Below are 230686 nucleotides of genomic sequence, written 5' to 3' on the forward strand. Positions count from 1 at the left end.
GAAGTAGAAGCCGCCGTACACACCCTGCTGATGGGAGAACGACTAGTGCTTAACTGCATGCAGCGCATGAGCGGTATCGCTACCCTAACGCACCAGTATGTGGAAAAGCTGAAAGGGTATCATACCCGTATTCTCGATACCCGCAAAACCACTCCTAACTTCAGGATGCTGGAGAAAGAAGCCGTTCGTATAGGCGGTGGCGTTAATCACCGGATGGGTCTGTATGACATGGTCATGCTGAAAGACAATCACATCGATTTTTCCGGCGGCATCACTGCTGCCATTACCAATACAGTGGCCTACCTGCAAGAACGCAAGCTGCCCTTACAGATTGAAGTGGAAACACGTAACCTGGAAGATGTGAAAGAAGTATTGGCGGTAGGCCAGGTACACCGGATCATGCTCGACAACTTTGCCCCTGCCGATATTGTTAAAGCACTGGAATTGATCAACGGCCGCTTTGAAACGGAAGCTTCCGGCGGTATTACCATAGATACGATTGAAGACTACGCCAAAACAGGGGTAGATTACATTTCAGTAGGCGCTATCATACATCACGCAGTAAGCCTGGATCTGAGCCTGAAGGCGATTATATTATAAAACAGTTTTTTTGAAGAAGATTCTATTTATCATTAACCGCAAAGCGGGCACTGATCGGGAGAAACGATTGGAAAGCGCTATCAGCCGGCATTTACCGGCAGATCAGTACGATGTGAGCACCGCATACCTCGCTTACCTCGGCCATGGTGCAGATCTCGCCAGGGAGGCCGTACAGAATGGCGTACATACCGTTGTTGCCGTAGGCGGCGATGGCTCTATCAATGAAATTGCACAAGGCCTCGTAGGAAGCTCCACCGCTATGGCCATTCTGCCGCTGGGCAGTGGCAACGGCCTCGCCCGCGCCCTGAAAATTCCGCTCGATGTCAATAAAGCACTAAGCCTTATTGTCACCAATAAACAACGGGCCATTGATGTAGGCTACGCCAATGAACACCTGTTCCTCAGTAATGCCGGTGTTGGCTTCGATGCCCTCATCGCAGAACAGTTCAGACACAATACAAAACGTGGTTTATCTGGTTACGCCAAACTGGTACTTAAAAGTTTTAATACCTACCAACCCGCTGAATACAGGATCGATATTGATGGCGAAATATTGCAGACAAAAGCATTCCTGCTCACAGTAGCCAACGGCAACCAGTTTGGATATGAATTCAAACTCGCGCCCAAAGCCAGCGTTTTCGATGGTCGGCTGGATCTGTGTGTAATGCCGCCGGTAGGCATTCTCAGCCTGCTGCCCGTGAGCGTTTTTTCCCTGATGGGCAACATCGATCAAACCAGGTACCTGAAACATTATACCGGAAAGGATATCACCATCAGCAGCCAGGAACTGCAATACCTCCAGGTAGATGGTGACGCAGTACCATTGACCGAAAATGGTGTGGTACGGATCCGTATTCAGCCGGAGGCCATTCAATTAGTAGTAAACGAATAACCTTTAAATATTTTAGAGAGATGTCGAAAAAGAAAAATACACCCGGCAATGGAATTGTTTATTCCACCGATCCTAACTTCTCATTGGAACCAGAGCAGGAAGAAGTTACCGAAACACTGGCGCCCGCAGAACAGATCCTGAGAGTAACGTTGGATAAAAAACAACGCGCAGGTAAAGTAGTTACCTTGATTACCGGCTTTGTTGGTAAGGAAGAAGATATTGAGAAACTTGGTAAAGAATTGAAAACCAAATGCGGTACCGGTGGTAGCGTAAAAGATGGCGAAATCCTTATCCAGGGAGATTATAAGGAGAAAGTGGTGAAATGGTTACTGGATTGGGGGTATAAAAGAACGAAGTAACTTGCTTACCTGGATGATATTGGGGAGATAAAAACAGCAACTGCTGTTTCTATCTCCCCAAATTTTTAAACTCCTGTTATAGGAGACGCACTGTTTTAGCTACCTGTTAACCAGCTTCATGCCGCCTTCTGTATATCTCAGTCCGGCTATCGCATGCTTACTTAAAATATGGTCAATGGCAGCTAAATCCTCTGCTGACAATTGAACATCTGCTGCACCTGCATTTTCCTGCAGATACTTCCTGCGTTTGGTGCCCGGAATAGGCACAATATCTTCTCCCTGTGCCAGTAACCAGGCCAGTGACAGCTGTGCAGCTGCAATACCTTTTTCCTTTGCAAAAGCTTCTAAGGCATTTACCATCTGTAAGTTCTGATCAAAATTAGCACCCTGGAAGCGTGGTAAGTTTTTACGGAAGTCGCCGTCGCTTAAATCGCCGGTTTTGTTAATGGCGCCAGTCGAAAGCCCTCTTCCCAAAGGACTGTAGGCAACAAGACTGATACCCAGTTCACGCGTGGTGGCTAAAATGCCATCTTCCACATCGCGGGTAAACAAAGAATACTCTGTTTGCAACGCCGCTATCGGATGCACGGCAGAAGCACGCTTAATTGATTCCACACTGGCTTCAGACAGGCCGAGATAGCGCACCTTACCTTCTTTCACCAATGCTGCCATGGCGCCAACAGTTTCTTCTACGGGGATGTTTTCATCTATGCGGTGTGTATAGTAAAGGTCGATCACATCTACCTTCAGTCTTTTCAAACTGGCTTCCACCGATTGTTTGATGTATGCAGGAGATCCATCAAAATAAGTGGAGTTATCATCTCTATACCGGAAGCCGAATTTAGTAGCAAGGAAAACTTTATCTCTTTTAGTAGCGAGTATTTTTGACAGCAGGATTTCGTTGGCGCCTTTTCCATACATATCTGCGGTATCCCAGAAATTGATGCCGAGATCGAGGGCAAGTTCCAATGTAGCCAGGGATTCCGGCTCATTAAAATCCTGTTCGTTGCCGTATGCAAAAGACATACCCATGCAACCCAGTCCTATTGCGGAAATTGATTCACCTGTTTTACCTAGTTTTCTGTACTGCATATTGTTAAAATTTTTAGAGATACAAATGTACATGCAGGTACAGGGCTGGCAATTGTATAAGGCAAAGTATTACTTGTTAATATCAAAGTACTACTGCGCCCGGTAGAGATGCGGAGATATGCCGCTATGGTTTTTAAAGAAGTGGGTAAAGTTGCCGGGATCTTCAAAGCCAAGACACCAGGCAATTTCCGCGATCTGCCAGTCGGTATGCATCAGTAACAACCTTGCCTCCAGCAGCATCCGCTGACGGATATGTTCACTCACGGTACGGCCGGTCGCCTGCTTTACACAAGCATTCAGGTGATTGGGATGCGTATTTAATACCTGCGCAAATTCTTTGGCGGTTTTAAGTGTCAGCTGGTGATGGCTGAATTCAATCGGGAACTGTTTTTCCAGTTTATCCGTAAAGCGATGCGCCAGCAAGTGTGCAGCCGTTAACTGACGCTGCGGCTCATTCACCTGCGACGACAGCCTTTTACCTTCCAGCATCAACAGCTTCAGGTAAATCAGAATGGCTTCGTGTTTAAACGCAGCATTCTCTCTATACTCTTTTACCAGCTGCCGGAAAATGGATTGCAGATAATCCGATTGTTCGTCTGTTAAAGTAAATACAGCCCTCGCTCCCATCTGTAACAACGGATGTTGCAACAGATTTTCCGGGTGATTGGGTTGCGCTTCGAACAGCAGATCTGTAAACAGGCAATAGTAGCCTTCCTGCTCATCGGAAGTAGCCCGCCATGTTTTTAATTCAAACGGATTAATAAAAATTAAAGTGGGACTGTTAATCTCGTAGCGGTCATCTCCCAAAGTGAAAATACCGCTGCCCTTGGTGAAGAAACTGATTTTGTAATAATCCCGTCTGCTGGCGGTTACTTCATCCATGCAGGGATAGTCTGATCTCTCATGCACTGCGAAACTGCCACGTAACGGTGCTTTGGGGGTTACCTCTTTACGTGTGTATAATAACAGTTCGTCGTTGAATTCATTGAAAGTTTTGAGCGTAATGGAGTTGTTTTTATTTGAAGGCATATCCAAATTTAAACAATTCTATGTTAAAATTTTTCACTCGTGCTACCTGCTATGTTAAGTTTTACCTCTGTGAATTATCGGGAAATCCTTACTGGTGCTGATTGAATTTAAAAAATGAAACTCTGTTGCAATTTCATTTTTGATTAATCAGAAAAAATTTCACAATTTGTTAACGCCTTTATCAACCAAAATCTTGTTATCATCAAGCCCTGATGATTGCTATGTAGAGCGGCCTGCCACATATGCCACCGAACAAGAAACTTTAAAATCTATAACGGAAATACATTGCTAAAAGCAGGTATTTCCGTTTTTTTTAATGTGCTAATTCAGGATCAACCCGTGAAGTCACTGGCTACTACGACACCAGCCTCCCGCCGTATTTCCGGGTTATTACTCCTGTTTATTATAGTGAAGATGATTTTCCAGTACGCGGTGCTAAGTCCGTATTATGAACTGCATCGCGATGAATACCTGCACCTGGATATGGTTAACCCCTGGCAGCAGGCTATTTGTCGGTATCTTCCCTGATCGCTTTTAATCCCTGGGTCATATAATTCCCGGGAAATGGTTTCTTCTGGGTCAGGTTTTTTCCAGCCTTGTATGGAGAGATAATTGTCATATCTGTCGTCATCGTATACGGTGTATCAAGTCCACCTCCTCCCTATATCAAGTCCACCTTTAGTGCTTGTCAGGGCAGGTGCAAAGCATACCAAGCGCACCTGCCAGGCGACTGCTTCCTATCTGGTAATAATGAATTCAATCTCTCCAAAGCCCAGTTTTAGTATTTCTCCATCTTTTTCGAGGCAGAGGTGTCCGTCTGGTAATACGTCCCGGATAATGCCTTCGAAAATCTCACCGTCTTTCCGGTACAGGCCGGGCTGTTGCCAGCGGAAGAGCCGGGAGGTGTAATCGGTGAGCAATGTATCGTAGTTGCCGGGTTGCAGTTGCCGGATCCTTTTATCCAGGAAGGTACAGAGTTCGCGGGCGGCTTCTTCGGCCGACCGGGTTTTGCCGGTGATCTGGCGGAGCGAAACGGCATTGGGCAGATCTGCCGGGAAAGCGGCCTGATTAATATTCAATCCGATGCCGATGATGGCATATTGCCATAAACTTCCACGTAAAACGTTCTCAATCAGGATGCCTCCTGCCTTTCTGTCACGCCAGTAAATATCGTTTGGCCACTTAATCAGGGTTTCATCTCCGGCAATGGAAGCAAAGAAATCGGATGCCGCAAGTGCAACCGCTATGCTGAGCATAAACTGCCGTGAAAGCGGTAACATAGCCGGTTGAAGGGCAATTGTAAGTGCGCTGATATCACCTGGTTGGTTGTGCCATTGTTTCCCACGGGTACCTTTTCCCGCTGTCTGGTTGCTGGTAAACCAGGCTGTGCCGGATGTCACCTGGCCCGAATTTACCTGCTCCATGGCATAGTTATTGGTGCTGTCTATTTCGTCTAGTATATGAAACGGGTGTCCTATCACATGAATCTTTTTTAGTCAGTATATCCGGCCCGAAAAGTAATTCATTTTATTATTTTCTTAACATTTCCGGCCCCCCGCAGGCGATATTAAACATCTTATATTACTGCTTGTTTAGTAACTTTGACAATTAAAGATTATTTTTAACAAAAACGAGATTTATTGGCACCCTTAACCGTTCTGAGCACGAGAAAGAAGGCGCAGCAACGCCTGACCAGAGAAAGTGAAATTTTTACCACCATCATAAAGGCCATACAGGATAAGAAGGGGGAAAATATCGTGTCCCTGGATCTACGCCAGATTCCTGAAGCCGTGGCCGATTTCTTTATCATATGTGAAGCCAATTCGGGCACCCAGGTGAAAGCCATTGCTGATTATGTGTCACATGAAGTGGAGAAGCACACGTCCGAGGAACCGTATAAGCATGAAGGTTTTAGTTCGCAAAACTGGGTTCTGGTGGATTATGTGAATGTAGTTGTACACGTTTTCCAACCCGAAAACAGAAAGTTCTATAATCTGGAAGAAATGTGGAGCGACGCTGATAGGATGGACCACACAGAAGACTAAACCAAACAGTTGTTTTAGAATTTAATTATTCATATTATTCTGATAGCTATAAACATCCGTAAAGGAGCGTAAGATTATGGAAAAAGGAGGCAATAACTTCAACAAGGGTTCAGAGAAATCACCTAAGAAAGGACCGAAGTTCAATATATACTGGGTATATGCCTTTATTGGCGTGGCCCTGCTGGCTATGAACATTTTTGGTGATTTCAGATCCTCAACAAAGGAAATCAGTTTCCAGGAGTTTCAGATCAAGTATCTGAAACCTGGTGATGTAGATAAGCTGGTCGTTGTAAACAAAAAATATGTAGAGGTCTACATAAAACAGGACTCTTTAAAAGAGGCTAAATTTGACAATGTCAACAAGAGCAGATTCGGCGGTGAAAACCCCGGTCCTCACTACCGTTTCACAATAGGTAGCGAAGAAAGCTTCAAAAAAGATATTGATAAAGCACAGGAAGGTATTCCGGTAGAAAACCAGGTAAAGATCTCTTATGATGAGCGTCAGAGCTGGTTCGAACCGATCTTCCAGTTACTGTTACCGATCATCCTCATCATTGGTCTGTGGATATTGCTGATGCGTAAAATGGGCGGTCCTGCCGGTGGCAGCGGTGGTCCGGGCGGTATCTTCAATATCGGCAAATCCAAAGCTACCCTGTTCGACAAAGGTACCCGCGTAAACATCACATTCAACGATGTAGCCGGTTTGGACGAAGCAAAAGTAGAAGTAATGGAAATTGTGGATTTCCTGAAAAATCCGAAAAAATATACTGCCCTCGGCGGTAAGATCCCGAAAGGAGCCCTGCTCGTAGGCCCTCCGGGTACCGGTAAAACCCTCCTGGCAAAAGCTATGGCAGGTGAAGCACAGGTACCATTCTTCTCTATGTCCGGTTCCGACTTTGTGGAATTGTTCGTAGGGGTAGGTGCCAGCCGTGTACGTGACCTGTTTAAACAGGCCCGCGAAAAAGCACCATGTATCATCTTTATCGATGAAATTGATGCCATCGGCCGTGCAAGAGGTAAGAATGTAATGATGAGTAACGACGAACGCGAAAACACCCTGAACCAGTTGCTGGTAGAAATGGATGGTTTCGGAACAGACAGCGGTATCATTATCCTGGCTGCTACCAACCGCCCTGATGTACTGGACAGCGCCTTATTACGTCCAGGTCGTTTCGATCGTCAGATCTCTATCGATAAACCAGATCTGGCTGGAAGAGAAACTATTTTTGAAGTGCACTTAAAGCCTATCAAAACTTCTCCCAACCTGGATGTGAAAAAACTCGCTTCCATGACGCCTGGCTTTGCCGGTGCCGATATTGCCAACGTATGTAACGAGGCTGCCCTCATTGCCGCACGTAAAGGCAAAACGCAAGTGGAAATGGACGACTTCAATGACGCCATTGACCGTGTAATCGGTGGTCTGGAAAAGAAAAATAAAATCATCTCTCCGGAAGAAAAAGAAGTGATCGCATACCACGAAGCAGGCCATGCTATCTGCGGATGGCACCTGGAACATGCGAACCCACTGGTGAAAGTAACGATCGTTCCCCGTGGCGTAGCCGCACTCGGTTATGCACAATATCTTCCGAAAGAACAATACCTGTACAACACCGAACAGTTACTCGATGATATCTGCATGACCCTCGGTGGCCGCGCAGTTGAGGAACTGGTATTCGGTAAAATTTCCACCGGCGCACAAAACGACCTGCAGGTAATTACCCGTATGGCCTATGCCATGGTAACCGTGTACGGTATGAATGATAAAGTTGGTAACGTTTCCTTCTACGATCCGAACAGCGAGCAGTCATTCACAAAACCTTACTCCGAAGAAACATCCAAGATGATCGACGACGAAGTAAGAAAACTGATTGCTACTGCCTACGAAAGAACCAAAAACCTGCTCACTTCCAAAATGGATCAGGTAAAGGCGCTGGCAGAAGAATTGCTGAAGAAAGAAGTTTTATACCAGGCCGACCTGGAAAGACTGATAGGTAAACGTCCTTATGATACCCATAAGGAACATCAACTGGGTAAAGAAGGTGCCCCTACTGAAGGAGTACATCCGTCAGATATCATTAATCCTTCTCCATCACCAGCTAATGCGTAAATAGTGATATGAAGATTTCTCCTGCCAAGGAAAATATTCTGAAGAGAGTACGGAATGCATTAAGTCAGTCAGTACAGTTGCCCTTCCCCAATTCGGAGGGCAACTCTTCTGTTTTCAGAACCGAGAACGAGAGCCTGGAATTAAAGTTTGCAGAAGAGTTTACCCGCTTACAGGGCAAATTTGTTTTCTGCACGGGCAAAGGTGAACTGCTGGAAAGTCTTCGCGCGCTTTGTGAACACAAAGAATGGCACAATGTCTTTTGTCAGACGCCTTCCCTGCTGAAAACCATTCACCAGGAAGACTTACCCGTTCTGAACCAGGGCAACATGCACGACGCAGACGCCGCCATCACAGATTGTGAATACCTGGTAGCCCGCACCGGAACAGTGGTGCTAAGCTCCGCACAACCCAGTGGCAGAGCATTACCCGTATATGCCCCCGTGCATATCATGATTGCCTACACGCATCAATTGGTATTCGACCTGAAAGATGCATTCAGTAAACTGAAAGATAAATATGGTAACGAACTGCCCTCTGCGATATCCTTTGCAACAGGCCCCAGTCGTACCGCAGATATCGAGAAAACACTGGTGGTAGGGATTCATGGTCCCAAAGAAGTATACGTATTTTTAGTAGACGAATAATATAAACGGCTTTTAGTCTTTAACTGTTAGCTTTTAGTGGAAACGAATGTCGTTGTCAACTGAAAGCTAACCGTTAAAAGCTAAAAGCTTCATAATTTTAAGAATGGATATTCACTTACCGGCCAATAAGAAAGTATATTTTGCCTCCGATTTTCACCTGGGAGCGCCCAACCCTGCTGTTAGCCGGGAGCGCGAGAAATTGCTCCTTCAATGGCTGGAGCAGGTGGAAGCAGACGCACAGCATATTTTCCTGGTAGGCGATATATTCGATTTCTGGTTTGAATACAAACATGTCATCCCCAAAGGCTACACCCGCATCTTAGGGAAGCTGGCCACATTAAGCGACAAAGGCATCGGTATCTCTGTATTTATCGGTAACCATGATATGTGGATGAACGGCTATTTTGAAGAAGAGCTGAATATCCCGGTATACTATGAGCCACAAACCTATACCATTGCCGGTAAAAGCTTTTATATCGGTCATGGCGACGGTCTCGGTCCTGGTGACCATGGCTATAAGATGCTGAAGAAGGTATTCAGAAATCCTTTTTGCCGCTGGCTTTTTTCTATTATTCATCCGGCCTGGGGTATTGCCCTCGCCAATTATTTCAGCCGTAAAAGCCGTTCTGCCACCGGGCAGGAACTCGAACATTTCCTCGGAACAGAGAATGAATGGCTGGCTATTTACAGCAAAGAAATATTGGAGAAAGAGCATTTCGATTATTTTATTTACGGACACCGGCATCTGCCGCTTGATATCCCATTACCGGGCAACAGCCGGTATATTAATCTGGGCGACTGGCTGAATTATTTCTCCTACGCTGTTTTTGACGGAAATACAGTTGACCTGAAATTCTTTACAGAGGAAGGCGCGAAAGCAGCTGTGCGCGGGCAACAGATCAGGCGTCCAGAATCTCATGCAAAATAGGCGGAGAATGCATCTCTGTAAAGTCGGGTAAATGCAGCCGGAAGAACTCCAGGTACGCATACAATAATTTTCTTCTTCTTTCCTTATTCATCGTAATCGCCGCCAGGTGCGCTACTTCCGTGCATTGAAACAATTGATCTGTTAGTTCACTGCTATGCGTATCGAGGTGATGTGGGTGATGCGGTGGCAGATCCGCAAACGTTCCTTCCTGCAGATCCAGGTAAGGTGTGTATTCGGAGAAGCGTCCGTTTAACCGGAAGCCGAGGTGCTCTCCCATCTTCAAAGTAAAATACAAAGGCAGGTTGGCTACTACCGGTAAAGCCGAGATATCCAGCAGCTGCAGGATATTTTCTGTAAAGAAATAAAGATCCAGTTGTTGTTCCGGTTGCTTCAAACATTTTTGCAGTAGCTCTATCATGTATAGCGCCACCGTATTTTTTACCACGTTCAAATGCACTGAGTTATACAGGTAGCCGAGTTTATACTCTGAGATCCTTTGCAGGTTCTTGATCTCGTTGTGATAGACCACCATTTCAAGGATATTGCCGGGCTGCAACAGGTTACCTTTGGCCGCTTTGGGCTTTGAGGAGCGGGCCCCGTTTACCATATAGGATTGTACCCCGAAGAGTTCAGTAAAAATATTTACGATCAGACTGGTATCGCCATACCTGACTGTGCGTAATACGATGCCACGTGTTTTATGAAGCAATTTAATCCTGTTTAGCGGTGAGTCAGTCGCTTTTTAAGCAGTAACCGGAATGCAAGTTACTACAAACCCGATTGCGAAAGCACTAAATGCGGCAGGCCGACAGTTGAAGGGCAAATGCAGACAGCTGGTAGCTAAAAGAAGTCGGCTCATCGCTGTCTGCTAACAGCTAATAGCTATTTTAATTACCTTTACGCCCATTACTAAAAAGGAAATCCTTATGTGGCAACGTTTAGCAGGCTTTGTGCTAAAATACAGATTATTGCTTCTTCTTCTTTTGCTCGCCGGTACCGGTGTGATGGGTTATTTTGCCAGTAAGGTACAAATGTCGTACGACTATGTAGCCACCATACCGCATGATAATCCAAAGTTTCTTGAGTACCAGGATTTTAAGCAGAAATTTGGAGGAGATGGTAATGTACTGATGCTGGCCGTGCAAACGGATAAATTCTTCCAGGCCGACTTTTTCAAGGACTATGTGCAGCTGAATAAGGACATGAAAAATGTTTTCGCGGTAGAGAACATTATGAGTGTGCCGATGGCGATTAACCTGGTGAAGAACGATAGTACACAGAAGCTGGAGGCGAATCTGCTGTTTAAGGGGGATTTGTCGAGCCAGGCTGCGATCGACAGCTTGTCCGGTGTTTTTCAGACCCTCCTGTTTTATAAAGGCCTGTTATACAATCCAGACACCCATGCTTATCTCATGGCGATCTATGTGAATAAGGATGTATTTAATTCTCCCAAAAGAACAGCGGTGGTGGCGGAAATCACCAAACTGGCTACTGCATTCCAGGAAAAACAGCATACGGAAGTACACCTGAGTGGGTTGCCACTTATTCGTACTGCCATGGCCGTTAAGGTGGCAGATGAGCTGAAACTCTTCCTGAAAATATCTTTCCTCTTAACCGGTCTGATCTTGTTCCTCTTCTTCCGTTCCTTTGGCGCGGTGCTGATGTCCATGATTGTGGTGGCTATCGGGGTGATCTGGTCAGTTGGTACTATCGTATTGATGGGGTATAAAATTACTTTGCTGACAGGGCTGATTCCATCGTTGATAGTGGTGATTGGTATTCCGAACTGTGTATACTTCCTGAGTAAATATCATACGGAATATGCCAAGGATGCCAATAAAACACGGGCGTTGGTGCATATGATCCAGCGCATGGGCATTGTAACACTGTTTACCAACCTCACGGCGGCTATTGGTTTCGGTGTTTTCTGTTTTACCAATAGTGCTATCCTGAAAGAGTTTGGAGTAGTAGCAGGATTAAATATCATGTTCATCTTCCTGATCTCTTTCATTTTCCTGCCTTCTGTGCTGAGCTATCTGCCGGCGCCTAAGAGCAAGCATACTACTTACCTGGATAACCGGTTTTTTGGTGCGATACTCGATTTCCTGACCACGCTGGTGTTTAAGTACCGGCCATGGGTATATGGAGTGAGTCTTGTGCTGGTGATCGGTGCTATTGTGGGTATGGGACGTTTACAATCTGTCGGGTATATGCTGGATGATATTCCGCATACCGATAAACTATATACGGATCTGAAATTCCTGGAAACAAACTTCAAGGGTGTAATGCCGCTGGAAATAGCGGTAGATACGAAAAAGAAGAACGGGGTGGTGAACCTGCAAACGCTGAATAAGCTGGATGAGCTGACACAGCTGATTGCATCTCAACCGGATTTCGGCAGACCATTGTCGGTAGTAGAAGGAATCAAATTTGCCAAACAGGCTTATTATAACGGCGACAGTTCCAACTTTGCAGTGCCTAACCAGTTTGATCTGGGTTTCCTGGCGCCTTACCTGCGTATGAAAGGGGGCAATACAGCCGGACCGGCTTCTACCTTCTCCAAGCTGGTATCTTCCTTTATGGACAGCACCAAGCAGGTAGCAAGGTTAAGTGTGAATATGAAAGATGTGGGATCTCAGAAGCTGCCTTTACTCCTGGATTCATTGCAACCTAAAGTGACAGCTATATTTGATACGGCGCATTACAAGGTTACTTTTACGGGTACCAGTGTGATTTTCCAGGAGGGAACGCGTTTCATCATCAATGGGTTGATGGAAAGTATTGTTCTGGCCTTTGTGCTGATTATGCTCTGTATGTTGTACCTGTTCCGTTCCTGGAGGATGCTGATCATATCATTGATTCCGAACGTGATTCCGCTGGTGGTAACTGCCGGAGTGATGGGCTGGGTAGGCGTTCCCTTGAAGCCGTCTACGGTGTTGGTATTCAGTGTAGCGCTCGGTATAGCCATCGACGTTACGATCCGTTTCCTGGTAAACTTCAAGCAGGAGTTACCGCGTCATGATTTTGATATCAGTGCTACGGTGAAGCAAACAATTCATGAAACGGGGCTTAGCATTATTTATACGTCTGCTATTCTTTTTGCCGGGTTTATGATTTTCAGCTTTTCAGGTTTTGGTGGTACCAAGGCGCTGGGCTGGCTTACTTCTCTGACCCTGGTAGTGGCTATGATTACGAATCTCACCATATTACCGGCTTTGCTGTTGTGGATGGAAAAAGCGTTGTTGAAGAAAGCGAAGAAGAAAGAGTTATGGAAGACGTTGGACGAGGAGGAAGATATTGACATTGAAAAATTAGGGATCAGCGACAAAGAATAATTTACGGTTTTTTATAAAAGCCATCGGGGCAAACAGAAAGAAGTTACTTTTTGTTTGCCCCGATGGCTTTTTTATTGGCTGAAAACCGCAGTGAATGCTAAATATTTAGCTAGAATGGACAAGAAATGAGGCTGAAATAATCTAGTGGGGAGCATTCACATACCATTATCGCCGTTTGTAAAAAAAGGGGGGATATTATAATTAAAAAGTATGAGGTTTAATACGCCATTCTAACCACATAGTTCATGAAAAATAAGTACTTAAAGGGCGCTCATTTATCCGAGCGCAAATTTAAGGAGATCCTGCGGCTGTTTGCCGATGATCTTACTGCGACCCAGATAGCGAATATCAGCGGTGTCAGCAGGGTAACTATTAATAGCTACCTGAAGAAGCTAAGACACCAGATAGCGCGGTTTTGTGAAACGCAGCATCCTGCGCCAGTTCCCGTATTGACTTACGAAACCAGGCAAAGCGACCTGACCCCGGACCACGACAGCGACACGCTGGTGGCCGTAAAACCGGAAGTAGACCGGATTGTAAAGCCCGTTATCTTCGGTATCTGCAGATCCTCAGACAGGTTACACACCGAAATTCTCCCAGACGTAAGCCGCTCCATGATTCATGCTGCTACAAGAGGTCGTTCCGTATTGGAAACCCAGGTAGCTGCGGAACGTTTGCGCCGCTTCAATGGTCTGGTAGATTTAGGTCAGTACCGTTTATACAGGCTGGGGCAAACATCTGACTCACATCAGATGGATGATGTAGATGCGTTCTGGGGCTTAACCAAACACCGTTTGGCGAAGTTCAAGGGGCTGAACCGGAATACGGCTTATTTGCACCTGAAAGAGTGTGAATACCGGTTTAATCATCGTAATGATGATCTCTTTTTGGTATTGCTGGAATTGTTAAAAAATTACCCGCTTACCCTTTCCTGATAAGACATTCGCCCCGCTTTTATGCGGGGCAACTTTAATCTCGATTTAGATTTTGGTTGATGAGCACAGGCGGTATTCTTGCCGCTTGTTTCATTTTCATAACCTTACATTTAATAATTATTAATTATACGTTAATGATAAGTTAAAAAGTCGTTATCTAAATGTTATCGGCAACTTTTCAAGCTTAATTTTTTGTTAAGAATTATTATATTTGAAGCTGGTTGAAAATTTGCTAAGGAAACTGCTTATGAGAAAGAAGTTGGTTACTTCTATTGTGATTTTTTAAATAAATCGCAATGAAATAGTCAATTGTTTAAATGAGGTTACAATATACAACAGATATCACTGTACCGTTGCCGACTCTCCAGCTATAGTATTTCCAATTTCATTTTTATCGACTTGTTATTAACGGGAACCAAATGAATTAGGGCTTTAAAGCCTTGATGATGATTATTATTTTTTAAGGTTAAGGAAACAAAATCATGCTTATGAGGAAAGTATTATTTCTCCTCCTGTCCGTGCTATTTCTGGGCGGTCAGGTCTTTGCGCAAAGTCGCACTGTAACAGGGAGAGTCACTGATGCCAAAGATGGCTCGGGCATTCCTGGTGCCAACATCCAGATTAAAGGCACTTCCAAAGGAACCGTAACGAATCCGGATGGCGCTTACACCATTTCGGTAGATGAAAACGCCACACTGATTTTCTCCTTTATCGGCTTTGAAGCCAAAGAAGTTCGTGTGGGTCCTGCTACTACATTAAATGTGAAACTGAACACCGATTCCAAGAGTCTGGAAGAAGTAGTAGTAACAGGTTACACCGTGGAGAAAAAAGTAAACTCCACCATCGCTGCATCTACTATCAGCGGTGCTAAAATCAACAACGTAGCATTGCCAGACATCAACCAGATGTTACAGGGTAACGCTCCAGGTGTAGCAGTATCCACCAACTCCGGTCAGCCTGGTGCGAGAACCGAAGTTCGTATCCGTGGTATCGGTTCCATTTCAGCGAGCACCAGCCCGTTGTATGTAGTAGATGGTGTGGTAATTTCTTCCGGAGATTTCACCCAGAATACGCCTTCTCAGGATATCCTGGCTAACATGAACCCTGCGGATATCGAGAACGTAACCATCCTGAAAGATGCGTCTGCTACTGCATTGTATGGTGCACGTGGTTCTAACGGTGTGGTAGTAATCACTACCAAAACCGGTAAGAAAGGACAGAGCCGTATTAACTTCAATGCCAAGTATGGTTTCCAGAACCTGTCTCATGGCATCGATATGATGAGCTCTACAGAGTTACTGGCTTATCAGCGTGAAGCGATGAAGAACGCCACCAACAAAGATGGTTCCCGTACTTTCACGGATGCACAGATCCTGGCTAACCGTCCTGATAACCTGGCCAACATCAGCACTAACTGGATGGACGAAGCCTTCCGCACTGGTAACACCCAGGCTTACGGTATCAACGCTGGCGGTGGTAGCGACAAAACACAGTTCTATGCTTCCGGTGATTACTTCAAACAACAGGGTATCCTGATTGGTTCCGGTTTCAGCCGCTACAGTGGCCGTGTAAACGTAGATCACAAATTCAACGACAAGTTCGACCTGAGCGTGAAAGTAAACGGTTCCTACACCGATCAGAAAAATGCCGGTGAAGGTAACAGCTACTCTTCCCCACTGATGGGTGCATTGGCTAACACTCCGTTTATTCCTTCCCGTGATGAGAACGGTGTGCCTTACAATGGTTATACTGCCGGTCAGCCAGGTTCTACTTCCTGGGATCATTTCAGCGGTATCTCCAGCACTTACCGTCCTATACTGCGTGGTGGTAACTTCCTGAATACCGTAGCACAGAACTACAAGAGCAACAACAACACACAAACGGTGTTCAATGCAGCGCTCGGATACAACATCATCGACGGTTTACGTTTCGTAGTGAAAGGTAATGCTGAGCTGACCAACATCCGCGAAAAGCAATGGACTTCCCCTACTTCTTACGATGGTCGTAACTACGGCGGTTACCTGTATAATGTAAACACCAACCTGGCGTTGTACACTACACAGCAATTACTGACGTACAACTTCAATCTCGGAAAAGATCACAGCTTCCGCTTACTGGCAGGTAATGAATATTCCTTCCAGAACCGTATCTGGAACTATAGTGCAAAGAATGGTTTCCCAACCAATAGCGCACAGGTACCAAGTGCAGGTTCCCAGTACTTCGATATGGCCGGTAATGAAACATCTTACGCATTCCAGGGGCTGATCGGTAAAGTGGACTACGATTATAAATCTAAATATTTCCTGAGTGGTAGCTTCAGAAGAGACGGTTCTTCCCGTTTCCCTAAAGACAACCGCTATGGTAACTTCTACTCTGTAGGTGCTGCATGGCGTATTACAGAAGAAGAATTTACTAAAAACATTTCCTGGCTGAACGACCTGAAACTGCGTTCCAGCTACGGTATCATGGGTAACGCTGAACTGTTGAACGATTATCCTTACCAATCGCTGTATAGCCTGGAAGGTGCTTACAACGGTGAATCAGTAGCTTTCCTGAAACAACCGGGTAACCCTGCACTGAGCTGGGAAAAACAAAACCTGTTTGACGTAGGGCTGGATTTCAGCGTGCTGAAAAGACGTGTATACGGTAGCGTAGGTTACTATGACAAACGTTCTTCTGCGTTGCTGATGCAGTTACCGGTGTCTATGACCACTGGTTACGATGTAATGAATATGAACGTCGGCCAGATGCTGAACCAGGGCTTTGAAGTAACGTTGGGCGGTATTCCGGTATCTACCAAAAACTTCCAGTGGACTTCCGATGTGAACTTTGCTACTCTGCGTAACAGGGTGCTGAACCTCGGCGGACAACAATCTATTCCTGCGGGCAGCCGTCAGAGAATTGAAGTAGGTATGCCATTCGGTTCCTGGTATATGCCGGTTTGGGCTGGTGTAGATCCTGCTACCGGTGCCGCTACCTGGGAAGGTGCGGATGGTAAACCGACAACCGATTATACCAAAGCGGTTAGAAAATATGTTGGTCAGGCACTGCCTAAGATCACCGGCGGTTTCACCAACAAATTCAGCTACAAGAATATTGATCTGACTGCATTCTTCACTTTCAGTGCAGGTAACAAAGCATACAACTATAACCGTTCCTTCCTGGAAAGCGATGGTAACAACACCACCGGAAACCAGGCCAAAGATGCAGGTTCACACTGGGAAAAACCAGGTGACATCGCAGACAGACCTAAGGTTATCTGGGGTAATGGTACCAGCTCTAACTCCACTTCTACCCGCTACCTGGAAGATGTTTCCTACTTCAGGCTCAGAAACCTGACTTTAGGTTACAACCTTCCAAAAGCAACCCTGAACAGATTGAAAATGCAGGGTGTAAGAGTGTACGCACAGGCGGAAAACCTGTTTACACTGACCAGCTACAAAGGATGGGATCCGGATATCAGTACTAACCCTATTTCTCCAACCAGCACTGCTTCTCCTGCTACAACTAACGCGGGTGTTGACTTCTACCGTTATCCAACTTCAAGGGTAATTACGTTTGGTATCAGTGTAGGCTTGTAAAATGAGGTATAACAAAAATTCTAGTTTAATTATGAAATACACAAAACTCTCCATATTAGCACTGGCTTCGGCTGGTCTGTTTTCAGCCTGCAGCAAGCTGGATCAGGATCCGCAGTTATCATTGAGTGATCAGGTGGCAGTAACGGAAGACAATGCGCGCATACTCGCCAACGGTATGTATGAGCGTATGCAGACGCTGGAATATTACGGTCGTGACTTCCTGATAGTATCTGATCTGGGTGGAATTGATATGAAAATCACTTCCCAGAACTCCAACAGGTTTACCACCGAGTTCCAGATGAACTATACACCGCTGGTAGCACCACAAACCAATACGTTTTTGAATGCGTACCGGGTAGTGAACCAGGCGAACGTACTGATCGTGAAAATGCCGGAAACGGCTAAAACATCTACCATCCGTGGTGAAGCTTACTTCCTGCGTGCATTGGCAGAACTGGACCTGGCAAAAAGATACACCAGACCATATACCAACGTAGACGCCAAAGTAACTTCCCCTAATACGGGCATTACCTTGGTAACTACTACTCCCGATGCACCAGCTACTGCTAAACCAGGCCGTAGCACATTGGAAGAAACATATACCGCTATCATCAACGACCTGAAAGTAGCACAGCAAACAGCTCCGGATGCAAAACCTAACACTGCAGCTGTTTTTAAAGCATCTAAAGATGCAGCTACTGCGCTTTTAACCCGTGTTTACGTGTACAAAGGTCAATGGCAACTGGCTATTGATGAAGCAACTAAACTGATCGGCAAATATCCGCTGTACGAACCAGCTCTAGTAGCAGGTGCGTTCAACAAAGATGAAGCTGGTTCTGAAGAAATCTTCTCCCTGCGTTTCCTCACGCCTGATGGCGCTGGCTCCAATAACTTCGGTTATCTGTATGTACCGGCTTCTAAAGGTGGTTATGGCGACGTAAGACTGACAGACGAATTCATGGGCTTACTGGATCCGAAAGATGTGCGTCTGGGTTATACCCTTAACCTGGATGGCAGTAATTACCTGATGAAGTTCTCCGGTAACCCGGCTACTGGCCAGGTTGGTCTGGTAAACGTGAAAATTGCACGTATCAGTGAAGTATTGCTGAACCGCGCAGAAGCTTATGCTGAACTGGGTAACCTGCAGAAAGCGACAGACGATATCAACCTGCTGAGAGCAAAACGTGGACTGGATCCGTTTACCGATGTAGCTAAAGTAAAAGCAGAGATTGTAAAACAGAGAAGACTGGAACTGGTAGGTGAAGGTTTTGGTATGACCGATCTGTATCGCAAAAATGGCACCCGTAACATTACTGATGCCAATGCTTTGAGCACAAGAAAAACAGAACCTAATGATATCCGCGTAGCGTACCCGATTCCGCAGGCAGAAATGGATGCCAATCCAAATATGGTGCAGAATCCTGGATATTCTAACTAAGAGACAGGTATATATGTTTGTACAGGGCGACTCTCCGGAGTCGCCTTTTTTTGTTCAGAATGCCAGTACTGGATAAGTAAATGAAGAAGCAGGTTAGTTATCTAGTGTTAAATTTTCGGGGATTTCACGGGGAGAAGATCCTACTTGGCTAATAAGCGCTGGCTTTCGACATCCGGATAATCAGGTGGCTTACTCGTAGTTCCAGTAAAACAAAGGGAAGCAACCAGCTGTTTTTTCATAAAAAAAGAATAACTGGGTATGTAATTTATATGATTACGTATTATTATTCTTATTATATTTTAATAATTATCACAAATAATTAGAAAGATTTAAATATTAGGGCTTATTTCTCATAGATTTAAAAAAATGCTCTTTTTGCGATTGTATTTTTTAAATTTCCTATATTGCAGTAGAATTTAAACAATATTTAACACTTGTATCAAGATCTAAAACAACATCCTAAACACAAAATCTAAGTCAATTGGCTTTTGACCACAATAACCCTGCGTAGTGTGGCTTCAATGAGGCCAATGGAAGAACACAAAATAGAATATGAGATTTTTTGCTTTTTGAGAAGTACTAAGACGGAGAATGACGACCATGAAGATGAGAGAAAATAACCTGAAGACAAATAAGTCTGGTACTCCTTGTTTATTATTAGTTAACTGACAATATCTTTCAAATCTAAATTGCTTATGAAAAGAGGACTACTCTTTATGGTTGCTTATGGCCATCAGTGTCGTGCATGCCTATGCACAAACTAAGTTAATCAGCGGCAAGGTTACGGATGCCAAGGACGGCGCCGGACTCCCTGGTGTTTCAGTAGGAATTAAAGGCACCGGTAAAGGTGCGTTAACTTCAAACGATGGCTCTTACAAACTCGAAGTTCCCAATGGCTCCGTGCTTGTTTTTTCTTTTATTGGATATTCTTCCAAGGAAGTGCCGGTTGGATCCGAGAGCACCATTAATGTTTCACTTGGCACCGATAATAAAGATCTCAGTGAGGTAGTAGTAACCGCACTGGGTATCAAGCGTGAAAAACGCACATTGGGTTATGCTACCCAGGAAGTAAAAGGTGATGATATCGTACAAACGAAGGAAGTAAACTTCCTGAACGGTTTGCAGGGTAAAGTTGCCGGTGTACAAATCAACAACACTTCTGGTATGCCAGGTGGTGGTACCCGTATCCTGATCCGTGGTTCCTCTTCCCTGACTGGTAATAACCAGCCACTGTTCGTTGTGGATGGTAACCCTATCAGCAATGATCAGATTGGTGCAGGTGATGATGATCCGGTGCGTGCTGGTGGTACTACTGCCAACAGAGGTATCGATATTGACCCGAACATCATTGAATCTGTAAACATTCTCCGTGGTGCATCTGCTACCGCATTGTATGGTTCCAGAGCAGCAGGTGGTGCGGTAATCATTACTACCAAGAAAGGCTCCAAAAAAGGTAGCTTCAACCTGGTAGTAGGTTCCAGCACAACTATTGATAAAGTAATCCTGCCTGAATTCCAGGATCAGTGGGGACAAGGTACCAATGGGGTATTTAACAGCACTACTTCCCAGTCATGGGGGGGTCCCAGAATGGATACTTTCAAGATCAATGGTCAGCTGGCTCCCAAGTATGATCCACGTAAAATGTTCTTCAAAACAGGAACTACCCTGGATAACAGCCTTAGCCTGAACGGTACTACCGATAAATCAAGCTATCTGTTTTCTTATTCCTCTTTAAGACAAGAAGGTGTGGCACCTACTACAGATTACTACAGGAATGCTTTCTATGGTAATTTCGCTACTAACCTTACAGAGAAATTGAAAATGACGATCGGCGTCAATTATATTGATTCCCGTAACCATCGTTTAACAGAAGGTAACTACTTCTCCGGATATTTGTCCAGTCTTTACTTTGAACCAATCAGCTTCAATCCATACCCGATCAAGAAGCCGGATAATACGCAGAATCTTTATGCGCCAACCACTGCCAACAACCCATTCTGGGCTTCGCAGAACATTGGTCTGGACCTGAATGTTCGTCGTGTTATTCCGAATGTTTTGTTGGAATATTCTCCGTTGAACTGGTTAACATTCACAGAAAGACTGGGTGCTGACGTATATACAGAAAGACGTACATTCCAGGAAGGTATCGGTTCTGTAGGTAGCTTCCCTAATGGTCGTATGTACAATGAAACTGTAAACAGCCAGCAGGTGAACCACGATTTTTATGTTACAGGACGTAAGAATTTTGATAAACTTGACTTAACTGTGATGGTAGGTAATAATATCATCTCCGAATATTATACCGACGAGTTTACAAAAGGTATTGGTTTATCAGTAGAAGATTTTTATGATATCTCCAATGCTGAATCAGTAAGTTCTAAATTAACTTATTATAACAGAAGAAGAGTAAGCTTATATGCACAGGCTATCCTGGAGTATAACAGAATGCTGTCATTAACCTTAACGGGAAGAAATGACTGGTCATCTTCCCTGCCAGCTGGTGGAAACTCTTATTTCTATCCATCTGCCACTGCCGCCTTTATCTTCTCTGAACTGGGTGGATTGAAAGACAGTAAAGCATTGTCATTTGGTAAGTTGAGAGTGGGTTACACTGGTATCGGTAACGATGCACCTCCTTACAAAGTGAGCAACCGCTACTTTAAAACCTCCGTTACAGATGCGCTTGACGGTACTATCACTATTCCATTCAATGGTGCAAACGCCTTCTCTCTGAACAATATCCTTGGCAATCCAAATCTGAAACCAGAAAGGATCCGTGAATTTGAGGTTGGTCTGGAAACCAAATGGTTGAATAACCGTATTGGTTTGGACGTGAGCTACTACAATAAAGTGAGTAAAGATCTGATCTACGAAACAGATATATCTGCCGCAGCAGGTTTCCAGAGCGCTGTTATCAATGCCGGTAAAATCACCAACAAAGGTATTGAGGTTACTTTAACAGCTACTCCGGTACAAACCAAGAATTTCAACTGGAACATCGCTGTTAACTACTCTAAAAACAAGAGTATGATTAATGAACTGTCTGAAGCAGTTAGCCAGATCCAGATCGGTGGTTTCACTTCTCCTGGTATTTACCTGATTGCCGGTCAGCCTTATGGTACCATTATGGGAACCCGTCAGGCAAGAGATGCAAGCGGAAAAAAACTGATTGATGATGATGGTTATCCTATTCAGGATCCTAATGGTGATGGTATGATTGGTAATATCCAGCCAAGATGGATTGGCGGCGTAACCAATACCGTTTCTTACAAAGGCTTTGATCTGTCATTTACATTTGATGGCCGTTTTGGTGGAGACATCCTGAACCTGGATGAATACTACCTGACTGGTGGTGGTCAAAGTATCCGCTCTGCTAACAGAGAAGGAACTACTATCCTCGATGGAGTTCGTGAAAGTGATGGTAAACCTAACACCACTGTTATTAAAACCGATCAGACTTACTACAGAAGCTACTGGCGTAATATGTTTGAGAACGTAGTACAGGATGGTACATTTGTGAAACTGAGAAACGTAACATTAGCGTACAACTTCTCGTCTAAATTATTAGAAAAAACCTTTATTAAGGGAGCAACTATTTCCGTTGCAGGACGTAACCTCTGGTTATACAAACCTAATTATACCGGTTCCGATCCTGAGTTGAGCTTGTATGGTTCCGGCAGTAACTCCGGTGGTTTTGTGAACTTTGTTTCACCTTCAACCAGATCCTATAATGCAACTGTGAAATTAACTTTCTAAACTGTGTAAAGATGACAAAAAAGATAATTATATCCATAATAGCAGGGAGTCTCTTATTTGCGGGTGCGGGATGTAAAAAGTTCCTCAACGTAAACGATGATCCTTCAGGAGCGGAAAAAGTGAATGATGGTCTGTTACTGACCGGCGTTGAAATGACTACCGCATTTTCCATTTCCGGTGGTTACCCCGCCAGAACCAGTACTTTCTGGACACAACAGCTGGCTTATAACCAACCGGCTCCGGATTGGGATACCTATTCATCCACCTCTTCGGATGTAAATAACACCTGGGCATTTGATATGTACCCAGCTATTCTGAAAAATCTGAAAGTGCTGGAAGCCCAAGCCAACGAGGCTGGTCACAAGCATTTTGAAGGTGTTGCTAAAATTATGATTGCCTATAACCTGGCAGTTACCACAGACGTATGGAATGACGTTCCATATTCTGAAGGATTTCAGGGTTTTGGTAAACTGACACCTAAATATGATAGCCAGAAAGATATTTATGCTTCTATAAATACGCTGCTGGATGATGCTATAACCTTGCTGTCTGCGGCCGATAATACCGTGGTGCCAGATGCAAAAGATCTCATTTATGGCGGAAAAGCCAGCAAATGGGTATCATTTGCTTACTTCCTGAAAGCACGTTATGCACTTCGCTTATGTTATGCTCCTGGTAATGTAACCACAACACAAGCTCAGGCTGCACTGACTGCCATTGATAAAGCATTCCCGGATGAAAGTGGTAATGCCTTTGTTCAATTCGCTACTGGTGCTGGTGCTGAATCACCCTGGTACCAGTTTATTCAAAACTGGGGTAGCGTGGTAACTTCTAAGACCTTTATCGATTTTCTGCAGGGCAAAAATGATCCGCGTTTACCTTTAGTGGCTGAACCGCTGGATGATGGCTCTTTTGTTGGTCGTAAAATAGGTATTACTGCTACCAGTCCTAGTGGAACCGTTTCAGAAGTAGGAGCTGCGTTTTCTGCCGCTGATATGAAAATTAACCTGGGTACTTATGATGAGCAATTGTTCATCAAAGCCGAAGCTACTTTCTTGACAGCTGGTGCTGCTGCTGCCCAACCAATCTTAAAGCAGGCAGTGGAAGCTACTATGAAAAGATTTGGATTAGATGCGGCCAGTGCAGAAGTGCAGGCGTATATCACTGCGAATTGCACCATCACGCCGGCAAATGCTTACGCTACTATCATGTATGAAAAATACATAGCGAACTTCCAGACACTGGAGGCATTCAACGACTGGAGAAGAACCAATCTGCCGGCTCTGACTCCAGTAGCCAATGCTTATCTGAATCTGACAACAATTCCACGCAGATGGGTATATCCTGCTTCTGAGAATGCTACCAACAAACAGCCTCAGCAACCAGGTTTACTCACCGGCCGTGTATGGTGGGATACCAAACAATAAGCTATATTGTATTAACTAATAATTGCAACGGCTGCTTCTTATGAAGCAGCCGTTTTTTATTGTTGGATTGCCATATTGCAGAGGATTAAACCATGTATGCTTTATGCATCGAGCATAAAAAAACTCACCGGTATACTGCCAGTGAGTTTTCTTTATGGAGATAAAATCTTACTTTAATACTTCCTGTAACTTCGCTTCCAGCGCAGGTCCTCTCAGATTGGAGGCAATTACTTTACCCTGTGGATCCAGTAAGAAGTTAGTAGGAATCGCGTTGAGACCATATAACGGTACTACTTTGGAATCCCAGAATTTCAGATCGCTTACATGACTCCAGGCAAGACCATCCTGCTTAATAGCTTCCTGCCATTTGTCTTTGGTTTTATCCAGCGATACACCCAGGATCGTGAAGTTCTTTCCTTTATACTGCTGATAAGCTTTCACCACGTTTGGATTTTCCTGGCGGCAAGGTCCGCACCAGCTGGCCCAGAAATCTACCAGTACATATTTACCACGGAATGAATTCAGGCTGATCATTTTGCCGGAAGGATCCGGTAAGGTGAAGTCAGGTGCTACCTGACCTACTTTGATAGCAGATGGTTCTTCGCCGCCTGCAGCATCGCCCTGGTTAGCCGCCTGCTGGTTGCCTTTTTCCAGTTCTGCTATTTTATCTGTCATGCTTTTTACCAGGGTATTTTTTGGAAAACGTTTGGTGAGGTTAGTGATCACTTGTTTGTGTGCCACTATCTCTTCTCCGTTTCTTACCTGGCTGATGGCAAATACTGCTGTAGCAGGATTTTTTGTTTTATCGGCCATCAGGAAAAAGCCGTTTTCAAATTCTTTCTCTTTTTTCTGGAATGATTCTACCTGTGGTTTGAATACGCTGTCTGGTACTACCGCATGCAGGCTATCCAATTTGCGCATTTCTTCCGTTAAAGCGATAGATTGCTTGCTGATATCGCTCATAAACTGCTGCAGTTCGGCAGTAGGCTCAGAACCACTGATCTTTACATCTTCCAGTTTATCAACATCGCCATCTATTTTCATATCACCGGCATCGAGTGCCAGCAATATAAATTTGCCATTTTCAAAGCGCACCCGGTACAGCCCCTGTTCAGGAACCATTCCTTTCAGCGTGAATTTTCCGCTGGCATCTTTTACGTTGGTAGAATCCACCACTTTCACATTGTCCAGTGTTAATTCTTCCAGCAATACCGGACCCAATGGTAAATTACTCAGGTGTCCTTCTATTTTAAATTCTCCCTTTTCCGTTTGTCCGGCGCATCCTGCAAGGAAAGCGGCAGCGGAAATCCATAATAAGTATTTTTTCATGCTACTATTTTTTGAACATTCATCTGACGTATGCCACTCAATATAGGCTAAATTTAACCTTTCAGCTTTTCCGCCAGCAATTCGTTGGTAAGCCGGGGATCTGCCTTGCCTTTGGATAACTTCATTACTTCCCCTACAAACAGTGACATCAGTCCTTTTTTGCCTCCTTTAAATGCGGCCACTTTATCCGGATATTTCGCCAGCACTTCATCAATGATCGGAGAAATATTATCAGCGTTGTTATCCTGTAATAAGTTCAGGCGGATGGCTATTTCCAGCGGATCGGCCGGCGCCTCGATCATTTCCGGTAAAATACGGGAAGAGGCGATGGAGAAGCTCACTTTGCCGGCATCTGTGAGTGCAATCAGCGCTGCCAATGCCTGTGGTGTTACCGGGAACTGGCTGATTTCTGCTGAATGCTCATTCAGCCAGGATTTCACAGGTCCAAGCATCCAGTTGGCGGCAGCTTTATATTGGGAAGTAACGGCGATCAGGCTTTCGTAATAATCTGCGGTGGATTTATCATCACAGATCACCCTCGCATCATATTCAGGTAAGCCAAAATCGGCGGTATATTTACGGATCAGTTCTTCCGGCAGGGCAGGAAGAGTAGCCCGGATGCTATCTATAAATTCGTCGGTGAGCTTAAATGGCGCCAGGTCTGGTTCCGGGAAGTAGCGGTAATCATTGGCTTCTTCCTTGGAACGGAGGGAAAAGGAACTCCCGTTGGATGCGTCAAAACTGCGGGTTTCCTGCACCAGGGTACCACCGGCTTCAATTAGATCGATCTGTCGTTTTACCTCGTTATCGATGGCCCGCTTTACATTGCGGATAGAGTTCATATTTTTTACTTCCACCTTGGTGCCCAGAGTGGTAGCGCCTTTCAGCCGAACGGAGATATTGGCGTCGCAGCGCATACTGCCTTCTTCCATATTACCATCACAAACGCCCAGGTAGCGCACCAGCCGCCGCATTTCAGTCAGATAGGCATAAGCCTCATCACTGGTATGCATATCCGGCTCGGTAACTATTTCCACCAGGGGAACGCCGGCCCGGTTTAAATCTACATAGCTGTTGTCAGGATCCTGGTCGTGCAGCAGTTTGCCGGCATCTTCTTCCAGGTGAATACGGTTTAACTGTACATTTCGGGTACCTGCATCGGTAACGATGGTAATATAGCCACCTTTACAGATCGGCGCCGTATGCTGCGATACCTGGTAGCCTTTCGGCAAATCAGGGTAGAAGTAGTTCTTACGGGCAAAATAGTTGTCCTTTTCTATTTCACAATGACAAGCCAGTCCCAGTTTGATGGCATATTCAGCCGCTTTACGGTTCATACGGGGTAAAGTACCCGGATGCGCCATCGTAATAGGACTGATATGCGTATTAGGAGCGCCGCCAAAGGCTGCGCTGTCGCTGCAGAATAATTTACTTTCGGTAAGCAGTTGGGCGTGCACTTCCAGCCCGATCACTGTTTCATATTTGCTATATATATCGCTCATATTCCGTACTGATTCCCACAAATATATTCAAATAATACCGTGATTTCAGGCTATTTGGTGCCAATAAATCCCTAAATTGAGATACTCATCATCTAAAAATTTCTTCCCTATGATCAGCAAGGCCCAGGCAAGTCAACTTTATCAGGCGCAACAGGTTTACTTCGACTCCGGCGCCACGCTCTCCTATGCTTTCCGGAAAACGCAGTTAAAACGACTGAAAAACGGGATCAAAAAATTTGAAGATAAGATCACCGCCGCTTTACATGCCGATCTGCATAAACACCCGCTGGAGGCCTATGGCAGCGAAATAGGCTTTTTATATGAAGAAATAAGCTATATACTCGATGGCCTGAAACAATGGATGGAACCCGAGCTGGTTACCTCTCCCTTTGTGACCTATCCCAGCAGCAGCCGGATCTATAAACAACCCCTTGGACTAACCCTGATCATTGGTCCCTGGAATTACCCGTTTATGTTGCTGCTCAGCCCTTTACTGGGAGCCATTGCGGGAGGCAACTGTGCTATTATCAAACCTTCGGAACTGGCGCCGCATACCGCAGCCGTTACCGCCGCCCTTATAAAAGATACTTTTGACCCCGCTTATATCACCGTGGTGGAAGGCGATGGCATGGAAGTAATTCCTACCCTGATGAGTTTCCGTTTCGACCATGTTTTCTTTACCGGCAGTATTCCCGTGGGTAAAAAAATCATGGAAATGGCCGTGCCGCATCTTACGCCGGTAACGCTGGAACTGGGTGGTAAATCCCCCTGTGTGGTTGATGAAAAAGTAAATGTAACAGTGGCGGCTAAACGAATTGTGTGGGGTAAATTCTGGAATGCCGGTCAAACCTGTGTGGCGCCCGACTACCTGCTGGTACATCGTAACGTGAAGGAAGAACTGGTGGCTGCATTGAAAGCAGCTATCACGGAATTCTTTGGAGAAGATCCTTCGCAGAGCGACGATTACGCCCGTATCATTAACGATAAACGCTTTGATACGGTGGCCGCATATTTAAATGAAGGAGAGGTACTACACGGCGGACAAACCAACCGGGAACAACGTTACATCGCTCCTACCCTGCTGGGAGAAGTGGAATGGACAGACCCGGTGATGCAGGACGAAATATTCGGGCCGGTGCTACCGATACTAACATATACTGATTTGCCACAGGCCATCCAGGCGATCAAACAATTGCCTTATCCACTGGCATTGTACGTGTTTACAAAAAATAAGAAAACGGAAAAAGCGCTGATAGAACAGGTGCGCTTTGGAGGAGGCTGTGTAAACAATTCGCTGGTGCATCTTACCAACCCTGAATTGCCCTTTGGCGGTGCGGGTTACAGCGGTATGGGCCGGTATCATGGCAAATACAGCTTTGATACATTTACCCATCAGAAAGGCATGCTGAAAACCGCTACCTGGCTGGATGTTCCGATGAAATACCCACCATTTAAAAATAAACTGAAGATGATGAAAATGGTGATGAAGTAAGTAGCCAACAGATACCGGTATTTTTTCGGGAGATGTATAACGCATCATTGTGTCTGATACCGGTATCTGTTAACGGCTTTATATATTTGCTTTATTCAGTTTTTTAGGCAGTTTGATATTTACGGTTTGGGTGTTACCATTTCTGCTCACTTTCGCCTGTACATCGCCTTTGTCGCGGTTTTCGCGGAATGCCTTAGACAGGTCTGCCACATTTTTTACGGGTGTACCGGCAAATTCCAGCACAATATCATCTTTCTGAATGCCCGCTCCTGCTGCAGGAGACGAAGGATCCACCTCTATTACCTGTGCGCCGTTTTCTTTCTCCGTATCCTGTACCTGTAAACCAAGTTTTACGCCGTTATCCATGCGGTTATACCAGCTGTCGCCAAATCCCTGGCCGCCGCGTGGCATGGGGAAAGAGAAGGATCTCGGTCCGTTTTTAGGCGGCGCAGATAAAGGTGGAAAACTGTTCCAGCTATTATCTATCTCTTTTCGCTCATCGAGTGTAATGGCTACTTTGTTTGTTTTTGAATTACGTATATAGGTAACCGTTACCTTATCAGCAGGTTGGTATTTGCCGATGACTTCAAATAATTCAGCGGGTTCATTGATCTTTTTATCATCAACAGAGGTGATGATGTCACCGGTTTTAATGCCTGCTTTTTCTGCCGGCGTACCTTTGGCTACTGATTTTACTGTAACGCCCGTTGCTGCTGCTTTTTCGGTAATGACACCCAATACCGCCCTGTTTTTTAAAGCAGGTATATCTATATCGTCTTCGTCACCATCCTCTTCATTAAAAAGATCGATACTACCTCCGGGGAAGCGATTATCAAAGCTGAGTGCATTACCATCGCGCGGGGTGATTTTTCTGCGGAAAACGGAGAGGTCAGGATCGTTGTAATCGTCCATTTTTTTTCCGTTGATCAGGATGTCACCGTTTTTGATTTCCACTGTCACTTTACCATCTTTGTTGCTTTTGTGTTTGATCACAATTTCATCGAACTCACCGAGTTGATTTTTGGTTTGCGCAGATACCGCGCTCATGGTGAAGCAGGAGAATCCTGCTATGGTGAGGATTTGCAGTAACCTGGTCATAATTGCTATATTTTGTTGATTAAATTTAAACTAATGCAGCAAAATTAAAGGCTGTGCCAGGAAAGAAAAAGTTAAAATGAAGGAATGGTGCAGGATGTGTTTTTACAGGAAGGCTACTTTTGTTTTGGTAATCAGTTGTTTATATTTTTTTCGGGAGATACCGGCTTTTGGGGTCATCTTCATAAAAGCGTATAGAGTATCGTCTATCCACAAAAAAAAGGGGCCTTTATGTAAGGCCCCCGGGTTTTATAGTATTATGGCGTTAGTAGAAATTACCATACATCTGAATGAGTCGGTCGTCCATCCAGGAACCACGCATATTTTCGGTTACCAGTTTACCTTGCGGATCAAATAACAGGCAATGCGGTATACCGTTGATATGATACAACTTTGCCAATGGGCTTTCAAAACCCTGCAGATCCGAAAGCTGCATCCACGGCATTTTTTCCTGTGACAGCGCGCCCAGCCATTTCTCGCGGATATTATCAAGTGATACGCTGATGATTTCGAAACCATGTGGATGATATAACTCATAGGATGCTTTCAGATGCGGGATATCTGCACGGCAGGGGCCACACCAGGAAGCCCAGAATTCCAGCAACACATATTTGCCTTTCCCGATATAATCTTTTAACGGATGAGTAACGCCAGCGCTATCTTTCAATGACATATCTACCACTGCCGATCCTATGGCCGTGTTCCGGTAAGATGGTGCTACCGTTAGAAACTGGCTGACCGATGCGGATGATTTGTCTTTCGATGTTTCAAAATATTGAATCAGGGAATCGATCTGTGCAGCGTTAATATGTGAGCCTCGTATAACCTGCAAAGCAATTAACGCATTTACTGCATCAGGCTCACGGTGACGAATAAACGCTATATCTTCTGCCAGCGATTTCTCTGCTATTTGATCCATTTTTCTGGTAATAGGAATAGCTTTCAGGTAACGTTCCTCCATACTGTCTTTCGCATTAATAGCATGAATGTAATCCATGAACGTATCGGAAAATTGTTCCTTCAGCGCACGTGATTTATTTTGATATTGCAGGAACGCATCGTTGCTGCGGCTGCCCTTAACGGTTACTGCACCTGGTTTTGTACTGCCCCATCCATCCAGTATGATAGACAAACTATCGTATTCTGCTTTCAGTGAAATCGCTGCATTTTCTACAAAAAGATAAACGGCTTTATCTTCATAGAAATAACCTGCTTTTGCTTCTTTCTCATGAAAACTGATTTCATAGAACCTTGGTGATAGCTGCTGTCCGGCAAAGCGGAAGCGGTTGTTGTGTAATACCGTACTATCTATTGCTTTTCTTTGGCCGAGCGCAACATCACCATATCTCAGGTATATCTTTGTGCCTTCTTTGCCTCCTTTTACGGTGGCGTCGATAGTATAACCCGGTCCTGCTTTCAGGAAAAAAGGAGTGGCAATCAGTAGCGCCAGTAATTTCAGATATTTCATACAAGTTGGTCTTTTGATTAGTTATTGGGAATAGTGAAAACCACTCTAGGATCGTCCGGCTGAATAGTAAGAGGACTGCCATTATTATCGGCGGCAATACGGATCAGGGGCAAACCATTGCGGAAATAGTCGAAGCTGTTATGTGCTTCAAATGCCAGTTCCAGTCTGCGTTCCTGCAGGATGGCAGGTAGCAGCTGGTCGTTACGCAAATTGCTGACATCACTGGCTGGCAGCCCTGCACGTGTATGAATAGCCAGCAGGTCGTTCCTCGCGGCATCATTATTCGCCAGTTTGGCATTGGCTTCAGCGCGATTGAGATATACTTCGGCTAACCGAAGTAGCAACGAAGGTGCGCGAGTAGCGGTGTAATAGTTAAGCGTGAGCCATTTGGTTGTTTCCATGGAACCGGTGGAGGTGTTCAACTGGAAAAAGCCGCCACGGATATCTGCTGCCGCGAATTGTGCCTTTAAATCTGCAGAAGGTACGAATACACCGCCAGTGCCGTAGGTAGCATCGAAATGATACATTTGTCCAATGGAGGAGCCGTATAGCTGGCTGCTGTTGTCGATGGCAAAGATCACTTCCTTGTTCCCCGATGGATCTACGCGGCCAAGGCTTCCTGACAGATCATTTGCGAACATTTTCTTATAGTCATTCCCTTGTAACAGATTGTATTTGCCATTGGTAAAATTCAGTACGCTATCTGCATAAGTAACGGCCAGTTGGTTGAAATCCTTATCAGGACTGGCTACCGAGCCCCCCATATAAAGGTATACGCGCGATAACAGCGCCCACGCAGCCGCAGTGGAGACATATGTATTTTTCTTACTTACGGGCGCTTTCATCAGCTGGGCGGCTGTTTGCAGGTCGGCTATAATAAAGGCGTAGATGTCTTTTGCGGCTACCGGTGCAGGATTTTCATTCACATTTCCTGTTTTTTTCAGCGGCAAGCCAATAGTCGCTCCTTTATCCTGGTAGTACGGCTTTGCATACACTCTCACCAGGCTGAAATAAGCGAGCGCTCTCAAAAATAGGTTCTCCCCTTTTGCATAGAAGAAGCGGTTTTTCTGGTCGTCAGTCAGTGATAAAGTATCGAAAGTGGAAGTGTAGTCCAGCAGCATGTTTACATTCGTTATCTGCTGGTAACAACTCTGATAAAATCCATAACTGTTGCCCAATACGTTGCTGGTGCTGTTCTGGAAAAAGAAGGCATCTGTTCCTTTTGAAGGTGGCCCCCAATTCCGGAGTGTGATATTATTGCCCCTGCTTTCTCCCATATCCTGCTGATAAGTTTCAAAACTGCTGCTCATAGTGGCATACGTGCCTACTGTTACAGCTTCTATTCCCTCGACGGTGGATAACTCTCCTGCGGCTGTTATCTTTGTCAGTGGCTTGATTTCATCAATCTGTTTATTACATGCCACTACGGATGTCAGCGCGAAGGCAAAAAGTAATTGATAACCTCTTTTCATTTGCTGCTTTTCAAAAGTTTAAAAATTAACCTGTACACCAAATACATACCGGCGGGGAACGCCGATAGAAGAACCTATGGAATTACCAAAGTCCTGCGAATTACCTACAGAAGGCCCTTCGGGATCTGAGGTCACAATTTTCTTTGAATACCAGGTATACAGATTATCGCCGCTTACATACACGGTGCAGGAAGTCAGGTGTGCGCGTTTCATCAGGTCCTGGGCCAGTGTATAGCTCAGGCGCACAGAGCGCAGCCGCACATTGGAGGCATCATGGATATATTTATCCGAGCCATCGTAATTGGTTTTTACCTGGTAATAAAGCCATGGCTCCGTCGCATCCGTTTGACCGGGATGTGTCCACAAACGCTGGCCTTTCAGGAAGTTTACCTGGTTGAAGCTCGACATAAACGTACCTGCCTGCATCTGTTCTGCCAGTACATCTTTCATGACGAATTTGAGGGTGTAGGTAATCAGCACGTTCAACGAAAACTGCTTATAGGTGAAGGTGTTCGTAACACCACCATAATACTTCGGCTGGAAACTGCCAACAGTCTGCATCTGGCGGCTATCCACCGCCTGTCCTACTTCGTTCAGGGTATTGACCAGTTGCACACCTGTCTGGTGTCCATCGGCATCGAAAATCTTTTTCTCGAACTGTGGTTTTCCTGTTTCAGGATCTACCCCGGCATACTTCACTGCTTTCAGTGCATTGATATCATCTCCCGGCCGCAGGTAAAAACTTTCGCCCTGGTAGAAACCCTGTTTCAGGGAGTCGTTGGCAACGGAAATTATTTTATTCTGGTTATAACTAAAATTGACGGCTGCATTCCATGTGAAATTTTTACGCCTGATAATATCTGCGTTTACCAGTACTTCTACACCGGAATTGCGCACTACGCCTATGTTTTGCCATTGATTCGGGAAGCCGGCTACTGCTGGCAGGGCTACCTGTTGCAGCAGATTTTCCGAACGCCTGCTATAAGCATCAATAGTGGCGTTGATGCGTCCAAAGAGGCCGATATCAAGTCCTGTGCTCAGTGTTTTGGTTACTTCCCAGCGGAGATCCGGATTGGCTATATTGGATAATCCTACACCCGGGGTGCCACCGTAAATGAAGGCCGAACCGGGGCGGTATAAGGTGCTGGTAAGAAAGTTGTCGCCCAGCTGAGAGCCGCTGGTACCGTAGTTCCCACGCCATTTAAGATTGGTAACAGCTTTCACATTTTTCATAAAACTTTCATTGCTCAATATCCACGCAGCACCGGCAGAATAAAATGTACCATATCGTCTGTCTGCACCAAAAGCGCTGGAGGCATCGCGACGGATAGAGCCACTCACACTGTATCGGTTGCGGTAAGTATAATCGGCTTCTCCGAATAGAGAATAGATCGCCTGGTCTATTTGACCGCCTTCAATGTTACCGGTTTTGGAAGGAGGTACTCCATAAGCGCTGTAGTCGTAAGATCCGCCGATCTGTGTTCCCAGGGAGATCTGTGGAAATCCGGCCTGTACATGGTTTACATTTACCACCGTATTGTTGTTGGTAGTTTTTCCATATTCCATACCAACGAGTGCAGAAATGGAATGATCATCGAAATGTTTATGAAAGTTGAGCTGGTTGGAGGTCAGGTAAGATGTAAGATTATTGGTTTGCGTTCCCAGGAAACCCTGTGGCGCTACCACATCTGCACTGCCGGCGTAAGAACGCACATCTGCGTACAGTTCTTCTTTATAATAGTTGAGATTACCGGAGTTGGTGGATGTCAGATCCAGCCAGTCGGTGATTTTGTATGCCAGTCGTGCAGAGCCGAAAAGTAGTTGAGAAGTTGGCTTATCGTAGTTCCACTGGTTATCATAGAGTGGATTGGCGGCCGTTTGCTGGCTGCCAAACAATTTATAATTCAGTGCTGATTTGAGTGATCCGTTATCATTGTAAGGATTGGCCCAGGGAATCAGCTGGTAGAGGAAAGTACCGCTGTTCATGTATTCTCTGTGACCATTATTTAATACAGCATTGATACCGATGTTAGCGGTAAGGCGGGAGGAAAGTTTGCTCTGAAGATTTAAGCGTATCGATTTTCTTACGAGGCCATTGTCTACACCTGTCGATTGTTCATTGTAGTAGCCGGCTCCAATGAAGTAACGGGTGTTGTCGTTGCCACCGCTGGCGCTTACGTTTACTTCCTTGGTATTGGTATTGAGGAAGGCATATTTCTGCCAGTCGTAGGAATGCGCAACATCATTGGTGGATGGCAGTTGATAGTCGAGATAATTTTGCAGCGTAGGATAGCGTGCAGTAAGACTGGCTTTATTTACCTGGTAATCCTGCGTGAAATATTCCTTTTGCAGGTCGTACAACTGCTGGCCATTCATAAAGCTGACAGATCCCCTGTTGGGAGCGTTGATACCATACTTTACTTCCGCGCTTACTCTTGGCTGTCCTGGTTTGCCTTTTTTAGTGGTGATCACGATTACGCCGGCAGCGGCCCGGGAGCCATAGATGGCTGTGGCAGCCGCATCTTTGAGAATCGTTACCTCGTCTATTTCCTGTGGCGTTACTACTTCTTTGAGATTCTGGTTAGGCATGATCACGCCATCTACCACGAGTAGCGGGCCGTAGTTAAGATTGGGCATTACCGCCTGGTTGGCCTGGTCTACGCCTACGCCGGCAATACTGCTCTGGCCCCGCACAAATATCTGTCCGCCGCTGCTGGTAGGATCGCCTGCATTCTGTTCAGAAATATACAGACCGGTAACACGTCCTTTGAGCAGTGATGCGGGATCGGAGGTAGTAATACCGGTGCGGAGTTCATCGCCACTGATGCGTTGCATAGAACCGGTGATTTCCCCCGCTTTTTTGGTGCTGTATCCTGTAGAAACCAGTACTTCCTGGATGGCGTTGGCTGCCTTTTCCATTAAGGGATTCAGGAAAACAGGTTTATCAGAAACCGTGATGTCGGTGGCTACCGGTTTGAAACCTATGCAGGAAATAACAACAGTATATTTTCCGGGTGCTATATCTGAGAATTCAAATTGGCCATTGGCATCTGTCAGCGTGCCTTTATTTAGGGGTTTGAGCATAACCGTGCCACGCTCTACCGCTTTTCCTTCAGATAGTACAATGCCTCTCACTTTAACGCCTGCCGTCTGTGTTTCGGAGTAGTTGTTTAAAAGTAGATCGGATACCTGATCATCTGTTTTTTTAAACAGCATAATAGTTTTGTCAGTGATGCGGTAGCTGAGTCCCTGGCCTTTCACGACGTAGTCGAGGAAGGTAGTAAGACTTTGGTTGGTAGCTGTAATGGATACGGGTTTGCTATCTTTCAACAATTCGTTTTTATAAAACAGATAGTACCCGGTTTGTTTCCTGATGACAGAAATTACTTCTTTCATCGGTGCATTCTTCAACGACACGGTGATCGTCTGTGACATCGTTTTGGCTGATAGCTGCAGGAAGAAGGCAAGCAGCATAATGGTAGTCAATCTCATAATTTGCCATAATTTGTCTGGTAGCCGCACAGCATTCCGCACCCGGTGGGATGCGTTGGAAAGGCTGCCAAAAGCAGTTTTTTTCATAAATTTGACAGTGTTTGATTAATAAAAAGTTCTGGAGAGCTTTTGTCAATCAACCGAATAAATGCCCGCTCCGGCTCCTAACCCGGAGCGGTTTTTAATTCTGGCGATTTAGTTTTGGTCAGTTTTAGTTTTTAATCAGCTGTTGATCAGGCAGCAATAAATGGTTGGTTTTTAATTAAGGTGAAACAATTAATTTTCGGCCGGCTTCTATTCTGAAATGTATGCCCATATCCTTGAGTCCTGCAAGCAAATCCTGTAACGGAACGTGCCGGCTTATTTCGCCGCCGAATGCAATGTCCGGTACATTTTTCTCGTAAATAATTTCTAAATCGTACCATCTGGCCAGCTGCCGCATCACTTCGCGCAGACTCATATTTTCAAAATTGAATCCGCCGTTTACCCAGGCGGTCACCTGCTCAATATTTATGTCCCTGGCTATTTTCAACGGTGTGCCCGGTGCAAGTGAAACCTGTTCGCCTGGTGAAAGATGTATGGCCGGCTGTTGTTTCGTACCCGCTGTAATCCTGCCCGAAATAAGCGTGGCTTTAACGGCTGGTTCATCAGCATAAGCATTGATATTGAATTCCGTTCCCAGTACGGCGATGTCCATCTCTGTGGTGTTTACAAAGAATGGCTTTTCTGCGTCCGGGGTTATTTTAAAATAAGCCTCTCCGGTAACGGTAACGGTTCTGTTGTTTTCAGAAAAATGAGTAGGAAAACGGATAGAGGAAGCGGCATTTAACCACACCATTGAACCGTCGGGGAGTTGCAGTTGAAACTGGCGTCCTTTGGGCGTTGTAACGGTGTTATAGGCTGTTTTTGAAAGCGCATCGACATGGTCCGTGGTGTACTCCAGGCGTTGCTGATGTAACTGTGCTGTAACGCCTTTCTGTATAACTAATGTCCCGTTGGTACTGCTATCGATGGTAATATTGGAGCCATCATCGAGTGTGAGTATGGCGCCGTTGGTACCCGGTGTTATTATTTGCTGGGATAATAGCGGCTGTTTTACGGCGGGGTGATGCCAATAGCCGATGCCGGCATATATACCACCCGCCAATACAGCTGCAGCAGCCACTTTCCACATAGGATGTATTTTCCGCGGCCTGGTGGCGGCAGATATAACATTCCACATGCGATCTTTATTGGCTGCCGGGCCGCTCACCGGGCTGGTTTCCAAGGCTTGCTGCAGCAGCGGCGCATTATCCGGGTTGTCCCTGAGCCATTGCAGCAGCTCCTGTATTTCTTCAATACTGGCATTATCGGACAAATACTGTTGCAACAGGTAAGAAATACGCTCCATACAACAATAGACTTACGAAAAAGAAAAAAGGTCTAGTTGCTTAAAAAAATTTTTACAACCACCAATGCAAGTGACAATGAATAGTTTTTCAGATAGGTTCGTAACAATTTGGTGGCTTCCACCAGGTGGTTTTTAACAGTACTGGGAGATAATTGCAGCATCTGGGCTATTTCCTGGTAAGAGAAACCCTGTTCCCTGTTAAGTTGGTAAATCAGTTTCTTCTGTGGTGGTAGCTGATCTATAGCCGCTGCAAGGATGCGTTTTAATTCGTCATTCCGGATCTGCTGTTCTGCATCATAAGGATTTGATGTTTTATGATGTGCTACTGCCTCCAGGATGTTTTTTTCGTTAATGGTCTTTTTCAGCCAATCGTTGATCAGGTTGAAAGTCATGCGGTATAAGTATCCGCTGGTATCTTCCACTTTCTCCAGCTGTTGACGGTACTTCCAGAGGCGGATAAACATTTCCTGCACCAGTTCTTCTGCCACCCATTGGGATTTGGTATATCCGTAAACGGCTGCATGCATCTTCTCTGCATATTCTTCAAACAGCAATCTGAATGCATCATGATCACCCCTCGCCACACGTTGTAACAATTGATTGGACATACTTTTTTAATTATCTATCGGATTTCTTCAATAAACACAGCGGGTAATATCAAAAGACCCATTCAGTGAAATGTCTGTAAATAGCTAAACATTCCGGTCTTAGATTTGCTCCCCAAACATGCACATAAAAAAACGAAGATGACCGGTATACCGGCACTTTGGTGGCGATTTTTCTGGCAGGTTTTATTGCTGCTCTGGTGTTGGGGATAACAGCGAATGTTGAAACAAAGTGAAGACAAGATACGAAATATATGACTATTGGGGAGGGAAATGGGTGGAGACAGAAAAGGTGTCTCTGTAAATGAAGAGACACCTTTTCTATATAATTTATGATGGAGATGATTAAGCGGTGATCAGCTTTTTCACTGCTGCCACTACCTGATCCAGTTTATCTGTTTCTTGTCCGCCTGCTGTAGCAAAGGATTTTTGTCCGCCGCCACCTCCCTTGATCAGCGGAGCTACCTGCTCTTTAATGATCTTTGGCGCTTCCCAACCTTTCGCAGCTACCAGTTGCTCATCTATGCTGAGTGCAACACTGGCTTTGCCACCGATGTTGGCTACAAACAGCAGTACATGATCGGGGATCTCATTTTTCAGTTGGAAAGAAAGTTGTTTCAGGCCTTCTGCGTTACTCACATTTACAACCAGCCCAAGGAAGTTCACCCCATTGATGTTTTCCGCCTGGTCGCGAATGGTAGCAGCCAGTGCCCGTACTTTTTCCAGTTCAAGCGCCTCCAGTTGTTTTTCAAGGGAAGCTTTATCCTGGAGTAATGTTTCTATGGATTTTACCAGTTCTTTCGGATTTTTCAGGGCAGCTTTGATTTCTTTCAGTTGTTGCAGCTGCTCATTTACAAAAGCTTCGGCTTTGGCGCCGGTTACCGCTTCCACGCGACGAACGCCGGCAGCTACAGCTCCTTCAGAAACAAATTTGAACTGACCCAGTTCGCCAGTAGAGCTGATATGGGTACCGCCACAGAGTTCCACGCTATAAGCGGGATCCATGATCACCACGCGTACCACATCTCCGTATTTTTCACCAAATAGGGCCATCGCACCCAGTTTCAGGGCTTCTTCCTTAGGCAGTTCACGGATCACTACCGGGATATTGGCGCGGATCTTTTCGTTCACGATCGCTTCTATCTGTGCCAGTTCCTCATCGGTTACTTTGGCAAAGTGGGAGAAGTCGAAACGCAGTGCCTCTGCATTTACGAGGGAGCCTTTCTGTGCTACGTGTGTACCCAGCACCTGGCGCAGCGCCGCATGCAGTAAGTGGGTAGCGGAGTGATGACGTTCGGTATTCTGGCGTTTCTCTTTGGCTACCGCTGCTTTTACTGTGGCAGTTGGCTGTGCAGGCAGTTTATCTGCAAAATGTATAGTAAGGTTATTTTCTTTTTTGGTATCGGTTACGTGGATCACTTCTTCACCGAAATACAGGGTGCCGGTATCTCCTACCTGTCCGCCGCTTTCTGCATAGAAAGGTGTCTGACCCAGTACAAGCTGGAACTGTTCCTTGCCTTTTGCCTTTACTGTACGGTATTTCAGCAGCTTGGTAGTGCTTTCCAGTTGTTCGTAGCCTACGAATACGGAGTTAGGGGTTTCGTCGAGTACTACCCAGTCGCCCATATCCAGTTCAGTAGCTGCGCGGGAACGGTCTTTCTGTTCTTTCATAGCGGCATCAAAGCCTTTTTCATCCACAGAGAAGCCATTTTCCGCAGCAATCAGGCTGGTAAGGTCATATGGGAATCCGTAGGTATCATATAATTCGAACGCAGTTTTTCCATCAACGGCTTTGGCAGTAGCATGCTGAATAAAATCTTCGATACGGCGTATACCGCTTTCCAGTGTGCGCAGGAAGTTGTTTTCTTCCTCGTAAACTACTTTCTTAACAAACTCTACCTGTTGCTGTAGTTCCGGGAATACATGTGAAAACTGTGCCGCCAGTACGGGTACCAGGTCATGCAGCAGTGGTTTTTTCACATCCAGGAAAGAGAAATAATAGCGGACTGCCCTGCGGAGAATACGGCGGATGACGTAACCGGCGCCGGTATTGGATGGTAATTGTCCATCGGCAATGGTAAACGCAATGGCGCGGATATGATCTGCAATTACGCGGAATGCTACGTCTTTCTTCTCGTCTGTTCCGGCGTACTTTTTACCGGTGAGGCCTTCCGTGGTGTGGATGGTACCCATGAACAGATCGGTATCGTAGTTGGAAGTTTTATTCTGCATCACCCTTACCAGGCGCTCCAGTCCCATACCTGTGTCCACGTGTTGGGCGGGCAATGGTTCCAGTGATTTATCTTTCAGGCGGTTGAACTGCATGAATACATTGTTCCATATTTCAATCACCTGTGGATGGTCGGCATTTACCAGGGTTTTGCCGTCTACCAGGGCTTTTTCTTCATCTGTTCTGCAATCCACATGGATTTCGGAGCAGGGACCGCAAGGACCAGTGTCTCCCATTTCCCAGAAGTTATCCTTTTTGTTTCCTAACAGGATGCGGTCTTCTGCGATATGTTCTTTCCAGAAGTTGTAAGCTTCTTCGTCTTTAGGTAAATTTTCTTTGTCATCTCCCTGAAAAACAGTTACATAGAGTTTGTCTTTTGGGATTTTGTATACTTCTGTGAGTAATTCCCAGCTCCAGGCAATGGCTTCTTTTTTAAAGTAATCGCCAAAGCTCCAGTTACCGAGCATTTCAAACATAGTATGGTGGTAAGTATCAATACCTACTTCTTCCAGGTCGTTGTGCTTGCCGCTTACCCGCAGGCACTTTTGCGTATCTACCACTCTTTTGTTAGGCGGAACCCTGTTGCCCAGGAAATAATCCTTAAACTGGTTCATGCCCGCGTTGGTAAACATCAGGGTGGGGTCGTTTTTGATAACGATAGGGGCAGATGGGACAATCTGGTGCCCTTTTGACGCAAAAAAGTCCAGGAATTGCTGTCTTATTTCAGATGCTGTCATAAATATTGATACGAATTAATATGTATTTTATATCTTATAAAGGCGTTTTAACCAGCTTTGGGCTTGTAACTGTGTTTCAAGCCCTTATAAAGTAGTTAGAAAATTGACATTCAAAAGGTTGATGTTTTAATCTAATTACAGTAGGTTTGTGCGCCTTATTTTCCCGCCGTGTTAAAGGGAGTGCAAAAATATCGAAACCTGTATGATTATGCAAAACAGGTTCTGTTACCCGGCAAAAATAGTTCAGTGGGAAAAGAAATGCCAACTAATAGCATCCATTAAGTTTGTACCTCGTGAAATAAATCGGCTGTCATAGCGTTCACTGCACTATGGCGCATAAAGTATACCCTGGTGCATGAAGAAGGTTAAATATTTTTATAATACCCAAACATTAAAATACGAGAAACTCGTTGTTTCCCTGCGGGTAAAAATCCTGAGAATACTGGGATTTGTGTCTGCTGCTATCGTTACCGGGGCTATTTTCCTTTCTGTAGCGTACCGCCTGGTTGACTCTCCCAAGGAGAAATCACTCCGCCGGGACCTGGAAGGTATGAAGGAAAAATACGATGCGTTGCAGGGGCGTATGAGGGAAGTCAAAGGGAAACTGGCCGAACTGGAAGACCGTGACAATGAAATTTACCGTGTCATCTTTGAAGCTTCTCCCATTCCCGACAGTACCCGCCTGGGTAAAGTAAAGCGGGATGAGGAAGCCGCCCAGCTGCAATCTTTTGCCAGCAGTGAAATCATTGCCTCTACTTCTGTGCTGCTCAAGGAACTCAACAACCGGGTAAAAGCACAGGAAGCATCTTACAATGAAATAGATAAGATGGTGAAGAACAAACAGCAGATGCTGGCGTCCATTCCCGCTATCCAACCCGTATCCAATAAAGATCTTAAACATATTGCCTCTGGTTTCGGATATAGGATCGATCCTATCTATAAAACCATGAAATACCACGCCGGACTTGATTTTGCAGCGCCCAGCGGCACCCCTATCTATGCTACCGGCGATGGTACCATCGAAGAGGCCAGCCTGAGCGACGTAGGATATGGTAACCACGTGGTGGTAAGACATGGCTACGGCTACAAAACCCTCTACGGCCACATGCTCCGCATGAAGGTAAAGGCAGGTCAGGCAGTAAAACGCGGCGATGTACTGGGTTGGGTGGGCAGCACCGGTAAATCTACCGGCCCGCACTGCCACTACGAAGTAATTAAAAATGGTGATAAGGTAGACCCGGTATACTTCTTCTTTAATGATCTTACTCCTGAACAGTTCGACCGTATGTTGAAAATGGCAAGGTCCGGAAACCAGTCGTTCGACTAAAACAGGTACTTGTTAAGTATTAGTTTTTAAGTGGTTATGTAATTCCTCCAGGCAGCATATCATCTGTTCGCCCCCAAAAAATGCTGGTACAAAAGCTTAAGCTAAAGGCTAAAAGCTTAACTTCATCTTCGTAAAAGATATTTGTCACCTCGTTTTTTACTACGATGCACCAGCTAGACCTTTTTTCGACATCTGGAGTACCGCATCCTGCTGAAGTTGCGGCAACAAGACCAGTTAAAGTAAAAGCAAAGGCCAGCAGCAAGAAAGCTGCCGTAGCAGCTACCATACTTGGTAAAAAACGGGGGCGTAAATCATTGAAAGAGTTATCGGAGGACCCGGATCTGATTATGGAACTGGATAAATTGGTATTGGATAAGCAGTATTATTCTATAAGTGAGGTGGCCGCCATGTTCAAGGTAAACACTTCGCTGATACGCTATTGGGAGAATGAGTTTGATATACTGCAACCTAAAAAAAACCGCAAAGGCGACCGCCTTTTCCGGCAGGAAGATATACAACACCTTAAGTTAATCTACCACCTGCTCCGGGAAAGAAAATATACGATTGAAGGCGCGAAGCAAAAATTGAAAGAAGATCACAAGCTGGCAGCCCGCAATTTCGAAATGGTACAGGCTTTGCTAAAAGTACGGGGTTTCCTGACGGAACTGAAAGATCAATTATAAAAACATCATTATGCGATTGAAAACATTACTATTGGGTGGCGGCCTGTTATTCTCATCCCTGGCCTGGGCCCAGAGTGGATCAGTATTAAAGGGTAAAATAGATATGAAAACACTGATGAACGACACTTCTACCACGTGGTTCTACAAAGGTGTAAACAGCTATCAGCCGAACGACAATATGCTCAACTATATTAAGTCCAACCGCTCCAATTTCAACCTGGTAGTGGTAATGGGCACCTGGGACGATGCTAGCCGCGAGGTAGTACCCGCCCTGTATAAAGTAATGATTACCGGTGGCAGTCCCGACGAACAGATCGTCATGTTTGCCGCAGATAAAAAACTGCAGACAGATTCACCAGTAGATTACAAAGTAAAAAAGCTGCCTACTATCATTGTAATGAAGGATGGTAAAGAAGAAGGCCGTATCGTAGGTACGCCCAAAGAGTCTGTAGAAGGCGATCTTTCCCGTATCCTGCTGAGCAGCACGAAGAAAGAAAAAGATAATAAAGAGAAAGAGTAAGGCTTCTTGTCTGAATATATATCGGGGAGATGACAACAGCTATAGCTGTTGTTATCTCCCCGGTCTTTTTTACAATGCCCTGTTATCCGTTACGGTAACACTCGTGGAAGTAGTGGGTAACTTGAGTCCCCTCGCCTCCAGCAGCCGGATGATACCAAGATTTACCGTTTCCCGCAAAGCGGTATACTGCGCCCCATCAATGATATAGGTGTTAAACACAATCTGGATCACATAGGTATCTTTTGTAAAATCGTTGAGGTTTACGGTAAAGGCCTCCAGTATGTTAGGATTACTTTTCAGCAGCTGGCGCAGGTCCTGTAAAAACAACAACAGTGTTTCTGCCGGCGTTTCCGTTCCCAGCTCCAGCCTCAGGGCTACCCGCTGTTGCGTGCGCAGCGACAGGTTATCCAGGATACTATCAACCATTTTTTTATTGGGTACGGTTACGAAAGTCTTTTCCAGTGTACGGATACGGGTGCTGCGCAATCCTATTTTTTCCACAGAACCCTGCCAGGAATCCACTTTAACGCTGTCGCCTACACGGAAAGGTTTATCAAAGAAGATAATGAAAGATCCGATCAGGTTTTCGATGCTTTCTTTTGCCGCCAAAGCCAGGGCCGCCGCACCTATTCCAAGACCCGCGATGATCTTTTCTACCAGTCCCGGTCCGAACAGGATTCGGATAAAGGCAATGGCGCCCATGATAAAAACGATCGCCTTGAAAAAGTCGCGAAAGAAAATGATAAACTGGTTATCGGTTTTATCTTCCGTGAGATCCGCTTTCTTTTCGAGTACCAGCGCAATGAAATCAATGAGCCGGAGCATGATCCAGATAATACTCATACTCAGCGCCAGACTGAGTAAGGTATTGGTAACATCGTGCAGCGTGGCCTTGTTATAGACATGGATATTCAGGATCCTCGGAAAGGTAAACCGGTCGATGGTCAGCATGAAAGTGACCAGCAGGAAAAAGTATTCCAGTGGCCGCAGCAAAAGGTTAATAAAGTCTTTTTCTTCAATCTGGGGCGACCAGTGTCTCACCAGCCGGAACAGGATGGTGGCCAATCCCTTCGAAATATAACGTTTGATAATAAATACAAACAACAGAACGCCCATCAATGTCAGGTAATCCTGTACGGGGTTGTCTAAAATGACCTGGTTTAAGAATTCATTCATAAGTTACAGCTAAATAATTCTACTGCTTTCCTGGTTAATCAATACAACACCGGGTTTGCAGCCGGTGTTAAAACTGCCATAGGTTTCCTGTATGCCCAGGGCCTTTGCGCCGTTAAAAGTAGCCCATTGGAGTATTTCTTCCAACGGAATTTCCGGAAAATGCGCCCGGATCGTTTTTATTTCTTCCCAGATCGACAAGCGATGATTAGAGGCCAGGCTATCGGTGCCCAGGGTGATATTACATTTCATCCGGCGGAACTGTTCAATATCCGGCAGGCGGTTTTCAATATACAGGTTGGCCTGGGGACACAGGCACCACCAGGTTTCTACGGGTTGTTGCTGCGTAAATTCAATGTCTTCGGATGAAGTAAAGGTATTGTGTACCAGCAGGATTTTGTTGCCGGAGAAGTAAGGCAGGTAAGCTTCCAGGCTGTTGGTGCCGGTAGGCTGAAAGGCGCTGATATCCATCCCGAAATGCTGGTAGAAAGACAGGAACTCCCCTGTTTTCTGCTGATAAAGTTCATTCTCCGCAGGCGTTTCCTGGTTATGGATACACACGGGAGTATTATCTGGCGTATGGGCCAGGAGTTCAAATAAAGAACCACTCACAGAATAGGGCGCATGAGGTACAATAGAGCACTGGTGATGGGGACCATTGATTTCCCGGAAGGAATGGAGCACGTCCATACTGTACTGGTAGCGGCTATTGGCCCCTGCCGGCGCTACGCCCATGCATTCCACAAAGGAATGGTAATACATCCTGCCCTGTTGTTTCTTTACCAGGGTGGCGTTGCTGTTGCAGATATCGCCTACGGCGGAAATGCCGGTTTCCCACATGTCCTGTTCTGCTTTGTCGATGATAGCGTTGATATCACCGGCGCCCTGGTTCCTGGATTGCATCACATGGGTAAGGAAGGCGGGCAGCCCGGTTTTTTCCGGAATTACGCCTTTCATATGCGATAATTCCAGGTGGCAATGGGTATTTACAAAACCAGGGCATAAAATTCCGTCCACTTCTGTGACGTCGGAGCCGGCCTCAGATTCCGCTACAATCCCCGCTACTACTCCATCTTCGGAAAGCAGGAGTACTTTCCCGGGGCCCAGCAGATGCGTACCGTTAAATATATCTTTTCCCTTTAATTTGATCTGTTTCAATTACCTGCTCTTTAATTAAGTTAATGGTGTTAATTTTGCAACCCGATTGGCAGTATCATTTCCCGGTTGGGAAGGATACTCAAAAGTCAAATATAATTATGATAGACAAACTGGAAGCTATAAAAGGTCGTTTCGAGCAGGTATCGCTGGCGCTTACCAACCCGGCAGTTGTTAGTGATAACAAGAAGTTTGGTCAGCTCAGCAAGGAATACCGGCAATTGGAAAAGATCGTGAAGGCATATGACGCCTACCGTAAATTGCTGGACAATATTGCATTCAACAAAGAAGTGCTGGACAGCGGTGACGAGGAAATGCGTGACCTGGCCAAAGCGGAAACGGAAGAACTGCAGGAGCAGAAAACAGCCCTGGAGGAAGAGATCCGTAATTTGCTGATTCCAAAAGACCCGCAGGATGAGAAGAACGCCATCCTGGAAATCCGTGCCGGTACCGGTGGCGATGAAGCGAGTCTTTTTGCGGGAGATTTGTTCCGCATGTACCTCCGTTTCTGCGAACTCAAAGGCTGGACCACCAGTTTGCTGAGTGAAAACCCGGGTTCAGCGGGCGGTTACAAGGAAATCGTGATGGAAGTAAACGGCGACGATGTATATGGTACCCTGAAATTCGAATCAGGTGTACACCGTGTACAGCGTGTACCGGCTACAGAGGCTTCCGGACGCGTACACACCTCCGCAGCTACCGTAGCGGTGCTGCCGGAAGCAGAAGAAGTAGACGTGGATGTAAGAGAGGCTGATATAAAAATGGATACTTTCCGTTCGTCTGGTGCGGGTGGTCAGCACGTAAATAAAACGGAATCTGCGGTGAGGTTAACGCATATACCTACCGGGGTAGTCGTTGAATGCCAGGAAGGACGCAGCCAGCACTCTAACCGCGAAATCGCGATGAAGATGCTGCGTACACGTATCTATGAGGCGGCGGTGCGTAAGCATGAAGATGCCATCGCTTCCCAGCGTAAGAGCCTCGTATCTACCGGCGACCGTTCGGCCAAGATCCGTACCTATAACTATCCGCAGGGACGTGTAACGGATCACCGTATCGGGATGACCGTTTACAACATGGACGCCTTTATGAACGGTGAAATCAAAGACATGATTGACGCCCTCCAGTTTGCTGAAAACGCGGAGAAACTGAAGCAGGGCAGCTGATAAATGTTTGTAGAAAGATAGCAGCCATCTCCGGCTGTTATCTTTCTACAAATTTCCACCCGGTTAATTCGTAATCACTCAAAATATCCTACATTTAGTAAGCGGCCACAAGCCGTTGCACTAAAAGCAGAAAACCTTTTCTTCCCCTAAAATCATCTCCAAATGTTAGAGCAATTAATGGACCTCGTCCGGGAACATGCACAGGGTGCTGTGGTGAATAACCCTGCCGTCCCTAATGAACAGAATGAAGCCGTAATCGGCGCTGCTACTTCTTCTATTGCATCGGGTCTGCAACAGGAACTGGCCAATGGTAATACCGAAGGTGTACTGTCTTTACTGGGAGGGGCCGGGAATGACGCTCCTGGCGCTGGTAGCCCTGTGGTGAATAACATCTCCAATAACTTTATCGGTACACTCCTGGAGAAATTCAACCTGGATAAAGGTACTGCTACACAGCTGGCGGCTACCCTTATTCCTACGGTGCTGGGTGCACTGTCTAATAAAACAAAAGATCCAAACAACAGCAGCTTCAGTCTGGATGGCATCCTGAATTCCCTTACCGGCGGCTCTGCACAGGGACTTAACCTCAATGGTATCCTTGGAAGCCTGTCTGGTGGCCTCGATAAGAACGGCGACGGAAAAGTGGATCTTAATGATCTCACCAGCCTCTTGTCCAATGGCGCTCAACAGCAGCAACAACAACAGCAGCAGGGCGGTGATAACAGCGGTGGTATTGGTGGATTATTAAAAAATCTGCTTGGTTGATCCTTTTTGCCACTGGTGTTGTTTTAAAGAAACACACTTGCTATGTGTATACACAAATATTGTTATGTGAAATATGCGTGCAAATTTTTTAATGCTCGTTTAATGGTGCTTATCAATACATTGTGAATGTTAAATCAAGTTGGCAAACTATTTGCTTACAAGATTTTCAATTAGTTTTGTCAACGGAATTAATGCTTAATAACCTTCATGTCTAAAATTATTATGATGAAAAAAATCAATGTTCTGGTAGCTGTGGTCTTGTCTGCAACCATGCTGTTCAGTTGTAAAACCTGGCAGGGCATGGACAATACTAAAAAAGGTGCAGCCATTGGTGTAGGTGGTGGAGCTGCCGCTGGTGCTGTAATCGGTAAAGTGGCTGGTAACACAGCATTAGGAGCTATTATTGGTGCTGCATTAGGTGGTGCTGGTGGTGCTTTGATCGGTAAGAAAATGGATAAACAGGCACAGGAAATAAAAACAGAAGTACCAAATGCTACTGTAGAACGTGTAGGTGAAGGTATTAATGTAACATTTGATGCAGGTGTATTATTCGGATTTGATAAATCTAACCTGTCTCCGGTAGCGCAGGATAATATCAGACAACTGGCTGTTGTCCTGAACAAATATCCTGACACTTATGTACGTGTGGAAGGCCATACGGACGACAAGGGTACAGATGAGTACAACATGGGATTGTCTGAGAGAAGAACGAAAGCTGTAATGGCTTATCTGCAGGCGCAGGGTATCGCGGCTAACCGTATACAAGGCTTCTGGTATGGTAAATCACAGCCTAAAGTACCAAATGATTCAGACGCTAACCGCGCTATTAACCGCCGTTGTGAGTTCTCTATCTTCGCTAATGATAAAATGAAGAGCGACGCGAAGAAAGAAGCTGGTCAACAGTAATAAAAATATTAAGAACACTTATTTCTCATAAGCAGATATACATTCCCCCCTGGTTCCAGGGGGGATTTTTTATTTCTCTCCTTTTGTAAGGAAAAAGTGTTTCACCAGTTTAAAGACCCATACGCCGGCAATAGCGCCAAGGGTATCTGCCAGTACATCATACATATCAAAGCTGCGGTTAATGGCCCAGTATTTCTGAATGAACTCAATCGCTAAACCGTAACCGGCAGCACAGATAACCAGGAACAATAAGGTAAGAGGGGATATGTATTTCTTTTGCCAGTAAATGCCGAGGCTCAGGAATAAAACAATGCCTCCGAATAAACCAAAGTGAACAAATTTATCGAAATGTACTTTTTCGAAAAAGGCGTTGGTGGGAATATCATTTCCCGGCAGGGTACACAAAACAAGAATCAGTATGATCCACACGATAGCTGGCACATAGTATCTCAGGAACTTCATAAGAGCTTTAGTTTAAACCGGCATTTGTAAAAAGGACAACAGGCCAACCGTAATTACGTGGCCTGTTGTCCTCTTCTATATAAAAGATTATTTTGGTCGGAATTATTCACCTACCAGCGCCTGGTATGCAGCCGCATCCAGCAGTGCTTCCACATCAGCAGGATTGTTTACGGTTACTTTTACCATCCAGCCATCACCATACGGATCCTGGTTCACCAGTTCCGGAGAGCTTTCCAGTTCAGGATTCACTTCGCTGACAGTTCCAGCAACAGGCATAAACAGATCGGATACTGTTTTCACCGCTTCTACTGTACCAAATACTTCTTCAGCGTTTACTGGTTTGTTTAATGAACTGATATCAACGAAAACGATATCGCCCAGTTCACGTTGTGCAAATTCAGTAATACCGATGGTAGCTACGTTACCTTCTAATAAAACCCATTCGTGATCCTTTGTGTAACGCAGATTTGACGGAAAATTCATATCAAGTTTGATTTTGAGCCGTAAAAATACAGAAACTATTATGATTTCGACGGCCGGTTATCCTAAATTTTGACTTTCTACGGACATGGGTTTCAGCCATCTATCCTTTTTTATCAGAAGAACCACCATTTTCTCAGTACCCGGATCTTCATGGGCACATCTTCCAGCGGGCGGTCGTGGCTATCGGTTTTGAGCGCCGCGATTTTATCGATGACATCCATCCCTTTTATCACCTGGCCAAATACGGTGTAGTTCTGATCCAGATGTGGGCTGCCGCCTGCTGTTTTATATACCTGCCGCTGATCTACTGGTATTTTACGTCCCTTCAGCCTGGTCTTTTCAAGCTTATCCAGTTGTTCGTCAGTGAATACTTTTCCCTGCACAATATAGAACTGGCATCCGGAAGAAGCCTTGTCGGGGCGGTCGTCACGGGCTGCACCCAGTGCGCCTTTGCGGTGAAACAGGTCCAGCTGGAACTCCGGAGGAATGGTGTACCCCACATCACCGTTACCCAGGGTATCGCCGGGTTGCGCGTGTTTGGAATCGGGATCACCACCCTGGATCATGAAACCTTTGATGACCCGGTGAAACAGGGTGCTGTCGTAAAAGTGTCCCCTGGCCAGTTTGATGAAATTGTCCCGGTGTTGGGGTGTCTGGTCGTATAGCCGGATTACCATAGTGCCGTAAGGAGTGATCACTTTTACCCGGCGGTCTCTCGCCGTTGCCAGGGTTACGATGAGCAAAAAGAGGGTACTCAGGAGTAATAGTTTCTTCATAAGGACTTTTTATGCTTCTTCATGATCAGTAAAGTAAGCAATAACATGTTCTTTCAGGAATTGTTCCTGTTCCACCATTTCCATTTTGGGAACGGGTTGTATTTCTTTGAAATGAGGCCATCCGTCCTTATCATATCCATCCAGCTCAAAGTAGCCACTCTGGCTGAGAAGGGTACATACGGCCACGTGCATCAGGTCCTGTTTTTGTTCCTTGGTATATTTCTTCTTCAGGTTGTTTAATTCGTTGACGCCTATGAGGAAAAGAATAGCTTCCATGTTGGGCTTTTTACCAAACCGTTCGGTCAGCATATCTTCTACCGGTTTCCAGCGCTTCTCAAAATCTTCCATGTTGTTGCTTTTAATTGTTGGTGTTTTGCCAATAGCTTGTTCCCCGCAAATGTACGTTATAGGGAAAAATATTATATAAATATGCCGGGCTTTATTAATTTAGGCATCGCCATTAAAGGTTTGAGTAGCGGAAATAGGCCACAGTGGCAAGTTTAACAGCATTTTAACGGCCCGTTCACATAGTGATAAGTTTTATTTGACCAGAGAATGTTTATTTTAGCACACCTGAAAAATTATTAGCATGGAAAATACATCGTCCGACATCCGGCAACTGAATGAGAAGATTCACCAGGCAAGCGCCTTCGTGGACCTGCTCACAATGGAGTTAGGTAAAGTAATTGTTGGCCAGCGTTATATGGTGGAGAGACTGCTCATCGGTTTGCTGGCCCAGGGCCACGTACTCCTGGAAGGCGTACCCGGTCTGGCAAAAACATTGTCTATCAAGTCCCTCTCTTCCGCTATCAACGCGAAATTCAGCCGTATACAGTTTACGCCTGACCTGTTACCTGCGGATGTGGTAGGTACCATGATCTATAACCAGCAGAAAAATGAGTTCGTAGTACGCAGAGGTCCCATCTTCGCCAACTTTATCCTGGCGGATGAGATCAACCGTGCCCCGGCAAAAGTGCAGAGTGCGCTGCTGGAAGCCATGCAGGAAAGACAGATCACCATCGGTGATACCACTTTCAAACTGGATGAACCTTTCCTGGTACTGGCCACCCAGAACCCGATTGAACAGGAAGGTACCTATACCCTGCCAGAAGCGCAGGTAGACCGTTTCATGCTGAAAGTAGTGATCGGTTACCCCACCAAGGAAGAGGAAAAACAGATCATCCGTCAGAACCTGAACCCGGAACTGTCTGCTCCTATCCGTCCTATCATCCAGCCCGGAGATATCCTGGAAGCACGCAAACTGGTAAGGGAAGTATATATGGATGAGAAGATCGAAAAATATATCCTCGATATCGTTTTCGCTACCCGTAATCCGGAAGAATACAAACTCAATAAACTGAAACCACTGATCGCATATGGCGGTTCCCCGAGAGCCAGTATCAACCTGGCCTGGGCAGCAAAAGCCTATGCGTTCATGAAGCGCCGTGGCTATGTGATCCCGGAAGACGTGCGTAACATCTGCTTTGATGTAATGCGTCACCGTGTAGGCTTAACCTACGAGGCAGAAGCGGAAAACGTGACCAGCGAAAATATCCTGAGCGAAATCCTGAATGCGGTAGAAGTACCATAGTAGTAAATCTCACCAGGTATTTATTCGTAATTCATAACTCAAAATTTTTCCCATTGGATACGGCTGAAATATTAAAAAAGGTAAGGCAGATAGAGATTAAGACGAAAGGGCTTACCAACCATATATTTGCGGGCGAATACCACAGCGCCTTCAAAGGCCGTGGCATGTCCTTCAGCGAAGTAAGGGATTATCATTTTGGTGATGATGTAAGGTCGATCGACTGGAATGTAACCGCCCGATTCAACCACCCTTTTGTAAAAGTTTTTGAAGAAGAAAGAGAACTGACCGTAATGCTGCTGGTGGATATGAGCGAAAGCTCTTCCTTCGGTACCAAAAAACAGGACAAGCGTGACCTGATCACGGAACTCTGCGCGGTACTGGCTTTCTCTGCCATCAAAAATAACGATAAGGTGGGCGTGATCTTTTTCAGCGATGGAATGGAAAAATATATTCCGCCAAAAAAAGGTAAATCACATATCCTTTTCATTATCCGTGAGCTACTATCGTTTACGCCTAAACGGAAAGGCACCAATATCAAGGAAACCCTGCGTTTCTTTAATAACGCTACCAAGAAACGCAGCATCGTTTTTATGCTGAGTGATTTCTTATCATCGAATTACCAGGATGCACTGAATATCGCCGCCAAAAGGCACGATGTGGTGGGTGTGCAGGTATACGATCAGCGCGATAGAGAATTGCCACCGGTAGGCCTGATCCAGGTAGCTGACGCCGAAACCGGTGCCACTCAATGGATCGATACCAACGACCGCCGGGTACGGCAATATTATGAGCAACAGTTCCTGCAGCATTCACAATATTGCAAAAATGCGTTTATGAAAAGTGGCGCAGAACTCGTGAGTGTACGCACCGACGAAGACTACGTAAAAGCGTTACAAACATTTTTCCTGAACAGGGCATAAGATTTAAAGGAGAGCAAATTAAACATGTATAAACAACAAGTTATAAAGCGTATATTTTTATGGTGCATACTGGGGTTGTTATCTCCCTTCTCCCTGCTGGCACAGCAGGCGGTAGACGTAACAGCCAAAGCAGATACCAATAGTATCAGGATAGGTGAGCAGATAAAACTGCAACTTACCGCTACGCTGACGGCACAACAGTTTAAGGACGCTAACTTTAAAGTATTGTTCCCGGTTTTACCGGATTCCCTGGCACATTTTGAAGTGGTGACCCGCTCCAGCCTGGATACTTCGATTAACCAGGATCAGCATATCCTTCACCAGACATTCACCCTCACCAGTTTTGATTCCGGCCACTGGGAAATTCCTCCCATGCGGTTTGAAGTATTTACCGGCGCCAACGCTGCTCCCGATTCTGCAGTAACTCTGCCTATCGGTGTGGATGTAAACACCGTTGCGGTAGATACTACCAAAGCATTTAAGCCTATTAAAGCCGTGCAAACAGTGCCCTGGAGCATCTGGGACTACTGGCTGTACCTGGCCATAGGCGCAGCTGCCGTGCTGATCATCGGTGGCCTGATCTGGTACTTCAAATCCCGTCCGAAGAAAGAACCGGTGATAAAAGTGCCTACGGTTACACCTTACGAAATTGCTATTGCCGATCTGAAAGCATTGAAAGAAGAGAAGGTTTGGCAACAGGGAGATATCAAACAATACTATACCCGGTTAACCGATATTTTGCGTACTTACTTTGAACACCAGTTTGGCATTGCCGCCCTGGAACAAACCAGTGAAGAATTATTGCAGAATATTAAACCGGTGACTAAGCTGAACCAGCAAAGAGATAAACTGCGTTCGCTGCTGTCCATCGCCGACCTGGCAAAATTTGCCAAGTTACAGCCTACGGCAGATGAACATGAAGGATGTATGCAGAAGGCCGAAGAAATCCTGGAATGGACCAAGCCGAAAGCTGGTCCTGCAGAGGAAACCGGCTCAGACGCCACCCTGGAGAAAGCATAAAGTCAGTATGGATCTTAACTAATAATTGATGAATTTTTCAACCTGGAAAAATATTGAATTTGCCTACCCGGTTTTCCTGTGGCTCCTGCTGCTGGTACCGGTGTTGATATATTGGTACTTCGCAAGACGCAAAGGCCGGAAGAGCGTCATGATGGTATCTTCTATTGAAGGTTTGAAAGGACTGCCGGTTTCCTGGAAAGTACGTTTCAGACCTTTATTACTGGTACTGCGCTTGCTGGCTGTCATTGCACTCATTGTAGCATTGGCCCGTCCGCAAACATCCAATACCTCTGAAAGTATCGACAGTGAAGGGATTGACATTGTAATGGCCATCGATATTTCCGGTAGTATGCTGGCGGAAGATCTGCAGCCAAACCGTATGGAAGCTGCAAAGAAAGTTGCGGCCGATTTCGTGGATAAACGTATCAGCGACCGTATAGGCCTGGTTGTATTCTCCGGTGAAAGCTTTACCCAGTGTCCTATCACCACGGATCATGCGGTGTTGAAAAACCAGATCATGCAGGTGAAAAGCGGTATGTTGCAGGATGGTACTGCCATCGGGATGGGATTAGCCACCTCTGTAGACCGCCTGCGTAACAGTCATGCTAAAAGTAAAGTCATCATCCTGCTCACGGATGGTGTGAATAACACCGGTCTCGTAGATCCGCTCACAGCACTGGAAATAGCTAAGGCATTCAAAATTCGTGTATACACAATCGGTGTGGGAACCATGGGCAAAGCGCCTTTTCCTATGCCAATGTCCGATGGTAGTGTGCAAATGGTAATGCAGGATGTACAGATAGATGAACCCCTGATGAAAAAGATCTCAAAAGAAACGGGTGGCAAATATTTCCGCGCCACCAATACTACTGATCTGAAGAGTATCTACGATGAAATTGATCAGCTGGAGAAAACAAAAGTTGAAATCACTTCCTATAAACGTTTTGCAGAACATTTCTTCCTGCTGGCCATGATAGCCCTGGGCTGCATCCTGCTGGAAGTAGTACTCCGGTACAGTGTTTTCAAGAGCCTGCCTTAAAGAGGAGGGGACACTGCTCCCCTCCGCTTCACTCCTTCATAAAACAAATTCGCGTACCTTTGGTGATCTTATAAATATCCAAACGTATTGCAAGCAACAGTATATAAATCAACGGGAAGCTGGTATGTGGTTAAAACGGCCACTGGTGAAACATTTCAGGCGAGGATGAAAGGTATCTTCAAAAAAAATGATGATATCACTTCCACCAACCCCATCGCAGTAGGTGATGTTGTGGAAATTGTGGAAGACGATAGTGACGCCAATGCCAAAAATGCCATGATAACGGAAATAGGCCCCCGCAAAAATTATATCGTTCGCAGCTCTCCCCACGGAAAGAATAAAAAGCATATTGTAGCCGCTAATATGGACCAGGCGATGCTGGTGTGTACCGTAAAGGAACCCCGCACTTCCCAGGGCTTTATCGACCGTTTCCTGGTCACTGCTGCGGCTTATCATATTCCTGTGATCCTCGTTTTCAACAAGCAGGATATTTTTAAAGAGAAGGAAACAGAAAAGTTTGAAGAATTAGAAGAACTCTACACCAATATCGGTTACCAGGTATTATTGATTTCTGCTGCCAAAGGCAATGGCGTAGATGAGGTAAGGGCATTGCTGAAAGATAAGACCACGCTGATGGCTGGGCATTCCGGTGTGGGCAAATCTTCCCTGATCAACGTACTGATGCCCGGCCTGGATCTGAGAACCAAAGCCGTAAGCGGCTGGAGCGGTAAAGGCCTGCACACTACCACTTCTGCTGAAATGTATGGTCTTCCTTTTGGCGGTTGCCTGATCGATACGCCCGGTGTCCGTGAATTTGGTATCGTGGATATTCCCAAGGCCGAACTCTCCCACTATTTCCTGGAAATGCAACCCTACATTACGCAGTGCCAGTTCAATAACTGTTTGCATATCAATGAGCCCGGCTGTGCGGTGAAAGTGGCCGTAGAAGAAGGGCATATCGATGTAGACCGCTATGTGAGCTACGCCACTATCCTGGAAACCATCGAAGAAGAACAGTACTGATTAATTTTTTCCGGGTTTACCCAGTTCATCCAGCACTTTTTCTGCTCCCCAGTTACGCCGGGGTTGCGGACAGCCTTTCTTTTGTGTTCTGCAGGCAGTAAAGCCCGAAATGGCCACCAGTAAAAGGGCCAGCGAGATGATTTTGCGCATAGGGACGTATTTAGAACAGGCGCATTTGCTTGCCTGCCTTGCGGTTTTGTTGTTTCATCTCCTTCGTGTAGTAATTGGAAGCAGGGCATCCTGTTTTCTGCGATGAACAGCTGGCAAACAGGATGCTTCCCAGTAGCAGCAGGCATACAATCATTTTCATAGGAGGGTATTTGCCTGCAATATAATAAATTTCTATAACATGAGTATTAAGGTACTTTTACCTCTTCTGCGTTCTGGTACCAGGAGGCATACATGCTATAGTTTTTTGAAATACGGTTAATTTCTCCGTTGATCAGCGCCATATCAATATCCTTCACTTTCCGGGCGGGAACACCAGCGTAGATGGTACCGGGTTCCACATGGGTATCGCTGAGCACTACCGCGCCGGCAGCAATGATACTGTTGCTGCTGATACGGGCATTATCCATCACAATGGCCCCCATACCGATCAGCACATTATCTTCAATGGTGCAGCCGTGAAGAATGGCGTTATGGCCGATAGACACATTATTGCCTACAATGGTTTTGGTTTTCTGATAGGTACAATGAATCACTGCCCCGTCCTGTACGTTTACGTTTTCGCCGAGGCGGATACTGTTAACGTCGCCGCGAACAACTGCATTGAACCATACCGTGCAACCTTTACCCATTACTACATCCCCTACTATGGTAGCATTGGGAGCAATGTAGCAGTCTTCAGGAAATTGTGGAGTAACTCCGTTCAGTGGAATAATGTGCGCCATAATTAAGTGTTTTAGTGCTTATGTTACAAATATAACAATTACTAATTAGCAGTTGTTTTCTAACTTCGCAAAGAACTGAGTAGTTAGTGATATGAACAACAGGCAACTTTTTTTGCAGCACGTAGCGCAAACCTCTGATGCTCCGCTGGCATTGGAGATCGTAAAGGCGGAAGGCATGTACATGTGGGATGTGAATGGAAAACGGTATCTCGACCTTATTGCCGGTATCAGCGTTTGTAATGTAGGGCATTGTCACCCTGCCGTAGTAAAGGCCATCCAGGAACAGGCGCAGCAATATATGCACCTGCTGGTATATGGTGAGTTTGTACAATCGCCGCAGGTGGCCTTTGCCACTTTGCTAACGCAGCATCTTCCCAAACAACTCGACTGTGTATACTTTACCAATTCAGGTGCAGAAGCCGTAGAAGGCGCCATGAAGCTGGCCAAGCGATTTACAGGCCGGTCTGAAATTGCGGCCTTTAACAGGAGCTATCATGGCTCTACCCAGGGCGCACTCAGCATCCTGGGCGATGAATACTGGCGTAATGCCTACCGGCCATTGCTGCCGGGTATTCAACACCTGGAATACAACAACTTTGAATCACTGGAACTCATCACGGATAAAACCGCTGCCGTAATTGCGGAAAGTGTGCAGGCAGAAGGCGGTGTAAATGTACCACAACGGGAATGGCTACACGCACTGCGTGATAAGTGTACCGCTACCGGCGCTTTACTGATCCTGGATGAAATACAGTGCGGTTTCGGGAGAAATGGTACACTGTGGGCTTTTGAACAATTCGGTATTGTTCCCGATGTATTATTACTCGGTAAAGCACTGGGTGGCGGTATGCCATTGGGCGCGTTTATTTCCTCGCATGATATCATGTGGACACTAACCAATAACCCGGTGTTAGGCCATATCACTACGTTTGGTGGCCACCCGGTAAATTGTGCCGCTGGTCGTGCCGGGTTCCAGGCTTTGCTGGACCAGGATCTGTTGAAAGATGTGAATGCAAAGGGGCAGTTATTCGTAGCACAGTTGAAACACCCCGCCATTAAATCGGTGCGGCAGCTGGGATTAATGATTGCCGTGGAGTTTGAGAACTTCCCCCTCAACAAAAAGATCATTGATTATTGTATCGATAAAGGCATCGTAACGGATTGGTTCCTTTTTGCAGCGGAATGCATGCGTATTGTACCACCGTTGATTATTACAGAAGAAGAAATTAAATGGGCCTGCAGTATTATCTGCGAAGCGGCAGAAGCAGCTACCAGGGCATAATACAATCGCCGCGAAGATCGCATCACAGGGTCTTCGCGGCGTTTTTTATCTTCCGGAAAAATCCTCAGCCACCAGCCAATACCCCACCATCCAAAGTAAGGATACTTCCATTGCAATAACTGCTGTCATCTGATGCAAAATAAATAAACGCTTTCGCTACTTCTTCTGCATGTCCCAATCGCTTGATAGGCGTGTGTTCTTCCCATTGCTTTTTCAGCTCCGGTTGCAGAGAATTGAGCAACGGCGTATCAATGTAATAAGGGCAGATGGCATTGGCACGGATGTTCTGATGTCCGTATTGTACTGCTACGTTTTTAGTAATGCCCAATACACCATGTTTGGCGGCGGTATAGGGTACCAGTCCGGGTTCAGCTACCAGCCCGGCGAGCGACGATAAATTAACAATCACGCCCCCACCCTGCTTCAGGAATTGCTGCAGTTCATATTTCACGCAATAAAACTGCCCGGTTAAGTTGATGTTGATCACTTTATGCCATACCTCTTCCGGCATATCGTGCACGCCATGATAAGGTGAGCCAATCCCCGCATTGTTAAGCGCCACATCCAACCTGCCGAATTTCTCCACAGTGGTGTTGATAGCCGCTTTTACGCTTTCTACATCCGATACATCTATCGGCACAAACAACGCCTGCGTTCCTAAAGCTGTTAATTCTTTAATGGTGGGTTCATGATCAACCGAAGCAAGATCGGCTACCACTACAATGGCGCCTTCTTTAGCGGCTTCCAGCGCAGAAGCCTTACCAATACCGGAATTGCCACCGGTAATAAAAACTACTTTTTTATCCAGTTTACCCATAGCACATGTGTTTTGTTTGAAACAGAGAAAGTACTCCTATAACAAACAGTTACAGCAATTGTTATGAATTTATTCAGGAATTGAGACGGCTTAAAGAAAGGGTAACACGTTTGGCGAACAGCTCCATGGCTTCGCTTCCAAGGAAGGAAAGATAATAATAGTGCCTGCCCTGGGCAGTTATTTCGTGGAGATTGTTATTGAATTTAAACTGACCCCGGTAAAAATTTTCCAGAGAAGTGCTTCCGTGCGATTTTTCAGGTAAAAGGGTGAAGCAGGTGATAGTGGTTTGATGAAATTCCAGGATGATTTTATAGTCATCATTGATGAACCGTAACTGTAATTTTTTCTCAGCTCCATCCAGTTGCATCTTAATGCATTGGTAATCGTTTTCCAGATCGTAAGAACTCCCATCTATTTCTCCTCGCAGAATGGATTCAAATAGCGGGGTATGTGTTACATCTTTCATGATCTGTTGTTAAAACTGTAATTTGAAGCTACCGAATACGCCAAAACGTTTGTTGGCAGGTTCTCCTTTTTCTACGTCCGGTGTTACTCTCCAGATGAAATCTACCCGCAGGAATTTGAAGATATTTTCTATACCGGTACCTAATTCCAGGTAAGGATCGCCTTGTAATGTTTTGAAGGGATAGCCGTTGTTCAGGTTCAGTTGTTTATTGGATTCAGAAAGCGAACCGATAACGCCTTTAGCGGTCCAGAACTGGCGCCATTTCAGTTTTTTTATCAATGGGATATATCCGAAGATACCATTGCCGATGGTATGTTCTACGTTAAAACCTGCATACTGGTCGCTGATGAACTCGAAACGGTTCATCATATTGAATGCATACTTATTGTAGTAGTAAATTTCGTTACCCGGATGTACTTCCAGTGAAGTATAAGGAACTGTACCAAAAATTTTACCGCCAAAAACATTGTAGTAGAAAGAACCGAAAGGCGGCAGTTTCACGTAGTCGGATACACTGAGTGTAGCACGTTGGTAGTTTTGTCCGCTGTTGGCAATACCAGGTACGCCGGCGGCAAATTTAAATTCCGCGATGGGGTATTTACTACCAAGACTGATCCGGTAATAATTTCCTTCCAGGAATTGCTCATGGAAGGCATAACGGAATTTCACTTCCACTTCCATGCTGGTGAGCGGGTCGCGGCCATTGGGTGCCTTTGGATAAAAAGCAGCTGTAGGCAGCGGTTCAAAAGGCCTTACCTGTTTATGTACCAGGGAAATCTGGTGAGAAAAGCCGCTGTAATATTCCTTGAAGAATTCGAAGCGTTTTTCATCGATCATTAAAAACTTCTGCGGTACGCCGCCTTTACGGATGGCGAGGGTAAAGATATTGTCTGTACCTACTTCATCGTAGTAGTGGGTACCGTTGTCAAGATCTTTGGTATATGCGGCATACAGGTAAGTGCGCGGATGTCTTTTCAGCAGCCAGAGCGCAGACATTTTTCCTTTGTATACCTGGTCTTTAAAGCCATAGGCGAGGTAGCCGTACAGGTAAAGATCTTTATTGAATTTAGGCGTGGTACCGAGGTCCAGTCTCAGGCGGAAACCTTCCAGCCTGTTTTGGGAAAACAGGTAGTAGTAAGGGCCCCATTCAATAGGTCCAATGGGTTTATAACCCGTGGCCAGGAAACGGATGGTATTGGAATAGGTTCTGAAAAGCGGCATTTTCTGAAGGGTATCTACCATTTTGTAGATGCCTTCTTCGTTTTTGCTGAGGTCTTCCGGGCGGTTATCCATCCAGAAAGAATCTTTCCTGATGCGGGCGCTATCCAGTACCACTACCGCTTCCGGGTATTTTTTGTCACCGAAGATGTTGGTCGCAGCGGTATCATTCGTAATCACGTTATCATAGGTCGTGTTTTTCCGCCCTATGAAATCGAACGTTTTCCCGGGTCTTGGGCTGGGAGCCCAGAAGTCGGCGATAAATTTATCTTTATAAAGGAACCAGGAGCTATCGGGCAATTGCCGGAATTCCTGTACCATGCTGATTTTATGAACGAAGTTGATGTTGGCATCGCGGGGTACCGACAGGGTGGTTTTCTGTACGGCATAGGTGGTGTCATGCACCCAGATGTCTCCGATAAATGTATTTTCTCCTTTACGTTTAGGGGTAAAGTTTAGTTTGATAAACCGTTGGCTGTTGATGTATTGTGTATCTGCAATGGAGTAATCGTAATAGAAGGCGCCGTTGTGATGGATCGGGCTTACAAACTGTTTATCAAATACCGGGATGAAGTTGTCGTAAACATTGATGTTCTGGTACATTCCGCCCAGGAACTTGGTTACGCTTTCATTATCGATGCCGGAGGTACGGGCGGCTTTGATCACTTCTTTTGTTTTGCGTGGGCTTGACTGAAAGTAGTAATCCGATAATGTTTCCGTGAGGAAAATGGGTAGAAAGGGTTTGTCTTCCGAGGTACTGTCAATGTTCTCCAGGATAAACGCGAAAGGTTTGGTGAAGCGGTTTTTGCCAAGTTTCTCTTTATTGAGATTCTTCATGTCCAGCTCCAGTTTATTATACACCTCATATTTGTAATTATCGAGGCGGTTATAATTATTTTCCGGTTTATGCTTGATGATTTGTTTGAGAAGGATGAGCGCCCAGTTAACAGCGGCTTTTACTTCGTATGTTTTCAGAGAAACATCGGAGCGGGTCACTTCAAAATTGATCGTTTGATCTTTCAGTTCTTTGTTTACGGGTAATTTAAGGATGTTATATCCCATTACCCTTACCAGCAATGAATCTGATGGGATAACATTTAATTCGAAGAGGTATTTTCCTTCCGCATTGCTGACCATACCGGTCTGGGTATGCACAAACTGAAGAGTGGCGAAGGGAATGATTTCCTGTGAGTGCGCGTCTCTAACCACTCCACTAACCTTATACTGCTGCGCCATCAAACCCGAACCCCATGCGCTTACGCCGATGATTATTGCTAATATTCTTTTCCAGCCAACCATATCTGACAACAATATTATATTATTTATTGCGAATTCGGACAGTCAGTATCCTTTAGGTAACGTTGTTATGACAAAAAAATATATTTTGTGATTTAAATTTTTCAATTAGCTTTGTATTGCAAAGTACTTTTCTGTATGACAGACCAACAACACCTGCAAGCGTTAACAGACATTAAGCGAATGATGGAACGCAGCAGCCGTTTCATTTCGCTGAGTGGATTAAGTGGCATATCTGCCGGTATCTTCGGCCTGGTAGGGGCATTTATCGCCAATAGCTGGATGAAGGAATATTACTATAACTGGAATGTTTCCGGCATACATAGCCATAATGATTTTCTGGAGTTAAAGTTCCGTTTGATTGCTTTGGGGTTGGCGGTATTGGTGGCGGCGCTGATAGGAGGTACTTTTTTCACCTGGCGTAAAGCACGGCAAAATAATTTACCGATCTGGGATCTGACTTCAAAAAAGGTATTAATTAATACAGCAATTCCTCTGGCAGCGGGCGGAGCCTTCATAGCCGGACTATTATACAATCACCTCGAAGGGCTGGTAGCGCCTACCTGTCTGGTGTTTTACGGGTTGGCGATTATCAATGCCAGCAAGTACACCCTGCCGGATGTAAAGTACCTGGGTATCTGTGAAGTGATTCTCGGCACAATTAATCTTTTCTATTTGAGTTATGGCCTTTATTTTTGGGCTGTAGGTTTCGGCTTGCTGCATATTATCTATGGGGCGCTGATGTGGTGGAAATATGAAAGGAAAAGGACTATTTAATCAATCGCATGAACCCGATAGGTAACTTAAACAAGATTTTCGAGAGCCGTATACGCCTGGGCGTTATGAGTGTATTGATGGTGAATGAGGAAGTCAATTTCAATGATCTCAAACAGATGCTGGAAGTAACAGACGGGAATCTGGCATCTCACCTCAGTACACTCGAAGAAAATGGTTATCTCAAGGTGCATAAGGGGTTTATTGGGCGAAAAACCAATACCACCTATGCGATTACCGCTGCGGGGGAGAAAGCCTTCAAAGGCCATCTCGTTGCCCTGGAACACATGATAAAATTCACTAAATAAATTTTTTTTGCCCTTTTACTTTGAATTGCAAAGTGCTTTCTAAAAACAAAAAACATGGAACCTTCAACAAATGAATCCCCATCTTTCTTTGATCGTTACGCCTACGCCATCAAGGCGGTTATCATTGTAGTACTGATGCTGGTACTGCTCATCCCGGCACATATGATGCAGGATCTGATCCTGGAACGCCGCGACCGCCAAAATGAAGCCACCCACGAAATCAGTAGCCGCTGGGGTGGTGAACAGAATATTACAGGTCCTGTGCTGGCCATTCCGTATAAGGGAGCCGTGAATGAACCCACTTATGTTTATCTCCTGCCGGAAAACCTGAAGATTAACGGGGAACTGTTACCGGAGAAACGGCACCGCAGCATTTTTAATGTGGCAGTGTATCATGCCAAACTGCAGCTGAGCGGCACTTTTAAGCCGGATGCCCTGGCGTCGCTAAATATCCCTCCTTCCGCCTTAGATTGGGGACATGCGTTTTTAATGATTGGCATCAGCGATCTGCACGGCATCGACAACCAGGTGCAGATGATGTGGAACGGCAAAAACTACCTGTTTAATCCAGGAGTGGTCAGCAGCGACCTGTTCAATGCTGGTATCCAGACGCCCATTGCTATTGCTCCCGGAGATACCAGCGGCGTTAACGGCGATTTTACCCTGGAACTGGGCGTCAAAGGCTCCGGCAGGATCAGCTTCTCCCCCATTGGTAAAACTACCACCGTAGGGATTAATTCCAGCTGGACGGATCCCAGCTTTGATGAGGCCTTTCCTCCGAAAACATTACGGGTAGATGATAAAGGATTTGGTGCCACCTGGCAGGTACAACACCTGAACCGTAGCTATCCCCAGAGCTGGGAAGGCAAAAAGTTTAATATCCATTCCGCCGATTTTGGTATCAAATTATTCATGCCGGCGGAGAGCTACCAGATGTCGATGCGAGCCATCAAGTATGCTATTCTTATCATCGGGTTAACCTTCATTATCTTCTATTTTATTGAATTATCACAGCGCCGCGCCCTTCATCCATTGCAATACGCCCTCATCGGGTTAGCCCTTTGTATTTTTTATACCCTGCTCATCTCTATCTCAGAACAAATTAACTTTATGATAGCATATATTATCGCCAGTGTACTCACAATAGGTCTGATAATTGCATATACGGCAGCTGCCTTTAAAAGCGCCCGTATCGCAGCAGGCATCGGGGTTACCCTCAGCATCCTGTACGGATTCATTTATGTGATTATCAGAGCAGAAGATCAGGCATTACTGATGGGAAGCTTAGGCCTCTTTATCATTCTCGCCCTGATCATGTATTTCAGTACTACTATCAAGTGGGATAAGATCGGACAAAAAAACACCCATATCCAGCAATAAACACAAACATGGAGAAGTCTTATATCAGCAAACGGTTAGCGAGTTTCGGATACGCCTTTAACGGCATTGCCGCCTTCCTGCGCAGTGAGCCACATGCACGTATTCATGCCGTTGCCACGGTAGTGGTCATCGCAGCCGGTTGCTGGTATAGGATCGCAACGCCGGAATGGCTCTGGATCATCCTTGCTGTGGCATTGGTGTGGATTACGGAAATGCTCAATACGGTCATAGAAAAAACAATGGATCACCTGTCGCCGCAGCTGCATCCGAAAGTGAAATTCATCAAGGACGTAGCAGCCGGTGCGGTATTAATCGCCGCCATTGCCGCCATTATCATAGGGGCTGTCATATTTATTCCTTATATCTTTTAATCCATCTAAAAGTAACCATATGCAATTGATGAGAACCATCCGTTTATTACAACATCGTATTGGCCGCTCCCGGCATCAGTACACACTATATGCTTCTGTGCTGTTTAGTATGGCGTTGCTCCTGTTTCGTGTATTACATACCGGCAGCTATCTGAGGGTATCCCTTATCTGGAACCTTTTCCTGGCCTGGATTCCCTTCCTGATCACCGGCTGGATGGAAAAACATCCGGAGAAAATAAAGAACCGGTATAACTGGTACGCCTGCTTTGTAGTATGGCTGCTGTTTATTCCCAATGCACCCTATATCCTCACAGATCTGTTCCACCTGTTTGATGGTGGCGTGCCGCTCTGGTTTGACCTGTTCGTGATATTTTCCTTTGCCTGGAATGGTATGATGCTGGGCTATATGTCTATCCGCAGCATGGAGAAAATGTGGAGTAACCGTCATAGCCGCTGGCCTGCCTGGTTGTTTACCTTCCCGGTAATGTTCCTCTGCGGTATGGGCGTATACATCGGCAGATACTTACGATATAACAGCTGGGATATTGTGAAAGATCCGTTCACATTGCTCGGCGATATGCGGGACATTGTGCTGCATCCCGTTGAAAACCGCCACGCCTGGGCTTTCACGGTTTGTATGGGTATTTTTCTTAGCCTGATGTATCCTTTGGTAAAAAAGCAACACGCATAAGGAGCGCCTTCGGCGCTTACCAACGTAATTGATATTAGTATCAGTGTTTTTGTAAAAAGATTCGGGGAGATAGAAGCGGATTTATTCGCTTTTATCTCCCCGAAATATTAATAATAAAACAGGATCAAATCAGATTCGCTTAGAAGTCAACCCCCATCGCGAAATACCAGATCGGGCTGCCTCTGAAAAACGCTACTGCAGGCCATCCCGCATCTGCACGCAGGAAGTAACCCGCAATGGTAGTACGTGCACCAAATCCGTAACCACCTACAAATGGCCCGAGGAAACCTTCTTTCACACGGGTGATCACGTCAGGATCACGGTCATTATTAGGATAGTTGGTATAGTTGGCATCTTTAAAGCTCAGCTTCTTGTTCCATGCAGTACCTATGTCCACAAAGGAAGTAACCTGGAAGTTACGCAGGAAAGCAGAGTTGATAGGTTTGTCGATGAAGGTGGCAAATACCGGCAAACGAAGCTCTGTATTCAATACCATCACGTTGTTACCATTTCTGGCGTTCTGTTTGTAACCACGGAGGTTTTCCGCCAGGGTCTGGAACGCATAGTTTTCACTGAGGTTTACCGGGTTCTTGGTATTGATCTGCGGGTTGAGCCAGTTATCTACACCACCCAGGTAGTACAGCAGTTTCCGCGTGCCCCACGACATATCCATAGAGAAGCGCGTAGCCCAGATGAAGTTGCGGTAAATCTTTTCATAGTGACGGATATCCACGCCCATGTTATAGGTAAACCTGCCCTGTGCTGCAGCAGACAGACCTGGATTAAACAATTCATTTAATCCGCCATTGGTGATCTGTGCATTGGTTTCCCCATAAATTTTATAACGGGTACCATTCCAGATATTAATGGCCGGGTTAATCGTATTGTCGTACACATATTCCAGGCGCATTAATGCGTAGGTTTCCTTGTAATCCGGGTCTTTCAGGGATTGCTTTTCTACGGCCTGTTTCACCAGTTTATCGGTACGGATACCCGCTGATAAGCGGATACTGCGAACCTGGTCAAATGGATACCTGATTTCTCCCTGGTAGATATTCGTAATCAGCTTGGCTGGTATGAAAATAGAATCATTGCCATCCTGGTCTCTCAGCGAGAAGCCACTGCTCTTATCCACCTTACGGTAGTAAGTGAATTTATAATCGAACCGTTTTTTCAGGTAGCTGGCATTGAAGAAATATTCAGAACCCTGCAGGGATGACGGAATACGGAAGCCCCCGTTGAATTTCAGGTCTTCAAACAGATCACTCACACCAATCTTGATCAAACCATTCACCGGATCGGTGAGACGGATAGGACCTTGTGGCGGGCCGGTAAACGGCTGATATTTATTAACCAGTACCGAGTTATCGAGTTGCAGGATCAGGTAGTCTGAAGCGAACTTAAATTTATACGGGAACAGCTTTGACTTTTTAAGAATAGACTCCTCTTCTTTCCGTTTTTCAAACAGCGACGGTTCTTTACTCAGAATAGGTGCGCTGGTAGAAGTATCTGCCGGCTCATTACCAAATTCATTCTGGAAGAAGTTCGGATGGGTAGTGGTATCTTTTGTAGGCGCCAGGTAAGTCGGGAGGCCCTGACGCAGGCTGTCGGCGTGCATCTGTGCTCTCCTGAAATTGGTATTCCGCGCAGTGATATTTCTTTTCTTCAACGCTACGGTGTCTACCTTCAACTTCATCAGGCGTTTGATATCGGCATACTGCACTACTTCGGATACCTCTCCTTTTTCACCGGTAATCCTTGATTCCAGGATGCCATAAGGATAGTTGGAAATAGGGAAGTTATAGGTCGAATCTTTGGTAATCATTACTGCCTCTACTGAATCAGGAGCACTGGTACCGTAGGCAGCCAGCGTTGAATCCAGTTCTTCCTGATCAGGGTTATGAAGAATTTCAGAACCTACATAGAACAGGGAGTCAATGCCTGCAGCCTGGGATTTGAAGAACCCGGCATAACGGTTACGGATACCGTTGGCATCAGAAACAAAGGTAAAGTGGGTGGTATTGTACTGCATTGGCAGTTTGGCGTTGCCATACTGGAGGTCGGTGAGCTGTGTGATCTGTTTCTCAGAGCTTTTGTTCCAGTTATCCACCATAAAGATGTTGAACGGTTTGTTCATCAGGGAAGTATCGCTACCTCTTCCTTTAGGACCAGGGCGGTTGGATGAATAGAGGATCCCGCTTTTGCCGGGGAAGGCGGCGAAAGACGGATCCAGGTCATCATACACGTCGTTGGTGATCTGGTCTGTTTTGGAATTGCTGATGTTATAGGTGAAAATGTCGGTATGTCCGTTCTTTACGGCAGACAGTAACAGGGTATTTTCCTGTACCGGCATGTATTTGAAATCTATGACACGGTCAAACTGGTTGAGTTCCTGGCGTAGGGTCGTACGGGTTACCAGGTCGTAGATCATCAGTTTGGTTTTGCCTTCGTGCTCGTATACTACCGCGAGGCGGTTGCCTTTTGTATTCCAGGCCATCTGCGGATAGTTCGGATCCACCTGGTTGGCCAATTGCATTACCCCGCTGCGTAACAGTACTTTTGGTTTATTCCATCCAAGCTGTATCTGTACGCGGTATACGCCCTTTTTGAATTCAACAACGGCGTAGGAATTATTTTTAGGATTCGGGTTAAAGCGGTAGTAGTCTGTTTTCGAGGAAAGTTCCTGGGCTACAATGGTGCGGCCTTTGGCGGAAGTCTTTCTCCGGCGGTTATCTTCCTGGAATCTCTTCTGATAAAATACGAAGAAGTCTTTGGTGGCTTTCTTCGGTGTCTGGTTCAATACCTGTTCAAAACCCTTTTTCAAACCACGGTTGATACGGGTAATGTACATCAGGTAAGGCACCGCATCTTTGCCATATTTGCTTTCCACGTAGTACCAGAAAGCCTGGCCGGCGAGGAAGGTATGGTCATATGCCAGGGAGTTGAAGTTGCTGTATTTGCCGGACATGATGATTTGTTTCAACTCTTCATCCTGTTTGGCGGTCCAGTTTTCAGCTGCATAACCAATAAATCCGTCGGTGAACCATTTCGGGAAGTCGATGAGGGCAGCATTACCGGCAAATTCGCCGATATCTTCCCCAAACAGCAGGGTTTCCAGCATAATGCGGGCGATCCCCTGCCGGATCTGGCGGCGGAGGTTTTCATGGTTACCGTCAAAATAGACGATCATTTTGTTACCCACCAGTTTGGTCACCCCTCCGGTATTCTGCCATTCCAGCCCAATACCGATATTGGACTGCTTCATTTCGCCGAACGAGTTGTAAACCACAATATTAATACGTTGTCTGGGGTTGGATTCCATGAACTGTTCCAGCTGGGGTAATTCCTTCTCGGCTACCTGGGCGGCATACTTACCAAGTTCCAGCCCGTTCTGGGCGAAATAGGTATTGAAATGCCGGCTCTGATAGTATCTCCACTTAAAGTTCTTGAACTGAACACGATTTTGTCCGAATTCTACTGTATTGGTCTGGGCCTGCGATACTATCGTTCCAAGTAATAGGGTACCGTGGAATAATAACCTGGTAATAAATCTGTTCATACAGAAAGTATTGATAATATTGTGATCTGTTTTAAAATTAGCCTAAAAAAATCGGGTTACAATGATTGAAATACAACAATTCACTTTTGGTCCACTACAAGAAAACACTTTCCTGCTTATTAACGGAAAAAATGAATGTATAATTATAGACCCAGGGTGTTATTTTCAGGACGAAAGAAAAGAATTATTACAATATATACAAACGCACGGGTTAAATGTTATAAGATTATTGAATACTCACTGCCACTTTGATCATATATTCGGTAATAAGCTGGTATCAGATACGTATAAAGTGCGTCCGGAGTTTCACGAACTGGAACAACCTATACTGGACAATTCCCAGCGTGCCGGGGCCATGTATAATATTCCGTTTGAGCCCTCTCCCGGCGCCGGACGTTACCTGGAAGCTGGAGAAAAGATCCTCTTCGGTGAGCATGAAATAACCGTATTGCTTACTCCTGGCCATTCTCCGGGTAGTGTTGGCTTCTATTGTGCCAGCCAGCATTTCCTGATAGGCGGGGATGTACTGTTTTATCAGAGCATTGGCCGTACCGATCTGCCGGGCGGAGATCACGCTACCCTGCTGAAAAGTATCCGGGAACAACTTTTCGTACTACCGGACGACGTGAAGGTATTTCCGGGCCACGGACCTGCCACCACAATTGGCTTTGAAAAAAAGCACAATCCTTTCTTAGTGGATTAATCAGACCTTGATATACTTCCCGATTACCGGGAAACGGGCAAACTCCTTCTTCTCCATACGGAAAATGAACCAGGCATATGCGGCAAAGAAAGCCGTAGCCACTGCGAGGGGAAGGGGTTTGAGCGCGTAGATATCTTTGGGAGACAGTACCAGCACGTTCAACCAGTTGAACACATAGTAAATTCCCACTGCCAGCCCTATGTAGGTAATAAGTTTAGGGAGATGGTAAGGAATAGGGTAATACTTCTGGCCCCAGACGTAGCAAACGACCATTTGTACAAAATAGCAGACCATGGTGGCCAGTGCGGCGCCATAGTAGCCCATTACCGGTATCCACCAGTAATTGAGCAGGAAGGCCAGCAGGGCGGTGATAATGGTAATCACCGCACCGGTTTTGGTACGGTCGGTCAGTTTGAACCAGATAGTAAGATTGTAATAGATCCCCAGGAACATATTGGCCAATAACAGCACCGGCACAATACGCATACCCTGGTAATAGAAAGGTACCCGCAGGAAAGCTTTCCAGATACTCAGGTAAAGACTTACAAACAGGAACATAAAGCAGAGCATGATCACAAACAGCTTCATGATGCGGGCATACATTTTTCTCGGATCGCCGCTTTCGGCCTGCTTAAAGAAAAAAGGCTCCGCTCCTAACCGGAATGCCTGTATGAACATCGTGATCAGGATCGCCAGTTTATAATTGGCACTGTAAAGGGCAATGATCTCTTTTTTGGCCTCCATGTCATTGCCTGGCAGGAATTGGGGTAAAAACCAGGCCCTGTCGAAGGTTTCATTGACCATTCCCGCCATTCCCACAATAATCAGGGGGAGGGCATAATGCATCATTTGTTTCCATAAGGAGGCATCAAACTTCCACTCTATTTTGCGTAGCTGAGGCAGGAACAGTACCAGGGTGATGGCGCTGCCCAGCATGGCACTGAGGTAAATATACCCTGTCTGATCGCTGCCGCTCTGCACATCCGGCAGCCAGTGGTGGCCGGCGGCATACAACTTTGGACAGATGACCAGGAAGAAAATATTGAAAAAGATGGTAGTAACTATTCCGGCTATACGAATGGCAGCATACCTTACCGGCCTTCCTTCCAGGCGCAGCTGGGCGTATGGTATGGCTGTGAGCGCATCGATGGCCATAATCATTACCACATAGGTGTAGTAGTTAGGATGACCATTGAGCCCGGCCAGCTGCCCGGTGTAGGAGTTAATGATCGGCGACCGCAACAGCAGCAGCAGGATGGTGATCACAAAGGTGGAACACAGCAGCGAAATAACAGAAGTCCCCAGCACATGTGCCTTATTCTCCTTTTTCGCAAAACGGAAAAAGGCCGTTTCCATACCGTATGTCAGCACAATATTGGCAAACGGGATATAGGCGTATACGTTGGACATCTCCCCAAATGAAGCATGGGTTAAGATGGTCAGATAAAAAGGAGTAAGGAAATAATTGAGCAGTTTGCTCACAATATTGCTCAATCCGTAAAATACTGTTTGTCCTGCCAGGTTCTTAATACTCAATTCCCAAATATTTTGACGCAAATTACGAATTACGTCTTACGAATCACGGATTTGTGGGAAGATGCGGAGGGGCAGTTATATAGAACCTTACTGCCAGCAGGCTTTAGGCGAAGGCGGTGCTTTGGGGAAAAAGTAGATGTTAAAAGAAAGGCTCCACGCCAAAATCTTTGGGGGAGCCTTTCAGTGGCTTTACTGTATTGTCCGGGAAAAGGAAGAGGAGAACTGGCATCATTCAAACCCTCCCCTGCGCTGCTGCTTCTTATCAGAATGGCGCTTTTTAGATTCGATCCTTCTTTCCTTCGCTGCCTTTGATGGCCGGGTAGGCACTCTTTTCTTTCGCGGAACAAGGGCCTTGTTAATCATGTCATTCATTTTGGAGATGACTTCCTGTTTGTTGCCCAATTGTGTGCGTTCCGTCTGGGACTTCACCTGGAGCAGACCTTCCGCATTGATGCGGTTTGTCAGCTTCTCCATCAGGGTTGTTTTCTGTTCCTGGGTTAACCGGGCGGAGGCCATTACGTCGAAGTAGCCTTCCACCATCGTTTCCACCTTATTCACGTTTTGTCCGCCGCTGCCACCGCTACGGGCCGTACGGAACGTGATTTCAGGGGTTACATTGATGTTCATTTGAATTGAATTTATAATATAAAAAATAACTAAGGAAGGGCAAGGTATCGAAATTTGCCGGTAAAGAATATTGTTTTTACCGGCAAATCATTGACTGTAGCGGTTTTTTAGATGGCGTACGGAAGATAATAGCACGAATGGAGATAACCGATGTTATAAACGGAAATAAACGAGGAAAACACCGGCAGAATCTTTGGGCAAGGGATCGGGATTATCGTTCATCAGCATACCGTGGATTTCAACACCGCAACAGCCTACTGTTTTTAACAGGAAAATCATTTCAGCCGATGTTTTTTTACCAGGGAGGCCAACGCGTAAAGTCTGGTTAGCCAGCGCAGTAAAGTATAAAAAGGCTGTTTGGTGAGCGGTATCTACGGACTGTTTTACCTGGAAACTGGTATCCTTCATCCCGATTCTGATACTGTCCAATGGAATTTTGGCGTAAGATCCGTAAACAAGATCATGACCAGTGCCACGTTCTATCAGTCTGAATTTGCACACCGGTGGCACATAATCACACATAATGCCTTCACACGGTTTTATCTCTGAGGAATTCCTGCAGGCGGCAAACAAGATAAACAGGATAAACGTGAAATAGAGGGATCGGGTCATAACACAATAATTTTGGTGTGCGTTAAACGAAGAGAAAGGCAGAATGTTACAGATACAAACGATTTCCCTTAATTTTCCGGCGTTAAAAAAGGATCCATGAGAGTAGTTATACAACGTGTAAGTTCCGCCTCCGTCACCGTAGACGGCGCCGTTACCGGCGAAATTCAACAGGGACTGCTGGTTCTGCTGGGTATTGAAGATGCCGATACCACAGAAGACATACAGTGGTTAAGCGCTAAAATAGTGAACCTCAGGATCTTTGGTGATGATGCCGGCGTGATGAACCTGTCGGTCAAAGACGTGCATGGCGATATTTTGCTCGTCAGCCAGTTCACCCTGCATGCTTCCACGAAGAAAGGCAACCGGCCTTCGTATATCCGTGCCAGTAAGCCGGATACGGCCATTCCGCTGTATGAGAAAATGATCGTTCAGTTGGAGCAGGATATGGGAACTATCATCCAGCGGGGTATTTTCGGCGCAGATATGAAAGTAGCCCTGTTGAATGATGGCCCCGTTACCATTATCATCGACTCGCACCACCGGGAATAAGGCCAATCCATTATCTTTAATAAAATAAAAACGAATCCATGACCATTCAGGAAGCCCAGGAAAAAATAGACAGCTGGATCAATACTACCGGTGTGCGCTATTTCAGTGAACTCACTAATATGGCTATACTCACCGAAGAAGTGGGAGAAGTGGCCCGTGTAATGGCACGTAAATACGGGGATCAGTCATCGAAGGAAAGCGATACAAAGAAACTGCTGGCAGATGAATTGGCGGACGTTATGTGGGTACTCCTCTGTATTGCCAATCAAACGGGAATCGACATGACGGTTGCCCTGGAAAAGAACTTTGAAAAGAAGAATATCCGTGACGCACAACGGCATCATAACAACCCTAAATTAAAACCCTGACACCCTACGCACACTTTTTGTTTGCTGTTACTAAAATACTGCTATGAAAAATCCGAGTAAGCTAAAGATCGTCTGGCAGGTACTAAAACAGTCCGGCAGTGATTTCATAGACGATAAGGTAATGAAACTCAGCGCTGCACTGGCCTATTACACGATTTTTTCCGTGGCCCCGATGCTGATTATCATCATCTTTTTATGTGATTTATTCCTCGGAAAGGAAGCCGTAGAAGGAAATATCTACGGACAGATCCAGGGCCTGGTGGGTAGTGAAGCTGCCCTGCAGATCCAGGCCATGATCAAGAATGCCTCCCTTTCCGGTGATATGAGCTGGGCCACCATGGTAGGTTTCATTACCCTCATTATTGGTGCCACCGGGGTATTTGCCGAAATCCAGGACTCTATCAACTTTATCTGGCGTCTCAAATCCAAACCCAAGAAAAACGGCCTCCTGCGGATGATCCTGAACCGGTTATTATCCTTCTCACTGGTAGTGAGCCTTGGATTTATCCTGTTGGTATCGCTGGCAATCAATGGGTTGGTAGAGTTGTTTTCCGCCCTGGTAGTGAGCCTGCTTCCGGGTAAGGTAACTTCCGGTATCCTCTTTTCCCTGGCCGATTTCGTGGTACCCTTTGTCGTTATTGCCACCCTTTTCGCTATTATCTTCAAAGTATTGCCGGATGCACGGATTAAGTGGAAAGATGTACGGGTAGGCGCTATTGCCACCGCTATTCTGTTTATGATCGGGAAGTTTGCCATCGGCTACTACCTCGGCGCCAGCAAGGTAAGCTCTACCTATGGTGCTGCCGGATCTATCGTGATTATACTGCTTTGGGTATACTATTCCGCAGCCATCCTGTATTTTGGGGCCGTATTTACCCGCAATTACGTCCAGTATTTCGGAGCAAAGATTTACCCCAATGATTACGCTGTCTGGATCAAACAAATCGAAATTCCTCATGAAGAAGAGGTAGTGCAGGAAGGGTAATCAAAAGCTTATAAATTATTTAATAATCGCATACGTATTTTCAAATTAGGCCTTTATCTTTGCGCCACTATGTCTACAGATCAGAATAAATTCCAGGCGATCATATCGCATTGTAAAGAATATGGTTTTGTGTTTCAGTCCAGCGAAATTTACGATGGACTCAGCGCCGTATACGACTATGGTCAGTACGGTTCAGAACTGAAGAAAAACATCAAGGATTATTGGTGGAAAAGCATGACCCAGTTGCACGAAGATATCGTGGGGATCGATGCAGCTATCTTCATGCATCCCACTACCTGGAAGGCATCCGGACACGTAGATAATTTCAGCGACCCGATGATCGACAACAAGGATAGCAATAAACGCTACCGTGTAGATCACCTGATAGAAGGTTATGCTGAAACCTTACCTACCGAAGCGGGCGAAGCACTCCTGGCACAAATGGATGAACTGCTGAAGGAAAACGACTTCGCAGGACTCAAAACATTAATAGAAAGCAACAAAATAAAATGTACTGTAAGCGGCACCGTTAACTGGACAGAAGTACGTCAGTTTAACCTGATGTTCTCTACACAGTTGGGTAGCGTAACAGACGAAGCCAGCGAAATATACCTGCGTCCGGAAACAGCTCAGGGTATTTTCGTTAACTTCCTGAACGTACAGAAAACCGGCAGGATGAAAGTACCTTTCGGTATTGCCCAGATTGGTAAGGCTTTCAGAAATGAAATCGTAGCCCGCCAGTTTATTTTCCGTATGCGCGAATTTGAGCAGATGGAAATGCAGTTCTTTGTACGTCCCGGCACCCAGCAGGAATGGTATGAGAAATGGAAGGAAGAACGTATGCAGTGGCATCTCAGCCTCGGTATCGATCCGGCAAAATACCATTTCAAAGACCACATCAAATTAGCACACTACGCTGATGCAGCGGTAGATATTGAGTACGAATTCCCATTTGGTTTCAAAGAAGTGGAAGGTATTCACTCCCGTACTGATTTTGATCTGAAACAACACCAGGAATACAGCAAGAAAAAAATTCAGTACTTCGATACAGAAATCAATCAGAACTATGTTCCTTACGTGATAGAAACCTCTATCGGCCTGGATCGTATGTTCCTGCTCACTATCTGTAACGCCTATGCGGAAGAAGACCTGAGCACACCGGAAAAAGCAGATAGCCGCGTGGTATTACGCCTGCCTGCGAAACTGGCGCCGGTGAAACTGGCTATTTTCCCGCTCACCAAAAAAGAGGGTTTACCGGAACTGGCGAGAGAACTGATGAATGATTGCAAATCTGCATTCTATTGCTTCTATGAAGAGAAGGATGCTATTGGCAGACGTTACCGCCGCCAGGATGCCATTGGTACTCCTTTCTGCGTAACCATCGATCATCAGACCAAAGAAGACGGCACCGTAACCATCCGTCACCGCGATAGCATGGAACAGGAACGTATCCCGCTGTCTGAAGTGAAGGCTTTGGTTTTGAATAAGATTAGCTAATAATTAGCAAAGGCTACGACCGTTGTTATTTTATATAGGCATACTACCTGTTATGTTTATACGAAATGATAACGGTCGTAGCTTTTTTATTACCCATACAATTCCTGGTGAATATCATGGCGGTCGTATCCCATGGCCTGTATACGATGCTTCGCTTCATCGATCATGGCTTTCCAGCCACAAAGAAAGAAGTTTGCCGGCCGCTTTTCGTGTTGCAGAATATCTTCGTACACACTGTGTACATACCCTTTTTTACCGCTCCAGTTTTCTTCGCGCGACAAAGTAGGGATATAATTAAAATTGGGTAGCCTGCCTGCCAATTGTTCCAGTTCGGCCGCATACAGCAGATCGTGCTGGTAGCGGACACCGAAAATAAGATGGATCGGCGCATGCGGTACCCCATGCAGATGAATATAGTTTGCCATAGACCGGAAAGGCGCAATGCCGGTACCAGTGCAGATCAGGAACAATTCCTTATCTAACGGTTCAGGTAATACGAAAATACCCTGCGGTCCCCGCAGCAGCAATTCACTCCCCTCCTTTATTTCGTTAAACAGGTAAGTGCTGCCCAGGCCGCCTTCCAATAAAACAATCACCAACTCAATGATATTGCTGCCATCCGGATGGGAAGCAATGGAATAACTACGCCAGCGTTTGTTTTTTTTCTCGTGAATGGGAAGATCCAGGGTTACGAATTGTCCCGGCTTGAAATCGAACCGCTCCATGTCCGGTACCTGTATCCAAAAACGGCGCGTATTGTGGGTTTCATCCACCAGTTTGGTGACGATGCCAGTATGCCATTGGTCCAGCATGGAAGTTGAGTTTGGTCTTATTGAATATACTGAAAATTTACCATTCTGCTATTGGGATATTTTCTTATTTATATTTTTTCTTATGAGAAAAAGGGCTGCCTGTCTTTAAATATCTTCTGTAATCAAATTTCAGAATCGCTAAATCTTCGTACCTTTGCATTCTTCATGAATTTACAGGCTGTATTACAATTATTTCAACGTGATGCTCGCCTGCAGTCGCTGGTGAAGGGGATTCAATCACCCACCCCACAATACTTTCAGCTTTCCTCCATTAGTGGGAGTGCAATAAACTTTGTGGCAGTTAGCACCTGGGCGCATGCAGATGCGAACCATCTCTTTATCTTAAATGATAGAGAGGAGGCAGCCTATTTCCACAACGATCTGGAACAACTCAGCCAGGCACTGGATATTTTCTATTTCCCCGACTCTTTCAAAAAAGCAGGTCAGTTTCATGAAATCAACAGCAGCCACAGCATGCTGCGGACAGAAGCACTCATGAAATTTTCCGGCGATAACGTTCGTAAAAAGATATTGGTCACCTACCCCGAAGCTCTCTGGGAAAAAGTGGCCGGTAACCAGGCTTTCAGCGCCAATATGGTGCAGCTGAAAGTGGGCGACGTGCTGAAAGTAGATCCGCTGCTGGAACAACTGGTAGGCTGGGGCTTTCATGCTACCGACTTCGTATACGAACCCGGTCAGTACGCTGTAAGAGGCGGTATCCTGGATATCTACTCCTTTGGTAACGAAAAGCCTTACCGTATTGAATTGTTTGGGGAAGATATAGATTCCATACGCCTGTTTGATCCTGAGTCCCAACTCAGTGAACGCAAACTCACACAGGTAACCCTGATCGCCAACATGGACACCCATGCGGCAGATCATAGTAAAACAGCACTCACCGAATTTCTGCCCGCCAACACCGTGGTATGGATGAAAGATCCATCCTATGTAAAAGGCGTGATAGAACAGATGGAACAGCGGCTGGACGACTTCCTGCTGAGTGGCCAGAAAGTGAAGGTAGATGAGGATGAAGAAATGATGATCACGGAATCAGACTTTGTCAAAGCCGCACCATTACTGGATGAACTGCTGAAGAAGTCGACCATTGTTTTTGGTAACAAAGACTGGTTAGCCGATAATGGTTATCATCCGGAAGCCATTGCCTTCGATACACAGGAACAACCCGTGTTTAACCGCCAGTTTGATCTGCTGATCAAAGACCTCGGCAAACACAACGCCAATAAATACGCCCTGTTTATCTTCTCCGATAACCCGCGTCAGCTGGAACGTCTGAGAAGTATATTCGAGGACCTCAAAGCCGATTTTGTATTCTTCCCCATCCCGGTAGCCATCAGCAGCGGCTTCATTGATCATTCACTGAAACTCGCCTGCTATACCGATCACCAGATCTTCCAGCGCTTCCACAAATACAAGGTAAAACAAGCCTACAACAAGAATAAGGCGATTACCATGAAAACCTTGCGGGAGCTGCAATCAGGAGATTTTGTAACGCATATCGATCATGGCGTGGGCATGTACAGCGGATTACAGAAAATTGAGGTAGGCGGCAAAATGCAGGAAGCCATCCGTATTATTTACAAAAACAACGACCTGTTGTATGTAAATATCAACTCCCTGCACAAAATCAGTAAATACACCGGCAAAGAAGGCGTAGAACCAAGAGTAAATAAACTGGGTAGCGATGCCTGGGATAAACTGAAGGAGAAAGCCAAAACGCAGGTAAAAGATATTGCAAAAGACCTGATCCAGTTGTACGCTGTACGTAAAGCCCAGCAAGGCTTTGCACATACGCCGGACACCTATCTGCAAACAGAACTGGAGGCGTCCTTCATCTATGAAGACACCCCGGATCAGAGCAAGGCTACTGCCGATGTAAAACGTGATATGGAATCACCGGCACCAATGGACAGGCTGGTATGTGGCGATGTAGGCTTCGGTAAAACCGAAGTGGCCATCCGCGCAGCCTTTAAATCCATTGTGGATGGTAAACAGGCCGCCGTGCTGGTGCCTACCACTATCCTGGCATTTCAGCACTATAAAACATTTGCAGATCGCCTGAAAGATTTCCCCTGCACAGTAGACTACCTGAACAGGTTCAAATCTTCCAAAGAAAAAAAGGAAACACTCAAACGCCTGGAAGAAGGCAAAATCGATATCATCATCGGTACACATGCCTTGCTCGGTAAGGAAGTGAAGTTCAAGGACCTCGGTGTGCTGGTAGTCGACGAAGAACAGAAATTTGGTGTATCTGCCAAAGAAAAACTGAAGCAGATCAAACACAACGTAGATACCCTCACACTAACGGCAACGCCTATACCGCGTACACTGCAGTTTTCGCTGATGGGCGCCCGCGATCTCTCTGTCATCAATACACCGCCGCCTAACCGGCAGGCCATTGAAACAGAAGTGCAGGTATTTAACCAGGACCTCATCCGCGAAGCCATCTACTTTGAAGCCGAAAGAGGCGGACAGGTATACTTTATCCACAACCGGGTAAAAGGACTCAAAGAAATGGCAGGCCTCATCCAGGGCCTCTGCCCCGATCTGTCTATTGCCACCGCACACGGACAACTCGAAGGACATCAGCTGGAAGAAGTGATTCTCGATTTCATTGACCGCAAGTATGATGTACTCGTGTGTACCAATATCGTGGAGAGTGGTGTAGACATTCCGAATGCCAATACCATTATCATCAATAACGCCCACCACTTCGGACTGAGCGACCTGCATCAGCTGCGTGGCCGCGTAGGACGCAGTAATAAAAAAGCTTTCTGTTACCTGCTGGCGCCCCCAATGAGCACACTGCCTTCAGATAGCCGTAAGCGTTTGCAAACACTCGAACAACACAGCGAACTGGGTAGCGGTTTCCAGATTGCCATGCGTGATCTCGATATCCGTGGCGCCGGTAACCTGCTGGGTGGTGAACAGAGTGGCTTCATGGCGGAAATTGGCTTCGATATGTACCAGAAAATCCTGGACGAAGCGATCCGCGAATTGAAACAAAATGAATTCCGCGATCTCTTCAAGGATCAACTGGAAGAAAAGAAAGACTTCGTGAGCGACTGTACCATCGATACAGATCTCGAAATACTCATCCCCGATACTTATATTGAAAGCATCCAGGAAAGACTGAACCTTTACCAGGAGCTCGATAATATCACAGAAGAAGGCAAATTACAGGCTTTTGCCAACGATATGATAGATCGCTTCGGCCCCATGCCGGAGCCGGTAAAAGACCTTCTTACAGCTATCCGCTGCCGCTGGATGGCTATTCAACTCGGCTTCGAAAAAATGATGCTGAAAGAAGAAAACCTGCGTTGCTACTTTATCAATAACCCGGATTCACCTTATTTCGAATCCCCTACGTTCAATCATATATTAACGTATATACAAACCCGTACCAACAATGCCAAACTGAAACAGGTAGGCAAAAACTTTATGCTGGTGGCTTCCCGTATCCGCCATATGAACGACCTGTACGACTTCCTCAAAGCCATGACGGATAGCCGTAAATAAAATCTTCCCTGTAACATAATTCCCTTATAACCGTTTCATAATTAATATGAAATGTATAGTTCTATTTCTGTACGTATGGCATTAACAAAATTTTATAAATCCCCTTTTGTGGAAATACTTTTATCCACCGCATCATGAGGGCGTAAGTAACAACAAACACTAATTATCTAACAATAGAAAAACACCGACACATGAAAAAGGTAATGTTATTAGCCGCAGGATTATTTTTAGCTATGAGCACTTTTGCACAACAGGCAGATAAACAACCGGTAAAAAAGATTGAAGTAAACGGATCTGCGGAAATGGAAGTGACACCGGATGAGATTTATTTCAGCATCTCTTTAAGGGAATACATGAAAGGAAAAACGAAAGTAGAGATCAGCACCCTGGAAAAACAACTGCAGAAAGCGGTTGCGGATGCAGGTATTCCAAAGTCCGACTTCACCATCGAAAATGTATACGGTAATAACTTCGAGATCTTAAAGAAAAAGAAAGATCCAACCGAATTCATGGCGCGTAAACAATACCGTCTTAAATTAAGTAAGCTGGATAAACTGAATGTAATCCTGGGTGCGGTAGATGCCGAAGGTATTGAAAGTGCAAGAATTGCTTCCTATACTTCCTGCAAAATGGAAGAGTACCGTAAAGAAGTAAAAATTAAAGCTTTACAGGCTGCGAAAGACAAGGCAGAATATATGCTGGCTGGTATTGGAAATAAAATAGATGGTATTATTGAAATCCAGGAAATGAACACCGACAATTATTTTGATGCACGCCCTATGATGTCTAACTACCTGGCAAAAGCCGGAGACAGCGCTGGTAACGAATCAGATATTGAATTCAAAACTATTAAAGTTCGTGCTGAAGTAAGAGCGGTATTTGCGATCAAATAATTACAGTGGGAATAGTAGTACAAAAAAAGAGGAGGTTCCATTTGGAACCTCCTCTTTTGTGTTTTATAAAGACCAGTTAAATTAGAAGCTGTATCTCAGACCCAGCTGCATCTGATGACGGGATGCAAAGAAGTCTTTGGAGTAAGGCGTACCCGGATCGCTGTAGGTATAAGTAGGATAGTTGTTAACCACTTTACCGGTAGGCGTCAGACCCACACTCGCAGAGGAGTTGAAGGTGTTTGGTGAGAAGTAGGAAATACCCCAGTTCTTGTTCAGCAGGTTAGTAACATTCACGATATCGTAAGTAAGCGTGAGGGTGTGTACTTTTTTACCGGCGTTGAAGTTAAAGTCCTGGCTGAAACGGAAATCAGCTTGTGTATTCCATGGTGTACGTCCACCGTTACGTTCTGTGAAATCACCTTTGCGGCTGCTCAGGTATTTGTCGCTGTTTACGTGATCCATGAAAGCAGCAGCCTGTTGAGCGGCAGTTGCTCCACCCACTTTATCAGTAAAGAAGTTGGTAGCTTCGGTTACATCTTTTGGAATGTAAGCCAGGCTCACCTGCTGTGGTGTGTTCTGTACAGTAGCGTTTACGAAACCGTAGCTGAATGGCAGACCGGAAGAAGTATTGAAGAAGGCAGAGAAGTTAGATACCCATTTACCTTTAGTACCCCAGTCCTGTTTGTAGCTAACTGTAGCTACGATACGGTGACGAACATCGAAGTTGGAATAAGCCAGACCCGGATTGTTCGGGTTCAGTGCCTGGTTCAGCTGCCAGTTAGACTCCATGGAGTTACGGATACCGTTGGTGATATCTTTCGCTTGTCCGTAAGTGTAGGCAGTCATGAAGCTCAGACCAAACGGAAACACTTTGGAGATCTGACCGGTGATGCTGTAACGGTAACCTTTGTCGGTGTTAGACAGCAGGTATGCGTTTGTATACAGGGAGTTGATTTTTTTACCGGAGAAAATCGGCTGTTGTTTGTTTACATCGTACGCATAGTAAGTAGGGTTATCTGCCAGGTTTACCTGTTGGAATTGCAGATCCTTGATTACTTTGGTATAGATACCTTCGATGGTGAATTTCCACTGGTCATGGGTAGTGTAATCCAGGGCCAGGCTGCTTCTCCATACCTGTGGCATTTTGAAGTTGTTGTCGATCATATCTACCTGGGTAGCACCTGATGCATCTTTTACGTTTACACCATTCTGGGAAGCGAAATCAGCGATACCATTAGGAGAAGGTTTTGCTGCAGGCAGCGGACCGTTTACGAATGGTTTGCTGGAAGCTTTATTATCGTATGCACCATAAGTAACACCATTATTATAATAAGCGTAACCAATCCATGCAAAAGGAATACGACCGGTGAATAAACCGCTACCACCACGTAATACCAGGCTGTTGTCACCTTTGATATCGTAGTTGAAACCTAAGCGTGGAGAGAACTGTACGTTATTCAGGAAGTCATTTTTGATATCCTTTGGCTTAGTGTAAGTATAGGTATTACCGTAGTTAGGATCTTCCGGAGATTTGATCGTTTTGTCGCTCAGTGGTTGTTTGTTAGGAATACCGGTATAGTCTAAACGGATACCTGGAGTGATTTTGAAACGATCGGTCAGCTGAATTTCATCCTGTCCGTATAAGCTCAGCAGGTTTACCTTGAACTGTGCCGGCGGATTGTTCATGATGTAATCGCGGGAGTTATCGGTATAGTTGAAGTTACCACGAACACGTGCTGGTTTATTAGCCAGGAAATCGGCGATGCTGTCATAATCCAGACGACCGTTCCAGGAGTTTACGAAACCGTAAGTGATATTGTAGAACTCATTGTGTGTACCTACTGTAATGGTGTGGTTACCTTTAAACATGGTTACGTTATCCGTTATTTCAAACGTTTTTTGTTTCATGTTAAAGATACTTGCTTCACGGTCAGTACCCAGGAAGATAGTAGAACCTGGTGTTCTTCCTTTGATCTGGATCTGCGGTGTAGCAGGATCAGACAATGGGTCTCTGAAATCGTGAACGGAAGAATAACCCAGGATCAGGCTGTTGGACAGGAAGCTGTTGAAGTTACTTTTCAGTTCAGCAACAGTAGATGTCTGGTTATTGGTTTGTTTGAAGTCGATGCCTTTAAAACGGAAGTTCTGTTGGTCACGTTCCAGGTTGGTGGCTTCAGACGTGATGGTATTGTTGCGGATAGACAACTGGTGTTTCTCGTTGATATGCCAGTCTAACCTGTTGAAGAATTTGTTGGAGTTGGAATAGATGCTGGTATTACCTGCAGTACCCGCGTCTACGCCATAGCTTTTCATTAAAGCAGTGATATCAGCTGCATCTTTTTCTGTTAAGATACCGCCGTTGTCTTTAGAACCGGCAGCGAGGATCACCGGATCAACGCGACGGGTAATTTCTTCGTTGGTGAAGAAGAACAATTTATTCTTGATGATAGGGAAACCAACGCGAACACCAGTCTGGTATTCGTGGAAGTCGCTCGGTAATTTGGAACCGTCACCGGCGTTGTTTTTACCGATCATAGAAGCGTTACGGCCATAGCCATAAACGGAACCGTGTACTTCGTTGGTACCGCTGCGGGTTACTGCGTTTACGCTACCACCGAGGAAGTTACCGACTTTCACATCAAATGGAGCCAGTAATACCTGTACATCCTGGATCGCATCGAGGGATACCGGGTTGGTACGGGTGCTGCTTCCTGGCTGACCGCTGGTGCTGCTCTGTCCACCTAAGGAAGGGCTGAAACCAATCGCATCATTGTTGATGGCGCCATCCAGCGTTACGTTATTGTAACGGTAGTTGGTACCCAGGAATGAGTTATTGTTACTCTGTGGCGTAACTTTCGTCAGGTCCTGCAGGCTGCGGCTCAGGGATGGCAGCTGTTTGATCTGCTCCTGTCCTATTTTGGTGCCACCGGATTTGCCGGCGCCGGCAGTACCAGTTACTACTACTTCACTTAAAGCGGTAGATTCTTCCTGGAGTTTAAAGTTGAAACTGGTAGTTCCCAGTCCGAGGTTAACATCTGATTTTACTTCTTTCTTATATCCAATGAATGAAACGGTGATAGTATAAGGACCACCGGGATTGAGGTTTGGCAGATTATAACGGCCGTCTGTGTTGGTCTGTACACCGGATTTGGCGCCGGTGCTGTTGTTAACTATTACTACTGTAACGCCAGGAATAGCCTGACCTCCCGGATCGGATACTTTACCCGAAATCACGGAAGTGGTCACCTGTGCCTGCGCATTGTTGTAAAAAAGAATTACAAGGAAGCTAGCTAATAGCGTAAAGAATGATTTCATAAACTGTTTTGTAAGTATTTACAGGTGCAAAGGAAACAGTCTGATGCAACCAGAATGTTAACAGATTATTACGGAATTGTTAAGGAGTACATAAAGCCACCATTAAAAATGCCTTTGCTTGCCTTTTTGCGTTAAAATACTATCAGAAATGAAGGTTCAATTTAACCTTAATGTTAACAGTGTTGTTAAAAGGGGGTATGTTTTATTTGTTAACTGAGGGTAAACAATAAACAATATAATATAACCTTAACGTATATACGAATTAAAAAGCCCCGCCTTTAGAGGCAGGGCAGGTGAGAAAGTTCATCAAATGTGTTTAATAAATTTCGACTTTGAAAGTCCCGTCCGTTAAAGGTTTTTCGGTTTCACCACTTATTAATACACCGGAGAATGTACCCTCCGCGTGTTTACTATTAATGCTCGTTATCGTCACTTTGACTGTTTTATTCAGGTACCCAGGTTCTTTCTGCTGAATGTCCATCAGCGACATCTCTACGTCTTCCTGGTAGGTGCCTGCCTTGATGGAATCAGGAAAGGTGATCATCATTTCCATATGATGACCGAAATTGTTGGTCACACCATCTATAACCAGTGTTTTCTTGTGGGCATATACCGTGTCTGTTACATAAGCCTCCGTAGAGTTTGACTGGTATTGCACGCCATCCAGTTTAAAGGAGAAGCTGCTGGTAGGTTTGGTGTCATTCTTTTTATCGCAGGAACAAAGCATCGTTCCTAAAGCAGCGATGAAGGCTACCATTAAGAGTTTCATTCTCATAACATTATAGTTTTTCAGGTATGCCGGTTTACCAGGAGAAAACCAGTGCCGGCCACTTTTTGTGCAGCCGGCAATTAGTTAATTAGACATAGGATACTGGTTAGGTTCTGTTGGCATAGGGATAATAAGGCTGCAATATATATTAATATTTACTAATTAAATAATTTATATATAGATAGCGCGTTAATTAATTGTTTTCTCCGCCGGCAAGTTGTACCAGGATGATCTCATTACCATACAGATCCAGGAAATGCAGAAAGGTAGCTTCGGGTGTAATTACCGGTTCCCGGCGAATGATTACATCGTTGTCCAGCAGTTGCCGGTGATAGGCATTAAAGTCGTCTGTATATAACACCAGCAGAGGTTGTTCTCCGGCCTGTCGCCCCACCAGAGCCCTTTGCTCCGGTCCATCGGCCTGTAGCAGCCATACGCCTGATTGCTCCCCTGCCGAAGGCGCCAGGTGGAGGTATCTTTGTCCATTTGTAGTGGCATCAAACAACTTATGAAAGCCGAGTTTGTTTTCATAAAAGAAGCCAGCGTCATCGTAGTTATTAACCAGGATGACTACGCGGCCAAGTGTATTTTTCATATGCGTGGAAATTTAGGCACAATTAACAATTTTTTTGCGGCCGAATTGCGTATTATTACGGGGTTAGTGAATCATTAAAAGAAGCACATTATGTCATCGGAAGTAATAAAGCAATTACAGGAGGCGGTACAGTTTTCGCCGGAGAATGTGCCTTTACGAATGCACCTCGCGCAGGTATTGTTGCAGGACTACGAATACATCGCCGCAGAAGAACAATACAGGAAAGTACTGGAACTCTCTTCTTCCAATACCGCAGCCCAGCTGGGCCTGGCGCGCACCTTTTATCATCAGCAGAAATATTCCGCTGCCATTGTGGTACTGGAACAACTGGAAAACAGGGAACCGGATCACTTCGATGCACTGTTACTGCACTGCCGCATCCTGGTAAAGGAACAATCCATGCCGGCAGCCAAAGAAGTATATCAGCATCTGTTGCAAATAAATCCAGGTTTCCGCGATGAAGCACTGGACAGTCTTTTCCGGGTAGCCCAGCAACCCTCTGCTTCTTTTAATAATGATGAGGAGGAAGATGAAGAAGGCGAAAGCCTGTTTATGCTGGAAAAACCGGAAATCAATTTTTCCGATGTGGGCGGCATGGAAAGGGAAAAACAGGAGATAGATCTGAAAATTATCAAGCCTCTCCAGTTTCCGGATCTGTATAAAGCTTACGGCAAAAAAGCCGGTGGCGGCATTTTATTGTACGGCCCTCCGGGCTGTGGTAAAACCTACCTGGCCAAAGCTACCGCCGGACAGATACAGGCGGAGTTCATCAATGTAGGGATCCACGATGTACTGGACATGTGGGTAGGCACCAGCGAAAAGAACCTGCATAGCCTGTTTGAACTGGCCCGTCAGAGTAAACCCTGCGTGCTGTTTTTTGATGAGGTAGACGCCCTTGGCGCTAACCGTTCAGCGCTCCGTCAATCGGGCGCCACACACATCATCAACCAGTTCCTCGCAGAAATGGACGGCATTGCCGCCAGCAATGAGAACATTCTCATTATCGGCGCCACCAATGCACCGTGGAGCCTGGATCCCGCGTTCCGTCGCCCCGGCCGTTTCGATCGTATTATCTTTGTAGCGCCACCGGAAACAGATGGCAGGGAAGAAATCCTGAAACTGCAACTGCGCAACAAGCCGGTGAACGATATCGATTATAAGGCCCTGGCCAAAGCAACGCCCGGTTATTCCGGCGCCGATCTGAAAGCGATTGTGGATATCGCTATCGAAGAAAAACTGCTGGAAGCCCTGCAAAAAGGCGTACCGCAACCCATTACTCAGAAAGAATTATTAAAAGCCGCCAAAACACATAAACCCACCACAAGGGAATGGTTTAATACTGCCCGTAATTATGCGCTGTATTCAAATGAAACCGGTCTTTATGATGATGTATTGAAATACCTGGATATTAAGAAATAACGTTTATGGCTGTATTAATTCAGCGCGCTCAGATTTTAGTACAACAAGGCCGCTTCGAAGATGCCTTTGTCGCATTGCGGCAGCATCTGAGTACCAATGCACACGATACAGACGGCCTTTTCCTGCTGGCGGTATGTTACCTCGAAACAGGTAATACCGCCGAAGCAGCACAGGTAGCAAGCAATACCCTCGGCTTTGCACCTTACGACGACCGTTTCCTGTACCTCTTGTCAAGAATTGCTTTTCAAAAAAATCAATATAACGAGGCAATCAAAACCATCAGTGCAGCTGTGGCTATTAATCCTTACCGGGTCGATTATTTCGCCATGTGGAGCCAGATCCTGCTGTCGAGGAAAGAATACGAACCCGCCCTGCGCAAAGCAGAAGAAGGGCTGGCTATTAATCCGGAAGATGAAGCCTGTCTGAATCTCCGCTCCCACGCGCTTTTCCGGCTGGGTAAAAAGGAGGAAGCTTTTTCCAATCTGCATGAAGCACTGGAACATAACCCGGAGAACGCCTACACACACGCCAATCTCGGTTGGAGATGGCTGGAAGCCGGCGATCACCGTAAATCACTGGAGCATTTCCGCGAGTCATTAAAAATAGATCCCAATAACGATTGGGCGCGGCAGGGAATGGTGCAGGCCATGAAAGCAAGATACTGGCTGTACCGGCAATTCCTGAACTATGCGTTTTTTATGGGCAGACAAAAAGCCCGTACGCAATGGATCATTATCATCGCCATTTTTATACTGACACAGATTGCCAGCAGGGTATTTTTCCCGGTATATGTATTGCTGGCGTTAATGGCTATCTCTACGTGGCTGATTGCCCCGGTAAGTAACCTGTTCCTCCGCTTGAATCCTTACGGCAGATATGCGCTCAGTAAAGAGCAAACACAGGTGTCCAATATCGTAGGTGTGTTGTTGTCGGTTGCTTTACTGGCTGCTGCCGGTTATTGGGCTACCAATATGCAGGGATTGCTGGCGTTATGTCTTTGCAGTGGAATCATGTTATTGCCGGCTGCCGGATTTTATATCCCGGAAAGCCAGAAAAACCGCCGTATCATTCGCTGGTATACCATTGGCCTGGCCGCAATGGGCGCACTCGGTGTAGGATTCGCTTTTGTGGTAAATGATGCGTTTAATATATTCGTTACCGTTATGCTGATAGGAGTATTCCTGTACCAGGTGCTGGCGAATTATATTTTAACGAGAGAAGGATAAAAAAAGAAGATCTCTTTATAAACAAAAAATCCTGCCGTTTTCAGTGGCAGGATTTTTTGTTTATAACTATAACGTATATACGTAATTAAGCATCAATCTTCGCATACTTCGCGTGAGATTCAATGAAGGCTCTGCGTGGAGGAACTTCATCACCCATCAGCATACTGAATACGCGGTCTGCTTCTGCAGCGCTTTCAATAGTTACCTGTTTCAGGGTACGGTGTTCCGGGTTCATGGTAGTATCCCACAGCTGTTCTGCGTTCATCTCACCCAAACCTTTATAACGCTGAATGGTTACACTGTCTTCTTTACCGCCGCCTGCAAGTCTTACAGTTGCTTCTTTACGCTGTTCTTCCGTCCAGGCGTAAGTCTGTTCTTTTCCTTTTTTCACGAGGTACAGTGGTGGTTGTGCAATGTACACATAACCCTGTTCCACCATGGCTTTCATATAACGGAAGATAAAGGTGAGGATCAGCGTCGCAATGTGACTACCATCCACATCGGCATCCGTCATGATGATCAGCTTGTGATAGCGGAGTTTGGAAAGATTCAGTGCTTTATCATCTTCTTCTGTACCGATAGTTACACCGAGTGCAGTAAAGATGTTTTTGATTTCATTGTCTTCGTAGATCTTGTGCTCCATGGCTTTCTCCACGTTCAGGATTTTACCACGCAGCGGCAGGATCGCCTGATAGTTACGGTTACGGCCCTGTTTCGCTGTACCACCTGCGGAGTCTCCTTCGACAAGGTACAGTTCACATTTGGTAGGATCGTTATCGGAGCAATCGGCCAGTTTACCAGGTAAACCACTACCGGTCATTACGCTTTTGCGCTGTACCAGCTGACGTGCTTTACGGGCGGCTTCACGGGCCTGTGCGGCGAGTACTACCTTGTTGATCACTATTTTAGCTTCGCGTGGATTTTCCTCCAGGAAAGCATCCAGTACGGCAGCTACAGAACTATCTACCACCCCCATTACATCGGAGTTACCGAGTTTGGTTTTGGTTTGTCCTTCAAACTGAGGCTCAGGAACTTTCACACTGATAATAGCGCTCAATCCTTCGCGGAAGTCATCTCCGGTAACTTCTACCTTCGATTTCTCAAACATTTTATTTTTATCACCATAGGATTTGAATACACGGGTAATGGCACGGCGGAAACCGGCCACGTGTGTACCACCTTCAATGGTGTTGATATTATTTACGTAGGAGAAGATGTTTTCACTGAAAGCATCATTGTACACCAGTGCCACTTCTACCGCTACATTGGAAGCTGCATCATGTGTTTCTACATAAATGGGACCTGGTAACAGTGGGTTACGGCGACCATTTTTGTCGAGCATCTGGATAAACTCCTTGATACCGCCTTCGCTGTAGAAAGTTTCAGAGAAGAAGTTGCCTTCTTCATCTTTTTCGCGCTCGTCGGTTAAGGTAATTTTGATTTTACGGTTCAGGTAAGATAACTCACGTAAACGGCCTGCGAGAATTTCGCGGTTGTATGTGGTTTCTTTAAAGATCTCACCATCTGGCTTGAAGTGAACGGTGGTACCGGTAATTTCACTGGTGCCTACTTCACGCACAGGATACTGTGGCGCACCACGGTGATATTCCTGTTCAAATAATTTACCTTCTCTTTCTACCGTTACATACAGCCTGTCACTCAGGGCATTCACGCAGCTCACACCCACACCGTGCAAACCACCAGACACCTTGTAAGTGTTCTTGTCAAATTTACCACCTGCGTGGAGTACCGTCATTACTACTTCCAGGGCAGAACGTCCTTCCTTTGGAATGATACCGGTGGGGATACCACGGCCATCATCTTTAACCCGGATGGAATTATCTTCCAGAATGGTAACATCAATATTTTTGCAGTACCCGGCCAATGCTTCATCGATAGAGTTATCTACGACCTCATAAACAAGGTGGTGGAGACCCTTGATGCCAATATCGCCGATATACATGGCAGGACGCTTCCTAACGGCTTCCAGTCCTTCCAATACCTGTATACTCCCTGCATCATATCCGTTGCTGCTGGGGCTGGGTGCTTGCACTAATTCTTCGCTCATATGTTGGTGTAAAATCTATTAGAAATAAAATCGGTAGACAATCATGCAAAAATACGAAAAATAAGCCTTATTTCCTCAAAAGAAGGGCTGTTTTTATGTGGTGAGGATCCACCATTTTTTCCACTAGAGATTTCCAGCACCAGCAATGTCTTTTACCCCTGTAAATAAAGTTTTCCACACGAGGTTAAAAAACGATTTCTGGATGTCCCGGGTATAGTTGACATCGGCTGTACGGACTTTTTCGTCTTTTAATGGGTTGTCTGATTTGATTACCAATGCGTTAGCTACGAAACTAATCAATCCTTTCCGTTTATATCCCTCATGGTCTTTATCCTGTTTCAAAACGGCAATTTTCAGGTTTTGGTACAACAGCTTTACATGTCCGCTTGCTTTTCGCTCGTCTCCTTTAATATTAAAGGTCAGTTCCCGGATATCGCAGGATTTAATCTCAATTTTTCCCAGCGGCTGGGTAATCACATTGAGATCCTTACCATTCATATTATTGAGCTGACCGGCCACATCGAACCGCCCTGCTTTATCGTTCAACAGGAAGTCGAACCGGGCCGTGAGTTTACCACTCTGCATAAAAACCGCGTCCAGATCAGCCGTCATATGCTTGTTTTTAGCCACCAGGCTATCAATATTGGTAATATGATGAAACCGGCCATGTACATGACTGAAGTTGATTTTACCGGCTTTGCCGGTTACCGGGCTTAGCTCGGTATACTGCAAATTGATATTACTGCCGTTGAGCGTATCGATGTTCAGCGGGGTATTCAGCTTAGCCAGCAGCTGGTGGGGATATTGCCCCAGTTTATTGCCCGGAGGCATGGGCAGCGTACGATCCCGGTAAATATCTACTTTCCCGCTCTGGATATTGACCCGCTGTGCCCAGATCTGTTGCTCCTGGAGCAACAGCCGTGGATTCAGGTTATGAAGGCTGATATCATTAAATACCACCTCAAACCGGTCCTGCTGCACGCCATTTTTCCGCTGAAAAGCAGCCCTGTCGTACCGGGGTTGCAGTTCAAAGCGGGCTACATGAAGGGTACGAAGGGCCGCGTCGTACCTGATCCCACGTACATTCATCCAGTAAAGACTGTCGCGGGTACGGTTCATATAGTCCTTCATCCCTATTTCGTAGTTGCGGGCATATAAAAAACGGGTAGGATCATCCAAAGCCACAGAGTCAATCAGGAAATCGTTGATACGCACCCGCAGATTGTGGAACTGATGAATCACCCGGGAAGAATCTTTCCGGATAAACACATATTTCACATTGGTGCTGTCCAGCACCAGTTTGCCGATGAAAATGGATTTCATTTTGGTAGATATGTTCTGGTAGGCCGTTTTGGGCTTGCTGGTATCTTTTACGGTAGCATTTTGTTCCAGGATGATACTGGGGCCGGTAACCGTCAGGAATCCGGCACTGAGATTTTTCCCGATGAAGTAGCGCCAGGGCTTGAAGTATTTGATTTCCAGGCGCTCTACGCTGATCGTATAAACGTCGGAAGGGGCTCTTTGCTGGGCCAGCAGTCGCTGATAAACGGCCGAATCGGCCACCATACTGGCCTGCTCAATGGTAACGCTGCCAGACAATACGTCCAGGTGCAGGTCTTTGAACTTAACGGAATAGAGACTGTCCGACAAATCGGACACATATCCCTGCAGTTCGCGTTTCAGGAGTTTATTCCAATGTTGATTAAGGTACCAACCGGTGCCCAGCACCAGCAGGGTAAGAATTCCCGCCACTGTGAGTACGATCTTAACCAGTCTGCGTATATTAAAGCCGTTTTTTGCCATCTGTAAAGCATAAACGAAATTTGTACCAATAAGTGCAGGTTTTGGCCCCGGAAGGATGGGGTAGTTTGTAACTGTATTGTCAAAACGTATTTGTTTAAAAAACGAATCCCTAAATTTGTGACTTCGATAACAGCACGGCGTTAAAAAAACAGATAAAGTGAAAGAAATTCAGGAAATATTGTCTTTAGCCATTCCGCAGCCCGCGATGAGCGACCAGTTACAACTGGCGGAGCAGGATAGTGTGTCAGTACCCGACTGTCTTGATTTTACATTACAACGTTTTACATACGACAAGCCGTTACCGGTAGAAGATGTGGCCATGGTGATTTACCAGCCGGCTAAACGGGGGCAGTCTGCCGCCATTGAGCTGCGGTATTGTGTGGCAGGCAGCAAATATTGCAAGAATCCAACCTGCACAGACCAGCTTTGCTCAGAAGGAAAGAAGGAAGCCTGCAATGACAGGGTGCCTTCCGTTGATCTGATCACGGTTCGCTTCCAGCCTGCATTTATCCAATCCCTGCAGAAAGGCACTACCACCTTCTCTTTATTCGAAAATCAGTCCCGCAAACCTTTCGTGAAAACCATTCAGCCTTGTACGAAGTCCAAATCCGTGCTGGAAACAATGGTACATCATGATTATGAAGGGATTCTGAAAAATATATTCCTGCAAAGCCGTGCGCTGGACCTGTTATTATACAGTTCCGACCAGTTTATGCAGAATGACACCGACGAACGCTATGGTTGCCGCTTCCTCACTCACCTGGAAGACCGCGAAAAGATAGAAAACGCCCGTGGTATCCTGCTGGAGCAGCTCGACTCTCCTATTACCATCAGGGATCTCGCCCGTCGGGTGGCTATGAATGAGTGTTATCTCAAAAAAGGCTTTAAAGCCATGTATGGTACCACTATATATGATTACTTCCAGAAAGAGAGAATGGAAAAGGCCAAAGGTCTTTTGTATGAAAAGGGGATGTCTGTTTCTGAAGTGGCCATGTTAATGGGATATTCCTGCATTTCGCATTTCTCCACTGCCTTTAAGAAGCATACCGGTTTAAAACCGTGTGAGCTTTTACTACGCTAAGCATTTACCTGCTTTTTTATTTCCTGCGTGATTTTTCGCTATAAGCTTACTCCTGGCCGCTTTCATGGCTCAGATACCTGATTTCAGGATAAATTTGCTCCCTATCGGGCAGGTTTTTCCTTTTTCGATCATTTGTTTTCCCGAATTGAAAAACGGAAGATAAAAGATAGGTGTTTCTTTGTAACACGATAGGCAAATATCCATTTGCGATTCCTATAAGCTTCCTTATCAGATTTGACCATGGAAGAAGCTTGGCTGGCAAAAGTAAGTAAAGCCATAAATCATACTTGCATGAATATCAAACACCATTGAAATTAAGTGCAATATGCCAGAAAAGTTTCTACCAGATTTTATAAAGTCGTCCGCTTTCGCGGGCGACTTTTTTTATGGGCCTGGCACCCTTCTCTATGCTGAAAAGGTTCCCACATAAATGACGGTCGGTAAGCAAGGATTTTAGCTATAGATAACAGCTATTTTATAGTTATGGGTTATATGGCGCGGAATTATATTTTATATAGGGCTTAACTAGGGCTAGGCTCTGAAACTCATATTGGTAGCGACTATGCGGCAGTGCATTTAGACATACTCCTCATTTTTGGTTAAAACAGATAAACCTTTTATCCGGGAGGGGGAAGTGATAGATGCTCTTCAGGAAGCAGTGCGTGCTAAATTTGGGAATACTGCTCTTCAGGTTGATGATGGTAGCTCACCAGGGCAATAATAGCGGGAACAATCGCTGGTGCTGACTCCGGAGTAGTACTGTGGCTGTTGAAAGTTTTGTGAGGAGAAAATAAAAGAATGGCTTAACAGCGGGGCGTTGCAGGTTCTGCCGTTGGGGAAAATTCCCATATTGGGAAATGCATGACTTCGTTTTGTGGGCAATGTTACCTACATCCGGATTCAAGGTTATAATGGCCTGTCTCTGGAAATGAATTCATGTTTGTGAAAAGGAAAGATAGTTGGCGGTTGTGAGGTTGAGGGAGAAAAGCGGAGGGTTGTTACAGGTAAAAAACAGCTGGATCGGATGTTATGTTTAGGCAGGAGTGCTTACCAGTGAGTATAGAAAATGAAAAACCCCGCCCAAAAGAGCAGGGTCTGTCCTATTTATCCCTATACCTATGAAATACTTGTTTGTGTTATTCAGTGATGGTACCAGTTTCATTCAGCAACACTGCCTTGTCCGTACCGTTATCCTGAATATTGATTTTGTAGTATGAAGCTACATCTGATCTCTCAATTTTCCAGCCATCTTTTATGGTTGCTGCCGGATATTTTGTTTTCAGTGTACCAGACACTGCTTCCGGGAGAGTTTGAGCATCATAAGCGCTTCTTGTGGCAATCCATTTGCCATCTGCATCATACTCTGCTAAAGTGTTTATATTGTCTTTTTGGAAACTTGCTGTCCAATGTCCTGCACTTGTCTTTGTCCACTTAGCTGCTGATGTTCCCGCAAAATTCTGATCAAAAGAACTCTTAACTGCCTCAGGTGCCTGCACCGTTTTAGCAACTACTTTTGTTTTCTTAACTGATTTTTTTTGCTGTGCAAAAGTTATGCCGGAAGTGAATAGAACCGCGCAAAATATTAACGTCAACTTTTTCATATTCGATATGGTTTTTTCCGTTGGGTTAAAATTAACTACTAGGTTTTTCTAATTCTTCCTGGCAAATTATCTAAAACAATGCCAAAAACGCAGTTTCTCAATTCTTTATTGCAAATTACGAAAAAAACAATAAAAAATATTTAAAAAGGATTGTTTTTAGCAAAGATGACTATTTAGGAGCCAGCCTATTTTCTTAACTTTGCACAATTTTAATCAATTATTGTCTAAATAACATCAAAGGGCGGGGAATTGTTTTATGTCCAGCAAATATCAGGAATATAGCCAGTTGAATTTACCTCAGATCGAGAAAGATATACTGCAACATTGGGAGCAGCACCAGACTTTTGAGAAAAGTGTGGACGTGCGCGAAGGCGCCACTCCTTTTGTATTTTATGAAGGACCTCCAAGTGCCAATGGTTTGCCTGGCATTCACCACGTTATTTCGCGTACTTTAAAAGACCTCGTGTGCCGTTACAAAACTATGCAGGGTTTCCAGGTAAAGCGTAAAGGCGGATGGGATACCCATGGTTTGCCGGTGGAACTGGGTGTTGAGAAGACGTTAGGGATTACGAAAGAAGATATTGGTAAAAAGATTTCCATTGCGGAATATAATGATACCTGCCGCAGGGAAGTCCTGAAGTATAAGGATAAATGGGATGACCTGACCCGTCAGATGGGATATTGGGTAGATCTGAAGGATCCTTATATCACTTTTGATAATAATTATATTGAAACACTCTGGTGGTGTTTACAAACCCTTTATAAAAAAGGATTTTTATATAAAAGCGTAAGCATTCAGCCTTATTCTCCCGCTGCAGGTACAGGTTTAAGTTCCCATGAACTGAACCAGCCCGGTACTTATAAGGATGTAAAGGATACTACAGTAGTAGCGATGTTTAAGGCGCTTAAAGCTGATAACTCGCAGTTCCTTTTTGACGCCGCCGGATCAGAAGAGGTGTTTTTCCTCGCGTGGACTACTACCCCATGGACGTTACCATCCAATCTGGGTTTAACAGTGGGCGCTAACATAGAGTATGTACTGGTAAATACATTTAATCCTTATACGCACCTGCCGGTGAGTGTGGTGCTGGCGAAAGCATTGCTGGGCAAATATTTCAAGGCAGAAGCTGAAAACGCTGATTTCACCGCTTACCAGGAAGGCGATAAGGTGATTCCGTGGAAAATCCTGACCAGTTTCAAAGGCAGTCAGCTCGAAAATATCCGTTACGAACAATTATTACCATTTGCGCAACCGGAAGAGGGCGATCCTTTCCGCGTTATCCTGGGTGATTTTGTGACCACGGAAGATGGTACTGGTATTGTGCACACCGCTCCTGCTTTTGGTGCGGACGATAACCGGGTGGGTAAGAAGTATGGCATTGGCATTTTAACACTGGTAGACAGGACGGGTAAATTCACAGATAATGTGGGTGAGTTCTCCGGTCGCTATGTGAAGAACTATAAGGATGATCCTGACTATAAAGATGTAGACGTAGATATTGCCGTAAAGCTGAAGAAAGAGAATCGTGCTTTTAAAGTAGAGAAGTACGAGCATACTTATCCGCATTGCTGGCGTACAGATAAACCTGTATTATATTATCCGCTGGATGCATGGTTTATCAAAACCACAGCTGTAAAGGACCGGATGGTGGAATTGAATAAAACCATCAACTGGAAGCCTGCTTCCACTGGTACCGGCCGTTTTGGCAACTGGTTGGAGAATATGGTGGACTGGAACCTCAGTCGTAGCCGTTATTGGGGTACACCTTTACCTATCTGGCGTACAGAAGATGGAAGTGAAGAGATCTGTATCGGTGGTATAGAAGAACTGAATGCCGAAATCCGTAAGGCAAACCAGGTATTGGGTGGCGATGTGAATAAATCCTATCTCCATGAAGGTATCCTGGATCTGCATAAACCATACGTCGATGATATCATCCTGGTGAGCGCATCTGGTAAACCGATGCGTCGTGAACCAGATTTGATTGATGTTTGGTTCGACAGCGGCGCCATGCCTTATGCACAGTGGCATTATCCTTTTGAAAATAAGGAGTTGGTAGATAATGGAAAGGCCTTCCCGGCTGATTTTATTGCGGAAGGTGTAGACCAGACACGTGGCTGGTTCTATACTTTGCATGCCCTGGGTGTGATGCTGTTTGATAGTGTGGCTTACAAAACTGTGGTTTCCAATGGACTAGTATTGGATGCAAAGGGACAGAAAATGAGCAAGCGCCTTGGCAACGTGGTAAACCCCTTCGAAACCATTGAAAAATTCGGTGCAGATGCCACCCGTTGGTACCTGATCACGAATGCATCGCCATGGGATAGTCTGAAGTTTGATATTAAAGGTATAGGTGAAGCACAGCGCAAGCTGTTTGGTACGCTGTACAATACATATAATTTCTTCGCTATGTATGCGAATCTTGATAACTTTACTTTCAAGGAGGCATACATACCGTTGGCTGAACGTCCGGAAATTGATCGTTGGATCATTTCGGTGTTGAATACCCTGGTGAAGGATGTAACCAGCAGCTTTGATGATTATGAGCCAACGCAGGCGGGCAGAGCAGTGGAACGTTTTGTGGATGAGCAGCTGAGTAACTGGTATGTTCGTTTATGCCGTCGCCGGTTCTGGAAGGGGGAATATGAGCACGATAAAATCAGTGCGTACCAGACATTATATGAATGTCTGGAAAAAATTACACAACTGATGGCCCCGGTTTCCCCATTTTTCACCGATTGGTTATTTAACAACCTGAACCGCGTGAGCGGCCGCAGTAATGCTGAATCCGTTCACCACACTGATTTTCCTGTGTTAGATGCGGGTGCAGTGGATACAGATCTGGAAGAAAGGATGCAGTTGGCGCAGGATATTTCCTCACTGGTATTATCCTTGCGTAAGAAGGTGAACATTAAAGTTCGTCAGCCTTTGCAGAAGATTTTAATTCCGGTGGCGAATGCCCATATGCAGGAACAAATAGAATTGATAGCAGACCTCATAAAAAGTGAGGTCAATGTCAAAGGGATTGATTATCTTACGGAAACGGAGGGTTTTATCAAGAAAAAGATTAAGCCCAACTTCAAGTCGCTTGGTGGCAAAATGGGAGCAAAGATGAAATCTGTAGCAGCCGCTATCGGTGAGTTTACAGCAGCAGAAATTGCCACTATCGAGCGCGACGGCCAATTCAACCTGGTTGTGGAAGGAGAGCAGTTGCAAATCCAACTCTCTGATGTAGAAATCATTTCTGAAGATATTCCGGGATGGACAGTAGCTAATAAAGGCGCCTTAACGGTAGCGCTTGATATTACTATTACTCCTCAGCTACAGGATGAAGGTAATGCCAGGGAACTGGTAAACCGGATACAAAAAATCCGTAAGGACAGTGATTTTGCGTTGACAGACAGGATTAATGTAACGGTGGAAACGGTGGAGGCGCTCAAGTCGGCCATTGTGAACTATAATGACTATATTTGCACGGAAATTTTGGCAGATAGCCTGGAATTAGTGGAGCGATTACAAGATGGTACAGAAATAGAGGTGAATGACCTTAAATTTAATGTATTAGTTAACAAAAAAAGCTAATCCCCCATGGCAACAAAAAAGAAGGTTGCTAGTAAAACGACCCAAAAGGCAGCTCCGGCTAAAAAGACTGTGGCAAAGGCATCAACAGCAAAAAAAGCTGCCAAACCTGTTGCTCCGGTGAAAAAAGCGGCGCCCGCTCCCAAGAAAGCAGCTGCAAAAGCAGCCCCTGCAAAGGCGGCTCCTAAGGCAGCGGCAAAACCAGCAGCCGGAAAAGCCGTGGTAACTAAAAGCACTGCCAAAAAAGCCGCTCCGGCGCCTGTAAAAGCAGTGAAAAAGGCCCCTGCCTTACCAAACAGTAAAACATCATCCGTCAAGAAAGTTGCTGTACCTGCAAAATCGACCGTTAAAAAAGAGCCTGCTGTAAAGCAGCAAGTGGTAACGAAAAGTGTTTCCGCTGAAAAAGAGAAACCATTTATTTCTAAGTCAGAAGAAAAAGAACTTAAAACGATGGCAGTAAAGAAAGCAGATACTAAGGTAGAAGTTGCTAAGGAAAAAGAATCCACAAAAAAAGCAGCCGAAAAGCCTGTTGTTAAGGCTGAAAAGTCAGTAAAGGCGGAAAAATCCGAGAAACCCGAAAAAACTGAAAAATCTGAGAAAAAAGGTGGAAAAGCTACCCTGGTAACTTATCAACCTGAATTCACCAAGTCAGTGCTGGATCAACCAGCACAACCTACTGGTCCTGTATACAGATACAGTGATTCAGACCTGCAGGAGTTTAGAGAACTGATCCAAAAGAAGCTGGAATCAGCTAAAAAGGAGCTCATCTATCTGCAAGGCCTGATCACCCGCAAAGACGAGGCAGGTACTGACGATACTGAAAACAAATACATGAGCATGGAAGATGGCAGTGGCTCCCAGGAAAGAGAGCAGCTGAACCAGATGGCCAGCCGTCAGATCCAGTTCATCGATCACCTGGAAAAAGCGATGATGCGTATTGAAAATAAAACCTATGGTATTTGCCGCGTAACCGGTAAACTCATAGATAAAGCGCGCCTCAGAGCTGTTCCTCACGCTACATTGAGCATTGAAGCTAAACTGGCTAAAAGTAAATAAGTCTTAATTTCATTAAGACAGAAAAGGCGCAGCGGTTATCCGCTGCGCCTTTTTCTTTATCATATCTTGCGTATCTAAGGGTATATCCTATAGCGTTTTATATTTAACAGGCGGCCACTTCTTTCTTGCTGCGTAACTGGCGCACGGCCAGGTAAATCAGCCCCGCTCCTGCCAGCCCTATCAGGCTGCCTACACCAATGTTCCGCGCCTGTTTTTTTGAAATAGCAGGCAATTTGATCCCAAATTTAGCCGGACTGGCCTGGGCAATGTCCAGCAAAGGCGCCAATGATAAACCACTGATGATTTTATCGGCAACCTTTTCTACAACACTACTCGGATATTGTGGACAAAAAGCAACGCCTATACCTGCTTCTGCTAATAAACGTACATCGCGTTTCCCATCTCCCACATAAATAATATTCTGGGTATTTATATGATATTGCTCTGAGATATAGGGAAACATATTGCTTTTGCTGTATTGTCCGCCTTTCATGAAGTAATCGGCTATGGTGAACTCGCCGGTAGCTACACTGTTTACCAGGTGCAGTTTGTTGGCAAATACGAAGTCCATTCCCAGCTGATTCTTGATATGACGGGCTACTGTACCAAAGCCATCAGTGATAATACCGCAGGCATAACCGCGTTTCTTCAGCTCCTGCACTATTTCCCGGATACCCGGTACCAATGGAATAGCATCCGCTACTTCCAGCAACTCTGCAATGTTGCGCCCTTCAAAGAGCGTGGCTTTCAGGTGCATGGTGGTTTCCGCATCATGTCCGGCAGCTTCAATTTCCTGCAACGCTTCTTCCTGTCCAAAGGCCACTGCGGCCCATTGCATATAGTCTTGTGTAAAAACAGCATGATCAAGGTTGAAGATGACCATCTTCTGTAACTTATCAATAGATTCCAGGATTGAATACTCCATCTGCTCCCTGATCAGGTTAATATTACCCAGTGTTTCCAGGTTTTCCTGCGGGATATTTTCTGCTTTTCGGAGAATGGTACGGGATACCTCTCTCGACATTTTACTCAGCTGTTCCCAGGTTTGCATGGCATTTTCCACCTTTCCGATATTAGCCTCTGTAATACGGGCGCCCAGGTTATGCATATCTATGAGCAGGCCTATATCTACACCATAATCATTTTCAAAATGTACACGCGAGAGAAATGATTTGCGGGCTGCAATCATACCGCTGAGTGGTTGCTGAAAATGTGAAAGATCCGGGAATAAGATACTCAGCAGTGGCTTGGCCACCAATTGGGTGACCCTGCCTGCCTGCCTTTCAAAGTAGGATTTGACGAAGTCTGCTTCATCTTTTTCAATAGGACCAGTTAATAGGTCTATAATATTGTCGGGGTAGGTAAGGATATCGCCATCCACATAGGCAATGATATCATGTTTTGCTGCCATCATACCTTCGCGCATGGATATTCCCTTGCCGCGCTGGCTACTGGTGATTACCCGTACATGCTCTTTCATGGCCTCTTCCACGGTATTGTCGGTGGAATTATCATCTACTACAATGATCTCAATTTTACGGGTCGTTTTCTTTACGGTTTTAATTACCTGGCGTATGGTAGCACCTTCGTTTAATACAGGAATTACGATAGATATCATAGGAGTTCGCTATGTTAAAAGGTTAAAAAATAGTGCTGCAAAGAGCTGGTGTTGGCATTGTCAGGGCGCATCAATAACAAAAACCGTACCCATTAACCCGGAATGAGAAGAAGAAAATATTAAGGAAAGCGAGACGGGGATTGGTTCATAAACAAATACGTCCCGCATAGTGGGCGGGACGTATTTATTACGTATATACTTTAACGTTAGGAGTCCTTTATTTGAATTCCTGCATTTCTACCAGCTTATGATAGATGCCGGTTTGTGCCAGCAACTGGTCGTGTGTACCACGTTCCCTGATTTCTCCCTGATCCATCACTATGATTTCATTCGCGTGCTGAATGGTGCTCAGGCGGTGTGCAATTACAATGGTGGTGCGGTTTTGCATGAGTTTATCAAGGGCAGCCTGTACCAGTTTTTCTGATTCTGTATCCAATGCAGAAGTAGCTTCATCCAATATGAGGATGGGTGGATTTTTAAAGATGGCCCTGGCGATGGTAAGGCGCTGACGCTGGCCGCCACTGAGTTTCAGGCCACGGTCGCCAATGATGGTATCATAGCCATTATCGAGTTGTTCGATGAATTCGTGTGCGTTGGCGATTTTTGCGGCTGTGATAATAGCTTCTCTGTCTGCCTGCGGCTGGCCAAAAGCGATGTTGTTGAATACGGTATCATTGAACAGGATGGCTTCCTGTGATACCACACCGATAAGGCTACGGAGGTCGTGTACCTTGAGGTCTCGTATATCGGTGCCGTCTATACGAATAGCACCTTCATTTACATCATAAAAGCGAGGTAAGATATCGGCCATGGTAGATTTCCCTGCGCCACTGCGTCCTACAAGGGCAATCATCTGACCCTTGTTAATAGTGAGCTGTATGTGTTTCAGGACATATTGCTGTTCGTATTTAAAGGAAACATTATCATATACCACGCTGTTATTAAACTCTTTTATAGAGCGGGCATCCGGTTTTTCATGGATGGTAACCGGTGCATCGAGTATGGCGAAAATCCGTTCACTGGCCACCATTCCTTTTTGTATGGTAGTAATGGACGTAGATACGTTTTTAGCCGGCTGCATGATCTGTGAATAAAATACGAGATAGGTCATGAAAGTGGCGCCAGTCAGCAGTTGGCTGCCGCTGAGTACCAGGGAGCCGCCATAAATCACCAGTATGATGATAACGACCACGCCCAGTATTTCAGAGATAGGTGAAGCGAGTTCGCGTTGATTGTACATGGCCTTACTTACTTTCACAAAACGGCCGTTTACCTCGTCGAATTTATTTTTCATGAAACGTTCTGCAGTAAAGGATTGTATGATTCTGATGCCGCTGAGTGTTTCTTCTGTAACAGACAATATTCTTCCGAGCAGTTCCTGGCTGAATTTACCTTTGAGCTTTAATCTTTTCGATACGTTGGAAATGAGGATTCCTGAAACCGGAAAGAAAATGATGGTAAAGACCGTGAGGTTAACGGACAGGTAGAATAAGGCCGCAAAGTAGCCGATGATAATAAACGGATCGCGCAGCAGGGTTTGTATGGCATTGATCACGCTGTTTTCTATTTCCTGTACGTCGTTGGTCATAGAAGAGAGCAGATCGCCTTTCTGCTGTTCACTGTAAAAGCCCAGGGATTGTTCGGTGAATTTTTCATACAGGCGCGTGCGTAGCCGGGAAAGAACGGTCATTTTGAGTCGTACCATTACCCGGGCACTCATATACCGGCCAAAGTTGGCGATGATAATACAGATACCTATCACGCCGCAAACAAAGTACAGGGCGCTCAGTTTGGAGCCGCTGGCCCGGATGAAACTGTAGAAATAGTAGTTAAACAGGTCTACGAAATAATTGATCGAGAGGGCAAAATGTGGTTGAGGCAATACTTTTGGTACTTCTCCCACCTGGTTGAAAATAACGGTGAGGAGGGGAATCAGCATGGCAAAGTTGACCATACCGAATATGATACCGATGAAGGTATACACTACATATTCCGGCAGGTAATGGTGTAAGGGAGTGGCAAATCTGAGTAATCGCTTGAATGTCTTCATTCCTGGTACTTTTAAGCTGTCTGTTTAACTTGCTGGCAAAAATAGTATAATTAAGAGATGGCGGGGTGTAATTGCGGCTATTCTTTGCCGGAAATGGTTAATTTCGCAATTGACGGGCTGCTGGCAGCCTGTTACGGTTTGGAGAGGTGAGGTAATTACGTTATTATCGTACAAGAGCCGTTTTACTAACGATTAAAATTGAATGAGATGCAGGAAACTAAAAGGCAGAAACAAATAGGACAATTAGTGCAGCAGGAGCTGAGCGGTATTTTCCAGCGGATGGGTTTTAATGTGATAGAGGGTGGAATGATATCTGTTGCTGCGGTTAAAATGACCCCTGATCTGCTGGAAGCGAAGGTATACCTGAGTATGTTTCAGATTAAAGCGCCTGCGGAGATGCTGGAGCGGATCAAGGAAAGAATGGGCGAAATCAAAAAATCGCTGGGGATGGGACTGGGCAAGCAGTTGCGCCGGATACCGGAACTGAGCTTCTTCCTGGATGATACCCTTGATTATGTATTTAAAATGGAAGAGCTGTTTAAAAAGATCAAGGAGGATGATGCAAATATCAAAGAAGGTAAAAAATAGGGGTTACGGATTTTTCATTTTTCATTCGTAATCCATCAAATACATGGTTTGGCAATTTGCTTCCCGTTATTTCCGGGCAAAAAAATCTACCAATGCTATCAATATCATTGCCTGGGTAAGTGTGGTGGCAATTGCAGTGGGGGCTGGAGCCCTGATTGTGATACTGAGTGTTTTCAATGGTTTTGAAGGATTGGTAAAATCACTTTATTCTTCTTTTTATCCTGCTATCAGGGTAGCGCCGGCTACAGGTAAAACGATCCTGCTCTCCCCTGCTCAGTTGCAGCAGATAGCGGCGGTGCCTGGAGTAGCGCATTTTTCGCGGGTGATTGAGGAAAAGGCGGTACTGCGTTACGGTGACGAGCCTACGATTGCGGTATTGAAGGGAGTAGACAGCGGTTACAACAATGTAACAGACGTAAAAAGCAATATCATCAGGGGCCGTTTTGATACCGGCGATAGTGTGGCTTACCGGGCTGTACTGGGGTTAGAGCTGGAAGGTGCACTGGGAGTGGATGTGGTACATAGTATTGCCCCTGTAACGGTATATCTGCCAAGGAGAAATGTAAATGCTTTTGTGACCCCGGAAGATGCCCTGAACAACGGGGTACTATATCCTGCCGGTACTTTTGCGATTCAGCAGGAGTTTAACAGCAAGTATGTTATTACGAATATTGAATTTTTGCGTAATCTGTTGCAATTAGGTGCAGATGAGATGTCATCGCTGGAAATCGGGATACGGTCAGGGGTAAACGATAAGCAGTTGAAGGCGCGGCTGGAGCAGTTACTGGGTAGCCGATATAAGGTGCAGACCCGGTATGAACAGAATCAGTCCTTGTACGCTATCATGCAAACAGAGAAGTGGGCGGTGTACGTGATCCTTAGTTTTATCATGATCATTGCTGCTTTCAACATGATCGGTTCTTTATATATGCTGGTGATAGAGAAGCAGAAAGATATTACGATTCTCAAAGCCATGGGGGCGCGCAAGTCGTTGATTATGCGTATTTTCCTGGCAGAGGGGTTGATTATTGCCGGGATTGGAACATTGCTGGGCTTTGGTTTGGGAATCAGCTTTTGCTTGTTGCAACAGCGATTTGGTATTATCAAACTGGAAGGGACTTCCTTTTTAGTAGATGCTTATCCGGTGAGTATGCATGCTGCTGATTTCGGGTTGGTGTTTGTAACGATTATGATTATTGGTGTGGCGGCGAGTTGGTATCCTGCCCGAAAAGCGGCGGTGGAAGCGATTACATTAAAGGCTACCTGAGGCTAATTAAAAATATTAAAAAAGGGTACGTGATATCACGTACCCTTTTTTAATATTTTTAATTAGCAATCGGATTAATAATCACCGAGTGTTTCAGGCAATTGTGCGAGTGCTTTTGCGAGTTGTTCATCACTTGGGGCAATTCCATGCCATTCGTGGTGACCTTCCATAAAATCAACGCCCTGACCCATTACGGTTTTCATGATAATAGCAATTGGTTTGCCTTTACCAGTGAGGCTTTTAGCCTTTTCGAGGGTAGCAACAACGTCGTCCATATCGTTACCGTTCATATGGAGTACCTGCCATCCGAATACTTCGAATTTGGCACCTACGTCACCGAGGCCGGCAACATCATCAGTAGTCCCATCAATCTGCTGACCGTTCAGATCTACAGTGATGATAAGATTATCTACTTTATGATGAGGGGCAAACATCACAGATTCCCAGATTTGTCCTTCTTCCAGTTCGCCATCTCCGTGCAGGGAGAATACCAGGTTTTTATCGTTATTCAGTTTTTTAGCGAGTGCGGCGCCTATTGCAACGCTCATCCCCTGACCGAGGGATCCGGAGGCGATACGTACACCTGGCAGGTGTTCGTGAGTAGTGGGATGGCCCTGCAGGCGTGAATTCAGCTTACGGAAAGTGCTCAGCTCCTGTACAGGGAAATAACCAGAACGGGCAAGTGCACTGTAGAATACAGGTGAAATATGACCGTTGGAGAGAAAAAAGAGATCCTGATTTTTACCATCCATATCAAAAGGTTCAGGCTTGTGGTCCATTACCTTGAAATACAGTGCAGTCAGGAAATCAGCGCAACCTAATGAACCACCAGGGTGACCACTTTGAACGCCGTGTACCATTCGTACAATATCTCTTCTGACCTGAGTCGCAATATCTTTGAGCTGTGGCATGATACTTGTTAATTTTGTGCCGCAAAACTAATAGAATTTCGTAGAATTTGTGGCCGTTTGAATGTTTTTTTTGCGATCTCAAAGTATTAAAAAACTTGATTTTTTTAACGTTTCTTTTCACATTTCGTTGAAATTAATATCTTTGCACAATTAAGCCCCACTAATGGAGAATGTATTAATTGCTACCGTCCTAAGTTTTGTTGTTACCTATTTTTCTATTCCAATACTGATCAGAGTTGCGGAATTAAAGCATTTATACGACGAACCGGACGAAAGAAAGACGCACAAACAGCGTATACCCACGCTGGGGGGGAATCGGTTTTTTCTCCGGATTTATTATAGCTGCTGCTATTTGTGTACCCGCAATAGCGAATTCGCCATTTCAATACATGATGGCTGCTTTCTTTATCATTTTCATGGTGGGGATGAAGGATGATATTGTCGGGCTGTCTCCGTTAAAGAAATTAATCGGGCAACTGGCTGCTTCTTTTGCTATTATTTACCTCGGCAATCTGCAGATCACCAGTATGTATGGTTTCATGGGAATTTATACCATGCCTCCTAATCTCAGCCTTATGCTGACCTATTTCACTTTTGTGGTGGTGATCAATGCTTTCAACCTGATAGATGGTGTAGATGGTCATGCGGGTAGTATAGGTCTGTTAGTAAGTGCTGTACTGGGTGCTTATTTCCTGCATGTTGGGGAAATAACCTATGCAGTTATTGGTTTTGCACTGGCAGGTGGACTGGCTAGTTTTCTTATCTACAATATTTCTCCTGCCCGTATTTTCATGGGCGATACAGGATCCTTATTGATAGGACTGGTAAATGCTGTACTTATCTTGAAATTTATAGATGTGGCAGGAAATCCGGCAGGTAAAATGCCTATAGGGGCTACGCCAGCTGTAGCTTTCGCCATTCTCATCGTTCCTTTGTTCGATACTTTACGTGTATTTGCTGTCAGGATGCTACAGGGAAGGTCTCCTTTTTCTGCTGACAGAAATCATATCCATCACTATTTACTGGACCTGAAACTCAATCACCGGCAGACTACCCTCGTTTCTGTGGCAGTGAATGCTACCTATATTCTGGGAGCATTTGTATTACAGGGAATGGGTGCTACCTGGTTGTTAATGGTCGTAATAGGCTCTGCCACTTTCTTTACAGGGATGTTATACCTGGCACGCAGGCGCAAGCTGGCACTGAAACTGGTGCCGGAACCTGTTATACAAACAGCTGCTTCTACCTCTACAGAAGCCGCAAAAATATTGCGTGTTACAACAGAGGGTGTTCTACAAGATAAATAGTTCTTTTATCTGTAATTTATCAGCATTTCTATTTCCAATATCCGGGCGTTACTTTGACGATTAAAAGAAAACCTGTAGGTTTGCACGCACTTAACTATTTATGTTATGCAAGATGATCTAACGCTTATCATTGATGACGCAGCGGACTCGATGAAAAAAGCTATCGGGCACCTCGAATTGGAGCTTACAAAAATCAGAGCCGGGAAAGCTAATCCGCAAATACTGGATGGTATTTTCGTTGACTATTACGGCGCACCAACCGCACTGAACCAGGTGGCAAACGTGAGCATCGCTGATGCCCGTACCCTTACCATTCAGCCGTGGGAAAAGAATATGCTGCAGCCGATTGAAAGAGCCATTATTGCCTCAAATATTGGTCTCAATCCACAAAATGACGGTATCATTATCCGTTTATTTTTGCCGCCATTAACCGAAGAGCGCAGGAAGGAATTTGTGAAAAAGGCGAATAACGAAGGAGAGCAGGCAAAGGTAGCTATCAGAAATATCCGTCGCGATGCCATTGAAGCAGTGAAAAAATTGCAGAAAGATGGTTTAAGCGAAGATACTGCAAAGGATGCGGAAGCAGATATTCAGCAGCTGACCGACAAACACATTGCATTGATTGAAAAGCATTGTGAAGTAAAAGAGAAAGAAATCATGGCCGTTTAGAAAACGTTCACCTGAAAATACTGCAGCGGAGATGTTAACGGATAATACCGGTTAATATCTCCGCTGTCTTTTTGAGATATAAGCGCTCCCCTTTGGGAGGAAACTTCCTTATTTCGTGGGTGCTACCCTGTTAGCCCTGTTTACGAGATAAACACCAAGAAGAATAATACCCATGCTCAGCACCTGGATCCAGGTAATGGTTTCATGTGCCAGCAGTCCCCACCCTACTGCCACTAACGGCAACGCATATGCTACCATAGATGCGAGCATAGATCCGGCCCGCTTGATCAGCAGAAAAAATAATACCGCTGCAACACCTGTTCCCATTACGCCCAGTACCAGTCCGGCAGAAAGTGACCGCCACGGTGCATCCGGCTGGGTAAACTGTGGGAAGAAATGACTGAACCACAGGATCGGAAAGGTAAACAGGGCACAAAAGAACATGGCAATAGATCCCAGCTGCAACGAACTGAAACCCTGTAGCTTATTATGTACCATGCTGATATTAACGCCATAGCTGATAGTAGCCAGGATTACCAGCAATGCGTAATACCAGTGACCATTGGTATTAATTCCTTTGGCGGTAAACAGGAGTACTACCCCTGCCAGCCCTACGAAAATACCATTGAGTTGCGCTCTTTTAAACGGACTTTTGAAAAGGATAATCCCGGATAAGAGTGCCATCAGCGGAACCAATGCGTTGAGGATTCCTGCCAGTGAACTGTCTATTTCTGTTTCTGCCAGGCAAAATAGAAAGGCCGGTATGCCATTACCAAGGATGCCGGAAAGTATGATCAGGGGAAGTTTATTCATTGGTGTTTGCCGGAGTGCCTTTGGTAAAAAAGGCAACAATGCAATGCCTGCCGCTACCAGTCGCAGGCTGGCTACCTGGTAGGAAGTAAATGATTCAAGGCCAATTTTCATCAATATAAAAGAGCTGCCCCAGGTGAGGGATAACAGGAGAAAAATTCCCCAATGGGCAAAACGTTGGTGCATAGTTTGTGTTTTTCGAGTACAAAGGTGCGGGTATACTTATTATTCAGCAAAATATAAATCGTGATATCGCAACACTTCTGTCCTGATTTTGTTAAATTTATTTATAAGAATGCTACACATGGGGAAAATCAAATTGTCAGCTATCAGTACCTCCGCTCCAAAGAAGCTGGAAAAAGAAAAGATAAAGGCCGCTACGCGGGAAATCCTGGAAGAACTGGATGAACTTCAAAACCTCCTGTATGCAGAGCACAAGCATAGTATCCTGCTGGTTGTGCAAGGCATGGATGCCAGTGGTAAGGATGGGGTGATCAAGAATGTAACTGGCACGTTGAATCCGCAGGGATGCGTGGTGCATTCTTTTAAGGCACCCAGTGCGGAAGAGGCCGAGCATGACTTTTTATGGCGGATACACCAGCATGCACCCGGCAAGGGCATGATCCAGGTATTTAACCGGTCGCATTATGAAGACATTCTTATTCAACGTGTACACAAATGGATTGATGATAAGATGGTTTTTAAAAGAATGGAAGCCATCAATGATTTTGAAAAGCTATTGACGGTACATAACAACACCCATATCATTAAATGCTACCTGCATGTATCGCAGGAAGCGCAGCAGCAAAGACTGGTAGAACGTACAGAGGATCCCCGCAAAATGTGGAAGTATAATGAGAATGATCTTACAGAATCAAAGCTATGGGATAAGTATATGGATGCTTACGAGGATGCTATTAATCACTGTAATCATGTGCCCTGGCTGATTGTGCCGGCAGATCAGAACTGGTATAAAGAGTACCTGATCGCGCTAACGTTAAGGGATACACTGAAATCACTGAAAATGAAATACCCCCGTTTAAAGAAATAATAACTTAATAATTCAACGCTTCGGAGATTATGCTTTAATTTTGTACACTTCTTTTAACAAATAAAACCTTGCATTATGTCGTTCATCAAAGAGTTTAAGGAGTTTGCCATGAAAGGCAATGTAATGGATCTTGCTGTGGGTGTGATTATAGGTGGTGCTTTTGGAAAGATTGTTACATCCCTGGTAGAGAATATACTTATGCCTGTCATTGGTATTTTTACCGGTGGTGCAAATTTCAACGATTCTTTCTTTTTACTCAACACATCCAAGGGAAGCAGTTTTAAATCGCTTGCTGAAGCCAAGGCCGCCGGCGCACCGGTTTTTGCCTATGGCGCTTTTATACAGAGCGTAATTGATTTTCTGATCATTGCTTTCTGTATTTTCCTGCTGGTGAAATTTATGAACAAACTGACGAAGAAGAAAGAAGAGGCCCCTGCTCCTGCTGAGTTATCTACCCAGGAAAAACTGCTCGTGGAAATCCGCGACGAATTAAAAAAATCCAGATAATCTGCTATAAATGCCCCACTGTCCCGTTTTTTCCTTCCAGGAAGAAATGGGATGGTTATTACGTATACTCACTTTAAACAACAAATTGATGAAAAAATTTACTTTATCCATTGCCTGCTGTATGCTACTGTTTACAGCTGCGCACGCGCAAAATGACTGGATGAAGAAGTCGAGGGAGGAAGTTGATGGTAAAATCAAGAAAGACCCTAATGATACCATTCCGAAATTATGGCGGAAAGGGCTGAACATTAACGTTAATATTAACTAGGGATCGCTCAGTAACTGGGCTGCGGGTGGTGATAAATTCTCTTTTTCTGTAGGATCGAACCTGTTTGGCTGGGCCTTTTACAAGAAAGGCAGACACTCCTGGGATAACATAGCCGATCTGGCTTATGGCTATATCAATACTACCAGCCTGGGAGGACGTAAGAATGATGACAGTATTGATCTGACTACTAAATATGGATACGACATTGGCAAAAACTGGTATTTAAGCGGCCTGGTGAACTTGCGTACACAGTTTGCAAATGGTTTCTTATATCCATCTGATACCACTAAACAACTGTCATCCAAGTTCTTCTCTCCTGCTTACGTGTTAGTATCGCCGGGTTTTGACTATAAACCGAGTAGTTCCTTTTCTTTATTTCTTTCACCCGTTACTTCCCGTTTTGTGTTTGTGATGGATGATGTACTCTCTAAACAGGGCGCTTACGGTGTAGATACGGGGTCGCACTTTAAGTATGAAATAGGTGCTTATCTATCCGCGAATTATATTAAAACGATCGCAAAAAATATTACCTATAAGGGCCGCCTGGATCTGTTTTCCGATTACAGGCATAATCCTCAAAATATTGATGTATTCTTTACCAATGCATTGGAACTGAAGGTAAATAAGTGGATTGCTGCTTTACTGACCTTAGATATGATATATGATGATGATGTAAAAGTATTTGAAAATAAACAAACTGGTGTAATGGGGCCTCGCCTGCAGGTAAAGCAGGTGATTGGTATTGGCTTTGCCGCCAAGTTCTGATTCGCCGGAATTTTGTTATTTTTGATATCGCGCAGCAGCACAGAAAAAAGTACCCGGGTATTTACCGGGATTTCGAAATAATCTGTGTTATTGTGCGATATCTTTTTAAGAACCAATTTAAAAGCATTACGTGAGCGAGCAAGCACCTGTCTATAAGATCAAATTACCGCAATTTGAAGGTCCTTTTGACCTGTTGCTGTTCTTCATTGAACGTGATGAGCTGGATATTTACAATATTCCCATTAATACGCTCACACAGGATTTCCTGGATTACATCCATCATATTGAGTCACTGAATATTGAGCTGGCAAGTGAGTTCATTCTCTTTGTATCCACCCTGATGCGCATCAAGGCAAAAATGCTGCTGCCGCGTAAGGAACTGGATGAACAAGGCAATGAAATTGACCCGAGGATGGAGCTGATAGACAAGATCCTGGAATATAAGCGTTATAAGCTGGCATCTGCTGAACTGGCCGAAATGGAAGCAGACCGGATGCTGTCTGTAAAGCGGGGAAACATTGCCAAAGAACTGGCAGAAATCGGCGAAGTGACCAGCGAAGGTACAGAAGTACAGACCCTGACGCTCTTCAAGCTGACGAAAACCTTTGAAAAGGTGATGCAGCGTATGAAAGAGCGGGACAACAAGCCCCAGCACGTGGTATATAAGTATGACTACACGATGGAGGGGTCCAGGATGTACATGGAGGAATTGGCAAGAGCTGAGCGTACCCTATCTTTCGAAAAAATATTTGATCACTGTAAAGACCGTGTGCACGCTATCTTCCTGTTCCTGAGCATGCTGGAACTGGTGCAGATGAAACATATGGGAATCATGGTGGGAGAAGGCAGGAATAACTTTATTATTGAATATATTGATCCTTCCGAACGGGAGGAAGAAACCGCAGGAACCTTGATAGATGGCTGAGAAACGTGAAAATATCGGAATCGTTACCTTACCGGAATACTCCCATACGGATCCGGAATTTGTGGTGTCTGGCCTATGTGAATTAGGTAACAGCTTTTTTGATCAGATCGGTGTTCCCCACCGGCACGACTTCTATACCATTTATTGGATTAAAAAGGGAAAACTGCTGCATACCATTGATGCAGTAACCCATGAAGTAAAGAAAAATACCCTGTTTTTTGTGGCGCCAGGACAGGTGCATAACCTGCAGGCAACAGAGAAAATTGATGGGTATATGATCGCTTTCCGCGATGCTTTCATGTGTTTAAAAGATCAGACACAGGTATCTGGAATTAATTCCGGACTGTTTTTTAACAACCAGTTTAGTAGCGTCATCCACATCAATGATGAACAGGAAAAGGATATTGACGCTATTGTCCGTTTGATGATGAAAGAGCTTACGCTGCGTGAGCCGGAGTATGAAATGGCCCTGCATGGGCTGCTGCGCTATTTCCTGGTGCTGGCTTCCCGCATAAAGGGAGAAAATGTGGCCATTTCCCCTGAACAGCATGCTGTTCACAACAGTTCCATCTTCCTGAAATTTAAAAACCTGATAGAAGAGAAATACCAGGAACTAAAGACCGTGTCGGACTACGCCGGGCTACTACATATCAAACCCGTGCTACTGAACGAGATCAGCAAACAATTATCCGGTATTACTGCCGGAGAGCATATCCGCAACCGTGTAATCCTGGAGGCACAGCGGTATCTTTATAATACCGACCTTACCGCCAAAGAAATAGCCTACAAACTGGGTTTTGACGATCCTCACTATTTTAGCCGCTTTTTTAAGAAGTATACCAACCAGAGCCCTTCTGAATTCAAGGAGGCTTCCCGCACTTCTGTAGGCCCTTCTGCCTAAATTTTCCAGAATAATTTAAAAAAGTCCATCACTAGGAGTGTTTTATCCATTCTTAATAGATGTTGTAACATGTACTTTTGTGTTGTCTTAAGGAGGCAAACAAATATGAAAACACAAAAACATGTCAGTCAGATCGTAATTGCAGCCGCACCACACATGGTAGGTGATGGGTTCAGGGTACAGAGCACCTTACCTGGCGGCACCCGTTCAGAAGGTAACAGGATCAGTCCTTTTATCATGATGGACTATGCTGCTCCCAACTATATTCCACCAAGTGTACGACCCAAAGGTGTAGGCGAGCATCCGCATAAAGGCTTCGAAACTGTTACCATCGTTTACCAGGGCGAACTGGAACACCGGGATTCTACCGGTAGTCATGGTTTGCTGTTTCCCGGCGATGTGCAATGGATGACAGCGGCCGGCGGTATCCTGCATGAAGAAAAATACAGTGAAGCATTCAGTAAACAAGGCGGAAAAGTAGAGTTTGCCCAGTTGTGGGTAAATCTTCCTAAAGCATTTAAAAATAATCCTCCTTCTTATCAGAATCTGACCAAAGCCGCTATCCCGGTGATAAAGGTGAGTGAAGAAGGCTATGTAAGAGTGATTGCCGGTGAGTACGATGGCGTAAAAGGCGCTGCCACTACTTTTTCTCCGGTAAATGTATTGGATATCCGTTTGAAGAAAGATGACCAGATCACTTTCTCCGTGCCGGAAGATTTTAATACAGCTGCGGTGGTATTCCAGGGCGAAGCTGATGTTAACGGTCAGTCGCTTAAAGCAGTAGAAACCGCGCTGTTTGAAAAAGAAGGAACAGAAATTACCATTAAGGCGTTGAAAGACTTGTCTATGCTGGTGTTGAGCGGGGAACCTATTAACGAACCCATCTTCGCATACGGACCTTTTGTAATGACAACAGAAGAGGAAATCAGAACCGCCATCGACGATTATAACGCCGGTAAAATGGGTGAATTGAACTAATTAATCATTTAATAATACTAAAAACAAAAACTATATGACAACCTGGAAAATTGATCCTTCACACAGTGATGTACAATTCAAGATCAAACACCTGATGATTACGACCGTAACCGGTCAGTTTGCAAAATTTGACGGTACTATGCAGACTACTACTGACAACGATTTCAGTACTGCCAGTATCACTTTTGAAGCAGACATCAACAGTATTTCCACACAAAATGCGCAGCGTGATGCCCATCTGCAGGCCGGAGATTTCTTCGAGGCGGAAAAGTATCCCAAACTGACATTCGTGTCTAAAGAAGTAAAGAAAGTAGATGCCGATACCTACAAACTGGTAGGTGATTTAACCATCCGTGACAATACCCGTCCTGTAGAACTGAATGTTGAATTCGGTGGCGAAGTGGTAGATCCGTATGGTCAGACTAAAGCAGGATTTGAATTAAGCGGTAAAATCAACCGTAAGGATTTCGGTCTTACTTTCCACGCTACAACAGAAACCGGTGGTTTGCTGCTGAGCGACGAAGTGAAGCTGCTGGCTAGTGTGCAAATGGTAAAACAATAATATAAAAGTGGAGGATGTATCAAAAGCAATCATTGGCTGGAGAGAATAAAATAAGGTAACATTCCTTTTGATACATCCCATTTCAATAAAGTGAAAATGGATATTCTGAATAAACTGGAATGGCGTTATGCCGTTAAGAAATTTGATCCGGCAAAGAAACTGAGTGAAGCGCAGCTGGAAAAACTGTTGGCCGCTACGCGTCTTTCTGCCTCCTCTTATGGCTTACAGCCTTATAAGATCCTGGTGGTAGAGAACCCGGCAGTTCGTGAGCAACTGAAGGCGGTGTCTAACAATCAGTCGCAGATCACCGATGCTTCGCACCTGGTTGTTTTCGCAAGATATACCGACCTGAATGAAGGGCACGTAGATGACTATATGAATAATATTGCGGAAACGCGCAACATAGATCCGGCTCAACTGGCTGGTTTTTCAGGTGTGATGAAAGGCACGGTAAACCGGTTGGGTGCAGAAGGCAACGCTATATGGAGTTCCAAGCAGGCATATATTGCCCTGGGTACTTTACTGACTGCCGCTGCTGTGGAAAGTATTGATGCCTGTCCGATGGAAGGCTTTGATGCTGCCGGATATGACAAGGTATTAGGACTCAACGAGAAGGGATTGGCTGCTGTAGTGATTGCTGCAATAGGATTCAGAGCGCCCGACGATGTGATGCAACATGCTAAAAAAGTACGTAAGCCAATTGCAGAATTGGTAGAAATGATATAGGAATCAATTGACAGGAACCATGTAAGGCCACACCGTAACAGGTGTGGCTTTTTTTATGTGCTTTAGTACCGGAGGAAGCTCCGGCGCTTTTTATTCCCGATTAATTTGTAATTTGGGCCTCCGCACTGATTTTTCTAACAGGAAAAAAATAAAAAATAAAACATGAAAAGATTTGCATCCGCCAATTGGCAAGGTACCGGTAAAGAAGGTAAAGGCACATTAACTTCCCAGTCAACTGTGTTAAACAAAACCCAGTACTCTTTCAGCAGCCGTTTTGAAGATGGCATTGGTACTAACCCTGAAGAACTGATTGCTGCCGCTCACGCTGGTTGCTTTACCATGAAGCTGAGCTTCGTGATCACCGGTGCAGGTTTTACTCCAGGTAACATCGACACTAAATGTACCATTACGCTGGATAACGGCGCTATCACCAGCAGCCACCTGGAAGTGACTGCCAGTGTAGAAGGTCTGGATGCTGCGAAATTTGCAGAATTTGTTGCAGATGCAGAAGCAAACTGCCCTGTAAGCAAACTGCTGAACGCTACTATTACTTCAGATGCGAAACTGGTGTAATTAAAAGCACTGGTAGCTAAACCAGGTTACGGATTTTTCTGATGTTGCCTTCGTTTTAAACGTTTGCGCCGCATAGAAAAATCCGTATTTTTTTGTCCACGCTTTTCAACATATCATCCATTTCCTCCCCCTTTGTTTATAGCGATATTTGTAGTGTTAAAACAAAGGAGATTTAGTTATGAAAAAAGTTATTCATCGTGCAGATACCAGAGGATATGCCAACCATGGTTGGTTAAAGAGTCATCATACTTTCAGCTTCGCCAACTACTATGATCCAAACAGGATTCACTTTGGCGCATTGCGTGTACTGAATGATGACGCGGTAAAAGGCGGAATGGGCTTTGGTGCGCACCCGCATGATAATATGGAAATTGTGTCCATTGTATTGGATGGAGAACTGGCACATAGTGATAACACCGGCAATAAAGAAGTGATCCGCAAGAATGATGTACAGATTATGAGTGCCGGTACCGGCGTGGTTCACTCAGAATTTAATGCCTCAAAAACAGACGCTGTGAACTTCCTGCAGATCTGGGTGATCCCTAAAGAAAGGAATGTAACACCCCGTTATGATCAGAAAACATTTGATCCTGCGGCACGGGAAAATGCTTTGCAGGTAGTGATTTCACCGGATAAGCAAGGAGATGGCCTGTGGCTGAACCAGGATAGCTGGTTTACCTTGGGTAAATATGAAGCCGGCAAATCGCTGGATATTACAGCAAAGGCGCCCAATATCGGTACTTACCTGTTTTTACTCAGTGGAGAATTGAAAGTGGATGGAGAAGTATTGGAAACACGTGATGCCATCGGGTTATCTGAATATGAAAAAGTAAGTATTGAGGTTACCAAACCGGCAGAGTTTTTGCTAATAGATGTGCCAATGCTGAACTAATCATACACATCGTTATATACTAACCCATTATATCAAAAAAAAGATCAGCCGTAACAGGCTGGTCTTTTTTTTATATTTTTATCGGTACCGGCATTCATTGACTATCATTTAAAACAGCCGCTCAGGAAACATGTTATTAGCTACAGATCTGGATGGAACTTTTTTAGGAGGTTCCGCCGCAGACAAAGAACAATTATATTCCTTACTGCAACAGCAAAAAAATATACAACTGGTTTTTGTAACAGGAAGAGGCATACGGAGTGTGCTGCAACTATTGGAAAATACGGCATTACCACGACCTGAATATATTATCTGTGACGTGGGCGCCACTGTAACACATCTGCCCACACTGAAAGCTGTAGAGCCTTTGCAGTCACATATCGCATCCCGCTGGCCCGGCGATCATGTAAGAGAAACACTGAAAACCGTAAGAGGATTACTGCACCAGGAAGCACATCAGCAATACCGTTGCTCCTACTATTATGATGAAGGTACAGATATTGCCGGCGCACGCGAAATAGCCACTTCGCTGCAATGCGACCTGGTTTTATCTGCCGGGAAATACCTGGATATATTACCAGCCGGCGTTAATAAAGGCTTCACTTTGCAACAGTTGTTAAAGGTACTGGCATTACCGCATCAGCATGTGTTGGTAGCTGGTGATTCCATGAACGATTATTCGATGTATGAAACCGGTTTTAAAGGCGTAGTAGTAGGTGATTCGGAACCCGAATTAGTAACGAAGACTGCTGCTATGGCGCATGTATTGCAGGCCCAACGGCCAGGCGCCGGTGGTATCCTGGAAGCCATGGAATTTTTTCCGGAGTTCGGTATTTATCTGCAAAAAGAAGGTTAAAAAGTGATCGGTGGAAGTGAAAAAGATTGTACCTTAGTTAAAGGTCTTTGCTAGTCATTTAATATGGATATTGACAACAGCGTTTGGTATGATGAATAGTTTTTCAATCATCATTTAAATTGATAAATCAATACACCATGGAAATAACAACTCCCACCGAAGAACTGCACCAGCAGATGGATTCCTGGAAAGAAGAAGTGAATGAAGTTAGAAGTGAAGTGAAAATGATGCGGGAACGGTTAGAACAGATCGCTCTCAGTAAAGCTTCCAGGGATGTGATGACACAAGTCGAACACTTTGAAAACCGCTTACTACGCCAAAGGGAAGTAGCAGATGAAATGCACCACGACATCAAGCAGTGTGCAAAGAAAATGGCCAACACACCTGTAACGGTGATTCACGACGACAGGCCCATCGATGATTTTCAGACCATACAACACCGTATGGAAATTTTCCAGAAACTATATATGTCATTAAAGGAAGACTTCAATCACTTTATGCCCGTTGAGGTATAGGCTTATTGCAGTGTTTTTACTTTATGCTCAATTTTGTGAATGATATCATCCAGCTGAAGCGTGGATTCATGTAGCCATTCCATTAGTTGGGTGTTGAGGTGCAGGTCCTGGTTGCTTTTATCGAACAACCCGGTGATGCTGAGTATGGCCACTACCGGCCGGCGTATTTCGTGAGAATTGATCCAGGCAATTTCTTTCAGGGCTTTATTCTGTTCTTCCAGTTGCCTGGCTTGCTTTACGTGTTTGTCGATATCCTGTATCATGCCTATCATGCGATGGGGGATATTGTTTTCATACATGATGAATGCGCGGTCTACTACATGTTTATAGCTACCATCTGCACACCTGAACCGGTATTCTTCTGACCAGTAATTCAGATGCGTGCGTTTGCATGTTTCCAGTGAGGTCATGATCCTGGTATAATCTGCCGGGTGGATATTACTTTGCCACCATTGTACCAGGTCGGTATCGTTATTGTTTTTATATAGGAAGAGATGGGACAAACCGTGGTTCCAGGTAACGGCATCTGTTACCAGGTTTTTGTCGTAAACGGCATCGTTGGTAGCCTGCGCCAGTAGCTCATAGCGCATGCCCAGTTCATGTGCTTCCTTGGCCGCTTTCACCTGCTGATCTACATCTTTCGCCATAATGAAACGGGCCGTTTTGCCAAAGTATACTGCCGGGAGCGAATAGATTTCTACAAAGAAATTGCTGCCATCTTTTTTGCGGTGTTTCCAGATGCCACGGTATTCATCTCCATTACATCTCTCCGCTGCATTTTCCAAAAGCAACGGGATATCTTCTTCGTTACGTATATCTTTCAACGTTAGATTCAGGAATTCAGTTCTGCTGTAACCATATTTCTTTGTAGCAGCGTTGTTCACCGATAAAAAGCGCATCGTGGATTTCTCATAAATCCACATTGGTATCGGGTATTCGTTAAAGAGATGCTCGAATTGCAGATGACGTTTGTTTTGCGGGAAAGTGGAAATAAATAAAAGTGTAAATGCACCGGATAGCAATAGCAGGCTAATAATTGATATGATCCCGGAATGAAAATGAGGTTGAAAAAGTACATAGCTGTTAATCAATATAGCGAGAAACAACAATAAACAAGCAATCTTTTGGGGGGCATTCCGCATCACTTGAATTTCCTATAATATAACAATATTTCAGCAACCAAAAAAAATATCTCCGATCATAATGATTGATAATATTTTTTACATAATGAGTGATTATAATTCAATGATCACCACCTCACTGGCGGGATATCCCACGCAGGTCAGTACCAGGCCTTCTGCCAGTTCCTTTTCTGTGAGCACTTCATTTACAGGCATCCACACTTTACCGCTCACGCATTGCGCGGTACAGGATCCGCATACACCACCTTTGCAACTGTAGGGTAGTAATATTTCATGCTCCAGTGCATAATTCAAAATGGTCTGATCACCGGGAATGGCTAACCGGTGTTCTTCATTGCGATACCGGATGATCACCTGTTTGGGTTGATGGTCCTGCGGGTGTGTATTCGCCATCCTCGTGTCTGTATTTACTACAAAGTTTTCTTTATGCAGTTGTGCTTCGGAGAAGCCCATGAAGGTAAGCGTGAGCAGAATGGTGCGCATATAGTCGGGCGGACCGCAGAGAAAGAACTGCGCATCTGCCGGGTGGTGTTGCATATGTTTGTTGACCAATTGTTCCAGCAGGGTGTTATTGAGCCGCCGGTAAACGTGATGATTGTCGGGATCATTGCTGAAAAGGTAAATCAGTTCCAGTTGTTCCGGGTATCGGGCCTGCCAGGTGTGCAGCTGTTCGTAAAAGATGGTGCTATCGGGTGTAGCATTGCTGTAAATCAGCTTTACATGTGTGCCCGGCTCAGTGGTCAGTATATGCTTGAGGAGCGAAAATACGGGCGTTATACCGCTTCCTGCAGCCAGGAGAAAAATGTCTTTGGACGGAGCCGCCGACTTTTCATAGGTGAACCTGCCGGAGGGCTCCAATGCGGTAACGATATCGTTTATTTTCCAGGTGTGAATCAGGTGACGGGATATTTCGCCGTTTTCCTTTTCCCGGATGGTGACAGCGATAAATGGATCTATGCCTGGAGTGGAACTGAAGGAATAGGATCTCCGGTATTCTTTATTATTCAGTTGAATGAGAAACGTCAGGAATTGTCCGGGCAGGTATTCCAGTGGCTCAGATGAGGTGTTTTCCAGTTTGTACGTGTAGGTGCCTGCTGTTTCGCGAATGATGTCCGTTATCCTGAGCTGAAAATACATGGTAAAAAAAATTTAGCTACGGAGATATCCAGTCGTACTGAATATTCCCGTAGCTAAATAACTAAATTCTTTTATTAAATGGTGACGGTAATTTTTTCTTTCAGCATCTCCCTGGTGGTGCGGGCGATACCGGCGGCATCATAGCCACATTCGCGGTAGAGTTCTTCCGGTTTACCGTGTTCTACTAACCTGTCGGGGATACCTAATCTTTTTATTTCTGCCCTGTAATTGTTGGTGGCCATGAATTCTATCACGGCGCTACCGAATCCACCTACGATGGTGCCATCTTCCACGGTGATTACCTTGTCGAACGACTGGAATATTTCGTGGAGAAGGGCTTCGTCGAGTGGTTTTACAAAGCGCATATCGTAATGAGCGGGTTGTAATCCGTCTCCTATGAGTTCTTTGCAGGCTTCTGTTACGAAGTTGCCGGTATGTCCGAGGGAGAGAATGGCAATATCCTTTCCATCACGGATTTTGCGGCCGGTACCGGCTTTGATGGCCTTCAGCGGTGTACGCCATTCCGGCATTACGCCTTGTCCGCGTGGGTAGCGGATTACATAAGGCATATCGTTGTCCGGCAGTTGGGCACTGTACATCAGGTTACGCAGTTCTTCTTCGTTCATTGGTGCGCTGATGATGACATTTGGAATGCCGCGCATGTAAGCGATATCGTAGGCGCCGTGGTGGGTAGGTCCGTCTTCTCCTACCAGTCCTGCTCTATCGAGGCAGAATACTACGGGGAGTTTCTGGATGGCTACATCATGTACGGCCTGGTCGAAAGCACGCTGGAAGAAAGAGGAATAGATGGTACAGAATACGCGCATGCCCTGGGTGGCCATGCCTGCGGATAATGTTACGGCGTGTTGTTCGCAGATACCTACATCGAATGCTCTCTGCGGCATTTTCTCCATCATGAATTTGAGGGAGGAGCCGGAAGGCATGGCAGGAGTGATCCCGATAATTTTATCGTTTTGTTCTGCCAGTTCAATGATGGTGTGGCCAAAAACGTCCTGGTATTTAGGAGGTTGAGGGCTGGTAACTGGTTTTTTGAATATTTCGCCGGTGATTTTGTCGAATAATCCTGGTGCGTGCCAGGTGGTCTGGTCCTTTTCTGCGAGCGCATAGCCTTTACCTTTGGTGGTAACGATGTGCAGCAGTTTGGGGCCGGGAATATCTTTCAGGTCCTGGAGGGTATCTGCCAGTTTGGTGATATTATGACCATCGATCGGACCAAAGTAGCGCATCTTCAGTGCTTCGAAGAGATTGCTGGATTTGGACACCACGCCTTTGAGGCTGGCTTCCAGTTTGGAGGCCATGTCGCGGGTAAATTTCTTTCCTACGGGTAATTTTCCGAGCAGGTTCCATACATCGTCTCTCACCTTGTTGTAGGTGGGGGAAGTGGTGATATCTGTCAGGTATTCTTTCAGCGCGCCCACGTTAGGATCGATGGACATGCAGTTATCGTTCAGGATGATCAGTACGTTGGCGTTGGCAACACCGGCATGGTTGAGGGCTTCGAAAGCCATACCAGCCGTCATGGCGCCATCACCGATTACAGCGATATGCTGCCGGTCGAATTCGCCTTTGTAATGGGAGGCCATCGCCATGCCGAGTGCGGCAGAGATGGAGGTGGAAGAGTGTCCTACACCGAAGGTATCGTAGCGGCTTTCGTCTCTTTTGGGAAATCCGCTGAGCCCCCTGTATTTTCTGTTGGTCGGAAATGCTTCCCGGCGACCGGTAAGGATTTTGTGACCATATGCCTGATGACCAACGTCCCATACGAGCTGGTCGTAAGGGGTATTAAAAACGTAATGCAATGCTACTGTCAGCTCTACTACGCCCAGACTGGCCGCAAAGTGGCCACCATGCACACTTACTACATCAATAATGTATTGACGCAGCTCCTCACACACCTGGTGAAGCTGTTCTTTGTTCAGCTTTCGCAAATCAGCGGGATATTCTATCTGGCTCAACAGTTGACCTGCCTTAATATTCATAATTGGGCTCAGGGTTTATTATATGAAGTAACAAAAATACATAAAAATATGTGGTAAATCGTGTACGACAGGCAGGAAAAAAGGACAGTTGGGAGATATCTGACCATTCAGATAGAGGCTTCTGCCATTTACTGGTTTTGATTCACCATTTATAACATTTAGGTTTCAATCCGGTGACTGGTAGGGTATTTTTGGAATATAGGTGAAGTTTACTAATTTGATTGAATGTTTAAACAAATAAACAAATATTGGTGGTGCCAGTTATTGGGGTGGTCGGCATATTTTCTGATCAATGTTTTCTTCGCCTTATCTGTTTACCGGAAAACGTCTCCTGACGCGGCATATTACCTGAACCTGGTGATCTTTGTGTTATTCGGGTTTATAGCTACCCATTTATTCCGCCGCCTGATTCATCGGTTTGCATGGGTGAACTATAACTTTGAGAACCAGATTTTACTGTTTATCGGGTTAATGACGGGGTCGGGCCTGGTATCTTATATCGGATATTACTTTTTTGGAATATATCTGTTGCATCTGTCAGACACTCCTATCCAGGTAGGGATTGTGGGATCTTTCCTGATCACTACTATCTGGTGGTTTCTGTATTTCATATGGCACTATATTGAACGGAACCGCCGGTCGCAGGTAGACCAGCTGAAGCTGGAGGCAACGGTAAAGGAGCTGGAATTGAAAACGATCAAAGCACAACTGAACCCGCATTTTATCTTTAATGCGTTGAACAGCATCCGTGCCCTGGTGGATGAGAATCCCCAGCGTGCAAGAACGGCTATCACAGAGCTTTCCAACATATTACGGAGTTCTATGCAAACGGAGAAGGCGGAAACGGTGAGCCTGGAAAACGAATTGAATATAGTAAAGGATTACCTTGCATTGGAACATATCCGTTTTGAGGAGCGTTTGAATGTCAGGTATGAGATTGATCCGGATACGCTGGAGTTGCAGGTACCTCCCATGATGTTGCAGACATTGGTGGAAAATGCCATTAAACACGGTATTTCCCGGATTATCAGGGGCGGATCGGTATATATCAACTCCTCATTAAAGGGGATGCAGCACGTCATCACCATTGAGAATACGGGTCAGATAATAGAAAATAATATGAATGGCCATGGCTTTGGATTACAAAGCACCCGGCAAAGGTTAAGTCTTTTGTTTGGCAGCAGGGCCTCTTTTGACATCAGGAATAAAGATGAGCAAACGGTAGAAGCTACTGTTGTAATGCCTTTGCTCTAAATCACTTGTTATAAACTGCCATAACCGGATAAACTGGTTATGGTGCTCATTTTTTAAACAATTAAATCATCAACCAAACTTCATATTGCCAATGAAAAAAGCATTGATAATAGATGATGAACGCCTGGCCAGGAGTGAATTGAAAAAGTTACTGGCAGATCACCCGGAAATAGTGGTGGTAGGAGAAGCTGTGAATGCGAAGGATGGTATAGAAAAGATAGAAACACTTCATCCTGACTTACTGTTCCTGGATATTCAGATGCCTGATAAAACGGGTTTTGACTTGTTGGCAGAACTGGAAAAGACGCCGCAGGTAATTTTTACAACTGCGTATGATGAATATGCGTTGAAGGCATTTGAATACAATGCGCTGGACTACCTGTTGAAGCCGGTAGAGCCCAAGCGCCTGGCAGATGCGATTCACAAATTACATCAGCAGGATGAAAAGGACCGTTTAGCCGCGTCCGGTGGTATCCGTTCCTTACTATCTGAAAACGACCAGGTTTTTGTGAAAGACGGCGACCGTTGCTGGTTTGTAAAATTGCAGGAGATCCGGCTTTTTGAGAGCGTAGGTAACTATGCCAGGGTTTATTTTGAAACCAACAAACCTTTGATTCTCAAATCATTGAATGCATTGGAAGAAAGACTCGATGAGCGTACTTTTTTCCGTGCAAACCGTAAGCATATTGTGAATCTGCGGATGATTGAAAAAATTGACACCTATTTTAACGGCGGTTTACTGCTGGAAATGCGGGGTGGCGAGAAAATTGAAGTGAGCCGCAGACAGGCGGTGAAGTTTAAGGAAATGATGAGCCTGTAAATTCGCAGGGTCAAAAAAATAAAAACGGGGCCACCTTTATCCAAAGGTGGCCCCGTTTTTACTGTGCGGCATTAGAACTTTGCAGCAATACTGGCGCTGAATCTACGCGGCATCATTTGTCCTACGTAACTGCCCCAGTACACTTCATTGGTGAGGTTATCCAGTTTGAGGGTTATCCTGTACCGGGATTTTTCGTAACTGGTCATGGCATTGAAAACAGTATAAGCAGGCATATAGAATGCACCACGGGAGCGGGATTGCTCTATGTACGCCTTGTCGTTATAGTTTCCTCCGATGCCCAGACCTATTCCTTTCAATGTTCCGGTCAATACATGATAGCTTAACCACAGATTGGCAGTTTGCCCGGGTCCGGTCCACTGGCGAAGGCCATCTATATCCGGGTTGGTGTTAATGGCGTAAATGTCGTTGTAGGCATAACCTGCAATCATATTAAACCCTTTAAACGGATTGGCAATGACTTCTACTTCCACGCCTTTGCTGAGCTGGCCACCATCCTGTAACTGGAACATTTCTCTTCCCGGTGTCAGGTCATTCCGGATAATATCGTCCACTTTGATATGATAGTAGCTGATAGTGCTGCTCAGTTTACCATTGAATGCATTCATTTTTACACCTGTTTCCCACTGATTGGCATGACTGGGCTTGAAGGAAGTAAAGCTGCCATCGGGCTGTCTGGCGGGAGCGTTATTACTAAAGCCATTCATATAATTCGCGAACAGGGAGATTTTGCCTGGCAGTACCTGGTAAACCAATCCCAACTTTGGCGATACGGCTGTCTGATTGTATTTGCCGGTGGTGGTATCCTTTACAAGATCTTTACTGCCGTTATTCACAAAATGATCTACCCTTACGCTGGCCATAGCCAGTAAATTATCCGTGATATTCAATACATCGGAAACGTAAGCGCTGTAGGTGATCTGGCGGGTGGCACTCCGGTCGAATGGTACATTGGCGAGTGCTGCATCCAGGGTTTTACTGGTGAGATCGTAGTAATGAGGATCCTGCTGGTATATGCGGATCTGATCAAATCCGTAGATCACAGCACCGCTTAAATTTTCAAGGTTATTGGTATAGTCGAGGCCCAATACAACCCGGTTACGCATACCGGCTATGGAGAAGTCGCCGTTAAAATTCTGCTGCACTTGTGTGTATCTGACGATATTATCTTCATAACCGGGATTCCTGGATACTACTGTATCTCCCAAAACATCATTCCAGCTGTAATATCCTTTCTCCCTGGAATGTGTTCTTGAAAAGCTGGTTTTTGACACCCATTTATCAGATAGTTTGTAATTAATTTCTCCGTAAATGGTGAAAGAGGGCTTGGTTTCATAAAGACTGTTATCGCTATAGGAACGTTTCCAGTCTATTCCCAGATCCCTTGGTGTTGGTTTGGTAAAAGACGCCTCCGGGAACATACGGTTAAAGTCATTGGCTTTCTGCGAGTATATTTCGGCATCTAACAATATAGATAACCGGCTGTTGGGTTTGTACAACAGGGAGGGTGCAACGAAGAAACGTTTTGAATAGCCGACATCCTGGAAGCTGCCGCTTTGATCGTAGGCTACATTTGTTCTGAGGAATAAGCCTTTTTCCTTGCTCAGGGGCGTATTTACATCAGCTGTGATGCGGTGTAAGCCAAAGCCTCCAATAGTATATCCTACTTCTCCGTTAAAGTTTTCCAGCGGTTTTTTGGAAACGCGGTTCAGCAGGCCGCCAAAGGAAATAAGACTGCTACCAAACAAGGTAGCGGATGGTCCTTTCAGTACTTCGATCCGCTCTATGTTGGCCAGTTCAATACTATTGGTTTTAAAATCCTGCAGGCCGTTACGTAGATAGCTGGTGGTGAAAAATCCACGGAGGTTAAATGAATTGGATCCATTTACAAGTGCCTGGCTAACGCCGGTCACATTTTTAAGCACGTCGTTATAGCTCACAATCAGCTGGTCCTGTAGTAGTTCTTTTGGGATCACATTATATACCTGGGGGTTTTCCAGGTTCTTTAATGGCATGCGGGCCACATCCTCTACTTCTTTCTGGGCAAATTTATTATACCCTGCAATTACCGTTACTTCCTGCAAGGCATGCGCATCTTTCACGATGGTCAGGTCCATTTTGAGCTGCTGTCCGGCAGAAAGCGAAATTTGTTTTTCCAGGGTCAGCCATCCGATGGATTTGATTGTCAGGGTATATGTTCCTGGTTCAATGCCTTTTATCAGGTAGGCGCCTTGTTCATCTGTTATGCCTCCTTTGTTGGTGCTTTTCAGTACCACCGGGATATAACCAGCCGCCTTGCCATCTGCACTCCTGATAACACCCTGGATGGTGGCGTTATTGGTTTGTGCATAGCTGCATAGCACTGCGAATAAAAGTGATATGGTGACTGCGATGTTCTTGATTGTTCTTGTTGTGAATAGCAAGCTCATATAGATATTTGGTTAGCGATGAATCCTGGCCATTGCAATAATGCCGGGAAAATTCAGCGCAAAGTTGCGTCGATGTTGTGCAGGAAGGAAATCGGATTGGGAAAATGGTTTACGCGAAGAGGAATTTTTTCGGCAGATGTAGAACGCCCTGATACCGTTATTATTCAGATCTGGCAGGGCTGTCATAAAAAAGGGATGTATCATTGATACATCCCTTTTCATTTTATTATTTTATACCTAAGCTTTCACTGGCACAGAATGTACTGCATCTGCCAGTTCTTTGATCAGGGAAAGATCTTTTTCAATAGCGTTACCTACAACGAGGATATCGGCTCCGGCTTTACAATTCAGGTAGGCCTTTTCAGCATCCCGGATACCACCTCCTACAATGATAGGAGCTTGTACCTGGCTAGCCACACGGCTGATCATACTTTCCGTGATAGGTACACGGGCGCCGCTTCCTGCATCCATATAAATCACTTTCATGCCGAGCATTTCACCTGCCATAGCGGTACACATGGCAATATCTGCCTTGTCTGCCGGGATGGGAGTCGTATTACTGATATAAGAAACGGTAGTGGGTGCGCCACCGTCAATTACCATATAGCCGGTTGAAATAACTTCCAGACCGCTTTTCTTTACAGCAGCGGCGGACACTACGTGTTGACCGATCAGTAATTCAGGATTTCTACCTGAAATAACAGACAGGTAAAGTAAGGCATCAGCGTATTTTGATACCTGCGAAGGGCTTCCGGGAAATAATACAACGGGAATGTTGCAGCTTGCTTTCAGCTGTTGAACGCATTCATCAAGATGATCGGAAATCACCAGACTACCTCCAAGAAAGATATAATCTACCTCGGCAGCAGTGCATTTGTCTGCAATCTCTATGATTCCGGCAGGAGTCACCTTATCCGGATCAATTAAAACCGCGAATGCCTTTTCCTTTTTAGCCTTTCTTTCGATGAACGAAGTATATATGTTATTGTACATCAATAGCGCATTGTTCCGGTTGTCGCAAATGTATAATATTTTTATTAATAACACACATTGCTAAATAAATATGCATTCAATTCATTTTCTATTCATGAACTTCATGATACCTACCTTGTTATATGTGATACAACTGTAAATATTCTGTTAACGACAAATTTTGAGCCGGATTTCTTTTGGCTTTATAACAAATGTATTGGCAAACTGTTTGCGCAATTATCCACAATCTGTGCAAAATAAAAGGGCCTTTCCAGGCATTTTAAAATTAATTTTAGAGAACTCCGCTATACTAACTCATTCTATCATCTAAGAAAATTTACGGGCATGAAAAATCCAGTCAATAGTCAAAATGGGCTTGCGTTCTCTCGTCATTTTACCAAAGAAGGTGTGAGTCCTTACGATCAGTTTTCCTATGAGCTCCGTTCCTCTGTGATCCGTAATCCGGGCGGTGACGTAGTGTTCGAAATGAACCAGGTGGAAGTGCCGTCGGCATGGTCACAGATCGCTACAGATATCCTGGCGCAGAAATATTTCTGCAAGGCGGGTGTCCCTCAGACGGATGGTAGTTCGGGGCGGGAAACGTCTGTAAAACAGGTCGTTCACCGCATGGCCAATTGCTGGCGTGCCTGGGGAGAAAAGTATGGTTATTTCGCCACTGAAAAAGATGCCCGGATATTTTATGAGGAGCTGAGCTACAGCATGCTCAACCAATCATGTGTACCCAATTCGCCCCAATGGTTCAATACAGGGTTGTTTGAAAGTTATGGGATCAAGGGGAAGCCGCAGGGGCATTATTATGTGGAACAACATACCGGTACCCTGGAAAAATCGACTTCTGCGTATGAAAGACCCCAGCCTCATGCCTGTTTTATTCTGAGTGTGAACGACGACCTGGTAAATGACGGTGGAATCATGGATCTATGGATGCGGGAAGCGCGTATTTTTAAATATGGGTCAGGTGTTGGAACCAATTACTCCCCTATCCGTGGTGATGGGGAGAAATTAAGTGGTGGCGGCACCTCCAGCGGACTGATGAGTTTTCTCAAGATCGGCGACCGGGCAGCCGGGGCTATCAAATCGGGTGGCACTACCCGGAGAGCGGCCAAAATGGTGTGCCTGGACCTGGATCATCCTGAGATTATGGAATTTGTTAACTGGAAAGTGGAGGAGGAAAAGAAAGTGGCTGCCCTGATTGCTGCCGGTTATTCTTCTGATTATGAGGGAGATGCATATAAAACGGTGTCTGGCCAGAACTCCAATAACTCGGTAAGGGTACCCAATTCTTTTTTTCGTGTGCTGGAGGCGGATGGAGAATGGGAACTGAAAGCCAGGACCAATGGTAAAACGGTAAAGACCGTAAAGGCGAAAGATCTCTGGGATCAGATTACTTATGCCGCCTGGCGTTGTGCCGATCCCGGTACCCAATATGATACTACTATCAATGAATGGCATACTTGTCCGCAGGGAGGTCGTATTAATGCCTCCAATCCCTGTTCTGAGTATATGTTCCTGGATAATACTGCCTGTAACCTGGCATCTTTAAATCTCCGGCGCTTTTTTGATGAAGAGAAGAGCTTGTTTGACGTGCAGGGATTTGAGTATAGTGTAAGGTTGTGGACGGTAGTGCTCGAAATTTCCGTACTGATGGCGCAGTTTCCATCAAAGGAAGTGGCGCAGCTGAGCTATGAATATCGTACCCTGGGACTTGGTTATGCTAACCTTGGATCTATGCTGATGGTAAGCGGTATTGCCTATGACAGTGAGGAAGCCCGTGGAATTGCCGGCGCTATCTCTGCGATCATGACGGGCGTAGCCTATAAAACGTCGGCGGAAATGGCCGCCCACCTGGGGGCATTTCCCCGTTATGCGGAGAACCGGGAAGCGATGCTCCGGGTAATGCGTAATCATCGTGCAGCTGCCTATGATGCTGCGGATGCTTATGACGGGCTGGAAATAAAGCCAAAGGGGATTGATGCACGATATTGCGCCGACTACCTGCTGAAATCAGCCACCAAAGCCTGGGATGAGGCGGTAAAGCTGGGTGAACAATACGGTTACCGGAATGCACAGGCAACTGTGATTGCACCTACCGGCACCATCGGGCTGGTAATGGATTGTGATACCACGGGGGTAGAACCTGATTTTGCCCTGGTAAAGTTCAAAAAGTTATCCGGAGGAGGATATTTTAAGATTATAAACCAATCTATTCCTACGGCCTTGCAGCATTTGGGCTATTCTTCCCATGAAATAAAGGCGATAGTGGACTATGCGAAGGGAACCGGTCATTTTGCGGGAGCGCCCTATATTAACCATCAGTCGCTCAGTGAGAAAGGATTTATAGGAGAAGAACTGAAAAAGCTGGATACGGCTGTTGCTTCTTCCTTTGACATATCCTTTGTTTTTAATGTATATACGTTGGGTGAAGAATGTCTGCAAAGATTGGGTTTCAAGGCGGAAGACTATTATAACCTGGAATTCAGCCTGTTGCATGCGCTTGGATTTACGGATGAGCAGATAGAGGCGGCGAATGACTACATCTGTGGTACCATGACGGTGGAAGGGGCGCCTTATCTGAAGGAAGCTCATCTGCCGGTATTTGACTGTGCAAACAGGTGTGGGAAGCATGGAGAGCGGTATATCCATCCGCACGGGCATATCCGGATGATGGCGGCGGTGCAGCCTTTTATATCCGGTGCGATCTCAAAAACAATCAATCTGCCGAATGAGGCGGTGGTGGCTGAAATTGCGGACGCATACCAGCTGAGCTGGGAATTAGGACTGAAAGCCTGTGCGCTGTACAGGGATGGCAGCAAATTGAGTCAGCCATTGAGTAATAAGAGTGATAAAAAGAAAAAGGTGGAAGTGACAAATGAGCCGGTGGCCACTGATTTACAGCAATTAACTATAGATGAGCTGCTGGAAGAGGTAAATAAGCGGATGCTGGCGAGCCGGGATACAACCTTGAAGCGTCAGTTATCACGTATTGTGGAGCGTCAGAGCTTACCGTCCAAGCGGAGAGGATTTACGCAGAAGGCGAATGTGGGTGGGCAGGTGATTTTTGTGCGTACAGGAGAGTATAATGATGGTACGTTGGGAGAAATCTTCATTGATCTGGCGAAGGAAGGTTCCACTTTACGGAGTCTGATGAACTGTTTTGCCATTGCTGTTTCGGTGGGATTGCAGTATGGGGTGCCTTTAGAGGAGTTTGTGGATAAGTTCATTTTTACCCGTTTTGAGCCGGCGGGGGTGGTAGATCATCCGAATATCAAAACGGCTACTTCTTTGATTGATTATATTTTCAGGGTGTTGGGATATGAATATTTAGGGCGTACTGATCTTGTGCATGTGCTGGATGCGCCTGAAAATACAGGAGAAGGTGAAGAGGAGGAGGACGAAACGCCCCGTTCTTCTGTGCGCACGGATAATGGTGGTACAACTGCTTCCCGTACTCCTAAGGTGCAGGCTGTGAGCGTGTTTCAGCAGGAAAGTGGTACGCAGGATTACCTGAAAAGTATGCAAAGTGATGCGCCTGCGTGTAATACTTGTGGTCATATCACGGTGCGATCAGGCACTTGTTACAAATGTCTGAATTGCGGCACCAGCATGGGTTGTAGCTGATTGGTGTTGCAACTTCTTGTTAATGATATGTTATTTAGCCTCTAAAATTTCAAAGAAAAATAACATGCCTTTATCTTTGTATTCAAATAGGGTTTTCATAGGATAGTAACAAATTGAGGGCGCTTTTCTAGGCGCCCTTACTTTTTTCCAAAAATGCCCGGTTTCTACACGCTTTTCTGGGGTCACTTACAGCCCAAAATTCTTTTGCATTTATTTTCTCATTTGATATTTTTCTGAAAAAGTCTCTTTTCTTGCATCTTTTAAAATTATGCATCGAAATATTTGATTTTTTCTAATATTTATTCTTTTCCCTAACTCGCGATATAATTTTATTATATTTGTTATTGTATTAATTTTTATTATGGTTACTGTCCTATGAAAAACCAAATATTCCTACACCGCATGACTCATCATGCACTGTAAATGACTCTCGAAAGCAATGGTTCGTCCATTGCTTTTGTTTTTTCAGGGGTTTTTACGCATATTTTTTAATCTACTAGAAATCTCAAAATATAATTGTATTTTTAAACTCGAAAATTTGACACCTTATGAAGAAGCTGTTGTTAATGCTGTTGGTAGTTTTGGCCGCAGCCACATCAGCAAATGCCAGCACTGGTTTCAAGAACGGAGATAACAACGGAGATAAAAACGGCGGAGATAACAACGATAACCGTAATAATGCCAAAAACACGAATAATGCCAAGCCTGTAAGGGTAGAGGAGTTTGTGTTAATGTTTCCGCGAGTAGAGACAACGGAGAAAGTTGATGAGGCAGAGTTGGAAAAAGCTATTGTGGATTTATACAAATGGTATTTACAAAACGAGACTAAGTTAAATACAAACGACTTTCTTAAAGGAAGTGGTAAGGAACTTGCTTTCCCTTTTAAAGTGGATCCCAAGACCTTACAACAATACTTTCTGTTCATCAAGAAAAACTTCCCGGGTTTCAGCGAAGATGATCTGTCTAATGTAAAACGCAACCGGAAGAAGGAAGCACCTGTTACTGTGCGTGATGAAATGGATAATCCTATGTCGATTTCGGTTAACAGATAAAACTACTTTGCCAGGCGATAATGCATTTAGAGTTCAACTACGATAAGGGGGAGGTATTGCATGCATTGCGCTATCATTTTATGCGGAGAGGCGAGATTAAAGTCTTCCGTAACACCCTCATTATATTACTGCTAGCTACTTTAACAGGGTATTTTTTCCGTGTGGTAACCACTGGTGCACTAACTGGTATCGTCATTATGACACTGGTATTGGGTTGGGTTTTCTGGTACCTGTTGCCTATTTCCATCTACCATAAGGCAGCTACTTTCAAAGACAGCATATATCTTAAATATTCGGACGAAGGGTTATTGATTTCCACCCGTGGGAGCGATCATCCCCGTAATATCAGCTGGAGTAATTTTTCCCGGGTGGTAGAAACAGAGAAATTCTTTTTTCTTTACCGCGACAAGAAAACTTTCTTCCTTATTCCAACCAGTGCCTTTCAATCAGAAGAGGCGTACCGTAGTTTCGCTGGAATACTTAAAGCGAAGTTTAGTAATTACAGATAACACTGAGGAGGCGCCCTGGTGCTTTTGCAGGATCAGCTGGTTTTTAATAAAGTATTTTGGGGAGATAGAAGCAGATACCTGCATCTATCTCCCCAAATCTTTTTACGGCAAATGTCATCTGGTCCTGAACTCAGATTTTCTCAGAGGTTTATATTCTGAAATACACTGAGATGCAGGATATGATTCATGGTTTTGGCGCCGGAAGTAACCTGTATTAATTGGTTCATATAACCAATATCCGCTTTCAGGCTGGGATTGAACTGATAACCAAAGGCGGCGAGAAAACGGTTCTGGTCAAATAATAGGTTACTGATATCATTTCCCCAGAGATTCAGAAAAATTTCATCCTGCAGGGCTACATAAAACGGGGTGGCGGCTTTCTGGTGTTTGATCCCCAGTTGTGTGCGATTGAAATAACGCACCCGGTTGCCATACTTCCAATTTCCTATTGCATGCGGACTTCCCGGAGCTGATGGTTGGGATACCCAACGCTGTTCGAGTCGCACGCGATGCGTCATATCCAATTTTTTTGCTTTATGGATATATTGTTCAAAGATGCGTTGTTCCGGTAGCCAGGTGTTGGTGGCGTTGCTGTAAGTGGGCACAAAAGCGTAGCCCAGCAGGATATAATCCTGTTTGCTGACAGCATATTGTAATCCACCACGCATCAATAACTGTCCTTTGTTACTGATACCATCTCTGATACGTAGTTGCACATCAAACGGAACGGCCCATTTACTGTTAATTTTCATGGTGCCGAAATAAGTATACCAGTTCTGGTAAGCTTGTGTCATCTCTTGTGCTGTTGCCAGGCGGACAATAGCCATCAAGGCCATTGTGAGCAGTACTTTCCTCATAATCGCTGAATATAGGTGGCGCTAAAGATAATTAAAAGAGGGTTAAAAAAGAAAGCGCCTGCAGATGCAGGCGCCGGTAGATTGTTGTTTAGCTATAGTTGATTGTTGTATCAAAATTTATTGTACCACAGTTTGGTGCCTTTTGTATCGCCGCCGATGGCAGATGCAGCGGCTTCGTAACTGGCTTTATTCTGTGTTTGTTCGGACACCAGATAAGTCAGGCGATATGGCACCATTGTTACACTTGGATCCAGTGAACCGGATTTAGGTGCAATGAATAATGGTTGACCACCTGGCTTATTGAAATGCAGCCTGGTTCTTTCAAACCATGCCTGGAAGCCTTGTGGATAAAGCGCCAGCCATTTCTGTGTACCAATTACATTTCTCCAGTCGGCCGCTACGTACGGCACTTTGCTGAGATAGTTTGTAACGATGGTATCGTTAATACTTGCATTCTTGGTAAGCAGGCGCCAGTAGTCGATAGAGGCGCGGATACCATTTGTATAATGGGTAGCTGCGTCAGCGCCTACATTCATGCCTCTTGCCGCTGCTTCGGCGAGGATAAATTCCACTTCTGAATATCCCATCAGGATACCAGGCATAGTGGGGCTATAGATCTGCGTACCTGGAGTTGCGTAGGAGTTCTCCGGCAACCTGTTTGTATCTGAAGCGGCCCATCCATAAGGCATTCCCCTGTATACCGTGTCTGTTTTAGACGGGCGAACATAAATAGGAAGACGAGGATCGCCTACACTTTGCATATAATCTATCAGGGTAGCGCTTACTGAGAAGTCGACGATCGGACGTGCGAGGTCATTATAAGGGAACTGATTAGGTGCCGCATCCAGGTATTGGAACTGGGCATTTTCCAGGTTACTGCTAATCGCGTCCTTGTAATGAGCTTCGATGATCTGTTTGGCTTTTTCCGGTGCAGCATCAGCCATACGGATGGCTAATCTTAACATGAGTGAATTGGCCAGTTTTTTCCACTTCGTAACGTCTCCGTTATAGATTATATCTCCGGAATTAAAACTGATCTGAGCAGCATCCAGTGTGTTTATCTGTTTCTGCAGGGTATCCAGCAGGGCAGTATAAACGGTTTGCGCATCATCATATTTAGGGGTGATGTTCGTGGTGCTCTGGAATGTTTGTGAATACGGAATATTGCCGTAAGTGTCTGCCAGGATCTGGAAGATCCAGGCGCTGGTAATTTTTGCAATGGCGTTCTGGTTAGGCACACCTGTCTGGTCTGCTTTCGCATTATTCTGTTTTACCAGGTCATCCAGGTTATGTAACGACACACGGTATAAAGTGTTCCAGAAAGCGGCATTATTACCTTCATCCAAATTGAACTGGCTGTCGTTTGTCCTGGAATTTCCGGTCCAGTACTGTGCATAGTTCATGGCGATAAAGCCGTTTTGTAATCCGCTGTAAAGCATATCCATGGTGCTTTTCTGAGCACCTGTAAGGAGATATTGCGGTTCAGCTGAGGTTGGTTTGGTCGGATCCCGGTTCATGTCGTCCAGTTTTTTACAACTGGTCATTGCGAGTGAAACCATTAAGGCGCCGATGCTGCTATATTTTAAAATCTTTTTAGTCATCTTCACAAAATTTAGAATGATACATTCAGGTTTAAGCCATAAGACCGGAGAGATGGCAGCGCACCACCTTCAATACCCTGTACATTGGATGCAGAGTTGAGGATGTTGGATGGATCCACATTTGGTGCGTTGGATTTAATCAGCCAGAGGTTACGGCCATATACAGAAAGACGTGCCGCTTGCGCTCCTACTTTCTTGTACCATGATTCCGGCAGGTTATAACCAATTTTAGCTTCTCTCAGGTAGATGTAGCTGGCATCATACAGATTTGCTTTACTGATCACATTACCACCGTTATAGTTGAAGTGATCCTGTGCAGTGATCTTTGTTGTATTAGCATGACCATCTGCAGTAACACCCGGAACAATGATACCGTTTTCACGGATGCCATTTTCTACAGTAGTTTCCAGCAGGCCTGATTTATTTCCATACAGGTTAGTATAAGAGAAAAAGTCGCCGCCATGTTGGAAATCAACCAGGGCAGATAAGTAAATACCTTTGTAAGAGAATGTATTTGTGACCCCACCTACATAATCAGGGTAGGCGTTACCGATAGGTTTGATGGCACTTGGTACATAGCGGCCGAGTGCATCCACCACTTTCTGCCCGTTGAGGTAAGTATAATCAGTACCACGGATTGTTCCGAGGGGCTCTCCTACCTGTCCAACTACGGATACTTTCTGCGTACGGCGGTCGGTGCCAATTGTCAGGAAGTCCAGTGAAGTGTTGTACTGTTCGATATTGAGGTTCAGTACCTGGTTCCGGTTGCGGGAAACATTGGCGCTGATATCCCAGCGGAAGCCATTTTTCAGGCGGATGGGATTCAGGTTCAGTCCTATTTCAATACCCTTATTTTCTACGCTGCCACCGTTCACGTAAGCACCGGTGAAGCCGGTTGCAGTAGGCAGTGCCAGTGTAATGATCTGGTCTTTAGTGACACGTCTGTAATAGGTTACATCCAGGCCGATACGGTTATCGAGGAATTTCAATTCCACACCGGTTTCTACTTCCGTTGTACGTTCTGGTTTCAGGTCTTCGTTATAGAGCGTTGGTGAGAACTGAGAAACCGGGTTGCTACCGAATGGCGGAATAAAGTCGTATGTGTTATAGATACGATAAGGATCCGCATCGTTACCTACCGCAGCCATACTACCTCTTAATTTACCAAATGACAACCATTTCCAGTCTTTCAGCAGATCAGAGAACACAAAGGAAAGGGAGGCAGATGGATAGAAGTATTGGTTGTTTCCTTTAACCAGTGTTGATGACCAGTCGCTGCGTCCGGTGAGATCCAGGAACAACAGGTTCTTGTATCCCAGGTTGGCAGTAGCGAAAGCAGAGTTGATCTGTTTTTCGTAATACTGATCAATAGCCTGTGCCGGTTGTACGGAGTTCAGGAGGTTGTATACACCCTTTGTGATCAGCCCCTGTACGGCGCTTCCGCCGGTAACGGTCCACTCACGATGCATTACGTTTCCACCCACTGTTGCGTTTAACTGAAAATCTTTACCAAAGTCTTTTTTGATATCCGCTGTTAACTGATAGTTCATTTCGCGGTTACTTCTTACGCGCTTGATGTAGCCACCAATGGAGTAATCTTTTGCGGTTCTTTCTTCTTCGAGTGTGTTATAGTCGTCCATGAAAACACGGCCGGAGAAGGAGAGCCATTTGGTGGCGTCTACATCTAAGCCGGCGGAACCAAAGAGCCTGTTGCGGCTATCTGTTTCATAGTCCATGTAGCGGTTCCAGTATGGACCGTTGCTGGAAGAAATGTTTGGATCATTCCATGCGCGGCGGTTCCAGGAGATTTGTGATCCGTCGTCGTATTGGTATCTTTTTTCTTTTTCTATATCCAGTTGACGCTGGCCATACATAGTGAACTGCAGTGTTGGGTTAGGACCGGAGAATCCGGTACCAGGGCGGCCTTTTACCTGTAAGGAGGTATAGTTCATAGAGGCCACCGCCTTTACGCCTTTGGCCAGTTCATAGCTACCATTAAAGGAGAGATTATTCCTTTTGTTGGTGGCGTTGGGGAGTACAAAGGTTTGATCCATGTTGCCGTAAGACAGGCGGAAACTTCCCTTATCATTACTGCCGGCCATGGAGATATTGTTGGTGAGGGTAAACCCTGTTCTATAGAAATCTTTTACATTGTTTGGATGTGGAGACCAGGTGTCGGTTTGGCCGAAGTAGGGATTGTTTTTATTCTTATCCCATGACCAGTAAGGACGGATAATCTGGCCATTCAGTTTCGGACCCCATGATTCATCCACTGCATACTGAGGCATCAGGTCATAGCGTCCTTTGCCGTTGTTGTCATCGTAAGTAGCTGCCTGTTCATTCAGGAAGCCATCCGGGTGCTGGTTATAGTACAGGGTATCGAATTTTCCTGCATTACCGCCACCATACATATTCTGATACTTTGGAAGTACGGCTACCTGGTCAATCTGCGCATTGAGGCTATAAGTAACACCGATGCCTTTTTCTGTATCCGGGCGCTTTTTGGTGGTGATCTGTAAGACACCGTTGGCGCCACGGCTTCCATAGAGAGCAGTTGCAGCCGCACCTTTGAGGACAGAGATATTTTCAATGTCTTCCGGATTGATATCCTGCATGGGGCTACCATAGTCGTAGCCACCGCCACCGTTCTGTTGTCCGGGATCGTTGGTTACGTTATTCATCATGGGAACGCCATCGAGAACAAAGAAGGCGTTATTATCGCCCAGGATGGATTTCACACCACGGATGGTGATTTTGCTGGCGCCGCCCATGGATCCTGTATTGCTGCTGATTTGTACACCAGGTACTTTACCGGTAAGCGCATTTACAAAGTTTACTTCTTTTGCTTCCTGTACGGCGTTACCGCTTACTTCCTGAATGGCGTAGCCAACGGAGCGCGGATTCTTTTTAATGCCGAGGGCGGTTACTACCACTTCTCCCAATACTTTTTTAGTAGCATTAGAAGGAACCATCGTGACATTCAGTTCGCCTCTTTTTTCTATGGGAATAGCTTGTTCACCATAAGTGGAAGCGGTTACCAGGATGGTATCACGCACAGCAGCCTTGATAGTGTATTGACCGGTAGGGTCTGTCTGGGCATTTATTTTGGAAGATTTATTCCGGATTACGGCACCCGGGATAGGAGTTCCTTTATCATCTTTCACTGTTCCGGAGAGCTGGAATTTACCTACTTCGCTTTTGGCAGTAGCGGAATCCGGAGGGAGGATGAGTGCGGTATCCTCCTGAGGTTTTGCGACAGGTGCTTTTTTAGTCGTATCAGCTACTGGTTTAGAAGTATCCTGTGACTGCGGAGCACTTGAGTCGGCTGCAGGTTTGATGACTACCGGTGTAGCAGTATCCTGTTTAGGTTTAGCGCTCGAATCAGTAGCGGGTTTAATGACTACCGGAGTAGCTGTATTTTGTTTAGGTTTTACACTTGAGTCAGCAGCAGCGGGTTTAATCACTACCGGAACAGTGGTATCAGCTTTCAGCTGGTTTGCTGTGAGATACCCTTCGGGTTTTGCGTATGCGCTGCTGGAGGTATAGCAGAAAAAGGCATAGCACAGCCCCGACCAGGCTAGTACATGGCTTCTCATTGTATTATGAAAGATTTGGTTACAAAATTTTTTGACAGGATTCCTATGCTGTCTATTGTTACATTGCTTATCCATCAATATAACAATACAATCAAAAGGCCTTCTACAATGGGTTGCAGAAGAAAAAAAATATTATTTCAGGTTTTTCCTCATTTCGTAGTGGGGAATGCCCACTTCTGTAAATTCTTCTCCACAGATATCGTATCCTAGCTTCTGATAGAATCCTGTGGCTTCTTTGCGGGCATGCATGGTCAATTCATGGAAGCCATTATTACGGGCATATTCTTCTGCGAACACGATAATTTCCCTACCGATACCTTTTCCCTGTAATAGTGGAGAAACAGCCATTTGCCTTAACTGTACTGTGTTTTCGCTGACAGGGGTAAGTATACAACAACCTGCGAGGATCGTATTTTCGTCGATCTTTGTATAGCCTCCGATGAAAATATCATTAATTTCTTTTTGCAGTTGTTCCGCTGAAAAGGTTAGTCCCAGCGGTTTCCGCAACACTTCGGTGCGAAGGTCTACCATAGTATGATAGTCACAACTACCGTATTCGATTATACGAAAATCAAGCATATAGTCAGTAAGATTTGCAGATAGAAGTTTATCCCGAAACATTGCTACAAGTTCACAAGTGTCTGGGAGACAAATAGCTTGCCAACAGGAATCAGGCGTGTTGTGATTCGAAGTAACTGACGATCAGTTGATCTACAGATTTTACTTCGAGCATATCATCATGAATGGCGTTGGCATTTGGATGCGTATCTGTGCAAACAACTTTTTTAATGAGGCCGGATGCTTTGATTTTTTCAAATCCATTTCCTGCGAAGATGCCATGGGTGGTGATTACGAAGATATTTCCGGCACCTGCATCACGATAAGATTGGGCTGCGTGGATGAGGGAGCCGCCGGTGCGGATCATGTCATCGTAAATGATGACCGTTTTGTCTTTCACATCCGCACTGATGGCGGTAATGGCAGTTTCTTCGCCTGAAATGCGGCGTTTAAAGGCGAAAGCTGCGGGAACGTGGAGATCATTAGCAAGTGATTCCACCCATTTTGCTCGGCCAGCGTCGGTACTGGCGAGTACGAAAGGCTTTCCGGCAGCGAGTTCCAGGGCAGTGTCCATAACAAAGTTTTTTGCATACAGATGTACAGGGCGCACATCATTTTCAAAATACCAGGTTATGCCATCCACATGCAGATCAATCATCACAATCCTGTTGCCACGGGAGGTATTGGGGAGCGAAGAAAACAAGACTGCGCGCGTTTTCGCCTTTACAATCTCCCCGTATTTTACGGCGCGTTCCATGGTGGAATAGCCGAAGAAAGGAATGATAATCGTAAGAGAATAGGCCCCTAATTGTATGCATCCGCTGGCCAGATCATATAATTCCAGGGTTTCTTTGTCGTCGATAGTGCCGCCCAGCAAAATGACCTCTTTGTTGCTGACATTACTCAATATGCGGTGATAATGTTCCCCATCCGGAAAATCGCGTATGTCTAATTCCCCATTTTCCCAGGCGGAGCCTGTAATCGACAGAATCCTGGTTTTTAAATACTGGTAGTGCTGGGTGGCAAAGATGATCTTCTGTGGCATGACTTTTACAATAAAAAGGGTGACAAGGGTAAAAATAAGTGATTAGGGGGATATTTATAATGTTGATAATTAATAATTTTGTTCCCGAGCACTAAACTATTCCCCGTTTTTTAACTTTTCATTTGCGGGTGGAACATTAAATTTGAAGGATTACTATATTCATGATTCGTTTTACAGCATATATCGGAGCACTGTTTTTTTTCTTTTTCATTAACATGCAAGGAGTTTTTGCGCAGGTGCGCTTGTCCGGTATGGTGGCGGATCAGGATTCCAAAACGGGATTGCCTTTTGTTTCTATTGTTAACAAAAGGACTATGACGGGCACATTGAGCAATGAAAGCGGCCGTTTTTATATCGAGGCTATGCCCGGGGATACCCTTGAGTTTTCCATGTTGAGTTACACGCCTAAGATATTGCTTGTTCCTGGCATGTCAACTTCCCAGGAGGTGTACATGCAGAAAAGGCTGTTTGAATTACAAGGTGTAAATGTGCGGGGGAAGAATTATAAAAATGACTCCCTTGCTTTGCGGGATGAGTACGGACGATATTTTGACTATCGTAAACCAGGCGCCATGGATGTGCTGAAAACACTGCCGGCCAACCCGATTACCGCTTTATCTTATCTTGTTCCGAGCAAAGTGCGTAAGAGAAAGGAGCAGTTTCATGAACAACTGCTTTACTGGGAGAAAGAGAAGTTTATTGATTACCGCTATTCTCCTGAGTTAGTTGGAAGAATGACAAAGCTGCAAAGTCCGGAACTGGACTCTTTTATGTATAAGTACCGGCCCGGGTATCAGTTTTTGAACACTGCTTCCGACTACGATCTGCTGTTATATATCAAACAATCGTTTGAAGAATATCAGAAACAAAAAATAGATAAGAAAGAGCCTTAATAATAGCTACGCCAGGGAATTTTCCCTGGCGTATTTTTTTGCTATCATAATTTACTGGCATTCCTGTTACACATTCGTTGGCCTGTATATGCCGGATTTATATTGTCTATTCCAGTTGCTGCTTTAATGCTGGCAGCTGAAAGTATTGATGTTGTTTCAGATAAGCAGCCAACCCCTCATCTTTTACCAGGAGGTTGTCCAGCAAGGTAGCGGCGGGCCATATCCTGGAATTTTTTGGCGTCCACTGGTAATAAAGCGGCTCATATATATTACAGATATACGCAGCTATTTTTCGTTTTTCGTCCAGGGAAAATATTTTATAAGGATTATTTTTGTACATGTCATTATTATCATTTGTATAAAGTGCAAACGCATATTCAAAGAGCGCCTGGATCAATGCGTTGTCATCTGCCTTTGTATTCCCGGCTATCCACTGCAATAGTTCTTGCTTTATTTCCAGTGCTCCGGTGGCATTTTTTACAAAGATTATTTCTCCTACTGTACATCTGTGATTATCGTCCAGGTCCAGGTAATCATTCATGACCAGTGAATTTATGCGGGGTTCCCTGGTATAGCCAAATGATTTAACCAGGGTTTTAAGAAAGGCGCTGTCTTCTGCGAGGAGATAGGCGAGATCTGATTGACTGTTGTTGAAGAGGTATTTGTTTATTGATATCGTCTTTTTATGAAGATCTATTATGTAATGGACACTATCCGTGAACTCAATAAAATCGCCCAGTAGTGGCACTCTGGTAATAAATTGGTACTCTTTTGAAATGAATATATTATCGGTTGTGTAATCAAATTCATCTATTGTGTTTTTTGTCTCTGCAAATACTGTTAAAAATTTCTTCCTTAATTTGACTTTTTGATTTTCACAGTTTAGAATATCACCAAATATTGTTTGCAGCTTTGTCTCAAACCTATCCTGGTCCGTTAAGTTATAGTTGTTATCTTTTAAACCTTGTGCAATTAAAGGCAGGGCAATTAGTATATCCTTTTCGGAATATTGATAAATTGGTCGCCGGCCATCTTCGTCTGCCTCTAAATGATCTTGTAAATCAAGTTGATTTTTGATTATGCTTGAATTCATAGTGTAACTTTTTTTTGCAGTATCTGTTTGAAGTTTTTTATGACTCGATGATATAGGATGACAGCGAACTGCCAGTAACCCAATAGTCATAAATAGTAGGCCATTTAGAATGCTATTATTCTTCATCTTAATCCAATATGAAAGTGATTTTTATGAATTCTTATTGAGTCTCCTGTTGTATTTTTAATGCTTTTTTTATACGCATAGTTTTTCTTGAATCCCCATTTACCAGCAACTCTCAAAATATTCTCCAATACCCTGATAAATTCCTTTTCGTCCTTATAAGCCCTTTTCGCCTCCGTCCAAAGCACAGCCCCTTCCCTATCCGTACTCCCGGGATACCTGATATCTATGTCATTCCCTTCAATATGTCCGTCATGGCCAATGTTCCTTTTATCGCTGGCGGAGATGTCATTGAAGTAAAGTTTGTCCTTGTGGCCATTTTGCGGTAATGAATAGAAGAATCCTAACAGTGGAGCAGCTATAACAGGTGCAATGTAATTATCATCACCGCCATCTCTAGTACCGTATCTTCCCCAGTTGGGGCCTGTTTCAGGAAATGGCATTAATCCGTTTTCGTTTGTGGTCAGTACATAGGTTTTAATAAGTGCATCTGAAAGATATACATCGTATTTATACTGATTACTGGTCGGATTTTGTGCTATAAGACGATAGCTAAAAGTGTTTGTTTGAATAATATATCTGTTCATCGGGCCAACAGGCGCTTTCCCGTGTAAACAGTCTTTCACCCGGAATAAGCCAGATGTGTTGGTGTTGAAAACATGTTTCTTTGCGGCATGGGAGCTTTTGCCGTTTACTGTAACGTCTTTACCTACTAAGGTGCTGATTGTTGAAGTTACTTCTGTGTTCCCATTGGCAGCGCGATGTAATCCTTTCCAACGCCAGAATGCCATGGACGACAGCGCCGCTATTTTCATATCTGTGGCCACCAGGTCCGGATGAAGAAGGATATCTGCGTTTTCCTTGCGTGTAAATCCGTTGGCGTAGGTATATGCGTCTCTGCCTGTGAGCTGGATAAGCCCTCTGCCTCTGAATGTCCATCCGTCATTTTTCTGGGTATTGCCCAGGCTTTTGCCTTTTGATGAAGCCGGACTATAAGCATAATTGGCAATGTTTTGCTGATCTTCTTTTGTAACACCGGGATGGATAGGTCTTCTCACAGCCCTCCCCCACTGCAACGCGTTTTTCTTTCCTTCAGTTGTTCTAAATGGTGGGAAGGTGGGGCCAAGATCTTCCCAGTACCAGTTGAAGCTTTCTCCTTCTTTTACTTGCAGGTATTCTCCACTTTCAATGGCTACCTGTGCAAAGAAATGGGCTTTATTCCAGCAGGTATTCATACCGGTTGATACCATAAATCTGTTATAGGTATCGGCTACCGTTTGCAATGAAGACGCGCTGGCACGGGGAAATACTTTGATCAGCATTGTAGTAGTTATCGGTTTGTTGCATCTCGGACAACCAGTTTCAGTAACTTCCTCTTCTACGGATTCGCCGAGAACTACAGGTGCATTGGCGCGTACCTGTTTGTTTAAGAAGGTGTCAAACCTGTTGGATAATTTTATATGCTGAAAATAACTGACATTGTCGGGGATTAACAGGTTTTTATCCGCGATGTCAGGAGGGAAATAGTATTTATCTGTGCTGGATTTCAGGATCACATAGAAACACCGGAGCAGGCTGTCTTCCACGATATTCCCTGCTTTGAGCCGTCGGGTGTCGATTATGACCTCTGCGGTATCATATTCATTTATGCGCGCTTTTCCATCGAAGCAATATTTATCGGTTGATTGGTATTTATTTTCCCATATCTGAAACACTAGTTCCTCGCCGGAGAGATTTTTAGTTTGAATATGCATTCTTAACTGTTCTCCATACTTATAAACTTTGTAAGCATAGTGATTTTGCTGGTCGTAAAACTGTACCGCAACGATTTCTTTTCTCGCGTTTATCCGAACGTATGTTCCTTTTTCCTGTGTTCGTTTATTGCTTTGTGGCTGAGGGAACCAATATTTTTTTCCATCTGCCGTAATAGATTTCATACCGACGAACAGAATGCTGTCAACGGTTTCCGGAATGGCAAACAGGAGGCGGAAAGTGTCCCATTCAAAACTCATATTGGTTAGTAAAGGCTTAAGTTCCCGGGTGTTGATGCTCAGTTTTAATTCTCCGGTTGCATTGAAGTTACCCATGCCCAAATCTTTCACCTTATATATCCGATTAGCGGGGTTTACCTGTAGCAGGTGTAGAGGGATTTTTTCATTAGCAGCAGCTACGCTTAAAATAAACACATGGATATACTCCTGCCAGCCTATGGATGATTTATAAATAAGTTGCTGATCGGAAAAGCACCAGCGTTCCACTGCGGCCTTTAATGCCATTATTTCTATTGATTGTTTTGACTTACCCAATCGTGCGGTTATTAAAAATCGTCCTTCGGCCCTAACGGAAGCGTTTGTAATTTCGCATCCACTTGCACCGTAGGGTTCCCATATAACTGGTCCGTCGAGTATCTCATCGTAGTCCATTAATGTTTGAAGAGAGAGTGTATAGCACTTTCCGACAATCCAATTGGTATTGCTATCCGGTATAATAATTTGCAGTGCTTCATTGCGTTTTACTTCAAAGTGCCATTTAGCATTTTCTGAAAAGCCTCCGTCATCGTCAACGACGGCCTCTATTACATATTTGCCGGGAATAGTAAGATGAATATTGCCCTCAATCGTAATGAATGGACCGATCCCCATTTGTTTACCGTTTAGCAACCACCGGGTGGTAGACGAAACGTCGAATGGCAAGGGTTTTTGAAGTTTCATTGCTGATACATAAAAACTCATGTTGGTGCCAGGTCTGATCAGATGGGTCGATTCCTGGTTTATAATTGTTACAGGCCCTTTGCTTTCGGTATGGAATTTTTTTCGGACCAGTTGATTGGAAGTTGCCTTGTTCATTATTGCCTGAACGAAGTAGGAAGTAGCAGCATTCGTAGGCGTAAATGAGATATGATCTTTGCGGGACGTAGCAATGAGATTGTTACTGGCATCGGTTACCTGCATGGATACTTTTGCTTTTTCGTCGGCTGTTGCCGGATCTATTTCATATATTACAGCGATATTTGCGGGTGCATCTTTTTTTAGTCTGAAAGAATCAGGCTGTTTGTCTTTTTCGTCATTTACAACAAGCTCATTTTTAAGGCAATTATCACCAGCGTTGAAATCAAGCCACGCCGGGCTGTCGGTCTGATCTTTCCCATAAGCAAGTACCCTGTAATCGCCGGCTTTATCAAAGGAGAATGACAAAGAAGGGCTAGTCACCTCAAAGGTGGAAGTATGATTCACGCTATGACCGTTGAATACTTTCCAGTTCATCAGCGACGTATCTATGGATGTTGTATCGGCATAACTATCAACTTCAAACAACAGCGGTTCATTTAACCTGACGCGGATGCAGGGAATACTATTGTCCTTATGAGGTACGCTGGAGAAAGTGATGCTTGGTTGCCGTTTAGTTAAACAGACACTTATTGTCCGCGCTACAGGAGATAGCTTCTTCACCGGCTTCATAGCGAGGGGATTTAATGCGGTAGTGGTAACAGTACTGTTTTCGTCTGTGTTACTACTGATAAGCGCTGCCACCTGTCCATGGTGTATAATACGGATGCAGGGAGTTCCGGCTGTCGCACAGGTGGCTTTGCTGTTCTCCATCAATATATGACCGCCATTTGAAAGCGTAATATCCTGATATGCTTCTAACCATTGAATAACAGCAGGTGCGCAGACGCCCCGGGTGATGCTACAGGCGCCAAAGGTCCCTGGCGTGAATGGATTGCCAGTGTCCTTAGTACCTGCCACTGGCTTAGAGATACCACTGAAGTCGTTGATATATTCATCTCCCCCTGAGACCAGCAGTTTGCTCGGGGTATTCCCAAAATTGCATTTGCACAGGGCTCCCTGTACTACAAAATGTTTGTCTGCCATCTTGTTGTTTTTGAACTATTTGTGTTTATGAAATTTCACCCCTTCTTGCTTGCCATTGATGATGATAGATTTCCGGGAATGAAGGAAGACTTCTCCCGTACTATGCCAGCGAATGATGCTGGCGGTTTCTGTATATTTTTTACAGACACTCAGCATGCTTCCTGTGGGATTATTATGCATGTGCTACCGATTTAGAATATTTTGGATTTCTCTGAACTTTTGATGCTGACAGACTTTCCTGCACTGATCTGCATATTTTCCTTCGTACTCTCTATGTTTATTTCTTCCGCATTTTTATCTATTTCTTTGGCCTGCAGACTCATATTTTCCAATGCTATTTTCGTGATATTCGTAGCTGTGAGCCGGTAGTCATTCACTGCATATTGATAGAGGGAATCGCCTGCGTGTTGCAGAATATCTATGCCCGCAGCGTGGTTCACATTACTGCCAGCATTCAGATCTACATTTTCGCTGGCGTGTATGGATATATTCCGGGCGGTGATGTTTATTTTCTCGGGAGCAGATATTGATATACTTTTAGCATAGGTATCCATCAGGACTGTATTACCACCTTTGTCTGTGATAATAATGTTTTCTTTGCCTTCTGTATCATCCAGCCGGATGGTATGTCCGCTGCGGGTTTTAATCGCTTTAATATTATTCAGGGGGTCTCCGTAGCTGGTAGTTGCATTTCCATTATACGCGCAACCAATTGCATAAGGCGCTTCGGGATTTCCTCCTTCAAAGTCTGTCCATACTTCTTCGTTTATTTCCGGGATAAAATAAAACCCTTTACCCGCTCCGGCATGTGGTTGGTGGAGTCTTATCCACGGTGTACTTCCTTGTTGCCACTGGTACCTTACGCGAATCCTGCCCAGTCCTTTCGGGTCGTTGTTGTCGGTTACTATTGCACGCTGTGCTTCGCAAACGGGCATGTCAGAACGGTGAAGGACGTTTGCATTCATGTCTGCCGGAATACCTTCAAAGGTATTGTGGTAGTGGCCGTTCCCATTGCAAAAGTGTTCTATGGAGGTAAGCAAAAACTCGCCGTGATCTACGGGCACAGATATCTGTTCCTGGATGCTGACAATATCGCCTACACGTAATCCCGTATTTCGGCTGCTGCCCTTTATAGTTACTAATTCAGCGGCACGACTTTTATGGAATTGGTGAGTCAGTGTAAACAGTTCTGCGGAGGCCTTGCTGCTAAATGCAAAAGGTACTTTGTAACTAGCCTTATGCGGATACATTTTATTACTCAATGCCTGCATATGCAACGTATATGTGTTGCCGTAGTTAGAAGCCAGTTGCTTCGTATGTCCTTCCAGATGCTGATCACGCCGGTATTCGTAGGTTTGCAGCGTTTGATTTAATGGACGGGTTTTATACTCCATTGCGAAATCAATCAGGTCTTTCTGATGTACAAGTGATGTTTTTTGCGGTAGATATTTTCCAAAGATGAGTTGTTGACCGTTGTAGAAGAAGTTTTCTCCATAACGTTGTGAAAGGCGGTGGAGAAAATCAAATCCCGGTTCTTTATATTGAACAATGTATTTCAAAGGATCAGTATGGGAAGGATCTACTAAAGGGGATGCTGCGAAAGGATGACAGTTTTTGAAAACAGTATTTACAATAGATGACAAGGTTTGCTGCTCATAGGATTGCATATGCGGATTGCCGGAAAGCAATATTGCAGGGCAGTTTCCCTTAAGTATGCATTCACCGGTGTTGCCATCGGCCTCTTTGCCGGCACTCACGCCGGTAATAATACCATTAAACAATAGCGGGCGCATATCCAGGTTTATTTCAGCGGGCCGGATAGAGATACTGATCTCTTTCCCCAGCATGTATTTGCCTGCTTTAACAGGATGCTCACCATAGCGGGAAAGCCAATCGTAGCTGATTCCCAATTCAAATTCATGATGTTTTCTGGTAGATTGTTTCAGATGCAGGTATCTGAACTGATCGAATTGTTGTTGTTCAACAGATATGGTTGTTGTCGTATTTAAAGCCATGGTTAATTGGATTAAATAGTGAGGATATGTTTTGGAGAGGAGTTAAACAAAATTATTAACCGGGAACAAACGTGAAAACTAAATTATGAAAATAATTTCAATGATAAAGGATAATTAAGAATCCTACCTAAAATTATTTTTTTCAATCAGAAATATTGATATATTTTTTATCTTCTGTAATCCTTTGTCTGATTGAGTTACAGGTGTACAAGGAATAATTATTTTTAAACAGGATAAATTTTGGGGATACAAATATTTAAAAAAAAAGGCCTTAAGAACCGGTGTTCTTAAAGCCTGACTTCTAACTTATCAATCAACAGTCTTATTTTATTTTGAAATTTCTCCAGTCACCGGCAGAACCATTGCCTACCCAGTATCCTATCATGCCGGTCTTTTGTTTACTCAGCTGGGATACGGTTAAACATCTCTTACCATTTACATATACATCCACTTCCGGAAATGCTACCACCACTTTTACATGAAACCATTTATTGGGGTCAGTTTCAGGATCCACTTCATGCTCATATTTTCCGGGATACTGTTCCCTGAGAAATGGCCAGTCATTGGCTGGCAATGAAATGTATTGCACAGAATGACTTCTTCTTCCTGCTTCCGGTACCTGAAAATTGAAAGGCCGGAAATAAATTGCGTCGTAGGTTGAATCATTTACACCATGAAAAGCGATGCCAACAAAGCTTTGCTGCAACACATTCTTTCCACGTACTTCGAATTCAATCGTACCATTCGAAAACTCCTTGCCTTTGATCCAGGCAATGCCCGGTCCCGGCGCTTCGTTCAAATGAACAATTGAGTCACTCACCATGGTGCGGTTTACCACCCGCAGCTCCTGCGCGAGGCAAACACCAGCTGAACATACAAGATAATTAAAAATAAGGATAGCGCGACGTAGCATGACGATTACATTTTATTTTTCTTTATAAATGGTCATAAAACCGTGCCGCCGGAGGCGCCACTGATTTGTAGTCTTATTTATATGACATATTAATTTATATGTTCGTTAATGATACAGAAGCCTGTTCGCAGTCGTACAATGTTCGCCAGGGCACAAAAAAAAACAGCGGACAAGCTCCCGACCTATCCGCTGCTAATAAAAAAAATTACGGCTTATTGTATCAATGCTCCGTTCAAACGTCCAAGTTCTGTTTCTGCCAGCTTGGTATTATAACGCGCCTGTATTAACCTGTAATAGGAATCTTCCAGGCTTTGCTGGGCGATCTTTACCTCCAGGATGGTAGATACCCCTTGTTTGAACCGCTCCAGGGCCACCATCGCATTTTCCCGGGCAAGATCGTTGGTCTCTTCTTCCAGCGATGCCTGTTTTTTATAATATTCGTAATCTTTGAAGGCATTGGTCAGCGACAGATCTACCTGAGACTTTACATTATCCAGGGTAATATTCTGGAAATCAAAATCTATGCGTGCATTCTGTACCTGCCTTTTTACATTAAAACCATTAAAGATGGGAATAGCAGCCGTCAATCCGTAATTCGCCACGGCGTTGCGGCTGAACTTCGGACTGAACGCATTCGACGCCGCATTGGACGTGTTACGTGTATAGTTATAACCCGAGTTAAAGGAAATCACCGGGAAGTAATCTGCGCGGCGCTCCTTGATTGTTAAAGCGGAAATATTCACATTCTGCTGCTGTACCTTGATCGTCGTATTGTTGTTGGCTACGTTTTGCTGTAATATGGCAAACGACAGTCCGTTATTCAACGGAATAGAATCGGATACCTCATAACCGATTGCTCCGGCAGGAACGGCCATCAACTGGTTCAGCAATGCTTTGCTTTGCTCAATCAATGTTTGCTGGCGGATGTACAAAGCCTTCTGTGCATTCAGATCCACCTTTGATTGCAGCAGATCTGTTTTCGGTGCAAGCCCGGTACTGAATTTGGCATCCGATAACTTTACCCGCTCTTCGGAAATAGACATCTGTTCTGCCAATGCTCTCAACTGTTGCTTTTGTTGTACTATATTATAATAACCGCCAATAATGGTGGCCACTGAATTCTGTACCTGGTCCTTAATAGCGAGTTCTCCGAGATCACGGATAGATTCCATTTTATGCCTGGTAGCAAACATTTTGAGACCATCAAATAATGTCCAGCTAAGCGTTACATTGCCATTGATGTTGTTCCCTTTAATACCGCTGGTATCGCGTCCTGTTCCGTTCACAAACTCCTGTTTGGTGGCAGTGTTATTCCAGGTACTTCCTGCGGTGGCATTGAGGCGGGGTACAAAGGCAAAATTCGCATAGGCGTAATCGTTAGCAGACAGCTCTGCTGTATTCCTGGCCAGACGGATATCAAAATTGTTTTTCAACGCTACATCTATCGCCTGTTCCAGGGTCAGCACTTTTTGCTGTGCCTTTAAGGCACCTGCGCTTACCAGTAACAGTAGTAAGAAGAAACCCTTCTTTATATTTTTCATAAATAGCATAATCTGGATCGTTCAAATCTGTTATAATCAAATATGTGAGGCAGCGATCTTGGCTTTCTCATCATTTTGATTTTCTTCCTCTTCTTCTTCGTTGTCATGACTGCCTTTTCCTCTGCGGGAAAGGAAGGTATACATGGCCGGGATTACGTATAATGTTAATACCAGTGAAAATATGATACCACCCACAATTACGATTCCCAACGGAATACGGCTGGTAGCAGCTGCACCCAGCGACATCGCAATCGGCAATGCACCCAATGCCATGGCAAGACTTGTCATCAGAATAGGACGTAAACGCATCGAAGACGCATGGATAACTGCATCCGATTTTACCATACCGCTATCGCGCTGATGGTTTGCGAATTCCACGATGAGGATACCATTTTTAGTTACCAACCCAATCAGCATGATTACACCAATCTGGGAGAAGATATTCCAGGTCTGGTTAAATATCCATAGTGATAACAGGGCGCCCGCAAATGCCAGCGGCACGGTTAACATGATGATCAACGGATCTACCCAGCTTTCAAACTGCGCTGCCAGTACCAGGTAAATGAGTACCAGCGCCAGTCCTAACGCAAACATCGTATTGGAACCACTTTCTGCATAGTCGCGGGATGCACCGGATAAAGCCGTATTAAAGGAATCGTCCAATATACTTTCCTTTTGCAGTTTACTGTAAATGCGGTTCATCTCATTAATACCATCACCAATGGTGCGGCCTGGTGCCAGTCCGGCAGAGATGGTCGCTGATTTATAACGGTTAAAGTGATAAATGATCGGCGGACTCGTTTCTTCTTCAATACTTACCACGTTATCTAGCTGTATGGCTTCGCCACGGGAATTGCGCACATAGAGGTTCTGCAGATCCATCGGATCATCACGGTCTGCGCGGAATACCTGTCCCATTACCTGGTATTGTTTACCATTCCTGATAAAGTAACCATAACGCAGATTACTCAATGCCAGCTGTAAAGTAGAGGAAATGTCCTGAACGGAAACACCCAGCTGTGTTGCTTTATCACGGTTGATATGAATACGCAGTTCTGGCTTGTTGAATTTCAGATCTACGTCGGTACCCTGGAAAACGGGGCTGCTGCCAACTTCTTCCATGAATTTCGGTAACACGGAAGTAAGACTGTCGAAGTTGATATGTTCCAGTACAAAGGATACCGGCAAACCGCTACGGCGGCCTACCTGGATCGTTTGTGCCTCAATGGCGAATACTTTTCCTTCGGGGAACTTATTCATATTCCGGTTCACCATATTCACGATATCCTTCTGGGATCGTGTACGTTCATTCGGCTCCGTGAGCATAACGTTCGCAAAGGCCGTGTTTACGCCTCCGCCGCTATTACCGGATGCGGTTACAGTTAACACGATCTTCCTTTCCGGGATAGAGTCCATCATAAACTTCGAGAGCTTATCAACGTAGTTATCCATGTAGTCAAAGGAAGTACCTTCCGGTGCTGTTACAGACAGGCGGAAAGTGCTGCGGTCTTCCAGTGGCGCCAGTTCTGATTGCAAGGTTTTGAAAAGGAAATAGATCATCACCAGGCAACCGGCGATAATTAATCCGGCTACCCAACGGAAGCGCATAAACGATTCCAGGGAGTTTTTATAGCCATCTTCCATCCAGCGGAAGAAAGGTTCTGTTTTAGTGTAGAACCAGGAGTGGGTATGTGTTTTCCTGCCCAACTTAACGTTCAGTACAGGCGTTAACGTGAGTGATACAAAGGCGGAGATGATTACCGCACCGGCTACTACAATACCAAACTCACGGAACAATTGTCCTACGAAGCCCTGGAGGAAGATAATCGGTAAGAATACAAAGGCCAGTGTGATCGACGTAGCGATTACGGCAAAGAAGATCTCTTCTGATCCTTCGCGGGCGGCCCGCATACGTGGGATACCCTGTTCTATCTTCTTATAGATATTCTCTGTTACCACAATACCATCATCTACCACCAACCCGGTAGCCAGTACAATGGCCAGCAGGGTGAGGATATTAATGGTGAAGCCACAGGCATACATGATAAAGAACGCGCCTATCAATGACACGGGAATGTCTATCAGCGGGCGAAGCGCCATGAGCCAGTCGCGGAAGAAGAGATATACAATAATGATTACCAGTACCAATGCTACGATCAGGGTTTCTTCTACTTCATCGATTGATTTTTTGATGAAGCGGGTGTTGTCCATGGCAATGTTAACGGAGTAATCATCGGGGATATCCTTTTTCAGTTGTCCGAATCTTTTATAGAATTCGTCGGCGATGGCTACGTAGTTGGAGCCGGGTTGCGGGATGAGTGCAAGTGCAATCATCGGGCTGCCTGATTCTTTCAGCACAGTTTCTTCATTTTCAGGACCGAGTACGGCCTGGCCGATATCGCGGATACGGATTTCGCTGCCGTTTACATTTTTGATGATCAGGCCATTGAAATCTTCTTCTGATACGAGTCGTCCGAAGGTACGTACGGTGAAGTCGGTGGCATTACCGGCAATTTTACCGGAGGGCAGTTCCACGTTTTCACGTTGAAGTGCGGCTTGTACGTCGCCGGGGGTAAGACTGTAGGAAGATAATTTGGCGGGATCCATCCAGATACGCATAGCGTACCGTTTTTCTCCCCATATCTGGATCTGGCTTACGCCAGGAATGGTTTGCAGTTTTTCCAGGAGAACGTTGGAGGCATATTCGGTTACTTCCAGCTGGTTGCGCGTGTTGCTCTGTACCGTCATTGAGATGATGGGATCAGAGTTCGCATCCTGTTTGGATACTACCGGTGGTGCGTCGATATCGGGTGGTAAGCTGCGGAGGGCCTGCGATACTTTATCGCGAACGTCGTTGGTGGCGCCTTCGAGGTCCTGGCCCAATTCAAATTCTACAGTGATATTACTGCTTCCCTGGCTGCTGCTGGAGGAAATATTCTTGATACCGGCGATACCATTGATCTGTTTTTCCAATGGTTCGGTGATCTGTGTTTCGATGATATCGGAGTTCGCACCTGCATAGGAGGTACGTACGTTCACGATGGGCGGATCGATGGCCGGGAAGTCCCTTACCCCCAAAAACGTAAAGCCCACCAGGCCGAATATCACGATAATGATATTCATCACGATAGCAAATACGGGGCGTTTGAGAGATAATGAAGGTAAACTCATGGTAATTATTTTCAGCTTTTCCTGTTGCCGGTTCCGGTAGCAGCATGCTATCGGGAGCGTGTGTGGAAAGTTATTATTGTATCTTATTATACTTCAGCGGCATATCGGGTTTCAGCTGGAGGATACCGGTAGTGATCACGGTATCGCCGGGTTGAAGTCCGCTGACGATTTGAACGCTGCTTTCAGTTCTGAGGCCGGTTTCTACGACTACAAATTTAGCTTTACCCTGGTTGGCGATGATTACTTTTTTATCACGGGTGCCAGGAATAACCGCCTGTGATGGTATCATCAGGGCGTCCGGGAGGTCTTTCAGCACAATTTTTACTTTGGCGAAGGAACCTGGAAACAGGACACTATTATTATTGGGAACGATGGCCCGTAGTTTTACCGTACGGGTGGTAAGGTCTATTTTAGGATCTATGGCGTAGATGCTGCCTTTATATTCTTTATTATCTCCGGCTACATAAAAATTGACCTGGTCGCCATTTTTAATGGCGTTGCGATATTTTTCAGCTACAGAGAAGTCCATTTTGAGCGGATCTATCTGTTGGAGGGTAGTAATAATGGTAGCGGAAGACACGATAGCGCCTTCGCTGACATTACGTAGACCGAGTTTGCCGCTGAAGGGAGCGCGTAGTTCTGTTTTCTGCAGCTGGGTTTGGGTATAGTCCATATCTGCTCCGAAGGCGCTCACCTGGTTGCGGGTTACGTCCACATCCTGTTGACTGATACCGTTTATTTTCAGCAGGTTTTCCTGGCGTTCCAGGGTTGTTTTGGCCAGTTGTTGCTGTAATTTGAGTTTTTGTAGCTGTGCTTTCAGGTCTTCATCATATAATTTAACCAGCATATCTCCTTTCCGGACGGTAGTGCCCTCTTTAAAATAGAGGTGTATGATACGGCCGTTTATTTCTGGCTTCACCTCCACTTCCTCATTGCTTTGCAAGGTGCCGCTTGCTTCAATGGATTGGTCGAGCCGGGAAGTTTTCACTACCCAGGCATCGGTCAGCAGCGTTTTAGCGCCGCCTCCTTTTGCGCCCGACGTAGAAGCGGCAGGTCCTTCGGCCGATTTTTTTCCGGCTATTTTCTTGTAAACAAGGAAGATGACGATACCGGCAGCGGCCAATATAACTATTGAGCGAACGGTCTTTTTGGTGATGGCCATATCTTTTATATGTGTTTTTCTAGCGTTTTATCTTTGGTCCATAGGCAGGGAAACAGTTTCCGGAAGGGATTCTATCTCACAAGCCGGACAAATTTAAGCATTGAGCGGGCTGAATGCTCCCGGCGACTGTTAAATAGCGTTAATGCTTTCGATAAGTGGCGAAATAAACGGTTGAATGGAGATATTTTAAGATTTATATATTTTGGATTTGAGAGAATGGCGTAATTGTCCCGAAAAAGGCGACTTTTGTGCTAAAATATGCAAATCTGTAAACCGGGCAGTATCAAAAATATATAAATTCTTTTATTAACAAAGCTATGAATATGTTTACTGTACTGGGTTTGGTGGGATTGTCAAGGTTGGAGCGTCCTTAAAATTCGGGCTATCTGTTGGCAATTCAATAAAAATTATATTTTTGCAGTCAAGTTTTAAACCAAAAACACTTAAAATTATGTCAGACATTGCATCAAGAGTTAAAAAGATCATCATTGACAAATTGGGCGTTGACGAAGCCGAGGTAACTCCTGAAGCCAGCTTCACCAATGACTTAGGCGCTGACTCTTTGGATACGGTAGAACTGATTATGGAATTCGAAAAAGAATTCAACATCTCCATTCCTGACGAACAAGCTGAAACTATTACTACTGTTGGCCAGGCAGTTGCTTACCTGGAAGAACATGTAAAATAATCCTACTAATCAGAATTGTTTTAATGCAACCAAGACGAGTTGTCGTTACAGGTTTAGGCGCTCTTACACCGCTCGGCAATACTGTGGCCGATTTTTGGCACGGATTGACGAACGGTGTATCCGGCGCGGATTATATCAAGCAATTTGATGCTTCCAAGTTCAAAACCCGTTTTGCTTGCGAACTGAAAAATTTTGATCCTGCTAACTACCTGGACAAAAAGGAGGCCCGTAAGATGGACCCCTTTACACAAACGGCTGTAATTGCCGCAGATCAGGCGATACTGGACGCCAATATCAATAAAGACAAGATCAATGCTGATCGTGTTGGGGTGATATGGGGCACTGGTGTTGGAGGTATGATCAATTTCAGTCACGAGCTGAGAGATTTCCATACAGGGGATGGTACGCCCCGCTTCAGTCCTTTTCTAATTCCGAGGCTTATTCTTGATATCGCGGCCGGATACATTTCTATCCGCCATGGTTTCAGAGGGCCCAATTTTTCCGTTGTATCTGCCTGCGCATCTGCCACCAATGCTATCATTGAGGCGATGTACAGCATCCGTTACGGCAAAACCGATATGGTGGTAACCGGCGGATCGGAAAATGTGATCAATGAGCCTTGTGTTGGCGGTTTCAACGCTATGAAGGCCTTATCAGAAAGGAATGATGACCCAAAAACTGCTTCCCGACCCTTTGATCTCGACCGCGATGGTTTTGTGATGGGCGAAGGAGCTGGTGCCCTCGTACTAGAGTCGTTAGAGCACGCACAGGCAAGAGGCGCCAGGATATATGCAGAGTTAGCCGGCGGCGGCGCTACAGCAGACGCATACCATATCACCGCTCCCCATCCGGAAGGATTAGGCGCACTCAACGTGATGCGGAATGCCCTCGCAGATGCCGGAATGCAGGCCAACGAAATCGATTATATCAACGTTCACGGTACTTCCACTCCGTTGGGAGATATTGCCGAAGTAAAAGCCATTCAGCGCGTTTTTGAAGAGCATGCCTATCAAATGAACATCAGCTCCACAAAATCCATGACAGGTCACTTACTCGGGGCTGCCGGCGCCGTTGAATCCATAGCCGTAATTATGTCGATCCTCGATGGCATAATTCCTCCTACGATCAACCACTTTACTGACGACCCGCAGTTAGACCCGAAACTGAATTTTACTTTTAATATCGCACAAAAGAGAGAAGTAAACGCTGGATTGTCCAACACCTTCGGGTTCGGTGGACATAACGCCTCCGTGATTTTCAAAAAATTTGTTCCTTGATCTTGACTGTGTGAGTTTACTGCCAGGTTTTTTATATCGACTTGTTTCCAAAAAAAGGCACTTATATAAAGAGCTGCACAACCTGCTAGGCTTCCCGCCTGGCAACTTCGCCCTTTATGAAGTGGCCCTGAGCCATCGTTCCAGTAAAGAGAAATTCCTGGAAAGCAACGAAAGGCTGGAATACCTCGGTGACGCCATTCTCGGTGCCATCGTGGGAGACTATCTCTTTAAAAAATATCCTTACAAAACAGAAGGATATCTTACTGAAATGCGCTCCAAGATCGTAAACCGCCAACAGCTAAACGATATCGCCATCAAAATGGGATTGCGAAAGCTCACCATCTACGACAAATACAACAGCTTCCTCAAAATCAGCCAGATATTCGGTAACACCCTCGAAGCACTCGTAGGCGCCGTTTACCTGGACCGCGGTTATAACAAAACCCAACAGTTCGTTCACAAACGTATCATTATGCCTTACATAGATATGGAACTGCTGGAAACCGTGGAAATGAACCACAAAAACAAATTATACGGCTGGGCCAATAAAAACGGCAAAACCCTGGAGTTCGAACTGCTCGAAGAACAGATGGATAACGGCCGCCGCATCTTTACCGTAGGCGCCGTAGTAGACGGTGAACTTATCTGCAGCGGTAAAGCCTTTAATAAAAAGGATGCCAGCCAGATCGCCGCTCAACAGGCCATCATACAGCTGGGCCTCGGAGACTAAAGGTTACTCTTTTCAACAATAGCCCGTTTTCGGGAGATGTGTACCTCTCCATTTCTTCCTGGTCAACACCTTATCTTCATTCCCTTTATTTGATCACCGGGTGTCTTAAGATCGTTTTCAGCTTTTCCGGCGCTACTTTCCTGTAATCTGACAGGTAAATCTCATGATGCCGCCCATTCATATGCCAGCCATGCTGCTGCATAAAGTCATCGATCTTTTTCAAGGTCACCGACTCTTCACTGAAAGGCCCTACATGCAACATCTGTACACATAGCCCCTCTTCTATCTCTTTGAAATCCACCTGCCTGATATAAGCCGACTTCTTCTTTTTCTCTGCTGCTACTACCGCTTCTGAAAATTGGGAAAGCGTGACCGCTTCCGGCAGCCTGATAGCCAGTTCATAATTCCACTGGTCGCGGGTAACCTTTAGCGGATCTGTGGTTGGATCATCTACCCACCAGAACCCTTCCAGCTTGCTGACGGTGAAGTCGCGCCCCTTTTCCTTGCTGCTGAACTTAATACCATAAGCGACCGCATACAGGGCGGCGGTTACTTCTCCAAATGCCTCCCCGTTGGGATCTCCTTTGCCGGTAATGGTTACAAACAATCCTTTCTCGATGGTCACCAGCTCGGGATTCATCGCAGCAGTATAGTAAGATTTGAATTCCTTTGTTAAATCAAGTTTACTCATGTGTTTATACGTTAATTGTATATCAAAAGCATATATGATCAGCAGTAACCATCCCAGGATGATATAGGTTTTCATTGATGAAGTGTTAAGTTCCCCCGGGCATGCCCGGGGGATAAATTCACTATTGTAGTCCAATCTGTATGTTGGTGATGTTTTGCTCCGGCTGTTCGAAATTGTACCGCAGGTATTGTTCCCGGGTATAGCCATTGGGCTGTTTATTCAGCAATTGTAATCCGGCAAACAGGGAGCCATAAGTATCAGCCAGTTTGTCCCACTGGCCACGATGCTGCATACTCACACAATTAAACGGCGGCAGTGTTTCGCAGTGCCAGGGAGCAGATACGGGCAGTACGCTTGTTACCGGGAGGCCAATATCCAGTGTGAATATGGTATCCGGTTGTCCGTCGAAATTGTGATAGTGCCAGGCCGGGGCGCCGCATACTTCCAGGCCGGCTTTCGCAGCTTCCAGGTATACTTCCCTGATAGCGGTGCGCACCAATGCCATCATACCCTGGTAGTTGGTTTCGTACCGCTGGTAGAAGAAGTGGAAAGACAATGCGGGCAACATCTCCGGAAGAACAGCATTGTTGTCAAAGAAGTTAAACCAGAATTGAAGGTTTTCTGTTTCCAGTAAATTAAAATGCTGGAAAATGGCTTTGGCGAAAGGAATCATGGCGGTACCACTGGCAGTAATTACCTGTTTATCAGCTACCGCAGGGATGTCCTGGTACTGTGCCGCTCCTTTATAATCGGGGGCCATCATTTTCAATACTTCCAGGTTATTGCTGGTATGGGTAATATGGTCCAGGAAGCCATGTTGTGCCAGCAGGGAGGTAGCGCCGCAAATAGCAGCGATGGTTTTCTGTTGTGCCAGCAGTTGTTCGATAAGTGGAATAAGTTCCGTGTTGGCGCCATGTTCCATGGCTTCTCCCCCAGGTAATATCAGCAGGTCAATATCCGCTTCCAGGGCTTGTGCCAGGCTGGCCTGCGGCTGTACCTGCAATTTACCGCCGGAGCTCACTGCTTCGCCGGTCAGGGAAAAGGTAACGATATTCACATCCGTAAAGGTGCCGATGCCGTACATGGCCAATGCAGGCTCCCAGTCTGAGTAGCCTTCAAACACGAATACGTAACAATTGCGTAGCTGATTCATAAGGTGTTGTTTTAATAACAACACAAAGCAACAGCCGGCAAGTGACAACCTTATGTCAGTAGCATTCCAAAATTTAAAAATAATGTTCGTGTAATTCTGCTACGCGCTTTTGCATGGCTGTTTTGAGGGCTTCTGGCTGTAGGATTTCCACCGTTTTGCCAAACATCACCAGCCAGCGGGTAAAATAACCGAGAGAGGGTAACAGGAAAGTGAGTTCTGTTCTGGCGCCCACTACATTTTCTTCCATCAGGCCATAATAGTATTTCTGATCCCGTATATACCGCATCACTTCATTTTCTACGGATATTTTAACGAGATGGGTGGCTTCCTCATTACGACAGCGTTGCTGTTCGAGGTAGTCCTGTAAAGACAGGTGATTACTTTTTTTATAAGTGGTGGTGAGTACGCTTAATTTGCGGATCCGGTCTACCCGGAAATCCCGGTAGCCCTGGCGGAGCCGGCAGAAAGCAATCAGGTGCCAGTTGGCGCTCATGTGGAATATGCCTACCGGCTCTACTTCCCGGCGGGTGGCTGCTTCTTCCTGGAAGGAGAAGTATTCCATACTGATGACCTGGTTCATACCCAGTGCCTGCTGGATATCTGTCAGGAAGCGGTTGGGGAATTCGGTCCCTTCCAGCGTTTGTGGCCGGTGGCCTAATACTGCGATGTTTTCATCAAGGGATTCGAGGTAGTCCTTTTCCGAACCACGGAGTACAGACCGGATCTTTTCCATGGCCAGGCTGAACTGTTTCCGGTTACTATGGTCGCTGAATTTTTCCATGAGTTTTTCCCCGGTAAGGAGTGCGGCGGCCTCTTCTTTGGAAAACATCACCGGCGGCAGATGGTATCCCTCCACAATATAATAGCCTGTGCCGGCTTCCGCCCCGATAGGTACACCAGCCTCCTGCAGGGCTTTTACGTCCCGGTACACGGTCCGTAAGCTCATGTTGAAGCGCTCGGCAATTTCGGCTGCCTTCACTATTTTTTTGCCCTGAAGTTGTATAAGAATGGCAGTTAGCCGGTCGATGCGGTTCATGGAAACGATGGATTCAGGGCACTAATTTCGGCTACCCAAAATTATTTTCAGAAAATTTTTTAAACCGGTTAAACTTTTCTCAAAGTACGTCGTCTTAAATACGTACCTCTCCTGATAAACGATAGGATACCGGGAAAATGACACGGACGACTTTCGGGAGATCAACAAATCAATGCTACAGTACAGAATATAGGTTAAATGGTAAGTCCCTGCAATTTCTTGCGGGGACCTGTTTTTTTAGCCGGTACCAACCAGCACCGGGTAGCATATCCTTCTAACAAATACACTAGTAGCTCATTTCGTTCAACTTCACTTTACCCCTGAATGTCCAGAAAAGGAAAACGGTATATCCAATTACCATCGGAGTTCCAATGGCTGCAATGAGTAGCATAATTTTCAACGACTTCACAGATGACGCTGCTGCATAGATACTGATGCTGAAAGCCGGATCTGTGGTAGAAATCACAATATTGGGATACAATCCAACCGCAAACAGGATCAGCAAACAGGCGGTAATAATACAGGAATAGGCAAAAGCTGTATAGTATTTACGGGCATCCACATTCCGCTTGATATTCAGTAGAATCAATACCGCCAGCATCGGTAAGCCAAATAACTGAGGATGTGATTTAAACTGATGCGTCATATGAGGCACATAAATCAGGGTAGCCATCGACGTTAGAATAAAGCAAAGGATAAAGAACTTGCTGCAGTTATTCACAATCACGGTGAGTTTAGTATACAGCCTGTTTTCCGTTTTCATCACCAGGTAAATAGAACCATGGAGCATGAACAACGATAAAGTGGTAAAGGCAATCAATATGGCATAAGGATTAAAGAAAGATAACAGGGTGCCTGTAAATTCATGTTCCTTATTAATAGGAAGCCCGTGAATGAGGTTGCCCAGCACTAATCCCAACAGCAGCGTAATACCCGTGCTGGATACGGTATAGCTGATATCCCACATCTTACGCCACCACAACCAGGGTTCCTTACTTCTGAATTCAATGGAAATAGCCCTAAAAATCAGTGCTACCAGGAACAGCATAAAGGGAACATAAAAGGTAGACAGCACTACGCCATATACCAGCGGGAAGCCGGCAAACAGGGCGCCGCCTGCAATCACCAGCCATACTTCATTTCCGTCCCATACCGGGCCTATGGCGTTTAATACCAGGCGTCTGCTCTCCTCTTTATTAAAGAACAGGTGAAGGGATCCTGCTCCAAGGTCAAATCCATCCAGCACACCATAACCGGTGATCAATCCGCCGATTACTAAAAACCACCAGGTGGGAAGATCCAGTCCGAGAATTGTTTCCATGCGTTATAATTTTGTAGGATGGTAAGTAATATTGTCGTGATAGTAGCCGTCGTATTCAATTTCCGCATTGTCTGATACGTCTGGTCCGTGCTGTATTTTCCGCGTGAGCAGGTAAATGAACAGCGTAAACAGCAACATATATACCAGTGTGAATAAGATCAGGGAGAACATCACCTGGTCGGAAGTCACTTTGCGGGACAAGGCATCGGAGGTGCGGAGCAGCTTATACACTACCCAGGGCTGACGGCCTACTTCGGCGGCGTACCAGCCAACCTGGTTGGCTATCTGGGGCAATAACACCGCCCAGGCAAATATGATCATCAGCCAGCGCTGGTTAAACAGTTTCTTCCGCCATAAAAGGAAAAGGGCCAGCAGGGTGAGTCCTATCAGGATCATACCGATGGTGATCATCAGGTGATACATCTGGAATACAAAGTTCACGGCACCGGGTCTGTCTTCTTTAGGCGTAGCCCGCAAACCCTCCACCGGCGCTGAAAAGCTGCCATGGGTCAGGAAGGAAAGTCCGCCCGGAATTTTGATACCGGTGGTCTTCTCATTTTTATTATCTACCCAACCTACAATATACATGGGCGCTACCGCTGAACTATCATAATGCCCTTCCATGGCGGCCAGTTTAGCCGGCTGGTATTTGCTCACGTAATGTGCCGACCGGTGACCGGTAAACAGTTGCAGCAAAGCCGCCACTACAGCCACGCTCAGGCCTACTTTAAACATCGCCTGTGCATGTTTGGCAAACTTATCTTTCAGGATATACCATGCCGCTACACTCATCACCAGGAAAGAACCTGCAAGGAAAGAGCCGATAATTACATGGGAGAAGCGATCAACAGAAGAAGGATTGAATACCATTTCCCAGAAATCGGTGACCACAGCCCTGGCTTTCAGGTCGTGGCCTTCTATGCGGTAGCCAGCTGGTGTTTGCTGCCAGGAGTTGGCAATAACGATCCAGAGGGCGGAAAAGATGGAGCCAAGGGCCACCATACAGGTAGAAAAGAAATGCACGCCTTTATGCACCCGGTTCCAGCCAAACAGTAATACGCCCAGGAAGGCCGATTCCATGGCAAAAGCGAAGATGCCTTCTGCCGCCAGGGCGCTACCGAATATATCGCCTACATAATGGGAATAGGTAGCCCAGTTGGTACCAAATTCAAATTCCATAACAATACCTGTGGCTACACCGATCCCGAAAATCAGCGCAAATATCTTGATCCAGTATCGTGTAATGTCTTTATAGAGTGAGAGGCCGGTTTTAAGATACAGGCCTTCCATGATCACAAGACATAGGCCCAGTCCTATACTCAGCGGAGGATAGATGTAATGAAAGGCAATGGTAAAGGCAAACTGTATTCTGGATAGTATTTCTACGGAAGGCATAATGTTCAATTATTGATGCAAAGGTAGCAGGTGAAGGTATCCATGAAACTGATGTTTGTCATGTATTGATAAAAATATAATGTTATCATCACCTTAACAAGTAAATAACCCGTTTATCGACTTGTTTTTACTATCTTGAAACAATAATTTTAGTGTAATGGTTTACTTGGTATAACGTCCTGCCGATGTGCAGGACGTTTATATGTTTGCCTCTTTATTTCATTTCTATTACCACTTTCCCGAAATAATTACTACTGCCCATATACTTAAACGCTTCCTGCGCCTCACTTACAGGGAATACACTGTCTATTACCGGATGTATATCATTTGCTTCCACCGCCAGCGCCAGTTCCTGGAAACTCTGCAGGCTACCAACAGAATACCCCTGTAAACGGATATAACTGCCTACCACGGAAAACAGATCTACTGGTAATTGAGGACCGGCTATAAAGCCCACCAGTCCTACAAAGCCATTGAATCCTACAGATTTTACGGAGTTGACAATAGTTGCGGCGCCTGCAATATCCAGTGTAGCATTTACACCTGCACCATTGGTAAGACGCCTTACTTCTTCGTGCCAGTTGGGATATTGTTTATAGTCGATCACTTCATGTGCGCCCAGCGCCTGCAATTTCTTCAGTTTGTCGGGATGGCTGCTGGTGGCGATCACCCTTGCACCTGCAGCCAGTGCGATCTGCAAGGCAAAAAGAGATACGCCGCCCGTACCTTGTACCAATACTGTTTGTCCGGCCTGGATTTTTGCATAGCTCATGAGGCCCGTCCAGGCGGTAACGCCTGCCACCGGTAATGTAGCTGCTTCTACGCTGGTTAAATTGGCAGGAGTGCGTACCAGTGCATATTCAGGCACTACTGCATATTCTGCCAGCAAGCCGGGTGTAGTAACACCGGTTCTTACATAATTGGTATCGGGGGTAGCATGGCCGTATTGCCAAAGTTGGTTGTAATGTATGGCCACACGATCGCCTACTTTCCATTTGCTTACCTGGTCGCCGATAGCGGCTACTACACCTGCGCCATCTGAAGTGGGAATGCGGGGTAAAGGCAGTTCTTTGCTATAGGTGCCGGTAGCCAGTGCTACATCGAGATAATTGAGTGCGGCGGCTTCTATTTTCACCAGCACTTCGTTGGGGGCAGGTACCGGGGTGGGTATTTCGCTGAGAGTCAGGCTTTCCAGTCCGAATGCTACTTGTTGTATTGCTTTCATAAGAACTATTTTTTTATTTCACAAAATTGGACCCTAACTTCATATAAGACAAGTATGCACCATTTGGGAATGTAGATACCAAATGGGTACTATTGCTGATAATCAATGCTAAAAAAATGAAGAAATCTGAAAAAAACATTCATACAGACACCATTTGCGCAGTTGATTACGCTTTCCAACGAATAGGCGGCAAGCATAAAGGAAGGATTATTTACCACCTGAGAGAGGGGGTGAGAAGATATGGTGAACTACGTAGGTCCATGACCGGTATAACGCCTAAAATGCTGACACAGGTGTTGCGGGAACTGGAGGAAGACGGACTGGTAACAAGGCACGTATACCTGGAAGTACCGCCCCGCGTAGAATATAATTTAACTGATACCGGAAGGGAATTATTGCCGTTTATCACGTTGCTGAGTCAATGGGGACGTAAGCAGATGGGAATGGATCCACAGTGCGAACCTGTAAATGCAGGGATGTTACTGGAGGAAAGTGTGTAGCGGCCGGATCGTCTGCGGCGATTGTACGTAGCAGGATTTTACTGCTTTGTGGATATAAATGATTTCGGGGAGATAAAAGCGGATGTATCCACTTCTATCTCCCCGAATTTTTTTCAAAGGCGGGTAACTCATCATTACGACATCACTGCCATAGATTCAAATTCCTTCTTCCTGTCCCGGTACTCTTCCATGGTGAAATTATACACCACAGAATCCCGTTTATTTTTATTGGCCACAAAGTGACACGCATGTATATAAGGTTCTGCGATATTCAGTTTATCCAGTGGCGTTACTACGAGGAGCTGTAAATTCAGCTGGCCGCAGTATTCCATAAGATAGTGGCTCTTTTCAGGATCCAGTTTGCTGAAAGCCTCATCCACAGTAATGAAGCGCAGGCTGCGGTGCTGGCGGTTGGCCTCATTGATACCAAACTGGTAGGCGATGGCTGCACCAAGAATGGTATATGTGAACTGGGCTTTTTCACCACCGGAAAGACTCGCCGTATCTTCATAATATTTGAAGGCTTTGTTATCGGCGATATAGAACTCTTTGGCGCCGAAATCGAGCCAGTTGCGTACATCGGTTACCTTACGGCGCCAGGCTTCATTTTGCTGTAGTTCTGTGATCAGCAGTTTGATATTATTGAACAACTCGTCACCGTAGGCTTCATCTTTTTCCTGGTGATATTTGAAGGAATCAGGTACGGCATTGCTCAGTTTCTCTTTGAAGTTGCGGATCTCCACATCCTTTACGTGTCTGCATTCCAGTTGCAGATAGGTATCCGGGTTTTTATTGAAGGTGATATTACGCAGCGGTTCATTCAGGTCTTCCATCACTTCTCGGATCAGGTCTTCCTGTCCGTATATCCATGCCCGATAGTTGGTGATGGCATTGAGCATACTGGTGTCCATGTATTTACGGAACCGTTCTTTATGTTCAATCAGTCGCTGGAATTTGATGCGCTCATACAGGGAAGTAAATTCTTCCAGGTATTTTACATGCGGTTGCAGGTCGGTAACATCGCCGAGCCAGTCGGGGTAGGCATCGTGAATCGCTTTGGGCGGCATCACAAAAGCAGACAGCTGACGGGTGATCTCTGCTTCTTTTTCGGCCGACTGCCGCATGGCGTCCTGCATGGTCGCTTTCATATTGTCGTCTGCCCTTTTACGGTAAGATGCCAGCTCGATGGCTGTTTCCGCCGGTTCGGTGAGCGACAGGTCTGTCAGGTATTCGAGGATGTATTGCAGCGAAATATCATCGAGCTTATTCACCTTCAGCTGATTGAAATGACGAAGCTTTTCTGCGGCTTTATCATCCAAACGGCCCTTTTCCTGGAGGGTTCTTTCTTTCTCTTTTTCCCTGGCGTGCAGTTGTGCGGTGATATCGTCCAGTTGATCGCAGATCACCTGGTATTTATCACTGGTCTGGAGCAGCTGTGTTTTTTCACGGGTGAAAGATTCAATCACGCCGGCATGTGATTGCCAGCTGATTTCGCTGTAGTTGCGGAGCGACAGGAATGCGTTCAGCAGGGTATTGATAGTGGTAACGGCCTTGCGGCTGTCTTCCAGTTGTGAAATACTGTGTTGTATGGTGGCGATGTTGTTATTGCACTCGTCCTGTTCTTCTTTTAACAGGCGTAGTTTATTTTTATTATTCCATCCCAGTACATAGTTATTTTTTTGTCCGCGATTAGGGCGGTCATCCTTTTCATGGCGTGTAGCCTGCCGCGTTAGTCCGTTGGAAGTAACGGCTTTGCGTGAGCGGTTAAATACGGCCATATCGTCTGTACAGGTATAGTCAAACTGGTCGAGCAACTGGCTTTGCAGCCATTCTTTGAAGATGGTACCGGGTTTGATATCTATTTTCTGTAACAGGCTTTCTTTTTCGGATGGCATGCGCAACATGGTGTAACTCTCTTCTTCTACCTTGTGGTATACGAGGCGGGTTTGCAGGTTGTTGCTGTTGATATACCGGTTGATATCCATGATATACTCTTCCGGAACGAGCAGTCGTAGTCCGAAGTTATGCAGTACTTTTTCGATGGCGTTTTCCCAGTGGATTTCTGCGTCTTTTACACGGATCAGTTCTCCGGCAAACGGCAGGTCATCTTCCTGTACATCCAGCATCTCTGCCAGTTGCTGCCGGATGCGGATCAGTTCATAGGGAATATTATTTTTCCGGTGGAGGAAGGAGTCAATTTCTTCTTCCAGCCGGGAGGCTTGTGATCTTTCTGCAGCGAGGCTGCTTTTATGATGAAAGATTTCTTCCTGTAATGTTTCCAGTTGTTTATCGTGTCCGCCTTTCAGTTGTTCTGCGCCGGTGATATTTTCGTGGAACTGTTGTTCATCCGGGTTGGGAGCCAGTTCCAGCCGGTCTGCCAGCATATTGTATTCTTCCATCTTGTTACGTTTGGCTTCGAGGGCCTTTTGTTCGTAGTGGATGGATTTTTCGATAGACCGGAGTTGTTCATCAACGCTGTTATTCGCTTTCTGGGCAATCAGTTCATCTTTGCGCAGGTTGAGCGATTGCAGGTGTTCGTTGATACCGGAGAGCGCGCTGGTGGTAACGGTTTGTTCTTTCTGTAGTATTTCCAGTTCTTTTTCTAGGATATCTTTTTCCTGTTTGTTAAACCAGGTGGGCAGTATATCCTGGAGCATCTGGAGTTCGCGGTTGCGGTCCTGTAGTTGTTGCCAGGCGGTTTTATTATCGATGATAGGCCCCAGCATTTTAAGCTGGGTTTCATCTTTTTCGATAGCGCGATGGCTGGACAGGAGGCTGTCGTAGTTTTCGCGCAGTTTGATGAATTCCGCTTCTGCATCTGTTTCTTCCAGCATTTGTCCGCGGATGAAAGTATTCAGATCTCCGAGTACTTTGATACCTACGGTCTGGTTAAAGAGCGAGAGTGCTTTTTCGCTTCTCAGTCCGAAGATATTGCTGAACAGGGCCGAGTATTCTTTGAAGCTGTCGGTAATTTCCGTTTTGGGAAATTCGAGGCGCAGTCTTTTTTTCCAGTCTCCTTTGATATCAAATTTTCCGTTACCGAAATGGTCGTTGATATTGAGTTTATGGGGAGATACGATGTATTGTCTTTTCAGTTCTCCGGAATGCCATCTCACCTGTGCGAGGGTGATCTGGTGCATCGTGGCGGCGTTGTAAAAGTACGCCAGCAGTACGGAGTACGGGTTATTTTCCTTGTGGCGGAGTTGTTCTGTTTTCGACTGGAGGGAGTCTTCGGAAAATGTTTTTCCGTAGTAACCCCAGAAGTAAGATTCTTCGCCACGGTCTTTGCGTTGTTCTGTACCGGACGATTGATTATAGAAGCGTTTGCCGGCTGGCACGAGCAGTGTCAGCAGGGCATCGATGAGCGTTGTTTTGCCGCTACCGTTGGCGCCTGTGAGCAGGGAGGTATTGCCATTGGTATTGAGACGGTATATTTTATTGTGGAAAGTGCCCCAGTTATAGATTTCGAGATAATGTAACCGGAATCCACTTTCTTTTGAGTCGCTATTGAACAGGGTGGACATGCAGTTTCAGTTTTGATTTTATTTCTTCCAGTTTCTCGTTATTCACCAGTGCTTTGATGATCCTTTTTATCTCGTATTGATGCAGTTCCTTGTTGGCTGCGTCTTCCCGGGTAGTTTTCAGCACGCCTACATTCAGCAGGCTGTTGATGGGTTTATTGAGATCTTTCAGCAGTTTTGATTTGTTGTGTCTTTCTTTGAAGAAGAGGGCAAGTCTTTCTTTGATTTCTTTCTGGGTCATGAACAGGCGGGTGCCATTTCCCTGGATATCGAATTCATCGAGGGCTTCGCGGAGTACGATACAGAGCAGGGTAGCTTCGTAGGTAAGCCGTGTTTTGCGCATTAGGCGTGGCAGTGCTTTTTCGGTGGTTTCATCTGCTTCTGGCTGCACGATGCGGGCGAAGCCATCAGCTTCGCTGATCACCAGCTGGAGGCCGGTTTGCTGCAGGTATTTGCTGAGTTCTGTCTGCCATCCCAGGAGATCTTTCCAGTAAGATTTATCTTCTTCGTATACAGGTCCCTGCAAGAGTTTTAGAAACACGTGTGCAAAGGGAGATATATTTTTCTCGGCCATGTTTTTAGTTTTGTGAATTTGTGAACAGTACCATCGGCATGTTGATGGTACGGCTGCCCAGCATCACCGGATCCGGGGTTTCCAGGATGATATGGTGAGCTGACTGGCTGGCGATGGAAAAATAGGTAATGAGTTCTGTGAGCCCTTTTTCGGCGCCATAAATGTCTACCAGTTCTTTCAGGCTGACCTGCTTTTTGTTTTCCAGTTGAGCGGAAATACGGTCTTCCAGCAGGGCACGGTCTATATTAAAATGGTTAAATAGTGCATTGAGGTCGTTGTCGTCAAATTCGGTGCCACCCATTCCGTCAGGGAATTCCACTTCGAGGTTTGGTTTTTTCTCGTCGGCCATATCCCAACGGTCGAGGAGGTCCAGTTCAGGATCGCTTTCTATCTCAATAAAAAATTCTTCTCCGGGTTGGTTATCGAGCGACTGGAACGCCAGCTGGCGGATGTCGTTGATAAGTTCCATGGCTTTGCGGCGGTCGGTGAGATTATTTTCACCGAGTACGCGGCTGAGTTTATCGCTCAGTTTTTTATTGGCGTCGATTACTTTTTTGCCGGAAGCATGGAGGAATTGTTTGAGTTTTTTGAGGAAGCGGTCATTTTTGTATTCAATGTTCCGGTCTTCCAGCAGGAGATAGAGTTTTTCTATCAGTTCCCGCATTTCTTCCTGTTTGTTTTCGTCCATGAGGAACTGCCAGAAGGAATAGAAGCTTTTTCCCTGGTCTTTCTGCCGCAGTGCTTCGAAGGAGTCCAGGGTGTAGGCCAGCAGGGCGCCTTTGGCGATGTCTCTTTCGCTTTGTTTGCGGTATATTTCCTGGGTGATCTGTTCGAAGTTTTGTTCTACTTCTTTGAAATCGCTAAGGAGTTCGCGCGACATGCGGTTTACATCGTAAAATCTTTCCTTTATCTGGGTATCATCAAACACCTGTACTTTACCGGTGATGGTGATAGCTTTTATTTCCTGTTCTATTTCATATTTCTTTTTCTCCAGCTCCTGGATCCTTTGTTCCGGGTCTTTGTTACTCTGGTCAATCAGTTCTTTGAGTTTGGAGAAGATGTCTTTGAAGCGGCTTTCGGTGCCCACAAATTCGCGTTTCTGGAGGGTAGATACCCAGTGCATCACTTTTTCCATATCGCTGCTGAGTTCGTGGATATCTACGCCGTCGTCGTCAGGATATTTGCGGAGAAAACCTTTATTGCTCCATTGCTCTATATATTTTCTGGCTTTTTCATCGTCATTTTCAAGCAGGCTGGTGGCGTCTATTTCGTCATCTGTAGCCCGGTAACCGGTTACGCCCAGGTAGTCTGATAAGCGGGTTACCAGTTCCACATTTGGAATGGTGGTATGATTCTTTTCCTTGAATGTGTAGTGAAAAAATGACAGCATCATCGGCGCGCTACGTGCCCGTAGTATCTTGAGGGTAACTGACTGGGCATATAGATTACATAATTGGTCATACGTCATAGATGTAAAAATAAGGAATTACGTATTACAAAGTGAATGCGTTTCCGGTGTTGGTTACATTACATAAAGACCATCCTGTCTGGGTTGTACGGGTGCGGGTACGGGTTCGTCGCCCAGTAACTGGATGATATTGATTTCGATGGTTCTGGCGATGCTGTCGAGTGGTATGGCGAGTGGTTGAAAGTCAAAGGGATCCATGAGTGTAATGCCATTGAGATGGGTTACATGGAATACGAAGCCAAACATCCATCCGAAGGGAATGGCCCATGCGCCGATAGATTCCGTCATCATAAGCGTGTTCATGATCACATAGAACCAGATGAACATCTGGGTAAAATATACATAGCTGGGTGGAAAAACGGTGTTCCGGATCCTTTCGGATTGTCCCATGCTATCGCAATGTTTTACCAGGAGTTGGTTCAGTTCTAAAAAACAGAAGCCATCGATGCTGCCGGAGGCGCGGAGTTGTTGCAGGTCGTGGGTCTGGAGGTTGAGGATGGCGTTGGGGATATTGTTTTGTTTTTGAACGGCTTCAATCTCTTCTGCAGTCAGGTAGCGGGTGTAATAGTCGTCGGGCCTTTTGCGGAGGGCGGTTTTAAGCGCGTATATAAATGCGATGTGCCGGTAAATCATGTGCCGGATGAGGGCTTTGGTTTCCGGGGTAGCATCGGGGGAAGGGTAATTGAGCATAGACCGGCTCCAGCTACGGGAATCGTTTACCAGGGCGCCCCATATTTTCCGGGCTTCCCACCAGCGGTCGTAGGCCTGGTTATTATTGAACCCGATAAAGAAGGCGATGGCGGTACCAAGTACGGTGGATACGGCTACGGGAATGTTGATATGTTGTGCCAGCCAGCGGGAATCCAGGAAGTATACCAGGGTACAGCATCCAAGGAGCATCAGGTCTACTTTCCAGGTGAAGGAAAAGATTTGTCCGAGCGATAGTCTGTGTTTCAGCAGCATATATCAGTATTTGTATAATCAGCGGCCTGTTTTTATGGGCAACGGCCGCTGCGGGGAAACGTATAAATGATCTTCTCTTCTATTGTAAATATATCATGCCGGCTTATCCTGACCAAAAAAAGAGACTTTTTTTTCGGCGAAAGTTATTAGGAACCAATTATTTATATTTTAATTCCCTAATAGTCTATAGGAATAGTAGGGTAATTAAAATATTCTCCCTATATTTGTGATACGATACTGAAAGATATTCACCAAACCTATAACAGCGGCCATTTTATCAGCCATTATTAAAGCCTTTAATATGTCATCACTTTACAGATACGCCGACTACTTACAGCAGCCTACACCGGAAAACTTCCCCAGCCCGGTAAAGAACAGAGAGAAAATTAACCCGGCAAAAGCAGGCAGCTTTTTTCCTGAATTTTTTATAGAAGAAGCACGTGTGATCAATGCGGGTCCATTGCTGAATAATGCGCATTCCGGTGCATCGCTGCATAGTTTAACACTGCAGCCGCTGGTAATAGCGTTCTACTCCTGGCATTGGAACGGTTATGCCGATCGGCTGATCGAACAACTGAAAGCTACCCATGCTGCTATTACCGCAGCAGGCGCACGGTTACTGGTATTGTCCAGCGAAGACAAAAAACATTTCAACACCATATATCCCGAAGGTCTTCCTTTCGATGTAGTACATGATGCACAGCACCGCATTGCCCGGAAAGCAGGCATTTACAGGGAGTCAGACCCTATCTGGGGCCGTGTTTCCGGTGTAAATGCAGATGTACCTGTGCCGGCGATCTATCTGATTACGCCTTCACTGGAAATCAGCTACGACTTTATTGATCTGTACTTACTGGAAGAATTTGCGCCGGAAGCCCTGTTGACTGCCATCGGCAAAAAGCTGGCTATCAGCGCCTGATCAGCAGGCTGGCTCCATGGTAATGCATTTACGTACATGCATGAGCGTGTAACGGTACATGCTCCATTGCAAACTATTGCATTCCAGTGGAGAGAGTAATTCTATTTTTTCCAGGAGGGAAGTGAAGATTTCTTTATATAAAACAGCTTGTTCTTTTTTTACACTCAACAGGAGTTGGTCTGCCTGCTGATAATCCGTTGCGGTACTGAGTTGCGCGATGATCTGTAAAGCATGTTCGTCTGTAGTCATTGTGTTAATTTTTGTATTACTTATTCCTATCTTCTGATCCACATTTTTAACATTAAATCCGAGGAAGCATCCACCAGCTGATAGCAGGGAGGAACTTCATCTTCAAGACTATGGTAAGTAACCAGTCTTGTGCCGCTGGCACTGCCTGTCAGTTTCTTAAACAGAAAGCGGCTATAATAATTGTAGAGACTTGTTGAATACTCCACATTGTTATCTATCTGATCCTGATCTACCAGGTTCTCAAAAAAAGAATTATAAAAATAGAAACCATCGTACGCAGAAAGATCTTCCTGTGTAAAATTGCCGTGAATAAAATTTGCATTCCGTGCTTGCGTGGCCGCCTTCGCTTCCTGCGCATATTCATACAATTCTTTCCGTTGTTCTATGCCGTAAAAATTGGATTCCGGGTAAAACCGGGCGCCTACCAGGCAGAATTTACCTACTCCGCTACCAATATCCAGGATTTTTTTTCCGGGCTCATTTGCAAGAAAACGTGCCGCTGTTTTAGCGATGCTGAGTGGTGTCCAGTGCCGTCTTGATAATTGCTGCATTTTTTCAGGATATAACCAGTCAAAAGCGGCATCATTTACGTAGCAATTCGGCTTTAATAAAGTAGAAGTCTGCATGAAGGCGCAAAGGTACGCATTTACCGGGAGTTTTGCAGATTTAAACGTGGATATATGGGCAAAAGAGTACATGTAAAAGCGGAGAAATACCGCTCACAGCGGGTGATTTGCGACTTCAACTTTTCAATGAAACAGGTAAAAACAGGTAAAAAACGGCTTTTTTCGTTCTCTGAGCTGCGCCACCATGGCTATTTTCAGGAGGTAAGCCCTATATAAGCGCCATCTCCCCCCTATGTCAGCGCCCTGTAAGCAGTACCTATAAGATACGGCTTATGTCGGAGTGGGCTCTGGCTGAATAACAACAGCGCTACAGGTACCCCTGAAAACAGAACAGTTTTCCCGGTATCGCATAACGGTTTTTCTATTTATGGCATGTTCTTAATCCCGAAAAAAAAGAAGACCTGGCTAGATAAAAGTTCTGGTGCCGGAGGTATAGGCCTGCCTGAATTCTTTTGGGGTACAATCTTTTTTCTTTTTGAAGATGCGGTTAAAATTGGAGATGTTATTGAACCCGCATTTATAGGCGATTTCATTAACGGTATGCGTGGTTTCGATGAGTAGCCGGGAAGCATGTCCCAACCTGATTTCGATGAGGGTATCCACAAAAGTTTTCCCAATCTTCGCTTTGAAAAAACGGCTGAACGCAACTTCCGTCATGGCAGCGAGTCGTGCTGCTTCCCCGAGAGAAATGTTTTTATCAAAATTGGCGTTCAGATAGTTCATGATTCTTTCCACACGGCGGCTATTGTAGGAAAATGATTCCGTGTTCCCAAAGGTGGAGTCAGAGAGAATCCGCATGTTGCGGCTGGTAGACAGGTCATGTAAGATAGACATTAGCTCCAGCACAGAATCAAAGCCTTGCTGCTGGGGCAGCCGGATCAGCCGGGGCATGATCTGCTGCGTTGTTTCTGTGGAGAAAAGAATACCGCGCAGCGAACGTTCAAACATATTTTTGATGAAGGTCATCTGGTTGCGCTGCAGAAACTTGTCGTCAAAGAGATCCCTGTGAAACTGGATCGTGATTTCCTTGATCGGGCCGCCGTTATGATTGTTGTTAAACCAGCCATGCTGCAGATTAGGTCCTACCAGCACCAGTTCCAGGTCGCCGATTTCTTCTATATGATCCCCGATAATGCGTTTGGCGCCGGTGGCATGCCGGAGGAAGTTCAGTTCAAATTCATCGTGGTAATGCAACGGAAAATCGAAATCAGTTTTCTCCCTGGAGAATAAGGTGAAACAATCACTTTGTGTAAGCGGTGTAATTTCTCTGAGTAATTTACTCTTCATGAACACAGTTTTTATGACGTAACGTGGAATGCAAAGTATTGGTTAATACCTGGTCTGCTATTAAATTAAAGTGGCTTTTATTGTTTATACGGCTAAAAAAGCATTATAAAAATAATGCGTCCGGATGTAAAATACAATTTTTTCATATTCCCTTGTATGTATCTGTTAATAGTAGTTATAGCTTTATAAGTGTATATAGTACATGTATTTTTAACTGCACACCTGATTATCAAAGTACAATTAATAGATAAAAAAGTATTAAGTGTGTGTTTAAAATAAACCCATATTTGTAATGAATAAGCCCACGTTGTGACGAAGAGCAGTATACCTGTTAAAACATTCCGGTACCTGGCTTATGGTACCTGTATATTATTTCCGGGAGTTGTGGCAGCAAGGGAGAACAGGAAGAGATGAATATTATCACAAGGTGATGATTGTCGGGAAAAACGATCCGGATGCGCGGATGGTTTTTTTCACAGCAGCGCCGATGGGGTAATAGTGCTGCTGCAACACTGGATTTTTTGGCTTTCGGGAGAATTGATATAGCTGCATCTTATCAATGGACCGTTCGCATGTTCATTCCACTTACACACTTTATTGCCAATGTTTACGGCCGGGGACCTGCTCCTGCGGTAAGCGCATGCCTGCACCGTGATCACGGTCATCCTATTATATGAAAACAGTACTAATAACCACTTATGAACTTTGACAACCGAAAAGCTGCCTTGCAACAGGCATATGATGAACTGTTGCAGCGAAGGAACGAGCCAATGGAACCGGGAAATGGTGTTTATACCAGGTACCGGTATCCCGTACTAACGGCCATGCATACACCGCTTACCTGGCGATATGATTTCCGGAAATCCTGTAACCCTTATTTCATGGAACGTTTTGGTATCAATGGTGTATTTAATGCGGGGGCTATCAGGTTAAACGGCCGGTACCTGCTGATCGCGCGGGTAGAAGGAACGGACCGGAAGTCTTTTTTTGCGGTAGCCGAAAGTGATAACGGTGTAGAGGGGTTCCGTTTTCGTACGCATCCGGTCACGATGCCGGAGACCAATGAACCCGACACGAATGTATATGATATTCGTGTGGTAGCCCATGAAGATGGATGGGTGTATGGATTGTTTTGTACGGAGCGCCGTGATCCGGATGCTCCTCCTGCCGACCAGTCGGCTGCTATCGCGCGCTGCGGACTGGCCCGCACCCGCGACCTGGTGCAATGGGAACGTTTACCCGACCTGAAAACGCCGTCGCCCCAGCAACGGAACGTGGTATTGCATCCGGAGTTTGTAAACGGGCAGTATGCTTTTTACACCCGTCCGCAGGATGGGTTTATTGATACGGGCAGTGGCGGTGGTATCGGTTTCGGGTTGGCGGCTACCATGGAAGCCGCTGAAATTACACAGGAGATAGTGATCGATGGAAAACAGTATCATACCGTGTATGAAGCCAAGAACGGTCTGGGCCCGGCTCCCCTGAAAACGGCCAAAGGCTGGCTGCACCTGGCGCATGGGGTACGCCATACCGCTGCGGGACTTCGTTATGTGCTCTACCTGTTTATGACAGATCTGGCGGATGTTTCCCTGGTGATATATAAGCCCGCCGGCTATTTCATGGCGCCGGAAGGAGAAGAAAGGGTGGGCGATGTGTCTAATGTACTCTTCAGTAATGGCTGGATCGCCGACGATGATGGCCGTGTCTTTATCTATTATGCCTCCTCCGATACCCGTATGCATGTGGCTACCACCACCATTGACCAACTCCTCGATTATGTGATGAATACAGCGGAAGACGGCGGAAGGTCCGCCGCTTCGGTGCAGGTGTTGAACGGGATCATCTCGCATAACCTGACAGCAGATGACGCGGAGGTAATATGAAGTACGTGCGGGTAATCCTTCGGCTTTACTTACTTCCTTCCCCCCCTTTTTGCAGTTTTTTCTCCAGCGCATTCCCATCAATCAATGCCCGGTGTTCAATGATCCTGTCATCCTGCAATCGAAAGCAGCGATAGCCGGGAATGGTAACGGTAAGGCCGGTGGGGGCTATACCCCGCCATAGGCCGATGTGTTTCATGTGCATGCTGATTCTAAGGATACACCTGCCGGGTTCATCGACCTGCTCTTCGATTACGGTTGCCGGTTGGAAAGATTCGTGTGTTAATGCAATCCATTGCCGAAGGCCGTTCGCATCTGCCGGGAATGCCGGTGGCAGGGAATGATCTACATATGCCGGGTGGAGGAATTGCGTCAGGGAGCTGGTATTGCCCTGGTTCCAGACGGTATCAATGTAGTGACGGATAAAGTCTTTTTGTTCGGGTATAGTCATGACCGTTAGTTTTACAGGGTAAAGGTAGCGGCCCGTCAGGTAAGGGATTGTGTCAAACGTCACATAATACGGACTTTACCTCATATGAATATCTCATTGCACTGCTACTTTAGCCGGCGGCGGATACGGCTAATGGTTTCCCGGGAGATGCCCAGGTAGGAACTGAGTTGTGTCAGGGATACTCTTTGCAACAGTTCGGGTTGATCCTTGAGGATGGATTGGTACCGTTCTTCGGGGGTATTCCTTTGTAGCCAGTGCGTACGTGTTTCCTGCATAATAAACAGGTGTTCGAGCCACAGCCGGCCAAAGGCGGTGATTTCGGGCGATTGCTGATAGAGGTGGAACAGATCATCTTTATGCCATTTCCACAGGCAGCCGGTTTCCATCACCTGGATGTTATAGTCGGCCGGCACGTTGTTACGCAGGCTGTACAGGTGTGTAAAGAAAGTATTTTCAAAGTAAAAACCGGTATTGACCTCTTTGTTATTGTGGTCGTGAAAGGTCCTGCAGGCGCCGGTTTCCACGAACCAGATGTATTGACAGTGCTGGTCTTCCCGTAGCAGATAGTCATCCTTTTTTACCATCTGAAGAATTGCTTTACTGGTGAACAGGGCCATGGCAGCTTCGCTGAGTGGGGCAATATGGGCAAGGCTTTGCAGGAAATGTTGCGGGCTGGTGTTCATGAGGGGAAGGTCTGATTATTTTTTTAAAAATACTCACATGTAGGTATTTGAAAGGCTTTAGCTTTAACATATCTTTGTGAAAATTATCTGATTTTAACTCATTCTATTATAAAGTCATCCACCTGATTTAGTCAATCACCGTATTTTCTATCCCCAAAAAAGGGTCTCTTCTTTCGTGAATGGGACCCTTACTTATTTTTACCTACATTTGTTTCCAGAGAGCATAATAATCAACCAACATCAGGGGACAATTCCTATACAAGATTTATATCAGGTACATGATTGAGCACGCTGCATTTAATAATGACGGATCCGGGCTGGAGGAGAAGCTGAATGCTTTAAAAGCCATGGATCAGGATCTTCCGGTGGTGGTAATAGTGATGAATGTGGTAAAGAGCTATGTGGAGTATATGTCGCCACGGGGTTGCCAGGAACTGGATATTACGCTGGAGGCCTTAAGGGAAATGGGCGCCGGCTATTATGACACTTTTTTTAATCCTCATGATGTTGCCGACTATCTGCCCAAGCTGATTAAGATGCTGGATGCACCGGCCGCAGAAAACATGACCGTGACCTTTTTTCAACAGGTCCGGACAGCAGCTTCGCGCGACTGGGTCTGGCACCTGGGATCTACACGGGTATTTATGCGGGATGCCAACGGAATGCCAACACATGTGGTTACCTGTGTAATTCCGATTGATCCTTTGCATCACGTTACGCGAAAGGTAAACCGGCTGCTGGACGAAAACAACTTCCTGCGTCGTAACCAGCATATTTTTGCTTCCCTTACCAAAAGGGAAAAGGAAATTCTGCGTTTGCTGGCGCTGGGATTAAGTGCAGTGGAGATTGCCGAAAAATCGGGCATTTCGGAGAAGACAGCCGTTACCCACCGGCGGAATATCAAAGCGAAGATTGGCGCACAGTCCAGTTACGACCTGACCAGTTTTGCACAGGCGTTTGATCTTATATAGCTATTTAAAATTATATTACTGGCATCCCCCAAATCCTTACTAAGCCAGTGTTTGGTTCCTGTCCTTAAAAATAACCTTCCATTTTTCTGCATATAAACAGAAAAGTGTATTTTCATGTCGTATACCATATTTTTGTGCCTGTCTGTTGTGCCTTACAACGGACTTGTTAACCAGATTAATTATGTCTTTTAAAGCTGTTCTCAACATCGATGGGGAAGAAATGAATATCCTGGAATGCCGGTTTTCATTTACCCAAAACACAGACCATAATGGAAAACCTGCCGCACGCCCCAAAGGAGGAACCATTAACCTGCTGATTGAATCCGCCGGTGAAACCAGTTTGTTTGACTGGATGATTTCCAACACCCAGACCAAGAATGGCAGTATCACTTTCTTCCGGCGCGACTCCATGTCAAGGCTCAAAGAACTGAAATTTACGGATGCCTATTGCGTAGAGTATGCAGAAACGTTTAACTCCGCCAATGAGCAGCCCCTGCAGATCCAGCTGACGTTGTCTTCCAGGGAAGTGAAACTGAACAACTCCACGTACCAGAACCCGTGGCCTGCATAGTTACCCTGCAGTCATATCTCCCGGAAAATATAAACCCGCATGAACATACTGTTACATGCGGGTTGTATGCGTTTAAGGCATTTCATCAATGGGCACTTACCGGCTGGCCATGCTCATCCAGCATTGCAATTACCGTTTTGTTGTTTTTATCTATGTAGATTTTTATACGGGGTTTACCTTTTTCATCGCGGATGAATAAACCTACTTCCCCTTTTGTATTCTTGCCCACAAACAAGCGCTCCGTGGTCAATAAACCGGCGTCAGACAACCGTTGTACTTCCTTATCAAACAGCGTATCATTTTTGAGCGCTGCCAGCGAGTCAAAATACTTTGTTCTGGCCGCCAGCGGGAAGTCGTCCGATTGGTCCCAGAGCTTCAGGCCGTACGATCTTTTTTTATCCGCACCGGTGGTATTCTGCGAAAACTGCAATTGCATAATCTGGTCATTCCGGTACTGATCCACAGAGTATACCATGCCGGCCGATTCCTTATCAGCCTTATACACCAGGCCCCCACACTCTTCTCCCATTCCATTGAAGAAGATCATGCCTGCCGGACGTTCCCGTTTCGACATTTCTTTGCCATCTACCATACCAGAGTGCTGCCTGGCTTCATTGGAAATCACCATTTTCAAGGTTCCGTCTTTCTCTACGATATTGATCCGTTCAACGTCAATTTCCTGGAATTTTTGTTTCACATCTGCTTTGAATGACATAAACAGCAGGAGGGCAAAAAGGATAGTAAGGCTAAGGGCATAAATCTTTAATATCCGTACTTCTTTTAACAGCTTTTCCATTTACTTTTTCAGATTTTGGTTAATGAATAATAGTACAAAGATAGTCGCTGTATTTTTTCATTTGAAAGCAGATTAATGTTATTTTTAGATATGCTGACACTCCATTTTAACCCATTCCCCACGTTGGTTACCCAGCGATTTGTGCTGAGGTCGCCCGCTTTATATGACGACGAGGCGATGGCCATCCTGCGATCTGATCCGATTGTAAATCAATACCTCCACAGAAAAACCCCTACTACGGTTGCGGATGCACGAAAATTTATTGACGACAGACAAGCTGACAATGCTGCCGGCCGGTCTTTTTACTGGATCATTACTACAAAGGAAAGCGATCACCTGGTAGGTACAATATGTTTCTGGAATATTGAACCCGAGCTGGAGCGTGCTGAAATAGGCTACGAATTGCAGGCTGCCTTTTTTGGTAAAGGCATTATGCAGGAAGTACTGCCGGCAGTAATTCTTTTCGGATTTGAACAGGTTCATCTTCAAAAGATCACCGCCTTTCCGTTTGCAGGTAATGAGCGATCTGTGAAGTTGCTGGAGCGGTATCAGTTTACATTGGATCAGCCATTACGGGAAAGCCTCGAAAAAGAAGACGACCTGACCGATATATTGTGCTACTCTATTGAAAAACCTGCGTGATCATCCGTATTCTTTCTCCTGTTGCCTTGTATCGCGGATGAGTGGAGTTGGTAGGTAGGATGATTGTTTCTGCCGCCTGGTGCTGTTTTATAGCTACCATGTTTGTGAGTACGCATTAAAGTGCGCAGTATTGTGGTGTTAAATGAATAATTGTACCCCCAAAAAACTGCTCCCTATGACGTACGCACATTTTACAACGGCTTGCCAGATCACCAACCACGTAACCGGACAGGTCATCCGCTTTTTACCATCTGCCGAAGATAATATCCTGGAGATGGAAACGACCTACCGGCCTTTTTCACAGGAGCCGCCTGTACATTATCATCCTTTTCAGGAAGAGTATTTCCAGGTGTTGTCCGGTGAGTTAACAGTAAGACTGGACGGAGAAATAAAAACCTACCGGGAAGGCGCCTTTATACATATAAAACCAAGGGTAAGGCATAGCATGTGGAATGGCGGATTAAAACCGGCTATTGTCAGCTGGAGCGTATCGCCGGGTATGAACACGGCCGATTTTTTACAAACCATGTTCCTGCTTTCGAATGAAGGGGCCACCAACGCCGCCGGGGTACCGGCTTTGCCGGTTATGCTTTTCCTGTTGCGGAAATACCGGAAGGTTTTCTGCCTGGATAAACCTCCCGCCATCCTGTTACAGCTGCTGTATGCGTTGTTTATGCCCATCTTCCTGATACAACATTATCCGCGAAGGTTTCACCGCCCTGTGGCCGCAAAGTAAGGCCTGTAACAGGTAGCGATGAAGAACAATCCGGGAATACAGAAGAATCTTTGTTGTTTCCATCTCCGGAGGTTAAATTCGTTACCGGAATGAGAAAAAACATAACCGTATATAATCCGGATACTTTTACAGCCAGGTTTATGCAACCCAGACGGGAGCTGGACCACATGTTAAAAGCCGACTATGATAAATTTTTTATCGTGAGGGTTGAAGACATGTACCGGCTGGTAACACAGGCGGTGCCGGCTTCCCGCTCTACGAATCACAGCTGCCTGTTTATCACCAGTGGGGAAGCCAGTATGAAAATTGGCAGTGAGTCGTATACCATTCATAAAGGTGAGATGCTATTTGTACCGGCAGGACAGGTATTTTCCTTCCGGGAAGGGGAAGTGAATAAAGGCTTCCTGTGTAATTTCCATACCGATGTGCTCACCGGCAAATACAGTAACCAGGACCCTTTGCGGGACTTTGATTTTCTGCGGATATGGGGCAACCCTATTGTACGGCTGGACAAGCAAACTACTCAGTTTGTGTTACATCTTTTCAAACGCCTGCTATTTGATTATACCCGGAATGGATTGAACAACCTGGAGATCATTCAACCTTACCTGATTACACTGCTCTGTGAAGTAAAGGCCCTTTATCAGCCACTGACCGGTACGCACCAGGTGGCCGCTGTGAATATTACCAACCGGTTCCGGGAGCTGGTGTTTACTACAGTTAAAACCAGGCACCTGGTCACGGATTATGCTTCCCTGTTAAATATCACTCCTAATCACCTGAATAAAACCGTGAAGATGCTGACCGGTAAATCTCCTGCCCGCTGGATCGATGAGGCGATTGTACTGGAAGCAAAAGTGCTGCTGAGCCAGAGCGACCTGTCTATCAGTGAAGTAGCCGCAGAAATAGGATTTGAAGACGCCTCTTATTTTGCACGTATCTTCCGGAAATACGAAGGCATTACTCCTTCCGATTTCCGCAAAATGATTGAAAAATCCTGAAACTCCCCCACTTTGTCCTAACAACCCATTATTTTAAGCGGGAGCTTTGCCGGCATGTATTTCTATTTGTTGGTGATTCATTCCTTATTCAGGTGGGGCGTTGTGTGCAGCCTTTTATATGCCATTTATCGTGGCGTCATTGGCTGGAGCCGTGGGACGGTATTTACAGCGCAGGATAATGCGGTGCGGCATATTACTGCCACTGTTGCACATATACAGCTGGCTATTGGTTATGTGTTATATTTCCAGAGTCCGTTGGTCGCTTATTTCCGCTCCCACTATCATGAGGCGATCCGCCAGTTTGACTTTCTCTTTTTCGGGTTGATTCATATTGTACTGATGACCATCGCAGTGGTGTTGATTACTATTGGTTCTTCTGTAGCCAAACGACAGCACACAGATGTAGCGAGGTTCCGTACCATGACAATCTGGTTTTTCCTTGCGTTGATTGTTATTTTTATTGCTATACCATGGCCGTTTTCACCGTTGGCAAACCGGCCGTATATAAGACCATTTTAACTATGCTGAAGTTCTTTAATACTAAAATCGGGAGATTAAGACTGATTGCTTTTTTAGAGGGTGTTTCCCTGCTGGTGCTGATTGGGGTGGCAGTGCCACTGAAGTATATATACCAGGATCCTTCCCTGGTGAAAGCCATAGGTCCTGTGCATGGATTGTTGTTCCTGTTTTTCGTGTTGAATACCATCAGTGTGGGAATTACCTATAAGTGGAAATTCAGGACCACTACCTGGAAAGTGTTGCTGGCATGTATAATTCCTTTCGGGACTTTTTATGTTGATAAGGTGATTTTATCCAGGATGGGTGCCTGATTTTCCTGCTTTTGCAGGGAGGCTTCGGTGATCCTGTTTAGCAACAGCCGCATATGTTTCCGGTTACGTCCCCAGGATATCCAGGATGCTTTAAAGTGGAGATCGCACATGCTGTTGATATAAATTTTATTTTTTCCAAAGAGGACGGTAACCTGCTCTCCTGAACTGGCCGAATAGACATCATGTGCCCTTGCTTTAAACGCATTGTCGCCCAGGTAATAGGGGAGCCACTTTTGTTCCTCGCCCAGCCTTTCCACGATGGTCCGCTGTTCTTCTTTGCTGAGCGTGGTGGAGATAGATTTTAGTTTTAACCGGCTATTTTGTCTCCAATACAGCAACCCGATAATGGTAGAAAAGACCATAAAGAATAAGATTACTCCCAGTTTGTGTTGATCATTACTGAATAACAATCCTGCGGCATACATTCCGAGTAAGACATCAAAAAAAAGGAGGATATAAATAACGTCAAAATGTTCTACATGTTCTCTGAAACTCAACTGTACTTCGCCGGTAGCAATTGCTCTTTTATATTCTCCTTTCGTCATCTTCCTGCCTTCTTTTCGATTTTGAGGGCATAAAAATAGTTGTTTTTGCAATGTGGATTAAAGTGCTGCTGATCAATAGGTCACCATCTGTTTCAGGTGATGTTCTAAATGCACCACATAATCATTGATGATAAAATCCAGGGTCCAGTCCTGATCGGTATGTCTGCAAAGCCTTTGCAGGGCTTCTTCCGGGATGTGCTGCATCAGGTGTAGCAACTGCCGGTTATACAGCGTCCAGAAATCAATGAGTTGCTGATTGTCTATTTGCAGGTAATAGCTGTATTGATTCCACTTATTCTGATCATATCCGATGGTGGGTGTGGTTTCGAACTGTGTGCGAACAAAGCGTTGATGATTATTGGTGGCGCTATCGACGAGGTGACCTAGCATTTCCTTTTTGCTCCATTTTCCAGGCGCTGGTTTAAACGAGAATTCTTCCGCCGGTATGGCTGTCAGCAGCGCGGGAATGGTGTTACACAGATAGTTCAGTCTTATAATTGAGTCATGAATTGGCATACTTAAAAGTAAAGAATATTTTTTTGTTCCTGGTCTCGCCGGGCAAAGAATGCCCCCAATGCCCTTTTTTACCGCCAAAATTCCCGTGTTTACCGATCTGTCGACCGGACTGGCCCTTTTCATGATTGTCTTCCTTTTTGCGGCGATATAGCTTTGTTTTATTATTCACTGCAAGTAGGCAATACATGAAAACAAAGCGCATCTTAATTTCCGGCGCCAGCGTAGCTGGGCCTGCATTGGCCTTCTGGCTGCATCGTTATGGTTTTGAGGTAACTATTCTGGAACGTGCACCGGGGATCCGTCCTGGCGGTTATGCGGTTGACTTCCGGGGTGCTGCCATGGAAGTGCTGGAGAAGATGGGCGTACTGGAAGAGATCCGTCGCTGCGAAACACGCACGGGAACTATCACTACTGTAGACAAGCATAACAGGAAAGTGTCTGCTATGCCGGATGGCTTTACCAGCGGGGAGTTGGAAATTATGCGTGGCGACCTGGTAGAAGTATTGTATGGTGCCACGAAAAATGACGTGGAGTATATATTCGGGGATAGTATTACAGGTATGACAGATGGAGCGGAGGGCGTAGACGTTACCTTTGAAATGAGTGCAGCCAGGCAATTCGACCTGGTGATCGGTGCAGATGGTTTGCATTCCAATGTACGAAGAATCGCTTTCGGGGAGGAATCGGAGTTTAACCGGTATATGGGCCTGTACGTCGCGATCTTCACTACGCCCAACTTTATGGATATAGGGATGAATGGCTTGTTTTACAGCACACCGGGAAAACGGGTAGGATTTTTCGGCGCAAGAGAAAGTACGGAAGCAAGGGCCTCTTTTTATTTTACTTCGGAGCCTTTGGCCTATGACCGGCGGGATATTGCCCAACAAAAGGAAATCATTCGCAGTAAATTTGCGGAGGAAGAATGGGAGGTGCCACGTTTGTTGTCGTTGATGGAAGATGCACCGGACTTTTATTTTGATTCTATTAGCCAGATCAAAATGGATCGTTGGTCGAAAGGACGTATTGCACTGATCGGAGATGCGGCTCATTGTGCATCCCCTTTATCAGGAATGGGAACCAGCATGGCAGTAGTAGGCGCCTGTATCCTGGCCGGGGAGTTAAAGAAAGCAGCCGGCGATTATACCGTTGCGTTTGCCCTTTATGAAGAGAGAATGCGGGAGTTTGTGATAAAGAGCCAGCAGCTGGCAGATGGAGGCGCTACCTGGTTTGTGCCCAATACCCGTTTCATGCATTGGTGCAGTCAGCAGATGTGGAAGATGCTGCCTTATTCTCCGTGGAAGAACATGATGATACAGCTGCCTTCTAAAATAGCCCGCTCTATTCAGCCGGAGTGCTATTAATCATGATGGTTGACAAGCAGACCTGTCAACCATCATGAAATATTTATTGCCTCTTAAGTGAGTTGTTATTAATCGACACTGATTTTTGCAATCGCAATTTTTGTTTTCCCCAGCATCCTGTCTGTTTTTCCGACGATATACATATTATTCCCGATTACCGCGCCCAATCGTGGCATGGCGGTGGGGATGTCTTTGTTGGTGAAGAATAGTTTCCTGGTGAGTTTCCCGGTTGCTTCATCCATATTTACAAGGAAGCAATCGGTTTTGCTGAATCGGGTAGTTGACTTTGCTTTCTGACCTGCCTGAACAACGGTGGCGTTTTTTGAATTATCATTGAATATGAGCTGGATATTTTTCCCTGTTTGAATAGCGCCAAATCCTGAATAGAAAGGTCTGTTTCCATCCAGGAAATAGCTTGTATTGAAATTAAAACCAACGCCATAGCCCAGGTCATGAACGCCGGCAATGACTTCCCGTTGATACTTGGGTAGTATCTGGAGCCAGCCGATGTTGCCGGAAGCATCTACCCTGCACATCATCAGATCGCCTGAGATATAGTTGGAATAACTGGTCGTGCGCCATTGACCGGGCATACCGTTTGTGCCGGCTGTATAGCTCTGCGTGGTAGTTACGTAATGATGGAAATATTCTGCCAGGATAATCAGGTTATTATCGGCAGTGTAAAAAATATTACGGAACTGCATAAACCGGGAGAAGTCTTCTCCTTCATCTTTCAGCTTGCTCAGGCTTTCCCGCATTTTTCGTTCTTCTCTGGATTCTTCCTTGTCGTCCGTTTCGTCATTATCGTCCTTGTCCAGATCAGCGGTCAACAAGGAATTATTAATGGCTTTATCACTGGTAGATAGCACTTTTCCATTGGACACATTAATTCTCTGTACAAGTAATCCGTCAACGGTTTTACCTTTTTTTACATTGCTGTAGAAAGCGGCCAGGATCAGGTCTTTACTTTTTTCCTGTACTAATTTTGTGCTGATAAGCCATTTCCCGTTAATGGTGGTATTGATCTCTGATTGCTGTTTCCCTTTTGTGTCGTAAATACGGATGTTGTAGTTGGTAAAATCAAGAAATTTCTGTTTTTTCTTTTTGCCTTCTTCATATTCGTACATCCGTCCTACCAGTATCACATTGTGTTCATTGGTATATAATACATCTTCCAGCTGATACTTGTTGGCTTCAAATTCATTGGTAATGGTCAGTGGCTGGGACGATGCTTTGAGATTGTTGCCGAGTTCCTGTATCGTGTATTCATTCTTTTCCCGCCCTGCAATGCTGCTCACAATCAGAACTTTTGTGCTGTCGGTGTTGTAGGTGATTTTGAAATCAATATCATCCTTTTTTTCTTCTTTCTGATAGCTGGCTATTTCCCTGAACTCTCCGGTTAGTTCTCCGGAATTCTTATTTACGGCAGATGCAAAGAGGGCAAGCGTTTTATCGCGTTTACTGTATTCTGAAGAGATGAGGTACAATTTATCTTCAAAAGGAAGAAATTGTACAAATTCTTTTCCTCTTAATTCTTTATTGAAATCATTGCGGAAAATTTCGGTCAGGTTATTATCCACTTTTACCAGCGAAGCTGATTCCCGTGCAGTAGCGCCCACTACAAAGTAGCTTTTTAATGCGAGGTGACTTTCCTGAAGGTAAACAGCGTTTTTATCCGCCAGTACTACGCGCAGGTCGGTACTGCCTTTCCGGAGATTGAATTCGTCGCCCCATTTGATGGACGTTTTCTGGGCGTAACAAACAATACTAAGCAATGCCAAAGTCAGCGATAGGTATACGAGCTTCATTGAAATCTGTGTTTAGTACAATAGTAACGAATATAAGCGGAAATCTTCCTCGTTGAAAGTACTACCAGATAATTTGAGGGGAAGCATTACACATTAAACTGCCGCAGGTGATGGTCGAAATGTTTGTAGACAAGAATACCAATTTCGTCAGTATCCATTTTTCCAAAGAAGTCGTGGATAAATGCCGGATTGGAGAAATGCTCATATTGGGATACCTGTTCTATCCACGTCTTTTTTTGAAACGCCAGATCCCCTTCTTTTTCTTTGGTCAGAAAAGCATTGCCGGAGGGCATGTTTTTTTTCATGGGATCATCATTTTTTACGATGCCCTTTAAGGCCCATTGACCGAAGATCAGCCCCAGGAGTCCTTGTTTATAAACGCCATGTTTTGTTCCAAGTATCCAGTTGTTCCAGATGGTGCAATGTTTTGCCATCTGGTAAACGCTCATTTTGCCCCATTGGGCAGTATGATCTTTAGTAAGCAGGTTAATTCTGCCCATAAATGCTTCTCTTGCAGCAGGATCGAATATTGTTTTCATAACAGATGTTTTATCTGATGTAAAAGTAGGCGGGTATAGGAAGTTGGTCGCTGTGTTAAAGTGCCAATGAACGGTGTATTTTGTGCCTTTTTTTTAATAGCTTCGGTTAACTAATGCCAGGGTGATTATGAAACATATATCCATTGTAATATATGAAGACGTGTTGCCTGCAGCGGTAGCCAACACTACTGCTATGTTGTTTAGCGCAAATGAAGCTGCGGTAAAGAATGGATTGCCTGCTCCTTTCCGGATTGAACTGGTAGGTGTTCATCTCAAAAATGTACAGTTGAGTATGCCCGTACAGTTTTATTGCAGTAAAACGATAGCGGACGAGTTTGAGACAGATACCATTATCATCCCGCCCATGAGCACAGCTCAGTCGGACATCAACACGTTACTTCTTAAGAACAGGGAATTGATAGAATGGATAAAGGAGCAATATGATAAGAAGGTGGAGATAATGAGTCTTTGTACCGGCGCTTATTTTCTGGCGGAATGTGGTTTACTGGATGGAATGCCGGCTACCTCTCATTGGGGTGCTATGGAAGATTTGCAGCAAAGATATCCCTTAATAGATTTCAGGCCCGATCATGTTGTTACGCATTCCAAAGCAATTATTACAGGCGGCGGTGGCTTTTCTTCTTTAAATGCCTTATTGTATTTTATAGAACAAAGTTGTGGTAAAGAGATTTCAGTGGCATTGAGTAAAATTTATGCCCTGGATTATGGCCGGACTTCACAAAGTATCTTCACCGTTTTTTCCGGAAAACGTCAGCACAACGACGAGGAAATACACCAGGCGCAATGTTATATTGAGAAGACTTTTGAAACGGATATTTCAGTGGAGCAAATTGCCCGCCAGGTAAATATGAGCAAGCGGAATTTTATCCGCCGGTTTAAGAATGCCACTTCGTTAAGCCCGATAGAATTTATTCAGCGAATAAAGGTAGAAGCAGCAAAGAAGGCGTTTGAAGCGGGGGAAACGAATATTGCGGCGATCACCTACCGGGTGGGATACAACGATCTGAAAACATTCAGAATGGTGTTTAAGCGGATTACGGGATCAACGCCGGTTGAATACAGGAATCAATATAAGACGCTTACAGCCGTTTAAGTGAAGGGCGCTAAAACAAAAAAGCCCTGATAACTTGCGTTACCAGAGCTTTAAAGCTTGCGGAGAAGAAGGGATTCGAACCCTTGATAGGCTTTCACCTATACACACTTTCCAGGCGTGCCAGTTCAACCACTCCTGCACTTCTCCGTGATTATCTTTTTCCTGAATAAAAAAGGAAAGGTTGTTTTTCCAATTCAGGGTTGCAAAGATAATCCTTTAGTTTGTATTTCAAAAAAAAGTTTAATTACTGTCGTATAACTTCCAGATACCACCCCCTAAAAGGCCGCCCACTATAGGTCCTACAATAAATACCCACAGATGGGAGATCGCTGCGCCACCTACAAAAAGGGCTGGTCCGATACTCCTGGCCGGATTTACGGATACACCGGTAATGGGGATGCCTACAATGTGGATCATGGTAAGGCAGAGGCCTATTGCCAGTCCGGCAAACATACCATTCTGGTTATTTTTACTGGTGCTGCCATGTACTACTACGAGGAAAATGGCTGTAAGCACCGTTTCTGCCACCAGGCCACTGATCAGAGAGTAATGATCCGGTGAACCCTCTTCCACGCCGTTGGCGCCAAGGCCGTTGGCTGCAAGACTGTAATCGGCCTTTCCCTGCGCAATAAAGTACAGCAGGGCTGCTGCCACTATGCCGCCGATGATCTGCGAAATAATGTACCCGCCAGCGTCTTTACCGGATATTTTACCGGTAGACCACAACGAGATGGTAATGGCCGGATTGAGATGACATCCGGAAATATGGCCTACTGCATAAGCCATCGTAACAACAGATAAACCAAATGCAAACGCGATACCCAGAAACCCAACATGCCCACCTGCCACTACAGCGCTGCCACAACCCATAAATACCAAAACAAAAGTGCCAAAGAACTCGGCAATACATTTCTGTGATAAGGAGACTACCATAGCTAATGAATTTTGTGGTGAATAGAACTTGGGGAAAGAGAAATTGGTGATTACTAAATTTACCTTAATTATTCAAGATAAAAAAAAGCGGGAAGCACAACAGAATGTGCTTCCCGCTTGTATAAGCTGATTTAAAAAAAGATTAATACACTTCAATCGGGGTGAGTTCACCACGTAAAGACGTTTCCAGCATCTGCTTTGCTTCCGCAATGGAAAGGCCCTGTCCCAGTACGAACATCAGTTTGGTGACCGCTGCTTCAAAGGTCATATCATGACCACTTACTACACCGATCTCCAGTAAATGCTGACTGGTTTCATATTTGCCTAACTCCACGGAGCCGCCATCACACTGGGTGATATCTACTATAATAGCGCCGTTGTCGATTACTTTTTTTATGCTCTCAATAAACCAGGGTTGGGTATTGGTATTACCACTACCAAAGGTTTCCATGATTACACCTTTCAGTCCGGATACGCTGAGCGTGGCTTCCACCGCCTTCCTGGAGATACCCGGGAATAGCTTTAATACCGTGATATTTGTTTCCAGTTCTTTATGCACCTTCAGTGGTTGTGTAGGAGGCGGCAGGATAAACTGATGTTTGAATTTAATATCGATACCGGCTTCGGCGAGCTGAGGATAATTCATCGTATAGAATGCCTCAAACTTTTCCGCGTTATACTTTTTGGAGCGGTTGCCTCTGAACAGGGAGAAATCAAAATAGATACATACTTCCGGTACCATAGATATATCGGTGCCATTGTGCCTGCTGCAGGCACAATGGCGGTGATAATATTCTCCTTGGCATCTGTCCGTATTTTACCGATGGGAAGCTGAGAGCCGGTCAGGATAACGGGCTTCGACAGGTTTTCCAGCATAAAGCTCAGTGCAGAGGCAGTAAAGGCCATGGTATCAGATCCATGAAGGATCACAAAACCATCATAACGGTCATACCTGTCTTCTATGATGCTGGCCAGTTCTACCCATATCTCCGGCTGCATGTCTGATGAATCTATAGGGGGATTAAATGCGTACACATAAAAATCGATGCCCATCCGGTACAGTTCCGGTAAATTATTCCTTATCTCGTTGAAGCCTATCGGGCGAAGTGCTTTGGTCTTGTCGTCATAGATCATACCCACAGTACCACCCGTGTAAATAATCAAAATTTTACTCATTGTGCTAGTAGCCATTGCCTGCAAAGGTATTCACTAAACAGTTAGAGCGTTTTGAATAATTTCCGGGCATTGCTGCTTGTTATAGCTGCAACGTCTGCTATTTTTAGATTTTTTATATCTGCCACCTTTTCGCCTGCCAGCGTCAGGTACGCGCTTTCGTTGCGTTTGCCCCGGTAAGGAACCGGTGCTAAATAGGGCGCATCTGTTTCCAGTACAATATGTGCGAGGTCTATTTCTTCCAGTAATTTGTCGAGGCCCGATTTCTTGAAAGTGACCACCCCGCCTATTCCCAGGTAGAAGCCAAGGTCAATAATTTCCTTCGCCTCTTCCAGCGTGCCGGAGAAACAATGGAATACACCGCTCAAACGGCCATCCTGCAAGCCTTTCACTTCGTTGATACATTCGCGGGTGGCCTCGCGGCTATGGATGGATACCGGTAAACCATATTCCCGGGCCAGTAACAGTTGCTCCTGGAAAGCCTTGTATTGCTGGGGAAGCAGCGATTTGTCCCAGTAGAAGTCTAACCCTATTTCACCGATGGCTTTGAACGGGCGCTGTTGCAACCAGGCCTTTACCAGGTCCAGCTGCTCCTCTACCGCTTCTTTTACATAACAGGGATGGATGCCCATCATGGCGTAAATATGATCCGGATAACGGGCTTCCAGTGCCAGCATGCCGTCAATAGAGCTTTCGTCGATATTCGGTAAAAACAACTGGTCTACTCCCGCTGCTATGGCCCGCGCTACCATCTCTTCCCGGTCTGCCTCAAATTCTTCCGAATACAGGTGCGTATGGGTATCTATCCAAAGCATAATAATTTATTTTATTAGATTTGTAATTTCTTTAATATTTAAACGGTATCTTTATTCCTGCAAAGGTAAATACCGAAAAACCTAATTGCTAATAAAACCTAAACTATGAAAAGCTATTTCAGTACAAATCGTGTGCTGGCGTGGACCATCACCGGCGTGGCCGTTGCCACCATTTTTTTTGCCTGTAAGAAGGAAATCACCACAGATACCGCTCCTAATAACCAGTCAGACAACAATGCCATTGCCGCATCCCAACACGAAGCCGCTGTAAGCGCTATGTACGGTGGCCTTTTTGAAACAGTAGGTCAGATAGCGGTAGAACAGGGCCTTTTTATTAACGGACGCAAAGCCGGTGTATCCAACACTACTAACGCCGTAGTAACCTCCTGTCCGGTGGCCGAACTGCTGGATGCCACCAGCCCTACCCAGTGGCCTAAGCGGGTAGACATCGATTTTGGAGACTCCTGTCTCGACAGATATGGAGTTTACCGCAGTGGTATACTCCACGTTATTTTCAGCGGTCCTTTATTCAACGCCAATTCTACCATTGTGATAGAATCTAGGGGATATAAACTCAACGGCAAAGCGGTTGACGGCAGATTTGCCATCAGCGGCGCTACCTACAGCAAAACTGCCGGTATACAGTATACTGCCGAAGTTACCGGTGGAAAAGTAACCCTGAACGACAGCACTATAGTGAACTATACCAGCAAAAGAACCATTAAACAAACTGCAGGATTTGACCAGGTAGAACCCCTGAGAAACCCGGCAGACGATGTATACGCCGTGGAAGGCACTGCCACCATTTCTTATGTGAAAGGACCGGTAGTAGGCGCTACTGCTACATTCACTTCACAGGAAGCCCTGGTGAAGATTGACGATTGCCACCATTTTGTGAAAGGAAAACTGAAGGTAGAACTGGATAAAGTAACCGGTGTGATTGACTATGGCAACGGTAAATGCACAGATCCGATCACGATTACAGTAGGAGATAAAACCAAGCAAATTCAATTGTAAAATACAGACACAAAAAGGGCTGGCCAATCATTTGGCCAGCCCTTTTTTATTTAATGTCGTTGTTACAATATGGCTGCTACCTCAAATTTCTGTTTCCGACAATACTCCAATACACGGGGCAGCGCATACTCCAGCCGGTCCCAGGCTTTGGCGCTGTCGTGAAATACCACGATGGAGCCTGGCTGTAATTTAAACACCACGTTCTGTACGCAGGCTTCTCCATTGATTTCCGTGTCGAAATCACCACTCAGCAGATCCCACATAATAATTTTTGCGCCTGGAATTTTCTGCTTGATCTGTTTGATCTGGAAAGGCGTAATCCGCCCGTACGGCGGTCTGAAAAGCGGAGACGCAATGTATTTGGCCGCTTCCAGCACGTTTTCAATATATTTTTCGGTGTTGGTTTTCCAGCCGTTCAGGTGGTTGTGTGTATGATTGCCGGTGGTATGTCCTGCTTCCAGTATCTGCTGATAGATAGCCGGGTATTCCAGCACGTTTTTCCCGATACAGAAAAAGGTAGCTTTTGCATTGAACTTTGCCAGTTGCTCCAGCACGAAAGGTGTTGCCTGTGGGTGCGGACCATCATCAAATGTAAGATATACCTTATTGCCGGCCGGAGACAGGCTCCAGACACAACTTTTGTACAAGGCTTTCAGGATGCCGGGCGTTTTGGTAAGATAGAACATAGAATTTTCAGCGCTTAGTACTGCAATATACTTAATGTGCCAGAGCGGGGCTTCGTATTAAAAAATTTTAATCTCCCAATTTCTCTTCGGGGCAATCATGAACAGCTAAAGGCTAAATCCTTATCTTTGCGGACTATGGATCACAAAAAAGTAAGAGTGCGTTTTGCGCCCAGTCCTACTGGTGGCCTACATCTTGGAGGTGTACGCACTGTATTGTTCAACTATTTGTTTGCGAAACAGCATAAAGGTGATTTTGTGCTGCGTATTGAAGATACAGACCAAACCCGTTACGTTCCCGGAGCGGAGGAATACATCAATGAATGTTTGCGTTGGTGTGGCCTTACACCGGATGAAAGTCCGGAAGTGGGTGGTCCGTTTGGCCCATACCGTCAGAGTGAGCGTAAGCCTTTATACCGCCAGTATGCGGAACAGCTGGTGAAAGCCGGTCATGCCTATTATGCGTTTGATACTCCGGAAGAGCTGGAAAGTATGCGCGAGCGGCTGAAAACACCGGAGAATCCTTCTCCGCAGTACAACCACGTGGTAAGGGCAAAGATGCGTAACTCACTTACGCTCTCCGATGCAGAAGTACAGGACCTGCTGGCTAAAAATACCCCGCATGTGATCCGTATCAGCATGCCTGCCAATGAGGACATTACTTTCACCGACCTGGTTCGGGGAGAAGTGACTTTCCATACCTCACAGGTAGATGATAAAGTATTGCTGAAAGCAGATGGTATGCCTACCTATCACCTCGCTGTGGTAGTAGACGACTATCTCATGAAAATAACACATGCCTTCCGTGGAGAAGAATGGCTGCCATCGGCGCCGGTACATCTCCTGCTCTGGAAATTCCTGGGTTGGGAAGCTGATATGCCTCAATGGGCGCACCTTCCGCTGATCCTGAAACCGGATGGCAATGGTAAACTCAGCAAACGTGACGGTGATCGTTTAGGCTTCCCCGTATATGCTATGAACTGGAGAGATCCTGCCAGTGGCGATATCACCAAAGGTTTCCGCGAACGTGGTTTCCTGCCGGAAGCATTTATCAATATGCTGGCGATGCTGGGTTGGAATGATGGTACTGAACAGGAAATTTTCTCCCTGGAAGAACTGATCAGCAAATTCTCCCTGGAACGCGTACATAAAGCCGGTGCTAAATTCGATTTCGAAAAAGCAAAATGGTTTAACCACCAGTATATTCATCACAAAGACAATGAAAGCCTCGCTGCCTTATTCCAGCCCGTGCTGGATGAAAAAGGTGTTACCGCCGCTCCTGACTATGTAGCTACAGTGGCGGGCCTGGTAAAAGAGCGCTGCTATTTTGTAAATGAAATATGGGACCATGGCTTCTTCTTCTTCCAAAGCCCGGATACTTACGATGAAGCGGCTGTAAAACCAAAATGGAATGCAGACAAAGATGCTTTTTTCCAGGTATGGTCAGCGCAGCTGGAATCATTGTCTGCTGCTCCCGCAGCGGATCTGGAAGCAGCTTTTAAAGCACTGGCTGCTGAAAAGAACCTGAAGATGGGCGATGTACAGTTGCCTTTCCGTATCATGCTGACCGGCGGCAAATTCGGCCCCCCGGTATTTGATATCGTGGCTACCCTGGGTGTTGCGGAAACCCGCAACAGGATTGCCAAAGGACTGGCGGCTTTTCAATAGAAATTGTTAGTTGTTATATAGATAAAGGCTAAACGGGTCATCCCCGTTTAGCCTTTATCGTTTTTAGTACTATAAAAAAGGAAGGCCGGACAGTTACTGTCCGGCCTTCATGGTATTGAAAACAGTTTATTTACCTTTTGCGCTTTCTTTCGCCCAGGCGTCTTTCAGCGTAACCGTTCTGTTGAACACTACTTTATCGGCGGTGCTATCGGCATCCACTACAAAATATCCTTTGCGCAGGAACTGGAAGCGTTCTCCCGGTTTAGCCTGCAACAGGCCAGGTTCTACGAATGCTTCTTTAATCACCTGCAGTGAATCCGGGTTGATGAAGGTGGTAAAATCGGCCTCTTCTGCCTGTGGATTTTCTGCGGTGAACAGACGGTCGTAGATCCGTACTTCAGCGGTGGCCGCATGTTCAGCGCTTACCCAGTGAATGGTTCCTTTTACCGTTAAGCCGCTCTGGTCGCCACCACTCTTGCTTTCAGGCAGGTAAGTAGCGTAGATGGTGGTAATATTACCATCTGCATCTTTATCAAAGCTTTCGCCCTTGATGATATAGGCATTCTTTAAACGCACCATGTTACCAGGTCCGAGGCGGAAGAATTTTTTAGGAGGATTTTCCATGAAGTCTTCCCGCTCAATGTAAAGCGTATTGCTGAAATGCAGGGTACGGGAACCGGCGTTTTCATCTTCCGGATTGTTGTCGGCAGTCATTTCTTCTACCTGTCCTTCTGGGTAGTTGGTGATCACCAGCTTTACCGGGTCCAGTACGGCCATTACGCGGTTGGCGGTTCTGTTCAGTTCTTCACGGATACAGAATTCCAGCAGGCTTAATTCGATCATGTTATCGCGTTTTTGCACGCCTACACGTTCGCAAAGCTGGCGGATACTGGCAGGGGTGTAGCCACGGCGGCGTAAACCACTGATAGTAGGCATCCGGGGATCATCCCAGCCGTTTACATGACCTTCTTCCACCAGTTGTTTCAGTTTTCGTTTACTCATGACCGTATAGGTCAGGTTTAAACGGGCAAACTCGTACTGGTGGCTTGGGAAGATGTCCAGTTCTTTAATAAACCAGTCGTACAGTGCGCGGTGGGGAATAAATTCCAGCGTACAGATAGAATGGGTGATATGTTCGATGCTGTCACTTTGCCCGTGAGCAAAATCGTACATCGGGTAAATGCACCATTTGTCGCCGGTACGGTGGTGGTGAGCATGTTTGATACGATACATGAGGGGGTCGCGCATGTGCATATTGGGCGAGGCCAGGTCTGCTTTGGCACGGAGGGTTTTTTCGCCATCCTTGAATTCGCCTTTGCGCATACGGTCAAACAGGTCCAGGTTTTCCGCAACGGTGCGGCTTCTGGCCGGAGTGGGTGTACCCGGTACGGTAGGTGTACCTTTGGCAGCGGCAATTTCATCGGCACTGGCGTCTTCCACGTAAGCCAGTCCTTTTTCTATCAATTTTACGGCAAAAGCGTAGAGTTGCTCAAAATAATCGGAGGCATATAATTCCTTTTCCCACTCGAATCCCAGCCAGCGGATATCTTCTTTAATGGATTCCACGTATTCTGTATCCTCAGTTACCGGGTTGGTATCATCGAAGCGGAGATTGGTTTTCCCATTGTATTTCTGGGCTAATCCAAAGTTCAACGCAATGGATTTAGCATGGCCTATATGCAGGTAGCCATTGGGTTCTGGCGGAAAACGGGTCAGTACCCGGCCGTCATTAACGCCATTCGCTATGTCTTCTTCAACAATTTGTTCTATAAAATTGAGGGATCTTTCTTCGCTCATAATGATTTTATCTTGGACGGCAAATGTACAAAAAAGCCGAGAGCTTAAGCTTTCTGCTTTTTCGTACATTTACTTCCTTAATATGATAATGGTATGGTCAACCCGTTAAATCGTCCTGTTCGTGTATTGGTAGCCAAAGTGGGCCTGGATGGTCATGATCGTGGCGCAAAAGTAATTGCTGCCGCCCTCCGGGATGCCGGTATGGAAGTTATTTACACCGGCCTCCGTCAAACGCCCGAAATGGTGGTCAATGCCGCGCTGCAGGAAGATGTGGACGCTATCGGTATCAGTATCCTGTCTGGCGCCCATATGACCGTATTCCCCAAGATCATTGCCCAGATGAAGGAAAAAGGGATGAACGATGTGCTGCTGACAGGTGGCGGTATCATCCCCGATGAAGATATGGAAAGCCTGCAGGAAATGGGAGTGGGTAAATTGTTCCCTCCCGGTACCAATACCAAAGATATTTCCAGCTATATCACAGACTGGGTGGCCGCTCACAGAAATTTTTAAAAATATTTATATATCCACGTAACATTTCTTAAACCGGCTCGTCTTTAGTGGAAATAGTCCACCGAATCTAAAAAACCATAATACCCGTTTTATGAAATGTAAGTTACTCCCGCTTTGCCTGTTAATGCTGACGCTGTGCTGTACTGTAATTGCCCAGGATAAAAAAGATTCTACCAATAATTCTTCTGCTCCTGATTCCACGGTCAGGGAAGAAAAAACGGTTTTTTCCATCATTTTTGGTAAATACCCCAAGCACCGGGAAGGGGTATACGTAACACACGGTGGTGATGGCCCCCTGCTGTCGTTCGCATCTATGAAAGAGAATGGAGAGCATATGCGCAATATCCCCCGCTTTACCCTCTTTTTTAACATAGGAAGTAACTTCAACAAGGATTTTTCCAAAAACTTCGGGATTTTCACAGGGATCAACCTCAAAAACATAGGGCTGATCTCTAAACCTGCTGATTCACTGAAGCTCAAGCAGCGCGTGTATACCCTTGGAGTGCCGGTGGGTTTCAAATTAGGAGATCTCAGCTCCGGCAGCCTCTTCTTCTTTGCCGGTGGCGAAATAGACCTGGCTTTTAACTATAAAGAGAAACAATTTGTAGATGGGGACAAGGTCCATAAGTTCAATGAATGGTTCAGCGACCGCACTCCCCTGCTGATGCCTTCCCTCTTTGCCGGTTTCCGGTTCAACCCGGGCTTTGGTCTGAAAGTGCAGTATTACCCGCAGAACTTCTTTAACCCCGACTTTAAAACAAAAGATAAAAGCGGCAATGCCGTATATCCCAACCGGAACCTCGAAGCCAACCTGGTATTTGTGACCCTGGGATATAATTTCAGCGGCGTGGACTATTTTAAAGTGAAGAAAAAAAGACACTATATGAAGATGAAAAGTGGCAAAGCAGAGTTTGAGGTAAATTACTAACGGGCATATCCCGCATATTTAAATGAACCGTAGCAGATCTTTTCTGGCTACGGTTTTTTTGTAATCGTTTCCCGCACTGCATGATAGCCGCAGAGGGTAGGCAGCCGGCGCCTGCTATCGGGCTGATTCGTTAGGTTATTGAATATTGCTTAATATTGGTAAACTAAAATACGGCTCATGTATCAGACGTTAAGCACACAATTGGAAAATGGTATTCTCACTATTACCATCAACCGTCCGGAAAAGATGAACGCCCTCAACCAGCAGGTACTGGCTGATCTGGCACTGGCAGTAGATGAAATATACAGTAACCGCGACATTAAAGGCGCCATTATCACCGGTGCAGGTGAAAAAGCGTTTGTAGCGGGTGCAGACATCAGTGAGTTCCTTACTTTATCAGATAAACAGGGAGAAGAACTGGCCAAGAAAGGCCACGTGATTTTCCAGCGGATAGAAAGCAGTCCGAAACCTATCATTGCGGCTGTTAATGGCTTTGCACTGGGCGGGGGCTGCGAACTGGCGATGGCCTGTCATTTCCGGATCGCCAGCGATAATGCAAAATTCGGTCAGCCGGAAGTAAACCTCGGACTGATCCCGGGATATGGTGGTACCCAACGCCTCACCCAGCTCATAGGAAAAGGCAAAGCCCTGGAACTGATGATGACGGGAGATATGATCAACGCCACAGAGGCACAGGCATGGGGGCTGGTAAACCATGTGCTGAAGCCCGAAGAATTGCTGCCCAAAGCCATTGCCATCTTACAAAAAATAAAAACAAAGGCGCCATTGGCGATTGCACGTGTGATTAAATGCGCGAATGCCGCCACCGATAAGGACCAGGACGGTTTTGAACTGGAACTGAAGGAGTTCGGCGCCTGCTTTGCCACAAAAGATCTGCAGGAAGGCGCAGCAGCCTTTGTACAGAAAAGAGCCCCAAACTTTACCGGGGAATAGCTTGCTGCCCAGACCGTAATGCCGTACTTTTGTAGCCTTAAAAGTTTAAGTCATGGAATTCAGAATAGAGAAAGACACAATGGGCGAGGTGAAAGTGCCTGTAAATGCCTATTATGGCGCTCAAACACAGCGCTCCATTGAAAATTTCAAGATCGCACAGGATATCAACAAGATGCCGAAGGAAATTATCAAGGCATTTGCATACCTGAAGAAAGCGGCAGCTATCACCAACCTCGAAGCGGGTGTACTGCCAAAAGAAAAGAGTGATCTGATTGGTCAGGTTTGCGATGAAATCCTGGAAGGTAAACTGGACGATCAGTTTCCGCTGGTGGTATGGCAAACCGGTTCCGGTACCCAGTCCAACATGAACGTAAACGAAGTGGTAGCTTACCGCGCTCACGTCATCCATGGCGGCCAGCTGACGGATAAAGAGAAATTCGTTCACCCGAACGATGATGTGAACAAGTCACAGTCTTCCAACGACACCTTCCCTACTGCCATGCACATCGCTGCTTATAAAATGTTGCAGGAAGTAACGATCCCGGGCATCACAAAGCTCCGCGATACCCTGGCAAAAAAAGCAGCAGACTATAAGAACGTAGTGAAAATTGGCCGCACCCACTTCATGGATGCTACCCCATTGACACTCGGACAGGAAATCAGCGGTTATGTAGCCCAGCTGAACCACGGTTTAAAAGCCATCAACAATTCACTGGCACACCTGAGCGAACTGGCCCTGGGCGGTACTGCGGTAGGTACCGGTATCAATACACCAAAAGGATACTCTGAAAACGTGGCGAAAAATATTGCCCTGTTAACCGGATTGCCTTTCATCACCGCAGAGAATAAATTCGAAGCACTGGCAGCACACGATGCCATCGTAGAAGCACATGGCGCCCTGAAAATGGTAGCTGTGAGTTTAATGAAGATTGCCAACGATATCCGCATGCTCAGCTCCGGCCCACGCGCAGGTATCGGTGAAATTCATATCCCGGACAACGAACCAGGTTCTTCTATCATGCCAGGTAAAGTAAATCCTACCCAGTGTGAAGCCCTGACCATGATTGCTGCCCAGGTAATGGGTAACGACGTGGCCATCAGCATTGGCGGTTCCAACGGACACTTCGAACTGAACGTGTTTAAACCTGTCATGATCTTCAACTTCCTGCATTCTGCCCGCCTCATCGGCGACGGTTGCGTAAGCTTCAACGATAAGTGCGCAGAAGGTATCGAACCAATCGAAGCCAATATCAAAAAACATGTGGAAAATTCCCTGATGCTGGTTACTGCACTGAATACCAAAATTGGCTACTACAAAGCAGCTGAAATTGCGCAGAAAGCCCACAAGGAAGGCACTACCCTGAAAGAAATGGCCGTGAAACTGGGTTATGTAACCCCGGCTGAATTCGATGAATGGGTGGTTCCTGCACACATGGTAGGAGATATCAAGTAATAACAGATAATATTTATGGAAGAAAAGAGTCCCGCTAATAACGGGGCTCTTTTTTTTGTTATCTTCAGGAGATATAAACACTAACGATCATGGATATACTCTTTTTTAGCGCACAGCCCTACGACATTCATTACTTCAACCAGGCCAACCAGCAGGGGGAACATCGCTTCCGTTTCCTGGAGGCGCAGCTGAATGAAGATAATACGGCGCTGATAAAAGAAGAAACGGCGGTTTGTGTGTTTGTAAATGATAAGGTGAATGCTGCTGTGATCAATATACTTCATGAGAAAGGCGTACGGCTCATTGCACTGCGTTGTGCCGGTTTCAATAATGTAGACCTGAAAGCTGCTGCTGCTGTGGGCATCAAAGTAGTACGTGTGCCGGCCTATTCGCCGCATGCTGTGGCAGAGCATGCCGTAGCTTTACTGCTGGCGCTCAACCGGAAAATATATAAAGCGTATAACCGTGTACGTGACAACAACTTCACCCTGAACGGACTGGAAGGTTTTGATCTCTTTGGCAAAACAATCGGTGTGGTGGGTACCGGAAATATCGGCGCTGTATTCTGTAAAATAATGCTGGGCTTTGGTTGTAAGGTATACGCCCATGATATTTATGAGAATGAGGAATTGCTGGAAGCCGGTGTGAAATACGTGTCTCTTGATACGATTTTCGGACAGTCGGAAGTAATTTCCCTGCATTGCCCGCTGATGGAAAGTACCCGGCATATGATCAATGCGGATTCTATTGCTTCTATGAAAATGGGCGTGGTACTGATCAATACCAGCCGGGGTGGATTAGTGGATACCGCCGCCGTAGTTGCTGCTTTGAAGAATGGCCATATCGGTGCGCTCGGCATTGATGTATACGAACAGGAAGAACACCTGTTCTTTCAGAATTTCTCCGGAAGTATTATCCAGGATGATGTGTTATCAAGATTAACGACTTTCCCCAATGTACTGGTAACCGCGCATCAGGGCTTCTTTACAAAGGAGGCGCTCACGCAGATAGCAGAAGTAACGTTGAATAATATACGTAGTTTTGAAAAGTCGGAACTGTTACTAAACGAAGTGAAGTAATGTAGCGATAATAGTACGCAGGCTCAGGATAATAATAAGCACACCTACCATGATCATGAGCGGCTTTCTTTTGATTTTACGCACTAAGATCGCGGCAAAGGGAGAAGCAATTACACCACCGATCACCAATCCTACAATCACCTGCCAGCTGGAGATACCGGTGAAGATGAGGAAAGTGGCTGCACTGGAAAGGGAGATGAAAAACTCTGCCGCATTCACAGAGCCAATGGTATAATGTACGGTACGGCCTTTACTCAGCAAGGTGGAGGTAACAATGGGGCCCCAGCCTCCGCCGCCGATGGCGTCCATGAAGCCGCCTACAAAGGCAAGTGGTCCCAGTCTTTTTGTTTTGGTTTTTCTTTTTGTTTTCTGGATACCTTTCCGGATCACGATAATGCCGAGTACCAGCAGGTAAGCACTGATAAAAGGTTTGATCACATCTCCATCTATTTTGTCGGACAACAGGTAGGCGCCTGAAACAGCGCCGATCATACCTGGTATCAGCAGGCATAAAAATAGTTTCTTATTAACGTTGCCCAGTTTGAAATGCGCAAACCCTGAAGCGCCGGTGGTAAATACTTCTGCTACGTGTACACTGGCACTGCTAACGGAAGGGGATACACCGAGGCCCAGCAACAGCGAGGACGATGTAGCGCCATAAGCCATGCCCAGTGCGCCATCTACCAGTTGCGCGCATAATCCTACAATGATATAAAACAGTAATTCGGTAGTGAACAGAGAGTGAAAGAAGGTGCGTACATTGGCTTGTACAGCGCCCGGTACGGCGTAGTAATAAGCCGCTGTCAGTAAGGTGACGATCAGCACGGAAACAACAGCAATCTGCCACCATTTAAAGGATGGGGACGGCTTTGCGGTAGTGGAGCCTGCAACGGCTGTTGTACGTGTAGTCATGTCAGTTATATTTTAAGTGAGTTTAAAAAAACAGGGATGCAACTTACGAGCTGCACCCCTGTGTGTCAGCAACTATTTTCTTTTGAAAACGTTGTCATATGTTATGGATACGTAGTATAATCCACCGATGGTAGGACCACCCACATACTGGAAGTATTTTGAATTCAGGATGTTGGACGCACCCAGTTTAAACGCTGTTTTGATTTTTGGTACACGGTAAGTGATCTGTGCATCCACGGTGTTGTAGGATGGAACATCGCCGTTACCAAAGAGGTTCTGCCAGTAGAAAGTATTCTGCCAGTGCCACACTACGTTGAAACCCACATTTTTAAATACGTTGCGGTTACCTAAGCTCACGTTGGTAAACCAGTCTGGTGTGTTAAATCCGGGGATTAACGCATCGTCTTTGGTTTTATCCTGCGCCAGTTTATTGTAGTTGGCGTTGCCGCTGATGGTGTAGTTTTTATACAGATCATAGGTAACAGCTACCGCAAAACCGTAGTTGTTTACGGTTGATTTACTGTTGGTCCATACGCGGTAGCGGTCCTGTAAAGACTTATCCAGCATCTGGTTCAGTACCGACTGATCCGGCGTATTCACATTACCGGTTTTAGGCACTACGGCTTCAATCTGACCGATGAAGTGTTTGTAGGAGCTATAGTAGCCATCTACGTCGATAAAGAGTTTGTTATCCAGCAGAACGGCCTTGTAGCCAGCTTCAAAGGACGTGATCTGCTCCGGAACGATGGGATCCAGGTTGGCCACTTTCAGTATGCCTGCATTTTTTGCTGCTGCCGCATCTTTGGAGATGTGTTCTGCATTGATGGTTTTATTTACCGCTACACCAAACGCATCTACCGTGCTGGTGAGGAAGGAGTTTTTGAAATAGCCGAGGCCTTGTTCAATGAAGGCAAGTCCACCTACACGCCTTACCTGTCCGTTGTTTACGAAGGAGTAAGCTTCAAACAGGGATGGGAAGCGGAACCCGTTCTGCCAGGACAGGCGGAAGTTGTGTTTGTCTTTGATGCTGTAAACAGCGGCAATACGCGGGTTTACTTTACCGGAGAACTGCTCATTTTTATCATAACGCAGGGAGCCGGTGAGCTTTAATGCGTCGTTGAAGAAAGTTTTGCTGATCTGTGCGAAGCCACCATATTTACCGTACCAGATGTTCTTTCCACCGGGACTGTTGCGTTTGTCGGCCGGACGGGAGAAATCCACGAAGTTGTTACCATCAGGTATGATTTCGTAGGTGCGGTAATCAGCGCCTACGAGTACATCTGCGAAGTGGATGTATTTACGCAGGTTCCAGGTACCTTCTGTGTGGTAGAAGCGGCTTTTTTGTAAGAGAGCAGCGCCACCACTGGTATTTTCAGGATTTTTGGAAGTAGGGTAGATATCCCAGTCGTTGATGCTTTTGATTTTTGCGACCTGTGCGTCGAAGGCAGCGGTACCGGGTGTCCATCTGCCGGCATCGGCCAGGGCACGGGCGGCTGCATGTGCGGCAACGAGGTCGGAACCTGCGGTGAGCGCGTTGTTCAGACCGGTGGTATAATCCGCCAGCCATTTTTTATCTGTTTTGAATGATTTCTCAAGGTTATCTGCCAGCGGGTTCATGTTGTAGGAATCACCGGTGTTTTCAATGGAGATATAGGATCTCACGGTGAAGTCGGGGTGTACCAGTTCCAGTTTGGCATTTTGTACGGTTACTCCTCTGAGGCCGATACGATTACCACGTTGGAAGAAGCCATCCATTTCGCCATAGCGGTAGGAAGCGGATAATTCCAGTTGGCGGGGTAAGCGGAAATTAAAGGAGACGTCGGCTTTTTTATTTTTCACGGTGAAGTCGCCCACAATATCTTTTTCCCAGTAACCGGTACGGTGTACGGTGTAAGCGCGGCCGTCCTTGTCGATTACGGAGAGGTTGGAGTTGTCGCCGTATTTGTTCCAGGCATCATTGGCGATGTTATTGGGGCCGCTGAGTTGTGGAAAATCTGGGTTGGCTTTTGATTGCGGGGAAAAATCGCTGTGATTATCGGCGTACCAGTCGGTACCCTGCATGTAGCTCAGGTTGATTTTCCAGGCAAACCAGTCGGTGTATTGCTGTGCGTAACGAACGGCGGTTTCGGTGAGCAGCTTGGCGCCGCCATCATCGCCTACGTGGTTCACTGCTACTTTCTGGTATACGCTTACGCCCTGGTACTGAAACGGGTTTTTGGTAATGAGGTTAGACATCCCGTTGATGGCGTTCATACCGTAGAGGGCAGAAGAGGCGCCGGGTGTTACTTCTACGCTGGAGATGTCCAGCTCCGTAGGTCCGATGGCGTTACCCAGCGGTACACCGAGGGTAGCGGCCTGGTTATCCACACCATCTACCAGCTGCATGAAGCGGAAGTTGTTGGGAACGTTGAAGCCACGGGTGTTAAATACTTTGAAGGTAAGACCGGCGGTGGTCATCTGTACCCCTTTCAGGTTGCCGAGGGCATCATAAAAGGTAGAAGAAGGTGTTTCTTTCAGCGCGCGGATATCCAGTTTTTCGATGGCTACCGGAGAGCGGAGCAGTTTTTCCTGTTGCCGGGAAGCGGATACCACTACCTCATTTACGAGCAGTGATTGCGTATACAGCTGGATGGCCAGTTTGCTGCTGGCGCTTTTTACTTCAAATTCCTGGGGTTGATAACCGATCAGACGGATGACGAGTTTCAGTGGAAATTTGGAATTGGTGGTGACATCAAACCGGCCGGTGGTATCTGTCTGCGCACCAAAGGAAGTGCCTTTGATCTGCACGGAGGCCCCTGGCAGTGCATTGCCATGGTCGTCTGTAATCTTTCCCTGTATTACATAGGAGCCGTTGAGTTGAGCGTGGACTAGTACCGGACTAAATACCAAAATAGCAAACAGGTATTTAACCAGTATAGGTAAGAACTTTTGCATAGCGTTGTTAACATTATAGATTCTGGAGTGATAAATTGATAAGGGGACCTTTAAACGATGTCGTGCCTCAACATCGTGCTGTAAATGAGTGCTTTGTAAAATTTATTATCATATAGTCTATAGAATTAGTAGACAAATATAATTCGGGTATTTTTCATTTCAAAGCAAATGCGGGGATTTATTGGAAAAAGCCTGCCCGAAGACTGGTGTTCATGGCGCAGTTGCGCACTTAATCCATTCAGGGTGAACGATTTGGGGCAAGGTTTTTTTCTTGTGGAAAATCTGTCCGGATGTATGATTACTTAAAGAGATGATTTAAGGAGAGGTTATTCAATACAATGCTGTGGATGGGAGGTAAAGTGCGGGTGCCTGAAATTGTGAGTTCTGTCTTTTTTTCGGAAAATATGATCAATTTTGCGGGTATTTGTACAGATATTTTCCCTTATCCACCGAAAACAACATCGGGTATGGGCAATAAAAAAGCGCCTACCCAAAGGCAGACGCTCCTGTCAATATTAAAAGAGTTGATTAAGCTACATGATCCTTTGCCACTGGCTGCTGTTCTGTGGGCTTCGGCTGCATATGTCTTCCGAAAAAGCGTTTCTGGAAAAGCAGGATGGCCACTACACCGGTAGAAATAGCCGCATCTGCCACGTTGAATACCGGGCGGAAAAACACGAAGTAATCGCCTCCCTTGAAAGGTACCCAGTTAGGCAAATAGCCTTCGTAGATAGGGAAATACAGCATATCTACCACGCGACCGTGTAAAAAGCTGCCATAACCACCGCCGGCGGGCATAAATTTCGCGACTTCGTATCCTACGCTATCGTTGAAAATAAGGCCGTAGAACATACTATCTATCAGGTTACCAGCTGCTCCTGCCAGGATCAGGGATCCGCAGATCAGCAGGCCGGTACTGTATTTTTCTTTAATGAGTTTCTTCATATACACAAAACCCACCACTACAGCTACCAGGCGGAACAGGGTCAACAGGATTTTTCCAAAGTCGCCTCCGAACTTAAGCCCATAGGCCATTCCTTCATTTTCAATAAAGTGAATCCGGAACCAATTGGGGAAAATCACAAATTCCTGTTGCATGAACATGTGCGTTTTGATCCAGAATTTCAATGTCTGGTCAATAGCCAGGATCAGGATAACGATAAATACTACGTGACGATATTTCAACTGATATTAAAATTTTATCAAAAATAATAGTTTATTTCAAAGTCGAAGCCTGCAATATCATTATTCCTGGAAATATACCCTTTTTACCCGCTGTGAAATTCCTGTTAATATTTCATAAGGAATCGTGTCCGCCCAAGCTGATAGCTCTTGTACAGAAAGATCCTGGCCAAAAACAATGACTTCATCCCCTTCTTCAACGTCCGGAATATGGGTTACATCGAGCATCAGCATGTCCATGGCTACTACACCTGCTACGGGGGCCAATTTACCCCGGATCAGCATCTTTCCTACGCCCATTCCCAACCGGCGGGGATAGCCGTCAGCATAGCCGATACGTACAGTGGCTGTTACAGCGGGGCCTTTCGCCTCCCATTTACCGCCATAACCTACGGTATCGCCTGCCTCCAGGTGTTTCAACTGGGCCACAGTGGTTTTCAGGGTGCTTACATTACGAAGCTGGTCCTGGATACCATTGCTGCTGTCGATGCCATACATACCGATTCCAAGACGCACCATGTCCAGCTGCAGGTCAGGGTGACGGGTGATAGCGGCGCTGTTGGCGATGTGACGTATTACGGTATAGCCCAGTGCCTTTTGCAACTCATGGCTCATATCATAGAACAACCGGCCCTGTTGCTGGGTGAAGGCGTCCTTTGCAGGGTCTTCACTGGCAGCCAGGTGGCTGAATATGGATTGTACTTTCATCAGCGGACTGGCAGTCAGTATCTGCGCCAGTTCTGCGATTTCGCTTTTCACAAAGCCGAGCCGGTGCATACCGGTGTCGAGTTTGATGTGAACGGGGAATTCCGTTTTGCCGGCAGCGGTAATTTCTTCCATAAACTGCAGTAAGATCTGCATGGAATAAATTTCCGGTTCCAGGTTCCAGTGCAGGATCGCATCAAAGCTGGCGGGTTCCGGGTTCATCACCATGATGGGCATAGTGATACCGGCCCTTCTCAGCTCCACTCCTTCATCTGCATAGGCCACCGCGAGGTAATCTACACCATGGAACTGCAGCAGGTTCGCGATCTCAAAACTTCCGCTGCCATATGAAAAGGCTTTCACCATGGCCATGAGCTTTGTATCCGGCTTTAGCAGCGACTGGTACAGCTTTACGTTGTGGGAAATAGCGGTCAGATTGATTTCCAGGATGGTCTGATGGGCTTTCTGCTCCAGCAGTTTACCGATACGTTCAAACTGGAAGATACGGGAACCCTTTACCAGGATGGTTTCATTCTGGAAGTCGTCTGCATTGAACTGTTGTATGTATTCATCGGTAGTAGTGAAGAACTGTGTTTTCAGACCTTCTACCTGCTGGAAGCTTTTTTTCTCCCGGCCTATATTTTTACCGATGGCAATTAACTTGTTGATGCCCTTCTTCTGCAGAAGGTCGGCTACTTCTTCGTACAGGGTAGCGTCGCTTTTGCCGCTCTGGAGGATATCACTGAGGATAACAGTGCGGGTAGCGTGTTGCTGCTGTTGCTGGAGGAAGTCGAGTGCAATGGTCAGGGAACCCAGATCCAGGTTATAACTGTCGTTGATCACGGAGCAATTATTGATGCCCTGTTTCAGTTCCAGGCGCATGGCGATATTGCTCAGTTGGTCCATTCGTTGCTGGATCACGGTTTGTTCCTTGCCCAGGTATAACATGAGCGCCACGCAATGAATGGCATTTTCGATAGATCCTTCATCTACAAAAGGAATGCTGAAGTGCAGTGGTTCCTGTTTGTAGAGGGCGTCTATACGGGTATGGTTATCTTGTTTATCTACACTGGTTACGCGGAGGTCGGCATCTGTTTTCCTGGACCAGGAAAATAATTCAGGGCCACCTTCCTGGTTTTCTTTTTTGCCTACCTGGTTGTGGAAAGCCAGCACACATTCATTGAGGGCGAGGTAGTCTTTACAGTAAATGAGAATATCGCTCTTGGCAAACAGGACCAGCTTTTCGTTGATCTTCTGCCGGATATTTAAAAAGCCTTCGCTGTGAGCCTCTCCTATGTTGGTGAAAATACCGATGGTAGGGCGGATGATTTTTTCCAGGTTCACCATTTCGCCAGGTTGGGAAATACCTGCTTCAAAGATAGCCAGCTGGTGTTCCGGTTTCATCTGCCATACAGACAAGGGTACCCCTATCTGTGAGTTGTAGCTCTTAGGACTGCGAACGATGTTGTAGTCTTTTTCCAGTAGCTGGTACAGCCATTCCTTCACAATGGTTTTACCATTGCTGCCGGTGATGCCGATAACGGGAATATGAAACTGGTGCCGGTGAAAGGCAACCAGGGTATGCAATGCCTGTAGGGTATCTTTTACGAGGATGAAGTTGGCTTTTGGATATTTTTCCAATGGCACCGGTTCACTCACGATAAAATTACTGACCCCTTTGCGGTACAATTCTTCGATGTATTGATGCGCGTTGCGCCGCGGGCTAACCAATGAGATAAAAAGAGATGATTCTGGAAAGCTGAGCTTCCTGCTGTCCAATAAAAGATGGTCAATTTCAGAAAATCCGGTCTCTTGCAACAATTCCCCTTTCAAAGTCTTGTTGATACTTGCTGCGTTATACACGTTTATCAGATTTGAATAATCACTTAGCAGCTGCAAAACCCTTGTCTGCGCTGCTTTTTACTTCACTTTTGCTTCCGGTAATTCTTTTCTCTGATGATAAAGAGAATAGAGGATGGAACCTCCAAGGCATAGAACGATCACTATCAATGATACGTATACCGGTATATGAATATTGTGCTGATGCAAAAAATACTCCGCCAGCATTTTCACTCCAATAAAAACCAGGACGATGGCAATACCCTGGGGCAGATAATCAAATTTATCTACCGCTCCCCTCAGTAAAAAGAACAAGGACCGTAGTCCTAACACCGCAAATATATTGGAGGTATATACTACCATCGGATCGCGTGATATGGCAAATACAGCCGGGATGGAATCCACCGCAAATAAGATATCTGTGACTGCCAGCATCACTACTACCAGTGATAACGTGGTGAGATAAGCCTTATTATGTTTGCGGATAACAAATCGGCCTTTGGGCTCTTCTGTTGTAACCCGCATGTATTTGTTCATAAAACGGTAGATCGCATTTTCTTCCGGCTTAAACTCATCGTCTTCTTTGGCGAAGAACATTTTAATGCCGGTGTAAATGAGAAACGCACCGAAGATATATAAGATCCATTCGAATTTCTGAATGAGCGCAATTCCCAGCCAGATAAAGATAGCCCTGAATCCAATGGCCATCAGTATACCTATCAGTAATACCCGTGAATAATATTCTTCTTTTATTTTAAAAAAACTAAAGATGAGTATAAACACAAAGATGTTATCGATCGACAGGGATTTCTCCATGAGATAAGCACTCATAAAGCTGAGGGCCGGCTCAGCGCCGTCTTCCAGCCACATGAATCCAAAAAATAACACAGATAACACTACCCAGAAAATGCTTTGCCAAAGCGCTGTTTTGAGAGAAGTCTTTTTATTTTTCTTACTAAAAAAGCCCAGATCAAAAATCAACGCCAGGATGATCACAATAAAAAATACCAGATATGTTACTTCTGTTTTTCCCATGTGATTGCATTTTAGGAGTGGCAAAGATAGGAAAACGGCAGCTAGGTTTCTGTTTTAAGGTTGGTTTCAACCCTCTCCTGCTGCCGTCAGAACCGCTGAAAGCCAGTGGCTTAGGGCTGTTCCGGCTATTCGGTAAATTTACGTTGCCTTACAAACTGGAATACCATTGCAAACAGCAGTACCAGTCCAACCGGTACCAGGAAGCAGATCACCTGCCATTTGGTTTTTCCCTGCCTGATTTTTTCTCCATCCAGCAAGCGCAGGGTCAGTTCTTTGTTACGCGCTTCCATGATGCCGCTGTTGCCACAGAGGTATTCCAGGCAGTTGAGGAAAAATTCTTTATTGGCAAAGGCAAAGCCGGGATTAAATTCGTTGATACCCATCTGTAGCGGGCCTTCCTTACGGGATACCGCATTAGACATCACATCACCATCGCTTACCACAATCATTTTATTGGCGGTGTCGGTCCGTTCCTTGAATTGCTGCCCGGATGCGTGAAACAGCGGATCTACTGCGTCGCGGTTTTCACGATGACGGAACAGGGACGTAAACTTTCCTTCCAGCAGCACCGCCGCCGGCAGGTATTTTTGCCGGTATTCGCGTGGATTGGGTTGTGTTTTTACGATCTCCCAACTTATCTGGGCGGGTAGCCGCATGGTACGACTGCTCCTGGAAGAGGTGAGCAGTATGGTTTTCCGGATATCGTCATTTTTAATAGTATCGATGGAACTCACAAAACGGCTCAGGACCATATCCAGATTTTTTACAATAGGATGCGCTTTGGTAGGCATCAGCATGGGAAAAAACGGGAATGGCATTGGCTGAATCTGCGGGCGGTTGCCTACATTTCCTACCACCAGCGGTACTACATCGCTTTGCAGATCCAGTACCAGGTCCTGGTTGATCCGTACCCCATAACGGAAAAACATATCTTCGAGGTTCAGACCACGGTCCATGGCGAAGAAAGAGGGATGTTCATGTAAACTATCCATGCTGGCGCTGGACTCATCCACAAACCATAGCACCTTGCCTCCATTCATGACGTATTGATCTATTTTCAGTTTATCCACATCCGTGAAAGCGCTTTGCGGCTTGGCGAAAAGGATCACATTAAAATCGTGTGGAATATATGTGGCCGATTGAAGCGTCAGCGTATCCAGGCCGTAATTGGCCTGTAGCGTGCTGAGGGCGTCGTATACTTCTGCACCGAGGGATTCGCCATGGCCCAGCATATAGCCTACCAGTGGTTTTTCTTTTTCCTGCAATTTGTTGATAGCATAGGCAAACTGGTATTCCAGTAATGCTTCCGAGCTGCTCATGGTTTGCATGGGATCCTGACCACCCTGGTTTTTGAGCAGGTTCACGCCCAGTGTTTTCCCTTTGTAATGTACCAGTGCGCCGGGGAAAATGAGTTTCTCAGCGAAGCCGTCGTTGGCTTCCTGCTGTACTTTCATGTTAAAAGGCATGATGCCCTGTGCGGTGAGTTCACCGAGAAATTTCATGCGCGCAGAATCCGTAAGGCCCTGCCCCGGATTGATGAAAGTAAAGCGAAGGTTTTGTTTGCCATATTCACGGAATTCCTCCAGTAATTCGGTGGTAGACTGCGCCAGTTGCCGGAAGCTGGCCGGATAGTCGCCTTTGAGGAATACTTCAATTTCCACCGGGCTATCCAGTTTCCGCAGCATTTGCCGGGTGTTGGCGGTGAGCGTGTATCTTTTCTCTGCTGTCAGATCCCATCTGCCATGAAAATAAGCTGCTGCTATATTGATGCCCGTGAGTACCAGTACTACTGCTATTGCACGTTGTATGTATTTCTTTCGTGTAGCCATGTCATTTAGTAAGCACGGTTATTAACCGTTTTGCCAGAGTTTTCTTTGGAGGGATAGTTTGGTGAGATAGAGCATGAGGCCTATCACACTGATAAAATAGACAATATCGCGGCTATCTAATACACCACGGCTCATAGAGGTGTAATGGAATTTGATCCCGGCCATCTGCAGATAATAATCTGCGCCTCCGCTGAAGGCGGGGATACGGCTGAGGGCATCGAAGCCATTATAGAAGATAAAACACGTGAAAAGTGCAATGAGAAAAGCAATCATGGCATTATTGGTAAGGGAAGAGGACCAGATACCTGTAGCGGTAAAAGCTGCTCCCAGTAATAATAAGCCGATATAAGACCCGATGATACCGCCGGTATCCAGCTGTTGGTTATCTACACTTAATTGTTGTATTGCCAGGTAATATACAATGGTGGGTAAGAGGGAAATGGCCACGATCAGTAAGCTGCCCCAGAATTTGCCCAATACGATCTGCCAGCCGGTGAGTGGTTTGGTGCTGAGCAATTCCATGGTGCCGGTTTTAAACTCATCTGCGAAGCAACGCATGGTAATAGCAGGTATCAGCAACAGGTAAATGAGGGGCGCCAGGTTGAACAGAGGGTCCAGGTTGGCGTATCCCGTATCTAGTAAACTGGTTTCCGGAAAAACGAACAGTAATAATCCATTTGCCAGCAAAAACAGTATAATGGCCACATAGCCCGTTACACTGCTGAAAAACTGGTTGATCTCTTTCTTAAAGATGGCTAGCATGAACAGTTAGTAAGGATTAGGATATTAGTAAAGATACAAATATAGGGTAAACGCTATTACCTTTCCGGCTATTGTATGGGGTTGTTTCAGCGTGGCTGCCGACGGGGGAATCCGGGGAAGGAAACGCGTTGGTCCGGGGCAGGAGCCGCTTGGCGCCTGCATAAAAGGTCGGGATGCAAGAAGTGCGTCTAACCGAGGTCTACACCGTCTTTATACATTTCCCAGATGGGGCTGGTATTTCTCAGCTGGGTAACCGCTTCCGTGATCGTCCGGATGGTAAATGCTATTTGTCCGGCGGTGGTAAACCGTCCGAGTCCGAAGCGGAGGGAGGCATAGGCGAGTTCGTCGCTTAGTCCCATGGCTTTCAGAACGTGACTGGGTTCCAGGGAGGCCGAGGTGCATGCCGATCCGGAAGAAAGGGCAATTTTTTTATTGAAGCCCATCATGAGGGCTTCGCTTTCCACATATTTGAAGGACAGATTACAGGTATGTGGCAGGCGATGCTGGCGGGATCCGTTTAAAAAGGATAGTTCCAGTTCCAGCAGGGCTTGTTCCAGTTGGTTGCGCAGGGGCAGGATGCGTGCGGTATCAGTAGTCATTTCTTCCATGCAGAGTTCGGCGGCTTTTCCCAGGCCTACGATGCCGGGTACATTGAGGGTACCGGAGCGCATGCCTCTTTCGTGGCCGCCGCCGTCGATCTGGGCGGTAAGCCGTACACGGGGGGAGCGTCTGCGCACGTATAAGGCGCCTGCTCCTTTGGGGCCATACAATTTATGGGCGCTGAGGGTGAGCAGGTCGATGCCGTCGTTATTCACATCAACGGGAACTTTGCCTACGGCCTGCGTGGCATCGGACATGAAAAGTACATCGTGTTTCCTGGCAATCTCGCTGATGGCCTGCACGGGGTAAATAACGCCGGTTTCATTATTGGCATACATCAGGCTGATAAGGATGGTTTGCGGCGTGATGGCTGCTTCCAGCTCCTGCAGGTCAATGAGTCCTTCTGCATTCACGGGCAGCCAGGTGATCCGGGCGCCCATCTTTTCGAGATGCCTGCAGGTATCCAGGACCGCTTTGTGTTCGGTGAGGGCGGTGATAATATGATTGCCTTTACCGGCGTACATTTCGTATACCCCTTTGAGCGCCAGGTTTACCGCTTCGGTGGCGCCTGAGGTAAATACCATTTCCTTGGGCTCAGCGCCAATTAGACGGGCTACCTGTTCACGGGCATAGTCTACCGCTTCTTCTGCGGCCCAGCCAAACGGGTGACTGCGGCTGGCCGCATTGCCGAATGTTTCCGTGAAGTAAGGCAACATGGCTGCTACCACCCTGGGGTCGCAGGGGGTGGTGGCATTGTTATCCAGGTAAACCGGCAATTGTAACATATTATCTGGCTATTTATATTAACATCCGAACCCAGCAAATTTACAACATAAGTTCTATTTTTACCGGTAGAGGATATTCCGAAAAACAGTGTGGATACTACATTCCGCGCAACTATAAACTATACAAACATGCTCAGGGTAGAACATATAGGCATTGCCGTTAACTCATTATCTGTTTCCGTTCCGCTGTTCGAAAAGCTATTGAATACCCCTTGCTATAAGCAGGAAGAGGTGAGCAGTGAACAGGTGCAGACCGCCTTTTTTCAACAGGGGGAAACCAAAATCGAGTTGCTGGAAGCTACTGGCCCGGACAGTGCTATCGCGAAGTTCCTGGATAAAAAGGGAGAAGGTATGCACCACATCGCGTTTGAGGTAACCGATATTTACGCGGAAATGAAAAGATTACAGGAAGAAGGCTTTGTTTTATTGCAGGAAACGCCCAAAAAAGGAGCAGATAATAAACTGATCTGTTTTCTTCATCCTAAGCACAGTAATGGAGTTCTGATAGAAATTTGTCAGGAGATCAAGTAAGCATTTACTTATATATTTAAAAAATAAATAATAATATTTTTTTTAATTTTTTTTCCATTTTAGCAATCCAAAGGAATTTAGCATCCGTAAGTAATTAAGAACACCCCGGAAAGAAGGGCATAAATGTAAGACCAAAATTATTTTGTAAATTTTTGAACAAATACATTTTCCATTACGTTATCTCTATAAACACACAAATTAAAAAAGAACAATACTCAAAATATTACAGGACTTAAGCTTTATAGATTATTAACAGTTTAAGCTCTAACGATTACTCTAAAGTTGGCATAGGTTATGAACACCTGCGGGTTTTTTAGCTTGCAGGTCTTTTTTTTAAGCCCACTTCTACACAAACAGCGGTTTTATTTCAAAAAATATCGGGGAATTTATTTCGGTGGGATAGTTTAATTACTATTTGGCTACTTCCTTTCTATTAACGCTGCTCTATTTCAATAAATTGTTTCATGGCGAAGATATTTTAACGAAGGGATCGCCTGCGGCGATTGTTTTGTTGCTGCTACTGATTAAATTATGGAGAAGTTATTGGAAGATGTAAGCGACGATTTCGCTTTAGAAGCCGTTGCTTTTCAACAGTAGCATTACGATTTATTTACTGTAAATGACAAAAAGATTCGGGGAGATAAAAGTGAATCATTCCACTTCTATCTCCCCGAAATATTTAATAGCAAAAGGTGAAGGTGATCCCTCAGCTTAGTTAAACATATATCTTATTCCCAGCTGACCCTGCCAGCGGGATATCGTTCCAGTATTATCCCGGAAGGAACTGGTAAGAGGGATCTGATTGGTAGCATCCAGGTAAGGGAATGAATAAGCAGCCGCATTGGTAGTATTACCGGAAGGATCTTTGTACTGTCCTTCATACTTCAGGAAAGAAGGCAGGTTAGGAATTTTGGAAATACCCCAGCGCTTATTCAGGAAGTTACCGAAGTTGATGATATCGAAACTGATACGCAGCGTATGTTTTGTTTTATCCTTGCCACTGAAAACAAAGATATCCTGCGTAATATTCAGGTCCATACGTTTGGCGAAAGGCAATACTACCGCGTTACGTTCTGCATATTGTCCGCGATGGCCGCTCAGGTAATTATCCTGTTTGATGAAATTATCCAACTGGTTCCAGATAATGTCTGCTGTGCGTTTATCGGCATTGGTGGCAGGGTTATAGGTTTTATCTCCATAACCTACCGGTACCAGCTTGATATCGTTTTTTGTTTTCGGAATATAAATCAGATCGTTATTGCCGCCGGAACCATCGTTGTTCACATCGCCGTTATAAGTATAGGAAGTGGCGCTATAAAGACCATTTACACTGGGGGCTGCTTCATAGATCACACCCACAGAAGTGGCGAAATGTTTGGCCCATGTAAAGCGGTAAGTGGCTGCTGCTACTACACGGTGCGGCATATAATAATTGGAATATCCCAACACATTTTCATTGGGATCGCCGGCTACGGGGCGGTCGCGCCAGTTGCTCTGCGCAATGGTACCACCATCATTTACGCTGCGTGCCTTGCTATAAGTGTAGGCGGCGCTCAGGTAAAGGTTGGGCAGATTTTTCTGTAACTGGATCGTCGCAAAGTAAGAATAGCCTTTGTTGGTGTTGCGCATCAGAATAGCATCACTGATATTCGGATTGCTCAGGCTGTTGCCGGCATAAATTTTCGATGAGCTGTAGCGCAAACGGTGATCTGGCGTGCTATCCAGCTGGAAGCCGGTTGCAGGAAGATTGATGTTCTGGAAATACACCGCATTGATATCTTTGGAGTAGTTAAACTCTAACGTACCAATTACACCCCATGGCAACTGGCGGTCTACCGCCAGTGTTGCTTTCAATACCTGCGGATATTTGAAGTTTCTATCGGTAACGGCTATATTATATTGGTAAGATAACGCACCTTCCAGTCCTGCTTTATAAGCATTCGGGTCCGGGTTGAATGGGTAAGGAATAGTGGGCACATTCGGTGTAGTACTGGTTTGCGCCGTGAATGAGCCAAACTGTACGCCATTGTTGGCAGCCTGATTGCTGATCCATACCGCTGGTGGCGGACCGGCAAATAAACCTGCACCACCACGGAGCTGGGTTTTTCCATCATGTGTAATGTCCCAGTTGAAACCGATTCTTGGCGATAACAGTGGCGTCGTTTTAGGTGCACGACCTACATCTACCTTAATACCATCGCGGAAAGTAAGGGCGGCGAGGGAGTCATTTTTATCGAAGGTGCTACCTATAACAGGAACGTCTACACGTAAACCATAGGTTAGTGTAAAGAAATTGGTCACACTCCATTTGTCCTGTATGAAGGCGCCCAGTTCCAGCATATTGATTTTAGCATACGGGAAGGCTTTGTCTTTTGTAGTTACATAAGACAATGCATAGCGGGAAGTAGTGAGCGCACCGCTGTTGGCACTGGCATAGAAATCCGTCAGTGTGTTGAAGCGGTAGTTCCCGTTGTAGTTCGGCGCAAAACCATTCAGGAATGTTTTGTAATAGTTCTGTGTTCCGATGGTTATTTCATGTTTACCCTTATACATGGTAAAAATATCGGAGAACTGGTACACATTGGTATTGAGCTTGTTGTTGTAAGTAAATGGCTCATATCCAAATGCAGTATAGCTGGCGCCTTGTCCGTTCATGATATCCACGAGCGGGAAATTGCCTGCTGATAAAGCCGCTCTGAAATCGCGCATAGCGGAGTAACCGATTTGTAATTTATTGGAAGCGCGGTTGCCGATACGGGTATTCAGTTCTGCAATAAAGATGTTGAAATTGTTGTTGATCGTATAGCCGCTTCCGCTGAAAGGAAGGCCTGTAGCACTGGGCTGGCGGCCGCTTCCCACCGCACCGCCACCGGGTGCACCGCTGTTGCTGGCAGGAATGTCTTTAAACGATTTCAGGTAGCTGTATTTGAAAGTAAAGGTGTTGTGATCGTTTACGTTCCAGTCAACTTTAAAAGTTACTTTATCGCTTTGTGTACGGTAAGTATAATTCTGGTAATCACCAGGGTTATAGCCGTATTTACTCATCAGGAATTGTTTCAGCGCATCCAGTGTATCGGCTACGGCCTGTGAAACGTTTCCACCGGCTACGTTACCGGGTTTGTTGGCAACAAGACTGGTAGCAGGGGCTTTGATCCTTTCCTGTTCTGCGCTGATAAAGAAGAACAGTTTGCTGGGGATGATAGCGCCGCCTACATTGAAGCCACGGAGATTGTAATTAAAATCAGGTTTCGGAACAGTAGCATTACCCACTTTCAGCCCTTGCAATCCGGGTGTTTGAATGTAAGTATAAACGGCTCCTTTAAAAGTGTTGGTACCGCTTTTGGTAACGCTGTTGATACCGGCGCCGGAGAAGCCGCCTTGTCTTACGTCGTAGGGAGAGACGTTTACCTGGATCTGTTCCAGCGCTTCAAGGCTGATGGGCTGAGAAGCAGTCTGTGAGCCGAGTGTAGCCTGCAATCCAAATGAGTTGTTGAAGTTGGCGCCATCGACAGTGATGTTGTTTAACTGGTTGCTTCTGCCGCCGATATTCAGGCCATTGGCAGAAGGTGTGAGTTTGGTAAAATCCTGCATAGATCTGCTGATGGTAGGCAGGCGGTCCATTTGTGAACGGGTAATCACTTCCTGGCTACCGGTACGTGCGCGGTTGATCACTTTGTTCTGCGCAACGGAAGTAACTACAATTTCTGTGAGGTTGCTGGTACTTGCCTGCAGGTTGATGTCTGCTTTGAAGTCCTGGCCGAGCGACAGGAAAATATTGTCGCGTTTTTCATCTTTAAAACCGATGTACGAAACGGAGATGACATAGGGGCCTCCGATACGGAGATTGGGTAAATTGTAACGTCCGTCTTTGCGTGAAACGGTGCTGTACTTTGTGCCGGTGGGCACGTGTGTGGCTACGATACTTGCGCCGGGAACAGGGCCTTCTTTGCTACCGATAGTGCCGGCGATATCGGCGGTGGTTTCCTGGGCAAACAGGGCTGCAGGGAAAATCAGTACACAACAAAGCATACTGATGAGGTTACGCCAAATTTTTTTGTGCATTGCGATTCAGATTTTGGTAAAGTTCAAATGACAGATTGAAGTATTAAAAATAATACAATTATGAAATCGTTAACAAATATTTTGAACAATACCTGATCTGAATCGCTGAGTGGTGATTTTTATCCGGCAATTACTTTTTCCATGCCGGTGGTTCTGGATCCTTTAATGAGAATGTAAGCATCCTGGTATTGCTGTTGTTGCAGCCATTTACCGGCTTCAGCAGCATTTTCCAGGAAGATATAAGGGTGGTTTACTTTTTTGAAATCGCCGCCCACTAACACAACTGCATCCCAGTGTGTGCGTTCCAGTAAGTGAACGAGTTCCTGGTGTTCTTTAAGGCTGTCCGCACCCAGTTCCATCATAGCACCCAGCAGCAGGATCTTTTTAGGCGCCTGGATGCCGGCAAAGTTTTCGATGGCGGCTCTCATGCTGGATGGATTGGCATTATAGGCATCCATGATAATGGTATTGCTTCCTTGCCGTATTACCTGTGAGCGGTTATTGGAGGGTGCATAATGTGCGATGGCAGGGGCAATATCTTTTTCAGGCACCTGGAAGTAGGTGGCTACTGCAACTGCGGCCATTACATTCGGGAAATTGTAGGCGCCTACCAGTTGTGTCTGAATAAATCCTACCTGGCTGTTGCCTCTTACTTCAACGGCGAGGAAAGCGCTGTCTGCCAGGGCTTCACCTACATAGTCGGCGTCGCTGCTGCCATAGGTAATAATATGGGGGATGCCTTTGGCCATATCGAGCAGGTAGCCGTAGTCGTTGCACACGAACACGGTACCGTTATTATCCCGCAGAAAATCATAGAGTTCTCCTTTGGCCTTCTTCACACCTTCTTCGCTGCCAAAGCCTTCCAGGTGAGCCTTTCCGATGTTGGTGATAATACCATGGGTAGGCAGGGCGATCTGGCAATAGGCGGCTATTTCCAGTTGGTGGTTGGCGCCCATTTCTATTACTGCTATTTCCACATCCGGCAGGATACTTAAAATAGTAAGAGGAACCCCGATATGGTTGTTGAGGTTGCCGGCGGTGGCGTATGTTTTCAGCCCGGCTGAGAGGGCGGCATTGATCAGTTCTTTCGTAGTGGTTTTACCGTTAGTACCGGTGATGGCGAGAAACGGAATATTTAACTGCCGGCGGTGATGTAACGCCAGTTGTTGTAAGGCGGTGAGGGCATCATCTACCAGCATCATTTTGTCGGGCACAGTGAAGTAAGCGGCTTCATCTACCACGGCAAATGCGGCGCCCATTTCCAATGCTTTGGCGGCAAACTCATTTCCATTGAAGTTGCCTCCTTTGAGGGCAAAGAAAATATCATTGGCTTTCAGCTTGCGGGTATCTGTTTGCACAGAGCGGTGTTGCTCGTAGATGCTGTATAGTTGTTCAATATTCACGGTCAGTTCTTATTTGATGCAAAAATAAGTGGTTAATCATGTAATATAGCAGAATTTTATCTATCTGTGAAAGCAACCAATTTTACCATCATCCCGTATATCACTATCAGCAATCAAAATTGAAAGACCTATGATAAGGAACAAGCTTTTTTTACTAGCCTGCGTGCTGTTTGCTGCCTGTAAAAATGATCAGGCGCCTGCCCCGGTAAGTGGCGGAGTAAACTGCGACGTGGCTAAAATTACAACAGCCTACGTTTTTGCTTCGATTCAAGCCAATTGTACCAGCCGTGGCTGTCATCCGGGTGGAAATTCACCTGCGGTGGCTGACTTTTCCACGGCTGATAAACTGAAAACTTACATCAATACACACCGCTCTATGTTTGAGCTGCGCGTAACCGGTCCGCAGGCCGATATGCCCCAGACGCAGGCATTTCCGGCGCTGAGTCAGGGTATGAAAGACTCCATCGCCTGCTGGATTGCACATGGACTTCCGGACCAATAATTTAAAAAAGGATAAACATGAAATACTTATTGCTTTTTGCAGTAGCGTGGCTGAGCGCCCTCACTGCAGCTGCACAGGACGTATACTCCTGTAAGAACACCCGTTTATCATTTTTTTCGTCTTCTCCCCTGGAAGACATAGAAGCCAAAACGGATAAGGGCGCTTCCGCCCTGAATACCAAAACGAAGGAAGTATTTTTTAAAGTGCCTATCAGTTCTTTCCAGTTTAAGAAAAAGCTGATGCAGGAACACTTTAATGAAAACTACCTGGAAAGTGATAAGTATCCGTTTGCAGAGTTCAAAGGTACGATCAACGAGTCGCCGGAATTCAGCAAAGATGGTACTTACCCGGTTACCGTAACGGGTACACTGAATATTCATGGGGTCACTAAAAGTTATACGGCAAAGGGTACTATTACTACGCAGGGAAACACCCTGACGGTGGCTTCTACCTTTAATGTCCGTGTAGCCGATCACGGTATAAAAATACCTTCCCTGGTAATACAGAATGTGGCAGAAGTAGTAGCTGTTACCGTAAATGCCATTTACACTCCTTACACTAAATAACAACATCATTCTATGAAGTATATCTCAACCATCTTTTTGTGCTGTATTTTCTCTTTACTGGCACAGGCGCAGCAGCTGGACAAAATGTTTGATTCATCGGCAACAACTGCGCATATCAAAGTGAGGGATACGTATAAGTCGACCCGCATTATCCAGGGACAATCCACCGAAATGCTGCGGAAGCATGAACTGGATTTCCGGGTAGCTCACCGTTTCGGGGATGCCGCAGGGGAATTTGGCGGCAGCAAAACTTTCTTTGGTACGGATAACTCCACGGATATACGCATTGCCTTTGAGTATGGCGTTAGCGATAATCTGATGGTAGGTATCAGCCGGAGTAAAGGTAGCGGGGATCTGCAGCAGTTATATGAGGCCCTGGTGAAATATCGCTTTTTGCAGCAAACTACAGATAATCATATCCCGGTGTCCCTGGCGGTATTTGGGAATATGGTGATCAGCGGGATGCCTTCTGCATCTGACGTGGCATCGGCGTCCCATTTTGAAGACGGGGCGGACCGGTTGATGTATGTGGCTCAGGCGGTGGTATCAAGGAAATTTGGAGAGAAATTATCCCTGACCCTCATCCCTTCCTATGTACACCGCAACCACGTGGCGTATATGGACATGAATAATATGTTTGCCCTGGGTGGGGCTGGCCGGCTGAAACTGAGTAAGCGGTTAGGATTGCTGGCGGAATACTATTATCCGTTCCGTTCCCAGGAAAGCAAGGATTATTTCAAATCGGCCAAGGGGCTTACCTTTTATAACCCGCTGGGTGTAGGACTGGAGATAGAGACCGGCGGACACGTATTCAGCATTACTTTCACCAATTCCACCGCCATACTGGAAAACCAGTTTATTCCTGAAACGGTTTCCTCCTGGAAGCAGGGGCAATTCCGGTGGGGATTCAATATTTCCCGTAGATTTACGTTATTCGGGAAGAAAGATTGGAAAAAATAAAATGCCGCATACGTGAAAATTCATGGTTAGCCCGGATTGCCGCCCGCTTTATGCGGGTACAGTCGGTGGCCATGGTCCTGGGACGCACCATTCATTTGTATGGAGCGTCCCGGGAACGCTTTTTATCGGATATTGCCTGGATGCGGCACGAAGCTTGTCATATCAAACAATACCAGCATCTGGGCTATTTCGGGTTTTTATGGCAATATTTTTCGGAATACCTGCGCAGAGGCTACTATAACAATACGTTAGAGGTGGCAGCAAGGGCATCAGAGGAAGATCCTGCTATTCTGGATGATATTGAAATAATCTAAAGAATCGTTAAAGTCAGAAATTTTCCAGCCACTGGTTTTATTTTTCTTATTTTTACGTTAAAGGTTGATTTTATGGTTAAGAAGGTAACAGAGGGCATCACCATCAGCGTGGAAACATTCTACCAGCCGGATTATTCAAATCCTATTGGAAGCGAATTCATGTTTGCTTACCGTATTACCATCGAGAACAACAATATTTTCCCTATCAAATTGCTGCGCCGTCACTGGTACATCATTGATTCCAACGGTACCCACCGTGAAGTAGAGGGGGAAGGTGTTGTAGGTGTTCAACCATTGCTGGCGCCGGGTGAAACTTATCAGTACGTCTCGGGATCCAATCTACGGACTGAGATCGGCAAGATGTACGGTACTTATCAAATGGAAAACCAACTGGACAAGAAAATACTGGAAGTAAAAATCCCTGAATTCCAGATGGTTGTTCCTTTTAAACTGAATTAGTCCCGTTTTTCGTTTAGCCTGTAATTCTTATATCAGGGCCTGTACTTCGAGGCTTTGAAAATCTCCGTCACTCCTTTCGATTCCATTAATTGCTGCAAGGTCATCTCCTTGTGCTCACTCATATACTTTTTTATGATCTGCCATCCTATAAAATTGGCAATTTTGCCGGGGGCGCCCTCGGGCATTCCCTGTGTAGAGGGGCCGTCGCCGATAAAATGATTGATCTGCTGCCAGTCGCTGGAATACACCAGGTTATTTTGCACAAAAAACTGCCAGATCATACGCTCATTTTCATAGCACCAGTCGAGCTGACTTTTCGTATACCCCAGCTTGATAGTATCCGGTGTTTCAGGTAGTACCTTATCCAGGAAATACTGCTGCTTACCAGCTTCCATCATCTGTTCCAGCAGGTTGCCGTTTTTGCGGGCAGGAGGAAAAAGTTGTTGCTGGATCACCTGCATACAATTGGTGGTAATATATTCCGGAGCAAAGCGGTGGATCATATAATCCGGGTAATCCGGGATCTGGGCATAGGGTGGAAAATCCTCTCCCATGTACATATCCAGACCTATTCCCAGGATGGAATCTACGGTGATAGCACCGTAATTGGCAATACCGGAAATAAAAGTAACCACCTTCGGTGGATGGAAAGACGGGATATAGTATTTCACGTACCGGAAGCTTTTTTCCAGTTCTGATGATAACTTGTTATTGCCACCATATTTTGCGGACACGGCTTTTTCCAGTTGCCGGAAATCCGGGGTGGTTAAAAACAGGTGCAGTTGTTGCTGTACGGCCACATTGCTATCGGAATACGCGCCCAGGTTCAGGATATCGGTGATATACAACGGAAGGAATACAGGATATGCTTCGTGAAGCTTTGCCAGTCCGGGTTGTATATTGTTGGTATCGATGGTGAACAGGGCCGAGTCAAAACGCGATAAACTAACGTCCACGGGTATATGACTCACATCCGGTGCTTTATTGCCGGAATTACAGGCTGCAGTGCCCAACAGGGCAACAAGGCAACTTGTCAGCAGGGTATATTTATTAATGTAACTTTGCATCATTCTTAAAACTCATCTAAGGTAAAATTATTATTTACCTTGTATTATAAAAAATTACGAATTAGCATCATCTATGAAGAAGATCATCTTTTTACTGGCGATAATGGGCGTAGCGAAGTTGAGTATGGCACAATACGGCGATTCTTTCAGAAGCAGGGTGAAACTGGGTTTCACGGTAAGTCCGATGGTGTCTATCCTGAAACCGCAGGAATCGGGTGTGAACCGCAATAGTTCCAAAGCGGGGCTAAACTTCGGTCTGATGGCCGATTTTAACCTGAACGAACGCGGAACCTATGCGTTTTCGTCGGGCTTCCAGGTGCTACTGGCGGGCAGTAAACTGAAATATGATGCAGGCAAGGGATTGGGTGATTTTAAAGCTAATCCGGCAGAATATAACATGAAGCTCACTTATATTGAAATACCACTGGCCCTTAAACTGAAAACGGATCCGGACCAGGGTGGTATCGGGTTCTGGGGACAGTTTGGTACCTATCTCGATTTTCCGGTGAGTGGCCGTGCGGATGTCATCTCCATGGGACAAACACATGACCGGGTAAATATCCTGCCACAAATGAACCGTATCAATATCGGGATGTTATTGGGAGCAGGGATAGAATACCCACTGGGCGCCAATCTTACTGGTACTGCTGGCATTACCTACCAGAATGGCTTTGTGGATGTAACCCGTAATGGCAAATGGGACGACGGCCGGGTAAATATGAATAGCCTCGCCCTGCGACTGGGCGTGTTTTTCTAGTGCCCCGGATGAATTTTTACATTGAATATCTTTTTTACCATGAATATTATACTGGCACAGCAGAATTATCATATTGGCAATTTTGAAAAGAATATAGCGAAGATCATTGCAGGAATCGATGCGGCAAAGGCCCAGGGCGCTGACCTGGTGGTGTTTTCCGAATTATGCGTGTGTGGGTATCCACCACGTGACTTCCTGGAGTTTGAAGATTTTATTGCGCAGAGTTACCGTGCCATCGACGAGATCAAAGCACATACAAAAGATATTGCTGTGCTGGTAGGCGCACCTGCCCGCAATCCGCAACGGGAGGGCAAAGACCTGTTCAATGCCGCCTGGTTTTTATATGAAGGCGAAGTAAAACAGGTAGTACATAAAACGTTGCTGCCTACTTACGATGTATTTGATGAGTACCGCTATTTTGAGCCTTCTTACGAATGGAACATCATTCCGTTTAAAGGGAAGAAACTGGCAGTAACCATCTGTGAGGATATCTGGAACCTGGGAGATAACCCCCTGTACCGTATCTGTCCGATGGATCAGCTGATTGCACAGGAGCCGGATGTAATGATAAACCTCTCTGCTTCTCCGTTTGATTATGATCATGATGAAGACAGGAAAGAAATTATCCTGGCCAATGTATTGAAATATAAACTCCCGATCTATTACTGTAATACGGTTGGATCCCAGACGGAGATTGTGTTTGACGGCGGTTCCCTGATTTATGATGCGCAGGGAAATATTGTGAAGGAACTCCCCTACTTTGAAGAAGCAATGGGCGGTATGGAGCTGGAAAAGCTCACTGGTAGCCATCTGCCGCCAGTGCAGCCCCGTGATTTTACACCATTGACAGAACTGGTTTTTGATCATAACATCGATCGCATCTACGATGCCCTGGTGATGGGTATTAAAGATTATTTCGGCAAGATGGGCTTTACAAAAGCCATCCTGGGTTCTTCCGGCGGTATTGACAGCGCAGTTACCCTGGCTATTGCCTGCGACGCGTTGGGTAAAGAAAACGTACGGGCCGTGCTGATGCCATCTCCCTACTCTACTGGTCACTCTGTAGATGATGCGGTGGAGTTATCCAAAAACCTGGACAATCCTTACGATATTATCCGGATCAATGATATTTATGAAACCTTCTTAGCCACGCTGGAGCCTTATTTCAAAGGGTTGCCGTTTAATGTGGCGGAAGAAAATACGCAGTCCCGCATCCGTGGTAATCTGCTGATGGGCTTATCCAACAAGTTTGGATATATCCTGTTGAATACGTCCAACAAAAGCGAGTTGTCTACCGGCTATGGTACCTTGTACGGTGATATGGCAGGCGGGTTAAGTGTTTTGGGAGATGTGTATAAAATGCAGGTATATTCATTGGCCCGGTATATCAACCGGGAGCGCGAAATTATACCGGTGAATATCATCGACAAAGCGCCATCCGCAGAGTTACGGCCGGATCAGAAGGATAGCGACAGTTTACCGGATTATGCTATCCTCGACCGGATTTTGTACCAGTATATAGAACGTCGTCAGGGACCAAAAGAAATAGTAGCAAAGGGTTTTGATTCCGCTTTGGTTTCGCGGGCCTTAAAGATGGTGAACACCAATGAATACAAGCGAAATCAATTCTGTCCCATTATACGGGTGTCCTCAAAAGCCTTTGGTGTGGGCCGCAGGGTGCCTATCGTGGGAAAATACCTGAGTTAGTAGCAGGCTGGTGGCGGGCTGTCAGGCATTATCCAGCCGGGATACCTGCCAATAGTGGCTAAAAGCATAAAGGCCGCAGTCAAAGGCTAGCAGCTACAAGCTATTTTAATATATTTGCTAAAATTTGATCATACAACATGTTACAAGTACCGTTTATACGTCAAAATAAAGAGTTGGTGCTGGAGCGTCTGGCTTTTAAGAATTTCAAAGAGCTGGAAGTAGTGGAAGAAGTGCTGGCACTGGACGACAAGCGTAAGAAATTAACCCTTGAATACGATGAAACCCAGGCACAGGTGAATAGTTTATCCAAAGAGATAGGCAAACTGATGGCCCAGGGCAAGAAAGAAGAAGGAGAAGCACAGCGCGCTGCTGTAGCAGCCCTGAAAGACCGCTTAGGCCCGGTTACCGAAGAACTGAATGCTACCGAGAAGGCATTACAGGAAACCCTGGTAAAACTGCCCAACCTGCCGGCATCCATCGTTCCAGCCGGTAAAACACCGGAAGAGAATGTGGAAGTGCGTAAAGGTGGTAAAATTCCTGAGTTGTATGCAGGCGCGGTTCCGCATTGGGATCTGGCTAAACAATACGACCTGATTGACTTTGAACTCGGTAACAAAATTACCGGTAGTGGTTTTCCTGTTTTCAAAAACAGGGGCGCCCGTTTACAACGCGCCCTGATCCAGTATTTCCTGGATTATAATACCAGTAACGGTTATACTGAATATGCGCCGCCCTACCTGGTAAACGAAGCCTCTGCCTATGGCACCGGCCAGTTACCTGATAAAGAAGGCCAGATGTATCATGCTACCGCAGATAACTACTACCTGATTCCAACGGCAGAAGTTCCTGTAACCAATATTTACCGCGATGAAATCGTAAAAGATACCGATCTGCCGGTAAAAATGACGGCCTATACGCCTTGTTTCCGCCGCGAAGCCGGATCTTATGGTAAAGATGTACGCGGATTAAACCGTGTTCACCAGTTTGATAAAGTGGAAATTGTGCAGCTGGTACATCCGGATAAGTCTTACGAAGCGCTGGATGAAATGGTGGCACACGTAGAAGCCTTGCTGAATCAACTGGAACTGCCTTACCGCATTCTTCGTTTATGCGCAGGGGATATGAGCTTCACTTCTGCCATTACCTACGATTTTGAAGTATACAGCGCTGCCCAGCAGAAATGGCTGGAAGTAAGCTCTGTGAGCAACTTCGAAGCGTATCAGACGCACCGTATGAAAATACGTTTTAAGGAAAATAATGGTAAGCCGCAGCTGGTGCATTCCCTGAACGGAAGCTCCCTGGCATTGCCGCGTATCCTGGCCTGTTTGCTGGAAAATAACCAGACCGCAGAAGGTATTCAGATACCCACGGTGCTGCAGAGCTATTTCGGCAGTCACATGATATAAGCATTACGGAAAATCATATACGGATGACGGATCCGCAGGAATGAAATACCTGCAAATCCGTCATTCGTCATTTGAAATCAATTGGGTAGCAGCCCATGCCTATGCTAAACCGGTTGCAAATCCCTCATTCATCGTTTGAAATCCGTAATTTCCATCTGGTAATACAACTCATGAAACATTTCCTGCCCAACGGCGACGAACTCATCATTCGCCCTCCCGAACACAACGATGCAGCAGGTTTGCTGGCCAGTTTCCAGCGCCTGACCCGGGAAACGGATTATCTCCTCTTTACCCGGAGAGAGTCGGAGGAGCTGGATCTGGCTTCAGAAGAAGATTACATACATTCCTATCTCGATAATCCCAACCAACTTTTACTGGTGGCCGTTGTAAGAGGCCGTATCATAGGCTCCATCAACGTGAACCACAGCGGCCTGCATAAAAAGGCACATACTTCGGAAGTAGGCATTGCCGTGGAAAAAGACTGGAACAATATGGGCATCGGTCGTCGTTTACTAACCGCTATGTTGCGCTGGACCGAGTCCAGGGAAGGATTGGAGATGATTTACCTGCATGTTTTTTCCAATAATGAAAAGGCCATGCAACTGTACCGCAACTTTGGATTTATGGAATGCGGACGCCTGCCACAGGCTATTTTACAGAGAGACGGTTATTATGTAGACCTGGTAACCATGTACCTGCCGCTGAAACGGTAAAAGCAGAGGCTTTAGTTTACAAAGGTGACGAGATCAGAAAGCGGAAGTCTTACCTTTTTGAGCTTTGCGAAAGTATCCCCATCGGCGTCGCGATACCCCAGGGATAGTGCCACAACTGATTTAAGTCCTTGTTCCTTCAGGTGAAGCAGTGTATCGAATTTTTCCGCATCAAAACCTTCCATTGGTGTGGAGTCTATTTTCAATTCCGCAGCAGCAATTAAAGCGGTGCCCAACGCGATGTATGCCTGTCTGGCTGCCCAGTCAAAGTTTTCCTTATCTGTTCTTGACAAAAGACCACCAGTCAGGGCTGCTTTAAAATCAGCCAAAGCTTCTACTGGAATACCTCTTTCGCTGGCAATGTTCGCCAGGTAAGTCTCAATGTGAGAAAGGGTTACTGTTTCAAAAGCGGCAAATACCAGCAAATGCGAAGACTGTGAGATCTGCGAATTAAAAGAGCCAACCGCAAGTTCTTTACGAAGGGGAGAGTTTTCTATCACGAAAACGCGGTATGGCTGTAAGCCGGCCGAAGAAGCTGATAAGTTAATAGCTTCCAGTATCTTGTTGACATCTTCCATCGATACTTTCTGATCACTGAATTTTTTGGTGGCATAGCGCCACTCCAGGTTTCCTATAATATTCATACACTTTATTTTACGACACAAAACTAGCCTAAGTAGTTTATATTTGTCACCAGGAGACAAAAAGTAATAGTAACATTCAGGTAACCATGAGTAATATAACACCCACCC

At 45.5% G+C, this 230686-nt stretch carries 195 protein-coding genes, 1 tRNA gene and 1 pseudogene (1 of these 197 only partly in view); 100 read left to right on the top strand and 97 right to left on the bottom strand.

The window, feature by feature from the left end:
• The 3 genes in view from nadC to BMW79_RS05275 are tightly spaced (at most 20 nt apart) and all read left to right on the top strand, a layout consistent with a single transcriptional unit that may run on beyond the window.
• Nucleotides 1-600: the 3' portion of a carboxylating nicotinate-nucleotide diphosphorylase gene (gene nadC, locus BMW79_RS05265; RefSeq protein WP_089891489.1), read on the top strand. It extends 252 nt beyond the left edge of the window; only the last 600 of its 852 coding nucleotides appear in the window; its start codon lies beyond the left edge, outside the window; it ends in the stop codon at nt 598-600.
• Nucleotides 601-610: 10 nt separating this feature from the next.
• Complete coding sequence (locus BMW79_RS05270; RefSeq protein WP_089891492.1) at nt 611-1492, top strand: diacylglycerol/lipid kinase family protein; 882 nt, start codon at nt 611-613, stop codon at nt 1490-1492.
• A 20-nt stretch (nt 1493-1512) separates the two neighbouring features.
• Entirely contained in the window at nt 1513-1851 is a 339-nt protein-coding gene (locus BMW79_RS05275; RefSeq protein WP_079469894.1) for a translation initiation factor, read from the top strand.
• A gap of 99 nt (nt 1852-1950) precedes the next feature.
• On the opposite strand, the gene BMW79_RS05280 is transcribed toward BMW79_RS05275, so the two are convergent.
• Together BMW79_RS05280 and BMW79_RS05285 are read right to left on the bottom strand one after the other, a co-directional pair.
• Complete coding sequence (locus BMW79_RS05280; protein ID WP_089891494.1) at nt 1951-2943, bottom strand: aldo/keto reductase; 993 nt, start codon at nt 2941-2943, stop codon at nt 1951-1953.
• A gap of 90 nt (nt 2944-3033) precedes the next feature.
• Nucleotides 3034-3972: an AraC family transcriptional regulator gene (locus BMW79_RS05285; protein ID WP_089891497.1), complete on the bottom strand. Its 939-nt coding sequence runs from the start codon at nt 3970-3972 to the stop codon at nt 3034-3036.
• Between the two features lie 318 nt (nt 3973-4290).
• Between BMW79_RS05285 and BMW79_RS05290 the strand changes: the two genes are divergently transcribed.
• Nucleotides 4291-4500 carry a hypothetical protein gene (locus tag BMW79_RS05290; protein WP_177192046.1) on the top strand — a complete coding sequence of 70 codons (210 nt, stop codon included), beginning with the start codon at nt 4291-4293 and terminating at the stop codon, nt 4498-4500.
• A gap of 209 nt (nt 4501-4709) precedes the next feature.
• Here BMW79_RS05290 and BMW79_RS05295 read toward each other — a convergent pair whose 3' ends face one another.
• The gene (locus tag BMW79_RS05295) at nt 4710-5453 is read right to left on the bottom strand and encodes a biotin--[acetyl-CoA-carboxylase] ligase (protein ID WP_089891504.1); all 744 of its coding nucleotides are present in this window, start codon (nt 5451-5453) and stop codon (nt 4710-4712) included.
• A gap of 159 nt (nt 5454-5612) precedes the next feature.
• Between BMW79_RS05295 and rsfS the strand changes: the two genes are divergently transcribed.
• The 4 genes from rsfS to BMW79_RS05315 all read left to right on the top strand — a co-directional run bounded on the left by rsfS (nt 5613) and on the right by BMW79_RS05315 (nt 9696).
• Entirely contained in the window at nt 5613-6017 is a 405-nt protein-coding gene (gene rsfS / locus BMW79_RS05300) for a ribosome silencing factor (protein WP_089891506.1), read from the top strand.
• Between the two features lie 76 nt (nt 6018-6093).
• Entirely contained in the window at nt 6094-8124 is a 2031-nt protein-coding gene (ftsH, locus tag BMW79_RS05305; RefSeq protein ID WP_089891509.1) for an ATP-dependent zinc metalloprotease FtsH, read from the top strand.
• 8 nt (nt 8125-8132) lie between these two features.
• A complete protein-coding gene (locus BMW79_RS05310) occupies nt 8133-8768 on the top strand; it encodes a LutC/YkgG family protein (RefSeq protein ID WP_089891511.1) in 636 nt (211 codons plus the stop codon).
• A 103-nt stretch (nt 8769-8871) separates the two neighbouring features.
• Nucleotides 8872-9696 carry a UDP-2,3-diacylglucosamine diphosphatase gene (locus tag BMW79_RS05315; protein ID WP_177192047.1) on the top strand — a complete coding sequence of 275 codons (825 nt, stop codon included), beginning with the start codon at nt 8872-8874 and terminating at the stop codon, nt 9694-9696.
• Here BMW79_RS05315 and recO read toward each other — a convergent pair.
• On the bottom strand, nt 9668-10405 hold the full coding sequence (recO, locus tag BMW79_RS05320) for a DNA repair protein RecO (protein WP_089891514.1): 738 nt from the start codon (nt 10403-10405) through the stop codon (nt 9668-9670). The two genes, BMW79_RS05315 and recO, sit on opposite strands and share 29 nt — an antisense overlap.
• 217 nt (nt 10406-10622) lie before the next feature.
• Between recO and BMW79_RS05325 the strand changes: the two genes are divergently transcribed.
• The 6 genes from BMW79_RS05325 (at nt 10623) to BMW79_RS05350 (ending at nt 24168) form a co-directional block, all read left to right on the top strand.
• Entirely contained in the window at nt 10623-13031 is a 2409-nt protein-coding gene (locus BMW79_RS05325; RefSeq protein WP_089891516.1) for an efflux RND transporter permease subunit, read from the top strand.
• 245 nt (nt 13032-13276) lie between these two features.
• Nucleotides 13277-13966 (top strand): hypothetical protein, encoded by a 690-nt coding sequence (locus BMW79_RS05330; protein WP_089891518.1) that lies wholly within the window; start codon nt 13277-13279, stop codon nt 13964-13966.
• A gap of 488 nt (nt 13967-14454) precedes the next feature.
• Nucleotides 14455-17547 (top strand): SusC/RagA family TonB-linked outer membrane protein, encoded by a 3093-nt coding sequence (locus BMW79_RS05335; RefSeq protein ID WP_177192048.1) that lies wholly within the window; start codon nt 14455-14457, stop codon nt 17545-17547.
• A 31-nt stretch (nt 17548-17578) separates the two neighbouring features.
• Nucleotides 17579-18985: a RagB/SusD family nutrient uptake outer membrane protein gene (locus tag BMW79_RS05340; protein WP_177192049.1), complete on the top strand. Its 1407-nt coding sequence runs from the start codon at nt 17579-17581 to the stop codon at nt 18983-18985.
• 726 nt (nt 18986-19711) lie between these two features.
• Entirely contained in the window at nt 19712-22741 is a 3030-nt protein-coding gene (locus tag BMW79_RS05345; RefSeq protein ID WP_089891527.1) for a SusC/RagA family TonB-linked outer membrane protein, read from the top strand.
• Between the two features lie 11 nt (nt 22742-22752).
• The gene (locus tag BMW79_RS05350; RefSeq protein WP_089891530.1) at nt 22753-24168 is read left to right on the top strand and encodes a SusD/RagB family nutrient-binding outer membrane lipoprotein; all 1416 of its coding nucleotides are present in this window, start codon (nt 22753-22755) and stop codon (nt 24166-24168) included.
• Between the two features lie 168 nt (nt 24169-24336).
• Here the strand turns inward: BMW79_RS05350 and BMW79_RS05355 are convergent, their stop codons facing one another.
• Together BMW79_RS05355 and gatB are read right to left on the bottom strand one after the other, a co-directional pair.
• Complete coding sequence (locus BMW79_RS05355; RefSeq protein WP_218150281.1) at nt 24337-25497, bottom strand: TlpA disulfide reductase family protein; 1161 nt, start codon at nt 25495-25497, stop codon at nt 24337-24339.
• 53 nt (nt 25498-25550) lie between these two features.
• Nucleotides 25551-26999, bottom strand: coding sequence for an Asp-tRNA(Asn)/Glu-tRNA(Gln) amidotransferase subunit GatB (gene gatB, locus BMW79_RS05360; RefSeq protein WP_089891533.1), 1449 nt, complete (start codon nt 26997-26999; stop codon nt 25551-25553).
• Nucleotides 27000-27108: 109 nt separating this feature from the next.
• Here gatB and BMW79_RS05365 point away from each other — a divergent pair, with 109 nt between their 5' ends.
• Nucleotides 27109-28491, top strand: coding sequence for an aldehyde dehydrogenase (locus BMW79_RS05365; protein ID WP_089891536.1), 1383 nt, complete (start codon nt 27109-27111; stop codon nt 28489-28491).
• A gap of 78 nt (nt 28492-28569) precedes the next feature.
• Here the strand turns inward: BMW79_RS05365 and BMW79_RS05370 are convergent, their stop codons facing one another.
• The 7 genes from BMW79_RS05370 to alaS form a co-directional block, all read right to left on the bottom strand.
• Nucleotides 28570-29589 carry a PDZ domain-containing protein gene (locus BMW79_RS05370; RefSeq protein WP_089891539.1) on the bottom strand — a complete coding sequence of 340 codons (1020 nt, stop codon included), beginning with the start codon at nt 29587-29589 and terminating at the stop codon, nt 28570-28572.
• A gap of 262 nt (nt 29590-29851) precedes the next feature.
• Complete coding sequence (locus BMW79_RS05375; RefSeq protein WP_089891541.1) at nt 29852-31054, bottom strand: TlpA disulfide reductase family protein; 1203 nt, start codon at nt 31052-31054, stop codon at nt 29852-29854.
• Nucleotides 31055-31071: 17 nt separating this feature from the next.
• Nucleotides 31072-32526, bottom strand: a complete 1455-nt coding sequence (locus BMW79_RS05380) for a RagB/SusD family nutrient uptake outer membrane protein (RefSeq protein ID WP_089891544.1) — start codon at nt 32524-32526, stop codon at nt 31072-31074.
• Nucleotides 32527-32544: 18 nt separating this feature from the next.
• Complete coding sequence (locus BMW79_RS05385) at nt 32545-36105, bottom strand: SusC/RagA family TonB-linked outer membrane protein (RefSeq protein ID WP_089891546.1); 3561 nt, start codon at nt 36103-36105, stop codon at nt 32545-32547.
• A 175-nt stretch (nt 36106-36280) separates the two neighbouring features.
• On the bottom strand, nt 36281-37408 hold the full coding sequence (locus BMW79_RS05390; protein WP_089891549.1) for a FecR family protein: 1128 nt from the start codon (nt 37406-37408) through the stop codon (nt 36281-36283).
• Between the two features lie 32 nt (nt 37409-37440).
• Nucleotides 37441-38016: an RNA polymerase sigma factor gene (locus BMW79_RS05395; RefSeq protein ID WP_089891552.1), complete on the bottom strand. Its 576-nt coding sequence runs from the start codon at nt 38014-38016 to the stop codon at nt 37441-37443.
• A 342-nt stretch (nt 38017-38358) separates the two neighbouring features.
• The gene (alaS, locus tag BMW79_RS05400; RefSeq protein ID WP_089891555.1) at nt 38359-40980 is read right to left on the bottom strand and encodes an alanine--tRNA ligase; all 2622 of its coding nucleotides are present in this window, start codon (nt 40978-40980) and stop codon (nt 38359-38361) included.
• A gap of 355 nt (nt 40981-41335) precedes the next feature.
• Between alaS and BMW79_RS05405 the strand changes: the two genes are divergently transcribed.
• Complete coding sequence (locus BMW79_RS05405) at nt 41336-42307, top strand: M23 family metallopeptidase (protein WP_089891557.1); 972 nt, start codon at nt 41336-41338, stop codon at nt 42305-42307.
• A 34-nt stretch (nt 42308-42341) separates the two neighbouring features.
• Here the strand turns inward: BMW79_RS05405 and BMW79_RS33700 are convergent, their stop codons facing one another.
• Nucleotides 42342-42593, bottom strand: a complete 252-nt coding sequence (locus BMW79_RS33700; RefSeq protein WP_143059086.1) for a hypothetical protein — start codon at nt 42591-42593, stop codon at nt 42342-42344.
• Between the two features lie 28 nt (nt 42594-42621).
• On the opposite strand from BMW79_RS33700, the gene BMW79_RS05410 reads away from it, so the two are divergent.
• Together BMW79_RS05410 and BMW79_RS05415 are read left to right on the top strand one after the other, a co-directional pair.
• Nucleotides 42622-42990 carry a MerR family transcriptional regulator gene (locus BMW79_RS05410; protein ID WP_245752387.1) on the top strand — a complete coding sequence of 123 codons (369 nt, stop codon included), beginning with the start codon at nt 42622-42624 and terminating at the stop codon, nt 42988-42990.
• Between the two features lie 10 nt (nt 42991-43000).
• Nucleotides 43001-43510: a YbbN family protein gene (locus BMW79_RS05415; protein ID WP_089891560.1), complete on the top strand. Its 510-nt coding sequence runs from the start codon at nt 43001-43003 to the stop codon at nt 43508-43510.
• A 69-nt stretch (nt 43511-43579) separates the two neighbouring features.
• Here the strand turns inward: BMW79_RS05415 and BMW79_RS05420 are convergent, their stop codons facing one another.
• Complete coding sequence (locus tag BMW79_RS05420; protein WP_089891563.1) at nt 43580-44686, bottom strand: mechanosensitive ion channel family protein; 1107 nt, start codon at nt 44684-44686, stop codon at nt 43580-43582.
• Nucleotides 44687-44695: 9 nt separating this feature from the next.
• Complete coding sequence (locus BMW79_RS05425) at nt 44696-45841, bottom strand: amidohydrolase family protein (protein ID WP_089891565.1); 1146 nt, start codon at nt 45839-45841, stop codon at nt 44696-44698.
• Between the two features lie 98 nt (nt 45842-45939).
• On the opposite strand from BMW79_RS05425, the gene prfA reads away from it, so the two are divergent.
• The 3 genes from prfA (at nt 45940) to BMW79_RS05440 (ending at nt 48675) form a co-directional block, all read left to right on the top strand.
• Nucleotides 45940-47004: a peptide chain release factor 1 gene (gene prfA / locus BMW79_RS05430; RefSeq protein ID WP_089891568.1), complete on the top strand. Its 1065-nt coding sequence runs from the start codon at nt 45940-45942 to the stop codon at nt 47002-47004.
• Between the two features lie 162 nt (nt 47005-47166).
• The gene (locus BMW79_RS05435) at nt 47167-47769 is read left to right on the top strand and encodes a hypothetical protein (RefSeq protein ID WP_089891571.1); all 603 of its coding nucleotides are present in this window, start codon (nt 47167-47169) and stop codon (nt 47767-47769) included.
• A 225-nt stretch (nt 47770-47994) separates the two neighbouring features.
• The gene (locus tag BMW79_RS05440) at nt 47995-48675 is read left to right on the top strand and encodes an OmpA family protein (RefSeq protein WP_089896790.1); all 681 of its coding nucleotides are present in this window, start codon (nt 47995-47997) and stop codon (nt 48673-48675) included.
• Nucleotides 48676-48744: 69 nt separating this feature from the next.
• On the opposite strand, the gene BMW79_RS05445 is transcribed toward BMW79_RS05440, so the two are convergent.
• From BMW79_RS05445 to BMW79_RS05460, 4 genes are all read right to left on the bottom strand, one after another.
• Nucleotides 48745-49137, bottom strand: coding sequence for a VanZ family protein (locus BMW79_RS05445; RefSeq protein ID WP_089891574.1), 393 nt, complete (start codon nt 49135-49137; stop codon nt 48745-48747).
• Nucleotides 49138-49239: 102 nt separating this feature from the next.
• Complete coding sequence (gene gcvH / locus BMW79_RS05450) at nt 49240-49620, bottom strand: glycine cleavage system protein GcvH (protein ID WP_089891577.1); 381 nt, start codon at nt 49618-49620, stop codon at nt 49240-49242.
• Nucleotides 49621-49733: 113 nt separating this feature from the next.
• Complete coding sequence (locus BMW79_RS05455; RefSeq protein WP_089891580.1) at nt 49734-50396, bottom strand: peptidylprolyl isomerase; 663 nt, start codon at nt 50394-50396, stop codon at nt 49734-49736.
• A gap of 9 nt (nt 50397-50405) precedes the next feature.
• Nucleotides 50406-50744: a hypothetical protein gene (locus BMW79_RS05460; RefSeq protein ID WP_089891582.1), complete on the bottom strand. Its 339-nt coding sequence runs from the start codon at nt 50742-50744 to the stop codon at nt 50406-50408.
• Nucleotides 50745-50985: 241 nt separating this feature from the next.
• On the opposite strand from BMW79_RS05460, the gene BMW79_RS05465 reads away from it, so the two are divergent.
• The 5 genes from BMW79_RS05465 (at nt 50986) to rsgA (ending at nt 55989) form a co-directional block, all read left to right on the top strand.
• The gene (locus BMW79_RS05465) at nt 50986-51987 is read left to right on the top strand and encodes an AAA family ATPase (protein WP_089891585.1); all 1002 of its coding nucleotides are present in this window, start codon (nt 50986-50988) and stop codon (nt 51985-51987) included.
• A gap of 53 nt (nt 51988-52040) precedes the next feature.
• A complete protein-coding gene (locus BMW79_RS05470; protein ID WP_089891588.1) occupies nt 52041-52907 on the top strand; it encodes a DUF58 domain-containing protein in 867 nt (288 codons plus the stop codon).
• 24 nt (nt 52908-52931) lie between these two features.
• Complete coding sequence (locus tag BMW79_RS05475) at nt 52932-53927, top strand: hypothetical protein (RefSeq protein WP_089891590.1); 996 nt, start codon at nt 52932-52934, stop codon at nt 53925-53927.
• Nucleotides 53928-53955: 28 nt separating this feature from the next.
• Nucleotides 53956-54966 carry a vWA domain-containing protein gene (locus BMW79_RS05480; protein WP_089891593.1) on the top strand — a complete coding sequence of 337 codons (1011 nt, stop codon included), beginning with the start codon at nt 53956-53958 and terminating at the stop codon, nt 54964-54966.
• An 87-nt stretch (nt 54967-55053) separates the two neighbouring features.
• On the top strand, nt 55054-55989 hold the full coding sequence (rsgA, locus tag BMW79_RS05485) for a ribosome small subunit-dependent GTPase A (RefSeq protein WP_089891595.1): 936 nt from the start codon (nt 55054-55056) through the stop codon (nt 55987-55989).
• On the opposite strand, the gene BMW79_RS33815 is transcribed toward rsgA, so the two are convergent.
• The 3 genes from BMW79_RS33815 to BMW79_RS05490 are packed head-to-tail and all read right to left on the bottom strand — an operon-like array spanning nt 55990 to nt 56882.
• Nucleotides 55990-56139 carry a hypothetical protein gene (locus BMW79_RS33815; protein WP_177192050.1) on the bottom strand — a complete coding sequence of 50 codons (150 nt, stop codon included), beginning with the start codon at nt 56137-56139 and terminating at the stop codon, nt 55990-55992.
• A gap of 10 nt (nt 56140-56149) precedes the next feature.
• Nucleotides 56150-56299, bottom strand: coding sequence for a hypothetical protein (locus tag BMW79_RS33820; protein ID WP_177192051.1), 150 nt, complete (start codon nt 56297-56299; stop codon nt 56150-56152).
• A 46-nt stretch (nt 56300-56345) separates the two neighbouring features.
• A complete protein-coding gene (locus BMW79_RS05490) occupies nt 56346-56882 on the bottom strand; it encodes a gamma carbonic anhydrase family protein (protein WP_089891598.1) in 537 nt (178 codons plus the stop codon).
• 91 nt (nt 56883-56973) lie between these two features.
• Between BMW79_RS05490 and BMW79_RS05495 the strand changes: the two genes are divergently transcribed.
• Complete coding sequence (locus tag BMW79_RS05495) at nt 56974-58164, top strand: aspartate aminotransferase family protein (RefSeq protein ID WP_089891601.1); 1191 nt, start codon at nt 56974-56976, stop codon at nt 58162-58164.
• Between the two features lie 64 nt (nt 58165-58228).
• Here BMW79_RS05495 and BMW79_RS05500 read toward each other — a convergent pair whose 3' ends face one another.
• The 3 genes from BMW79_RS05500 to BMW79_RS05510 all read right to left on the bottom strand — a co-directional run bounded on the left by BMW79_RS05500 (nt 58229) and on the right by BMW79_RS05510 (nt 61964).
• Nucleotides 58229-58981 carry an SDR family NAD(P)-dependent oxidoreductase gene (locus BMW79_RS05500; protein ID WP_089891604.1) on the bottom strand — a complete coding sequence of 251 codons (753 nt, stop codon included), beginning with the start codon at nt 58979-58981 and terminating at the stop codon, nt 58229-58231.
• A 73-nt stretch (nt 58982-59054) separates the two neighbouring features.
• Nucleotides 59055-59447 (bottom strand): hypothetical protein, encoded by a 393-nt coding sequence (locus BMW79_RS05505; protein ID WP_089891606.1) that lies wholly within the window; start codon nt 59445-59447, stop codon nt 59055-59057.
• Between the two features lie 9 nt (nt 59448-59456).
• On the bottom strand, nt 59457-61964 hold the full coding sequence (locus BMW79_RS05510) for a DUF5686 family protein (protein ID WP_089891609.1): 2508 nt from the start codon (nt 61962-61964) through the stop codon (nt 59457-59459).
• 135 nt (nt 61965-62099) lie between these two features.
• Between BMW79_RS05510 and BMW79_RS05515 the strand changes: the two genes are divergently transcribed.
• From BMW79_RS05515 to BMW79_RS05535, 5 genes are read left to right on the top strand one after another with little or no spacing between them, the layout of a single operon-like run.
• Nucleotides 62100-62738 (top strand): hypothetical protein, encoded by a 639-nt coding sequence (locus tag BMW79_RS05515; protein WP_089891612.1) that lies wholly within the window; start codon nt 62100-62102, stop codon nt 62736-62738.
• An 8-nt stretch (nt 62739-62746) separates the two neighbouring features.
• A complete protein-coding gene (locus tag BMW79_RS05520; protein WP_089891615.1) occupies nt 62747-63043 on the top strand; it encodes a winged helix-turn-helix domain-containing protein in 297 nt (98 codons plus the stop codon).
• 54 nt (nt 63044-63097) lie between these two features.
• Entirely contained in the window at nt 63098-64423 is a 1326-nt protein-coding gene (gene creD / locus BMW79_RS05525; RefSeq protein WP_089891616.1) for a cell envelope integrity protein CreD, read from the top strand.
• A gap of 8 nt (nt 64424-64431) precedes the next feature.
• Nucleotides 64432-64794, top strand: coding sequence for a diacylglycerol kinase family protein (locus BMW79_RS05530; RefSeq protein WP_089891619.1), 363 nt, complete (start codon nt 64432-64434; stop codon nt 64792-64794).
• Nucleotides 64795-64813: 19 nt separating this feature from the next.
• A complete protein-coding gene (locus tag BMW79_RS05535; RefSeq protein WP_089891622.1) occupies nt 64814-65485 on the top strand; it encodes a DUF1361 domain-containing protein in 672 nt (223 codons plus the stop codon).
• A 139-nt stretch (nt 65486-65624) separates the two neighbouring features.
• Here the strand turns inward: BMW79_RS05535 and BMW79_RS05540 are convergent, their stop codons facing one another.
• Complete coding sequence (locus BMW79_RS05540) at nt 65625-69044, bottom strand: hypothetical protein (protein ID WP_089891625.1); 3420 nt, start codon at nt 69042-69044, stop codon at nt 65625-65627.
• Nucleotides 69045-69105: 61 nt separating this feature from the next.
• Here BMW79_RS05540 and BMW79_RS05545 point away from each other — a divergent pair, with 61 nt between their 5' ends.
• On the top strand, nt 69106-69747 hold the full coding sequence (locus BMW79_RS05545) for an MBL fold metallo-hydrolase (protein ID WP_089891628.1): 642 nt from the start codon (nt 69106-69108) through the stop codon (nt 69745-69747).
• On the opposite strand, the gene BMW79_RS05550 is transcribed toward BMW79_RS05545, so the two are convergent.
• The 3 genes from BMW79_RS05550 to BMW79_RS05560 form a co-directional block, all read right to left on the bottom strand.
• The gene (locus tag BMW79_RS05550) at nt 69748-71283 is read right to left on the bottom strand and encodes a lipopolysaccharide biosynthesis protein (protein WP_143059087.1); all 1536 of its coding nucleotides are present in this window, start codon (nt 71281-71283) and stop codon (nt 69748-69750) included.
• Nucleotides 71284-71511: 228 nt separating this feature from the next.
• Nucleotides 71512-71910, bottom strand: a complete 399-nt coding sequence (gene arfB / locus BMW79_RS05555; RefSeq protein WP_089891633.1) for an alternative ribosome rescue aminoacyl-tRNA hydrolase ArfB — start codon at nt 71908-71910, stop codon at nt 71512-71514.
• A 153-nt stretch (nt 71911-72063) separates the two neighbouring features.
• A complete protein-coding gene (locus BMW79_RS05560; RefSeq protein ID WP_089891637.1) occupies nt 72064-72522 on the bottom strand; it encodes a hypothetical protein in 459 nt (152 codons plus the stop codon).
• Between the two features lie 96 nt (nt 72523-72618).
• Here BMW79_RS05560 and dtd point away from each other — a divergent pair, with 96 nt between their 5' ends.
• From dtd to BMW79_RS05580, 4 genes are all read left to right on the top strand, one after another.
• On the top strand, nt 72619-73071 hold the full coding sequence (dtd, locus tag BMW79_RS05565; protein WP_089891640.1) for a D-aminoacyl-tRNA deacylase: 453 nt from the start codon (nt 72619-72621) through the stop codon (nt 73069-73071).
• A gap of 38 nt (nt 73072-73109) precedes the next feature.
• Nucleotides 73110-73439: a nucleotide pyrophosphohydrolase gene (locus BMW79_RS05570; RefSeq protein ID WP_089891643.1), complete on the top strand. Its 330-nt coding sequence runs from the start codon at nt 73110-73112 to the stop codon at nt 73437-73439.
• Nucleotides 73440-73482: 43 nt separating this feature from the next.
• The gene (locus BMW79_RS05575) at nt 73483-74424 is read left to right on the top strand and encodes a YihY/virulence factor BrkB family protein (protein ID WP_089891646.1); all 942 of its coding nucleotides are present in this window, start codon (nt 73483-73485) and stop codon (nt 74422-74424) included.
• A gap of 69 nt (nt 74425-74493) precedes the next feature.
• Nucleotides 74494-75921 carry a glycine--tRNA ligase gene (locus BMW79_RS05580; protein ID WP_089891648.1) on the top strand — a complete coding sequence of 476 codons (1428 nt, stop codon included), beginning with the start codon at nt 74494-74496 and terminating at the stop codon, nt 75919-75921.
• Between the two features lie 89 nt (nt 75922-76010).
• Here the strand turns inward: BMW79_RS05580 and BMW79_RS05585 are convergent, their stop codons facing one another.
• On the bottom strand, nt 76011-76733 hold the full coding sequence (locus tag BMW79_RS05585) for a ferredoxin--NADP reductase (protein ID WP_089891651.1): 723 nt from the start codon (nt 76731-76733) through the stop codon (nt 76011-76013).
• A gap of 165 nt (nt 76734-76898) precedes the next feature.
• Here BMW79_RS05585 and mfd point away from each other — a divergent pair, with 165 nt between their 5' ends.
• A complete protein-coding gene (gene mfd / locus BMW79_RS05590) occupies nt 76899-80270 on the top strand; it encodes a transcription-repair coupling factor (RefSeq protein ID WP_089891654.1) in 3372 nt (1123 codons plus the stop codon).
• 191 nt (nt 80271-80461) lie between these two features.
• Nucleotides 80462-81163 (top strand): SIMPL domain-containing protein, encoded by a 702-nt coding sequence (locus BMW79_RS05595; RefSeq protein ID WP_089891657.1) that lies wholly within the window; start codon nt 80462-80464, stop codon nt 81161-81163.
• Nucleotides 81164-81244: 81 nt separating this feature from the next.
• Here the strand turns inward: BMW79_RS05595 and BMW79_RS05600 are convergent, their stop codons facing one another.
• The 3 genes from BMW79_RS05600 to BMW79_RS05610 form a co-directional block, all read right to left on the bottom strand.
• Nucleotides 81245-84478, bottom strand: a complete 3234-nt coding sequence (locus BMW79_RS05600; protein WP_089891660.1) for a TonB-dependent receptor — start codon at nt 84476-84478, stop codon at nt 81245-81247.
• A 316-nt stretch (nt 84479-84794) separates the two neighbouring features.
• Nucleotides 84795-85253 carry a hypothetical protein gene (locus tag BMW79_RS05605; RefSeq protein ID WP_143059088.1) on the bottom strand — a complete coding sequence of 153 codons (459 nt, stop codon included), beginning with the start codon at nt 85251-85253 and terminating at the stop codon, nt 84795-84797.
• Between the two features lie 187 nt (nt 85254-85440).
• The gene (locus BMW79_RS05610) at nt 85441-85842 is read right to left on the bottom strand and encodes a VOC family protein (protein WP_089891665.1); all 402 of its coding nucleotides are present in this window, start codon (nt 85840-85842) and stop codon (nt 85441-85443) included.
• Nucleotides 85843-85932: 90 nt separating this feature from the next.
• Here BMW79_RS05610 and BMW79_RS05615 point away from each other — a divergent pair, with 90 nt between their 5' ends.
• Together BMW79_RS05615 and BMW79_RS05620 are read left to right on the top strand one after the other, a co-directional pair.
• Entirely contained in the window at nt 85933-87261 is a 1329-nt protein-coding gene (locus BMW79_RS05615; protein ID WP_089891666.1) for an ATP-binding protein, read from the top strand.
• Between the two features lie 5 nt (nt 87262-87266).
• Nucleotides 87267-88487 (top strand): tetratricopeptide repeat protein, encoded by a 1221-nt coding sequence (locus BMW79_RS05620; RefSeq protein ID WP_089891669.1) that lies wholly within the window; start codon nt 87267-87269, stop codon nt 88485-88487.
• An 85-nt stretch (nt 88488-88572) separates the two neighbouring features.
• On the opposite strand, the gene gyrB is transcribed toward BMW79_RS05620, so the two are convergent.
• Nucleotides 88573-90555, bottom strand: a complete 1983-nt coding sequence (gene gyrB / locus BMW79_RS05625) for a DNA topoisomerase (ATP-hydrolyzing) subunit B (RefSeq protein WP_089891671.1) — start codon at nt 90553-90555, stop codon at nt 88573-88575.
• A gap of 123 nt (nt 90556-90678) precedes the next feature.
• On the bottom strand, nt 90679-92358 hold the full coding sequence (locus tag BMW79_RS05630) for an AsmA family protein (RefSeq protein WP_089891672.1): 1680 nt from the start codon (nt 92356-92358) through the stop codon (nt 90679-90681).
• A gap of 157 nt (nt 92359-92515) precedes the next feature.
• Between BMW79_RS05630 and BMW79_RS05635 the strand changes: the two genes are divergently transcribed.
• Nucleotides 92516-93439 (top strand): helix-turn-helix domain-containing protein, encoded by a 924-nt coding sequence (locus BMW79_RS05635; RefSeq protein WP_089891674.1) that lies wholly within the window; start codon nt 92516-92518, stop codon nt 93437-93439.
• A 1136-nt stretch (nt 93440-94575) separates the two neighbouring features.
• On the opposite strand, the gene BMW79_RS05640 is transcribed toward BMW79_RS05635, so the two are convergent.
• Nucleotides 94576-95040: a PepSY-like domain-containing protein gene (locus tag BMW79_RS05640; RefSeq protein ID WP_089891675.1), complete on the bottom strand. Its 465-nt coding sequence runs from the start codon at nt 95038-95040 to the stop codon at nt 94576-94578.
• Between the two features lie 256 nt (nt 95041-95296).
• Here BMW79_RS05640 and ileS point away from each other — a divergent pair, with 256 nt between their 5' ends.
• Nucleotides 95297-98623, top strand: a complete 3327-nt coding sequence (gene ileS, locus BMW79_RS05645; protein WP_089891677.1) for an isoleucine--tRNA ligase — start codon at nt 95297-95299, stop codon at nt 98621-98623.
• A gap of 6 nt (nt 98624-98629) precedes the next feature.
• Complete coding sequence (locus BMW79_RS33825) at nt 98630-99676, top strand: TraR/DksA C4-type zinc finger protein (RefSeq protein ID WP_177192052.1); 1047 nt, start codon at nt 98630-98632, stop codon at nt 99674-99676.
• A gap of 103 nt (nt 99677-99779) precedes the next feature.
• Here BMW79_RS33825 and BMW79_RS05660 read toward each other — a convergent pair whose 3' ends face one another.
• Nucleotides 99780-101294: a glycosyltransferase gene (locus BMW79_RS05660; RefSeq protein ID WP_089891680.1), complete on the bottom strand. Its 1515-nt coding sequence runs from the start codon at nt 101292-101294 to the stop codon at nt 99780-99782.
• Nucleotides 101295-101511: 217 nt separating this feature from the next.
• Nucleotides 101512-103344, bottom strand: a complete 1833-nt coding sequence (locus BMW79_RS05665; protein WP_089891681.1) for an ABC transporter ATP-binding protein — start codon at nt 103342-103344, stop codon at nt 101512-101514.
• A gap of 207 nt (nt 103345-103551) precedes the next feature.
• Here BMW79_RS05665 and rbfA point away from each other — a divergent pair, with 207 nt between their 5' ends.
• The gene (gene rbfA / locus BMW79_RS05670) at nt 103552-103932 is read left to right on the top strand and encodes a 30S ribosome-binding factor RbfA (protein WP_089891683.1); all 381 of its coding nucleotides are present in this window, start codon (nt 103552-103554) and stop codon (nt 103930-103932) included.
• Nucleotides 103933-103975: 43 nt separating this feature from the next.
• Nucleotides 103976-105199, top strand: coding sequence for an FtsX-like permease family protein (locus BMW79_RS05675; protein WP_089891684.1), 1224 nt, complete (start codon nt 103976-103978; stop codon nt 105197-105199).
• 74 nt (nt 105200-105273) lie between these two features.
• Here BMW79_RS05675 and BMW79_RS05680 read toward each other — a convergent pair whose 3' ends face one another.
• On the bottom strand, nt 105274-106110 hold the full coding sequence (locus tag BMW79_RS05680; RefSeq protein WP_089891687.1) for a transketolase: 837 nt from the start codon (nt 106108-106110) through the stop codon (nt 105274-105276).
• A 389-nt stretch (nt 106111-106499) separates the two neighbouring features.
• Between BMW79_RS05680 and BMW79_RS05685 the strand changes: the two genes are divergently transcribed.
• Nucleotides 106500-107417, top strand: a complete 918-nt coding sequence (locus BMW79_RS05685) for an MraY family glycosyltransferase (RefSeq protein WP_245752388.1) — start codon at nt 106500-106502, stop codon at nt 107415-107417.
• Between the two features lie 105 nt (nt 107418-107522).
• A complete protein-coding gene (gene frr, locus BMW79_RS05690; protein ID WP_089891689.1) occupies nt 107523-108086 on the top strand; it encodes a ribosome recycling factor in 564 nt (187 codons plus the stop codon).
• Nucleotides 108087-108194: 108 nt separating this feature from the next.
• Here the strand turns inward: frr and BMW79_RS05695 are convergent, their stop codons facing one another.
• A complete protein-coding gene (locus tag BMW79_RS05695) occupies nt 108195-109082 on the bottom strand; it encodes a DMT family transporter (RefSeq protein ID WP_089891691.1) in 888 nt (295 codons plus the stop codon).
• 118 nt (nt 109083-109200) lie between these two features.
• Here BMW79_RS05695 and BMW79_RS05700 point away from each other — a divergent pair, with 118 nt between their 5' ends.
• The 13 genes and pseudogenes from BMW79_RS05700 to BMW79_RS05755 all read left to right on the top strand — a co-directional run bounded on the left by BMW79_RS05700 (nt 109201) and on the right by BMW79_RS05755 (nt 118415).
• Nucleotides 109201-109947: a PPK2 family polyphosphate kinase gene (locus BMW79_RS05700; RefSeq protein WP_089891693.1), complete on the top strand. Its 747-nt coding sequence runs from the start codon at nt 109201-109203 to the stop codon at nt 109945-109947.
• A gap of 75 nt (nt 109948-110022) precedes the next feature.
• Nucleotides 110023-110454 carry a large conductance mechanosensitive channel protein MscL gene (gene mscL, locus BMW79_RS05705; protein WP_089891695.1) on the top strand — a complete coding sequence of 144 codons (432 nt, stop codon included), beginning with the start codon at nt 110023-110025 and terminating at the stop codon, nt 110452-110454.
• 88 nt (nt 110455-110542) lie between these two features.
• The gene (locus BMW79_RS34210) at nt 110543-110722 is read left to right on the top strand and encodes a hypothetical protein (RefSeq protein ID WP_245752389.1); all 180 of its coding nucleotides are present in this window, start codon (nt 110543-110545) and stop codon (nt 110720-110722) included.
• 15 nt (nt 110723-110737) lie between these two features.
• A pseudogene (locus BMW79_RS34220) lies at nt 110738-111487 on the top strand (DUF3078 domain-containing protein); the annotation flags it as partial.
• 130 nt (nt 111488-111617) lie between these two features.
• Nucleotides 111618-112412: a segregation and condensation protein A gene (locus BMW79_RS05715; protein WP_089891697.1), complete on the top strand. Its 795-nt coding sequence runs from the start codon at nt 111618-111620 to the stop codon at nt 112410-112412.
• Nucleotides 112405-113313, top strand: coding sequence for a helix-turn-helix domain-containing protein (locus tag BMW79_RS05720; protein WP_089891700.1), 909 nt, complete (start codon nt 112405-112407; stop codon nt 113311-113313). The genes BMW79_RS05715 and BMW79_RS05720 overlap by 8 nt, the downstream gene beginning before the upstream one ends.
• Nucleotides 113314-113418: 105 nt before the next feature.
• Entirely contained in the window at nt 113419-114291 is an 873-nt protein-coding gene (locus BMW79_RS05725) for a pirin family protein (protein WP_089891704.1), read from the top strand.
• A 34-nt stretch (nt 114292-114325) separates the two neighbouring features.
• The gene (locus BMW79_RS05730; RefSeq protein WP_089891707.1) at nt 114326-114853 is read left to right on the top strand and encodes a YceI family protein; all 528 of its coding nucleotides are present in this window, start codon (nt 114326-114328) and stop codon (nt 114851-114853) included.
• Nucleotides 114854-114949: 96 nt separating this feature from the next.
• A complete protein-coding gene (locus BMW79_RS05735) occupies nt 114950-115579 on the top strand; it encodes an NAD(P)H-dependent oxidoreductase (RefSeq protein ID WP_089891710.1) in 630 nt (209 codons plus the stop codon).
• A 162-nt stretch (nt 115580-115741) separates the two neighbouring features.
• Nucleotides 115742-116152 (top strand): OsmC family protein, encoded by a 411-nt coding sequence (locus tag BMW79_RS05740; RefSeq protein ID WP_089891713.1) that lies wholly within the window; start codon nt 115742-115744, stop codon nt 116150-116152.
• A gap of 178 nt (nt 116153-116330) precedes the next feature.
• Nucleotides 116331-117044: a pirin family protein gene (locus tag BMW79_RS05745; protein WP_089891716.1), complete on the top strand. Its 714-nt coding sequence runs from the start codon at nt 116331-116333 to the stop codon at nt 117042-117044.
• A 130-nt stretch (nt 117045-117174) separates the two neighbouring features.
• Nucleotides 117175-117900: an HAD family hydrolase gene (locus BMW79_RS05750; protein WP_089891719.1), complete on the top strand. Its 726-nt coding sequence runs from the start codon at nt 117175-117177 to the stop codon at nt 117898-117900.
• 137 nt (nt 117901-118037) lie between these two features.
• Nucleotides 118038-118415 (top strand): hypothetical protein, encoded by a 378-nt coding sequence (locus tag BMW79_RS05755; RefSeq protein WP_089891722.1) that lies wholly within the window; start codon nt 118038-118040, stop codon nt 118413-118415.
• A gap of 2 nt (nt 118416-118417) precedes the next feature.
• Here the strand turns inward: BMW79_RS05755 and BMW79_RS05760 are convergent, their stop codons facing one another.
• From BMW79_RS05760 to dxs, 3 genes are all read right to left on the bottom strand, one after another.
• On the bottom strand, nt 118418-119557 hold the full coding sequence (locus BMW79_RS05760) for a PAS domain-containing protein (protein WP_089891725.1): 1140 nt from the start codon (nt 119555-119557) through the stop codon (nt 118418-118420).
• Nucleotides 119558-119650: 93 nt separating this feature from the next.
• Nucleotides 119651-120694 carry a ferredoxin--NADP reductase gene (locus tag BMW79_RS05765; RefSeq protein ID WP_089891728.1) on the bottom strand — a complete coding sequence of 348 codons (1044 nt, stop codon included), beginning with the start codon at nt 120692-120694 and terminating at the stop codon, nt 119651-119653.
• Between the two features lie 74 nt (nt 120695-120768).
• A complete protein-coding gene (dxs, locus tag BMW79_RS05770) occupies nt 120769-122694 on the bottom strand; it encodes a 1-deoxy-D-xylulose-5-phosphate synthase (RefSeq protein WP_089891733.1) in 1926 nt (641 codons plus the stop codon).
• 225 nt (nt 122695-122919) lie between these two features.
• Between dxs and BMW79_RS05775 the strand changes: the two genes are divergently transcribed.
• Nucleotides 122920-123948: a sensor histidine kinase gene (locus BMW79_RS05775; RefSeq protein ID WP_089891736.1), complete on the top strand. Its 1029-nt coding sequence runs from the start codon at nt 122920-122922 to the stop codon at nt 123946-123948.
• A 91-nt stretch (nt 123949-124039) separates the two neighbouring features.
• On the top strand, nt 124040-124768 hold the full coding sequence (locus BMW79_RS05780; RefSeq protein ID WP_089891739.1) for a LytR/AlgR family response regulator transcription factor: 729 nt from the start codon (nt 124040-124042) through the stop codon (nt 124766-124768).
• A gap of 71 nt (nt 124769-124839) precedes the next feature.
• Here the strand turns inward: BMW79_RS05780 and BMW79_RS05785 are convergent, their stop codons facing one another.
• Both BMW79_RS05785 and BMW79_RS05795 read right to left on the bottom strand, forming a co-directional pair.
• Entirely contained in the window at nt 124840-127215 is a 2376-nt protein-coding gene (locus tag BMW79_RS05785; RefSeq protein ID WP_089891741.1) for a TonB-dependent receptor, read from the bottom strand.
• Between the two features lie 237 nt (nt 127216-127452).
• A complete protein-coding gene (locus BMW79_RS05795) occupies nt 127453-128208 on the bottom strand; it encodes a phosphoglycerol geranylgeranyltransferase (RefSeq protein ID WP_089891747.1) in 756 nt (251 codons plus the stop codon).
• A 324-nt stretch (nt 128209-128532) separates the two neighbouring features.
• On the opposite strand from BMW79_RS05795, the gene BMW79_RS05800 reads away from it, so the two are divergent.
• The 3 genes from BMW79_RS05800 to BMW79_RS05810 all read left to right on the top strand — a co-directional run bounded on the left by BMW79_RS05800 (nt 128533) and on the right by BMW79_RS05810 (nt 133387).
• Complete coding sequence (locus BMW79_RS05800) at nt 128533-131826, top strand: vitamin B12-dependent ribonucleotide reductase (RefSeq protein ID WP_089891750.1); 3294 nt, start codon at nt 128533-128535, stop codon at nt 131824-131826.
• Nucleotides 131827-132374: 548 nt separating this feature from the next.
• Complete coding sequence (locus tag BMW79_RS05805) at nt 132375-132878, top strand: hypothetical protein (protein WP_089891754.1); 504 nt, start codon at nt 132375-132377, stop codon at nt 132876-132878.
• Nucleotides 132879-132898: 20 nt separating this feature from the next.
• Nucleotides 132899-133387: a YcxB family protein gene (locus BMW79_RS05810; protein WP_089891758.1), complete on the top strand. Its 489-nt coding sequence runs from the start codon at nt 132899-132901 to the stop codon at nt 133385-133387.
• Nucleotides 133388-133527: 140 nt separating this feature from the next.
• Here BMW79_RS05810 and BMW79_RS05815 read toward each other — a convergent pair whose 3' ends face one another.
• From BMW79_RS05815 to prs, 5 genes are all read right to left on the bottom strand, one after another.
• Nucleotides 133528-134244, bottom strand: a complete 717-nt coding sequence (locus BMW79_RS05815) for a DUF2490 domain-containing protein (RefSeq protein ID WP_089891760.1) — start codon at nt 134242-134244, stop codon at nt 133528-133530.
• Between the two features lie 110 nt (nt 134245-134354).
• Nucleotides 134355-135845: a SusD/RagB family nutrient-binding outer membrane lipoprotein gene (locus tag BMW79_RS05820; protein ID WP_089891763.1), complete on the bottom strand. Its 1491-nt coding sequence runs from the start codon at nt 135843-135845 to the stop codon at nt 134355-134357.
• An 11-nt stretch (nt 135846-135856) separates the two neighbouring features.
• Entirely contained in the window at nt 135857-139441 is a 3585-nt protein-coding gene (locus tag BMW79_RS05825) for a SusC/RagA family TonB-linked outer membrane protein (RefSeq protein WP_177192054.1), read from the bottom strand.
• A 132-nt stretch (nt 139442-139573) separates the two neighbouring features.
• A complete protein-coding gene (locus BMW79_RS05830) occupies nt 139574-140020 on the bottom strand; it encodes a GNAT family N-acetyltransferase (protein WP_089891770.1) in 447 nt (148 codons plus the stop codon).
• 91 nt (nt 140021-140111) lie between these two features.
• Entirely contained in the window at nt 140112-141044 is a 933-nt protein-coding gene (prs, locus tag BMW79_RS05835) for a ribose-phosphate diphosphokinase (protein WP_089891774.1), read from the bottom strand.
• Between the two features lie 215 nt (nt 141045-141259).
• On the opposite strand from prs, the gene BMW79_RS05840 reads away from it, so the two are divergent.
• A complete protein-coding gene (locus tag BMW79_RS05840; RefSeq protein WP_177192055.1) occupies nt 141260-141937 on the top strand; it encodes a carboxypeptidase-like regulatory domain-containing protein in 678 nt (225 codons plus the stop codon).
• A gap of 106 nt (nt 141938-142043) precedes the next feature.
• On the opposite strand, the gene BMW79_RS05845 is transcribed toward BMW79_RS05840, so the two are convergent.
• From BMW79_RS05845 to BMW79_RS05875, 7 genes are all read right to left on the bottom strand, one after another.
• Nucleotides 142044-143156 (bottom strand): hypothetical protein, encoded by a 1113-nt coding sequence (locus BMW79_RS05845; protein ID WP_089891779.1) that lies wholly within the window; start codon nt 143154-143156, stop codon nt 142044-142046.
• Nucleotides 143153-147025, bottom strand: coding sequence for a PAAR-like protein (locus BMW79_RS05850; protein ID WP_089891782.1), 3873 nt, complete (start codon nt 147023-147025; stop codon nt 143153-143155). Before BMW79_RS05850 ends, BMW79_RS05845 begins: the two co-directional genes overlap by 4 nt.
• A 191-nt stretch (nt 147026-147216) precedes the next feature.
• Nucleotides 147217-149040 carry a type VI secretion system Vgr family protein gene (locus BMW79_RS05855; RefSeq protein ID WP_089891785.1) on the bottom strand — a complete coding sequence of 608 codons (1824 nt, stop codon included), beginning with the start codon at nt 149038-149040 and terminating at the stop codon, nt 147217-147219.
• Between the two features lie 322 nt (nt 149041-149362).
• Complete coding sequence (locus BMW79_RS05860; RefSeq protein ID WP_089891788.1) at nt 149363-149953, bottom strand: family 16 glycoside hydrolase; 591 nt, start codon at nt 149951-149953, stop codon at nt 149363-149365.
• 212 nt (nt 149954-150165) lie between these two features.
• Nucleotides 150166-151494 (bottom strand): TolC family protein, encoded by a 1329-nt coding sequence (locus BMW79_RS05865; protein WP_177192056.1) that lies wholly within the window; start codon nt 151492-151494, stop codon nt 150166-150168.
• A gap of 36 nt (nt 151495-151530) precedes the next feature.
• Nucleotides 151531-154665 carry an efflux RND transporter permease subunit gene (locus BMW79_RS05870; protein WP_089891794.1) on the bottom strand — a complete coding sequence of 1045 codons (3135 nt, stop codon included), beginning with the start codon at nt 154663-154665 and terminating at the stop codon, nt 151531-151533.
• A 73-nt stretch (nt 154666-154738) separates the two neighbouring features.
• On the bottom strand, nt 154739-155827 hold the full coding sequence (locus tag BMW79_RS05875; RefSeq protein ID WP_089891797.1) for an efflux RND transporter periplasmic adaptor subunit: 1089 nt from the start codon (nt 155825-155827) through the stop codon (nt 154739-154741).
• 451 nt (nt 155828-156278) lie between these two features.
• Between BMW79_RS05875 and BMW79_RS05880 the strand changes: the two genes are divergently transcribed.
• From BMW79_RS05880 to rnc, 3 genes are read left to right on the top strand one after another with little or no spacing between them, the layout of a single operon-like run.
• Complete coding sequence (locus BMW79_RS05880) at nt 156279-156515, top strand: acyl carrier protein (protein ID WP_012788038.1); 237 nt, start codon at nt 156279-156281, stop codon at nt 156513-156515.
• Nucleotides 156516-156538: 23 nt separating this feature from the next.
• Nucleotides 156539-157792, top strand: coding sequence for a beta-ketoacyl-ACP synthase II (gene fabF, locus BMW79_RS05885; protein WP_089891801.1), 1254 nt, complete (start codon nt 156539-156541; stop codon nt 157790-157792).
• Between the two features lie 10 nt (nt 157793-157802).
• Nucleotides 157803-158522: a ribonuclease III gene (rnc, locus tag BMW79_RS05890; protein WP_245752391.1), complete on the top strand. Its 720-nt coding sequence runs from the start codon at nt 157803-157805 to the stop codon at nt 158520-158522.
• Between the two features lie 85 nt (nt 158523-158607).
• Here rnc and BMW79_RS05895 read toward each other — a convergent pair whose 3' ends face one another.
• The 6 genes from BMW79_RS05895 to BMW79_RS05920 form a co-directional block, all read right to left on the bottom strand.
• On the bottom strand, nt 158608-159288 hold the full coding sequence (locus BMW79_RS05895) for a GyrI-like domain-containing protein (protein ID WP_245752392.1): 681 nt from the start codon (nt 159286-159288) through the stop codon (nt 158608-158610).
• A 46-nt stretch (nt 159289-159334) separates the two neighbouring features.
• Nucleotides 159335-160366, bottom strand: coding sequence for a DJ-1/PfpI family protein (locus BMW79_RS05900; RefSeq protein WP_089891804.1), 1032 nt, complete (start codon nt 160364-160366; stop codon nt 159335-159337).
• Nucleotides 160367-160439: 73 nt separating this feature from the next.
• Entirely contained in the window at nt 160440-161402 is a 963-nt protein-coding gene (locus tag BMW79_RS05905; RefSeq protein ID WP_089891807.1) for a helix-turn-helix transcriptional regulator, read from the bottom strand.
• A gap of 286 nt (nt 161403-161688) precedes the next feature.
• Nucleotides 161689-162723 carry a cytochrome d ubiquinol oxidase subunit II gene (gene cydB, locus BMW79_RS05910; RefSeq protein WP_089891810.1) on the bottom strand — a complete coding sequence of 345 codons (1035 nt, stop codon included), beginning with the start codon at nt 162721-162723 and terminating at the stop codon, nt 161689-161691.
• A 3-nt stretch (nt 162724-162726) separates the two neighbouring features.
• Complete coding sequence (locus BMW79_RS05915) at nt 162727-164118, bottom strand: cytochrome ubiquinol oxidase subunit I (protein WP_089891814.1); 1392 nt, start codon at nt 164116-164118, stop codon at nt 162727-162729.
• Between the two features lie 214 nt (nt 164119-164332).
• Complete coding sequence (locus BMW79_RS05920) at nt 164333-165343, bottom strand: zinc-dependent alcohol dehydrogenase family protein (RefSeq protein ID WP_089891818.1); 1011 nt, start codon at nt 165341-165343, stop codon at nt 164333-164335.
• Between the two features lie 116 nt (nt 165344-165459).
• Between BMW79_RS05920 and BMW79_RS05925 the strand changes: the two genes are divergently transcribed.
• Nucleotides 165460-165843, top strand: a complete 384-nt coding sequence (locus BMW79_RS05925; RefSeq protein ID WP_089896793.1) for a winged helix-turn-helix transcriptional regulator — start codon at nt 165460-165462, stop codon at nt 165841-165843.
• Nucleotides 165844-165977: 134 nt separating this feature from the next.
• Here the strand turns inward: BMW79_RS05925 and BMW79_RS05930 are convergent, their stop codons facing one another.
• Genes BMW79_RS05930 through BMW79_RS05945 form a run of 4 tightly spaced genes read right to left on the bottom strand, consistent with a single transcriptional unit; the run spans nt 165978 to nt 172369 of the window.
• Nucleotides 165978-169367 (bottom strand): ATP-binding protein, encoded by a 3390-nt coding sequence (locus BMW79_RS05930; protein ID WP_089891821.1) that lies wholly within the window; start codon nt 169365-169367, stop codon nt 165978-165980.
• Nucleotides 169348-169938: a DUF4194 domain-containing protein gene (locus BMW79_RS05935; protein WP_089891824.1), complete on the bottom strand. Its 591-nt coding sequence runs from the start codon at nt 169936-169938 to the stop codon at nt 169348-169350. Before BMW79_RS05935 ends, BMW79_RS05930 begins: the two co-directional genes overlap by 20 nt.
• A gap of 4 nt (nt 169939-169942) precedes the next feature.
• Nucleotides 169943-171406 carry a DUF3375 domain-containing protein gene (locus BMW79_RS05940; protein WP_089891827.1) on the bottom strand — a complete coding sequence of 488 codons (1464 nt, stop codon included), beginning with the start codon at nt 171404-171406 and terminating at the stop codon, nt 169943-169945.
• A 54-nt stretch (nt 171407-171460) separates the two neighbouring features.
• Nucleotides 171461-172369, bottom strand: coding sequence for a bestrophin family protein (locus BMW79_RS05945; RefSeq protein WP_089891829.1), 909 nt, complete (start codon nt 172367-172369; stop codon nt 171461-171463).
• Nucleotides 172370-172670: 301 nt separating this feature from the next.
• Between BMW79_RS05945 and BMW79_RS05950 the strand changes: the two genes are divergently transcribed.
• Complete coding sequence (locus tag BMW79_RS05950; protein ID WP_089891832.1) at nt 172671-173288, top strand: redoxin domain-containing protein; 618 nt, start codon at nt 172671-172673, stop codon at nt 173286-173288.
• Here BMW79_RS05950 and BMW79_RS05955 read toward each other — a convergent pair whose 3' ends face one another.
• Both BMW79_RS05955 and BMW79_RS05960 read right to left on the bottom strand, forming a co-directional pair.
• Nucleotides 173289-173537 (bottom strand): hypothetical protein, encoded by a 249-nt coding sequence (locus tag BMW79_RS05955; RefSeq protein WP_089891834.1) that lies wholly within the window; start codon nt 173535-173537, stop codon nt 173289-173291.
• 26 nt (nt 173538-173563) lie between these two features.
• Complete coding sequence (locus BMW79_RS05960) at nt 173564-174088, bottom strand: class I SAM-dependent methyltransferase (RefSeq protein ID WP_245752393.1); 525 nt, start codon at nt 174086-174088, stop codon at nt 173564-173566.
• A gap of 129 nt (nt 174089-174217) precedes the next feature.
• Here BMW79_RS05960 and BMW79_RS33830 point away from each other — a divergent pair, with 129 nt between their 5' ends.
• Nucleotides 174218-174379 carry a hypothetical protein gene (locus BMW79_RS33830; RefSeq protein WP_177192057.1) on the top strand — a complete coding sequence of 54 codons (162 nt, stop codon included), beginning with the start codon at nt 174218-174220 and terminating at the stop codon, nt 174377-174379.
• A 189-nt stretch (nt 174380-174568) separates the two neighbouring features.
• On the opposite strand, the gene BMW79_RS05965 is transcribed toward BMW79_RS33830, so the two are convergent.
• On the bottom strand, nt 174569-175450 hold the full coding sequence (locus tag BMW79_RS05965) for a helix-turn-helix domain-containing protein (RefSeq protein WP_089891837.1): 882 nt from the start codon (nt 175448-175450) through the stop codon (nt 174569-174571).
• Nucleotides 175451-176148: 698 nt separating this feature from the next.
• On the opposite strand from BMW79_RS05965, the gene BMW79_RS05970 reads away from it, so the two are divergent.
• The gene (locus tag BMW79_RS05970) at nt 176149-177333 is read left to right on the top strand and encodes a glycoside hydrolase family 130 protein (RefSeq protein WP_089891842.1); all 1185 of its coding nucleotides are present in this window, start codon (nt 176149-176151) and stop codon (nt 177331-177333) included.
• Nucleotides 177334-177358: 25 nt separating this feature from the next.
• On the opposite strand, the gene BMW79_RS05975 is transcribed toward BMW79_RS05970, so the two are convergent.
• Nucleotides 177359-177781: an ester cyclase gene (locus BMW79_RS05975; protein ID WP_089891846.1), complete on the bottom strand. Its 423-nt coding sequence runs from the start codon at nt 177779-177781 to the stop codon at nt 177359-177361.
• Nucleotides 177782-177885: 104 nt separating this feature from the next.
• A complete protein-coding gene (locus BMW79_RS05980) occupies nt 177886-178464 on the bottom strand; it encodes a Crp/Fnr family transcriptional regulator (protein WP_089891849.1) in 579 nt (192 codons plus the stop codon).
• 278 nt (nt 178465-178742) lie between these two features.
• On the opposite strand from BMW79_RS05980, the gene BMW79_RS05985 reads away from it, so the two are divergent.
• Both BMW79_RS05985 and tssD read left to right on the top strand, forming a co-directional pair.
• Nucleotides 178743-179435 carry a helix-turn-helix transcriptional regulator gene (locus BMW79_RS05985; protein WP_089891852.1) on the top strand — a complete coding sequence of 231 codons (693 nt, stop codon included), beginning with the start codon at nt 178743-178745 and terminating at the stop codon, nt 179433-179435.
• A gap of 181 nt (nt 179436-179616) precedes the next feature.
• Nucleotides 179617-180006: a type VI secretion system tube protein TssD gene (tssD, locus tag BMW79_RS05990; RefSeq protein WP_089891854.1), complete on the top strand. Its 390-nt coding sequence runs from the start codon at nt 179617-179619 to the stop codon at nt 180004-180006.
• A gap of 85 nt (nt 180007-180091) precedes the next feature.
• Here the strand turns inward: tssD and BMW79_RS05995 are convergent, their stop codons facing one another.
• Nucleotides 180092-180802 carry a hypothetical protein gene (locus tag BMW79_RS05995; RefSeq protein ID WP_089891857.1) on the bottom strand — a complete coding sequence of 237 codons (711 nt, stop codon included), beginning with the start codon at nt 180800-180802 and terminating at the stop codon, nt 180092-180094.
• A 90-nt stretch (nt 180803-180892) separates the two neighbouring features.
• On the opposite strand from BMW79_RS05995, the gene BMW79_RS06000 reads away from it, so the two are divergent.
• The 5 genes from BMW79_RS06000 (at nt 180893) to BMW79_RS06020 (ending at nt 184011) form a co-directional block, all read left to right on the top strand.
• Nucleotides 180893-181444, top strand: coding sequence for a GNAT family N-acetyltransferase (locus BMW79_RS06000; RefSeq protein WP_177192058.1), 552 nt, complete (start codon nt 180893-180895; stop codon nt 181442-181444).
• 175 nt (nt 181445-181619) lie between these two features.
• The gene (locus BMW79_RS06005; RefSeq protein WP_177192059.1) at nt 181620-182180 is read left to right on the top strand and encodes a cupin domain-containing protein; all 561 of its coding nucleotides are present in this window, start codon (nt 181620-181622) and stop codon (nt 182178-182180) included.
• A gap of 89 nt (nt 182181-182269) precedes the next feature.
• Complete coding sequence (locus BMW79_RS06010; protein WP_089891868.1) at nt 182270-183181, top strand: helix-turn-helix domain-containing protein; 912 nt, start codon at nt 182270-182272, stop codon at nt 183179-183181.
• 102 nt (nt 183182-183283) lie between these two features.
• Entirely contained in the window at nt 183284-183700 is a 417-nt protein-coding gene (locus tag BMW79_RS06015) for a hypothetical protein (RefSeq protein ID WP_245752394.1), read from the top strand.
• A 2-nt stretch (nt 183701-183702) separates the two neighbouring features.
• A complete protein-coding gene (locus BMW79_RS06020; protein ID WP_089891872.1) occupies nt 183703-184011 on the top strand; it encodes a DUF3817 domain-containing protein in 309 nt (102 codons plus the stop codon).
• Here BMW79_RS06020 and BMW79_RS06025 read toward each other — a convergent pair.
• Both BMW79_RS06025 and BMW79_RS06030 read right to left on the bottom strand, forming a co-directional pair.
• Nucleotides 183972-184556: a hypothetical protein gene (locus BMW79_RS06025; RefSeq protein WP_089891875.1), complete on the bottom strand. Its 585-nt coding sequence runs from the start codon at nt 184554-184556 to the stop codon at nt 183972-183974. The two genes, BMW79_RS06020 and BMW79_RS06025, sit on opposite strands and share 40 nt — an antisense overlap.
• A gap of 72 nt (nt 184557-184628) precedes the next feature.
• Complete coding sequence (locus BMW79_RS06030; protein ID WP_177192060.1) at nt 184629-185072, bottom strand: DinB family protein; 444 nt, start codon at nt 185070-185072, stop codon at nt 184629-184631.
• A gap of 185 nt (nt 185073-185257) precedes the next feature.
• Here BMW79_RS06030 and BMW79_RS06035 point away from each other — a divergent pair, with 185 nt between their 5' ends.
• Nucleotides 185258-186433 (top strand): FAD-dependent monooxygenase, encoded by a 1176-nt coding sequence (locus BMW79_RS06035; RefSeq protein WP_089891880.1) that lies wholly within the window; start codon nt 185258-185260, stop codon nt 186431-186433.
• 68 nt (nt 186434-186501) lie between these two features.
• Here the strand turns inward: BMW79_RS06035 and BMW79_RS06040 are convergent, their stop codons facing one another.
• Together BMW79_RS06040 and BMW79_RS06045 are read right to left on the bottom strand one after the other, a co-directional pair.
• Entirely contained in the window at nt 186502-188241 is a 1740-nt protein-coding gene (locus BMW79_RS06040; RefSeq protein ID WP_089891882.1) for a hypothetical protein, read from the bottom strand.
• 86 nt (nt 188242-188327) lie between these two features.
• On the bottom strand, nt 188328-188780 hold the full coding sequence (locus BMW79_RS06045; protein ID WP_089891885.1) for a DUF1569 domain-containing protein: 453 nt from the start codon (nt 188778-188780) through the stop codon (nt 188328-188330).
• Between the two features lie 127 nt (nt 188781-188907).
• Between BMW79_RS06045 and BMW79_RS06050 the strand changes: the two genes are divergently transcribed.
• A complete protein-coding gene (locus tag BMW79_RS06050) occupies nt 188908-189894 on the top strand; it encodes a GlxA family transcriptional regulator (protein ID WP_089891888.1) in 987 nt (328 codons plus the stop codon).
• A gap of 60 nt (nt 189895-189954) precedes the next feature.
• On the opposite strand, the gene BMW79_RS06055 is transcribed toward BMW79_RS06050, so the two are convergent.
• From BMW79_RS06055 to BMW79_RS06070, 5 genes are all read right to left on the bottom strand, one after another.
• Nucleotides 189955-190041: transfer RNA gene (locus BMW79_RS06055), tRNA-Ser, on the bottom strand.
• Nucleotides 190042-190134: 93 nt separating this feature from the next.
• The gene (aqpZ, locus tag BMW79_RS06060) at nt 190135-190827 is read right to left on the bottom strand and encodes an aquaporin Z (RefSeq protein WP_089891891.1); all 693 of its coding nucleotides are present in this window, start codon (nt 190825-190827) and stop codon (nt 190135-190137) included.
• Between the two features lie 142 nt (nt 190828-190969).
• Nucleotides 190970-191569 (bottom strand): asparaginase, encoded by a 600-nt coding sequence (locus BMW79_RS34080; protein ID WP_407641614.1) that lies wholly within the window; start codon nt 191567-191569, stop codon nt 190970-190972.
• Complete coding sequence (locus BMW79_RS34085; RefSeq protein ID WP_218150283.1) at nt 191470-192003, bottom strand: asparaginase; 534 nt, start codon at nt 192001-192003, stop codon at nt 191470-191472. Before BMW79_RS34085 ends, BMW79_RS34080 begins: the two co-directional genes overlap by 100 nt.
• A 41-nt stretch (nt 192004-192044) precedes the next feature.
• Entirely contained in the window at nt 192045-192815 is a 771-nt protein-coding gene (locus BMW79_RS06070; RefSeq protein ID WP_089891894.1) for a TatD family hydrolase, read from the bottom strand.
• 105 nt (nt 192816-192920) lie between these two features.
• On the opposite strand from BMW79_RS06070, the gene BMW79_RS06075 reads away from it, so the two are divergent.
• Nucleotides 192921-193832 (top strand): hypothetical protein, encoded by a 912-nt coding sequence (locus BMW79_RS06075; protein WP_089891897.1) that lies wholly within the window; start codon nt 192921-192923, stop codon nt 193830-193832.
• A 62-nt stretch (nt 193833-193894) separates the two neighbouring features.
• Here the strand turns inward: BMW79_RS06075 and BMW79_RS06080 are convergent, their stop codons facing one another.
• A complete protein-coding gene (locus BMW79_RS06080) occupies nt 193895-194518 on the bottom strand; it encodes a polysaccharide deacetylase family protein (RefSeq protein ID WP_089891900.1) in 624 nt (207 codons plus the stop codon).
• Nucleotides 194519-194653: 135 nt separating this feature from the next.
• On the opposite strand from BMW79_RS06080, the gene gltX reads away from it, so the two are divergent.
• A complete protein-coding gene (gltX, locus tag BMW79_RS06085; protein WP_089891903.1) occupies nt 194654-196183 on the top strand; it encodes a glutamate--tRNA ligase in 1530 nt (509 codons plus the stop codon).
• A 126-nt stretch (nt 196184-196309) separates the two neighbouring features.
• On the opposite strand, the gene BMW79_RS06090 is transcribed toward gltX, so the two are convergent.
• Nucleotides 196310-197980, bottom strand: a complete 1671-nt coding sequence (locus tag BMW79_RS06090; RefSeq protein WP_177192061.1) for a glutamine--tRNA ligase/YqeY domain fusion protein — start codon at nt 197978-197980, stop codon at nt 196310-196312.
• Nucleotides 197981-198073: 93 nt separating this feature from the next.
• Here BMW79_RS06090 and BMW79_RS06095 point away from each other — a divergent pair, with 93 nt between their 5' ends.
• The 5 genes from BMW79_RS06095 (at nt 198074) to BMW79_RS06115 (ending at nt 202907) form a co-directional block, all read left to right on the top strand.
• On the top strand, nt 198074-198493 hold the full coding sequence (locus BMW79_RS06095; protein WP_089891906.1) for a cobalamin B12-binding domain-containing protein: 420 nt from the start codon (nt 198074-198076) through the stop codon (nt 198491-198493).
• 91 nt (nt 198494-198584) lie between these two features.
• Complete coding sequence (locus tag BMW79_RS06100; RefSeq protein ID WP_089891909.1) at nt 198585-199421, top strand: hypothetical protein; 837 nt, start codon at nt 198585-198587, stop codon at nt 199419-199421.
• Between the two features lie 177 nt (nt 199422-199598).
• The gene (locus tag BMW79_RS06105) at nt 199599-200375 is read left to right on the top strand and encodes an enoyl-CoA hydratase/isomerase family protein (RefSeq protein ID WP_089891913.1); all 777 of its coding nucleotides are present in this window, start codon (nt 199599-199601) and stop codon (nt 200373-200375) included.
• 52 nt (nt 200376-200427) lie between these two features.
• Nucleotides 200428-201828 (top strand): class II fumarate hydratase, encoded by a 1401-nt coding sequence (gene fumC / locus BMW79_RS06110; RefSeq protein ID WP_089891916.1) that lies wholly within the window; start codon nt 200428-200430, stop codon nt 201826-201828.
• Nucleotides 201829-201917: 89 nt separating this feature from the next.
• A complete protein-coding gene (locus tag BMW79_RS06115) occupies nt 201918-202907 on the top strand; it encodes a 2-hydroxyacid dehydrogenase (protein WP_089891919.1) in 990 nt (329 codons plus the stop codon).
• Here BMW79_RS06115 and BMW79_RS06120 read toward each other — a convergent pair.
• From BMW79_RS06120 to BMW79_RS06155, 8 genes are all read right to left on the bottom strand, one after another.
• On the bottom strand, nt 202890-203819 hold the full coding sequence (locus BMW79_RS06120) for a sulfite exporter TauE/SafE family protein (RefSeq protein ID WP_089891922.1): 930 nt from the start codon (nt 203817-203819) through the stop codon (nt 202890-202892). The two genes, BMW79_RS06115 and BMW79_RS06120, sit on opposite strands and share 18 nt — an antisense overlap.
• 72 nt (nt 203820-203891) lie before the next feature.
• Entirely contained in the window at nt 203892-206753 is a 2862-nt protein-coding gene (locus BMW79_RS06125; RefSeq protein ID WP_089891925.1) for a TonB-dependent receptor, read from the bottom strand.
• Between the two features lie 528 nt (nt 206754-207281).
• Nucleotides 207282-207938, bottom strand: coding sequence for a lipoprotein signal peptidase (locus BMW79_RS06130; protein WP_089891928.1), 657 nt, complete (start codon nt 207936-207938; stop codon nt 207282-207284).
• Nucleotides 207939-207998: 60 nt separating this feature from the next.
• Entirely contained in the window at nt 207999-210503 is a 2505-nt protein-coding gene (locus BMW79_RS06135; protein ID WP_089896796.1) for a bifunctional UDP-N-acetylmuramoyl-tripeptide:D-alanyl-D-alanine ligase/alanine racemase, read from the bottom strand.
• Between the two features lie 57 nt (nt 210504-210560).
• A complete protein-coding gene (locus tag BMW79_RS06140) occupies nt 210561-211514 on the bottom strand; it encodes a TerC/Alx family metal homeostasis membrane protein (RefSeq protein ID WP_089891931.1) in 954 nt (317 codons plus the stop codon).
• Between the two features lie 125 nt (nt 211515-211639).
• Nucleotides 211640-213343: a gliding motility-associated ABC transporter substrate-binding protein GldG gene (gldG, locus tag BMW79_RS06145; RefSeq protein WP_089891934.1), complete on the bottom strand. Its 1704-nt coding sequence runs from the start codon at nt 213341-213343 to the stop codon at nt 211640-211642.
• Between the two features lie 21 nt (nt 213344-213364).
• On the bottom strand, nt 213365-214105 hold the full coding sequence (gene gldF, locus BMW79_RS06150) for a gliding motility-associated ABC transporter permease subunit GldF (protein WP_089891937.1): 741 nt from the start codon (nt 214103-214105) through the stop codon (nt 213365-213367).
• A gap of 188 nt (nt 214106-214293) precedes the next feature.
• The gene (locus BMW79_RS06155; protein WP_089891939.1) at nt 214294-215490 is read right to left on the bottom strand and encodes an IscS subfamily cysteine desulfurase; all 1197 of its coding nucleotides are present in this window, start codon (nt 215488-215490) and stop codon (nt 214294-214296) included.
• Nucleotides 215491-215619: 129 nt separating this feature from the next.
• Between BMW79_RS06155 and mce the strand changes: the two genes are divergently transcribed.
• Nucleotides 215620-216021, top strand: a complete 402-nt coding sequence (mce, locus tag BMW79_RS06160; RefSeq protein WP_089891942.1) for a methylmalonyl-CoA epimerase — start codon at nt 215620-215622, stop codon at nt 216019-216021.
• Between the two features lie 711 nt (nt 216022-216732).
• On the opposite strand, the gene BMW79_RS06165 is transcribed toward mce, so the two are convergent.
• Together BMW79_RS06165 and BMW79_RS06170 are read right to left on the bottom strand one after the other, a co-directional pair.
• Nucleotides 216733-220083, bottom strand: coding sequence for a TonB-dependent receptor (locus tag BMW79_RS06165; protein ID WP_245752395.1), 3351 nt, complete (start codon nt 220081-220083; stop codon nt 216733-216735).
• A gap of 119 nt (nt 220084-220202) precedes the next feature.
• Complete coding sequence (locus BMW79_RS06170) at nt 220203-221486, bottom strand: UDP-N-acetylmuramoyl-tripeptide--D-alanyl-D-alanine ligase (RefSeq protein ID WP_089891945.1); 1284 nt, start codon at nt 221484-221486, stop codon at nt 220203-220205.
• A gap of 130 nt (nt 221487-221616) precedes the next feature.
• On the opposite strand from BMW79_RS06170, the gene BMW79_RS06175 reads away from it, so the two are divergent.
• The 5 genes from BMW79_RS06175 (at nt 221617) to apaG (ending at nt 224287) form a co-directional block, all read left to right on the top strand.
• Nucleotides 221617-221988: a hypothetical protein gene (locus tag BMW79_RS06175; RefSeq protein WP_089891948.1), complete on the top strand. Its 372-nt coding sequence runs from the start codon at nt 221617-221619 to the stop codon at nt 221986-221988.
• 17 nt (nt 221989-222005) lie between these two features.
• Complete coding sequence (locus BMW79_RS06180) at nt 222006-222554, top strand: YceI family protein (RefSeq protein ID WP_089891951.1); 549 nt, start codon at nt 222006-222008, stop codon at nt 222552-222554.
• Between the two features lie 12 nt (nt 222555-222566).
• On the top strand, nt 222567-223514 hold the full coding sequence (locus BMW79_RS06185) for a DUF5777 family beta-barrel protein (RefSeq protein WP_089891953.1): 948 nt from the start codon (nt 222567-222569) through the stop codon (nt 223512-223514).
• A complete protein-coding gene (locus BMW79_RS06190) occupies nt 223502-223828 on the top strand; it encodes a DUF4157 domain-containing protein (RefSeq protein WP_089891956.1) in 327 nt (108 codons plus the stop codon). Before BMW79_RS06185 ends, BMW79_RS06190 begins: the two co-directional genes overlap by 13 nt.
• Nucleotides 223829-223900: 72 nt before the next feature.
• On the top strand, nt 223901-224287 hold the full coding sequence (apaG, locus tag BMW79_RS06195; protein WP_079469727.1) for a Co2+/Mg2+ efflux protein ApaG: 387 nt from the start codon (nt 223901-223903) through the stop codon (nt 224285-224287).
• Nucleotides 224288-224319: 32 nt separating this feature from the next.
• Here the strand turns inward: apaG and gldB are convergent, their stop codons facing one another.
• A complete protein-coding gene (gldB, locus tag BMW79_RS06200; RefSeq protein ID WP_456064375.1) occupies nt 224320-225354 on the bottom strand; it encodes a gliding motility lipoprotein GldB in 1035 nt (344 codons plus the stop codon).
• Nucleotides 225355-225427: 73 nt separating this feature from the next.
• On the opposite strand from gldB, the gene BMW79_RS06205 reads away from it, so the two are divergent.
• The 4 genes from BMW79_RS06205 (at nt 225428) to BMW79_RS06220 (ending at nt 229937) form a co-directional block, all read left to right on the top strand.
• Nucleotides 225428-226111: a porin family protein gene (locus BMW79_RS06205; RefSeq protein WP_089891962.1), complete on the top strand. Its 684-nt coding sequence runs from the start codon at nt 225428-225430 to the stop codon at nt 226109-226111.
• Between the two features lie 39 nt (nt 226112-226150).
• Complete coding sequence (locus tag BMW79_RS06210; protein ID WP_089891965.1) at nt 226151-227818, top strand: NAD+ synthase; 1668 nt, start codon at nt 226151-226153, stop codon at nt 227816-227818.
• Nucleotides 227819-227955: 137 nt separating this feature from the next.
• Nucleotides 227956-229224 carry a serine--tRNA ligase gene (gene serS, locus BMW79_RS06215; RefSeq protein ID WP_089891968.1) on the top strand — a complete coding sequence of 423 codons (1269 nt, stop codon included), beginning with the start codon at nt 227956-227958 and terminating at the stop codon, nt 229222-229224.
• A gap of 170 nt (nt 229225-229394) precedes the next feature.
• Nucleotides 229395-229937 carry a GNAT family N-acetyltransferase gene (locus BMW79_RS06220; RefSeq protein WP_177192062.1) on the top strand — a complete coding sequence of 181 codons (543 nt, stop codon included), beginning with the start codon at nt 229395-229397 and terminating at the stop codon, nt 229935-229937.
• A gap of 11 nt (nt 229938-229948) precedes the next feature.
• Here BMW79_RS06220 and BMW79_RS06225 read toward each other — a convergent pair whose 3' ends face one another.
• Nucleotides 229949-230578, bottom strand: a complete 630-nt coding sequence (locus tag BMW79_RS06225) for an NAD(P)H-dependent oxidoreductase (protein ID WP_089891974.1) — start codon at nt 230576-230578, stop codon at nt 229949-229951.
• Nucleotides 230579-230686 lie beyond the last annotated feature (108 nt).

Source organism: Chitinophaga arvensicola (assembly GCF_900110835.1).
GTDB classification, from domain to species: domain Bacteria; phylum Bacteroidota; class Bacteroidia; order Chitinophagales; family Chitinophagaceae; genus Chitinophaga; species Chitinophaga arvensicola.

Coding starts and splice junctions, on each gene's coding strand:
- BMW79_RS05370 (WP_089891539.1), bottom strand. CDS start 29,589: ATGACCAGGTTACTGCAAATCCTCACCATAGCAGGATTCTCCTGCTTC.
- BMW79_RS06030 (WP_177192060.1), bottom strand. CDS start 185,072: ATGCCAATTCATGACTCAATTATAAGACTGAACTATCTGTGTAACACC.
- gldF (WP_089891937.1), bottom strand. CDS start 214,105: ATGCTAGCCATCTTTAAGAAAGAGATCAACCAGTTTTTCAGCAGTGTA.
- BMW79_RS05815 (WP_089891760.1), bottom strand. CDS start 134,244: ATGAGGAAAGTACTGCTCACAATGGCCTTGATGGCTATTGTCCGCCTG.
- BMW79_RS06205 (WP_089891962.1), top strand. CDS start 225,428: ATGAAGAAGATCATCTTTTTACTGGCGATAATGGGCGTAGCGAAGTTG.
- BMW79_RS05995 (WP_089891857.1), bottom strand. CDS start 180,802: ATGGAAAAGCTGTTAAAAGAAGTACGGATATTAAAGATTTATGCCCTT.
- BMW79_RS05745 (WP_089891716.1), top strand. CDS start 116,331: ATGAAAAAAGTTATTCATCGTGCAGATACCAGAGGATATGCCAACCAT.
- BMW79_RS05675 (WP_089891684.1), top strand. CDS start 103,976: ATGGTTTGGCAATTTGCTTCCCGTTATTTCCGGGCAAAAAAATCTACC.
- BMW79_RS05975 (WP_089891846.1), bottom strand. CDS start 177,781: ATGACTATACCCGAACAAAAAGACTTTATCCGTCACTACATTGATACC.
- arfB (WP_089891633.1), bottom strand. CDS start 71,910: ATGAACATCAATGTAACCCCTGAAATCACGTTCCGTACGGCCCGTAGC.
- BMW79_RS05460 (WP_089891582.1), bottom strand. CDS start 50,744: ATGGAAGATTTTGAGAAGCGCTGGAAACCGGTAGAAGATATGCTGACC.
- BMW79_RS33825 (WP_177192052.1), top strand. CDS start 98,630: ATGGCAACAAAAAAGAAGGTTGCTAGTAAAACGACCCAAAAGGCAGCT.
- BMW79_RS05615 (WP_089891666.1), top strand. CDS start 85,933: ATGTCATCGGAAGTAATAAAGCAATTACAGGAGGCGGTACAGTTTTCG.
- BMW79_RS05395 (WP_089891552.1), bottom strand. CDS start 38,016: ATGTCCAATCAATTGTTACAACGTGTGGCGAGGGGTGATCATGATGCA.
- BMW79_RS06020 (WP_089891872.1), top strand. CDS start 183,703: ATGCTGAAGTTCTTTAATACTAAAATCGGGAGATTAAGACTGATTGCT.
- BMW79_RS05595 (WP_089891657.1), top strand. CDS start 80,462: ATGAAAAAGGTAATGTTATTAGCCGCAGGATTATTTTTAGCTATGAGC.
- mce (WP_089891942.1), top strand. CDS start 215,620: ATGCTCAGGGTAGAACATATAGGCATTGCCGTTAACTCATTATCTGTT.
- BMW79_RS05610 (WP_089891665.1), bottom strand. CDS start 85,842: ATGAAAAATACACTTGGCCGCGTAGTCATCCTGGTTAATAACTACGAT.
- BMW79_RS05685 (WP_245752388.1), top strand. CDS start 106,500: ATGATGGCTGCTTTCTTTATCATTTTCATGGTGGGGATGAAGGATGAT.
- BMW79_RS05955 (WP_089891834.1), bottom strand. CDS start 173,537: ATGACTACAGACGAACATGCTTTACAGATCATCGCGCAACTCAGTACC.
- BMW79_RS05315 (WP_177192047.1), top strand. CDS start 8,872: ATGGATATTCACTTACCGGCCAATAAGAAAGTATATTTTGCCTCCGAT.
- BMW79_RS05640 (WP_089891675.1), bottom strand. CDS start 95,040: ATGAAAAAGTTGACGTTAATATTTTGCGCGGTTCTATTCACTTCCGGC.
- BMW79_RS34210 (WP_245752389.1), top strand. CDS start 110,543: ATGAAAAAATTTACTTTATCCATTGCCTGCTGTATGCTACTGTTTACA.
- BMW79_RS05985 (WP_089891852.1), top strand. CDS start 178,743: ATGATTGAGCACGCTGCATTTAATAATGACGGATCCGGGCTGGAGGAG.
- BMW79_RS05600 (WP_089891660.1), bottom strand. CDS start 84,478: ATGAAATCATTCTTTACGCTATTAGCTAGCTTCCTTGTAATTCTTTTT.
- BMW79_RS05925 (WP_089896793.1), top strand. CDS start 165,460: ATGAAGAAATCTGAAAAAAACATTCATACAGACACCATTTGCGCAGTT.
- BMW79_RS33700 (WP_143059086.1), bottom strand. CDS start 42,593: ATGGTAGCTGCTACGGCAGCTTTCTTGCTGCTGGCCTTTGCTTTTACT.
- tssD (WP_089891854.1), top strand. CDS start 179,617: ATGTCTTTTAAAGCTGTTCTCAACATCGATGGGGAAGAAATGAATATC.
- ileS (WP_089891677.1), top strand. CDS start 95,297: ATGTCCAGCAAATATCAGGAATATAGCCAGTTGAATTTACCTCAGATC.
- BMW79_RS05580 (WP_089891648.1), top strand. CDS start 74,494: ATGTCTACAGATCAGAATAAATTCCAGGCGATCATATCGCATTGTAAA.
- BMW79_RS33820 (WP_177192051.1), bottom strand. CDS start 56,299: ATGAAAATGATTGTATGCCTGCTGCTACTGGGAAGCATCCTGTTTGCC.
- mfd (WP_089891654.1), top strand. CDS start 76,899: ATGAATTTACAGGCTGTATTACAATTATTTCAACGTGATGCTCGCCTG.
- BMW79_RS06080 (WP_089891900.1), bottom strand. CDS start 194,518: ATGTTCTATCTTACCAAAACGCCCGGCATCCTGAAAGCCTTGTACAAA.
- BMW79_RS05585 (WP_089891651.1), bottom strand. CDS start 76,733: ATGCTGGACCAATGGCATACTGGCATCGTCACCAAACTGGTGGATGAA.
- BMW79_RS06120 (WP_089891922.1), bottom strand. CDS start 203,819: ATGACTACACGTACAACAGCCGTTGCAGGCTCCACTACCGCAAAGCCG.
- apaG (WP_079469727.1), top strand. CDS start 223,901: ATGGTTAAGAAGGTAACAGAGGGCATCACCATCAGCGTGGAAACATTC.
- BMW79_RS05280 (WP_089891494.1), bottom strand. CDS start 2,943: ATGCAGTACAGAAAACTAGGTAAAACAGGTGAATCAATTTCCGCAATA.
- ftsH (WP_089891509.1), top strand. CDS start 6,094: ATGGAAAAAGGAGGCAATAACTTCAACAAGGGTTCAGAGAAATCACCT.
- BMW79_RS05570 (WP_089891643.1), top strand. CDS start 73,110: ATGACCATTCAGGAAGCCCAGGAAAAAATAGACAGCTGGATCAATACT.
- BMW79_RS05465 (WP_089891585.1), top strand. CDS start 50,986: ATGGAAAATACATCGTCCGACATCCGGCAACTGAATGAGAAGATTCAC.
- BMW79_RS06075 (WP_089891897.1), top strand. CDS start 192,921: ATGAAAAGCTATTTCAGTACAAATCGTGTGCTGGCGTGGACCATCACC.
- alaS (WP_089891555.1), bottom strand. CDS start 40,980: ATGACAGCATCTGAAATAAGACAGCAATTCCTGGACTTTTTTGCGTCA.
- BMW79_RS05735 (WP_089891710.1), top strand. CDS start 114,950: ATGGATATTCTGAATAAACTGGAATGGCGTTATGCCGTTAAGAAATTT.
- BMW79_RS05375 (WP_089891541.1), bottom strand. CDS start 31,054: ATGAAATATCTGAAATTACTGGCGCTACTGATTGCCACTCCTTTTTTC.
- BMW79_RS05740 (WP_089891713.1), top strand. CDS start 115,742: ATGAAAAGATTTGCATCCGCCAATTGGCAAGGTACCGGTAAAGAAGGT.
- BMW79_RS05605 (WP_143059088.1), bottom strand. CDS start 85,253: ATGAGAATGAAACTCTTAATGGTAGCCTTCATCGCTGCTTTAGGAACG.
- BMW79_RS05775 (WP_089891736.1), top strand. CDS start 122,920: ATGTTTAAACAAATAAACAAATATTGGTGGTGCCAGTTATTGGGGTGG.
- gcvH (WP_089891577.1), bottom strand. CDS start 49,620: ATGAATTTTCCGTCAAATCTGCGTTACACAAAGGATCACGAATGGGTT.
- BMW79_RS05825 (WP_177192054.1), bottom strand. CDS start 139,441: ATGAGAAGCCATGTACTAGCCTGGTCGGGGCTGTGCTATGCCTTTTTC.
- BMW79_RS06220 (WP_177192062.1), top strand. CDS start 229,395: ATGAAACATTTCCTGCCCAACGGCGACGAACTCATCATTCGCCCTCCC.
- BMW79_RS05915 (WP_089891814.1), bottom strand. CDS start 164,118: ATGCCTTCCGTAGAAATACTATCCAGAATACAGTTTGCCTTTACCATT.
- BMW79_RS06115 (WP_089891919.1), top strand. CDS start 201,918: ATGGATATACTCTTTTTTAGCGCACAGCCCTACGACATTCATTACTTC.
- mscL (WP_089891695.1), top strand. CDS start 110,023: ATGTCGTTCATCAAAGAGTTTAAGGAGTTTGCCATGAAAGGCAATGTA.
- BMW79_RS05665 (WP_089891681.1), bottom strand. CDS start 103,344: ATGAAGACATTCAAGCGATTACTCAGATTTGCCACTCCCTTACACCAT.
- BMW79_RS05560 (WP_089891637.1), bottom strand. CDS start 72,522: ATGACCCGATCCCTCTATTTCACGTTTATCCTGTTTATCTTGTTTGCC.
- BMW79_RS05415 (WP_089891560.1), top strand. CDS start 43,001: ATGCGATTGAAAACATTACTATTGGGTGGCGGCCTGTTATTCTCATCC.
- BMW79_RS05330 (WP_089891518.1), top strand. CDS start 13,277: ATGAAAAATAAGTACTTAAAGGGCGCTCATTTATCCGAGCGCAAATTT.
- BMW79_RS05800 (WP_089891750.1), top strand. CDS start 128,533: ATGAAAAATCCAGTCAATAGTCAAAATGGGCTTGCGTTCTCTCGTCAT.
- fumC (WP_089891916.1), top strand. CDS start 200,428: ATGGAATTCAGAATAGAGAAAGACACAATGGGCGAGGTGAAAGTGCCT.
- BMW79_RS06125 (WP_089891925.1), bottom strand. CDS start 206,753: ATGCAAAAGTTCTTACCTATACTGGTTAAATACCTGTTTGCTATTTTG.
- BMW79_RS05795 (WP_089891747.1), bottom strand. CDS start 128,208: ATGTACAATAACATATATACTTCGTTCATCGAAAGAAAGGCTAAAAAG.
- BMW79_RS05520 (WP_089891615.1), top strand. CDS start 62,747: ATGAACCCGATAGGTAACTTAAACAAGATTTTCGAGAGCCGTATACGC.
- BMW79_RS05455 (WP_089891580.1), bottom strand. CDS start 50,396: ATGAAGAAACTATTACTCCTGAGTACCCTCTTTTTGCTCATCGTAACC.
- BMW79_RS05880 (WP_012788038.1), top strand. CDS start 156,279: ATGTCAGACATTGCATCAAGAGTTAAAAAGATCATCATTGACAAATTG.
- prs (WP_089891774.1), bottom strand. CDS start 141,044: ATGCCACAGAAGATCATCTTTGCCACCCAGCACTACCAGTATTTAAAA.
- BMW79_RS06105 (WP_089891913.1), top strand. CDS start 199,599: ATGTATCAGACGTTAAGCACACAATTGGAAAATGGTATTCTCACTATT.
- BMW79_RS06180 (WP_089891951.1), top strand. CDS start 222,006: ATGAAATACTTATTGCTTTTTGCAGTAGCGTGGCTGAGCGCCCTCACT.
- BMW79_RS05720 (WP_089891700.1), top strand. CDS start 112,405: ATGGCTGAGAAACGTGAAAATATCGGAATCGTTACCTTACCGGAATAC.
- BMW79_RS06010 (WP_089891868.1), top strand. CDS start 182,270: ATGAGAAAAAACATAACCGTATATAATCCGGATACTTTTACAGCCAGG.
- gldB (WP_456064375.1), bottom strand. CDS start 225,354: ATGCAAAGTTACATTAATAAATATACCCTGCTGACAAGTTGCCTTGTT.
- BMW79_RS05935 (WP_089891824.1), bottom strand. CDS start 169,938: ATGGCCGAGAAAAATATATCTCCCTTTGCACACGTGTTTCTAAAACTC.
- BMW79_RS05930 (WP_089891821.1), bottom strand. CDS start 169,367: ATGTCCACCCTGTTCAATAGCGACTCAAAAGAAAGTGGATTCCGGTTA.
- serS (WP_089891968.1), top strand. CDS start 227,956: ATGTTACAAGTACCGTTTATACGTCAAAATAAAGAGTTGGTGCTGGAG.
- BMW79_RS05505 (WP_089891606.1), bottom strand. CDS start 59,447: ATGAAAGATGTAACACATACCCCGCTATTTGAATCCATTCTGCGAGGA.
- BMW79_RS05445 (WP_089891574.1), bottom strand. CDS start 49,137: ATGAAGTTCCTGAGATACTATGTGCCAGCTATCGTGTGGATCATACTG.
- BMW79_RS06090 (WP_177192061.1), bottom strand. CDS start 197,980: ATGAGCGAAGAAAGATCCCTCAATTTTATAGAACAAATTGTTGAAGAA.
- fabF (WP_089891801.1), top strand. CDS start 156,539: ATGCAACCAAGACGAGTTGTCGTTACAGGTTTAGGCGCTCTTACACCG.
- BMW79_RS05945 (WP_089891829.1), bottom strand. CDS start 172,369: ATGCTGCTGAAACACAGACTATCGCTCGGACAAATCTTTTCCTTCACC.
- BMW79_RS06185 (WP_089891953.1), top strand. CDS start 222,567: ATGAAGTATATCTCAACCATCTTTTTGTGCTGTATTTTCTCTTTACTG.
- BMW79_RS05340 (WP_177192049.1), top strand. CDS start 17,579: ATGAAATACACAAAACTCTCCATATTAGCACTGGCTTCGGCTGGTCTG.
- BMW79_RS05700 (WP_089891693.1), top strand. CDS start 109,201: ATGGGGAAAATCAAATTGTCAGCTATCAGTACCTCCGCTCCAAAGAAG.
- BMW79_RS05855 (WP_089891785.1), bottom strand. CDS start 149,040: ATGGCTTTAAATACGACAACAACCATATCTGTTGAACAACAACAATTC.
- BMW79_RS05830 (WP_089891770.1), bottom strand. CDS start 140,020: ATGCTTGATTTTCGTATAATCGAATACGGTAGTTGTGACTATCATACT.
- BMW79_RS06100 (WP_089891909.1), top strand. CDS start 198,585: ATGAAATGTAAGTTACTCCCGCTTTGCCTGTTAATGCTGACGCTGTGC.
- BMW79_RS05515 (WP_089891612.1), top strand. CDS start 62,100: ATGACAGACCAACAACACCTGCAAGCGTTAACAGACATTAAGCGAATG.
- BMW79_RS05575 (WP_089891646.1), top strand. CDS start 73,483: ATGAAAAATCCGAGTAAGCTAAAGATCGTCTGGCAGGTACTAAAACAG.
- BMW79_RS05540 (WP_089891625.1), bottom strand. CDS start 69,044: ATGAACAGATTTATTACCAGGTTATTATTCCACGGTACCCTATTACTT.
- BMW79_RS05310 (WP_089891511.1), top strand. CDS start 8,133: ATGAAGATTTCTCCTGCCAAGGAAAATATTCTGAAGAGAGTACGGAAT.
- BMW79_RS05965 (WP_089891837.1), bottom strand. CDS start 175,450: ATGAAGAGTAAATTACTCAGAGAAATTACACCGCTTACACAAAGTGAT.
- rbfA (WP_089891683.1), top strand. CDS start 103,552: ATGCAGGAAACTAAAAGGCAGAAACAAATAGGACAATTAGTGCAGCAG.
- BMW79_RS06025 (WP_089891875.1), bottom strand. CDS start 184,556: ATGACGAAAGGAGAATATAAAAGAGCAATTGCTACCGGCGAAGTACAG.
- frr (WP_089891689.1), top strand. CDS start 107,523: ATGCAAGATGATCTAACGCTTATCATTGATGACGCAGCGGACTCGATG.
- BMW79_RS06005 (WP_177192059.1), top strand. CDS start 181,620: ATGACGTACGCACATTTTACAACGGCTTGCCAGATCACCAACCACGTA.
- BMW79_RS06045 (WP_089891885.1), bottom strand. CDS start 188,780: ATGAAAACAATATTCGATCCTGCTGCAAGAGAAGCATTTATGGGCAGA.
- gltX (WP_089891903.1), top strand. CDS start 194,654: ATGGATCACAAAAAAGTAAGAGTGCGTTTTGCGCCCAGTCCTACTGGT.
- BMW79_RS05475 (WP_089891590.1), top strand. CDS start 52,932: ATGTATAAACAACAAGTTATAAAGCGTATATTTTTATGGTGCATACTG.
- BMW79_RS05535 (WP_089891622.1), top strand. CDS start 64,814: ATGCAATTGATGAGAACCATCCGTTTATTACAACATCGTATTGGCCGC.
- BMW79_RS05440 (WP_089896790.1), top strand. CDS start 47,995: ATGAAAAAAATCAATGTTCTGGTAGCTGTGGTCTTGTCTGCAACCATG.
- BMW79_RS05865 (WP_177192056.1), bottom strand. CDS start 151,494: ATGAAAAATATAAAGAAGGGTTTCTTCTTACTACTGTTACTGGTAAGC.
- BMW79_RS05275 (WP_079469894.1), top strand. CDS start 1,513: ATGTCGAAAAAGAAAAATACACCCGGCAATGGAATTGTTTATTCCACC.
- aqpZ (WP_089891891.1), bottom strand. CDS start 190,827: ATGGTAGTCTCCTTATCACAGAAATGTATTGCCGAGTTCTTTGGCACT.
- BMW79_RS05840 (WP_177192055.1), top strand. CDS start 141,260: ATGCAAGGAGTTTTTGCGCAGGTGCGCTTGTCCGGTATGGTGGCGGAT.
- BMW79_RS05530 (WP_089891619.1), top strand. CDS start 64,432: ATGGAGAAGTCTTATATCAGCAAACGGTTAGCGAGTTTCGGATACGCC.
- BMW79_RS05970 (WP_089891842.1), top strand. CDS start 176,149: ATGAACTTTGACAACCGAAAAGCTGCCTTGCAACAGGCATATGATGAA.
- BMW79_RS05350 (WP_089891530.1), top strand. CDS start 22,753: ATGACAAAAAAGATAATTATATCCATAATAGCAGGGAGTCTCTTATTT.
- BMW79_RS05870 (WP_089891794.1), bottom strand. CDS start 154,665: ATGAGTTTACCTTCATTATCTCTCAAACGCCCCGTATTTGCTATCGTG.
- BMW79_RS05810 (WP_089891758.1), top strand. CDS start 132,899: ATGCATTTAGAGTTCAACTACGATAAGGGGGAGGTATTGCATGCATTG.
- BMW79_RS05755 (WP_089891722.1), top strand. CDS start 118,038: ATGGAAATAACAACTCCCACCGAAGAACTGCACCAGCAGATGGATTCC.
- BMW79_RS05490 (WP_089891598.1), bottom strand. CDS start 56,882: ATGGCGCACATTATTCCACTGAACGGAGTTACTCCACAATTTCCTGAA.
- BMW79_RS05495 (WP_089891601.1), top strand. CDS start 56,974: ATGAACAACAGGCAACTTTTTTTGCAGCACGTAGCGCAAACCTCTGAT.
- dtd (WP_089891640.1), top strand. CDS start 72,619: ATGAGAGTAGTTATACAACGTGTAAGTTCCGCCTCCGTCACCGTAGAC.
- prfA (WP_089891568.1), top strand. CDS start 45,940: ATGATAGACAAACTGGAAGCTATAAAAGGTCGTTTCGAGCAGGTATCG.
- BMW79_RS05380 (WP_089891544.1), bottom strand. CDS start 32,526: ATGAAAAGAGGTTATCAATTACTTTTTGCCTTCGCGCTGACATCCGTA.
- BMW79_RS05695 (WP_089891691.1), bottom strand. CDS start 109,082: ATGCACCAACGTTTTGCCCATTGGGGAATTTTTCTCCTGTTATCCCTC.
- dxs (WP_089891733.1), bottom strand. CDS start 122,694: ATGAATATTAAGGCAGGTCAACTGTTGAGCCAGATAGAATATCCCGCT.
- BMW79_RS34085 (WP_218150283.1), bottom strand. CDS start 192,003: ATGAGTAAAATTTTGATTATTTACACGGGTGGTACTGTGGGTATGATC.
- BMW79_RS05980 (WP_089891849.1), bottom strand. CDS start 178,464: ATGAACACCAGCCCGCAACATTTCCTGCAAAGCCTTGCCCATATTGCC.
- gldG (WP_089891934.1), bottom strand. CDS start 213,343: ATGGCTACACGAAAGAAATACATACAACGTGCAATAGCAGTAGTACTG.
- BMW79_RS33830 (WP_177192057.1), top strand. CDS start 174,218: ATGGGCAAAAGAGTACATGTAAAAGCGGAGAAATACCGCTCACAGCGG.
- cydB (WP_089891810.1), bottom strand. CDS start 162,723: ATGGAAACAATTCTCGGACTGGATCTTCCCACCTGGTGGTTTTTAGTA.
- BMW79_RS06155 (WP_089891939.1), bottom strand. CDS start 215,490: ATGTTACAATTGCCGGTTTACCTGGATAACAATGCCACCACCCCCTGC.
- BMW79_RS05355 (WP_218150281.1), bottom strand. CDS start 25,497: ATGAAAAAATACTTATTATGGATTTCCGCTGCCGCTTTCCTTGCAGGA.
- BMW79_RS05805 (WP_089891754.1), top strand. CDS start 132,375: ATGAAGAAGCTGTTGTTAATGCTGTTGGTAGTTTTGGCCGCAGCCACA.
- BMW79_RS05385 (WP_089891546.1), bottom strand. CDS start 36,105: ATGAAAAAAACTGCTTTTGGCAGCCTTTCCAACGCATCCCACCGGGTG.
- BMW79_RS05660 (WP_089891680.1), bottom strand. CDS start 101,294: ATGATATCTATCGTAATTCCTGTATTAAACGAAGGTGCTACCATACGC.
- BMW79_RS05760 (WP_089891725.1), bottom strand. CDS start 119,557: ATGCGGAATGCCCCCCAAAAGATTGCTTGTTTATTGTTGTTTCTCGCT.
- BMW79_RS06165 (WP_245752395.1), bottom strand. CDS start 220,083: ATGCACAAAAAAATTTGGCGTAACCTCATCAGTATGCTTTGTTGTGTA.
- gyrB (WP_089891671.1), bottom strand. CDS start 90,555: ATGAGCGAAGAATTAGTGCAAGCACCCAGCCCCAGCAGCAACGGATAT.
- BMW79_RS05730 (WP_089891707.1), top strand. CDS start 114,326: ATGACAACCTGGAAAATTGATCCTTCACACAGTGATGTACAATTCAAG.
- BMW79_RS34080 (WP_407641614.1), bottom strand. CDS start 191,569: ATGGTACCGGAAGTATGTATCTATTTTGATTTCTCCCTGTTCAGAGGC.
- BMW79_RS05860 (WP_089891788.1), bottom strand. CDS start 149,953: ATGCTACGTCGCGCTATCCTTATTTTTAATTATCTTGTATGTTCAGCT.
- BMW79_RS05365 (WP_089891536.1), top strand. CDS start 27,109: ATGATCAGCAAGGCCCAGGCAAGTCAACTTTATCAGGCGCAACAGGTT.
- BMW79_RS05765 (WP_089891728.1), bottom strand. CDS start 120,694: ATGTATTTTCAGCTCAGGATAACGGACATCATTCGCGAAACAGCAGGC.
- BMW79_RS05725 (WP_089891704.1), top strand. CDS start 113,419: ATGAAAACACAAAAACATGTCAGTCAGATCGTAATTGCAGCCGCACCA.
- BMW79_RS06175 (WP_089891948.1), top strand. CDS start 221,617: ATGATAAGGAACAAGCTTTTTTTACTAGCCTGCGTGCTGTTTGCTGCC.
- BMW79_RS05630 (WP_089891672.1), bottom strand. CDS start 92,358: ATGGCAAAAAACGGCTTTAATATACGCAGACTGGTTAAGATCGTACTC.
- BMW79_RS06140 (WP_089891931.1), bottom strand. CDS start 211,514: ATGGGAAAAACAGAAGTAACATATCTGGTATTTTTTATTGTGATCATC.
- BMW79_RS05940 (WP_089891827.1), bottom strand. CDS start 171,406: ATGACGTATGACCAATTATGTAATCTATATGCCCAGTCAGTTACCCTC.
- BMW79_RS05545 (WP_089891628.1), top strand. CDS start 69,106: ATGATTGAAATACAACAATTCACTTTTGGTCCACTACAAGAAAACACT.
- BMW79_RS06035 (WP_089891880.1), top strand. CDS start 185,258: ATGAAAACAAAGCGCATCTTAATTTCCGGCGCCAGCGTAGCTGGGCCT.
- BMW79_RS05785 (WP_089891741.1), bottom strand. CDS start 127,215: ATGAGCTTGCTATTCACAACAAGAACAATCAAGAACATCGCAGTCACC.
- BMW79_RS05620 (WP_089891669.1), top strand. CDS start 87,267: ATGGCTGTATTAATTCAGCGCGCTCAGATTTTAGTACAACAAGGCCGC.
- BMW79_RS06050 (WP_089891888.1), top strand. CDS start 188,908: ATGAAACATATATCCATTGTAATATATGAAGACGTGTTGCCTGCAGCG.
- BMW79_RS05405 (WP_089891557.1), top strand. CDS start 41,336: ATGAAGAAGGTTAAATATTTTTATAATACCCAAACATTAAAATACGAG.
- BMW79_RS06040 (WP_089891882.1), bottom strand. CDS start 188,241: ATGAAGCTCGTATACCTATCGCTGACTTTGGCATTGCTTAGTATTGTT.
- creD (WP_089891616.1), top strand. CDS start 63,098: ATGGAACCTTCAACAAATGAATCCCCATCTTTCTTTGATCGTTACGCC.
- BMW79_RS05435 (WP_089891571.1), top strand. CDS start 47,167: ATGTTAGAGCAATTAATGGACCTCGTCCGGGAACATGCACAGGGTGCT.
- BMW79_RS05895 (WP_245752392.1), bottom strand. CDS start 159,288: ATGAAAACCTATATCATCCTGGGATGGTTACTGCTGATCATATATGCT.
- BMW79_RS05920 (WP_089891818.1), bottom strand. CDS start 165,343: ATGAAAGCAATACAACAAGTAGCATTCGGACTGGAAAGCCTGACTCTC.
- BMW79_RS05500 (WP_089891604.1), bottom strand. CDS start 58,981: ATGGGTAAACTGGATAAAAAAGTAGTTTTTATTACCGGTGGCAATTCC.
- BMW79_RS05900 (WP_089891804.1), bottom strand. CDS start 160,366: ATGAATCAGCTACGCAATTGTTACGTATTCGTGTTTGAAGGCTACTCA.
- BMW79_RS06000 (WP_177192058.1), top strand. CDS start 180,893: ATGCTGACACTCCATTTTAACCCATTCCCCACGTTGGTTACCCAGCGA.
- BMW79_RS05335 (WP_177192048.1), top strand. CDS start 14,455: ATGAGGAAAGTATTATTTCTCCTCCTGTCCGTGCTATTTCTGGGCGGT.
- BMW79_RS05510 (WP_089891609.1), bottom strand. CDS start 61,964: ATGGTTGGCTGGAAAAGAATATTAGCAATAATCATCGGCGTAAGCGCA.
- BMW79_RS06225 (WP_089891974.1), bottom strand. CDS start 230,578: ATGAATATTATAGGAAACCTGGAGTGGCGCTATGCCACCAAAAAATTC.
- BMW79_RS06210 (WP_089891965.1), top strand. CDS start 226,151: ATGAATATTATACTGGCACAGCAGAATTATCATATTGGCAATTTTGAA.
- BMW79_RS05390 (WP_089891549.1), bottom strand. CDS start 37,408: ATGGAGCGTATTTCTTACCTGTTGCAACAGTATTTGTCCGATAATGCC.
- BMW79_RS05905 (WP_089891807.1), bottom strand. CDS start 161,402: ATGAACCGCATCGACCGGCTAACTGCCATTCTTATACAACTTCAGGGC.
- BMW79_RS05960 (WP_245752393.1), bottom strand. CDS start 174,088: ATGCAGCAATTATCAAGACGGCACTGGACACCACTCAGCATCGCTAAA.
- BMW79_RS06095 (WP_089891906.1), top strand. CDS start 198,074: ATGGTCAACCCGTTAAATCGTCCTGTTCGTGTATTGGTAGCCAAAGTG.
- BMW79_RS05875 (WP_089891797.1), bottom strand. CDS start 155,827: ATGGCCATCACCAAAAAGACCGTTCGCTCAATAGTTATATTGGCCGCT.
- BMW79_RS05480 (WP_089891593.1), top strand. CDS start 53,956: ATGAATTTTTCAACCTGGAAAAATATTGAATTTGCCTACCCGGTTTTC.
- BMW79_RS05420 (WP_089891563.1), bottom strand. CDS start 44,686: ATGAATGAATTCTTAAACCAGGTCATTTTAGACAACCCCGTACAGGAT.
- BMW79_RS05780 (WP_089891739.1), top strand. CDS start 124,040: ATGAAAAAAGCATTGATAATAGATGATGAACGCCTGGCCAGGAGTGAA.
- BMW79_RS05750 (WP_089891719.1), top strand. CDS start 117,175: ATGTTATTAGCTACAGATCTGGATGGAACTTTTTTAGGAGGTTCCGCC.
- BMW79_RS05845 (WP_089891779.1), bottom strand. CDS start 143,156: ATGAAGAATAATAGCATTCTAAATGGCCTACTATTTATGACTATTGGG.
- BMW79_RS05680 (WP_089891687.1), bottom strand. CDS start 106,110: ATGCCACAGCTCAAAGATATTGCGACTCAGGTCAGAAGAGATATTGTA.
- BMW79_RS05285 (WP_089891497.1), bottom strand. CDS start 3,972: ATGCCTTCAAATAAAAACAACTCCATTACGCTCAAAACTTTCAATGAA.
- BMW79_RS33815 (WP_177192050.1), bottom strand. CDS start 56,139: ATGCGCAAAATCATCTCGCTGGCCCTTTTACTGGTGGCCATTTCGGGC.
- BMW79_RS05950 (WP_089891832.1), top strand. CDS start 172,671: ATGTCATCACTTTACAGATACGCCGACTACTTACAGCAGCCTACACCG.
- BMW79_RS05325 (WP_089891516.1), top strand. CDS start 10,623: ATGTGGCAACGTTTAGCAGGCTTTGTGCTAAAATACAGATTATTGCTT.
- BMW79_RS06070 (WP_089891894.1), bottom strand. CDS start 192,815: ATGCTTTGGATAGATACCCATACGCACCTGTATTCGGAAGAATTTGAG.
- BMW79_RS05850 (WP_089891782.1), bottom strand. CDS start 147,025: ATGGCAGACAAACATTTTGTAGTACAGGGAGCCCTGTGCAAATGCAAT.
- BMW79_RS05345 (WP_089891527.1), top strand. CDS start 19,712: ATGGCCATCAGTGTCGTGCATGCCTATGCACAAACTAAGTTAATCAGC.
- BMW79_RS05820 (WP_089891763.1), bottom strand. CDS start 135,845: ATGACTAAAAAGATTTTAAAATATAGCAGCATCGGCGCCTTAATGGTT.
- gatB (WP_089891533.1), bottom strand. CDS start 26,999: ATGAGCGATATATATAGCAAATATGAAACAGTGATCGGGCTGGAAGTG.